This window comes from Stieleria varia (genome assembly GCF_038443385.1).
Lineage (GTDB): Bacteria > Planctomycetota > Planctomycetia > Pirellulales > Pirellulaceae > Stieleria > Stieleria varia.
Map to the genome: position 1 here is coordinate 4,152,039 of NZ_CP151726.1, position 230,686 is coordinate 4,382,724.

161 protein-coding genes, 3 tRNA genes, 2 pseudogenes and 2 riboswitches (2 of these 168 only partly in view) are annotated in these 230,686 nt (G+C 56.3%); of the genes and pseudogenes, 82 read left to right on the plus strand and 84 right to left on the minus strand.

Annotated elements, in window-relative coordinates; translation table 11 throughout:
- On the plus strand, positions 1–178 hold the 3' end of the coding sequence (locus Pla52nx_RS13930) for an FG-GAP repeat domain-containing protein (protein ID WP_146521081.1). 1,031 nt of this gene lie to the left of the window's left edge; the window shows 178 of its 1,209 coding nt (coding positions 1,032–1,209); the start codon falls outside the window, past its left edge; the stop codon is at positions 176–178.
- A 42-nt stretch (positions 179–220) separates the two neighbouring features.
- Here Pla52nx_RS13930 and glgP read toward each other — a convergent pair whose 3' ends face one another.
- Entirely contained in the window at positions 221–2,431 is a 2,211-nt protein-coding gene (gene glgP, locus Pla52nx_RS13935; protein ID WP_146521080.1) for an alpha-glucan family phosphorylase, read from the minus strand.
- Between the two features lie 339 nt (positions 2,432–2,770).
- Between glgP and Pla52nx_RS13940 the strand changes: the two genes are divergently transcribed.
- From Pla52nx_RS13940 to Pla52nx_RS13955, 4 genes are all read left to right on the plus strand, one after another.
- Positions 2,771–3,898 carry an acyl-CoA/acyl-ACP dehydrogenase gene (locus Pla52nx_RS13940; protein WP_146521079.1) on the plus strand — a complete coding sequence of 376 codons (1,128 nt, stop codon included), beginning with the start codon at positions 2,771–2,773 and terminating at the stop codon, positions 3,896–3,898.
- Between the two features lie 369 nt (positions 3,899–4,267).
- Positions 4,268–5,197 carry an endonuclease/exonuclease/phosphatase family protein gene (locus Pla52nx_RS13945; protein ID WP_146521078.1) on the plus strand — a complete coding sequence of 310 codons (930 nt, stop codon included), beginning with the start codon at positions 4,268–4,270 and terminating at the stop codon, positions 5,195–5,197.
- A 149-nt stretch (positions 5,198–5,346) separates the two neighbouring features.
- On the plus strand, positions 5,347–6,522 hold the full coding sequence (locus Pla52nx_RS13950; protein WP_146521077.1) for a hypothetical protein: 1,176 nt from the start codon (positions 5,347–5,349) through the stop codon (positions 6,520–6,522).
- A 407-nt stretch (positions 6,523–6,929) separates the two neighbouring features.
- Positions 6,930–8,201: a PQQ-binding-like beta-propeller repeat protein gene (locus Pla52nx_RS13955; RefSeq protein ID WP_146521076.1), complete on the plus strand. Its 1,272-nt coding sequence runs from the start codon at positions 6,930–6,932 to the stop codon at positions 8,199–8,201.
- Between the two features lie 1,148 nt (positions 8,202–9,349).
- Here Pla52nx_RS13955 and Pla52nx_RS13960 read toward each other — a convergent pair.
- From Pla52nx_RS13960 to Pla52nx_RS32935, 4 genes and pseudogenes are all read right to left on the minus strand, one after another.
- Entirely contained in the window at positions 9,350–9,832 is a 483-nt protein-coding gene (locus Pla52nx_RS13960; RefSeq protein ID WP_146521075.1) for a TspO/MBR family protein, read from the minus strand.
- Positions 9,833–10,212: 380 nt separating this feature from the next.
- A pseudogene (locus Pla52nx_RS13965) lies at positions 10,213–10,344 on the minus strand (peptidase M28); the annotation flags it as partial.
- Between the two features lie 24 nt (positions 10,345–10,368).
- Entirely contained in the window at positions 10,369–11,499 is a 1,131-nt protein-coding gene (locus Pla52nx_RS13970) for an AAA family ATPase (protein ID WP_197454729.1), read from the minus strand.
- A gap of 416 nt (positions 11,500–11,915) precedes the next feature.
- Positions 11,916–12,271, minus strand: a pseudogene (locus tag Pla52nx_RS32935) (RNA 2'-phosphotransferase); the annotation flags it as partial.
- Positions 12,272–12,283: 12 nt separating this feature from the next.
- Here Pla52nx_RS32935 and Pla52nx_RS13985 point away from each other — a divergent pair.
- Both Pla52nx_RS13985 and Pla52nx_RS13990 read left to right on the plus strand, forming a co-directional pair.
- Positions 12,284–12,799 carry a GNAT family N-acetyltransferase gene (locus tag Pla52nx_RS13985; protein WP_146521073.1) on the plus strand — a complete coding sequence of 172 codons (516 nt, stop codon included), beginning with the start codon at positions 12,284–12,286 and terminating at the stop codon, positions 12,797–12,799.
- A complete protein-coding gene (locus Pla52nx_RS13990; RefSeq protein ID WP_146521072.1) occupies positions 12,799–13,293 on the plus strand; it encodes a GNAT family N-acetyltransferase in 495 nt (164 codons plus the stop codon). The genes Pla52nx_RS13985 and Pla52nx_RS13990 overlap by 1 nt, the downstream gene beginning before the upstream one ends.
- On the opposite strand, the gene Pla52nx_RS13995 is transcribed toward Pla52nx_RS13990, so the two are convergent.
- Entirely contained in the window at positions 13,286–13,681 is a 396-nt protein-coding gene (locus Pla52nx_RS13995) for a thiol-disulfide oxidoreductase DCC family protein (protein ID WP_146521071.1), read from the minus strand. The two genes, Pla52nx_RS13990 and Pla52nx_RS13995, sit on opposite strands and share 8 nt — an antisense overlap.
- Positions 13,678–13,977, minus strand: a complete 300-nt coding sequence (locus Pla52nx_RS14000; RefSeq protein WP_231742099.1) for a heme-binding protein — start codon at positions 13,975–13,977, stop codon at positions 13,678–13,680. The genes Pla52nx_RS13995 and Pla52nx_RS14000 overlap by 4 nt, the downstream gene beginning before the upstream one ends.
- Positions 13,978–14,404: 427 nt before the next feature.
- Here Pla52nx_RS14000 and Pla52nx_RS14005 point away from each other — a divergent pair, with 427 nt between their 5' ends.
- From Pla52nx_RS14005 to Pla52nx_RS14020, 4 genes are all read left to right on the plus strand, one after another.
- The gene (locus tag Pla52nx_RS14005) at positions 14,405–15,874 is read left to right on the plus strand and encodes a DUF1501 domain-containing protein (protein ID WP_146521069.1); all 1,470 of its coding nucleotides are present in this window, start codon (positions 14,405–14,407) and stop codon (positions 15,872–15,874) included.
- Positions 15,875–15,920: 46 nt separating this feature from the next.
- Positions 15,921–17,264, plus strand: a complete 1,344-nt coding sequence (locus Pla52nx_RS14010) for a DUF1552 domain-containing protein (protein ID WP_146521068.1) — start codon at positions 15,921–15,923, stop codon at positions 17,262–17,264.
- Positions 17,265–17,415: 151 nt separating this feature from the next.
- Complete coding sequence (locus tag Pla52nx_RS14015; RefSeq protein ID WP_197454727.1) at positions 17,416–19,491, plus strand: SUMF1/EgtB/PvdO family nonheme iron enzyme; 2,076 nt, start codon at positions 17,416–17,418, stop codon at positions 19,489–19,491.
- Positions 19,492–19,509: 18 nt separating this feature from the next.
- Positions 19,510–22,101, plus strand: a complete 2,592-nt coding sequence (locus Pla52nx_RS14020; protein WP_197454726.1) for a DUF1592 domain-containing protein — start codon at positions 19,510–19,512, stop codon at positions 22,099–22,101.
- A 906-nt stretch (positions 22,102–23,007) separates the two neighbouring features.
- On the opposite strand, the gene Pla52nx_RS14025 is transcribed toward Pla52nx_RS14020, so the two are convergent.
- Positions 23,008–23,769, minus strand: a complete 762-nt coding sequence (locus Pla52nx_RS14025; RefSeq protein WP_146521065.1) for a rhomboid family intramembrane serine protease — start codon at positions 23,767–23,769, stop codon at positions 23,008–23,010.
- A gap of 57 nt (positions 23,770–23,826) precedes the next feature.
- Here Pla52nx_RS14025 and Pla52nx_RS14030 point away from each other — a divergent pair, with 57 nt between their 5' ends.
- Positions 23,827–25,656 carry an SMP-30/gluconolactonase/LRE family protein gene (locus Pla52nx_RS14030; protein ID WP_146521064.1) on the plus strand — a complete coding sequence of 610 codons (1,830 nt, stop codon included), beginning with the start codon at positions 23,827–23,829 and terminating at the stop codon, positions 25,654–25,656.
- Between the two features lie 24 nt (positions 25,657–25,680).
- Here Pla52nx_RS14030 and Pla52nx_RS14035 read toward each other — a convergent pair whose 3' ends face one another.
- From Pla52nx_RS14035 to Pla52nx_RS14050, 4 genes are all read right to left on the minus strand, one after another.
- On the minus strand, positions 25,681–26,130 hold the full coding sequence (locus tag Pla52nx_RS14035) for a TadE/TadG family type IV pilus assembly protein (RefSeq protein WP_146521063.1): 450 nt from the start codon (positions 26,128–26,130) through the stop codon (positions 25,681–25,683).
- A gap of 37 nt (positions 26,131–26,167) precedes the next feature.
- On the minus strand, positions 26,168–27,259 hold the full coding sequence (locus Pla52nx_RS14040; RefSeq protein ID WP_231742098.1) for a TadG family pilus assembly protein: 1,092 nt from the start codon (positions 27,257–27,259) through the stop codon (positions 26,168–26,170).
- Between the two features lie 136 nt (positions 27,260–27,395).
- Complete coding sequence (locus Pla52nx_RS14045) at positions 27,396–28,040, minus strand: hypothetical protein (protein WP_146521061.1); 645 nt, start codon at positions 28,038–28,040, stop codon at positions 27,396–27,398.
- 60 nt (positions 28,041–28,100) lie between these two features.
- A riboswitch (cyclic di-GMP riboswitch) is annotated at positions 28,101–28,190 on the minus strand.
- A 412-nt stretch (positions 28,191–28,602) separates the two neighbouring features.
- Positions 28,603–28,676: transfer RNA gene (locus tag Pla52nx_RS14050), tRNA-His, on the minus strand.
- Between the two features lie 396 nt (positions 28,677–29,072).
- On the opposite strand from Pla52nx_RS14050, the gene Pla52nx_RS14055 reads away from it, so the two are divergent.
- From Pla52nx_RS14055 to Pla52nx_RS14085, 7 genes are all read left to right on the plus strand, one after another.
- On the plus strand, positions 29,073–29,768 hold the full coding sequence (locus Pla52nx_RS14055; protein ID WP_146521060.1) for a hypothetical protein: 696 nt from the start codon (positions 29,073–29,075) through the stop codon (positions 29,766–29,768).
- A complete protein-coding gene (locus tag Pla52nx_RS14060) occupies positions 29,761–30,732 on the plus strand; it encodes a hypothetical protein (RefSeq protein ID WP_146521059.1) in 972 nt (323 codons plus the stop codon). Before Pla52nx_RS14055 ends, Pla52nx_RS14060 begins: the two co-directional genes overlap by 8 nt.
- A gap of 61 nt (positions 30,733–30,793) precedes the next feature.
- Positions 30,794–31,528 carry an SDR family oxidoreductase gene (locus Pla52nx_RS14065; RefSeq protein WP_146521058.1) on the plus strand — a complete coding sequence of 245 codons (735 nt, stop codon included), beginning with the start codon at positions 30,794–30,796 and terminating at the stop codon, positions 31,526–31,528.
- A 569-nt stretch (positions 31,529–32,097) separates the two neighbouring features.
- Positions 32,098–33,165 (plus strand): CRISPR-associated endonuclease Cas1, encoded by a 1,068-nt coding sequence (cas1, locus tag Pla52nx_RS14070; protein WP_146521057.1) that lies wholly within the window; start codon positions 32,098–32,100, stop codon positions 33,163–33,165.
- Positions 33,162–33,449, plus strand: coding sequence for a CRISPR-associated endonuclease Cas2 (gene cas2 / locus Pla52nx_RS14075; RefSeq protein ID WP_146521056.1), 288 nt, complete (start codon positions 33,162–33,164; stop codon positions 33,447–33,449). The genes cas1 and cas2 overlap by 4 nt, the downstream gene beginning before the upstream one ends.
- Positions 33,450–33,458: 9 nt before the next feature.
- A complete protein-coding gene (locus tag Pla52nx_RS14080) occupies positions 33,459–34,154 on the plus strand; it encodes a CRISPR-associated endonuclease Cas6 (RefSeq protein ID WP_146521055.1) in 696 nt (231 codons plus the stop codon).
- Positions 34,151–34,378, plus strand: a complete 228-nt coding sequence (locus Pla52nx_RS14085) for a hypothetical protein (RefSeq protein ID WP_146521054.1) — start codon at positions 34,151–34,153, stop codon at positions 34,376–34,378. The genes Pla52nx_RS14080 and Pla52nx_RS14085 overlap by 4 nt, the downstream gene beginning before the upstream one ends.
- A gap of 248 nt (positions 34,379–34,626) precedes the next feature.
- Here Pla52nx_RS14085 and Pla52nx_RS14090 read toward each other — a convergent pair whose 3' ends face one another.
- Entirely contained in the window at positions 34,627–35,550 is a 924-nt protein-coding gene (locus tag Pla52nx_RS14090; protein WP_197454766.1) for an IS3 family transposase, read from the minus strand.
- Positions 35,551–35,585: 35 nt separating this feature from the next.
- Positions 35,586–35,900 carry a transposase gene (locus Pla52nx_RS14095; protein ID WP_146521052.1) on the minus strand — a complete coding sequence of 105 codons (315 nt, stop codon included), beginning with the start codon at positions 35,898–35,900 and terminating at the stop codon, positions 35,586–35,588.
- 925 nt (positions 35,901–36,825) lie between these two features.
- Between Pla52nx_RS14095 and Pla52nx_RS14100 the strand changes: the two genes are divergently transcribed.
- Entirely contained in the window at positions 36,826–41,229 is a 4,404-nt protein-coding gene (locus Pla52nx_RS14100) for a DUF4347 domain-containing protein (RefSeq protein ID WP_146521051.1), read from the plus strand.
- 6 nt (positions 41,230–41,235) lie between these two features.
- On the opposite strand, the gene Pla52nx_RS14105 is transcribed toward Pla52nx_RS14100, so the two are convergent.
- Complete coding sequence (locus Pla52nx_RS14105) at positions 41,236–42,087, minus strand: cysteine peptidase family C39 domain-containing protein (protein ID WP_146521050.1); 852 nt, start codon at positions 42,085–42,087, stop codon at positions 41,236–41,238.
- 648 nt (positions 42,088–42,735) lie between these two features.
- On the opposite strand from Pla52nx_RS14105, the gene Pla52nx_RS14110 reads away from it, so the two are divergent.
- The 3 genes from Pla52nx_RS14110 to Pla52nx_RS14120 all read left to right on the plus strand — a co-directional run bounded on the left by Pla52nx_RS14110 (position 42,736) and on the right by Pla52nx_RS14120 (position 45,810).
- Positions 42,736–44,178, plus strand: a complete 1,443-nt coding sequence (locus Pla52nx_RS14110) for a sodium:solute symporter family protein (RefSeq protein ID WP_146521049.1) — start codon at positions 42,736–42,738, stop codon at positions 44,176–44,178.
- Between the two features lie 217 nt (positions 44,179–44,395).
- Complete coding sequence (locus Pla52nx_RS14115) at positions 44,396–45,016, plus strand: hypothetical protein (RefSeq protein WP_146521048.1); 621 nt, start codon at positions 44,396–44,398, stop codon at positions 45,014–45,016.
- A gap of 47 nt (positions 45,017–45,063) precedes the next feature.
- A complete protein-coding gene (locus tag Pla52nx_RS14120) occupies positions 45,064–45,810 on the plus strand; it encodes a hypothetical protein (RefSeq protein ID WP_146521047.1) in 747 nt (248 codons plus the stop codon).
- 138 nt (positions 45,811–45,948) lie between these two features.
- Here the strand turns inward: Pla52nx_RS14120 and Pla52nx_RS14125 are convergent, their stop codons facing one another.
- The 3 genes from Pla52nx_RS14125 to Pla52nx_RS14135 all read right to left on the minus strand — a co-directional run bounded on the left by Pla52nx_RS14125 (position 45,949) and on the right by Pla52nx_RS14135 (position 50,900).
- Complete coding sequence (locus tag Pla52nx_RS14125; protein ID WP_146521046.1) at positions 45,949–47,544, minus strand: gamma-glutamyl-gamma-aminobutyrate hydrolase family protein; 1,596 nt, start codon at positions 47,542–47,544, stop codon at positions 45,949–45,951.
- 847 nt (positions 47,545–48,391) lie between these two features.
- The gene (locus Pla52nx_RS14130; protein ID WP_342190403.1) at positions 48,392–49,993 is read right to left on the minus strand and encodes a hypothetical protein; all 1,602 of its coding nucleotides are present in this window, start codon (positions 49,991–49,993) and stop codon (positions 48,392–48,394) included.
- Between the two features lie 238 nt (positions 49,994–50,231).
- On the minus strand, positions 50,232–50,900 hold the full coding sequence (locus Pla52nx_RS14135; RefSeq protein ID WP_342190425.1) for an FHA domain-containing protein: 669 nt from the start codon (positions 50,898–50,900) through the stop codon (positions 50,232–50,234).
- On the opposite strand from Pla52nx_RS14135, the gene Pla52nx_RS14140 reads away from it, so the two are divergent.
- Complete coding sequence (locus Pla52nx_RS14140) at positions 50,835–51,074, plus strand: hypothetical protein (protein ID WP_231742132.1); 240 nt, start codon at positions 50,835–50,837, stop codon at positions 51,072–51,074. The two genes, Pla52nx_RS14135 and Pla52nx_RS14140, sit on opposite strands and share 66 nt — an antisense overlap.
- Before the next feature lie 17 nt (positions 51,075–51,091).
- Here the strand turns inward: Pla52nx_RS14140 and Pla52nx_RS14145 are convergent, their stop codons facing one another.
- Complete coding sequence (locus tag Pla52nx_RS14145) at positions 51,092–53,347, minus strand: sensor domain-containing diguanylate cyclase/phosphohydrolase (protein WP_146521043.1); 2,256 nt, start codon at positions 53,345–53,347, stop codon at positions 51,092–51,094.
- A 428-nt stretch (positions 53,348–53,775) separates the two neighbouring features.
- On the opposite strand from Pla52nx_RS14145, the gene Pla52nx_RS14150 reads away from it, so the two are divergent.
- The 3 genes from Pla52nx_RS14150 (at position 53,776) to Pla52nx_RS14160 (ending at position 58,487) form a co-directional block, all read left to right on the plus strand.
- On the plus strand, positions 53,776–54,333 hold the full coding sequence (locus tag Pla52nx_RS14150; RefSeq protein WP_146521042.1) for an RNA polymerase sigma factor: 558 nt from the start codon (positions 53,776–53,778) through the stop codon (positions 54,331–54,333).
- Between the two features lie 74 nt (positions 54,334–54,407).
- Complete coding sequence (locus tag Pla52nx_RS14155) at positions 54,408–55,829, plus strand: Gfo/Idh/MocA family protein (RefSeq protein WP_146521041.1); 1,422 nt, start codon at positions 54,408–54,410, stop codon at positions 55,827–55,829.
- A gap of 384 nt (positions 55,830–56,213) precedes the next feature.
- Positions 56,214–58,487, plus strand: coding sequence for an AMP-binding protein (locus tag Pla52nx_RS14160; RefSeq protein WP_146521040.1), 2,274 nt, complete (start codon positions 56,214–56,216; stop codon positions 58,485–58,487).
- A 189-nt stretch (positions 58,488–58,676) separates the two neighbouring features.
- Here the strand turns inward: Pla52nx_RS14160 and Pla52nx_RS14165 are convergent, their stop codons facing one another.
- From Pla52nx_RS14165 to Pla52nx_RS14200, 8 genes are all read right to left on the minus strand, one after another.
- The gene (locus tag Pla52nx_RS14165) at positions 58,677–58,928 is read right to left on the minus strand and encodes a DUF2513 domain-containing protein (protein ID WP_146521039.1); all 252 of its coding nucleotides are present in this window, start codon (positions 58,926–58,928) and stop codon (positions 58,677–58,679) included.
- Positions 58,929–58,980: 52 nt separating this feature from the next.
- Entirely contained in the window at positions 58,981–60,195 is a 1,215-nt protein-coding gene (locus Pla52nx_RS14170; RefSeq protein WP_146521038.1) for an AAA family ATPase, read from the minus strand.
- Positions 60,196–60,256: 61 nt separating this feature from the next.
- The gene (locus tag Pla52nx_RS14175) at positions 60,257–61,816 is read right to left on the minus strand and encodes a type II and III secretion system protein family protein (protein WP_231742097.1); all 1,560 of its coding nucleotides are present in this window, start codon (positions 61,814–61,816) and stop codon (positions 60,257–60,259) included.
- Positions 61,817–61,989: 173 nt separating this feature from the next.
- On the minus strand, positions 61,990–63,036 hold the full coding sequence (gene cpaB / locus Pla52nx_RS14180) for a Flp pilus assembly protein CpaB (protein ID WP_146521037.1): 1,047 nt from the start codon (positions 63,034–63,036) through the stop codon (positions 61,990–61,992).
- Between the two features lie 340 nt (positions 63,037–63,376).
- Positions 63,377–63,934, minus strand: a complete 558-nt coding sequence (locus Pla52nx_RS14185) for an A24 family peptidase (protein WP_146521036.1) — start codon at positions 63,932–63,934, stop codon at positions 63,377–63,379.
- A 415-nt stretch (positions 63,935–64,349) separates the two neighbouring features.
- Positions 64,350–64,526: a Flp family type IVb pilin gene (locus Pla52nx_RS14190; RefSeq protein WP_146521035.1), complete on the minus strand. Its 177-nt coding sequence runs from the start codon at positions 64,524–64,526 to the stop codon at positions 64,350–64,352.
- A 715-nt stretch (positions 64,527–65,241) separates the two neighbouring features.
- A complete protein-coding gene (locus tag Pla52nx_RS14195; protein ID WP_146521034.1) occupies positions 65,242–65,418 on the minus strand; it encodes a Flp family type IVb pilin in 177 nt (58 codons plus the stop codon).
- A 159-nt stretch (positions 65,419–65,577) separates the two neighbouring features.
- Positions 65,578–65,688, minus strand: a riboswitch (cyclic di-GMP riboswitch).
- 165 nt (positions 65,689–65,853) lie between these two features.
- Positions 65,854–66,609, minus strand: a complete 756-nt coding sequence (locus Pla52nx_RS14200) for an SGNH/GDSL hydrolase family protein (RefSeq protein WP_231742096.1) — start codon at positions 66,607–66,609, stop codon at positions 65,854–65,856.
- 23 nt (positions 66,610–66,632) lie between these two features.
- Here Pla52nx_RS14200 and Pla52nx_RS14205 point away from each other — a divergent pair, with 23 nt between their 5' ends.
- Positions 66,633–67,772: a thiamine phosphate synthase gene (locus Pla52nx_RS14205; RefSeq protein WP_146521033.1), complete on the plus strand. Its 1,140-nt coding sequence runs from the start codon at positions 66,633–66,635 to the stop codon at positions 67,770–67,772.
- Positions 67,773–67,883: 111 nt separating this feature from the next.
- Here the strand turns inward: Pla52nx_RS14205 and Pla52nx_RS14210 are convergent, their stop codons facing one another.
- Positions 67,884–68,222 (minus strand): tetratricopeptide repeat protein, encoded by a 339-nt coding sequence (locus Pla52nx_RS14210; protein ID WP_231742095.1) that lies wholly within the window; start codon positions 68,220–68,222, stop codon positions 67,884–67,886.
- Positions 68,223–68,441: 219 nt separating this feature from the next.
- The gene (gene ppdK, locus Pla52nx_RS14215; RefSeq protein ID WP_146521031.1) at positions 68,442–71,081 is read right to left on the minus strand and encodes a pyruvate, phosphate dikinase; all 2,640 of its coding nucleotides are present in this window, start codon (positions 71,079–71,081) and stop codon (positions 68,442–68,444) included.
- Positions 71,082–71,649: 568 nt separating this feature from the next.
- Between ppdK and cysS the strand changes: the two genes are divergently transcribed.
- Together cysS and ruvC are read left to right on the plus strand one after the other, a co-directional pair.
- Complete coding sequence (gene cysS / locus Pla52nx_RS14220) at positions 71,650–73,257, plus strand: cysteine--tRNA ligase (protein ID WP_146521030.1); 1,608 nt, start codon at positions 71,650–71,652, stop codon at positions 73,255–73,257.
- Positions 73,242–73,760, plus strand: a complete 519-nt coding sequence (gene ruvC, locus Pla52nx_RS14225; protein WP_231742094.1) for a crossover junction endodeoxyribonuclease RuvC — start codon at positions 73,242–73,244, stop codon at positions 73,758–73,760. The genes cysS and ruvC overlap by 16 nt, the downstream gene beginning before the upstream one ends.
- 85 nt (positions 73,761–73,845) lie before the next feature.
- On the opposite strand, the gene Pla52nx_RS14230 is transcribed toward ruvC, so the two are convergent.
- The 3 genes from Pla52nx_RS14230 to Pla52nx_RS14240 form a co-directional block, all read right to left on the minus strand.
- Complete coding sequence (locus Pla52nx_RS14230; protein WP_146521029.1) at positions 73,846–78,645, minus strand: serine/threonine-protein kinase; 4,800 nt, start codon at positions 78,643–78,645, stop codon at positions 73,846–73,848.
- A gap of 97 nt (positions 78,646–78,742) precedes the next feature.
- Positions 78,743–82,705: a S8 family serine peptidase gene (locus Pla52nx_RS14235; RefSeq protein WP_146521028.1), complete on the minus strand. Its 3,963-nt coding sequence runs from the start codon at positions 82,703–82,705 to the stop codon at positions 78,743–78,745.
- A gap of 201 nt (positions 82,706–82,906) precedes the next feature.
- Entirely contained in the window at positions 82,907–83,611 is a 705-nt protein-coding gene (locus Pla52nx_RS14240; protein ID WP_146521027.1) for a PEP-CTERM sorting domain-containing protein, read from the minus strand.
- Between the two features lie 178 nt (positions 83,612–83,789).
- On the opposite strand from Pla52nx_RS14240, the gene Pla52nx_RS14245 reads away from it, so the two are divergent.
- The 4 genes from Pla52nx_RS14245 to Pla52nx_RS14260 all read left to right on the plus strand — a co-directional run bounded on the left by Pla52nx_RS14245 (position 83,790) and on the right by Pla52nx_RS14260 (position 91,145).
- Positions 83,790–84,734, plus strand: a complete 945-nt coding sequence (locus Pla52nx_RS14245; protein ID WP_146521026.1) for a hypothetical protein — start codon at positions 83,790–83,792, stop codon at positions 84,732–84,734.
- A 94-nt stretch (positions 84,735–84,828) separates the two neighbouring features.
- Entirely contained in the window at positions 84,829–86,037 is a 1,209-nt protein-coding gene (locus Pla52nx_RS14250) for a hypothetical protein (protein ID WP_146521025.1), read from the plus strand.
- Positions 86,038–86,582: 545 nt separating this feature from the next.
- Positions 86,583–89,639: a PSD1 and planctomycete cytochrome C domain-containing protein gene (locus Pla52nx_RS14255; protein ID WP_146521024.1), complete on the plus strand. Its 3,057-nt coding sequence runs from the start codon at positions 86,583–86,585 to the stop codon at positions 89,637–89,639.
- A gap of 21 nt (positions 89,640–89,660) precedes the next feature.
- Positions 89,661–91,145 carry a DUF1501 domain-containing protein gene (locus Pla52nx_RS14260; RefSeq protein ID WP_146521023.1) on the plus strand — a complete coding sequence of 495 codons (1,485 nt, stop codon included), beginning with the start codon at positions 89,661–89,663 and terminating at the stop codon, positions 91,143–91,145.
- Between the two features lie 97 nt (positions 91,146–91,242).
- Here Pla52nx_RS14260 and Pla52nx_RS14265 read toward each other — a convergent pair whose 3' ends face one another.
- From Pla52nx_RS14265 to Pla52nx_RS14275, 3 genes are all read right to left on the minus strand, one after another.
- Positions 91,243–92,856, minus strand: coding sequence for an SUMF1/EgtB/PvdO family nonheme iron enzyme (locus Pla52nx_RS14265; protein WP_146521022.1), 1,614 nt, complete (start codon positions 92,854–92,856; stop codon positions 91,243–91,245).
- A 190-nt stretch (positions 92,857–93,046) separates the two neighbouring features.
- Complete coding sequence (locus Pla52nx_RS14270; protein ID WP_146521021.1) at positions 93,047–94,699, minus strand: ExeA family protein; 1,653 nt, start codon at positions 94,697–94,699, stop codon at positions 93,047–93,049.
- Positions 94,700–94,849: 150 nt separating this feature from the next.
- Entirely contained in the window at positions 94,850–95,539 is a 690-nt protein-coding gene (locus tag Pla52nx_RS14275) for a hypothetical protein (protein ID WP_146521020.1), read from the minus strand.
- A gap of 114 nt (positions 95,540–95,653) precedes the next feature.
- Between Pla52nx_RS14275 and Pla52nx_RS14280 the strand changes: the two genes are divergently transcribed.
- A complete protein-coding gene (locus tag Pla52nx_RS14280; RefSeq protein ID WP_197454721.1) occupies positions 95,654–96,358 on the plus strand; it encodes a phosphoribosylanthranilate isomerase in 705 nt (234 codons plus the stop codon).
- A 241-nt stretch (positions 96,359–96,599) separates the two neighbouring features.
- Positions 96,600–97,946 (plus strand): adenosylhomocysteinase, encoded by a 1,347-nt coding sequence (gene ahcY, locus Pla52nx_RS14285; protein ID WP_146521018.1) that lies wholly within the window; start codon positions 96,600–96,602, stop codon positions 97,944–97,946.
- 289 nt (positions 97,947–98,235) lie between these two features.
- Here the strand turns inward: ahcY and Pla52nx_RS14290 are convergent, their stop codons facing one another.
- Together Pla52nx_RS14290 and Pla52nx_RS14295 are read right to left on the minus strand one after the other, a co-directional pair.
- On the minus strand, positions 98,236–99,693 hold the full coding sequence (locus Pla52nx_RS14290; RefSeq protein WP_146521017.1) for a DUF1501 domain-containing protein: 1,458 nt from the start codon (positions 99,691–99,693) through the stop codon (positions 98,236–98,238).
- 13 nt (positions 99,694–99,706) lie between these two features.
- Complete coding sequence (locus Pla52nx_RS14295; RefSeq protein ID WP_231742093.1) at positions 99,707–102,748, minus strand: PSD1 and planctomycete cytochrome C domain-containing protein; 3,042 nt, start codon at positions 102,746–102,748, stop codon at positions 99,707–99,709.
- Positions 102,749–102,976: 228 nt separating this feature from the next.
- Between Pla52nx_RS14295 and Pla52nx_RS14300 the strand changes: the two genes are divergently transcribed.
- Positions 102,977–103,747: an exodeoxyribonuclease III gene (locus Pla52nx_RS14300; RefSeq protein ID WP_231742092.1), complete on the plus strand. Its 771-nt coding sequence runs from the start codon at positions 102,977–102,979 to the stop codon at positions 103,745–103,747.
- A 258-nt stretch (positions 103,748–104,005) separates the two neighbouring features.
- Here the strand turns inward: Pla52nx_RS14300 and Pla52nx_RS14305 are convergent, their stop codons facing one another.
- From Pla52nx_RS14305 to gluQRS, 3 genes are all read right to left on the minus strand, one after another.
- Positions 104,006–105,400, minus strand: a complete 1,395-nt coding sequence (locus tag Pla52nx_RS14305; protein ID WP_231742091.1) for a DUF1552 domain-containing protein — start codon at positions 105,398–105,400, stop codon at positions 104,006–104,008.
- A gap of 136 nt (positions 105,401–105,536) precedes the next feature.
- The gene (locus Pla52nx_RS14310) at positions 105,537–108,068 is read right to left on the minus strand and encodes a DUF1588 domain-containing protein (RefSeq protein WP_197454719.1); all 2,532 of its coding nucleotides are present in this window, start codon (positions 108,066–108,068) and stop codon (positions 105,537–105,539) included.
- A 188-nt stretch (positions 108,069–108,256) separates the two neighbouring features.
- Entirely contained in the window at positions 108,257–109,198 is a 942-nt protein-coding gene (gluQRS, locus tag Pla52nx_RS14315; RefSeq protein WP_146521014.1) for a tRNA glutamyl-Q(34) synthetase GluQRS, read from the minus strand.
- 153 nt (positions 109,199–109,351) lie between these two features.
- Between gluQRS and Pla52nx_RS14320 the strand changes: the two genes are divergently transcribed.
- From Pla52nx_RS14320 to Pla52nx_RS14330, 3 genes are all read left to right on the plus strand, one after another.
- Positions 109,352–109,771, plus strand: a complete 420-nt coding sequence (locus Pla52nx_RS14320; RefSeq protein WP_146521013.1) for a bifunctional nuclease family protein — start codon at positions 109,352–109,354, stop codon at positions 109,769–109,771.
- A gap of 46 nt (positions 109,772–109,817) precedes the next feature.
- Positions 109,818–110,672, plus strand: a complete 855-nt coding sequence (panC, locus tag Pla52nx_RS14325; protein WP_146521012.1) for a pantoate--beta-alanine ligase — start codon at positions 109,818–109,820, stop codon at positions 110,670–110,672.
- 80 nt (positions 110,673–110,752) lie between these two features.
- Positions 110,753–111,724: a UDP-glucuronic acid decarboxylase family protein gene (locus Pla52nx_RS14330; protein ID WP_146521011.1), complete on the plus strand. Its 972-nt coding sequence runs from the start codon at positions 110,753–110,755 to the stop codon at positions 111,722–111,724.
- A gap of 10 nt (positions 111,725–111,734) precedes the next feature.
- Here Pla52nx_RS14330 and Pla52nx_RS14335 read toward each other — a convergent pair whose 3' ends face one another.
- Both Pla52nx_RS14335 and Pla52nx_RS14340 read right to left on the minus strand, forming a co-directional pair.
- On the minus strand, positions 111,735–113,327 hold the full coding sequence (locus Pla52nx_RS14335; RefSeq protein WP_342190404.1) for an ABC transporter permease: 1,593 nt from the start codon (positions 113,325–113,327) through the stop codon (positions 111,735–111,737).
- A gap of 20 nt (positions 113,328–113,347) precedes the next feature.
- Positions 113,348–114,334: an ABC transporter ATP-binding protein gene (locus Pla52nx_RS14340; protein WP_231742090.1), complete on the minus strand. Its 987-nt coding sequence runs from the start codon at positions 114,332–114,334 to the stop codon at positions 113,348–113,350.
- Between the two features lie 283 nt (positions 114,335–114,617).
- Between Pla52nx_RS14340 and Pla52nx_RS14345 the strand changes: the two genes are divergently transcribed.
- Positions 114,618–115,181 (plus strand): DUF2141 domain-containing protein, encoded by a 564-nt coding sequence (locus Pla52nx_RS14345; RefSeq protein ID WP_146521008.1) that lies wholly within the window; start codon positions 114,618–114,620, stop codon positions 115,179–115,181.
- Between the two features lie 1,172 nt (positions 115,182–116,353).
- Here the strand turns inward: Pla52nx_RS14345 and Pla52nx_RS14350 are convergent.
- Complete coding sequence (locus Pla52nx_RS14350; RefSeq protein WP_146521007.1) at positions 116,354–117,697, minus strand: GNAT family N-acetyltransferase; 1,344 nt, start codon at positions 117,695–117,697, stop codon at positions 116,354–116,356.
- Positions 117,698–118,090: 393 nt separating this feature from the next.
- Between Pla52nx_RS14350 and sufU the strand changes: the two genes are divergently transcribed.
- Complete coding sequence (gene sufU / locus Pla52nx_RS14355; protein WP_146521006.1) at positions 118,091–118,540, plus strand: Fe-S cluster assembly sulfur transfer protein SufU; 450 nt, start codon at positions 118,091–118,093, stop codon at positions 118,538–118,540.
- Between the two features lie 5 nt (positions 118,541–118,545).
- A complete protein-coding gene (locus Pla52nx_RS14360; RefSeq protein WP_146521005.1) occupies positions 118,546–119,817 on the plus strand; it encodes a SufS family cysteine desulfurase in 1,272 nt (423 codons plus the stop codon).
- 738 nt (positions 119,818–120,555) lie between these two features.
- On the opposite strand, the gene Pla52nx_RS14365 is transcribed toward Pla52nx_RS14360, so the two are convergent.
- A complete protein-coding gene (locus tag Pla52nx_RS14365) occupies positions 120,556–120,879 on the minus strand; it encodes a co-chaperone GroES (protein WP_146521004.1) in 324 nt (107 codons plus the stop codon).
- 399 nt (positions 120,880–121,278) lie between these two features.
- Here Pla52nx_RS14365 and Pla52nx_RS14370 point away from each other — a divergent pair, with 399 nt between their 5' ends.
- Both Pla52nx_RS14370 and rnpA read left to right on the plus strand, forming a co-directional pair.
- Positions 121,279–124,587 (plus strand): hypothetical protein, encoded by a 3,309-nt coding sequence (locus Pla52nx_RS14370; protein ID WP_146521003.1) that lies wholly within the window; start codon positions 121,279–121,281, stop codon positions 124,585–124,587.
- 2 nt (positions 124,588–124,589) lie between these two features.
- Positions 124,590–124,946, plus strand: coding sequence for a ribonuclease P protein component (gene rnpA, locus Pla52nx_RS14375; protein ID WP_146521002.1), 357 nt, complete (start codon positions 124,590–124,592; stop codon positions 124,944–124,946).
- Positions 124,947–125,334: 388 nt separating this feature from the next.
- On the opposite strand, the gene Pla52nx_RS14380 is transcribed toward rnpA, so the two are convergent.
- Both Pla52nx_RS14380 and Pla52nx_RS14385 read right to left on the minus strand, forming a co-directional pair.
- Positions 125,335–125,994 (minus strand): hypothetical protein, encoded by a 660-nt coding sequence (locus tag Pla52nx_RS14380; protein ID WP_231742089.1) that lies wholly within the window; start codon positions 125,992–125,994, stop codon positions 125,335–125,337.
- Positions 125,995–126,003: 9 nt separating this feature from the next.
- Positions 126,004–126,993 carry an aldo/keto reductase gene (locus tag Pla52nx_RS14385; protein WP_146521001.1) on the minus strand — a complete coding sequence of 330 codons (990 nt, stop codon included), beginning with the start codon at positions 126,991–126,993 and terminating at the stop codon, positions 126,004–126,006.
- A 470-nt stretch (positions 126,994–127,463) separates the two neighbouring features.
- Here Pla52nx_RS14385 and Pla52nx_RS14390 point away from each other — a divergent pair, with 470 nt between their 5' ends.
- The 4 genes from Pla52nx_RS14390 to Pla52nx_RS14405 all read left to right on the plus strand — a co-directional run bounded on the left by Pla52nx_RS14390 (position 127,464) and on the right by Pla52nx_RS14405 (position 131,004).
- Entirely contained in the window at positions 127,464–127,754 is a 291-nt protein-coding gene (locus Pla52nx_RS14390; protein ID WP_146521000.1) for a hypothetical protein, read from the plus strand.
- A gap of 190 nt (positions 127,755–127,944) precedes the next feature.
- Positions 127,945–129,204, plus strand: a complete 1,260-nt coding sequence (locus tag Pla52nx_RS14395; RefSeq protein WP_146520999.1) for a beta-ketoacyl-[acyl-carrier-protein] synthase family protein — start codon at positions 127,945–127,947, stop codon at positions 129,202–129,204.
- Between the two features lie 62 nt (positions 129,205–129,266).
- Positions 129,267–129,527 (plus strand): acyl carrier protein, encoded by a 261-nt coding sequence (locus tag Pla52nx_RS14400; RefSeq protein WP_146520998.1) that lies wholly within the window; start codon positions 129,267–129,269, stop codon positions 129,525–129,527.
- A gap of 94 nt (positions 129,528–129,621) precedes the next feature.
- The gene (locus Pla52nx_RS14405) at positions 129,622–131,004 is read left to right on the plus strand and encodes an NAD(P)/FAD-dependent oxidoreductase (RefSeq protein WP_315855007.1); all 1,383 of its coding nucleotides are present in this window, start codon (positions 129,622–129,624) and stop codon (positions 131,002–131,004) included.
- Positions 131,005–132,967: 1,963 nt separating this feature from the next.
- Here Pla52nx_RS14405 and Pla52nx_RS14410 read toward each other — a convergent pair.
- The 4 genes from Pla52nx_RS14410 to dndC are packed head-to-tail and all read right to left on the minus strand — an operon-like array spanning position 132,968 to position 137,300.
- Entirely contained in the window at positions 132,968–133,207 is a 240-nt protein-coding gene (locus Pla52nx_RS14410; RefSeq protein WP_146520997.1) for an HTH domain-containing protein, read from the minus strand.
- Entirely contained in the window at positions 133,204–133,587 is a 384-nt protein-coding gene (gene dndE, locus Pla52nx_RS14415; protein WP_146520996.1) for a DNA sulfur modification protein DndE, read from the minus strand. The genes Pla52nx_RS14410 and dndE overlap by 4 nt, the downstream gene beginning before the upstream one ends.
- Positions 133,588–133,595: 8 nt before the next feature.
- A complete protein-coding gene (dndD, locus tag Pla52nx_RS14420) occupies positions 133,596–135,602 on the minus strand; it encodes a DNA sulfur modification protein DndD (RefSeq protein WP_146520995.1) in 2,007 nt (668 codons plus the stop codon).
- On the minus strand, positions 135,603–137,300 hold the full coding sequence (dndC, locus tag Pla52nx_RS14425) for a DNA phosphorothioation system sulfurtransferase DndC (RefSeq protein WP_146520994.1): 1,698 nt from the start codon (positions 137,298–137,300) through the stop codon (positions 135,603–135,605).
- A gap of 106 nt (positions 137,301–137,406) precedes the next feature.
- On the opposite strand from dndC, the gene Pla52nx_RS14430 reads away from it, so the two are divergent.
- The 3 genes from Pla52nx_RS14430 to Pla52nx_RS14440 all read left to right on the plus strand — a co-directional run bounded on the left by Pla52nx_RS14430 (position 137,407) and on the right by Pla52nx_RS14440 (position 140,759).
- The gene (locus Pla52nx_RS14430; protein ID WP_146520993.1) at positions 137,407–138,441 is read left to right on the plus strand and encodes a DNA sulfur modification protein DndB; all 1,035 of its coding nucleotides are present in this window, start codon (positions 137,407–137,409) and stop codon (positions 138,439–138,441) included.
- A 528-nt stretch (positions 138,442–138,969) separates the two neighbouring features.
- Positions 138,970–139,869 carry an HNH endonuclease gene (locus Pla52nx_RS14435; RefSeq protein ID WP_146520992.1) on the plus strand — a complete coding sequence of 300 codons (900 nt, stop codon included), beginning with the start codon at positions 138,970–138,972 and terminating at the stop codon, positions 139,867–139,869.
- Positions 139,866–140,759, plus strand: a complete 894-nt coding sequence (locus tag Pla52nx_RS14440; protein WP_146520991.1) for a phosphorothioated DNA-binding restriction endonuclease — start codon at positions 139,866–139,868, stop codon at positions 140,757–140,759. Before Pla52nx_RS14435 ends, Pla52nx_RS14440 begins: the two co-directional genes overlap by 4 nt.
- A gap of 43 nt (positions 140,760–140,802) precedes the next feature.
- Here Pla52nx_RS14440 and Pla52nx_RS14445 read toward each other — a convergent pair whose 3' ends face one another.
- Together Pla52nx_RS14445 and Pla52nx_RS14450 are read right to left on the minus strand one after the other, a co-directional pair.
- A complete protein-coding gene (locus Pla52nx_RS14445) occupies positions 140,803–141,684 on the minus strand; it encodes a Wadjet anti-phage system protein JetD domain-containing protein (protein ID WP_197454718.1) in 882 nt (293 codons plus the stop codon).
- Positions 141,677–142,660 (minus strand): hypothetical protein, encoded by a 984-nt coding sequence (locus Pla52nx_RS14450; RefSeq protein WP_231742087.1) that lies wholly within the window; start codon positions 142,658–142,660, stop codon positions 141,677–141,679. Before Pla52nx_RS14450 ends, Pla52nx_RS14445 begins: the two co-directional genes overlap by 8 nt.
- A gap of 1,311 nt (positions 142,661–143,971) precedes the next feature.
- On the opposite strand from Pla52nx_RS14450, the gene Pla52nx_RS14455 reads away from it, so the two are divergent.
- Positions 143,972–146,134: a GmrSD restriction endonuclease domain-containing protein gene (locus tag Pla52nx_RS14455; protein ID WP_146520989.1), complete on the plus strand. Its 2,163-nt coding sequence runs from the start codon at positions 143,972–143,974 to the stop codon at positions 146,132–146,134.
- A gap of 22 nt (positions 146,135–146,156) precedes the next feature.
- Here the strand turns inward: Pla52nx_RS14455 and Pla52nx_RS32940 are convergent, their stop codons facing one another.
- Together Pla52nx_RS32940 and Pla52nx_RS14460 are read right to left on the minus strand one after the other, a co-directional pair.
- Positions 146,157–146,519, minus strand: coding sequence for a topoisomerase DNA-binding C4 zinc finger domain-containing protein (locus Pla52nx_RS32940; RefSeq protein ID WP_425289853.1), 363 nt, complete (start codon positions 146,517–146,519; stop codon positions 146,157–146,159).
- Complete coding sequence (locus Pla52nx_RS14460; protein ID WP_342190405.1) at positions 146,519–146,662, minus strand: hypothetical protein; 144 nt, start codon at positions 146,660–146,662, stop codon at positions 146,519–146,521. The genes Pla52nx_RS32940 and Pla52nx_RS14460 overlap by 1 nt, the downstream gene beginning before the upstream one ends.
- Here Pla52nx_RS14460 and Pla52nx_RS14465 point away from each other — a divergent pair.
- Both Pla52nx_RS14465 and Pla52nx_RS14470 read left to right on the plus strand, forming a co-directional pair.
- Entirely contained in the window at positions 146,646–147,305 is a 660-nt protein-coding gene (locus Pla52nx_RS14465) for a metallophosphoesterase family protein (protein ID WP_146520987.1), read from the plus strand. The genes Pla52nx_RS14460 and Pla52nx_RS14465 overlap by 17 nt on opposite strands.
- Positions 147,306–147,400: 95 nt before the next feature.
- Positions 147,401–147,808, plus strand: a complete 408-nt coding sequence (locus Pla52nx_RS14470) for a hypothetical protein (RefSeq protein WP_146520986.1) — start codon at positions 147,401–147,403, stop codon at positions 147,806–147,808.
- A 10-nt stretch (positions 147,809–147,818) separates the two neighbouring features.
- Here Pla52nx_RS14470 and Pla52nx_RS14475 read toward each other — a convergent pair whose 3' ends face one another.
- The 4 genes from Pla52nx_RS14475 to Pla52nx_RS14490 form a co-directional block, all read right to left on the minus strand.
- Positions 147,819–148,397 carry a nucleotidyltransferase domain-containing protein gene (locus Pla52nx_RS14475; RefSeq protein WP_146520985.1) on the minus strand — a complete coding sequence of 193 codons (579 nt, stop codon included), beginning with the start codon at positions 148,395–148,397 and terminating at the stop codon, positions 147,819–147,821.
- 167 nt (positions 148,398–148,564) lie between these two features.
- Positions 148,565–149,005 (minus strand): hypothetical protein, encoded by a 441-nt coding sequence (locus tag Pla52nx_RS14480; RefSeq protein ID WP_146520984.1) that lies wholly within the window; start codon positions 149,003–149,005, stop codon positions 148,565–148,567.
- Positions 149,006–151,087: 2,082 nt separating this feature from the next.
- A tRNA-Pro gene (locus Pla52nx_RS14485) sits at positions 151,088–151,161 on the minus strand.
- A gap of 183 nt (positions 151,162–151,344) precedes the next feature.
- Positions 151,345–151,818, minus strand: a complete 474-nt coding sequence (locus Pla52nx_RS14490; RefSeq protein WP_146520983.1) for a hypothetical protein — start codon at positions 151,816–151,818, stop codon at positions 151,345–151,347.
- Positions 151,819–152,135: 317 nt separating this feature from the next.
- On the opposite strand from Pla52nx_RS14490, the gene Pla52nx_RS14495 reads away from it, so the two are divergent.
- Both Pla52nx_RS14495 and Pla52nx_RS14500 read left to right on the plus strand, forming a co-directional pair.
- Positions 152,136–152,681: a hypothetical protein gene (locus Pla52nx_RS14495; RefSeq protein WP_146520982.1), complete on the plus strand. Its 546-nt coding sequence runs from the start codon at positions 152,136–152,138 to the stop codon at positions 152,679–152,681.
- 523 nt (positions 152,682–153,204) lie between these two features.
- On the plus strand, positions 153,205–154,923 hold the full coding sequence (locus Pla52nx_RS14500) for a DEAD/DEAH box helicase (protein ID WP_146520981.1): 1,719 nt from the start codon (positions 153,205–153,207) through the stop codon (positions 154,921–154,923).
- Between the two features lie 480 nt (positions 154,924–155,403).
- Here the strand turns inward: Pla52nx_RS14500 and Pla52nx_RS14505 are convergent, their stop codons facing one another.
- The 12 genes from Pla52nx_RS14505 to Pla52nx_RS14560 form a co-directional block, all read right to left on the minus strand.
- A complete protein-coding gene (locus Pla52nx_RS14505; protein ID WP_146520980.1) occupies positions 155,404–155,844 on the minus strand; it encodes a hypothetical protein in 441 nt (146 codons plus the stop codon).
- A 50-nt stretch (positions 155,845–155,894) separates the two neighbouring features.
- A complete protein-coding gene (floA, locus tag Pla52nx_RS14510) occupies positions 155,895–156,992 on the minus strand; it encodes a flotillin-like protein FloA (RefSeq protein ID WP_342190406.1) in 1,098 nt (365 codons plus the stop codon).
- A gap of 156 nt (positions 156,993–157,148) precedes the next feature.
- Positions 157,149–157,889: an NfeD family protein gene (locus Pla52nx_RS14515; RefSeq protein WP_146520978.1), complete on the minus strand. Its 741-nt coding sequence runs from the start codon at positions 157,887–157,889 to the stop codon at positions 157,149–157,151.
- A gap of 184 nt (positions 157,890–158,073) precedes the next feature.
- Positions 158,074–160,218 carry an NfeD family protein gene (locus tag Pla52nx_RS14520; protein WP_146520977.1) on the minus strand — a complete coding sequence of 715 codons (2,145 nt, stop codon included), beginning with the start codon at positions 160,216–160,218 and terminating at the stop codon, positions 158,074–158,076.
- A gap of 418 nt (positions 160,219–160,636) precedes the next feature.
- Complete coding sequence (locus tag Pla52nx_RS14525) at positions 160,637–161,599, minus strand: ParB/RepB/Spo0J family partition protein (RefSeq protein WP_231742086.1); 963 nt, start codon at positions 161,597–161,599, stop codon at positions 160,637–160,639.
- Complete coding sequence (locus tag Pla52nx_RS14530) at positions 161,592–162,338, minus strand: ParA family protein (RefSeq protein ID WP_146520975.1); 747 nt, start codon at positions 162,336–162,338, stop codon at positions 161,592–161,594. The genes Pla52nx_RS14525 and Pla52nx_RS14530 overlap by 8 nt, the downstream gene beginning before the upstream one ends.
- Positions 162,339–164,710: 2,372 nt before the next feature.
- The gene (rpoN, locus tag Pla52nx_RS14535; protein ID WP_146521285.1) at positions 164,711–166,201 is read right to left on the minus strand and encodes an RNA polymerase factor sigma-54; all 1,491 of its coding nucleotides are present in this window, start codon (positions 166,199–166,201) and stop codon (positions 164,711–164,713) included.
- Between the two features lie 320 nt (positions 166,202–166,521).
- Positions 166,522–167,121, minus strand: coding sequence for a recombination mediator RecR (gene recR / locus Pla52nx_RS14540; protein WP_146520974.1), 600 nt, complete (start codon positions 167,119–167,121; stop codon positions 166,522–166,524).
- Between the two features lie 5 nt (positions 167,122–167,126).
- On the minus strand, positions 167,127–167,486 hold the full coding sequence (locus Pla52nx_RS14545; protein WP_146520973.1) for a YbaB/EbfC family nucleoid-associated protein: 360 nt from the start codon (positions 167,484–167,486) through the stop codon (positions 167,127–167,129).
- Between the two features lie 385 nt (positions 167,487–167,871).
- Positions 167,872–168,216 carry a hypothetical protein gene (locus tag Pla52nx_RS14550; RefSeq protein WP_146520972.1) on the minus strand — a complete coding sequence of 115 codons (345 nt, stop codon included), beginning with the start codon at positions 168,214–168,216 and terminating at the stop codon, positions 167,872–167,874.
- 658 nt (positions 168,217–168,874) lie between these two features.
- Entirely contained in the window at positions 168,875–170,092 is a 1,218-nt protein-coding gene (locus tag Pla52nx_RS14555) for a RimK family alpha-L-glutamate ligase (protein WP_146520971.1), read from the minus strand.
- Positions 170,089–170,571 (minus strand): ATP-dependent zinc protease family protein, encoded by a 483-nt coding sequence (locus Pla52nx_RS14560; protein ID WP_146520970.1) that lies wholly within the window; start codon positions 170,569–170,571, stop codon positions 170,089–170,091. The genes Pla52nx_RS14555 and Pla52nx_RS14560 overlap by 4 nt, the downstream gene beginning before the upstream one ends.
- A gap of 138 nt (positions 170,572–170,709) precedes the next feature.
- On the opposite strand from Pla52nx_RS14560, the gene Pla52nx_RS14565 reads away from it, so the two are divergent.
- Positions 170,710–170,835: a hypothetical protein gene (locus Pla52nx_RS14565; RefSeq protein ID WP_261344252.1), complete on the plus strand. Its 126-nt coding sequence runs from the start codon at positions 170,710–170,712 to the stop codon at positions 170,833–170,835.
- Positions 170,836–171,366: 531 nt separating this feature from the next.
- Here the strand turns inward: Pla52nx_RS14565 and dnaX are convergent.
- A complete protein-coding gene (dnaX, locus tag Pla52nx_RS14570; protein ID WP_146520969.1) occupies positions 171,367–173,310 on the minus strand; it encodes a DNA polymerase III subunit gamma/tau in 1,944 nt (647 codons plus the stop codon).
- A 163-nt stretch (positions 173,311–173,473) separates the two neighbouring features.
- On the opposite strand from dnaX, the gene Pla52nx_RS14575 reads away from it, so the two are divergent.
- From Pla52nx_RS14575 to Pla52nx_RS14615, 9 genes are all read left to right on the plus strand, one after another.
- A complete protein-coding gene (locus tag Pla52nx_RS14575) occupies positions 173,474–173,773 on the plus strand; it encodes a hypothetical protein (RefSeq protein ID WP_231742085.1) in 300 nt (99 codons plus the stop codon).
- A gap of 52 nt (positions 173,774–173,825) precedes the next feature.
- The gene (locus tag Pla52nx_RS14580) at positions 173,826–174,662 is read left to right on the plus strand and encodes an SMC-Scp complex subunit ScpB (protein WP_197454716.1); all 837 of its coding nucleotides are present in this window, start codon (positions 173,826–173,828) and stop codon (positions 174,660–174,662) included.
- Between the two features lie 257 nt (positions 174,663–174,919).
- Complete coding sequence (ftsH, locus tag Pla52nx_RS14585) at positions 174,920–176,971, plus strand: ATP-dependent zinc metalloprotease FtsH (protein ID WP_146520967.1); 2,052 nt, start codon at positions 174,920–174,922, stop codon at positions 176,969–176,971.
- Positions 176,972–177,168: 197 nt separating this feature from the next.
- Positions 177,169–178,320 (plus strand): ribosome small subunit-dependent GTPase A, encoded by a 1,152-nt coding sequence (rsgA, locus tag Pla52nx_RS14590; RefSeq protein WP_146520966.1) that lies wholly within the window; start codon positions 177,169–177,171, stop codon positions 178,318–178,320.
- A gap of 271 nt (positions 178,321–178,591) precedes the next feature.
- The gene (locus tag Pla52nx_RS14595) at positions 178,592–179,821 is read left to right on the plus strand and encodes a DUF1015 domain-containing protein (protein WP_146520965.1); all 1,230 of its coding nucleotides are present in this window, start codon (positions 178,592–178,594) and stop codon (positions 179,819–179,821) included.
- A 279-nt stretch (positions 179,822–180,100) separates the two neighbouring features.
- Positions 180,101–181,033 (plus strand): sugar phosphate isomerase/epimerase family protein, encoded by a 933-nt coding sequence (locus tag Pla52nx_RS14600; RefSeq protein ID WP_146520964.1) that lies wholly within the window; start codon positions 180,101–180,103, stop codon positions 181,031–181,033.
- 5 nt (positions 181,034–181,038) lie between these two features.
- On the plus strand, positions 181,039–181,926 hold the full coding sequence (gene rsmH, locus Pla52nx_RS14605; protein WP_342190407.1) for a 16S rRNA (cytosine(1402)-N(4))-methyltransferase RsmH: 888 nt from the start codon (positions 181,039–181,041) through the stop codon (positions 181,924–181,926).
- A gap of 1,002 nt (positions 181,927–182,928) precedes the next feature.
- Complete coding sequence (locus Pla52nx_RS14610; protein WP_146520963.1) at positions 182,929–184,479, plus strand: rhamnulokinase; 1,551 nt, start codon at positions 182,929–182,931, stop codon at positions 184,477–184,479.
- 230 nt (positions 184,480–184,709) lie between these two features.
- Positions 184,710–185,309: a 5-formyltetrahydrofolate cyclo-ligase gene (locus Pla52nx_RS14615; protein ID WP_146520962.1), complete on the plus strand. Its 600-nt coding sequence runs from the start codon at positions 184,710–184,712 to the stop codon at positions 185,307–185,309.
- 398 nt (positions 185,310–185,707) lie between these two features.
- Here the strand turns inward: Pla52nx_RS14615 and Pla52nx_RS14620 are convergent, their stop codons facing one another.
- The 6 genes from Pla52nx_RS14620 to Pla52nx_RS14645 form a co-directional block, all read right to left on the minus strand.
- Positions 185,708–186,601 carry a hypothetical protein gene (locus Pla52nx_RS14620; RefSeq protein WP_231742084.1) on the minus strand — a complete coding sequence of 298 codons (894 nt, stop codon included), beginning with the start codon at positions 186,599–186,601 and terminating at the stop codon, positions 185,708–185,710.
- 226 nt (positions 186,602–186,827) lie between these two features.
- Positions 186,828–188,018, minus strand: a complete 1,191-nt coding sequence (locus Pla52nx_RS14625) for a DUF3592 domain-containing protein (RefSeq protein ID WP_146520961.1) — start codon at positions 188,016–188,018, stop codon at positions 186,828–186,830.
- Between the two features lie 10 nt (positions 188,019–188,028).
- Complete coding sequence (locus tag Pla52nx_RS14630; RefSeq protein WP_146520960.1) at positions 188,029–188,271, minus strand: hypothetical protein; 243 nt, start codon at positions 188,269–188,271, stop codon at positions 188,029–188,031.
- Positions 188,272–188,998: 727 nt separating this feature from the next.
- On the minus strand, positions 188,999–189,964 hold the full coding sequence (locus Pla52nx_RS14635) for an RluA family pseudouridine synthase (protein WP_390620395.1): 966 nt from the start codon (positions 189,962–189,964) through the stop codon (positions 188,999–189,001).
- 313 nt (positions 189,965–190,277) lie between these two features.
- Entirely contained in the window at positions 190,278–191,228 is a 951-nt protein-coding gene (locus Pla52nx_RS14640; RefSeq protein ID WP_146520958.1) for a tetratricopeptide repeat protein, read from the minus strand.
- Positions 191,229–191,589: 361 nt separating this feature from the next.
- Positions 191,590–191,949: a DUF2237 family protein gene (locus Pla52nx_RS14645; RefSeq protein ID WP_146520957.1), complete on the minus strand. Its 360-nt coding sequence runs from the start codon at positions 191,947–191,949 to the stop codon at positions 191,590–191,592.
- Positions 191,950–192,343: 394 nt separating this feature from the next.
- On the opposite strand from Pla52nx_RS14645, the gene Pla52nx_RS14650 reads away from it, so the two are divergent.
- The 3 genes from Pla52nx_RS14650 to Pla52nx_RS14660 all read left to right on the plus strand — a co-directional run bounded on the left by Pla52nx_RS14650 (position 192,344) and on the right by Pla52nx_RS14660 (position 196,563).
- Positions 192,344–194,845, plus strand: coding sequence for a PSD1 and planctomycete cytochrome C domain-containing protein (locus Pla52nx_RS14650; RefSeq protein WP_146520956.1), 2,502 nt, complete (start codon positions 192,344–192,346; stop codon positions 194,843–194,845).
- Between the two features lie 77 nt (positions 194,846–194,922).
- Complete coding sequence (locus Pla52nx_RS14655; protein WP_146520955.1) at positions 194,923–196,356, plus strand: DUF1501 domain-containing protein; 1,434 nt, start codon at positions 194,923–194,925, stop codon at positions 196,354–196,356.
- Between the two features lie 135 nt (positions 196,357–196,491).
- Positions 196,492–196,563, plus strand: a tRNA-Gln gene (locus Pla52nx_RS14660).
- Between the two features lie 269 nt (positions 196,564–196,832).
- Here Pla52nx_RS14660 and Pla52nx_RS14665 read toward each other — a convergent pair.
- The gene (locus tag Pla52nx_RS14665) at positions 196,833–199,823 is read right to left on the minus strand and encodes a response regulator (protein WP_146520954.1); all 2,991 of its coding nucleotides are present in this window, start codon (positions 199,821–199,823) and stop codon (positions 196,833–196,835) included.
- Positions 199,824–200,076: 253 nt separating this feature from the next.
- Here Pla52nx_RS14665 and Pla52nx_RS14670 point away from each other — a divergent pair, with 253 nt between their 5' ends.
- Positions 200,077–201,762, plus strand: coding sequence for a carboxypeptidase-like regulatory domain-containing protein (locus Pla52nx_RS14670; protein ID WP_146520953.1), 1,686 nt, complete (start codon positions 200,077–200,079; stop codon positions 201,760–201,762).
- 57 nt (positions 201,763–201,819) lie between these two features.
- Here the strand turns inward: Pla52nx_RS14670 and Pla52nx_RS14675 are convergent, their stop codons facing one another.
- The 3 genes from Pla52nx_RS14675 to Pla52nx_RS14685 all read right to left on the minus strand — a co-directional run bounded on the left by Pla52nx_RS14675 (position 201,820) and on the right by Pla52nx_RS14685 (position 207,518).
- Positions 201,820–202,776 carry an AEC family transporter gene (locus tag Pla52nx_RS14675; RefSeq protein ID WP_146520952.1) on the minus strand — a complete coding sequence of 319 codons (957 nt, stop codon included), beginning with the start codon at positions 202,774–202,776 and terminating at the stop codon, positions 201,820–201,822.
- A 183-nt stretch (positions 202,777–202,959) separates the two neighbouring features.
- Positions 202,960–206,334, minus strand: coding sequence for a dockerin type I domain-containing protein (locus Pla52nx_RS14680; RefSeq protein ID WP_146520951.1), 3,375 nt, complete (start codon positions 206,332–206,334; stop codon positions 202,960–202,962).
- A 194-nt stretch (positions 206,335–206,528) separates the two neighbouring features.
- A complete protein-coding gene (locus Pla52nx_RS14685; protein WP_146520950.1) occupies positions 206,529–207,518 on the minus strand; it encodes a TPR end-of-group domain-containing protein in 990 nt (329 codons plus the stop codon).
- A 526-nt stretch (positions 207,519–208,044) separates the two neighbouring features.
- Between Pla52nx_RS14685 and Pla52nx_RS14690 the strand changes: the two genes are divergently transcribed.
- The 5 genes from Pla52nx_RS14690 (at position 208,045) to Pla52nx_RS14710 (ending at position 217,613) form a co-directional block, all read left to right on the plus strand.
- Positions 208,045–209,388, plus strand: coding sequence for an MFS transporter (locus Pla52nx_RS14690; RefSeq protein ID WP_146520949.1), 1,344 nt, complete (start codon positions 208,045–208,047; stop codon positions 209,386–209,388).
- Positions 209,389–209,704: 316 nt separating this feature from the next.
- On the plus strand, positions 209,705–210,460 hold the full coding sequence (locus Pla52nx_RS14695; protein WP_146520948.1) for a CerR family C-terminal domain-containing protein: 756 nt from the start codon (positions 209,705–209,707) through the stop codon (positions 210,458–210,460).
- A gap of 50 nt (positions 210,461–210,510) precedes the next feature.
- Positions 210,511–212,394 (plus strand): efflux RND transporter periplasmic adaptor subunit, encoded by a 1,884-nt coding sequence (locus tag Pla52nx_RS14700; protein ID WP_231742082.1) that lies wholly within the window; start codon positions 210,511–210,513, stop codon positions 212,392–212,394.
- Positions 212,391–215,702, plus strand: coding sequence for an efflux RND transporter permease subunit (locus Pla52nx_RS14705; RefSeq protein WP_146520946.1), 3,312 nt, complete (start codon positions 212,391–212,393; stop codon positions 215,700–215,702). Before Pla52nx_RS14700 ends, Pla52nx_RS14705 begins: the two co-directional genes overlap by 4 nt.
- A gap of 402 nt (positions 215,703–216,104) precedes the next feature.
- The gene (locus Pla52nx_RS14710; protein WP_146520945.1) at positions 216,105–217,613 is read left to right on the plus strand and encodes an arylsulfatase; all 1,509 of its coding nucleotides are present in this window, start codon (positions 216,105–216,107) and stop codon (positions 217,611–217,613) included.
- A gap of 42 nt (positions 217,614–217,655) precedes the next feature.
- On the opposite strand, the gene Pla52nx_RS14715 is transcribed toward Pla52nx_RS14710, so the two are convergent.
- Positions 217,656–218,264 carry a hypothetical protein gene (locus tag Pla52nx_RS14715; protein WP_146520944.1) on the minus strand — a complete coding sequence of 203 codons (609 nt, stop codon included), beginning with the start codon at positions 218,262–218,264 and terminating at the stop codon, positions 217,656–217,658.
- 1,246 nt (positions 218,265–219,510) lie between these two features.
- Positions 219,511–221,094, minus strand: coding sequence for a hypothetical protein (locus Pla52nx_RS14720; RefSeq protein WP_146520943.1), 1,584 nt, complete (start codon positions 221,092–221,094; stop codon positions 219,511–219,513).
- A gap of 117 nt (positions 221,095–221,211) precedes the next feature.
- On the opposite strand from Pla52nx_RS14720, the gene Pla52nx_RS14725 reads away from it, so the two are divergent.
- From Pla52nx_RS14725 to Pla52nx_RS14750, 6 genes are all read left to right on the plus strand, one after another.
- On the plus strand, positions 221,212–221,916 hold the full coding sequence (locus tag Pla52nx_RS14725; protein ID WP_146520942.1) for a PTS sugar transporter subunit IIA: 705 nt from the start codon (positions 221,212–221,214) through the stop codon (positions 221,914–221,916).
- A gap of 24 nt (positions 221,917–221,940) precedes the next feature.
- Positions 221,941–222,804, plus strand: coding sequence for a hypothetical protein (locus Pla52nx_RS14730; RefSeq protein WP_197454713.1), 864 nt, complete (start codon positions 221,941–221,943; stop codon positions 222,802–222,804).
- 68 nt (positions 222,805–222,872) lie between these two features.
- Positions 222,873–225,194: a 4Fe-4S binding protein gene (locus Pla52nx_RS14735; protein ID WP_146520940.1), complete on the plus strand. Its 2,322-nt coding sequence runs from the start codon at positions 222,873–222,875 to the stop codon at positions 225,192–225,194.
- A gap of 1,209 nt (positions 225,195–226,403) precedes the next feature.
- Entirely contained in the window at positions 226,404–228,155 is a 1,752-nt protein-coding gene (locus Pla52nx_RS14740; RefSeq protein WP_146520939.1) for a sensor histidine kinase, read from the plus strand.
- Positions 228,156–228,161: 6 nt separating this feature from the next.
- On the plus strand, positions 228,162–228,884 hold the full coding sequence (locus Pla52nx_RS14745; RefSeq protein WP_146520938.1) for a response regulator transcription factor: 723 nt from the start codon (positions 228,162–228,164) through the stop codon (positions 228,882–228,884).
- Between the two features lie 141 nt (positions 228,885–229,025).
- The gene (locus Pla52nx_RS14750; protein ID WP_146520937.1) at positions 229,026–229,739 is read left to right on the plus strand and encodes a PEP-CTERM sorting domain-containing protein; all 714 of its coding nucleotides are present in this window, start codon (positions 229,026–229,028) and stop codon (positions 229,737–229,739) included.
- 755 nt (positions 229,740–230,494) lie between these two features.
- Here the strand turns inward: Pla52nx_RS14750 and Pla52nx_RS14755 are convergent.
- Positions 230,495–230,686 carry the final stretch of a hypothetical protein gene (locus tag Pla52nx_RS14755; RefSeq protein ID WP_146520936.1) on the minus strand. 444 nt of this gene lie beyond the right edge of the window, so only the last 192 of its 636 coding nucleotides appear in the window; its start codon lies off the right edge, out of view; its stop codon occupies positions 230,495–230,497.

Here is a 230,686-nt window from a genome sequence, read left to right on the forward strand (position 1 = left end):
GCCTTGTTTGTATTACTACACCTGGGATCCCAAATCAAAACAGTTCACCCGTCACACGATCGACGAAGGTCACGTGGGCTGCGGCCTGCAAATCGTCGTCACAGACCTCGATGGCGACGACGACGTGGACTTGGCCGTCGCAGGCAAAAGCGGAACCTATCTGTTGTTGGCCAAGTAGCATTTCGCTGTGGCATGGACGTCGGATAAGGATGTTCACCAACTATCGGTTACGCATGTCGCAGGTGACACCGCCAGCGGCCCACAAGTACGCTTGGCTGCTGTAGTCGGCCACCATGCGGTGGCTGCTGAAACGCCAAGCGAGTGTGCTGATGCTGTGCATCATGTGTTTGATCCAAGCATTGGGCAGCCCATCGGCATCGCGATCGTAGTAACAGGGGATGACTTGGTTTTCCAACGTGTCGTACAACGCCAAGGCGTCGCGTTGGTCAGTGATTTCATCCTTGCTGTGTGAGTAACCACGGCCGATCGCGAATCCGTTCACGCCGTTGTAGGCTTCCGCCCACCAACCGTCCAAGATGCTGCAGTTGAGCCCTCCGTTGAGCACGACCTTTTGTCCACTGGTGCCACTGGCCTCCAACGGACGACGAGGGTTGTTCAGCCAAACATCAACACCTTGGATCAAGTGGCGACAGACATTGATGTCGTAGTCTTCGATGAACGCCACTCGACCGGCAAAGCGAGGGTCGTGTCGCAGATTGGCGATCTCTTGGATGAATCGTTTCCCCGGTTCGTCTTTGGGATGTGCCTTGCCCGCGTAGATCAATTGCACCGGTCGTTGAGGATCATTCAGCAATTTGGAGACGCGATCCAAGTCGCTGAACAATAAATTCGCCCTTTTGTACGTCGCAAAACGGCGTCCAAAACCGATCGTCAAGACGCGAGGGTCCAGAATTCGTCTGGCGGATTCCACCACATTGTCATTCTCGCCGCGGCGACGACACTGGCGGCTGATCCGCCGTCGAACAAATGACAACAGGTTGTTCTTGAGCGCGTTGTGCGTCTCCCACAATTCACCGGGATCCACGCCATGGATGCCTTGCCATGCATCCGGTTCTTGCAAGCGTCGTTTCCAGTCGGCGGCAAAGTGTTTGTCGTACAACAGCGACATCTGCCCGGCCAACCAAGTCAGGACGTGAACACCATTGGTGATGTGACCGATCGGTATGTCATCTTCGGGGCGACCTGGCCACATGTGCGCCCACATCCGTCGTGAAACCACTCCATGTAAATTGCTGACCGCATTTGCAAATCGACTCATCTTGAATCCGATCACGGTCATGCAAAATGTCTCGTTCGAATTGTTCGGATCCACGCGTCCTAACGCCAGCAACTCATCGGCCGAGATCCCCAACGCGTCCCGCAACGGCCCGAGGTGTTCTTCGACGAGTTCCGGCGGGAAACGATCGTGACCGGCCGGTACCGGCGTGTGCGTTGTAAAGCACGTCATGCGAGTGGCTTGACGACAAGCGTCTTTGAACGTCATCCCATCGGTGTCCATGAACTGCCAAACGACTTGCAAGGCACCAAACGCCGAGTGACCTTCGTTCAAGTGATAGACACCCGGATCGATACCAAGCGCCGCTAACGCTTTTACTCCGCCGACGCCCAAGACCAGCTCTTGGCGAATCCGAGTCCGTTGATCGCCGCCATAAAGTCGACTCGTCAGCTCGCGATCCTCCGGCTTGTTGCCGTCTACATTGCAATCCAGCAAGTACAGCCGTACCCGTCCGACGTGCATCAACCAAACTTTGGCCAACAGCAAACCGTTGCGTGTTTCAATCGAGATCGTGATTGGATTTCCGTTGGGATCCAACGCCGGACGCATCGGCAGGTTCTCGATCGTGGTCTCCAGGTAGTCCTCGCCCTGGTATCCATCGTCGTCCAGGTACTGGCGAAAATAACCATGCGAGTAATAGAGCCCAACTCCAACGAGCGGCACCCCCAGTCCAGACGCGCTCTTGATGTGGTCACCCGCCAAAACACCCAAACCACCACTGTAAATTGGGACGGATTCATGGATCCCAAACTCGGCCGAAAAATACGCCACGGGTTTGGCACCCAATACGTCGGCGTTGGTCGCCGCCCAAGTGTGAGTGTTGGCCAAGTACTCCTGCAGCCGCCGGTACGCGTAGTTGATGCGACTGTGCAGAACAAGTTCACTGGCGCGATCGGCAAGCCGCTCAGGACTCATTTCACGCAGCAATGCCACCGGGTTATGATCCAGTTGTCGCCATCGAATCGGATCAATGTCGCGAAACAACTGATCACACTCCGGATGCCAACTCCACCAAAGATTGTTTGCCACCGCACAGAGCTTGCCGTACAAATCGTCTGCATGTTCGGCTTCATGGCCTGGCGGCAACAAAGGAGACGTGGGGGACACAGCGTGAGGAAGTTCCGTTCGACTCATGGGTACAGCGTGGGAATGGAGTCACTGAACAACTCTGCGGACATCAACCGGCGATCGTCCGCGGTCCATCACTTGATTTGAAGCGAAAGAAGCCCCCATTGCGACGGGTGAACGATCAGATACGTGAATTTCGCGATTCATAACTGAATCCACGATGGCAATCGAATGACGGTAGGATGGCCGCTCATCCCTGTATACGCAACACGACTGAATCAGCAGTCTCAGTTCCTTGGGGGAGGTGGCGGCAAACCATGATAGGCTCGAAACGAGTATCGTTTGATTCCGTCAACACCACACTACCACCTGTTCAAACCACCCAGATTGACAAGCATTTGCGTCATGTCGCACGAATCACCATTGCCAAACGATGTGCCTGAGCAGCCCACTGGCGAGATTGCCTCAGACGATTGTTCCTCCGACGCACACATTGCGACGTTGTGTCAACAGCTCAAGCAGAGTGCGGCGCGTCATCGCGGTGTTGCCGATTGGCCATGGACTTCACTGTCAATGTGCGCACGTAAAGGCGTCTGCCGCTGGTTCTTGCCAACCGATCAAGGAGGACTTGGGTACAACGCTGTGGAGCAAACGCTCGGCTACCTGCGGCTTGCCCAAGCTGACTTGGTGACGACATTTGTGATCACGCAGTGGGTGGGAGCGATCAAGCGAATCGCTGGGAGTGAGAACCGGTTTGCGAGCGATCGCTGGTTGCCATCGTTGCTCGCAGGCAATCAATTTGCAACGGTCGGCATCAGCCATCTGACGACCAGCGGACGCCATCTGGACCAGCCACCGATGCGTGTCGAAATGCACAGTTCCTCCGTCGTGCTCTCCGGCGTCGTTCCTTGGGTGACCGGCGCGGCGTACGCGGATCTGATTGTGGTGGGTGCCGTGACCGGTGACGGCGAGCAAGTCCTCGTTGCGGTCCCCACCAACCTGGCGGGCGTCTCTGCGGGACAGGGTGCCGAACTGATTGCGTTGTCCGCGAGCTGCACGGACAAAGTACGGTTCAACCAAGTGAACGTCGATCGACGCTACGTACTGGCCGGCCCGATCGACAACGTCTTGTCGTCCGGCTCCGGAGGCACCGCGGGCGGATTACAGACGTCCACGTTGGCGCTCGGCTTGGCCTACGCCGCCTTGGAATACTTGCAAGAGGAGTCGATGCGACGCCAGGACCTTGTCCAGCCGACCAGCCAATTGACTAAGGAAGCCAACGAGTTGAAATTTCAGTTGCTCGCCGCGGTCGCGGGCGAAACCCAATGTGACGCGGGGCAGCTTCGCGGTTCGGCCAATAGCCTCGTGATGCGTGCGACCCAAGCAGCGATGATGGCGGCCAAGGGAGCGGGTTTTGTGGAGGGGCATCCCGTGGGCCGTTGGTGTCGTCAAGCTTTGTTTTTTCTCGTCTGGAGTTGTCCACAACCGGTCGCCCAAGCCCACCTGTGTGAGCTTGCCCGGATCGCCCAGTGAGTGAATCCAGTGAGTGAACCCAGAATGCCATGGCAGGCAACGCTGAGAAGCATTTTGTTTGCTGAAACGCGGGACATACCAGTACTTTCTTGGATTCGTTTTCGACTCGGAGAGTCGAACGACAAATGTCGCTCGACTTTCCAAGTCGATAGCGTGCCCCGCCATACGTTTTGCTGATCCCATACGATGACCTGCGCAGACAAGCCCCCTCCCTCGCATTCGCCTTAACAGCTCTGCTTGACCTCCCCCAAGTTCCTTGGGGGAGGTGACAGTGGAAATGAAATGGCATAGAAAAACGCAGACACATTGAGTCGCAACTACGATTGAATAGCCGAGCATTTGCCCTTACCCAACCTCCAAAGAACAATCATGTCCATCATCCGCGTCTTTGCAGCCAGTTGTGCCCTCGCCAGCTTACTTTTTATCCATCCTGCCAATGCTGCAGGAAACGATGACACAGCAATCGACAATACAACAAACAGCGACACAACAAACGAATCGGCGATCCGCACACTGCAAGTCGTCTCATACAACATCCGATTGGCCACCAAAGCCGACGGCGAAGATTACTGGCCGCATCGATCGGACGCTGTCAGCGAGTTCATTGCGAAATGGGACGTCATCGGATTGCAGGAAGTCACACCGGAGCAATTCGATGATCTGCGCGAGCAACTCGGCGGCGATTTTGATTCCTACGGTCTGGGACGCGAGGACGGCGTCAGCAAAGGAGAACACGCGGCGGTGTTCTATCGTCGCGACAGAGTCAAAGCGTTGGACACGTCGACATTCTGGCTTTGCGAAACCCCCGACAAACCCGGTGTGCTGGGCTGGGACGCCGTGTGCGCTCGGACGGTTTCCTGGTTGAGACTGCAGGACATTTCGTCCGGCACGGAGTTCGTATTCGCGAACACGCATTTTGATCATCGTGGCTCAACGGCTCGGCTGGAAAGTGCAAACATGGTGTCCAAACGTGTGGGCCAACTACCCGAGAACACTCCATTCATTTTGCTCGGCGATTTCAACTGCCGCCCAGACTCAGAGCCGTACAAGGCATTGGTTGCCGCCGGGCTTGCGGACGCACGTTCGGCCGCTGTCGTTAAATTGCCCGGACCGAACAGTACCTGGAACGGTTTCAAAGCGATCGCGCCGGGGCAGACCATCGACCACGCGTTCGTGAGCGGGCCGGTCACCGTGACGGAATTTCAGATTCACGATCCCAAGACAGCGGCTGGACGCTTTGCCAGCGACCACCTGCCCATCCGTCTTGCGATTCGCTGGGACCACCTGGGTAAACCGTAGCGGTTCCTGGGCACCAAGCGTTTTGCGGCGGTCGCGTCACCTCGTACTGTCGCATGGCCTATTGAGAAACCGACAAACTCTTCGGGGCTCTCAGTCGATAACGACACGACGGATTCTGTTTGTCGCCTCCTATCCAAATGAGATCTCTTATGCCATTCCTGCGCGGTAGCCTTGGGTTTGAACGATTCAGCGTCACCGGATTTGACGCTGACGCTTTCGGGGACGAACACATCGAAATCTTGGCCCAGCATGCCGCGGGAAAGTTTCAAACGGCCAACACCGAAAACGTTCACGTCGGATTCTTGGGCGGCGAACACTTGTTCGATCAAGATTTCTCGCTCGAAAAGAATGTGATCAACAACGCGCTTCACTGCTCCGTCCGTATCGACACGAACAAGATTCCCGCAGCGATTCGCGCCGCGTGGATGCAAATGGAACTTGCCGGAATGGCAAAGGATAGCGAGGACGGGACGGTCACCAAAGCACAACGCAAGGAAGCCAAGGAAGCAGTCGAGCAGCGTTGTGAAGTCGAGGCGGAATCTGGCAAGTATCGAAAGATGCAGTACTTTCCCTTTCTCTGGGATTTCGATCAAGAACTCCTGTACTTCGGCGGCAGCGTCGGAAACGCCAGCGGTCTCTGCATGGACTTGCTGGAAAGCAGTTTCGGCGTCGAACTGCGTCACATCGGCGCCGGCACCGTCGCGCAAAACTGGGCGGTCGACGCAGACCGATACGCGGAAGTCGACGACTTGTTGCCCATCAGCTTCGTTTCACAGTTCGTTCAAGGAAGCCATACTTGGGCGAACGAGCACTCGCAAGCTCCCGACTTTCTCGGTAACGAGTTTCTGATGTGGCTCTGGTGGTACCTTGAAAACGAAAGCGACACCATCAAACTGGCCGACGAATCGGAAGTCACCGTGATGCTCAACAAGACACTCGCCCTGGAGTGCCCCAACGCAGAGTCCGGTAAAGAATCGATCACTGCGGAGTGCCCCACCAAGCTGCCCGAAGCCTTGCAGGCCATTCGCAGTGGCAAGCTGCCTCGCAAGACCGGGATGACGATGATCAGCGATGGACGTCAGTTCGATTTGACTTTGCAAGCTGAGCGTTTTGCAATCAGCGGTGCAAAGATCCACTTGGACGACGATGAGGAGTTCACCGACGAAGATCGCATTGATGCGATCCGCTTGCTGAGCCAGTCCACCGACATGCTGTTTCACGTATTCTGTGATCTGCGATCAGGAAAACAGTGGAAAGGCATCGAGAAAAAGATCAGCAAATGGATCGCCGTCGCCGAGCCGCAAGGCCAAAAAGCGGCCGCGTGACGTCGCCGGCGGGGCTAGCCAGGAATATTCACGCAACTCACTACAGTTATCGCAACACGTTTGAGTGAAACGACTTGCGCGGATTGGCAGGAAAATAGCCTGCGCAGATCAGCCGGAACGCGATAGCGTCCGGTTCTTGCACCTCAACTCGAAATCCGGACGCTTTTAAGAACGTCAAGTTTACGACAGAAGTTTAACGCCTCATTGTAGGGGCACCATCGTATGCTCCAATGGCGTGAAAACGGCCGGAATTCATGCCTGGAACCGGCGGGATGATTGCCGATCAGGGCAAAGGAAACGATACTTGGGGAAATGCAGCGCAGGTCCAAATGGCCCTCCGCTGAGATCACGCCGCCGTGATCCTGCTGCTGTGATCCCGCCCCACCCGTTTCCTCATGGGACAAACCATGCCATCCATTGAACGCTTTGCCGTTTTGCTAAGCCTCGCCGCTCTTCTTGCCACGTCAGCTTTCGCCGATGACAACTGGCCCACCTTTCGCGGTGCGCAACGCACCGGAGTTTCAACCGATACCGGGCTGCTGAACAGCTGGCCCAAGGGCGGCCCGGAACTGATCTGGACGGCGACGGGTGCCGGCCGTGGTTACTCCAGCGTCGCAATCGACGATGGAAAACTTTACACAATCGGTGACGCTCCATCGACCGCCAGCGATGACGATGAATACCTTGTTTGCTTTGACGTCAAATCCGGTCAGCAGCTTTGGAAGAGCAAGACCGGTGCACCTTGGACCAGCGGCCAAGAATCTTGGCAAAGCTCTCGTAGCACGCCAACCGTCGACGGCGACCATGTCTATGTGCTGACCGCCCACGGTGATCTGATCAAGTTCACGACCTCGGGTGATGAAGTCTGGCGAAAGAACTTGAAGGACGACTTCGCTGGCAAGAAAGCAGACGGATGGGGGTACAGTGAATCGGTTCTGATCGATGGTGACAAACTGGTTTGTACTCCAGGCGGCGAAACCAACACGATGGTTGCACTGAACAAGAATACCGGTGAAACGATCTGGTCAACTTCGCGCCCGGAGGATCGAGGTGCCGGACACGCATCGATCGTCATCTCCAACGTCGGCGGCACTCGCGTCTATGTCCAGACCACCGGCTCGGGAGCGATGGGTGTGCGAGCTGATGACGGCAAGCTGCTCTGGACTTACGACATCAAGAAAACAACCGCTGTGATCCCGACACCGATTGTGAAGGACGACTTGGTGTTCTTCTCCGCAGGCTATGGCACCGGCGGTACGCTCGTCAAACAAGTGCCCACGTCCGATGGCGTTGATGCCCAAGAAATTTATCCCACGACTCCCGATCTGGGAAACAAGCACGGCGGAATCGTCTTGGTCGGCAACTATCTTTACGGCGACTCCGACGATCGCGGCATCCCCTTCTGTGCCGACCTGATGACCGGCGAAATCAAATGGAAATCTCGTGGCGCGGGAAAGAAATCCGCCAGCGTGACCGCCGCCGATGGCAACGTCTACGTTCGCTTCAGCAACGGCGTCGTGGCGCTCGTCAAAGCGTCTCCAGAGGGCTACGAAGAACTTGGCAGCTTCACCACACCGGGCAGCGGCGACCGGCCCAGTTGGTCACACCCCGTAATCTTTGACGGAAAACTGTTCCTTCGCGAAGGCGACCAGGTGCTCTGCTACAACCTCAAAGGTTAGTGGGCGGGTTGATCGAGTCACGACGCGAATGGAAAGACCGTAGCATGGGCTGGTGCAAAACAGTCTGCGGAAATCAGCCGCCACGCAATAGCGTCCGGTTCTCACGCCCTGTCCAATGACACCTCTCCCAAGGAACTTGGGGGAGGTCGAGCTTAGCCGTCCAGGCGAATGCGAGGGAGGGGCCGGTCTGCGCAAGTGAGCGTTTGGGATTGGCAATACGTTTTCCGGGGCACGCTATCGATTTGGAAAATCGAGCGACAATTGTCGTTCGACTTTCCAAGTCGAAAACGAACACCATCAAACGCTTTGATCCGCGACTCAAATCTGACACCTCCCCCAAGGAACTTGGGGGAGGTCGAGCTTAGCCGTCCAGGCGAATGCGAGGGAGGGTGGCGGTCTGCGCAAGTGAGCGTTTGGGATTGGCAATACGTTTTCCGGGGCACGCTATCGATTTGGAAAATCGAGCGACAATTGTCGTTCGACTTTCCAAGTCGAAAACGAACACCATCAAACGCTTTGATCCGCGACTCAAATCTGACACCTCCCCCAAGGAACTTGGGGGAGGTCGAGCTTAGCCGTCCAGGCGAATGCGAGGGAGGGGCCGGTCTGCGCAAGTGAGCGTTTGGGATTGGCAATACGTTTTCCGGGGCACGCTATCGATTTGGAAAATCGAGCGACAATTGTCGTTCGACTTTCCAAGTCGAAAACGAACACCATCAAACGCTTTGATCCGCGACTCAAATCTGGCACCTCCCCCAAGGAACTTGAGGGAGGTCGAGCTTAGCCGTCCAGGCGAATGCGAGGGAGGGTGGCGGTCTGCGCAAGTGAGCGTTTGGGATTGGCATTACGTTTTCCGGGGCACGCTATCGATTTGGAAAATCGAGCGACAATTGTCGTTCGACTTTCCAAGTCGAAAACGAACACCATCAAACGCTTTGATCCGCGACGCAAATCTGACACCTCCCCCAAGGAACTTGGGGGAGGTCGAGCTTAGCCGTCCAGGCGAATGCGAGGGAGGGGCCGGTCTGCGCAAGTGAGCGTTTGGGATTGGCAATACGTTTTCCGGGGCACGCTATCGATTTGGAAAATCGAGCGACATTCGTTCGAAGGCTGTGTCCAGGGCGCACCTTCATCCGAAAACCGCGCAGCTATCCGGCATTGAGCCGCCAGATCGTGAAGTTCAGCACGCTGGCGAAGCTGACCCAGGCGAGATACGGAATCATCAACGAGCCAGCGATTGTTGACCGTTTCAGAAACGCAGTCGTCGTCGCAACAATCGCCAGCCAAAGGATCAGTATCTCAGCGAACGCCCAACCAGGTTGGTGCAATCCAAAGAAGATCCATGACCAGGCGATATTTAATGCCAACTGCAGGACGAACAGTCCGAGAGGTGTTTTCGAGTCCTTGAGCCCATTGGGCAACCAAACGATCCACGCCGCGATCGCCATCATCACATAAAGGGTCGTCCAGACCGGACCGAACACATAGTCGGGCGGATTCCAAGTCGGCTTCTCGATCGTCTGATACCAGCCCTTGATCTCCGACGTGGTCGCCACGGCACCGAGCCCACCTGCGCCGAGACAGACCACCAGAAACACCGCCAGCCCAACCCAACGAACACCCCCCGTCATGTCCTGCTCCCGATCATGCTACGTTCCTCGCTGCCATAAAAACACTTAACCGTCACTCAACATCCCACCTAACACAGTACGGCATCGAAAAGCCACCAAACACCCTTTCATTCACAGCTCCGTAGTGGATCTTGTCAAAGATCCCGTCACACACCGGATCTTGAACAAGATCCACTACACACCGGATCTTGAACAAGATCCACTACAGACGAATGCCTCAAGACTAAGGGCTATTCGATGACAATGGTAGTTACCCAACCCCGCATCGGTTGCAAAGATAAAGCTTGCTTGGTGGTTTGCCCCGTCGAGTGTTTTCACACCGCTTCGTCGCCCATGCCGTCGTAATATTCGCGAGTGTGAATGTATCCCATCTCAGACTACTGACCTTCGATATAACCAATCATGGCCTGAATCGTCTTGGGCTTGCTCAAGGCGCGCGGACCGATCAGTCCCGCAAGTCGATCGACATGCAGCCTTAGATTGGTCTCGATAGCTTTTCGATCGATTGTCATTGGAACAGAAAGAAAGGATCGCTACTAAGAAAACAGCTGCCGAATCCAAAGCCGAAAGAAGCGATCCGTAATGACAAACGAAGATTCCTCTCGTTCAATCAGATCGCTTGATTCGAGAGACTCCGCCGCACGTTGCGAGTTTGAGGCAGTTCGCAACCCGAATCGGCGAGTGAAATCGGATGAAAAAGGCTTGGGCGGAACCTCGCTTTGAGCAAGCCCTCGAAGGAATCGCTGTTCGTTCTTGGTCAGCGACTCCCACAGATTCACGTAGGCATGGCTTTCTCGGCGCAGCAATTCAGCGATGGCAATGCCAAGATGATCGCCATTGACTTCCTCCCCCGCATCCGTCATCGACCAAAGAACGTGGCACAAATGCTGTGTATAAAACGGATGACCTCCCGTCCGCGCACACAGCTCGTCGATCACCGATCGGTCAATCCGCTTTTTCGCGTCTTGAAAACGCTTCAAGATAAACGGCTGCCAATGTTTCGTATCGATCGGACCGATCGGATAATGCATCGCCGATCGGTAGAGGGGACGAGACTCATCGAGAAACATCGACTGCAAAAGATGCTTGCGGCTCCCCAGAAAGATGTAGGCAACATTCTTGTGGTGCTGAATGCTGCTGCGAATTTGCCGCTCGGTCAAATCATCTTCGTAGTCCGTGATCTGCTGAAACTCGTCAAACACCATGACGACGGTCTTCCCCGTTTTTTTCGCAAGCTTTTGCGGTGCGTCCAAGACCTCAATCAGATCCGTCTTCGAGACGGCGCGACCCTCAATTCCGAAATCGATCTTTGGCTGCCCCGAATCATCCAAAGAAACACTGGGCCGCAATCGACCGAAAAGTGATTTACCGACCTCGAGAAGTCGCCTTGTTGTCGTTTCTGCGGCCGAAGAAATTGCCTTTGCGGTGGCCTCCGCAAACGCCGCCGATCCGTCTGTCGGCCACAAATCCACATACACCGATACAAACTGCTTCTTGGGCAACTTACCTAAAGCACGAAGTATCAGTGACGTTTTGCCCATCCTGCGTTCGGCATAGACGAAACAGCGACCTGCCGACTGCATCGTCTCCGTGAGCTCGCCCAGCTCCTGGGATCGATTGCAGAATGCACCATTTCCAACGATACCGCCATACGAAAAAGGATTCATCGCCACCTCCAAATTACGCAGCATGCGTTACGCAGTTTGCGTAATTTAGCGAGGCTTGGCAAGCCCCAAAATCCGACATCAGGCAGATTATCAGTTTATTCCCCCGCTGTCCTCGCCGAGTGTCTGGCAACGCATCGACAACTTTCACAACCCGCACGGCCAATCAAGCGGCTTTGCAAAATCGTCCGCATTGATGTTTTGCCCTCGCTTTCGCATTCAATCGCAATGTTCTGAACAAGTTTACTTTTGCAACTTGCGATCAATCGTAAGGTGGAGCAAGTCGGCGGAGACCGTGGTGGAGGACGCTTCCTCAATGAATGGTGTACTGGATTTCGCCATAAATCCAGTGCGAAAGGAATTCTGACGAATCCCACTACCAAGTGTGCCACCACTAGCCGCAGACGCAAATGCCGCCATCAACCGGATCGTTCTGGAAAGGTCAGGTAGGTTGCCGGCACTGCATCGACGAGCCAGACGCCGTTGGCGGAGAGATAGAGTTTGTGTCCGTCACGGTGCATCGTGCCGGCGGCCATCTGAAGGATGATTGGCTTGCCTCGCCGCGAGCCCACTTTGGTCGCGGTCTCATCATCGGGCGAAAGATGGACGTGGTGGCGAGGTTGAGTTCAACGCCGGATACCGAATGCCCCTGGCTGGCCCGGATTCGCAAACCATCGTCGCTCAAGGCGAAACGTTTCTTGTCATTGTTGGCGACCACTTCATGGATCAGCTCCAGCGAGAGTGATCTTCCAAGGGCGTTTGCTTTGGTGATGATGATCGTGGCCGCATCCTCGCAGTACATCTCGATGCCTTCGGCAACGATGAAGGCCCCGTGATCGTGAGCTTGCTCGAGGAGATGCTCGACGATCAGACAGCAGAACCGATCCATTCATTCGTTTCCAAGTCCGAAAAGGAGATTGTCGGTCACGTGCTCTTCACATCGGTCACGATCAAGCCGGCCGGCGAATCGAATGATGGAGCGACTGCCCACATCCTTGCAACCTTGGCTGTGACCCGCGAGCTGCAAGGTAACGGTATCGGGACGCAACTTGTCAAAGAGGCATTGCTACAACTTGCCGCGGCCGGCGTCCAACTCGTCTTCGTACTCGGCTATCCGAAGTACTACTCTCGCTTTGGTTTTTTCCCCGCCGGCGTGCGCGGGTTCCAAGCTCCGTATCCTATTCCCGAGAAGAACGTAGACGCTTGGATGGTTCTCCAATTGCAAACACATGCGGTCGATTCATTCGAAGGCACGATTCAATGCTGCAAAGCACTAGACCATGAAAAGTACTGGGTCGAGTAATGGACGATTCTGCGTCATTACAACTGAGACCGTTTCGCTCCGGCGATGCAGAGGCATGCCTGGATCTGTTCCGCGATTGCGTTCATCGCGTTAACTCGCGCGACTGCACCGATGACCAGATCGAAGCGTGGGCTTCGCCGACGATCGAGCTGGAATCTTGGCGAGCCAGGTTCGATGACCGCTTTGCTTACGTTGTGATTGAAAATGAAAGTGTCGTTGGCTTCACCGACATGACTCGCGACGGACATCTTGATCGGTTATTCGTATCCGACGACCATCAGGGGCGCGGCATTGCTCGTCGACTTGTCGAGAGGCTATTGAGCGATGCCGCAGAGGAATCGATTCAAGAAATAACGACCGACGCCAGCATCACAGCGAAGCCATTTTTCCTGCGGATGGGATTCAGCGTCGTGCGTGAGCAATCGGTTGAATGCCGCGGAGCGTGGTTGACGAACTATCGAATGCGGCGAGCAACACATGTGGAAGCTAGTTGACTTGACAAGTGCCATCTTCGCATCGCCCCGTCAATCGCAATCGGTTCTTGGCAAAGACGCGATAGCCGATCTCGATTCCATGCGAAATGCCGGGAAGTCGAGTAAGTGCGACAAGAGGCTTTAGACCGATGGCGGCGTAGAGGCGGCGGAACACTTCGACGCCCGTGATCCACTCGCCGCCCGGTAACCGACCTTGGATCTCATCCATGAACTCTTTTTTGGTCATCCCGTAGCTTGCAGAGATGAACGAAGGGTTGGCAATGTCGGTGAACTGAATCCGATGTTTTCGATCAAGTCGACGGAGCAGCTTGATCTCGCGAAGGCAGAGCGGACATTCGCCATCGTAGAAGACTTCAACCTGCCAATCGTTGCCAACGTCGCTGCTCATGAGTCCTTCGTTGCCTCGCTGTCAGTCTCCGATGCGTCCTTCACCGCGAATCGTCCGCCCTTTCGCTCACGCAGCTTCACGCCTTCACCTTTCGGGTCGGAGACGCCATTTGCCGCGACTTCCTTGGCCATCACAAACCCCATCGAGACATCCGACTGGCCGATTTCACCTTCCATGAAGACCGGTGTGGTCATTGCGATTTTCTGCTCGGCTTCGTTTGCTCCGCTAATGTTTTGCTCCGCTAATGTACTGAAACAACCGCATGAAGCCGCCACGCGATAGCGTCCGGTTCTCACGCCTCTACTCGGGAACCGGACGCTATCGCGTGCCGGCTGATGAATAATCCGGGCTAATGGTCTGGGGCAACTTGTCTTTAGGGTAGTGGATCTTGTTAAAGATCCTGTCGCTTTTCCGAACCATGACCACGTAGTGGATCTTGTCAAAGATCCCCCATCGACATCCCGAGTCGAAATCGAACACTATCGTACCGCCCAAACACAAACCAAACGCCCTGAGCCGTGACGTTGCGGAGCGATCCAGTTGATGCGTCTCCTGCGCCTCGGCTACAGGGCAAATAATGCGAAGCACAGCCCTCATTCTCCGTTGAGCCAATTCCGTTGAGCCAATTCTCCGCTAAACCACGACTGGAGCAGTACGACGCCCGATGATGTATAATCGAGGGATAGCAAAATCGATCCTTTGCATTCCCCAGATTGCGGATTCATGTTTCATCATCACGCCAATCTCGCCAACCGTCGAACCTTTTTATCTCGTACCGGTGTGGGTCTCGGTAGTACTGCATTTTCAGCGCTGATGGCGCGAGACCTGATGGCTGGCGATTTAAAGGCTGGAGAATCATCAGCGTCGGGAATCAACGCGTCGTCCCCCAATGCGGCAGGCCGCAGCGGGCTGCCTCACCACTCGCCCAAAATCAAACGCGTGATCTTTCTGTGCATGGCGGGTGGGCCTTCGCATTTGGAGACGTTTGACCACAAGCCCGAGTTGGCGGCGATGGATGGCAAGCCCATGCCGGCATCCTTTACCGATGGACAGCCGATCGCGCAGTTGCAAGGCCAGGAGCTGAAATGCCAGGGACCGTTAACAAAGTTTCAGCGTTACGGAAAAAGCGGCCAGTGGATCAGTGACTTTTTGCCGTATCACCAAAAGATGGCCGACGATATCTGTGTGATCCGTTCGATGGTGACCGAGCAGATCAATCACGATCCCGCGCACACGTTCATGAACACGGGCACGGCGATCAGCGGACGTCCATCGATGGGCTCTTGGGTCACGTACGGTTTGGGCGCCGAAAGTGAAAATCTGCCGGGCTTTGTGGTGCTCACCAGTGTCGGCGGACGCAACCCACAACCGATCGCGTCGCGGCAATGGGCGTCCGGTTTTTTGCCGAGTCGATATCAAGGCGTCGAGTTCAGCAGCAGCGGCCAGCCCGTCAACTACGTCAATCCGCCGACGGGAATCACGCGTCAGCAACAACGTCGGTTGATCGACACGATCAACGATCTGAATCAGCAACGCGGTCAGCAGACACTCGATCCCGAGATTGAGACACGACTGTCGACCTATGAGATGGCGTTTCGGATGCAGACCTCCGTTCCCGAGCTGGCGAATTTTTCCGACGAAACTCAGGAAACCTTGGAGATGTACGGAGCGGCTGCCGGTGACGGTTCGTATGCCTCCAATTGTTTACTCGCGCGGCGTCTGGCGGAACGTGGCGTTCGATTCATCCAGCTCTATCATCGCGGCTGGGATCACCACGGCGGGTTGGAGAAATACATGAATATCTGCTGCTCGTTGACCGACAAGCCGACTTGGGCATTGTTGACCGATTTGAAACGCTTGGGAATGCTTGACGACACGTTGATCATCTGGGGTGGCGAGTTCGGACGCACGCCGATGTTTCAGGGAAAGGGCGGTGCGGGGCGAGACCATCACATCAAAGGATTCTCGATGTGGATGGCCGGCGGCGGTGTCAAAGCCGGCTACGGCCACGGTGCCACCGATGAACTCGGTTATCATGCGGTCGATCAAGTCGTTCATGTTCGCGATTTGCACGCCACCATGCTGCACTTGCTGGGCATCGACCACAAACGATTCTCTGTAAAATTCCAAGGTCTGGACATGCGTTTGACCGGTGTCGAGCCCTGTCACGTCATCAACGACATCCTCGTCTAACCCACCATCACGAATAACCCACCATTACGAACATGGAAAGATCCTCATGAAACGATCTAACGTACCAACCTCCAACGTACGTCGGCGTCAGTTACTGGGCGGTTTCGGTGTCGCCATGGGATTGCCGCTGCTGGAGTCGATGGTGCCTCGGCGGGCATCCGCCGCCGCCTCCGAATCGGAAAGTGGCATCCCGCGTCGAATGCTGGTCGCTCACTTTGGAACCGGAATGAACCTTCACGAGTTCTTTCCCGATCAGACCGGCGAATCGTGCGAGCTGAAACGGATCACAAAACCGTTGCAGGATTTTCGCAAACGAATGACGATCCTCTCCGGTATGCAACTGGAGCACGGTGGAGGCCACACCGGCGACTACACGTTCCTGACCGGCACGAAAGGATGGAGCAGTTCCGGTATAGAAGGTGGAATCTCGGCTGATCAAGTGGTCGCAAAACAGATCGGCGGCGCAACAAGATTTCCGTCCATGCAGTTTTCGATTGATCGTGGCACGAACTTTGGCAACCAAGGTCTTGCGACATTGTCATGGAGCGAGAACGGGATCCCCCTCGCCGCCGAAAACGATCCCTACGTTCTATTCGGGCGAATGTTCCAATCAGATGACCCGGCCGCGGCCAAGATGCGGGATGCGCAGTTCCGTCGCCGCGGCAGCATCTTGGACTTGGTGACCGAGCAGGCCAAGTCGATGGAGCGTGGCGTCAGCAACGATGACAAACGCAAGCTCGACGAGTATTTCACGTCTGTCGCAGAAATCGAACACCAGCTCAAACGCGATATCGATTGGTCGACCAAACCAAAGCCACAGCCCGAACTCGCAGGAATCGGCGATTACTCCGTTTCCCTGACACCCGACTCGCGAGAGTTCGACTACGACCGTTACCAAAAACTGATGTATGACCTAGTCGTATTGGCGTTCAAGACCGATTCGACTCGCGTGATCACGTACAACGTTCGCCAAGAACTCAGGGGCGGTGTTTTCCCGGTGCACGGGGTATCAAAGGGTTTCCACGCACTGACGCACCACAACAACGATCCCAAGAACTTGGACGAACTTGCCAAGGTCGATGAGATTAACATGCGGTATTGGCGAGGATTATTGGAACGTCTCGACTCGGTGCCGCAGGCCGATGGTCGCAGTCTGCTGGATCATACCGTGCTCGCTTTTTCAAGCAGCGCGGGCATGGATCACTCTCGAGATCGGCTGCCAACCATCGTCTTTGGCGGTGAAGCGTTGGGGATCAAACACAAGACCCATCTACGGCTGCCAGAGAAAACTCCGTTGGCCGGTCTGTGGCACACGATGGCCCATGCGATGGGAGCCCAAGTCGATCAAATGCAGGACAGCCATGGTGTCATCAGTGAATTGCTCTCGTAGACTAACGCCGCTGGTGCGGTCCCACGCTTCAAGTTGGGCACATTTCCTCTGCTGCCTGATCGTCGTTTCGATTTGCGTTCCTGCGGGTGCTGCTGGCTCACAGTCCCCAGAGCCAAGCGAGCTGACCGACCGTTCTGGACAGCAGTTCCGCTTGATCCAGCCCAACCAGTTTGTGATGGGGGGCAGTGATTCGCGTGCGTTCGCCAAGGACCACTCGGATTTCAATAGCGCCGGTGACGACCAGCCCAGCCATCCCGTCATACTGACACGTCCTTTTTACATGGCGACCACAGAAGTCACCGTGGGACAATTCAAACGATTTGTGCAGGCAACCGGATACGAAACTCAAGCTCAATCCAGCGGCAACGGGATCGTCGGCTGGATGCCGATCGATGGCGATCGACCCGAACGCCCCAAACAATCCTTCGCGCAGGCCGCCGAGTTCGATTGGCTCTCCCCTGGGTTTCCACAGACCGATGACTGTCCCGTGGTGGGCGTCTCCTACAACGACGCAATGGCGTATTGCGAATGGATCAGTCAGCAAGAAAACGCCGAGTACCGATTGCCGACTGAAGCCGAATGGGAATGCGTGTGCCGCGCGGGCACCGACACGTTGTTCTCGTTCGGCGATGATTACCCTGGTCAAATTCACCGACACGCGAATCTCGGAAACGCGGAGCTGGAAAAATCGTTTCCGGGACGTGTCACTCAGCAGTGGTTGGTCGACACGGAAAGCGATCCCGGCGACGGTCAAGTGTTCACGGCACCCGTGGGTAACTACACCGCAAACGCTTGGGGCCTGCACGATTTGCACGGAAACGTTTGGGAGTGGTGCCAAGACAATTATCTGGACACCTTCTACACGCAGTTCAAATCGAACGGCTATCGTAGTGTCCAACCGCGCGCAATCGATCCCGTGTGTACCGAGCGTTGGCAGCAGGATGGTGACTGGCGAGTGATACGGGGAGGCAGTTGGTTTGTCTCACCAATTCAATGCCAAAGCTCCATGCGAGGTTACTTCGAAGCCAGTGATGCGGCTTGCTATGTCGGATTTCGAGTGGTTCGCCAAGCCAGTGAGGCTGCGCGAGGGGCCGCAGAGCAGCGACACGCCGCATCGGTTGCCGCCGATGAACAACTACGCTCGATTGCACGTGCGACCGTGGAAGCCCACCAAGGTGTGATTCGCTACGAAATCGATTGCGACGCGTTCGGCAGCGACGCTCAAGAACGTATCGGCGATTTGATGCACCCGGTGGAGTTTGACATACGACCGCCAGGCAAGATCACGACGGAGATGATCGAATCCGTCTGCCGAGCACAGAAACTCGCCGGAATCATCATCCGATCCGGAGGTGATGACATCACTTCACAAACGTTTGCCCCCTTGGCAAATCATCCTGGTTTGCGTTGGATTCAGATCACCGGCACCGTCGACCTGGACGACACGCTGCTGGATCACTTTCGCAACGCGGATCAGATCGAGTCCCTGCACTTGCAAGGCGAGGGGATCACGAACGCCGGGCTTGAGAAGCTACCTCCGTTGAAAACGCTTCGCGAAGTGATCTTGGCCTCGACCGCATGCACCGGAGAGTTCTTGCGTCACCACGTCGGTTCGCCGCTGACTCAATTGCACATCCAAAGATTGACGGACTCGGCGGCGCGGACGCTCACACAGTTTCCTGAGATGCGTCAGTTGCACGTTTCATCACCCTTGATCTCACCCAGTGGGCTGCAGGACATCGCGTCACTTCGCCTGCTCAACCAACTGTCGCTCAGGGACATTTCAACGCTTTCAGATTCCGATTTCGCGACGCTCGGTCGGCTTCGCCAACTCGAACGCTTGGAGCTATTCGAAACCAAGGCAGGTGATCAGACGGTCGCTGCGTGCAACGGGTTGAACCAATTGCGAACACTTGTGATCGATGGCGATGCATTGACCGACAATGGGCTCCAAACGATTGCCGACATCCCTTCGCTCCATGAGCTGTACATTCGCGGCAATTCGCAGATCACCGATCAAGGACTCCAAAGCCTCTGGCGTCTACCTAATTTGCGTCAACTGGAACTGCGCGGCACCGCGATCACCGGAACAGGACTCGCCGCCCTTTGCGAACTCCCCAAACTGCGTGACCTGCAAATCGACGGTGACGGACTCTCTGACGCCGGGCGTCAGGTTGTGACGCAACTACAAGAATCTTGTCCAGAATTGCGAATCAGGACTCGCTGAGCGATGAAAATACTCTTGATGCCATTTGAATCTTTTTCTCAACGCTGTCCACGCGTGATCTTGGTGCTCATGTTGCTGCTCGGGTCTTGGGCCTCAACGGCGACCGCCGATTCGGTTAGTTTTCGACAAACGGTACAGCCCTTTTTCGCGGAGCACTGCGTTCGGTGCCACGACGAAAAGCTGACGGAGGGCGAATTGAATCTTCGCTCCCTGTCCGCCGACTTCGATGACTCCATGGCTGCCCAGCGTTGGGTCGAAATTTTGGATCGAATCAACTTAGGTGAGATGCCACCGGAGGACGAACCGCGACCGACGCCGGAGCAGTTGGAGGTCGTGACGGGCTGGATCACGGATCAATTGCAGCAGATGCGTGCAGCGGCTGACAGCACCGGTGGTCGCGTCGTCCTGCGCCGATTGACTCGTCTGGAATACGCCAACACGGTTCGCGATTTGCTGGGTGTCGAGTTTGTTCAAGGCAAAGGTCCGCTGGATGTCCTGCCTCCCGACGGGTCGATTCGTGGATTTGATCGAAACAGTCGGGCTCTGCTGGTCGACCCTTCGTTGCTGGACGCCTACCTCCAAGTCGCGGAGACCGTCGCGGAGAAAGCGATCCAGTTTCGACCGCCGCTGATCACGTCGCGAACGATGCGATTCGAGTTTCGTGACACCAAGGGCTCCGCGATGGAGTACTTGATCGATCAGCGAAGTGCCGAAATCGTGGACGGACGCATGGTTTTGATGGAAGGCAACGCGCGTACCTTTGGAAAACTTCGGCATCCCTTCAGCGGTTCCGAGATTCCCGCCACCGCAGAGTATCGCGTTCGTGTGCAAGCATCGGCGGTGCCCGGTGCTGATGGAGATCCCGTCTACATGGATGTCCGTCAAGGCCCTGCGGAAAGCTTTGCTCAGTTTCGCGTGGACGCGTCCCCCGACTCTCCACAAGTTTACGAAGCGATCACCACGAGGGACGAACTGTTCCAGGGTGAATTCCAAATCGGTATCGTCAACGGCAGCAAGTTTCATGACTACGTGGGCAGCCGCGGCGAAGCGCTCAAAGAATCGAAAAAGGCGTTTGATCAGGGACGTTTGGTGGACGCAACGCGGATCAAAGCAAGGCTGCGAGCACAGGGTGATTACGACACCAACAACCGCGGTGCATTTTCGCCCAACGCGTGGAAACTCGATGATTTGCCGAAACTTTATTTGGATTGGATCGAAGTCACTGGCCCCCTGGGCAGCGACTATCCGCCGCAGAGCATGCGGCAGGTTTTTTCCGACGGTTGGGATCCGGAAACGCTCGATGCCGATGGCCGCTGGCGAGTCATCCGTCGTCTGTTGCCCCGTGCCTATCGGCGAAAGGTGAGCAATACCGAGATCCAGCAGATCACCGACTTGATCCAATCGGAACTCGATGCCGGGCATGATCTGCAGCGTGCGATGCGAACCGGCGTGGTAGCAATCCTTTGCTCCCCCAGTTTTCTGTATCTCTACGAAGCCTCGGAAACGGACAATGCACGTCTGTTGCAGCCGATGGAGTTGGCAAGCCGACTGAGCTACTTTTTGTGGAGCAGCAAGCCCGATGATGAACTTTTTGCGTTGGCTGTTCAAGGAAAACTGTCTGATCCGAAAGTGTTGGAATCCGAAGTCAACCGTATGCTTGGTGACGATCGGATAGATGGATTTCTGCAGGGGTTTGCGAGACAGTGGCTCAAGATCGATCAGTTCAATCAGTTTCCCGCCGACGAAAAGATTTTTCCCCAGTTCTACGAAACTCGTTTCGTCGGCTTGGAATCGGACGTCGCTGAGCAGCCGTTGGCAATGATCGGCGAGCTGATCCGATCCGACGAGCCGGTGACGGCATTGCTCGACTCGGATTGGACGATGCTCAACGAGCGATTGGCATCGTTCTATGACATCGATGGTGTCAGCGGTGATCGGTTTCAACGCGTCGCACTGACATCGAGCCAGTCGGCTGAACGGTCGACAACCATGCCATCTCCCGAAATCATCCGCGGCGGTTTGCTGGGGATGGCGGGAGTTCATCGCTGGGGCAGCGACGGCAGTCGGACCAAGCCGGTCGAGCGTGGCAAGTACATCTTGGACGTGCTGTTCAACGATCCGCCCCCACCACCGCCGCCCAATGCAGGCGAAGTGGAGCCGAACCTTGGCGGAAAGAAATTGACGGTTCGAGAAAGGCTGCGGCTGCATCGCGAGCAGACGACGTGTAACAATTGTCATCGCCGCATCGATCCCTACGGATTGGCGTTAGAGAATTTCAACGTGATCGGACAATGGCGTGATCGATTCGACGGCGAGAAGCCGTTGAACCAGTGGGGAGACGACCGCCCCGAGATCGATGCCAGCGGCCAATTGCCGAGCGGAGAGTCATTTGACGATTTTGTCCAATTCAAGCAAGCGTTACAAAAACAGCGATCACGTTTTGTACGTGGCCTGACCGAAAAGATGCTGATGTACGCTTTGGCTCGAACCTTGGTCGCAAACGACCGGCCAACGATCGATCAAATCATCTCCGAGGCCGGCGGCGACGAAATGAGTTTTCGTTCGCTCATTCAAGGCATCGCCGCCTCAAAAGCATTTCGCGCCAAATAGCATCAGTGACCTTGGCCGGCGCAGGAGACTGCTGAGTTAGTCGTGTTGCGTTGTCTCTGTGAGCCGATGACGCTAGGCGCGGGTTAGGAGAAACAGTTTGCATTTCCCAACGATGGACAACTCATTGTCAAGAATCTGGACTGCTCAAAGTTTGGGTTGACATTGTTTTTTCAGTCCATGTTTTTGTCCCATGCATCGCAATCAGAGTGAGCCTCAGGCGCTAGCCGTGGGCCGGCACCACAATCCGCCTTAGGCCCACGGCTAGCGCCTGAGGCTCACTGGGAGCCACCGGCTGCGCCAGCAGTAGGGAAATAAACTGGACTGCTCAAAGTTTGGGTTGACATTGTTTTTTCAGTCCATGTTTTTGTCCCATGCATCGCAATCAAAGTGAGCCTCAGGCGCTAGCCGTGGGCCGGCACCACAATCCGCCTCAGGCGCTAGCCGTGGGCCGGCACCGCAATCCGCCTTAGGCCCACGGCTAGCGCCTGAGGCTCACTGGGAGCCACCGGCTGCGCCGGCAGTAGGGACATAAACTGAACTGCTCAAAGTTTGGGTTGACATTGTTTTTTCAGTCCATGTTTTGTCCTATGCATCGCAATCAGAGTGAGCCTCAGGCGCTAGCCGTGGGCCGGCACCACAATCCGCCTCAGGCCCACGGCTAGCGCCTGAGGCTCACTGGGAGCCACCGGCTGCGCCAGCAGTAGGGAAATGAACTTGCGCAAACTCAAAAAGAAACAACGCCAAACTTTGAACAGTCCAGCACTAGCCCAGATGATTCATCAGCCGCTATCGCGTGGCGGCTGAGACGCGCAGACTGTTTTCGCACCAATCCGCACAAAGTGTTTTGTGCAAACGTATTGCGAAGACTGCAATGAGTCGTGTGAATCACGCGTGAGTCATTCGCGCCTAGAATCGCGTTTCCATGACGGGGCCGGAGCCGATTGGTGTGCGGCCGATGATCAATGCGACGATCGCGCCTGCGATGAAACCACCGATATGAGCCCACCAAGCGACGCCTGTTTCCGCGTTCGAGGTGACGCCGCTGAACGTTTGCATGGCGAACCAAATTCCCAGGAACACGGGTGCCGGCAGGACAAACACGTACAGAAAAATCGGTATCGGTAAGATCGATTTCACGCGAGCATGGGGGTACAGCCACGCGTAGGCGCCCATCACTCCCGCAATCGCGCCGCTGGCACCGATGGTTGGAATCGGGCTGTCGGGGCCGGTCGCCCAATGAGACAACGACGCAATGACGCCCGTGCCGATGTACAGCAACGCAAATCCGATGTGACCCAGCCGGTCCTCCACATTGTCACCAAAGACGTACAAGAACCACATGTTGCCCAAAAAATGCATCCAGCCGCCGTGCAGAAAGATGCAAGTCAAAACGGTCAGCCATGGCGGGATGGTTGACGGTGGCAACGTCGTTCGCTGGGGAACGATCTCAATTCCACGGCTGGTTTGGACCGCAACATTCTGCTCGATCACCAATTCCACATCGGGATGAGACAACCTGGCGGGTATCATCCCGTATTCTTGGACGATCGATTGCCCCGAATCTGCTTGGGTGATCTGCAACAGGAATGCCGCGGTGCAGATCGCCAGGACGATGTAATTGACGAAGGGAGTTCGTCGGCTGGGGATGTTATCGCTCAGCGGGATCATGGCATTTCGATTAGATTAGCGGCCGTTTTACCAGAGCCCGACAGTTGAGGAATCTTTATGCAATCCAGTTTAACGCAACGAACCCCTTTGGTCAGCGCCTCACGCAAGCCGATTGCTGGGCAGCTTGGTTTGATCATCTTTTGCCTGCTAACCCCGTCGGCGTTTACTGTAGCTCTCGGGCAAGAGAGCTATCCGGTCCATCCCGATTCACAACGTCAAGCCGGTGTTCCGCAAGGGCGAGTGGAATCATTTCAGTTCAGTGAGAGCAAGGTCTATCCGGGGACCCAGCGAGACTATTTCGTCTACGTTCCTGCTCAGTACGACCCGATCCAGCCAGCGGCGTTGATGGTGTTTCAGGACGGCCGCAACTATGTCCAAGAGAAAAGCGGCTGGAGAGTTCCCGTCGTTTTTGACAACTTGATCGCCCGAGGCGAAATGCCGGTCACGATCGCCGTGTGCATCAATCCCGGCGTGGTCTCCGGCGACGCAAATGCTGGTGGTGGCGAAGCGGCAACAGCGCAAGATCGGTTCAACCGCAGTTTGGAATATGACACGGCCAGTGATCGATACGCGACCTTTCTGATCGACGAACTGTTACCGGAGGTCGCCCAGAAATACAAACTCACCGACGACCCCAACTTGCGTGGCATCGGTGGCAGCAGCAGCGGCGCGATCGCAGCGTTTGGCGTGGCGTGGCATCGTCCCGATCAGTTCCGTCGCGTGTTCAGCACCGTCGGCACCTACGTCGGTTTGCGTGGAGGCAACGAGTACCCGACGCTGATCCGCAAGATGGAACCCAAGCCCCTGCGTGTGTTTCTGCAAGATGGCAGCAACGACCTGAACATCTACGGAGGCAGTTGGTGGAACGCGAATCAGACCATGTTGTCCGCTTTGCAGTGGGCGGGTTACGAAGTCGAGCATGCTTGGGGAGAAGGCGGACACAACGGCAAGCACGGGACGGCGATTCTGCCCGACGCCATGCGTTGGCTTTGGAAAGATTTTCAAGAGCCGATCACCACACACACCGCTGAGCATCCTGAGATGAAATTGCGTGTCGAGAGCGATGAAGCTTGGCAGCGTATCAGCACCGGACACGTCTACACGGAAGGCCCTGCGGTTGCGCCCGACGGCAGCGTCTATTTCGTGGATGGAGTCAACGGCGAAGTCTGGCGGATCGCAGACCCCGACGCTGAAAAACCGACGGTGGAGAAGTTTGTGGATTTGCCCGGAGCTAGTGGGTTGATGTTCGATGAACAAGGCCGATTGTACTGCGCTCGCAACAAAGCCAAGATGCTGACGCGGATCGATCCGGACGGATCGCAGGTGGATTTGATGCAGGGCAAATCGTGCAACGATTTGGTAGTGTTGCCGCACGGGGTTTATTTCAGCGGGCCGGACGAGCAAGCCGTCTGGTATTTGCCGCACGGGGGCGAGGTCGTCAAAGCGGGAGAGGGGCCGGAGAAGCCCAACGGTTTGATCGTCACGCCCGATCAGCGATTCTTACTGGTGATTGATGCGATGGGGCGATACGTTTGGTCGTACCGAATCGAGAACGATGGACGGCTGACTCAAGGCCAACCGTACTCGTACATGCATCTGTCGCAGGACAGTCTCAAGACGGGTGCCGATGGCTGCACGATGACGGCCGACGGTGAATTGATCGTCGCGACGGAGTTGGGATTGCAGGTCTTTGACCAACCGGGACGAGTCCACTTGATCATCCAGCGACCACGTCTCAGCGGTCGACTCTCCAACTGTGTCTTTGCCGGCAACGACTTTCAAACGCTGTTTGTCACCAACGGCGATTCGGTTTACCGCCGCCGGACACTGATGACGGGCATCGCACCGTGGCAGCCCCCGGCGATTCCGCCCAAGCCACGACTGTGAAACCAAGGCACGACACGTCCTCTGTCAACTGGTGCTTTCCCGCCGCATCACCGTTTCGGCGGAAACATCGGCGACGTTGAAGTCAAAGAAATCGGGTATCCAAGTGATATTGGCCATGGGAACTCGAATCCTGACACGAACCGTTTCTCCTTCGTCGGCTGGACCAAACTGCGACGGCTCGATCTCGATCATCGCACCGGTGATGCCAAGGATTTCGAGTTCCTCGTTGATTCGGGTGGTGATGTCGGCGGCCGTCGCTGTGGGGCGGATCCCGACGCGGGCACCTTCGCGAGTCGCTTGCGTGATGGATTCTTTGACCATGGCCAGTCGGCTGATTTCAATGAGTCCGAACGCAAAGATCAGCATGACTGGGACGACGAGAGCAAATTCGACTGCTGCGGCTCCTGCTCGTCTGGGACACTGGCGGTTTGGACGCTGGCGGTTGGGGCGCAGAATTGGTTTTTGATTTTTCATCTGGAATGCTTGAAAGTGGAGGTGTAGGCGTTGGGTTTCATTCAACAAGCATCACGGGCGTGAACAGAAAATCGCTTTCCTCAACTCCGCCTTCCAGAATGATCGAGTGCCGTGCGACCATCGGAGCCGGCTGGATCGTGAGGTGTTTCTTGTTCATTGGTCCGGTCAGCTTGACACCCAGCACTCGGATGCCTTCGAAGCGAACGATGGTGTAGGTCGCATTATTGCCGTTTCCACTGACGGTTGTAAAAATCGGAATGATTCGTTTTTGGCCGATGATCTGCTCCAATTGTGCTTTGATACCAGCACTCAGTCCGGTATCACCATTGAGTTCCAGAGTTCCCGCGGTGTCGAGCTGGAGTGGTTTACCAAGCTGGTTCATGTCGTCGGCTGAGATGCCGTGGAGGATTTGGCGACGAAGATCAGAGGTGCTGTTGTTGCTGCTACCGATGTCAACCGTGCCTCGGTTTCCCGGAGAGCCGGTTCCGGTGGGAAAGAGCGAGCATTCAAAGTACCCGTCGGATCCCGATGTGACTTGGCCGTTGACATATTTGAAGTTGTCAGTGGTCTCTTTCGCTACGACAGACTCCCAAGTTTCCAGGTCGAGGGCGATCGGCAGGATTTGCAGATTCTGGTCGGACGACGGTGGCGTTTTGAATCCGCTGATGGCCTTGAACATCGCTGCGATCGATGACGTCTGCATGGATTGCGAGTGCCGCCCCGTCACATCGCCAAAGAACAGCGGGACCTCACCGTTGCTGCCGTCGATCTGACTTAGGTTGACGCGAACGGCGTTGAACCGATCGGGTACACTGGTATCGATTTGTCCCGGCTGGTCTGGATCGTAGTATCCAACCTCGACATCGGAGTCGCCGTTGAGAGCCGGACCTCGGCTACTGATCTCATTGGCTGACGCGATCTGGGAAGCCATGTCGACGATGTCGTTCTTGGTCGCTTCTGCTGAAGCACCCGATACGGTTCCGTCGTAAAGTTCCCAGCAGGCGGAAAGTGCAGCGGCATCTGCGGAGCGTTTCATTTCGGATCGCGCCACGTTGATGTGGCCGAAGTCGGCTGCCATCGCCAGCAGAGCGGTCAAGCCCGCCAGAACGATGATCGCGAGGATTGCCATGGCTCCACGACGGCGGGATGAGAGTCGATGGAGTTGGCCTGGATAAAATTGAAGACGTGTAAGGTTTATTTGTAGAAACATCGCGGGACCTGGCAAGAAAGAGGTTGGATCGAGAGAGAAAACCGAAAATGCCCGTTCAGTCCGCTGATTCTTGGACTTGCACGGTGTGAACATTTCCAGTCGTGTCGATGTATCGAACCCGTCGCAGCCGGATAGACGAAACTCTGTTTCCGCCGAAGCCGATGTCGACGGCTTCGATGCTCTTTGCCGGATCGTATTGATTCAGATTGCTGATTCCGTCTCGATCCATTCTTACCAGATAGTCTGGGCCGCCAAAGCTGCCCCACTGAATGCCTTGTCCGTCCTTCACCGCGTACATGAGCTGTCCGTCAAAGATAGCCATGGCACTGGTCCACCTTAAACGATCACCGTCCATGTTGAGTGTCTCTCGTGTGCGGCTTCGCTCTTCGTCCACCGGCGTTTCGCCCAATATGGCGGACACGCGAAATCCACCGCTGGAGTAGCCTTCTTCTGCTGCATAGTTCATCTGCAACTGAAAATAGACATCTTCTCGACCCGCGTCGGGATACATAAAGAATGCAACCTGAGGCGAGTTGATCGCTGGTGCCGGGTCGTTGATCACCAGCTCCCAGTCTTCTTCGATCAAGAAGACATTTGGCTCATCGGCACAAAGTGTCCGTGATGAGATCAGAGAAACAGCAAGAAGTGCGAAGAGCACGGTCGGTCGGGGCGCACGTTGAGACTTCAACATCGTAGGCATGACAACATTCCGCAAGAGACAAGTAGACGAATACCCGTCAAATCTGAACGTCGATTCCCTTTCGGTAGCTTGGCGATCCGTCCGCAATCGATGCGGCGAGGACCCATCGCTTTGCGTCACCTGTTCTCACAGGTTTTGCCATTATCGAGGGTTCGATCAGGAATGTCTGTCCGTTTGAGGCTTCTGAACACTATGCCGAGTTGCCCTAAAACGACTGCTCCGGTTATCAAGATTTTGCAAGCGACGATGTTTTGGTGACGCTGTACATCCGTTCGTATCGTATGTGTCAACAAAAGCCGGCCCGGTTGGGTGGAGGTTAAGCGAACGCAAGTGGTTGCTCAACATCTTCACTCAATTGTTATCAATTGCGTTCCGATGAAGATGGTCGTACGGATCGCAAGAACACTAAATCGGGCGGATCGAGAATTCAACACAGAATACGATCGCACGAAGAGCGAATATCAGAACTCATCGGCCGCGAAAGAGAGACCGATACAACGGTCAGGGGGCTCACCCAAAACAAGAACGAGCCAACGGGAAGGGCTCATTGACGAAAAGAAGGGGTGAGTGACGGGGTTCGAACCCGCGACATCCGGAACCACAATCCGGTGCTCTAACCAACTGAGCTACACTCACCGTCATGGAAGCCATCCGCTTGCACTGCACCGGGAATTTTGGATTCATCCGGGGGTACCAACCGATGGCTCATTGAACAAGAGACTTTATCGAGCCCGGAAAGTTCGGTCAACGGATCGAGAAAAATTCTTTGCCGTCCCCCTGCATCGCACGGCCCCCAAGGTTCCGTCTGATTTGGTTGGGCAAGATCGAGGGAGCAGATCGGGATATTGTGGCGGCCCAATTGCGAATTGGCTCGCCGCGGGAAGCTTTCTGTGGTCGTATTCTCGCGATCGGTGGCTATGCTGGGCCGCTAATGACTGAATCGGCGATTTTCCCGCCCGCCGATTGGAGTTTGTACTCCCCCCTACTTTCCGGACACCTTGGACGGCACCGATTGCCGTGGTCGATCATCGGATGGCAAGAAAGCAAAGCAAAACACGTAAAAGTTCCTCTAGAGACCCCGATCAAGCGGGCGGTGATCTGACCGCAGCCAACACGATCGCATTGCCGTCGGAGAAGATCCGGTGGGCGTTGTCGGTGTGGTTGATCGTCCATCTCGGGCTCGTCGCCATCTCGTTCGCCGGTGTGGTCCAGTTGTCCGGGCTGCAGTCCGCGATCCTGGACACCGCCGCGCCGTACCTGGAATCGACACATTTCGCTGCCGGGGGACGACCCTATTACTTGGCACACGGCGACCCGGACGAGCAACCACACCGTCTACAGGTTTCGACGTCGTCATCCGCGGTCAACGATGAATCGCTGTGGAGCACGGTGGAGCCGTTCGGCGCCCCCGGCATGGCTGGCAACGATCGCTACGCTCGTTGGTTTGCAACGGCAGCGACGTTGGCGGAAGCCGAGCAACCTAGCTTGGTCGCTCAGTTGTTGTTACCGATCGTCGAGTCCGACGACAGCATTGCAGCGATCCGGATCGTGCGTTTGCCGACCCAATTGACGACGGCCGTTGATGACTCGCAGCCACCCCCCTACGTCGCCCGAGTCGCTCGCAAGAACGGACGCGTCAGCTTGGTTCAACTGCAAGCGTCTCGATTGACGACGATGTCGAACCAGTCAGTTGGGAGCGATGAGGCACTGGAGAGCGACGATGAGTGAAACCACAAAAATCGAATCCGACGCTTGGATGCGATTTTGGTTCGCACCACAGTCGGATAGTCGGTTGACTCTCGCGCGTACCGCATTGTGCGTTGTCGCTGCAGCGTACTTCGTCTCATCGATGACAGACCTGTCGTATTGGTTTGTCGACGGCCGCCCTGCTGCAGCAGGAAATCTGGCGATGTTCGTTCGCGCATCGGGCTTGGACGCTGAGACGCGGTGGATGCTTTCCCCCCTGTATCTCATCGATGCGCTGATCGGATGCAAAGCCTGGGTTTACTACACGTATCTACTCGCCGGAGTTGCTTTGTCGGGCGTGGTCATCTTTGGCAAAGGAGGCCGTGTCGCGCAATGGATTTTGTGGGGTGTGTTGGTCGGATGGGCCAATCGAATCGTGATGCTCTCCGGGCTTGTCGAAACGCTCTTGAGCTTGGGGTTGTTTGCAACGGCCATTGGGCCACCAACCAGCATCGTGGGCTTACTCTCCGTAGGAGCAAGTAGGTCTGGTGACCCAGGCAGCGACCCACCACAGCAACCCGCTGACTGGACGGTTGGATTTGCCACACGTCTGCTGGCGGTGCAGTTCACGTTGATCGCTGTTTTGACGACCGCAACGATGTTGGCCAGCAACATTTGGTGGAACGGAATCGGTGCCTATGCGTTGGCCGCTCCTGTGCAGGATCGTTATCTCCAAATCACCGGAGGGTGGTTTGAACGCGAGTTTGTTTACGAAGCCTGCACGCATGTGTTGGTTTGCCTGTTGCCGCTGGGCGTCGCCTTGGCCTGGTGGCGAGAACGCTATTATTTGGGCAAGATCTTCATCGGCGTGTGGTGTCTGATGGTTGCATTTCTGGGCTCGCATTGGTTGTACGCGGCTGCGATGTTTTCCATGGCCTTGGCTATCGAGCCTCTTGCGCTGAAGCCTCTTTCGCATCGAGCGGAAATCCGTTCCGATAACGTTTGATGAATTGCGACCTACGCACAATCATTTTCAGAACCCATTTCAATACAAGGATCAGTTACCAGTGAACGTTCTCTCAGGCAAAGTCGTCGCCGTCACAGGTGGTGGGACAGGTATCGGTGCGGGCATCGCGGCGATTTTGGCAAGCAACGGTTGCCGTGTGACGGTCGGCGGACGCCGTATCGAGAAGCTGCAACAACTCTCCGACGCGACCGAGTCCGAACACCCGATTCGTGTCCATGAGTTGGACGTCGCCGATTCAGACAGCGTCAACGCGTTCTTTGCGGACATTCATGAGAATGTTGGGGAAGTCGATATCTTGGTCAACAGTGCCGGTGTCAATATTCAGAACCGCACCATGGCGACGATGCTGCCGGAGGATTGGGACCGCGTGATGCAGATCAATGCAACGGGTGCCTATCGCTGCATTCATCAGGTCCTGCCAGCGATGCGTAAACGTCGCGATGGTTTGGTGATCAATATCTCATCCGTCGCCGGCAAACGCGCGATCACGCTCGGCGGCGTGGTGTACTGCGCCAGCAAGTTCGCGATGACCGCGATGGGCACGGCGATCTCCAACGAAGTACGAGATGAAGGCGTTCGGATCACAAACGTATACCCCGGCGAAGTGAACACGCCGATTTTGGACAATCGGCCCAGTCCGGTTTCACAAGAACACAAGGACTCGATTCTGCAACCCGAAGACATCGCGTCAGTGGTGCTGAGTATCTGCCAATTGCCACCACGAGCGAACGTCCCAGAGATAGTGATCAAGCCGACGAAGCAGGAATGGGTCTGATCTGAAAGAAGGTAGGGCGTCGGTCGCGTATCGTAACTACCAAATAGTGATCCGATTGGGGTAATCCTGGGCAACTACTCCATCAAAACGAGGATTGCCCCCGTATTGGTCGCAGTTCACCTACCAGTGATTCGGCACAGCCAATTCATGTCCTCTGCCTTGGCCGCTGGTTGCGGCGTGGTGAACAAGTACAGGGCGCTGTTGAGCATAGGATTGACTGCGTAGCTGCCGACTCCGATTCGCATCGAAAGCAGCGGTCTATCGACTTGGAAAGTTGAGCGACAATGATGAAAGCGATCGCTGCCCGCCTGGGCGAAGAACGTGGAAGGTGTTTCGGCTCAGACTGTCAAATCCGTAAACAGTTTAGATTTGCCTTCCTTTTCAGCTTGGCAAGTCAAACAAATAACAAGAAATTGCCTATTTTTCTCCATCATCACTCACGGATTCCATCGGGCGACGCAGATCCCTTATCATGACACACGTTCGAAGAACGATGACGGGGCATCTGTGACCATACGTGTCAACACAGTTGATCACACAATGCCCATGTTATACTCCGGTAGTGGGTGATGTCTGTGCAGCTAGTAATCAATACACGTGGTAGTTTGCTTCGGCGCAAGGGTGAGCGTTTCGCAATCTCCGTAGCCGAGAAAACACACGAATTCGCGGCGACTAAGGTGTCAAGCATTGTGATTGCCACCAGTGTTCGATTGACGAGCAATGTGATTGAACTTGCGACCCAACACAACGTTGATATCGTCTTCTTTGATTCTCGCGGTGATCCGTCCGCGCGAATCTGGCAACCGATGATGGGCAGCACTGTCGCCATTCGCCGCCGTCAACTCGAGTCGCTTGATGGCGAACTCAGCTGTGAAGTGGTCAAAGCCTGGATCAAAAAGAAGCTTCAGAATCAGATGGAGTTTCTTGATGATCTCTCGCGTCGAAGGCCCAAGAGTCAGATTGCGATGGAGGCGAAGAGTCAAGTCATTCGCCAAAGCGTCCAATCGCTGAGTGAACTGAAAGCTCCGATTCAAGATTGCCGTGAGTCCTTGATGGGTATCGAAGGCAATGCAGGACGCGCCTATTTCGAGGCTCTCTCCTCGATCATGCCCTCAGAGTATCGCTTTCGTGGACGCAGCAGACGTCCTGCGATTGACGGATTCAATGCCATGCTCAACTACACGTACGGGGTGCTGTACTCCAGTGTTGAGCGTGCCTGCATTCTCGCTGGTTTGGACCCACACATCGGGTTTCTACACACGGACAACTACAACAAGCCCTCGCTTGTCTTTGACATGATCGAACCGTTTCGAATCATCGGAGACCGAGTCACCACTTACTTCTTTACCGGACGACGTGTCAAATCAGAGTACTTTCGAGAAGTGCCCGGCGGCGTAGAACTTGCGCCAGAGGGCCGCGCAAGCGTGATCGCGAGACTAAACGAACATTTGGACAGGAGCGTTCGGTATCCGGTCCAACGAACAAAGTCGCCTGGAGTCAAGAAATTTCGCAAGATCAAGCTTCGGTCGACGATTCAGCATGAAGCTCACGCGTTAGCAAACAGACTGCTAGGCCGCGATGACATGCCTCGGATTGTGGAGAGCGAGAACATTTTCCAGGAGGAGGACACACCGTGATCCATTTGGTGATGTACGACATCAGCGACGACAAAACGCGACGACGAATTGCCGATCGCTTAGCGGACTTGGGGTTGATACGGACGCAGTTCAGCGTGTTCGTAGGGACCATCGAACCCAATCGAGTGGATGAGTTGGCATTGTTCGCGGAGGAATCGTTGGAAGAGCAGGATCGGCTCTACATTTTGCCCATGACTCGAGAAAATCTAGCGAATTCACGACAAGTGGGACGTGGAATCGATGAACAGCTCGTTGCTAATGAAACACTGACACAGGTGATTTGAGTAGAAAGAATGATTGCTGACGTTTCAGATAACGACTTTACCGTGTCATTATCGATTTGTCGACTTCGGCTGCGCCGGCCCCTTCGGGCCGGCGAGGCACCAGCGATTCGTGGATTCTTTGGGCGTCAGTTTGAGGACGAAGTCTTGATGCACAATCATGGTCCCAATGACCAACTCGTCTATCAGTACCCCCGTGTTCAATTCAAAGTTCTGGATCGGCACGCGTACTTGGTCGGAATCGCCGAGGGAAGCGAGTTGCTGCAGCGTCTTTGGATGGGCTTTGATTCAACGACGTTGGGAAACGAAGAATTGCCGGTGATCGATTCTCAGTTTTCGACGAACCAACACTCGTTCTTGCTGTCTGACGATCCCATTCGATATCGATTCGCAACGCCGTGGTTGGCGCTTAATCAAACCAATTTTCGCGAATACACGCAAAGTCGCTCGCAATCATTTCGGCTTGAAAAACTGAACAAGACTCTGGTCGGGAACTGCCTGGGAATGTGCAAGTCGCTTGGTATCCGTTTCTCCGGGCGTATATCCGCAGACTGCACCGATTTATCCAGCATCAAGACAACGCTGAAAGGCCAAGGCATGATCGGATTTGTCGGGACATTCCTATTGAACGTTGCGTTGCCCGATCTGATCGGTCTCGGCAAGAGCGTTTCACGAGGTTTTGGTTCGATCGAAAGGAGGTCACCGTGATCATTGAAGACCTGATTCGGACAGGGAAACTGTTGCAAGCCGGTGGACTGGATCCGCGAGAAACTCTGCGATTGCTTTCTGATGTCTCATCCAATCAGACACGAAATTTTTTTCAACACGTTTATGTGATTGAATTACCAGATGTCGAGTCAGATCAACCGCCGATGCTGTTGGAGAAACAGGTCTGGGTGTTTTGGTTCAGCGTGAATTGGAGTCGAGCGTGATCTTTGCTAATTGGAAACGTGGAACTTAAGAGTCGGAAATGGTTGGAAGTACTTGGGGGACCAGTCCCCCAAACCCCCTGAGATTTTTCGCATTGTGCCAAAATCGAAGGGAAGGTGCGCTGACGACAGTATCGCCAACGCGCCCTTCGACTTTGGGCCTGACTCGGCGCTCAGGTTGCATCTCTGCATTGCCCTATCCTCCGGCCAGGTTTGTCAATTTTAACTTGGCCTATCGCCTACGCCAAGCTTCAAGCCGCCTGTTGTTGCCGGCGGAGACGGCGTGTCTCGCGAGCCGCTTCGAGTTTGCGATCCCGTGAATCGAAGACCGCTTTCTCTTCTCCTGCCAATTTGGTGAGAGGTGTCACGTACCCAATCGCACTGTGAAGCCGAACTTCGTTGTAGTGCTGGACGTATTGCTTGACGATGCGACGAGCATCATCGACTGTCTTTATCTGGCTTTCGCGAATGCAGTCTCCCTTGATCGTGCGATGGTATCGCTCGATCTTTCCATTGCTCTGTGGATAGTACGGTGACGTTTTGCCATGAGTCATCCCCGCGATCCGAATGAACTCTTTAAAATCACGTGAAATGAACTTCGGACCGTTGTCGGTAATGATCCGCGGTTTCGCGTCAGGATGATTTTCTCTCGCTCGCTGAAGGATAATTTCCACATCGGTTTCCTCCATCTTTTCACGTATTTCCCAGTGAATGATGCTGCGTGAACAGCCATCAAGGACGCTGCACATGAAGAAAAAAGTCCCGCAAATATTGAGATAACTGATGTCCAAATGCCAGTGGTCATGAGGCCTGACCGGCTGCTTAAAGCCCGTGCCCTTCTTAGACTTCTTGCCGTTGAAGCGATCCATCGCCCCCGCATCACGAAGTACGCGGTACACGCTCGAGGGACTCACGGCTACAATATCCGCATCGAGCATCATGAATGCCAATCGTCGGTAGCCTTCGAGCGGATTGGTTTGGTGGAAGTCCAAGATCGCTCTTTTCTCCCAGTCTTCCAGCCAGAAGTCACGCGGAACCGCACCGTTGTGCTCGTTGGCTTTTCCATAGCGTTTTTTCCAGTCAAAGTACTTGCTTTGAGCGATACCGATCCAGCGTATGATTTGCTTCGCTGGAGTCTCCGCCCGTACCGACCAGTAGTTGGTGTAGTCAACGATTAAGTCTCTGGTGTCATGGGGAACCCAGGCTCCTTTTAGGGTTCCCCAAGTTCTTTTTTTAGCTGAACATGCTCCTGGAGAAGCTCGGCAACCACTTCGTTCTTGAGCTGAATCTTGGCCTCCAACGCCTCGATTTTCTTGTCCTTCGCATCATCTTGCCTCGGCTTTCGCCCAGGTGTGGCGAAGGCTGCCTCTGCATTCTCAAAGAGCTGTTTTTGCCAGGAGTAAACCTGAGTGGGTTGCAGGCCTAGCTCATCGCACAGGTCTGAAATGGGGATTTTGTCGACCAGGTAGCGTTTTACGACAGCAGCTTTTTCCCGGGCGGTAAACGTTCGTCGAGATCGTGTCATCAGTAGGTCCTCCTTTGGACTGTAGAATAACTCGATCACCACACGACTCCAGAATCAACTGAGGCAAAACATGGTGCAAACCAGCTGCAATTAGCATCGCCTGAATCCAATCCACTGCCTCAGCGATTGATCCATCAAAACAAGGATTGAAACTGCAGCGTTGTATCGGGCAAAGAACCTCATGCAAAGCCTGGGCTGTTCAAGATTAGGTGTTGCGGCGCTATGGCGTTCCGCAAGTTTCTGTAACGTCCCTCAACGCCGCTGGGGGAGGAACCGTTGCACATAAGACACAAGGCCGATGGATTGTGTTTAGGCGTATGGTGCTGTTCGTTTTCGACTTGTAAAGTTGAACGATAATCGGCGCTCGACTTTCCAAGTCGACAGCGTGCCCCGCTACGCGTTTTGCCATTTCCAACGATTGACTTGCGCAGACAGGCTCCTTCCTCGCATTTGCCTGAACGGCTCTGCTCGACCTCCCACAGGTTCCCTGGGGGAGGTGACAGTAGACATGACGCGGCTCAGAATCCGACGCCGAGACATCGAGTCAACACCATATATTGAACAGCTCAGGCTACGTCTGGGCTATGTTGCTAAACGCCTTGGGACGTGCGAAAAATGTGTGTCCTATCTTTTTTTCGAAATCACGCGGAGCGGTGATTGCTACGTGGATGTTGCGACGCTTATGTTCCGCACGTCACCCGGCTTTGGGAGAGAAGTTGCGCATGCCAATCCCCGTAAAACCCCAACCTCTTGACGGCCCAGGGCATGCCCGGGGGAAGAGAGATGACTTGTTTCGGGACAAAACCTACGCAAGCCGATGCAAATCGCAATACGGTGCGTCAAAATGTCGGCGAAGTGATGGCGAATTCGAATTAAGCTAGTACACATTTGTGACTCCCTTGATTCGAAACAAGACGACAATTCGATGCGCAGCCGACAGCCGCTTTCCGCTTGGAGATCAACAGAATTAGAACGCCGACTGATGCTGGCGGGCGATGTTTCGATCGCCGTTTCAGAGCCTGCCGCATGTGATACCGGCTCGGTATGTACGACTCCATTAACTGACATACAGACAACTGACATTCACTCGTCCGATCAGGCTCGTGAACTGGTCGTGGTCGCTGCCGATGTTCCCGATTTGGATCAACTGATCGCGTCGATCGGTGGGCGGTATGAACTGGCGGTGCTGGATCCCAGCCGATCTGGCTTTGGACAGCTCGATCAATTGGTTCGACAGCGGACCGGTCTGCAAGCTCTGCATCTGATCACCCACGGAGATGCCGGGCGGTTAGCGATCGGGAATGAAATCGTTTCGGCAGTGGACCTGACAACGCTGGCTGACTCGTTGCGTCAATGGAAAGACTCGTTTGATGCCGATGCGGATATCTTGCTGTATGGATGCAACGTTGGCAAAACGGTGGCCGGTCAAGAGTTCGTCCGCGAGCTTTCACGGCTGACCGGAACCGACGTCGCTGCCTCCGTTGACGCGACAGGCGCGGAGCACATGGGCGGTGATTGGGATCTGGAGTATGCCGTAGGCGTGATCGACACTGCCATTGCCGTCAACGATCGATTCGCCAAGCAGTATGACGGTTTGCTGCCGATTGTCATTTCAGCGGCCGGGCAAACCAACACCGAACAGATTCAGTTGCAGATCAATGGCGAAACGGTAGCGACATTCGACGATCTGGGTGGCGATGCGGCGTTGGGAGAGTTTGTTGATTTGACGTACGCTGCCGACGGAGTCTCTGTTGATTCCATCCGTGTGCTGTTTTCCAACGATCAGGTCGATCCCGTCAGCGGCGATGATCGCAACGTTCGCGTCGACAAGATCACCGTGGACGGCGACGACTACGAAACCGAGTCGCTGCTGGTCTACTCCACCGGAACGTGGCTGCCCAGCGACGGAATCGTTCCAGGGTACCGGGAAAGCGAGTACTTGCACGCAAATGGGTACTTTCAATTCCGCTCCGATGGTTCTCCGGCGGGTTCATTGATCGAAATCGACGCCCGCGGGCAGACGGGCGACGAAGACTTGGAGTTGGTGATCGATGACGAGGTGGTTCAGCGTTGGACCGCGATCGGAACGGAGACCACCACGCTGAGCTTTGTCGCCGGTGAACCTGTTTCGGCGTCGAGCGTCTCGATTCGGTTCAGCAATGATTTCTATGATGTGGATTCCCAAGTCGACAATAACTTGATCGTCGATGCGATCCGTATCGACGGCGAGACCTTTGAGACGGAAGGTGCGGCTGTCTATTCGACCGGTTCATGGTCTGCGGTGGATGGAATTGTTCCTGGGTTTCGCGAAAGCGAGTATCTGAACGCCAATGGAGAACTCCGGTACTTCGATAGCGTTCCTGGTGATGGATCGACGGTAACGATTTTTGCGGCTGGATATCAAGGTGGCGAAGACATGTCGCTGCAGATTGACGGTCGCACCGTGGCTTCATGGAGCAACCTGACCACGCAGTCGGCCGCCTTTTCCGTCGTCAGCGCTCGTCCGATCCAGGCGGATAGTGTCCGCGTTGTGTTCACGAACGATCAGTACGATCCAAACGAAGGAGTCGATGCGAACTTGATCGTCGACCGCATCGAAATCGACGGTGTGGTGTACGAAACAGAATCACCCGATGTTTATTCCACGGGATCGTGGTTGCCGAGCGACGGAATCGTCCCTGGATTTCGTGAGAGCGAGATGCTGAACGTGAACGGCTACTTTCAATTCGCCGGACAAGCCATCGAGGGTGGAGGAGAGTTGAGCATTGAGTCGTTGGTATCGGTCAATGAGGACAGCGGATTCGCGATCATTGAGGTCGTTCGCGGTGGTGATTTAACCGGCAGCGTTTCGGTAGATTTTGCCGTGACCAGTGAGCAGTCTGATGCGTACGAGTTTGGCGCTGTTTCTGGAACATTGCAGTTCGTCAGCGGTCAAGCAATGGGACAGATCGCGGTCCCGTTGGCGGATGACTTGGTTGCGGAGGCCAACAAGTCGTTGATCGTCACGTTGTCCAGCCCCAGTGGTTCCGCGACACTGACGCAGTCGGTTGGGCAAATCAAAATCATCGATGACGACCAGGGTTCGCTGGTTGGTAGAACACTGTTCCAATTCAACGGACACTTGTATGCCCTGACGACCGGGGAGGTCAGTTGGCTGGACGCGCAGGCCGAAGCTGAAGCGATCGGCGGAAACCTGGTCACGATCACAGACCAAGCCGAACAGGACTGGCTGAGAGCGACATTTGGTCCCTCCGAGTTCTGGATCGGCATGAACGACATCGAAACGGAAGGCGACTTTGAATGGGTCAGTGGCGAGGGGGTCACCTTCACCAACTGGTTCCCGGGAGAACCAAGCAGCGTCTCCGGCGACGACTACGCGATCATGAATTTTGATCCGCTGACCGGCGGCTGGAAGAATCTGTCGGAGACGAACACCTATCAAGGAATCATCGAGATCGGATCGTACGTCAATGACGATCCTCCGGTGCCCAATGGATCAGGATTTGTAACGGAAACCATCGTCAGCGGGCTGGTTCAGCCAATCGCGTTTGCCGAAGCCAGTGATGGACGAATCTTCGTCGCTGAAAAGGAAGGCCGAATTAAAGTTGTCCAACACGGCGAAGTGATTAGCACTTTTCTGGACATCAATTTAGAAGTCAACTCGCATCATGACCGGGGGATGCTAGGAATTGCCCTCGACCCAGATTTTTTGAGCAACGGGCACGTCTATGTCCAATACGCTGTTGAGCTCAATCCCGATGAGCCTGACGAAGTCGATTTCTTTACTTCCGCAGGTGGCCGGTTGGTTCGGTACACCGCTTCGGAACTGGATCCCAACGTAGCGGATGAGAGCACTCGGGTGGTGATCCAGGACGATCATCAGACCACACATGCTACCCACTCAGTCGGCGACATCGATTTTGACAACGATGGCAACTTGATCTTCACCTGGGGCGACGGCGGGTTCAATGATGACTTGCGTTTGGGGTCCCAAGATCCCACGTCGCGGCAAGGCAAGTTGTTTCGGATTGATCCGGTGACGTTCGAAGGCGTCCCTGACAATCCGTTCTACGACCCCGATGATCCCAGCAGCATCGCGTCCCGAGTCTGGGCGTTGGGCGTTCGTAATTCATGGAAGCTAACGGTCGATCGACCGACCGGTGATGTCTACATCGGTGAAGTCACTGATGGTGGTCCCGAAGAAATCAACGTCATGCGAGCACAGGGCAACACGGTCCATAACTTTGGTTGGCCCTATTACGAAGGCGACAACCGGACATCCTACGGTGTCGTACCGGTCGACTTTACCTATGACCCGGCGTTCATCCTGTTGGAGCACAGTGAGTCTGGCGGTGGCGACGCGATCCTCGGCGGCGCGGTGTTTCGAGGCGATGCGTATCCAGAACTTTACGATGGTCGTTACTTTTTCGGGAACATCAACCAGGGGATTCTGTACTCGGCGGACGCCGGCGGTAATTTCCAAGCGTTTGGCGAGGCTGGCGACTATCCCGGAATCGTTGACATCCAAATGGGCAGTGATGGAACGCTTTGGATGATGTCGATGCTGACCGGTGGGATCGAACGACTGGTTTACGCTACACCTGGCTCGGGAAATACCGACCCGACCGCACTGGCGACATCCAATCTGACAGCGGGAGTTGAACAGGTCGATGCGTTACTGACGGCATCAGGGTCCGCAGATGGTGACGGCGATCCACTGGTCTATGCCTGGGATTTTGATTCTGACGGGGTGATTGATGCACTTGGTGAATCGGTCGAACACGTTTACAGCACAATCGGACGAAACAACACCACGTTGTTGGTTTCCGACGGACGCGGCGGCACGGATTCACACTTGATTGAGATTGATGTGCTCGAATCTGCGCCAATCCCCAGCAATTTAGCACTCGGGCGACCGACCAGCCAATCCGGTGCGGTCGACGGTGGAATCGGTTCGCGAGCGGTCGATGGAAACACCGACCCTGTGTTTGGCAACGGGTCGGTAACACAGACTTTGCAAACTCGGACTCCGCTGTGGGAAGTCGACTTGGGAGACGAGTACGAGATCGCATCGATCGAGATTGTCAGCGATCCGCTAGGAGACCATGAGCTAGCGAACTTTTGGGTGCTGGTTTCCGCCAACCCATTTAGCAGTGGCAACTTGGACGCTGTACGTAACGATCCTGGAATCTGGGCCTACGAGTTCACCGGCTCGGCAAGTGCACTGGAAAGCATCAGCGTCGGAGCTTTGGGACGCCACGTCAGGATTCAGATGGCGGGAGTCAACGATGTGCTGTCGCTGGTGGAAGTCAGTGTTCTGGAAGCGTGATTCAGATCATCGCCGCGACAGAAAGACAGCGTCACCGGTAAAGCGACTGCGGAACTGTTCATCGCTCCATCGCAGCAATCCGATCGCGGGATCTCCGATGACCCATTGGCCATCCTCGCGAGCGAGCACCACCACCGCGTGCCCTTCGCCACGCGGCCCCAGCAACTGGGTAACGCCTCGCTGTGTTTCGCCATGAGCCAGCGTGATCAATGCGACATTGGGCAGTTGTTTGTTTTCCGACCACATCAGCGGATCCGCATTGGCGACTTTGGCCACGTGATCATGTTTGTCGGCAACCGTCGACAAACCACGATAGAGCCCCAGTGGGGAGGTTCCATGCAGGCTGGTCAGGCATTGGTCGATCATCTCTCGTTCGTCGCTGATAATTTCGTGGCGACTGAGCAACGACGCGGCTGCCGCAGCAGCGCACGTTGCTTCGTGGCTCTGCAGACAAACACCATTGCTCCAGCCTTCGCACTGAACGTCAGGAATCGGCCAAAGAACCGGGCGTGCAACAGGCGTGACCAGATGCCCCAGTGCCATCAGCACAAACAACCCTACCGCTGCGGCACGAAACGGACCACGAAGTCCCGGCGTGCGACTGGCAAGTCCAGCGGTGAACGCAAGCAGAATTGGCAAAACGTTGGACCAGCAAACGATGTCCGCGACGGGCAACGCACTCGCCCAGACCAAATCATGAGCCATCGTCCACGCAAAGAGCAGGGACAGGCCGAGCGTCTCGACAAACAGCCATGGTCTCCCTTTCGCGACCGTGGCTCCCAGGTGCCTGCCAGCGATGTAACTCAAGACCCCGAGCACTCCGATCGCGGTGACCGCAAAGAGCAACTCAAAGGTCATGTCAAGGCTCCTGGTGGGAAACACTTTGCCAGACCGCGTCAAACACGGAGAATAACGCCGTCTACGTCATATTAAGTTATCGTTAAGTTGTGAGCCAATGTCTATTTCGGCAAAAAAACATCGCAAAGTCGCCAATATTTCAAAAAATTGCTTCAGAGAGTCTTCACGTATGCAATTTTGGTGCCGTGCATCGAGAGAATGATGCGTGAGACGGTGATGCGTGAGACAATGGTCTGGGAGGCAATGGTCTGGGAGATTCGGCACAACGTTCCGAGCCCTAACCCGGATTATTCACGCTGGACCACTACAGTCTTCGCAACACGTTTGAGCGAAACGTCTTGCGTGGATTGGTGCGAAAACAGTCGGCGCAAATCAGCCGCCACGCGATAGCGTCCGGTTCTCAAGCCAGTAATCGAGAACCGGACGCAGTCCCCGATTGTTCATAACCCGACGCGTAAGCGAGGGATACTCGGTAGATCCCTCGCTTACGCGTCGGGTTATGAAAAACAATCTGCATTTCCCAACGATGTCACAACTCATTGTCAAGAATCTGTTTGCGCTAAAATCAATCATCCGCATGAATAATCCGGGCTATCGCGTTGCGGCTGATGAATGATCCGGACTCAGGCTTTCACATGGCTGGCTTGTATGGAAATCGAACCATCACTGAAGTGGTTGCTGGGCGTCTGTATCGTCATCTATCTCATCGTGATGTACGTGCTGGGCGTCATTGCCGGGCGAAAAATTCACGACGTCGATGATTTTCTCGTTGCCGGGCGCAAATTGCCGCTCTCTCTGGCGTGGATGACGCTGCTGGCAACTTGGTTTGGAGCCGGCACGATGCTGACGGCGGCGGATGAAGTAAGAGCGGGAGGATTGCAACGCGCGGCGCTGGACCCATTGGGAGCTGGTACGTGCTTGATTCTGGCGGCACTCTTTGTCGCCGGACCGATGTGGCGAATGAACTTGTTGACCGTGCCGGATTTCTTTCGACGAAAATTTGGTCCCACTGCTGAGTTGATTTCGTCGCTAATCATGGTCCCCAGTTACTTTGGCTGGATCGCCGCTCAGTTCACCGCGTTGGCTGCCGTGTTGAACCTGTTCTTTGATATTCCGCTGGTATGGGGAATCGCTTTGGTCGCGATCGTCGGCACCGGCTACACATTGATGGGCGGCATGTGGTCCGTCACCATGACGGACGCGGTTCAGATCTCGCTCGTGCTGATCGGATTATTGGTCCTGGGGACCGTCGTGCTGAGTGAGTTGGGCGGCGGCAGCCCGTGGGGCGGATTGATGCGTGTCGGGCAAGAAACTGATCCGCAGCGTTTGGTTTTGATTCCCCGTTCTTCGCTGAGTGAGTTAGTGGGTTGGCTGGGCGTCTTTGTCATTGGTGCATTGGGAAATTTGCCAGGGCAAGATCTGATGCAACGCGTGTTCTCATCGAACTCCCAGCGTACCGCCAAGCGAGCATGCTTCGTCGCGGGCGTCATGTACTTGCTGTTCGGAGCGATCCCGCTGTTGCTCGCGTTGGCAGGAAATCTGATTTTTCCTGGTGACGCGGAGTTGAACATCCTGCCCGCACTGGCGCATTCGTTTTTACACCCCGTCGTCGCGGTGATCTTTGTCGTTGCGTTGCTCTCGGCGATCCTGTCCACGATTGACAGCGCGATCCTCTCCCCAGCGAGCGTCTTGGCGCAGAATCTGTTTCCCCGATGCGGTGATTTTGATCCTCTGCGCAGCAATCGATTCGCCGTGTTGCTGGTCTCGGTGTGCAGCGTCGTGCTGGCGTATGTGGGAGAGAGTGCGTATGAGTTGCTGGAGGAAGCCTATCTGCTAACGCTCGTGGGTCTGTTTGTCCCCATGATGATCGGACTGTACAGCATCCCCAAGAACTCTGCCGCTGCCATCGCCAGCATGTTGGTCGGTACGGGACTATGGGCCATCCATTTCGTGATGGGCTGGGAATCCTTCTTGCAACCTTGGACGACGATGACGGTACCGCTTTCGATCGCGGCTACTCTCGGTGCGTTGCTCGCATATGCCGCATTCGATCCTCCCTGGCGAACGGTTTGGGCACGTACGAACGCTTGATTGCTGTCCGAGCTGATTCCGGTTCGTCATCCCATTGATCGGAATAAAGCGAACAATCGCGTTGTCCGCTAGAGATTGCCACGACGTTGCGAAAAAGCAACACGTGTTGCGTTTACGCAACATCGCTTCCGTAATCCGGTCCTACTGTTGGGTGAATGCTGTCGATCGGTCGGTCGACGGACACCCGAGTTGCGATTCCTGATCATTGGAGAGTCTGATGAGAATAGATGTAGCGCTGTTCTCTGTCTTGTCGCCCATAGTATTGTTTGCGCAGTTGATAACGCTCTCTGGGACGGCGTCCGCGCAGACGGTTGGTCTGCCCAATCACGGCGTTTGTCTTCCACAGCACAACGTTGTGCCCCACACTCAGATGAACCCCCTGTTCTGTTTGCCCGTTTTACCGGTCGAGCAAAACCCATTCTTGAATTGTCCGATCGAGACGTTCCCTTGCCCGCCCCTGATGACCGGGCCTCGATCGATCCTCCCAGGACGTGGTTATCCTGACGACTGCACCGCCACACCAACATGTCCGCCACCACCGCCGGAATGCAAGACATGCGGCTGCACCAGCTGCAAATCGGTCGAGGTTGAGCGAGTCCGAATCGTTGAATATCAGAGCGTTGTTCCGTTGGACGAGTGGGAAGTCGAAGAGTACACGGTGCCGTTCTGCGAAACACAGTGCGATGACAATGGCGTCTGTACCGAGAAAGTCGGGACCAGAACCGTCAAACGACTGGTGAAGCGAACGAAATTACAACACGTCACGCTCACGAAACCTGAGATCTACCGAGAAACCGTCAATCTGTGCGTGACTTGTGAAGTCGCCGTCAAGAAATGACCTCAACGAAATGACCGCGTTGGCCCCAAGCATTTTGAACCAGACCCATGAAATACTTTCTCATTCTCCCCGTGTTTGCCGCGGTGCTGTTGTCCGGTTTGGTGGAATCCGACGAACAATCAAGCCCCGCCGCACCGCTTGATTGCGTCGCGACCGTCGCCCCGTTGGTTGAACAGGCAGAAAACAACGCCATTGAAGCCCGATTGGCCAGCACGTGGACACGACAACCAGAGCCGATGAAGTTCAATGTCGTGCAAGAACCGCCTGAAAGCTCGCCATCGGATGACACTGTCGAATCACTCCGTCCGGCTGTTCAAGCGAGCACCAATGGTTGCGACTGCGTCGACTGCAAGACCACCGTTTTACATCCCGTTGTGACTTGGGAATGGAGGACGGCGACTTTGGTGGCCGAAGTCTATGAGCCAGTTGAAACCGCGGAGCAGTACTGCGAGTGCATCGAGAACAACGGCGTTTGCGAAACCACAGTCGGCGTCAAGAATGTTCGCAAGTACGTCAAACGAATTCGCAAATGGAATCAGCGGTATCGGTACCCGGTCATCAAATATGTCAACGCCGAGGTTCCTGTGCGTTGCGGTAAAGTCGTTCCAGGATGTCCGAGCGTGCCATTGCCACCGGTCCCAGGGAACGCGTTGCTGGATGTCCCAGCCGATCCTGCTGTTCGATGGGTCATTGATTCTGCGCCGCCAGTCAACGATGCCAATCAGGACGTCTTTCTTGAGTATCACCACGACTACCAAGGCTTTGATTACAACGCCATCCAAGATGTTCGTTGATCTGGAATGCCCGTGTGTTGCCAAATGTTTGGTGGTGCCGTGTGCTTTGAGCCGCTGGCCGTCAAGGCCACGGGTATTGGACGGTGTGCGTGTCGTTTGAAGTTGCAAAGACCCGGCCGCTGACGCGTCGCGGCGCACTCAATCAACAGCCTCTGTGACTTTTTCTGACAAAGGTGACTTGGGGAGATAGTCGGTGGCAAATGCGGTGATCGCAGTTGCCAACTTTTCGGCGGTCGGCTCGAGCATGGATTTGGTTCGGAGTCTACCACCGAGTTCCAATTGAATTGCGTCCACACTGCCTTCTTCTTGGCTGCCGTGAGTGACCACGATGTAGCCACCGTCGAATGCATCGTGCTCCCGTTCGGTCGAGTCGACTTCAGGGACGATCGTCAATCCGGTCTTCGCCAACTGGCCGAACAAACTTGTCTCGCCGATCAATGCCTGTTCGCCAAATCGGCTTGTCAGATTGCGAGTGGTTTTACCGTTTTGTGTACCGCGAAAGATCGCGACGGGATCGGCTGCTTGTCCATGAATGTCCAACAGCAGCCCGTGTCCCCAACGCTCGATGATCTCTCGACGAGCGTCCGAAATCGCTTGATGATAGGCGTCGTATGCGAGACGTGCATTATCGGATTCATATGCCCACTGAGCGCGCCGATTGACGTCGAGATACTTGCGATGAAATCGGGCAATGACGACATACGGTCGTTTGCCGAGTTGGCGTTGCAGTTCGTCGGCGAGTTTCTCGGTCAGTCGATCCGTGTTCGAATCCGCGACATTGACAAACTTTTTTGACCCGACACCGAGACGTTCGGGAACGTCTGGGATGCTATTTCGTCCGCCGTGGGGTGCCGACAGGATGATGGGCAACTCTCCGGTTTCGACATGGATGAGCGGATTGCTGGACGGTTGCTTTTCCGCGTTTGTCACACACGCATCAATGAATGCCGTGAACAATTTTCTCTGCAAATCGCTCTCGGGCATTTTCTCCGGATGCCATTGAACGCCCAGTAGAAAGCGGTTGGGATCGGTGGATTCAGTTGCTTCCACAATACCATCGGGACTTTTTGCGACAATCCGCAGACCATTGCCCAGCCGAGCGACAGCCTGATGGTGAAACGAGTTCACTTCGAATCGTGTTTCGCCAAAGATGTTGGCCAGTCGCGAGTCCGGTTCGAGGCGCACCATGTGAGTCACACCGCGATGATTCACATTGAAGGCTGACGGGATGTCTTGGTGAAGCGAGCCGCCGTGAGAAACATTGATCCATTGGCTGCCAAGACAGATGCCGAGCAAAGGTTTGTCCGATCGATTCACCCACGCGTCGAGAAGCGATTTTTCGAATCTGTATCGATCATCGCCCAGTAGGTTCACCGTCGGGTGCGGCTGCTCACCGTACTCTGACGGTGGAATGTCGGGACCGCCTGGCATCAGCAAGCCGTCGAGTTGCTCCAGGTAGCCGTTGATTCGGATTTCATTGCTGTCCGTGCAGGGCAGTACGACCGGGATGCCGCCTGAACTGCGGATCGCGTGAAGGTAGGTTTCACCGGCAAGGCTGGCGATTCCGATCAGTGGCTTGCGTGTCTCCGCTGACTCGCTTTTCTGTTGCGAGAGTTTGTCAGGCCGCGTGTCCTGGGCTGACAGGAGGCAATACGATGTGTGGAGGCCCGTGCCCATGGTTATCCACAGGGCTGCCAGGATACCAACGAGCAGAGAGACGGATAGACGCTTCATCGTTTAGGCAAGACTTGTATGGGGGCAACGGCGGAAAATGACAGGAAGGGATACGCAACATTGTAACGTGTGGGCCGACTCGGCCGGACGGCTCTGGTTTGAGCCCGGAGAGCGCTGGTTTGAGCCTGGAGTACTCCAGCTTCAGCGGTCGGGCGCGATAACACACTCCTAGTGCATCGTCCAGTCTTAGAACGTGGGTTCGGTAGATGAGCCGTTTTGGCGTTAGCCACGGTTTTCGTGACACAACCGTGGCTAACGCCAAAACGGCTAACCCCAAAATCAAGACCGGACGATGCACTAGCCAGGATTATTCATCAGCCGCTGATGCGATAGCGTCCGGTTCCCGTGTATAGGTGCAAGAACCGGACGCTAACGCGTGGCGGCTGATGTGCGCAGACTGTTTTCGTGCGCATCCGCGCAAGCCGTTTCACGCAAACGTGTTGCGATGACTCTCGTGAGTCGAGTGAATATTCCGGGCTAGCGCTGGGCTGTTCAAAATTTGGGGTTGTGGCACTATGCCGCCCCGCAAGTTTCTATCACCTCTCCCGGCGCAGCTGGTGGCCCCCAGTGAGCCTCAGGCGCTAGCCGTGGGCCTGAGGCTCTCCCGGGGCGCAGCTGGTGGTCCCCAGTGAGCCTCAGACGCTAGCCGTGGGCCTGAGGCGGATTGTGGTGCCGGCCCACGGCTAGCGCCTGAGGCGGATTGTGGTGCCGGCCCATGGCTAGCGCCTGAGGCGGATTGTGGTGCCGGCCCACGGCTAGCGCCTGAGGCTCACTCTGATTGCGATGCGTGGGACAAGAACATGGCCTGAGAAAACAATGTCAACAACAAACTTTGAACAGCCCGGCACTAGAGCGGAAATTCGGCCGGTTTGGCGTACATCGGCAGGTGTCGGTAGTAGACTTCCAACGTCAACGTGCACATCGCGGTGGTGTAGAGTCGTCCGCCGATGTCTCCCCACTTGTCTTTGAAGTGCCAGCTGCCGGCTTCGTGTCCCTGGGTCGCTTGCGTGCGAACCAAGTGGTCGCGAAGTTTGGCGTTCCACTGGTCCCAGTCGCGATGACGCCAGTGGTGCAAGGCCATGGTGGCGTAGTAATCGTGATAGACGTTCGTGAGTGTCGGTCCTCGCTGAGCCAGCTCATCGATCGCGTCGTCAAACGGAGAGTAGCCAGGTGTTTGCCCGAGGTACATCAACAGCGTCAGCGCGATCGCGGTGGTCGTCAGTTCGGGATCCGGTTTTTGGTAACCGAACGAGTAATTCTTTTCAGATTTCACGCCCATCAAAAACGCTTTCGCGTTGGGCAGTGTGTTGGTGCGCAAGTTGATGCCGGCGCGTTTTGCACCGACCAACGACAGAACTTGCCAACCCGTCAGCGTCGTGTCGCCGGGTTGGCCGGGAACGTATCCCCATGAACCGTTGGGATGTTGTGCGACGGAGGTAAAGAAGGCGCCTTTCTCGACAAGATGCATCAAGTCGGAATCGAATTCACCATCGTTCGCCGTCATCGACAAGGCTTCCGCGAGCGCCATCACTGCGATGCCGTGCCCGTACATGCTGCCCTGTTGCCAGTCGTAACCGAACTCGCTTTCGGCTGCGGCACTACGCAGGTAGTAGATCCCGCGTTTGACCGTGTCTGTGTATGGGCCGGTTTGATGCGTGTATCCGGCACCGAGAAAGGCCAGCAGCGCCAAGCCGGTTGCGCCGGTCGATGGCGTCGGAGTGTCGTCGGCATGCTTGGAATGCGTGCAGCGACCGTTGCATGGATCCAGATCCAGGTTGAAGGACCAGCTGCCATTTGGGCGTTGATGTTCGGCGAGCCAACGGAGTGCTTTCTCCACCGCTGCTTCGCTCGCACCGGACGCGCCGTACAGATCGCCGTACTTCTTGCGTCCCTCTGGAGTGCGTCCGCCCAAGCCACCGCCGGGCAGCAGCGTCAAATGATTCACCGCATTGGCATCGCCACCACTGAGCATCAGCGAGGCAACGCTGGGATCAATGGGTACAGCGTTCGGTGTGGTCGTGATGGACTTGGCAACCAAGTTGGTATCGTTGGGAGTGAGATCAAGCTGAACCGGCCTGTCGGCTTGATCTGCCACGCGGTTCACATCGTTGGTGTCGAGCTGTACCGTTTCGATCTGAACGTAATTGTCGGCATCTGATTCGGCAGTGGAGCCGTCCAGTGAGATCCCGTCGTTGGTGCCACGTTGGCCATAGGTCCACAGGGCCAGCAGCAACATCACCAGAGTGTGGACAATGGTACTGATCAGCCAGGCGTAGGAACGCCAACTTGCCGTCGAGGTCGTGGGGGCATCGATCGCGTCGAGCAGTGGGATATCGTTGGTAATGCTTTCCGCAACGTTGCTTAGCGAGGTGTCTCGTGAATTGGTGAAAGATTCCTGCAGCTTTGTCACATTGTTTTCTGTCGACCGCGCAGCAACATCGGTAGCCACCGGAGGCGGCGTGGTAGAGGGTGCGGCAGTCCCACGCGAGGGTTCGACCGAACGCAGCACGTGCGTCGGCAAGGACGGCTGTACCGGTTCGGAATGGCATCGAGGGGGAGCCGCCACGAACGAACGATCGTCATCGTTGGGTTTCAGGAGACTGCTCACAACGGGGAGTTGGACCATGATCCAGTATAGCTCGCCCGTAAAAATGCCGATTTCGCGAGCGATCCCGTTGCGATTGCTCTTACTTGAACAAGTTTCGCAGCGCGTTTTCCGCAGCGGCTTGAGAATCCTTGGGGCCTTTGGGCCTCAAGTGTTCGGGCAACTTTGTATGACCCGTTGAGTGGAGGTCCGGTTCTGGTTTGGATTTCGAGTCCGGTTCGGATTTCGAGTCCAGCTTTGCACCTGGTAACTGATGCGGCGTGTCCGTCTGCATCGCTGCTGCCTGACCGACTGGTTCTATCGTTTCAGGGGTGTCCTCGTTGTCACCGATTGGCAACTCATCCGAGATGGTGGACATGTTTGCGGGGTGATCCGCGACCGTTTGCGGGACGTGGAGTTCTGAGGCGAGGCGATCCAGCTCATTGAGCAGGTCTGATCCGTGGATCGTCTCGGTGTCTGGGGGAGCAGGTGTCCTGCCGTCAGCGGGTTCCAGCTCCGAAACAGGTTTGCCCGATTCCGCGTCGCGGATCGACGTGCGGAATGCGTGTTTGCCGACTTGGATGATACTGTGGTGAAACAGTTGGTAATCGACCTCAGCCGTGAGAGCCTTTTTGTTGACAAACGTTTGGTTTCGGCTGGAGAGATCGCGAATGAGGACTCTGTCGCCGTCGACACGAATCATGCAGTGTTTGCGACTTACACGGCTATCGGCGATGGCAACCTCGCAATCGGGGGCTCGACCGATAACGATTTGCGCACCGTCGACCGGAACGCGTTGGCCACGTTGTTCACCGTTGAGTCTGAGGAGCTGAAGTCGAATCAAGGGCTCGACGCGGTCAGAGAAGAAGAAGAGATGCAGCTACACGTGGAGCTGTTGACTTCCCGCATCGTAGGGCAAGCAGATGAAGATTTGACCAGCATCTGACGCTTGAATCATTTTGATTACGTTAAGTCTGTCGACTGGCTGCGCCGCAATACTTCGCCCATCAGATAGCTTCTCAAGCTTGCGACCACTTGTTGGGAGCAAGCCTCCAGCTCTCGACGTCGACGATCGCGGTTGCGAATGGGTTTCATCTCGACGTGAACTTTCGTGTTCGTCCCTGGCTGCATCTTTTTGAGCAGTTGCTCCTCTGGTTGGGGGTTGCTGAGCGTCAGTTTGACGTGCATCGCGATTTGCGAGTCAATGCGTCGTCGACCGCCGATGGTGCAAGTGGCGGTCAGTTTGAGCGAGAGTTGGTTTTCGCTCACGTTGATGATTTCAGCGTCATGGTCGGCGATGAAACCACGCAGCTTTTCAATGGCTAGGTCGATGGGAACGGGGGTCAAGATGTCGACTTGATCGATCGAGTTCTTTGCACCGCCGGTAAACCAGCTCAACCATGAATGTTTGCTTGAGTCGTCATCGGAGATCTCGGACATCTTGCCAAGTCCCAATTGGACGACGCGATTGCGACCGTTGTCTTTGGCTTTTAGCAACGCACGATCGGCACGGGCCAGGACGGTTTCCGGGGAGTCGCCGGACTGGAATTCGGTGACACCAAAACTTGCCGTCAGCTGTTCGCCGCCCAGGCTTGGGATTGGCATATGCTCCAGTGCGATACGCAACGCTTCGGCCCGCTTAGCTGCGGTGGAGTTGTCACAATTGGCAGCGAGCAGGCAGAACTCTTCGCCGCCGTATCGGGCAACGAGATCACCGTCACGACTGTGGCTTGCCAGTACCGACGCGAATGTCTTGAGTGCTTCGTCGCCCGCCGGGTGACCATGAACATCATTGATTCGTTTGAAGTGATCGATATCGCAGATGACGAGCGAGAACGTCGGTCCGCCGGCCGATGTGATCGCGGTCAGTTCATCCAGTGTGGCGTCGAAGTGTGCTCGATTGGCGACGTTGGTCAAGCCATCAGTCTTCGTCTGTTGATCGAGCGACTCAAGTCGTTTCTGCAGGTGTTCGCGATCGGAAAGATCGTGGACGACGATCACGGTGCCCAAGGTACCCGGAACATCCCCGCGAACCGGTGAGACTTCTACGTGCACGGGAATGATTTCTTCGCCGGGTTGTTCGATCAGCATCGGGCGCTTGACAGAGCCCGACGATTGAAAGCACTGCTTCAACGGGCAAAGCTGTTCCGTATCCTCGTCTCGGTCCGCATCGCGAAGACCGATAGCGCTGATGGACCATTGGCGGCCCAGCATCGCGTCAGCGGAGACACCTGTCATACTGGCCAAGGCATCGTTCCACTCGGTCACGTTGCCTTCCGCATCGGTGAATGCGACGCCGTCTTTGAGAGTGTGGAGGAGTTGTTTGTTGAAGTGAGTCTCACGACGCAGGACCGTTCCCTGGCCTGATTTGGATGACGAGTCCGTTCGGTCGGCGTTGCCGGTCCAGAAACCTTGAGATGTTCCTGGGCGCAGTTGTTGCAACCAGCGGTTGACCACGACTCCCTGCAGCATCTCGGGGTGATCCTCCAGCATGCGTCCAAAGTCGGCGACCAAGCGAGCGTCGAACTGACCTCCGCTGCCACGCACGAGTTCCACGATCGCGCGATCGCGACTCAAGGCGGGACGATAAACATGCTCCGTCGTCATCGCGTCGAACGCGTTTACGATCGCCAGCATGCGTGATCCCAGAGGCAACGCGTCGCCCCGGGGGCCTTCGCCATGTCGTCGGCTTTCGTACCATGTGTTTCCGTAGCGGATGATGTCCAGCAGTTCTTGGTCGGACGTGCAACCGGCCAAGATTTGGCAGCCCATTTCGGGGCACAAGTCCATCATCAATTGCTCATCGACCGTCAGCTTGCCTGGTTTACGCAGAACTCGGTCGGGGATCCCGATCTTGCCGATATCGTGCAGCAGCGCGGCGACTTCGATTCGGTCCCGTTGATCGCCCGCGAGTCCCAAGCGTTCCGCCCACCCGCTGCAGAACAAGGCGACGCGGAGGCTGTGTGCCGCCGTTGCCGGATGCTTGGTTCGGAGCGAATAGAAGAGTGATGTCGCCATTCCCAGGCGAACGACGGCGAGCTGGTTTTCGACCTTTGCCTCAGACTGTCCAGCTCGAGATTGAGACGGCCCGTGACTATCGTCTTGGAGTTGCGCCAGCAGAGAATGGACGTGTTGATGCCCCGCCTCGGCGTCCACAAAAAGGTTGCTCTCGGGCGTCGCGGTTGGGATCGGTCCCATGGGTGCGTTGCTATCGATCATGCGAGTCGTGAGAAGTTGGCGGTCTGGGTGGAGTACGAAAAGATGGGGCCATTTATTCCAAAATGTCCATTTCGGGACGCCTATCGAGCAGGGGCCGCAGAAATCGACGCTTTGGAGTACCGAACGGTAGGTCACCAATTAGTGGTACGCAAAATGATTGCGGTTCGTGTGATTGGCATCGTCCAAGTCGTGGGAGGATCCCAGCGTTTCTATGAGGGATGACCGACAGGGCATGCCCCCTATTTGGTAGCCAGGACTGCATTCTGTCTCTGTCAATGCTTGCTATCGATACCCGTGGCTTCTAACATGAAACTTGGGTGGACCGCAAAAAAAGAGTGTTGACCGGGCTGTGATAGGTGATCATCCGAACGAACGATCCCTTTCGCGTTGGTCTATCGCGAGTGTCTCTTCAGGACTGGTAGCGCAAAGTGAGTCTTTCTGAAATCGATCGCCTGTTGTTGGAGCGATGCTTGGCGGGTGCTCCGCGCGCCTGGCAGGATTTCGTGGACCGATTCTTGGGGCTGGTCGTCCACGTTGCAAAACACACCGCGAGCAGTCGCAACTTGTCGATCGACGAATCCACCCGTGACGATTTGGTCGCAGAAGTCTTCTTGACCTTGGTGGCAAACGACTATGCCGTGCTCAGACGTTTTCGCCGAAACTCGTCCCTGGCGACTTATTTGACAGTTATTTCCCGGAGAGTGATCGCGCGGCGGCTAACGAGTTCTCTCAACGGGTCCACTCAAGCAATCGCTCAGCCAGCGGCGATGGCGGACCACAGAGGGCCGGTGACGCGGCTCGAAAACAGAGAAGAAGTGCAAAGTCTGTTGACACGACTGGATCCAGACGAAGCCGATGTGGTGCGAATGTATCATTTGGAGGGCAAGAGTTACCATGAAATCAGTTTGGCCGTCGGTATGACGGAGAACAGCATCGGTCCGCTGCTCAGTCGTGCACGCGCTAAAATGCGAGATGGCCAAGTCTGATAGAATTGAATCTTTCCGCCTTTGCCCCCCGCCCGCCTTCGAATCCCGCCCAATCATCTCAACGACTTCTTTGCATGCCAAAGTCCGAACCATCTGACGAACCATCCGTCAAATCACCCTCTGGGGCGTCGTCGACGCGTCCCCTGACTCAGTCGGCGTCACGCCGTGGGTTCATCAAGGGCGGCTCGCTCATGCTCGCCGGCGGTGCATTGGGCAACGCACTGGCGGTGGCGCAAAACGCCCACGCGTTTGGCAGCGATGAGATTCGTGTGGCGTTGGTCGGTTGTGGTCGACGGGGCACACAGTCGGCGATCGCAGCTTTGGGCAAATCCGCTCAGCAATCCACCTCCGGCGGACGCGTCGTCTTGATTGCCATGGCGGATGTCTTTGCCAACCAACTGCAATCCGCCTATCGAACCATCAAAGGACAATGTGGCGACCACGTCGACCTGGACGATCGACGTTTTGTCGGATTGGACGCATATCAACAAGTCATGCAAACGGATGCTGATGTTGTCTTGTTAGCCACCCCGCCCGCTTTTCGTCCGCTGCATTTTGCCGCTGCGGTGGATGCGCGGAAACATGTGTTGATGGAAAAGCCGGTTGCGAATGATGCCGCCGGTGTACGGGAAGTTTTGGCCGCTGGCCAGCTTGCGACACAACGCAATTTGGCGTGTAGCGTGGGATTCACCCATCGACAGGATCCGATCTATCAACAAGTCATTGCGAAAATCCATGACGGCGCAATCGGTGATCCCGTCTTCGCCAGAGCCTACTGCAATGCCGGGCCGATCCGATTGTCGCCACGTCGACGCGGCGAAACCGAACTGGAGTATCAGCTTCGCAACTGGAACCACTTCCCCTGGCTCGGCGGCGATTTCCTGGTCGAGCAACATGTCTCGGGGCTGGACATCATCAATTGGGCATTATCGGCAACCCCGCGAACGGCGCAAGGCCAGGGCGGATGGATGAGCCGCGACGAACGGATGGAGGGACAAGTCTTTGACCACCACAGTGTCGAGTTCGCTTACTCGCCATCGTTGAGGCTGTTGAGCCAATGTCGCCGGTCCGTGGGATGTTGGAATAGTGTCAGTGAGCACTTGCACGGGACTGCGGGCTATGCGGATTTGACCACAGGCCGACTGTTCCGCTCTGACGGTGATGTCCTGTGGAAAGCAGACGATGGTGGGCAAAAGGTCGACCCCACCGAGCGTCACCAAGCGTCGTTTTTCGCTGCTTTACGTCGCGGTGAGCGTCCCAATGAGATCGAGCAAGGAGCCCAAAGTACGTTGACGGCGATCATGGGACGCGTGGCAACCGTCACCGGTAAATTGGTCCGCTGGGATGACTTGGCCAAGTCCACGGATCGCGAGTTGGACGTCACAACCCTGACATCGATGCTGCAGTCGCCGCCTTGTCAGCCGGATGAGCAAGGACACTATCCGGACAAGTCGCCTGTCAGCCGCGGAACATCGTCCGGCCGCCGCCCCGTTTAGCGTCGCACAGTTTAGCGCCGCACAGTTTAGCGTCGCACAGTTTAGCGCCGCCCCGTTTAGCGCCTCATCATCACGCGACGGCGTAGTGGATTTCGCCAGAAATCCTGTGAGGTGGGAATTCTGGCGAATCCCATTACCAGGTCTGCTGGCGGTGGTGTTGTTGTTCCTTGGCAAGTAAATCCGGTCCGAGACAACCTCGTCGGGTCGCGTAATCCACTCTATCGACCGGTTCCGCATTGCCTACGCACCGTCGAAACCTCTATCCTGCTCCTTTTGCGAAACACCCGACCGCAGTCGGGCTCTCGGACCATGGGGATCGCGGAAGCGTCAAATGACGGGCGTGTTCCGATCGATCGCATTCATTGAGTAGGGAAATTCCGTCGAATGATTTGGTATGTTCTCGGTGGCTTGGCCGCAATCGTTCTGTGCTTGATCGTCCTGGCGATCGTCTCCCCGCGCAAATTCATGCGGGTCGTGATGCGGCCCATGCTCGCGATGGCGTACCGAAAACGCGTCGTCGGAGTCGAAAACCTCCCCGCAGAGGGTGGCTGTTTGCTGGTCAGCAATCACGTCTCTTTCATCGACGGTATCCTGATCCTGTGGATGTTGCCACGCAACGTTCGCTTCGTCGTCGACGGAGGCAATTTCAAGGGAAAGATCCTTGAGTGGATCGCCGCTGCGTTCGACACGATCATGATGACGGCGAGTCCCAAGTCGATCGGCAGAGCGATCAAGGGAGCTCGCGAAGGGCTGAACAACGGTGACGTGATCGGTGTGTTCGCGGAAGGAACCATTACTCGCAACAGCCAACTGCAGGGGTTCCGTCCCGGATTGACGAAGATGATCAAAGGCACGGACGCTCCGATCGTACCGGTTTGGCTGGACGGTATGTGGGGCAGCATCTTTAGCTTTTCCGAAGGCAAGTTCTTTTTCAAATGGCCCAAAAAATTTCGTCGCAAACTGACGCTTTACGTCGGAAAGCCGATGCCGACGGACACGCCCGTCGACTTGGTTCGCTCTCAAGTACAGGACTTGGGATCGCAAGCCGACATCGAACGACGAGCTGACCTACCCAACCTGGCCAGCGATGTCATTCGCTCCTGGCGGGAAAACAAATCGCGACTACAAGTGGCCGACTCATCGGGCGTCGAAGTCCGCGGACGAGAAGCTCTGATTCGAGCCTTGGTGCTGCGACGAGTCCTGCGACGTGAAGTCTTGACGGGAGAGGACAAATTCGTGGGTTTGCTGTTGCCGCCCAGTGTCGGTGGCGTGCTGGCCAACATCGCGCTTGCCTTCGACCGCCGCGTCGCTGCCAACCTAAACTACACCGTGAGCAGCGAAGTCATCAATCATTGCATCGCTGATGTCGGGATCAAGAAGGTGCTGACGAGCGAGAAATTCATGAGCAAGGTCGATCTCAAGGTCGACGCTGAATTGGTGATGCTGGAGTCGATCCCGTCCAAAGTCACGAAATGGGACAAGCTGGTTTCCTTCGTTCAAGCCGTTTGCTTTCCTCAGTGGTTGCTCAAACGCGTGTTGGGGCTGCATCGAATCGACCCCGACGACATCTTGACCGTGATCTTCACCAGCGGCAGTACCGGAATGCCCAAAGGCGTCTTGCTGAGCAACGCAAATGTCAGCCACAACGTCGAAGCCATCCGGCGTGCCGTCAAGTTGGATCACCACGATACGATTCTCGGCGTCTTGCCATTCTTTCACTCATTCGGATACTCGATCACGTTGTGGGGCGCTCAGACGCTGGGCCCCAGCGGCGTTTATCACTTCAATCCACTCGATTCACGCCAAGTCGGAAAGATGGCTGAACGCTACGGCGTCACGGTGCTGTTGGGCACACCAACGTTTTTGCGTGGATACCTCAAGCGCGTCGAACCAAAGCAGTTTGAAAAGTTGGATGTGGTGATCGTTGGTGCGGAAAAGATGCCGGCCGAATTGTTTGATTCCTTTGAAAAGAAATTTGGCGTTCGTCCGGTCGAAGGCTACGGGGCAACGGAGTTGAGCCCACTGGTGTCGGTCAACGTACCGCCGAGCCGATCGCCGGCAAGGTATCAGCCCGATCGCGTCGAAGGATCAGTAGGACGTCCAATGCCGGGCGTTTCCGCGCGAGTGATTTCACCCGACACGGGCGAAGAATTGCCTGCAGGTGAAGACGGAATGCTGTTGATCACCGGACCCAACGTGATGAAGGGCTATGCCAATCAGGCAGAGAAGACGGCCGAAGCGATCCACGACGGATGGTACACGACCGGTGACATCGCTCACGTGGATGACATGGGGTTCCTGCACATCACAGGACGACTGAGCCGCTTTTCAAAGATCGGTGGCGAAATGGTCCCGCATGTTCGAATCGAGGAAGCGTTGGCCGGTGCAATGGCCGAAGGAGAGGACGACGAAGAAGTTCGCGTTTGCGTGACTGCTGTTCCTTGCGATAAGAAGGGAGAACGGATCGTGGTCCTGCACAAAGAAACTGGCAAGAGCATTGACGCATTGCGAGAGCACCTCAAAGCAGAAGGCTTGCCGAACCTGTTCATTCCCGCGGCGGATGCATTTCACGTCGTCCCGGAGATCCCAATGCTGGGCACCGGAAAGCTCGACCTCAAAGCGGCAAAGGAACTCGCCGCGAAACTCGAATCCGATTGACTAGTGCATCGTCCAGTCTTAGAACGTGGGTTCGATGAATGAGCCGTTTTGGCGTTAGCCACGGTTCTCTTAGAACGTGGGTTCGATGAATGAGCCGTTTTGGCGTTAGCCACGGTTCTCGCGACACAACCGTGGCTAACGCCAAAACGGCTAACCCCAAATGGACAATGCACTGGATCGATATTGAAATCAGGCTTTGCCTTCACGGGCACGCAGTTGATCCAAGAAATCGCAGCCTTTCCAGGTCAGGACCAAAGGACCGCGATTGGCGAGCGTTTCTTGTCCAAGCTCGATGAATCCGCCACTGACGAGCAGATAGATATGGTGAACGATTTGATCTCGTTCGTAGCCTTCGATACTGATCGCACCTTTGAACACGCGACTGCCGCGTTCTTCGACGAACTCCAAGACTTTACGTACCAGCTTGTGATCTCGCCTCATTCTCGGTCAGCTCATTCGTGTTGGAAGTGTGTTACGTCACGTCAAAAGCCGTCTACGACTTTGCCGCGCCCGGCCAAAACTTCTTCCACTTGCTTTCGGCAGACTTGTCAGGTTCCGCTTCCACCTTGCCACCGGACTTGCCTTGCAGCTTTGCGGCCAAGTCCCGCATGGCCTGTGTGATCGCCGCTTTTGGTGCCTGAGTGATCAACGGTACTCCGTTGTTGCGGACTTCGACCATCGTTCGATAGTCGTTGGGCAACAAAGCATACACCTCGCGGCCAAGTGTTTCTTTCGCCTTTTTGAGGCTGATCTGACCTGACTCCAAACCGGCCCGGTTGACCACGATCTCGACTTTGGACTGCAGACCCTCGATCTCCTCAAAACTCATCATCAATCGCACGACGTTACGCAAACAGGGCAAATCCAACTGGGTCATCAGAATCACCCGGGACGCGGCCTCGATTGCCGCCATGTCGACCGGACTATAGGTTTTTGACAGGTCGATGATCAAGTGACTGAACGATGCTTTTAGCAGACCGATGACCTTACGCAAACTTTCATCGGTGATGGAAGCCGTGTCATGAAGTTCCACGGGACGAGGCAGGAGGTAGAGGCCGCTACTGTGCTTCGTCAACGACTGTTTGAGCAACTGGATGTCTAGCCGAGAAATGTTCTGAACGACATCGGCGAGTGTGTAATCAGGAATTGCATCCAGAAACACGTCAGCGTCGCCCAATGCGAGATCCAAGTCCAATAAGGCGACGCTGTTGCGGCTGTCGGACGCCAAAATGCACCCAAGGTTGACTGATGCGCTGGTCGTTCCGACACCTCCGGTGGCGCCCGCGATCGCGATGACCTCACATGAACGCCCACCACCATCCGCAGTACCAAACTTCTGCTGGCTCACTCGCCCCAAAGCCGCGGCAAGATCGTCTTTCGTTACCGGCAGCGTCAGGAACTCGCGAGCACCACTGCGGATGGTCCGCAGGATCAAATGCCCATCCGTACTTTCACTGGCCGCCAAGATCACCGTGTCCTTGGCTTCTTTGCTGAGACGTTCCACCAATGCAATCGCACGGTCTTCGTCGGAGTCCAGCGTCACCACACCGACGTCTGGAGCGGTTTGCTCGATGATGTCCGAAAAGAACTCGTAGCGAGAGCAATCCGCCTCCAACCATACTGTGTCCATGCCCAACAGCATGGCTTTCAGCATTTCTCGTGTGGAGTCGTTGGGGTCAACCAACGCGATTCTCAGGACATTACTCATCGGGTCGTTTCCGGGTATTTTCTATCAACCGTTCCAAATCTGGTAGTAAGTATCAGTAGCATCAGTTGGCAGGCGAGGATAGCATCACCCCGTCACCGATCATTGCGGGTTCGGCCGACGGTACAACGGTATTGGCCGGGTAATGAGTTCCGTGTCCGCCGCCCATTGTCATATCGCCCATCAGTTGATTACCCGAGTCGGGTGAGCACCCGTCGCCACCGAGCAGGTTGGGAACTTCGATGTGTCCGTTCAAGTAGAAATCGTGATCGTTTGGTGACATCGAGTTCAGACCTGGGCCACCACGGGGTACTTCGTGTGGGTCCATTGCGTCAACGATTTCGGGCGTGACGGTGATCAGCAACTCGATATCGTTGCGACGCTCGGAGGAGCGGCGGAACAGGGCACCCAAGACAGGCAACTCACCAAGGAAGGGAGTGCGTGCGATGGTGGACTCCGTTCGACTCTGCAACAAACCTGCGATCGCAAAGGTCTGACCGGCCTCAAGTTCAACAGCGGTCTCCACATAGCGTTGAGTGAACGCCGTCACTTGGCTTCCGCTGACCGTCACGGCACGCGAGTCATCGGGCTCCTTGACCTCGGGACGCACTTCCAAACGAATCCGGCCTGGTCCGACGACGAACGGCAGGAAGTCAACCGACGTGCCGTACTCTTCGTAGGACACGGTGACTGCACCGTTGCCCGACGGCACGATGTAGGGGACTTTACCGCCAACCGTGAATCGAGCGGGGCGTCCATGCGTCGCGATCACGGTTGGTTCGGCGAGGAATTTCAACAAGTCGTCCTGACGCAGTGCGGTGATCAAGCCTTGAAAGTCACCGGTGATGATGCGGGCATTGGCTGCTCGCTCACCAGCAGTGGTGACGACCGAGCCGACAGTGGTCTGGGGAATGTTGATCAAGTTCCCGGGGCCATTGGCCAGCAGACTCGTTGAATCACTCAGGGCAAAATCCAAACCCAGGTCACGGAACTTCGTCCGAGAGACTTCCATGATCCGCGTGTGCAGCAGGACCTGCTGAACCCCGATCACTTTGATGTTGTTCACAACCGTGGGGTAAAACTGTTCGACGATGGCAACGGCACGGTCAACATCATCGACGCTGGTGACATAGCCATTGACGATCGCACTGGCATTGACTGGCATGACCCTCAGGGTCGCCAAAGGCAATTGCGATGCCAAGATGCCCTCGATTTCTCGAGCGTCCGCGACAACGGTCACGTCGACGGTGTACAGCTTGTCCTCGGTATCCCAAAGATTGATCTGCGTGGAGCCAGGCAGCTTTGCATAGATCTGCAATTGATTCTGCGACACCGGCGTGGCATTGATCACTTCCTCGTTATGCACTTGGAAACGAGGAATCCGTGCTTCCAAGGTCACGATGCGGCTCGATTTGACCAGCAACTCCATCCGTTCAACGGGTTGGCTGATGAGATGATTTGCAGCACCGGATTCGTGCGAGGTGAGCTGCAAGTCTTCATCTTGTGCCGTCACGATGCCACACGACATCATCACAATCATGCCGGCAACGAGAGATGCGGCGACCCGGCGTACCGAGAAAAGTGTCGTTTCCATCGCGATTGCATCCTTGCGAAACCTGGCCATCAGATCCATCCGATGGTGAACGCTGCCACGTCTGGCAATCCATTGCCACGTATCAGCGAATAGGCTTTATGCGGGTTACGTGTCGTAAAAAGGGGAAAACTTGGTTTTGAATCATTCGACCGGATCCCGCAGTTCAACCGCGGAAATCCGGTCGTTTTCATCGTCTTGGAGTCTCAGTAGGCAGTACGTTCAGCACCCGACTGAGGTGCGAAAAACGGGCTGTCTTGTCCTGTCAGGTCAAAGTCCTGGCCCGAGTCTGTAGCGCCCTGACTGGTAGTATCGGACGTTTGGGGTTCTTCGGTTGAGTCCGTCATGCGGGTATCGTTTAATAGCACAGGGATCGATTCTCCGGGCAGAAAACCATACTCTTGCATGCGGCCATCGGGGCCAAGCTTTGTGATCTTGAACTCGTATTCTTGTTTCTTTGCCGGTTTTGCGGCCACTTTCGCCGGAGCGTCTTCTTTCGTTTGCTCGGCCAACGCCAATTGACGCTGACGCTCACGCTCTTGTCGGTATTCCCGCAAATCATTCAAGAATTTCTTTGCAGTCGGACTCGCTTCGCCGTCCGCGATATCCGCTTCGTCAGCGGAGGGGCTGCCCAATGATAGCGAAATTTCGCCGTACTGCTGAGCAAAGGACCACGCATCTTCGTCGGACTGGCGGATCAACAATTGAATGTTCTTTGCAGTACCCGTCCGCTTTTCATCTGGATCGAACTTGGTTTTTCCATCGATGCCAAAGACTTTGACGCCGGAAAGTACAACCAAGGAAGTGTCTTGGGCAAACGTGTCGCCTTGCTCAAAGAAGCCACGGACGTCGACGCGGTCGCCTTGACGGACCAGATTGACCGTGCCGTTTCGGTCGGCGGGCATTGATACCACTCGGTAGCCACGAGGCACGATGATGTCTTGCTTGTCATTCATCAGCTTGATGTCGAGGACTGGTTCGCCGGCGTAAAGCGGCTGGCGTGCAAAGCGTCCTTCAAACGATTTCAAATCGCTCGATGCACCAGCGGGAACCCGGTCGGCAGGCCACTGCTCTAAACGCAGCTTGTCGGCTGTGATTTCTTCTTGTTCTTCGACCGCTTGCGTGGTCACAAAGATATCAACCATTGCAACGGTTGAGGCTCCATTGTTTGCCTGCATGTACTGACTGGCGCCGATCGCCGCGACGGTGCCGCACACGCACGCGATAAGGAGGAATAGTGTTTTGTTTCGCATGGATTCGTTCTGGCTGTGGCCAGTGTCCGTTCTGAGTGGAGGTGGAGGACCAAAGCTGGGAGGAGGCAGTCGACCCTCAGCTAGGATCGGACATTCAAACAATGCTTCTATAAAATCGAATTCTGCTGGAGAATTATCGCTACAGCCTTAGGAACCTATGCAAACAACAAGCCCCGCTTAATCGGCAGGGCTTGTTGATGCGATTCAATCATGTTGCGTCGGATTGAGCTTGCTTCATAAGCCGACGCGTCAGCAAGGGTTTTGCCGTTATCCCTCGCTTACGCGTCGAGCTTGCGATTGTTTCAAGCCACTTTATTTCGTTTCCGCAACACCAGCGGTGTCAGATCAGCATTCGTGCGGTTGCAAAGTAGATCACTGCTCCGATAGCCATCGGAATTCCGTAGGGCAGCAGCGTCATCGTTGGCTTGCGTTCCCGAGCGATTTTAGAAAGCTTGGATGGGTTACGGACGTTGCGCCACTCATCCAGAATTTGACGGGCCATCGCGTAGTGTTTGAACCAGTTTCCGCTACGCAAAATCATGACCATCGCCATGATTCCACCTACGATTGCCGTGGCAGCGAATACTTTGAGTGTCACCAAAGTGCCCACCCATGCTCCGACACCCGCGAGCAATTTCACGTCGCCGGCTCCCATTCCGCCAACGTTTCGCAGCACGAGCAACAGAACTGTGCCGACTGCCATCCCGGCGAAACTCCAGGCGAGGCCGTTCACTCCGCCCTGGATCGTCCAGTAGACCAATCCGCTAGCAATGAATGGAAAGGTCAGCCAGTTAGGAACCTTCAAAATGGCGCCGTCGATGATCGCGGCGACGATCAAAACGATGGTGACAAACCAGATGAGCCAATTCTCGCTGATGGCGTCGATCAACATGTCCATAATTTTCCCCGTGCTTTTTTTCGTGGTTTTTAGGTGGGCTTAGCGAGGTCCGATCATCCAACTGAACATGGCGAACAGCAGGGTGACCAAGCAACAGGACAGTTGCCAGGCATACGCGGCTGCATCAGCAGGTAGGAGTGGGTAGTTCATTTGGGACCTCCCTTTCTTGATGGAAGGGGGTGACAACCGAGGTTGTGTGAGGTGGTCTACGTGAGGTGGTCAGAGTGTGCTCATCAGGGCGGGATGAAGCAGGAGCGGTGGTCGACGATGTCCGAACCGTGTCCGGCTTGGTCGGGGCTCGACGCGGCCGGTGAGAACCGCTTGGTTTCTCACCGGCAACACGTCGAAATCCGGTGGGGTTGCGGCGCCGTACTCGCAACAGAATCGCGAACGCAGACACCGCAGCCCACAAAAATCAGTTACCGATTGCGGTGCCGACTTCTTCGAACTTGCCTTTGGCGTTGGTTCCGATGGTGCCGACGGCAGCCAAGCAGACAACGACGATCAAAGCCAACATGACGGCGTACTCAACTGCGGTTGGTCCGTCTTCTTCTTTCAAAAACTCAACGATGCTATTAGCGAACTTTTTCATCTTTATTTCCTCGGCTGAGAGCCGGCGTTAAAACCGGAACTCGACGACTATGAAGCAAGGGTCATTTCAACGTGAAAGGATTCCCAACGTCCCAGTTCATCTCTCAGACCCATCATCGGTGCTCCAACGCAGGCACTGCCATTGGAAAGAGCGTTGCCGACGTAAACGTCTGCTTTCAGAGATTCACTGGCTTTGCGGCATCTACATGCAACGGATCAATCCATTGAATGTCGGTCCCAACAAAGCAGAGCGATTCAGTTCGAATTCACTCTCTATAGGGAACGTATGCCAGGAATTCGAAGAGTCAAAAAACTCCGGCCAGACAAACCTTGACGATTCATTCGAGGTGACGGTTGTACAGTTTGTGTCAGGTGATCTGTTGGGCCGTCGGCAGGCACCGCGTAAACTGTATTGCGTGACTGGAAACCGCCATTCGGACTGAATCAGTTGCAGCGAATGTTCAGGTGAGCACTGAACTCGTTTAACCCGTGCCCGAAGGGTAGGTCGTGTTCCGTTGAGCGTCGCTTTCGGCTACCGGCTAAACGAAATCGCCGAATTCGGGAGCTGTGTGCATCGGTGCTGCGGTTAAAGGAAAGTCAACGCGAGGACATGCAACCGCGCAAAAAAAAACTGCCGACCAACTCGCGTTGGCCGACAGTCGATTATCAATGAGTTTGCTCGGCTTCCCCCAAAGCTGTCGCAAGCCTCGGCGAAATCAGTTACCGATAGCGGTACCGACTTCTTCGAACTTGCCTTTTGCGTTGGTACCGATGGTTCCGACGGCGGCAAGACACACGACGACGATCAACGCCAACATAACGGCGTACTCAACGGCGGTCGGTCCATCTTCTTCCTTCAAGAACTCAACAAGGCTGGTTGCAAACTTTTTCATTTTCATTTTCCTCGGTATGAGAATGGCCCTCTAGGAGCCTCCCTCGACGACGTTTAAAGGGCCGTTTCAACGTAAAACGGCTTCTGAAATCAGCTCGTCTCCGAAAACACACCTTGGTTTTCATGCCTCCGAGTCAAGACTCTTGGACATTCATTTTCCCTTGGCAGTCCGGCGATCCTGAGGCCCCACATCGGCAACTGCATCCGATGTGATGCCCACGGACCCGTAACTTTGCGCCCCGCCTTCTCAAACGGTTTGCCTTTTTCCGGGAGCTCGGCTGACCTCTCGTACCGACGACTCAGGCATGACACGCATGACCTCAGACGCCAGTCCGACAGGAGAGAACCTTTCATCAAGAACTGTTCTCTAATGGGAACGTATGTCACGAATCGAGAGAGTCAAAATGAAGGAAAACGGAATTACGAAAATCCTTCCCTAAAGGTGTTTGCGGATCAGTTCCGCTACATGCTGGCCGAGCTTTTTGGATCCCTCTGCGGTGTAGTGAACGTTCGCCGGTCGTTGCGTGCTTTCGATCTCTTTGGCAAAGCTGAACATGGGATCGGTTTCGATCCCACCGACTTCCGCTATGACCTTCGCTGCCATCGCGTTGTACTTGGCCGAATCCCCGGGAACTCGTCCGGCGGCGCCTTGCGGAACCGGAGTCGTCTCTCGCCAAATGACAACACGCCCGGCCTTTTTGAGACGCTCGGCGATCGTTCGGATGTTCTTGCCATAGTCCTCGAGGGAGACTTGCTGGTGACTATCGGGAGCCGTGGGGGATGCGAGATTCTCGCCCTTGGGCCCCATGTACTTCAGATCGTGCAACCCAAAGTTAAAATGGATGACATCCCATTTTCGGTCACCAAGCCACTTGTCCAGGTTCTGAACGCCGTTGGTCGTCGGCCCGCAATTGGTGGGCGGTCGCCAAACATTCGCGGTGCCTTTTAATGCTTCGCGTACATCCAGCATGTATCCGATGGAGATGGAGTCGCCGATCAGCAGCACGTGGGGTAGTCCCTCCACGACATCCGGTGCTTCGTATGCGGGATTGACCCGGGCTGCGGCTGGTTTACGTTGTGCTTTCTTGGGTGCATCTTGGTCCTGGGCCAAACATGCGGACGTGGTCACGAACGACACGCACAGCAGACACATGATCACCGGACAAACTCTCGCTGCCAACATACGTTTCATCGCTCTCTCAACAGTGCTACAAATTGAACGGAAATCCCCGGGTCGTCTATCGTATTCTAGATGCCTCCGCGAATCGAGCAGGAGAAGGCCTGCGGACGCTGGAGGAGTATGCTCGATTCGCACGCGATGACGCTGAGATGTCCGCAGAGATCAAGTCGCTGCGACACGATCTCGCCAATCTAATGAAGCGGTTGGATCGCGACGCATTGCTTGCCGCCCGCAATGTGCGTTCGGATGTGGGCACAACCATCCAAACCAAGTCAGAATATCAGCGAACAGACACGCTCGATGTCGTCGTCGCGGCAGGCACCCGCGTTGCTCAATCGATGAGATGCTTGGAGGAATACGGGAAAATTCTCGATCCAGAATTCTCCAAGGGGATTGAGTCCCTGAGATACCGCGTTTACATCGTCGCCGCAAACATCGAACGAAGCCTCCTCAGGGACCGGGGAACGTCGACGGCCGATGACCAATCGCCAGGTGATGTTCGGACCGGGCCACAACGTCGGGACTTGCTGGCCGGGGCAATGCTCTACGCTTTGGTGGACGTGTTTAATACCGCCGAGAAGCTGCTGTCACATTGTGATCAACTCACGCAATCCGGCGTGGACATCATCCAATTGCGTGACAAGAACACGGATGATCGAACACTCTATGAACGATCTGTCGTTCTTGCGCGTCGATTGCAGTCCACCAACACGCTCTTGATCATCAATGACCGAACCGACATTGCGATCGCGGCCGGCGCCGACGGCGTCCACTTGGGGCAATCGGAATTGCCGATCCGAGAAGCGAGGCGGATGCTGGGTTCCGATCGTCTGATCGGGGCATCGACGCACACGATCGAACAAGTTCACCGGGCGATCGGCGACGGCGCCGACTACATCGGATGCGGCCCCGTCTTTCCGGGGGCGACCAAGTCCTTTGATCATTTCCCCGGCGTGGAGTTTTTGGGGCAAGTGCACTCGTCAACCGTGGAGACTCCACGCCCGGCGTTTGCCATCGGCGGCATCAATGAGCACAACATCGAACGAGTCCTCGATGCAGGATTTCATCGGATTGCCGTGTCAGGTGCGATCAGAGACGCGGCGTCTCCGGGAGATGCCGCCGCCGCCCTCAAGCAACGCTTGCTCGACTCACGTCGCTGGCGGGCCGTTGATTGAGTGAGCCGCGACGCGTAAGCGGCCGGACTTAAAACGCTGCCCGGTGCCTTACGGCTCACCCTTGCGTCACCAATCTTGGCTAGATCAACGGCTCGCTAGCCTGGCATTGAATCACTGCTGCGATTGCAGCATCTGTGCGCGAGCCATCGCGTCTTCGGCTTTCTGAATGTAGGTCTGATCTTGCGTGCCCGCCCATGCTCGTTGATAGGTCACGCTCATCGCGGTGAAATTGAACGAGTCGGTCGGCTCCAATTCACACGCTTTCTCGCCATGCTCGATGGCTTCGGCGTGTTGGCCTGTCTTGGTGTAGACACGTGCGAGTGCCAAGTGCGCCAGGACAAACGATTCGTCTTCGGCGACAATCGCCTTGAGTCCATCGATCGCTTCGGTGAACTTTTCATCGTCGATCAGTTTTTCGACGTCGTTGTATTGGGCGTGAAGATCGCTCATTGGAATCTATCGTAGGAAAATTGGGTTTGAACGGGGGCCAAAAAGTTGACCCCATTAAACGTCATCTCGCACGACGACGAAAGGGAGGCGAGCGGGTCAGGCAGCGGATTGCTCGCCTCGCCCGACTCAACGGTTGCAGCAAGAAAAAAGCCTTCCGCGGATCAACCGCGAAAGGCTATGAGTTATCCAGATGCTGCTGTGCAGCAGATCAGCTGATGACTAGCTATTGATCAGGGCTGCTTGAGCGGCGGCCAGTCGGGCGATCGGCACACGGAAGGGGCTGCAGCTGACGTAGTTCAATCCTGCACGGTGGCAGAATTCAACCGAGCTTGGCTCGCCGCCGTGCTCGCCACAGATACCGACCTTGAGGTCCTTCTTGGTCGAACGTCCCTTTTGAACGCCCATCTCGACCAATTGTCCCACGCCGGTTTGGTCCAGGGACTGGAAGGGGTCGACCAACAGGATGTCCTGGTGCAGGTAATCTGGCAAGAACGTTCCCACATCGTCACGGCTGTACCCGAACGTCATTTGCGTCAGGTCGTTTGTGCCGAAACTGAAGAAGTCTGCGTATTGAGCGACGTCATCTGCGGTCAAGCAAGCACGTGGGATTTCGATCATCGTGCCGATCGAGATATCCAACTTGCCGGAGAACTTCTTCGCTTCGATGGTCGATGCGATGGTTTCCTCGACCTTGCCACGCAGCAGCTTCAATTCGGCAGCAGTGCCGACCAACGGGATCATGATTTCAGGCATCGCCTTGATCTTGCGTCCCGCACAGTTGATCGCTGCTTCTACGATCGCACGGACTTGCATCTCCAGGATTTCTGGATAGGTGATGCTCAAGCGGCAACCGCGGTGACCCAGCATGGGGTTCGACTCGTGCAAGGCCTCGGAACGCTTCTTGATTTCCGCAGGCTTTACACCGAGTTCGGTCGCCATGTCTTTTTGCGCGGCGGCTTCGTGAGGCAGGAACTCGTGCAACGGCGGATCCAGTAGACGCACGGTCACGGGCAGGCCGTCCATCGCTTTGAAAATGCCTTCAAAGTCTTTGCGTTGGAAAGGCAACAGCTTCTTCAGGGCAGCGCGTCGATCCTTTTCATCTTGTGCCAGAATCATCGAACGCATGTGGATGATGCGATCTGGCTCAAAGAACATGTGTTCGGTACGGCACAGGCCGATGCCTTCGGCGCCGAAATCACGTGCACGTTTGCTGTCTGCGGGTGAATCCGCATTGGTGCGAACGGCAAGGGTGCGGAACTCATCCGCCCACTTCATCAATTGGGCAAAGTCACCGGAGAGCTTCGGCTCTTGGGTCTCGACTTCACCCAACATGACTTCGCCGGTCGTTCCGTCCAAGCTGATGACGTCGTTGACGCCGAGCGTCTTTCCGTTGACCTTGATCTTGCGACCTTTCTCATCGATTTCGACATCGCCGGCTCCGGCGACACAGCATTTACCCCAACCGCGAGCAACCACGGCGGCGTGGCTGGTTGCACCACCGGTGCTGGTCAAGATGCCGACGGCGGCGTTCATGCCGTCGACGTCTTCGGGGCTGGTTTCGCGACGCACCAGGATGACTTTTTCGCCGGCATCTGTACGCTCACGAGCTTCTTCAGCCGAAAACGCCAGCTTGCCGACGGCGGCACCTGGCGAAGCATTGATACCACGGCAGAGAACATCCGCTGCGTTGCGAGCGGTCGGTTTGAAACTGGGCAGCAACAGTTGGGTCAAGTCGTTCGCAGGAACCCGCATCACGGCGGCTTTCTTGTCGATCAACTTTTCCTTGACCATGTCGCAAGCGATCTTGACGGCTGCGATACCGGTACGCTTGCCGGTACGCGTTTGCAGCATGAACAACGTTCCACGCTCGATCGTGAATTCGATGTCTTGCATTTCCGCGTAGTGCGTTTCGAGCGTCTTTTTGACTTCGAGCAACTCCTTGTAGATCGCACGATTCCACTTCGGCATGTCGGCGACTTGCTCGGGAGTACGAATCCCGGCCACGACGTCTTCGCCTTGAGCGTTGACGAGGAACTCGCCGAAGAACTTGTTTTCGCCGGTGTTGGGGTTACGGGTGAAAGCAACTCCGGTTCCGCAGTCGTCGCCCATGTTGCCGTAGACCATCGACTGGACGTTCACGGCGGTACCGAGCAGACCACGGATGCCTTCGATCTCACGGTAGCGGACGGCACGTGACGTGTTCCACGATTCGAAAACCGCTTTGACCGCCAGTTCCAGTTGCTTGACGGGGTCCTGAGGGAATTCCTCGCCGGTGTGTTGCTTGTAGACATCCTTGTACTCATCGCACAATTGCTTCAGGCCTTCGGCGGGCACGTCGGTGTCTTCGCTGACCTTGTACTTCTTTTTGATCTTATCAAAGGCTTTTTCGAATTGATGGTGATCCATTCCCATCACCACGTCGCCGAACATGTTGATCAAGCGGCGATACGCGTCGTAAGCGAAACGTTCGTTCTTGGTGGCTTTTGCCAAGCCGGCGGTGGAGACGTCGTTCAGACCCAGGTTCAGAATCGTGTTCATCATGCCGGGCATGCTGACGGCAGCGCCGCTACGGACGCTGACCAGCAACGGATTGGACTCGTCGCCGAACTTTTTGCTGAGTTCTTTTTCCATCGTCGCGATGGCCTTGTCGACTTCCTCCATCAAGCCGCTGGGCAATTGCTTGCCCGCTTTGTAGTAGGCGTCACAAACTTCGGTCGTGATTGTGAAACCGGGAGGGACTGGCAGTCCGATGGAGGTCATCTCTGCCAGATTCAACCCTTTGCCGCCAATGAGGGTCTTGGACTTTCCTTTGCCTTCGGTCTTTGTCTTGCCGAAGTAGTAAACCATCTTGTTCGCCATGGTTGATCTCTGTGAAATCCGTCTTAGAAAGGGGGCGTAAATACGGCGTCAGGGTGACCGGGAATCTCCGCAGTTGGGAGAATCCTGGCGTCCGACCGCAGTGAAAATTGCAGTGAAATGAGACCAGAAAAATGGCCCTGGGCTCGAAACGCAAGAAACCATGGGAGACGGTTTCTGAGCGAGGGGAATGCCGAGCCCAGCCGGGGCCCTGCCAGCCCTGTCGGGGCCCTGCCGGCCCGACGGGGACCGCCAAGCGGCCATTAGCGTATTTCAGGGCCGAGATTTGGTCAATGAGCCTATCCATCGCCACTTCTGCAATTGCGGATCAGCCCATCGAATCGCCCTCGGCGATTTCCCGCTTGCCCCGTACAATCTAGATCGATGAGCTCGATTGCTCCGAAAAATCCCGCCGTTGAGGCTCGTCCCCAGACAAGGCTCGTCTTGCCCAGAACACGCCCTAAAGCCTAAAAAGCCCAGCGGAGCCTTCAGAAGGACCAGCGGAATAGCCTCCTGATCAGCGGCAAAGTCGCCTGATCTCTACCAGAACATTTCTACAAGCACAGTCAGCATGAGTACCGCGACAGCCTCCAGTCACTCGCACGTCCTGCCCGCCACCGGCCAACTCCGCGTCTACAACACGCTCAGCAAGACGAAGGAGCCGTTTGAGCCGCTTGAGCCGCCCAAGGTCGGTATCTATCTGTGCGGACCCACCGTCTACGCGGAATCTCACATCGGCCACATGGTCGGCCCCGTGATCTTTGACACGATCAAACGGTACCTGACCTACTGCGGCTACCAAGTCACATGGGTCGTCAATATCACTGACGTGGACGACAAACTGATCAACAAGAGCAAGGAGCGTGGGATCCCGATCTGCCAAATCGCGACCGAAATGACGGCCGATTACTTGGCCAATCTACGTGAATTGGGGGTCAATCAAATCGACCACATGCCTCGGGCAACCGACTACATCGGCCACATCATCCGATTCATCCAGCAGTTGGTGGACAAGGACCACGCATACGCGGTCGATGGCGACGTGTTCTTTGACGTGGCCAAGGACCCTCGCTACGGACAACTTTCCAATCGACGCAGCGACGATCAGCAGGGCGAAGGCGGCGGAGCAGCGGCCAAGAAACGATCCCCCGGTGACTTTGCCCTCTGGAAATCCGCCAAAGCAGGTGAGATCGCTTGGGACAGCCCTTGGGGCTCCGGCCGACCCGGATGGCACATCGAGTGCAGCGCCATGAGCCACGAGATCCTCGGTAAGACCTTTGATATCCACGGCGGCGGCTTGGACTTGATGTTCCCCCACCACGAAAACGAACTGGCACAAAGTAGCTGCTGCCACGACGCGCCGATGGTCAAATACTGGATGCACAACGGCCTGATGCGAGCCGGTGAGAAAGGCAAGGTCGGTGGCAAGAGTGACCGCGACGACCAAGCCGCCAATGAGGCGTCGACCGAGGAAGCCGCATCGGGCAAGATCAGCCGCAGCAAAGGCGCCGGCGGATTGTCCGATCTGATTCGCCAACAGACCGGCGAGCGGATCCGTTTCTTTCTGCTCCGCACGCACTACCGATCGACCATCGTTTACAACAACGAAGGACTCGAGGAAGCAGGCACGTCGCTGGAGGCTTTTTACCGTTTCTTTGCCCGCTACCAGGAAATCACCGGCGAGTCGTTCTATGCGATCGACGTCGCCAAGACCCGAGCAGCCGGCGAATTTGATCCCGCTCAAGACGAATTGCTGAAGCAGGTCCACGAGCTACGTGAAAAATACCTCGCAGCCATGGACGACGATTTCAATACCGGAGCCGCGATCAGTACGCTGTTCGATTGGCTCCGCATGCTCAATCGTCACATGGACCAAAACAATTTGGCTGCAGGTGCCGACGCTGACTCACCCGCCGTCCGCTCGCTTGCTAAAGCCACAGAAGTGTTTCGTGAGCTGGCCTCGATTCTCGGGCTGTTCGTCAAAGCTCCGCCGCAAGGAGGCGGTGACGATGACTCAGCGGACTTACTCGATCAAGCCATCCGGTTGCTGATCGATCTACGCAAAGAAGCACGCGAGAAAAAGGACTACGCCACGGGCGATGCGATTCGTGATCGCTTGACCGCGATGGGCATCGCTTTGTTGGACAAGAAAGAAGGGACCTCGTGGGAACGAAGCTGACTTCGCCCCTCAAAATCCTTGGTATCGACCCGGGGCTGAACGTGACCGGGTACGGTGTGATCGAGATCCATGGCAAAACGCCACAGCTTTGCGAAGCCGGCGTCATCCGCAGCAAAGCCCGTGATAGCCTGGAACAGCGATTGGCGGAACTTCACGAAGGTGTCACCGAAGTCATCGAGTTGCACCGCCCGAAATTCCTTGCCCTGGAGCAACTTTATTCTCACTACCAACGCCCACGCACCGCGATCTTGATGGGGCACGCCCGTGGCGTGATCTGCTTGGCCGCTGCCCAAGCCGGGATCGAAGTCAAAAGCATCGAACCGACACGAGTGAAGAAAACGATGACCGGCAACGGTCACGCCCCCAAAAGCCAGATCCAACAAGCTGTCAAGTTGCAGCTCAATCTCACCGAGATTCCCGAGCCCGCCGACGTTGCCGACGCCCTGGCCATCGCCATCTGCGGCCACCACTTCAGCAACTCGCCACTGTCCAAGCTGTTCTGATGGAGAGTCGCCGTCAGCATCGCTGGTGACCAGGCTAGGCGCCATCCAGATCGCGAATCAAGCTTTCATCTCACATAAACAAAACTCACTCTGGCTCACCGTCAGCATTTTCTAAGTCTTTGACTTCGGTGTCGCTATCATCCACGCCTTCTTCGGCATCAAGCATCTCCTTCAACTCAAGTAGGGCGGGATGGGAATGTAGAAAGCTCATCGAATAAAACTGCAACGCGCCTCCGATGGCGTCTGGTGATCTCAACATCTTTCGATAAATCGGTAGCGCCTCGTCGGTTTGCCCCAATCGATGCAGGCATCCCGCCTCGATCCCCATCTGATTCATTGGCCCCAAAAACTGGTAGCCTTTCGATTTCGACTTCCAGTATTTCCTTGCCAACTCAAGTGCTTCGTCGTATCTGCCGCACTCAAAGAAAACCAGAGCGGCAACCAACTGAGTCTGGCCATCTTCAGGAAACTCCTCCAGGACGATTTCGATGAGAAACTCGATGTTGTCGAGCGTGTGTAGGCGGTGTAACGCAGGCCTTCGGCGTCTCGCATCAATCGTCGCAACGAATAAGGGATCAGCCCCGTCTCTGCTCCATGCGATGAGGGCATTGCGAAGTGTGTCCCGGAGGACTCCGGCGTTTTGCCATCCCTGTCTACAATGATGGCGGACCCATGCTGCTGTTTCGTCTGGTCCCTTTGTCGCCAGATGAAAGAAAACCGCGTACGATCGCTGAGACTCATACTCCGCATGCTCCAAGGCCCTCTCCATCTCATCAAACGCTTCGTCATCCCGCCCGAGATCGGACAGCAGCCAAGCAATCATTTCCCGTTCCTCGAATCCGCCTGCTCCCAAATCAACGCACTTACGCATACTCGCCAGACAATTCTCATGATCCTTGATGCTGAGATAGCATTGAACAAACTGGCGTTCCAGAGGGAGTGAATCCGGTTGCTGACGCGATGCACTCTTCAGCAGCGAAAGCCGTTGTTGAGCCCGATCTGTCTCACCCAAAAGCCGACTTAACACAATGATGGCGTCGGCATCAGAGGGGTGAAGCTCAAGTTGCTCTCGGAGCAACTGCTCGGCATGTTCAAACTGCCCCAAAGAGAGCATGCAACTGGCGAGTTTAACTCTTTCGGTAAACTGATCTGGATTGGCAGAAAATGCCTGCCCCAAAAACTCCGCAGCCGCTTCGCGTTTCCCATTCGTCAGGCACTCGTTTGCGCGTTCGATGAAGGCAACTTGCAGCTTTGAAATCGCCCGATCATTCAATGCCAAGTTGAGTTGTCGCTTGGCGAGCGAGAAGACACGTCGAGTCAAATCCGAATTGGCGTCGGGGTTTTGGCGGAGCGTCAATGCGATGAAGCGGTCCAAGGCATTGGCATCGTTGGGGCGCAAGGAGACCGCGGCTGTCGCGTAGCCCATGGCATCTTCTCCCGTGGCCAGCCAATTGCCCATTCGGTTTTCGGCCAATGCCAGTAGCAGACGCTCGTTGTCCATTGATCGAACATAGGATTGCTGCAAGAGTTCGTATGCCAGGTCATGTATATTGAACCACTCGATTTCGTCGAATGTCCAATAGACGCGGATCTTTGTCAGTCGCTTCGTTCGGGGCGTTTCCTCTTTAGATGAGTACACCCGAACACGAAGTCCGTCGCGGAACTCCGTGGAGTTGGGAAACTCCACTTTGACGATGCAAGAACAGACCTCACGTCCAGGGGGATGAGCAAACTTCCAAGCGGTCCCGTAATCTTGGTTGAACGCACCTTGAATCGGGCCGTCATAGGATCGAACTTGATCCGCCATCACATTTGTCTTCTTGAACTCCACCGCTCCGCCGTAGGAATGGCCTCTGCCGAACAGTTCAAGGATCGAAACTCTTTGAAAAGCACGATCAGATAGAGCCGAATCATCGAAGGTATCGATCCGAAACGCAGTGGGTGCGGGGTGCCCTTTTGGAAAACCGAGATAGTCGAGTGTGACGTCAAACTGCTGCCCAGGCGTGACTGTAATCCAGCCGTCGTCGGTCAGCGATGCATCCACATTGCTACCGATGCGTGGATCCTTTGTTTGCCACTGAATCTCATTTCTCAACTTCTCGACCGTGCGATCGTTGGCGGATTGATTGACGAGATCAGAGAGCAGGATGATGTGATCGACCGGATGCTCACTCGCTGAGGGATCGCTAAGTAACCGCTGCAGCGACTCCAAGCCGGGGTTTTGCAACGATGCCCACAATTGCTGTGTCCATGGGTCTTGGTTCGCCTGATTCAATCTCTCCACGATTTGATCGACGTTTGCAGCGGTCGATTCGACATCCACGTGATCCGAGACACTCAGACGCAATCTCGCAAAATTTTGATCGCCCCACCGAGGGATGGAATGGTTGTGAAAGGTGATCCTCAACACGCGTGCAGTTCCCGGAGACGCCTCACTCAACAGCGTTTCATTCGCCATTTCGCCCATTCCGGCATCGTCCAAGCGAAAAATCGCCCATTGCTGACGAGTCGGCGAGAGCGTCAGATTCCAATGTGTTGCCGTGAGAGGTTCGTTGCGAAAACAAAATGAAGCCTCTGAGGACACGATGGAAATCGGCACGACCCGTTCGCCCTGGACAAGTTCAACGACGAGGTTCGACATGCACGCACTGCCATCCGGGCCCCGCCCAATGGTCCCAGTTGCCGCGTCAACGTTGTCCTCACCCCGAGTGCTCGGCAAGGCTTCGATTCGCAGCAATTCTGGGGTACTGTCCGATAGCGGGAAATCGAATTGATACACATCGCAAATCGGATTCTTTCCGATTGCTTCGATGGAACCGTCTTGCCGCTGAACCAACTGTGCACCACCTTTCGAATCGTACTGCCCGTCCTGCAGCAATCGCCACGGGATTTCGGCTCGCATTGTCGCAGGGGTGGCCTGTGCGACGGCCACTTGCAATAGTCGCAGGTGGATTTCGATTCGAGAGCGAGCCCACTCGGGCAACCGCTCTAATTTATCTAAGCCTTGTTCAGGTGATTGCAGATCCAGTCCCCACTCCTGTAACGCTTCGATCGTCGGGCCGATCGCAATACCGCTGGCGAAGTGTGGCTTTTCCTCAACACTCCATGAACGGACGATCGGCGCTGATACGTCTTGGTCCATCGCCTCAAATCGAATCTTCTCGATTCGGTTCAGCAGCAAGATCGTTTCATTGATCTCTTCCCATTGATTGCGGAGACTGGCGACGCGGTCATGGACTTCGTTCCCTTCATCGTTCAGGCCCCCTTGCCACTCCTCTGCTTGCAGCACCGCCGCCCTGGCGCGATCCAGCTGCCCCTGAGTCGGGGCTTCCTGTGCGATATCAGCAAGCGATGTGGCGCCCGCAGTCAGCTCTTTGTCGATCCGGGCGACGATTTCGCGTTGCCGTTGTTTCAGCTCTTCGATTTGATTTTGCTGAACGAGCGCCGCGCGACGTTCAGCGTCCGCGAGGGCCTCTCGATTTCGTGCGATCCACCACCCCACGGCGAGCGAACCGGCGAAACCGATGATGACAATGCTCAGCAGCATCGTACTGAGCCGTCGCCGCCGTCGCTCGGCCGCCGCAGTTTGCTCTGCTTCCTCTGCCCTTGCCCCCGAAGCAGCTCGATCCAGTTCTGCAACCCTCAGTCGGTCCTCCAGACTCGTTCGATACTCGATCATCTTGTGGGCAAGTTCACCTGCATTGGCGGGCCGATCCAACTTGTTCGGCGAGAGAGCCTCTCGCACGATCGCCTTCAGAGCATCGTCGCAACCGCACTCGTCCAGACGCTGGTAGCATTCCTGCAGGTCCCCTTGGCGAACCATTTGCAACAGCTTGCGACCGTCGGGTTCGCGATAGGCGGGGTACCCGGTCAGGATGCGACACAAAATGGAGCCCAATGCGAATACGTCTGAACGGAAGTCCATTTCGTGGACGAGGCCGTTGGCCTGTTCGGGCGGCATGTAGGCAAGCGTACCGATGACGCTGCCGATTCGCGTTCGCGACTCATCGGTCTGACTCGGGTCGGAATGGCTATCGGGAGAACTGGGCGTCTGAATGACCGTGACCGTTTGTTCGATAAGCTTGCCCGTGTCAGAAAGCTCACCTTTGGCGACGACCACGCCTGGGTCTAGATCTTCCCGTGCATTCCTTTCTGCGACGATAGCCGACTCATCTGGTTGGCCGACGACCTTTGCCAAGCCCCAATCGAGGACTTGAACCTCGCCAAACGCTCCCACCATGATGTTGGACGCTTTCAAGTCACGATGGATGACATTCTTGGAATGCGCGTAGGCCAGGGTTTGGCACACCGAGACAAACGGGTCAAGCCAAACCTTCACATCGTTGGCGACGCCGTGCTGCTCCAGGGAATCGCTCAGCGTCTGTCCCTTGACGTACTTCATCGTAAAGTACGAGATGCCTGAATCGAGCGTGCCGAAGTCATAGATGGGAACGATCCCAGGGTGTTGTAGCTGGCCGCCAATCTGCGCCTCTTCGACAAATCGACGATGAAGGTCGACTCTCGACGTACCTTCACGCCTCAAGACCTTGAGCGCGACGTTGCGTCCCAGCACATGATCCAGGACCAAGTAGACCTCGCCCATTCCACCACACCCAAGCAATCGCCGATAAGCGTATCGACGGGGTAGCGTTGGCGCATCGCCAGGAATGAAATCAGAGTCCGCAGCGGGTTCGGCAAATCCGTCGACGGCCAACCCGCATCCCTCGTTTGCACGCGACGGTTTCCGCATGTCCGAGTTTGCGAAATCAAAGGCACGCCCCAGCGTATCGAGTGAAACATCGCCGTCGGTATTACGATCATCAAGCCGAGTGGGATGGTCGCTTCCTCGTCCCGAGTTCGATGATGCGTTGTTCTCGTCTGTCATTTCGCGATACGGATTCTGTAGGGCGCGACCCACTCGACGGACTTACAGGGGGTACCAAACTGTGGCAATCCAAGCTCGTGAAATGGTCTTGAGAGGCTCAGTCTATCTCTCGCGATCCGATTGTACTGAAGACTTCATCGAACATGTTCAGGTTCGATGTCGCAGTCGTCGATTCAGAGCCATCCATTGCCGTCGGAGCGGTCGGAATCGAAGGCTCTGTCGCGGGCAACGTTCCGCCCGTCAACTGGAAAACCTCGAACAGATCACCTGAAAAACTGATCGTGCCGTTGCCGTCGATGTCATAACGGCGGAAGCTCGGATCCGCGGGATCGTTTCCAGTGTTTGAGAAAACGGTAAAAAGGTCTCCTGAGAAGCTAACGGAACCGGAGTTGTCGACGTCCCCTGGCAACACATTGAATCGAAAGTGAAAGTCGCCAAGTGTGTTGGAGTCACCGGACGAAGATTCTTGACCGGTCGTCCATTCACCGTCCAGCCGGTTTCCCGCAGCGTCCGTCAATGTGTCGAACACCGTCAACAGCATTCGATCCGCCTGGATACTGGCCAACGGACGAATCACCAGCCGATAGGTTGCCGGGTCGTAATCAATCGAATCCACCCGAGCCAAGTTCAGTCCGTCAGCGCCCTGCAGGAACAGGTGTTCGGGTGCCAGCGAATCTCCAACATCCTCGCTGAACTGTATAGTGATTTCATCGACTCCGCCTCGCCATGGCACGCTATGGGATTGATGAATACCACGCAACGAATAGCCGGGTTCATCGCCAAAAGTCTGACGCAGAGCCGAACCCCACTGCTCTGAGTTGACCCAGACATCGTCAATCCGTGGCGGCGTGACGTCGGGCGCAAAGTAGACGCCGAAGTTGTATCCGAGAAGCGGATCGCCGGTCACCACTGTCAGGTCCAGTTGGCCACTGGACGGATACGTCGCCACGGCGTGGTCAACGGGGCGGACTGTGATCCGATGATTACCCTGTGGCACATCCACGAACACGTAGTTTCCGGATTCATTGGCGGGAGTAATTGGATTGTCCGCCTGAGTCGTGGTGACACGGTCGACGCTGCCATCACCGTCGATATCCAGTTCGACAACTTGACCGGGAACCCCCGCGTCCGAAACGATCGGGTAGCTAAGCCGGAATTCGAATCCTGCACCGAGCCGCTGGACCACGACTCCGTTGCCAAACTGCACCGTGGCAGTCAATTCACCGTCCGACAGCCAACCGTTGATCGTCGCTGCATCGACCACCAGCGAATCCGAATCGGAAACAAGCAGATCGCCGCTGTTGACATTTCCGAGCCACTGCAACGTCAACTCATTCTCGATGATGACGGTCGCCCCGGTGTTGGCGACACCCAGATAGCCAATCGCGGAAAGCTCCAGCGTCGCATCCCCCACGGCGGTTCCCATCGAAGCGATGGAAACATTCGTCACGATATCTCGCAGCACGGCAAGCGGGGCTTGATAGCTGCCCGAAGCAAGGTTTTCATCGGCGCTGACGTAGGCGATGGTGATCTTGATGAAGTTGCTATTGTTGGACGAAAACGATCCAGGGGCGATCGTTGTTGCTTGGAGCTGCAATACACCATCTGCGATAGCGGCGTCCCAAGCAGGCCCCTCCAGTTCCACGGTACGCGTGGCGTAGATCTCTGCATTGCCCTCCGGCTGAACTCCGGCGAACAGGGGATAAGTGATCGAGTCGAGCTTGACATTGAGTGTCGCATTCGCCAAACCCAGGTGACCACGGACCTGAACGGTCATTCTGGCGGCACCTGCGAAAGTCGGCAGGTTGGTGAGCGTGTAGTTCGATGGCACGTATGGAAAAATGGAGCCACCGAATGTGTGCGTCACAACAAACTCATGGTCGGCTCGTGAGTGAATGACACCGTCATTGTCCGAGTCATTGTAGACCGACCCAAAGATGGACGACTCAGGCGGATTGAGCAACACAGAAACCGTGTCGAGCCCGACACCCTGATTGCGATTGTTCGTCTCGTTTGTTTCAGCGATCAAACCGGTCGCGTCAACCACGTAGCCGATTGTGTAGTTCGTCTGCCCGTCCGTCCAGAACGTTTCGCCAGGACCTGGTAACGTCAAACGAACTTGATCAACGATGCTGCCGCTGCCCAGGACCCCGGCAATGGAATCGGTTCCGATCCGGTAGTCCGTCGCAGGATCGATCGTGCTGTCGGAGCTGATGTAGAACTCAATGATCGAACCTGGGGTGGGACCGCCACCCGAGTTGGATACCGTGTATTCCAGTTCGACGACTCCGCCCCAGACGTCGTCTGAGGACAGAACCGTCAATCCGGCGCCGGCTAAATCCTGGGGTAAATTATTGATGGTCACCCCAACCTGATCGACGCCTTCGGTGCTGCTAAGGTTGTTGAGCTCATTGAGCTCATCAATCGCTGAGAGTGAATCCACCCAAAGTCCAATCGTGTACTGCGAGTCGAAATCCCAGAACGGATCGTTGGCGGCAGGGAACGTAAATGGGACGGTCAAATTCGTGGACTGGCCGGCGCCCAGCGACGGTACAGCGGCATCCGCCAGTCGCAAGTCGCCGGTGAAGGAAACGACTTCGTTTCGACTCACAAACAAGCCGACTTCCGAGACAGGTGTTGCGGTGGAGCCCGAGTTGGTGATGGTGAAAGTCGCTGAGCCGGCGTCACCACGAAGCGGTCCGGCACTGACGGTTAGATTCGAGATCGACAAATCGCTCGAGCTTTCCGCCATCGCCACAATGGATTCCGCGAGTGCCAACATATCAACGCCGGGATAGTCCACGCCCGTTTCGGGAATCAATCCACGCCCCGGTCCGGTTTGGCGAATGAGGTGCTCGAACTCTTTGAACGTCAGGCGTCGACCAAGCTGATCCTCCGCGACTTCCTGAGCCAACAAGACCACTCCGGCAACGTGCGGCGAGGCCATCGACGTACCCGCCAGCGAACGGACGCCACCTCCCGGCCACGCCGCTTCGACCCGATCGCCAGGCGCAAACACGGTTGTCAACTCAGGGTCTCGCTGAGAGAATCCGCTGAGTCCACCGCCACTACGTTCGCTACCGATCGACAATGAATTAGGGTCTGCCGATGGATATCCCACGCCGTTTCCGTTTCCCGAATGGTACTCATTTCCCGATGAAGAAACGACAATGATATTCATGGCCGCCAATGCCGCCATTTCGTCTCCGATTCCATACTGACTGATCGCTTCGGTGATGAAACTGCCGTCACCGAGCGACATATTCACGCTGGCAATGTTGTAGGTGGCCGCGTTGCTGACGACCCACTTCAACGCTTGCTCGACACCAGCGAAACTGCCGGAGCCGCGTGAATTCTGTGTTTTCAGGGCAATGATGTCCGCGCCAGGGGCCACGCCCTCGTACTGACTGTCACTGGAGGCAACGGTCGCAGCCACATGAGTGCCGTGCCCGTTGTCATCATCTGCCGACGCAGTGCCCACGAAACTCGCTTGATACACGATTCGGTCGGCGATGCCGTCACCGTTTGAATCGGGGCCGAAGTGGGGGTGATCCAAGTCGATCCCGCTGTCGATGATGACCGTCGCAAACGATCCGCCATCGAACGAGGCAAAGCGACTGTCGGATCTGAAACCATCGATGTTGATTCGATTGGTCGACGCGACCAAGTTGACGCCCACCGAATCGGTGGGCTCCAACGGCTCGATCAATGTGGGAATCCGAATCGGTATGTCCGATCCCGTTAGCGAAAGTTCTGCCAAGGCCTTTGCAACCGCGTCGGAAACGTCGCGATCGCTGGCCTCGTCGAAGCCAAAAGACACAGAATCGTTGGCCAAATCATTCGACGTCGTGCTATCGGAGATCGATATCACTGGATTGAAGTGGTCACTGCTGTAGTATGGACCGTAGAACGCCGAACCATTTTGCGCTGTATCGATCAATAGGGCGTCGCTACCAGCAGCGTCCCCTGCGGTGGTTTGCACACTGACTTCTGCCGGCTCGTCCACAAACTCGTGGGGCTCGCAGAACTCGATTCCCTCGAACCCGGCAGCGTCGAGCAAACAACGGGCCTCCAACCTCTCCAGTCCGGTGCGTGTTCTGAGCCTCGCTATGGCGTGGCGAAGTCCTTGACGTCTTTGCGCTGTCGCCCGGACATCACGATGGAACCATTTGAGTGTGACCACAACAAGAACCCTCGTGCCGATCGCAATGCAGAATGTAAAGAAAGTGGGAGACAGCAGACGACGCGTCGCAAATTTGCGTCAGGCTCGAATAACGTTTGATAACGCAGTCCTGCGTCGACGCCTCATCATGGCGCATCCACAGACCAATCCGACCAGTGCACAAATACCGCTTGGCTCGGGAACAGCACTGATCGTCACGGTGGCGTTGTTGAATTGGACGGTCGATAAATCAATCAGACCGATTCCGGAACGTAGCGAGAAATCGGTGTCGGTGGAGGCGAAGTTGAAATCAAAGGTTTGGCCTGCTGCGATCCCGGAACGAAAGACAGCGTCGAATGTGAAAATCTGCAAATCGGATGAGGCATCCAAAGGAACGACCCCCAATCCTCCGAAAAAGATGTCGTCGCCATTTCGCTCCGTCTCACCAATACTCAAGGGTGCAAACACAAGCGGAGTCAGGTTGACGATCGAGACATCGCTTGAGGGCAACTGACGGCCGGCAATGTCGATCACGATGTCAAATGTCTGCAGTTGCTCGCCAGGATCACCATCGATGATGCCCGTAAACGAAACGGTCCCCCCGGTGCTGCTCTGAACGGTGCGGGAGGCAGGCGTCAGCGTCAACGAAAAGGCCGCATGGGCCGATCCAGATCCGGACGACCCAAACCACGGAATCAAACCAACAGCCATCAGCAAAATGGCGGAAAGACGCCGTGCTTTGACGGCTGTGTCTCCTCGGTACCATGTGAGGCAACCACTCGAAATGCTAAGCTCTTGGTTCATGGATTCGTCGCGTCGGCGGAGTAGATCGGGCTGTCACGGCTGGAAAAACCAGTTTGTTACCAGTTTGTTTCCAGTTGATTGGGAGGCTAATGCCTCGCGGTTTTCAAGTCAACCAGAAAGTCACAATCGTGGGCAATTTGCGATCGTTTTGGCAATCGAACAGGGAGTGAGCGTTCAAATGACCCCACCAGCAGACAACGATCAGGATGGATGCCTCGTCTGCGGAAGTGCCGAAAAACGCCTACGTCGTGGCCTTTGCAACCGCCACTACCAACAATTCTTGAGGCGGCAGAATGGCATTTCAGAGGCGGAGGGTCCGGCCGCAGCAGAGACATTTGAGAACGATTGCATTTGGCGAGGCCTGCTGAAACCCAAGGAAAAGGGCGGGCGTCCGAAGCAAGACGACGGAGACGTGTTTGCGGAGGTTGCTGAGGCGTCTGGTTCCGCCAAAACGCTTGTGACTTTGGCTTCATTGCGTGATGAACAGATTTCTCCTCTGCTGGTTGCTGCTTTCACCTCTGTCGGCTCCAAAGGCCACGGGCTGTTCGCAGACGGATTGCTCACCCTGATCAACGGCCATTTTCGTCGCACGTCGAGAATGACGAACGAAGAAGCAACCGAAACGGTTGTGATGGAACAGGAGGACACCATCGGAGTGAACCTCAACGGGCTGGAAGACCGTGCAATCGAAGGTGCAATCAAAGATAAAATTGACAGTGCATTGATGGGGCTGTCTGCTTCGCTCCCGAATATTTCGGACTGGTCGTCTCTACGAGTTGCTCAACAGCATGCTCATTGGTCTCGTCAATTGTTATTGGAAACAGTGGAGCACCGCGTCTCGCCATTTCATCTGCGAACGGACTTCTACCGACGGGTGCGAGACAAACTCTCTCCGCAGCGGACAGACCTTGAGTTTCGGCATCAGATTCTTGATTTCCTTAGCGACACTGACACGTTTGAGCAAACGGTAACCGACGCTTTCAGCTTTCAATTGTTTGGCGGCTTGTCCACCGATGAGGTTTCGAAGCTGCTGGATGTTTCTCGCGAAGAGCTATTGCTGATGCAATCCCGAATGAAAGTCGGCTTGTTGCGGCAATTTGAGATGAGCAGCACGCCCCATTGAGTGCTTCGCGGCATTACAATGAGCTGCAAACCCGAAGGTTCGGCTGGCGGGCCGAAACTCTGAACGACTTGCCGACCGCCTGTGGATGATGGAAATGAGCGAAGTGATTCCCGGATCGAACCCGAACAACATTCCCAGCCCCTCAGACTCCACGGATTGGAATCGAGAGCTGACGTCGACCCTCGACGCGATTCGTAGCGGAACGGACAAGTCTCGTGGGTGGACGTTCGATATGGATGACGCGCCCGAGCTCAATTCGGATCCGCTCGCCACGGCTCCAGTGCTACGAGAAGCACTGGTGTTCTTTCAATCGGAGCTACATCCGGTATGGAAAGAAACCGACAGCAAGGCACTGAAGAGTCAATCGCGGCACAAGATCGTTGCCAACCTCGCAATCTGGTCCGGGGTTGCTGCCGTGGCGATGGCGATCCTGCAACTCGTATTAGCCCACGTGCTGCCCACGGTCACGATTCTGACGACGATCCTCGAATTCGTCTCCATCGTGCTGGCTGCGATCACGGTGATGATGGGCATCACGCTCCACTTTCACCACAACTGGTTGTCCGCAAGACAATCCGCCGAACGTTTGCGTTCGCTGAAGTTCCAGTCGCTGGCATGGCACGAACTGTGGTGTGACTTGGACGCTTGGAAGACACGAGTCCGTGAGCAAATCAACAAACTGCGACACCTATCCAATGAACAAGCCGAGCGTTGGGCGACTGAGTCCGATTCCGCAGCACCCGATGAAGCCATGGATCCTGGTTGCCCGATCCCGCCAACGGAGTTGCGTGCGATCGCGGACTACTACCGCATCAAACGACTTGAGTTTCAAAAGAACTACTTTGACCTGCAATCCAATCGTGCCAACCGCTACTCGTGGGCACACCATTGGAAGCTTTCGCTCGTGATCTTCTTTGCCAGCGTCATCATCGTGTTGATGCATGGCGTGATCAGCTTGGCCTTGTCGCAGGGGCATGCCGAGGAGACGGCGACAACGGACGTCGACCATCATTCTTTCTGGCACATCGTCGAGTTCTGCCTGATCGGACTGGCCGCGTTGCTGCCAGTCATCGGTTTCGGCGTTCGCGCATGGATGAGCGCCTTTGAATTTCCCCGCAGCCGCAACTTGTTCCGAGCGAAGTCCTTGGCCCTGGATACCCCCATCGCCGTCTTGAAGGACTCGCCATACGACGAAACGGATTCCCTCCGCGTTCTGCAATCGCTTTCACACAGCGAGTATTTCTTGATCACCGAACACCGCGAATGGTGTCGCCTGCAGATCGAAACCGAGTGGTTTCTGTAGCGGGAAAGCCAACACTGTCGCCGGTCGACGTCTTTTTTGCCAAAATCACGCGGAGCGATGATTGCTACATGGGTTTCGCGACAGCTATTTCTCGTACGGTCATCAGTACGGTGGGTACTGTTATCGTCCCCTAGGGACGTATTGCATTCCGTCCCGAAGGGACATGACAAAATAGCCCAGGGCAAAGCGCAGCGTCGCCCTGGGTTGCTATGCGTCGTAACACCCCAAGCCCCGAAGTGGGCGTTACAGTGTTTTTTCGACACGGGATGAAGCAGCGTTTTGCCCTTTCAGGGCGAGGTGGTTGTTGGGTGTTCGATTACCCAGGGCGGCGCTGCGTTCTGCCCTGGGCTTTCATGTTCGGCCCCTTCGGGGCGTGTGGAAGATAAGTATTCTGATTCTCTGCTAAAATCACGTGGAGTGTTGATTGCTACATGGGTTTCGTGACACCTATTTACTACGCGTCCCGAGAGGCGCGGCTACGTGTTTTCCTTCAAGGCTCCCTCGTCAAACCGCACGTCGAAGGAACTTTGGGTTAAATTGGAACGATGCCCACCTCAATTTCCCACCTGCTGCTGTTTCTCTGGATTCCACTGCTCGGCCTTTTGACCGGCCATGCACACGCCGAAGGCATCGATTTTGTCCGTGACATTCGGCCGATCCTCTCGGAGAACTGTTCGTTCTGTCACGGCCCTGACGAAGCGACTCGAGAAGCCGATCTGCGGCTGGACACTGCCGACGGTGTGGCAACCGTTATCGACAAGACCAGCGCAGCGAGCGAACTCTACCGTCGCCTCATCACAGAAGATCCAGACGAGCGGATGCCGCCGCCTGAGTCGAATCGGAAACTAACACCAGAGCAGATCGAGCTGCTACGTCGTTGGATGGATGACGGTGCGAAGTGGGAACAGCATTGGTCGTTCCGCCCGATCACTTCGCCGCCCATCCCGCGTGTCGATCCCAATCCGGTCGCACCGATCCGAAACCCCATTGATGCGTTCGTTCAAAGCAAACTGGCTGAGCATGATTTGACTCCGTCGCCCGAAGCTCCCCGAGCAACGTTGATTCGTCGACTCAGCTTGGACCTCACCGGCTTGCCACCGACGCCTGATCAAGTCGACGAGTTCCTCGCGGACAACGACCCCGACGCATACGCTCGCCTAGTGGATCGACTGCTGGACAGTCCAGCCTACGGCCAACGCATGGCTTGGGACTGGTTGGACGCTGCACGATACGCGGACACCAACGGCTATCAAGGAGACAACGAGCGGACGATGTGGCCGTGGCGAGACTGGGTCGTCAATGCGTTCAACGACAACATGCCGTACGACCAATTCACGATCTGGCAGTTGGCTGGTGATCTGTTGCCCGACGCAACGCACGAACAGAGACTGGCGACCGGGTTTTGTCGAAACCACATGATCAACGGCGAAGGAGGACGGATCGCGGAAGAAAACCGTGTCGAGTACGTGATGGACATGTCCGAAACGATGGGCACGGTTTGGCTGGGGCTGACGCTGAATTGCTGCCGTTGCCACGACCACAAGTACGACCCCGTCACCAACGCAGAGTATTACCAGCTCTTTGCCTATTTCAATCAAACCCCGGTCAACGGTGGCGGTGGCGACGCACAGATGGCGCCCAACTTGCCCACGCCATCCGCCGAGCAACGCAAACAATTGGCGGACGTGAACGAGCAGATCGCTGCGCTCGATCAATCGATCCAAACATTGACAAAATCACTGGCCGCCCAGCAGGCTAAATGGGAACAAGGCGAATTGGCTCGTCTGACCGCGACGACTCAGTGGCATCCGTTGCACCCCGAAAAAGTCTTCGCCAACCACACGCAAACGCGAACCTTGCCCGACGACTCGGTGCTGACGTCCGGCCCTGCGGCTGACAACGACACTTACATGGTCATCGCAAAAACTGATCTGCGTCGGGTCACCGCGGTTCGCTTGGAAGCCCTGCGTCATCCATCGATGACCGAAGGTAGTCTCTCCAAGGCCGATAGCGGCAACTTCGTCCTCACCGGAATCGAAGTCAGCGTGGTTGAATCGGAGTCGGATGAGGCACCCGTGCATCCCTTTGCCACCGCGGAAGCCACCTTCGAACAAGGCGATTTGAAAGCGACCAAAGCCTTTGACGGAAATCCCAAGACAGGCTGGGCGGTCTACGAAGGCCGAATCGTGGACCGTGAACATGAGGCTGTCTTTCGTTTCAAAGAACCGCTGATTCCTACTGCCGACAAACAGATCAAGATCGTTTTACGTCACGATTCGGTCCATCAAAGACACAACTTGGGCCGATTCCGCTTGTCGCTCACCGACCACGCGGAACCCAGACTCGGCGAAGTGACCGATCAGTTGCTGACGGCGTTGCGGGTCGCCCCCGATGACCGGAGCGCCGAACAACGCACGTTGGTCTCCGACGCTTATCGTGACTCCAACCCGGAATTCAAGTCACTGCAGGACGAGCGAGCCAAGCTGGTTGAGCGTCGTGGGAAAATCGAAAAGAGTTTTCCAAAAGTGATGGTGATGGCGGACATGAGCAAGCCACGAGAAACGTTCATCTTGGAGCGCGGGTTGTACAACAAACCGAAAGAGCCGGTGACGGCAGAGCTGCCGGCGTTCTTGCCAACGCCCGAACAGTCCACCGAAGTCAACGATCGCCTCTCCTTGGCTCGCTGGCTGGTCGACTCTCAGAATCCGTTGACCGCACGGGTAACCGTCAACCGATTCTGGCAACAGGTTTTCGGAATCGGTTTGGTCAAGACAACCGAAGACTTTGGCGCACAAGGCGAAATTCCCGTCCACATGGATCTGCTGAACTGGTTGTCGGATCAGTTTCGCCAGGACGGGTGGAACGTCAAGAACCTGATGCGTTTGATCGTCACCAGCCACACGTATCGACAATCCTCCAAGATCACCGACCAAGACGTCTATCAACGTGACCCCGACAATCGGCTGTTGGCACGCGGTTCTCGTTATCGATTGCCCTCATGGATGATTCGTGATCAAGCCTTGGCGATCAGCGGTCTCTTGTCGCCCCAACAAGGCGGTCCGGCGGTCAACACGTATCAACCCGCAGGGATTTGGGAAGAAGCGTCCTTTGGCAAGAAGGTTTACCGACGCGATTCGGGTAGCCAGCTCTATCGCCGAAGCCTGTACACCTTTTGGCGTCGGATCATCGCGCCGACGATGTTCTTTGACAACGCCACACGTCAGACTTGCACGGTCAAGGTCAGTCGTACCAACACGCCGCTGCACGCGTTGCAGACGTTGAACAACGAAGCCTATGTGGAGGCGGCTCGCGTGTTGGCCGCCGGTGCCCTGCAGTCATCCGCTGCAACGGACGCGGATCGCATCGACTGGATCATGAAACGCTCGGTCGCTCGCACTGCCCAAGACGCAGAGCGATCCATCTTGCTGGCCGGCTTGCAACGGACTCGGCAACAATTCAAGGACTCGCCCGAAGCTGCAGCAAAGCTGATTGCGATCGGCGAGTCGCCTCGCGACGAGTCTCTCGACACGTTGGATCACGCCGCTTGGACCAGTCTCTGTCTCGCGGTCCTGAACTTGGACGAGACGCTCAATCGTGAGTGAAGCCCGCCGAAGGAACATGCCATGAATCCGCTACAACAGAACCACCAGCATCTCAATCGACGCCACTTCTTTGGCCGCAGCGCGACCGGGATCGGCACGGCGGCGCTCGCCAGTTTGCTGGCCAAAGATGGCTTCTCTGCCAACACAATTGCCGACACGCCCGTTGCCGAAAAGCCACGATTCGGGGGTTTGCCCGACCTGCCGCACTTTGCCCCCAAAGCGAAGCGGGTCATCTATCTGTTTCAGAACGGAGCACCGACCCACGTCGACTTGTTCGACTGGAAACCGAACCTCAAGAAACTGCACAAAGAGCCCGTTCCGTTGTCGTACATCGGTGACCGCCGATTCAGCACGATGACGGGCAAGGCTGATGGCAAGCTACTGTTGGCACCGATCGAACCGTTTGCCCAACATGGCGAGAGCGGCGCATGGGTCAGCGAATTAATGCCGCACACCGCCAAGATCGCCGACGAGTTGTGTTTTGTCAAAAGCATGCACACCGAGCAAGTCAACCATGCCCCAGCAATCAACTTCATGCTCAGCGGCGGCGAGATGCCCGGCCGACCGACCGCCGGCGCCTGGTTGACTTATGGCCTGGGCAGTGAGACCGATGAGCTGCCATCCTTTGTCGTGATGACCAGCATCACCAAAGACACTTCGTGCGGCCAGATCTTTTACGATTTCTACTGGGGCAGCGGCTTCCTGCCCTCTCGATTTCAAGGCGTCAAGTTTCGCGGCAGCGGCGATCCTGTCTTGTACGTTTCCAACCCGGACGGAATGAGCCGAGAGATGCGGCGTGGGTGGCTGGACGATATCGCGGCGATCAACGAATTGAAACTGCAAGAGTATGGAGACCCCGAGATCGCCACGCGGATTGCTCAATACGAAATGAGTTTCAAGATGCAATCCAGTGTTCCAGAGCTGGCTGATTTGTCCGGCGAGTCCCGCGAGACCCTGGAAATGTACGGACCGGGAGTGCAAGAACCGGGAACCTTTGCCCACAACTGCTTGCTCGCTCGTCGATTGGTCGAGCGCGGCTGCCGGTTTGTCCAACTGATGCACGCCGGCTGGGATCAACACAACAGCTTGACCACCGAACTGTACAAGCAGTGCCGCGACACGGACCAATCCAGTGCGGCGTTGGTGCGAGACCTCAAACAGCGCGGGCTATTGGAAGACACGCTGGTGATTTGGGGCGGTGAGTTCGGACGCACCCCGTTCTTGCAAGGCGACATCAACAATCGAGAGCGTTGGGGACGCGACCATCATCCCTACGCTTACACGTTATGGATGGCCGGCGGCGGTGTCAAACCGGGGATCAGCTATGGCGCGACAGATGACTTGGGAATCAACGTCGTCGAGAACCCGGTGCACGTGCATGATTTCCAGGCGACCTTGTTGCACCTGTTGGGGGTCGACCATGAGCGGTTGACCTACAAATTCCAAGGCCGCCAATTCCGCTTGACCGACGTACACGGCCACGTCGTCAAAGACATCCTCACGTAGGCGAGTCTCTCCGTGACTCGCAAAATACTCGCAAAATCGAGCCGAAGTCTCGATGTTCGCGTCTCGGAGAGACGCGGCTACGTGTTTTACTCAGCCTTCACCTACCGACGACAACGCGGAAGCCCAAGAAGCCTTCCCGGTAGTCCGGTGCGGAGTGAAAGCGACTTGCAGACCTGCAATAACTGGCGTTATAGATCCAGCTACCGCCGCGAACCGCGCGGTACGAGCCAGTCGATGGACCTTGGGGGTCGACGATGCTTCCTACCGGATAGTCGGCCTGCCAATCCGAGCACCATTCCCAAGCATTACCGTGCATATCGTACAGACCAAATGCACTCGCTCGCTTAAGCCCGACCTCATGAGCATACTTTTCTGTTGTTGAGTTGCCATCGCCAACAAGTCCACCCCACCAAGCAAATTCGTTCAAGCTGACAACCACATCTCCAAAACTGAACGTCGTGGTCGTGCCGGCTCGGCATGCATATTCCCATTCGGCTTCCGTCGGTAAGCGGTAAGTCTTACCCTCTCTTGCACTCAATTTCTTGCAAAACTCGACCGCATCCTCCCAGCTCACAAAAGTCGCTGCGACGTTCGACCCCTCTTTGACGTATTCCTGTCCTCTCCAAGGCGTCGTCCCCATCACCGATTCCCACTGTCCCTGAGTCACCTCTGTCGTGCCAATGTAAAAGTCCTTGCTGAGTGTCACGCGATGCTGGGTCTCATCATCGTCTCGGCCTTCTTCGGTTGGGGGCGATCCCATCAGAAAGGTACCTGCGGGAATCAAGTTCAGTGTCATGCCGATGCTGTTGGTGATCGATTTCGCGGTTGCCTCCAATTGTGGCTTCGTCGGATTCATCTGGGCGGGTTGCCGACCGCTGTCAAGTCGTACCAATTCCATTGCTCCCGTGGCGCGTCCCACACGTTCGGGAATCTGCGGTTTACCGATGTTCACTCGTGCCCATTTTTGCACGCTCTTGATCGTGAAATATTCCAACTCGATGAGATCAACGGCCTGGTCTCCATCATCGTCGGCTTCGCCTGCCAAAGCGCGGTTGACGAAGTGAAAGAAGACGCCGCTTTGCAAATCTGGCGATTCAAACGATTGCTGCGAGGCACTGCAGCTGAAAATCGCGACCGTTCCACCGGCGAGAACCGGCGGCACGCGATCAAGAACGGGCTCCAGCTCGATCCGCTTGGTCGTCTTGGCCACCTGTGTCAACGGATCGTCTCGGCAAGCGTCGACCAACAGCAACTTCGTTCGTGCTTTGCAGCGGTTGAGCGAGTCGTAGATCTCGGTCAAGGATATGAGTGTCGATTTGTCTGTCGGCTTGGCGTCCAAGGGACAGAAGTAGTTGACCGGATCGCCCTTGAATTGCAGTCCGTGCCCAGAGAATCCGACGATGATCGAATCGTTGGGACCAAGCTCACTGAGCAACAATTGGAACTCGCGTCGGATCTGATCCGACCGCGGAGATAGGCGAGCTTTTTGAGCCGCCATGCGCTGTGTCATCAGCACGATGTTTTCTTGCGGGACGCCGGATTTGGAGAGAGTGCCCGCCAGCGTGTGAACGTCGTCTTCGGTGTATTTCAGCGCGGTCAGCTCGTTGTGCAGCGAGTAGTCACGCACTCCGACCAAAAACGCGTACTGGTCAGCTTGAACGGGCGAGACCAGGGCGAGCAGCAGTAAGATGATCAGGTTGCGAGTGGTCATCGATACATTTCTGAGTTGTGGCTTGGATGATGAGCCACGGTATGCGGTTCGGAGGACTACAGGAACGGCACGGATATTGTACTCAGAAAGTGAATCGGATTCCGCCGAGTGTTCGATCGACTGACCAGCCACAACATTCCACGTAGGCGAGTCTCTCCGAGACTCGCAAAATCGAGCCGAAGGCTCGACATCACTGGGCTTTTGCGCCGCGCATTTTGGAGAGGATCTCTTGGTAGTCGACCTTCACTCGGGATGCGCCCATGTCGATTCGCGTCGGTTCGCGTTCGGAGGCTTCCAGATCAATTTCTTCGCTGATGATCACGATGTCTCGATCGTCGCGGTAGTGCGGGGACTCTTCCTCGGCCGGTTCGTCGTACCAAACCACCGTGGGTCTCGGTCCAGACTTCGTCGGAGCCTCGTCACTGTTCTCAGTCGCCTTGAATGACTCAGGCTCCATCTCGGCTTCGGCTTGGACCTGGATCGTGTCCGCCGCAAAGCTGCTCAGGCTGACGATCTCGGAGTGCAACATCGATTCGATGCTGTAGGTTTCCGCAGCAGTCGGTTGTGGCGATTGGGTTTCCGATCGAGAGCTGGAAACCGCAGCGACGCTGCCCACATTGATTTGTTCTTCGTCGTCAAAATCACCGAACAAGCGTCCGGTATCGACCGGTTGGCGAGTTTCTCGTAGAGGTTGCGTCGTTGGTTGCGTCAGCGGTTCGTTCAGCTCGATGTCCGCGAACAGCTCGATCGGCAACGGCGCGACGGCACAATCAAAGAACGGTGTTTCAAAATCGATCGGCGTCTCCAACTCACTGACTTCGTTGTACTCAGCGGGTACATTGGTGTCGGACGAACAGACGACTTCTTCTTCGCATGGTGTTGCCGTTTCGCAGACCTCATCGCAGCATTCTTCGCTGGATGATTCAACAACCTGCTGCTGACCGAACGAATCGCCCATGGGTGTGTCGTCCAAGGTTCCGAACTCGATGGTCGAGCTTTCGCCAACCAATCTAGGTTCCTCCATCATCGGGCTGGGCAACTGCTGCAGTTGTGCCCAAGCACGATCGACGACGGAATCGTCGATGAGTTGTTGATTCCCATCAGCCGCACAATCAATGGCTTCGGTCATCATTTGATTGACGAGCCGTGGAACTCCGCTTGCGGCATGATGAATCGCCGCGATCGCTCCGTCGGTGATCGTCCCGTCTGGCTCGGCGCCGCATTGTTCGATCGCGTCGCGAATGTACGTGCGGGTCTCGCCTGCGTTCATCGGATGCAAATAGCATCGAGTCGCGATTCGCTGAGCGAAGCCGTTCATCGATGGGGCCGCAAGCATTTCGTCGAGTTTGACGCCGCCCACAACGATGGCTGTCACACGCGGTTGACCTTCACGCATAATGTTGGTCAACATGCGGATCGACTCCAGCAAATCTTCCGTCAGCGTCTGAGCTTCGTCGATCACCAACAGCAGCCCGCAAGGTTTTCCCATCGGGCCGTTGATCCGCTGTTCCATCATCGACTGAAAATCGTCATCGCGATGGTTTTCCAAGGCAACGCCGAGACGATTGAGCATTTGGCGACGCAGCGTTTTTTCGTCCAGGATGGGTGTTTCGCCCAAGACGACGATGTCGTGCGTTGCTGAGAACCGTTGAGCAATGACGCCGCACAGCAACGATTTTCCGGTTCCGGGAGGACCGATCACTGAGATCAAGGACTCGTGGGCACGAACGCTGCGACTGATCCGTTCCAGTGATTCATTGACGCTGCCGATCGGGACAAAACGGCTCACGCAGGGGAATGCGGGAAAAGGTGGCAGGGTGAAGTCGTTGTCAAAGTTCTTCATCGGAGACAGGTCTCACAACGCGTGGAGTGGTACGGAGACGCCAGGCACGTCAGCCAGGAGGATGCAATCGCCGTAATCGTTACTATCGACACAACCGGCAAAGTACGTGAGCCGGATTTGGGGCAGAAAAATTCAATTCCGCGTCGCCGTTCAAAACACCAACAGAATGCAAGCAAATCCGCCGAGGCTCGCCAGGCTTGCCAAGCTGTACTGTCGGATTCGCACGGCAACTGGTTGTCGGCGTCGCTTGGGCACCGCGGGGATCTTCATCGTCCAGTGTTTGTAGCCCGATGCCATCAGCACGCCGACGAGGAACGCCGCATGAAAAGCGAACTGAGGAAGACTGCGTGGGATGGTTTCACCGAGTTGGACGGCAATTCCGCTGGAGTTTGTGTTCTCACTGGCGAAGGGGGCCGATTGGGTACTCGGCTCAACGATCGGGCTGGAGACGGCCGCGGGCGACAGCGTGGTTTCGCTGACGGCGGCTTCGTAGGAAGCGATCACCACGTCGTCGCTGATGGACGCGGTTGCGGCAACGGTGTCGACCGATCCGTTGGCATCACGCGGGGGATTTGCTCGATAAAAACTATCCAACTCACGCCGCCAAGTCGCAACGGCCACATCAGGGGAGTTTGATTGCAATTCCTTGGCCAGCAGAGCGGTCCCGATCAGCTCCAGCCGCGGGTCATTGGTCGCCAGTGATCGGGTTTCCCAATGGCCAGACGAGGTTTCCAGGTGCACAATCTGACGTGCTGGTGAGCGTGGCCAAAGAGCCAGCGTCAGCACACAGGAGGCTGAAAAAACGAGCAAGAGATCGCGAACAGCGAAACGGTCTTTCATGATGGGCTCCTCGGCGGCGATGGAATCTTTAAGGGTATCGGGTAAGTTGCCGACTTGAGAACAGTTGAAACGGTTTAGAAATTTCCGGTGGTAGCGATTTTTGGCGGAGCGTCTGTGTTCAAAATCAAAATCTGTGGAGTGAAGCTCAAGTCGGACATCGACGCGGTTGGAGAATCGCCTGCCGATGCGATCGGGTTGAACTTCTTTCGCCCCAGCGTCCGCTATGTGGATCCTCTCGAACCGTCCACGTTGGAACTGACTCGCCGCGCGGCCAGCTTGGGGCTGATGCGAGTGGGCGTCTTTGTGAACGAGCCGCTGGAGTCCATCGTGGAGATCGCCCGCGCGGTCGACTTGGACGTGGTCCAACTGCACGGCGATGAGACATTGACGTTCGCCCAGTCACTGCAGGACGCTGGTATTCGCGTGATCCGTGCAATCAAAGTCCCAGTGATAGTGGAGGATCGGACTCAAAACCCGGTCGTGGTTGCGGTGGGAGAATGGGGACACGCGGGTTTCCATTTGCTGTTGGACGCCGATGCGGGGCCACAGCACGGGGGCAGCGGCAAATCGATTGACTGGCAGGCGGTTCATGCTTGGTCAGCCCAAAACCCCGAGATCTCCTGGACGTTGGCTGGTGGTCTGCGAAGCGACAATGTAGCGCAGGCGATCGCGGCCAGTGGTGCCTGCAGCGTGGACACGGCCAGCGGTGTGGAGTCCTCCAGGGGAGTCAAGTCAGCGGAAATGATCCGCCAGTTTGCGGCTGCCGCGGAGGCCGCATTGGCTCAAAACAGGCCAAACGCTGGAAAAAATCTCTTTTGATTCCCCGTTAGGACTGACCAAAAACGCCGGTATGCGTATCATCTAGCCAACGCAACCGTCCTAGTCGGAATCCTTTTCCGGGGCGTTGCGGTGCCTCGAGCACGTGCCTCTCCCCTTTTGGCAGCCTTGCCGAGGTGTGCACGCGTTCGGGGGATTGCGAACCAGCGGGAGTCCTCGTGGTCGGTCCGTAGCCCCTCTCACGCAAATCACTACGTTCCACTTTCAACCTACGGAGTTTGCTGTGTCGCAAGTCGAGACCGATCGATTGCCCTACAAAGTCAAAGACATTTCGTTGGCCGAGTTTGGCCGCAAAGAAATCAATTTGGCCGAAACCGAAATGCCAGGCCTGATGGCTTTGCGCAAGAAATACGGTGAGTCCAAACCGCTCACCGGCGCTCGCATCGCGGGTTGTCTGCACATGACGATCCAGACCGCCGTCTTGATCGAGACGCTGGTCGAGTTGGGCGCGGAAGTCACCTGGAGTAGCTGCAACATTTTCAGCACCCAAGACCACGCTGCAGCCGCGATCGCCGCCGCAGGAATCCCTGTCTATGCTTGGAAAGGCATGACGGAGCAAGAGTTCGATTGGTGCATCGAGCAAACGTTGCACTTCCCCTCGGGCAAGCCGCTGAACATGATCCTGGACGACGGCGGTGACTTGACCGCCATGATTCATGACCGGTTCCCTGAACTGCTGACCGACATCCACGGCATCAGCGAAGAAACCACGGCCGGTATCCACCGCCTGGAAGTTCTCAATCGTAGCGGCAAGCTACAAGTGCCCGCGATCAACGTCAACGATAGCGCGACCAAGAGCAAGTTCGATAACTTGTACGGCTGCCGCGAATCACTCGCAGACGGCGTCAAACGTGCGACCGACATCATGTTGGCCGGCAAAGTCGCCGTGGTGTGTGGTTATGGCGACGTGGGCAAAGGCTGTGCACACAGCCTGCAACGTTACGGTTGCCGCGTCATCGTTACCGAAATCGACCCCATCAACGCCCTGCAAGCGTCGATGGAAGGATTCGAAGTCACGACGATGGAACACGCTTGCAAGGAAGGTCGTTTGTTCGTCACCACGACGGGCAACAAGGACATCATCTTGGGCAAGCACATGGTCGAGATGCCCGAAGACGCCATCCTGTGCAACATCGGTCACTTCGATACCGAGATCGATATCGCTTGGTTGGAAAAGGAAGTGGCGGCTGGACGTGCGACCAAGGACGAGATCAAGCCGGCCGACATCGGTGCGGTCGATCGTTACACCTTCAAGGCAACCGGACGCAGCGTGATCACGTTGGCAAAAGGCCGCTTGGTCAACCTCGGATGTGCGACCGGTCACCCCAGCTTTGTGATGAGCACGTCGTTCACCAACCAAGTGCTTGCCCAATTGGAACTGTGGAACAACCGCGACAACGACACCTACAAGGTGCAAGTCTACTTGTTGCCCAAACGATTGGACGAGGAAGTCGCCCGATTGCACTTGGACGCCCTCGGCGTCAAGCTCACGACGCTGACCCAAGAGCAAGCCGATTACATCGGCGTCCCAGTGGAAGGACCCTACAAGTCCGATCACTACCGATATTAATCGGTCGGCGGAAATAGAAACGAAAGCCGTGTGCGCGAAAGCCACACGGCTTTTTTTGTCGTACGTCAGCCTCTCCACGCTGACATCTGCCGCCGATTCGTTTGACCCGCAGCCGAAGGCGCAGGAGACACCACCAAACGGTTTGCCCCGCAGAGTTCAATGCCGGATCCGCCTACGCCTGTCGGCTACGGGTCAAACAGGCAGTTGCTCCCTTCGTTTGACCCGCAGCCGAAGGCGCAGGAGACACCACCAAACGGCTTGCCCCGCAGATGCGATCCGCGACCTGATGCTAACCAAACAGGTCGTTGATCACTCGCGCGGGCTCGACACCGGTGAGGCGGAAATCCAAGCCCTGGAACTTGTACGTGAACCGTTCATGGTCGATCCCTAGCATGTGCAACATCGTGGCGTGAAAATCGCGAACGTGCACACGATTTTCTACGGCGTTGTACCCAAACTCATCCGTTGCACCATAGTTTGTACCGCCCTTCACGCCGCCACCGGCCATCCACATCGAGAATCCTTTGATGTGGTGGTCTCGTCCACTTCCCTGTGCCATCGGGGTGCGTCCGAATTCGCCTCCCCAGACGATCAAGGTGTCTTGCAACATACCGCGTTGTTTCAGATCGTTGACCAGCGCCGCAGTTCCTTGATCGACCAGCTTTGCCGTGTTTGCCACTCCGGCTTTCACACCCCCGTGGTGATCCCATCCACGGTGATACAACTGAATGAATCGAACTCCACGCTCGGCCAATCGGCGTGCGAGCAAGCAGTTGCTGCCGAAGGAGCCATCGCCGGGCGTGCAGCCGTACATGTCGACAATGTGTTTGGGTTCGTCGGACATGTCGGTCAGCTCGGGCACTGACGCTTGCATGCGGAATGCCATTTCATAGCCTGCCAGCCGCGTTGCGATTTCGGGATCGCGCAACTCTGTGTTTCTCAGCGAGTTGATTCTTGCGACAGCATCGACAACGTCGCGTTGCTGTTCACGGCTGACCCCTTCGGGATTGCCCACGTAATGAACGGGATTACCCGTCGAGTACATCTGGACTCCCTGGTATCGACTGGGCAAGAAACCGGAGTGCCACTGACGCGAGCTGATCGGTTGGCTTTGCCCGCCGCCTTCGCTGGTCAGTACGATGAAACCGGGCAGGTCTTGCGTTTCGCAGCCCAAGCCGTAGAGCACCCAGGAGCCCATCGACGGTCTGCCGCTGATGGCGGTTCCCGTGTTGAAAAATGTGTGAGCCGGGTCGTGATTGATCTGTTCGGTGTGCAGCGAATTGATCACACACATTTCGTCGGCCAATCCACTGATGTGTTCAAAGACACTGGACATGCGCAAGCCGCTTTTGCCGTACGACTTGAACTCGTGTTGTCCTCCCATCACCTTCAACGCCTTGCCCTGCAACTGGGCGATCGGTTGACCTTTCGTGATCGACTCGGGCATCGGCTGTCCATCCAGTTTTGCCAGGGTCGGTTTTTCGTCGAACGTCTCCAGATGGCTCGGGCCGCCCGCCATGCACAAGTGGATCACACGTTTGATTCGTGGCGGATGATGAGGGGCCGGTAAGACGCCGCGGAAACTGCTGATGGCGTCCGCCGGTGCGTTCGCGGATACGTTCGCTGCGTGCAAGTTCGCCGACTGTCGCAGCATCGTACTCAGTGCGATCGCTCCGATACCGGTTTGTCGCAAAAAGGTACGTCTGGCCAGCAGTCGTTCAGCGGATTCGGGGGTGTTGAGGGACATGATTCGATACCGTTTAATAACGTGTGATGGTTTCGTGCAAGTTCAACAAGACGCGAGCGACACCGGTCCAAGCGGCCAGCTCCGCGGGATCGAGCTGCGTTTCCACGACAGCGTCACCGGTGGCGATCAGTTTCTTCGCTGCTTCGATGTCAGCCTGATATTCTTTCAAGTGTTCGTTGAAAAGTTTTTGCAGTTCATCGGAAATCAATTCATCGGGGCCGCGAGAGACGGCCGTCGTGTAGGCCCATTGGATTTTCGCAGGCACATCCGAGCCGCCTTCACGCATGATGCGGGCTGCGAACACCCTGGCGGCTTCGACGAACGTGGGATCGTTCAGCAACACCAGAGCTTGCAAGGGCGTGTTCGAACGGGCTCGCGCCGCCGTGCATTCTTCGCGACTGGGCGCGTCGAACGCTTTCAGCATCGGGTGCAGGAAAGTACGTTGCCAGTGCGTGTAAACCCCGCGTCGATATTGATCGGCACCGTCATCGGCTTGGTAAGTCCTGCGAGGGAAGTTCAACTGTGCGTAGTACCCGGCCGGCTGATACGGATGCGTGCTCGGTCCACCGACGGACTCCGTCAGCAATCCGCTCGTCGCAAGCGCCGCGTCGCGCACCATTTCCGCGTCGATACAGAATCGACCTTGCCGGGCGAAAAGATCGTTGTAGGGATCGACATTCTTCAACTCGGGCGTTGGTGTGGATGAGCGCCGATAGGTTTCGCTCATCACAATCCAGCGCATCAGGGCTTTGATGTCCCAGCCCGACTGCACGAACTCGATCGACAACGCGTCGAGCAAGTCTGGGTAGGACGGATAGGTGCCCTGGCCGCCCAAATCATCGACGCTGGTACACAAGCCACGACCGAACAGCAGACTCCACATTCGATTGGTCATCGTGCGTGCCGTCAGCGGGTTGTCGCTGCGGCAAAGCCAGTCGGCCAAGTCGAGTCGAGTGGCGCGACGTCCGTCGACATTCAAGTCGCCCAGGAACGCTGGTATCGCAGGCTCGACCACGGCTCCGCTATCGTCCAACCAGTTGCCGCGAGGCAAAATACGGATCGTGCGTGGCTCAACAGATTTGCTGACGACCGTCAGTGGTGCAGATTCCTCCACCGATTTTCGATCCGCCTGCAAAGCCGCAAGCTGTTTGCGGTAGGCGACCATCGGCTCTGCGTGGTCCAGATAGTACTGATGCAGCTCGGCTGTCCGTTCCGGTTTGCGGTCCGACGGGGCTACCGCTAGCGTTTCTGCGATGTTCTGAGGCAGTCCGGTCGACGACACCCAGCCGGCTTGATCCCAGTGGACCAAACCGCCGAATTGGGTGAAGGCCATTCCGTTGATTTCTTTGCCGGCGGGCAATCCGATTTCAGCCGGATCGACTTCCAAACGCACCCACTTTCCCAACTCCGGCAGTGGACCCGCACGGTGGTAGCCGTCCCATGATTCGGGCCTGCGTCCATACTCGATGTCATCGCTGCCCCAAACGTATCGATGGTCCCATGAACCGTCGTTGAGTTGGATCATCAGCGCTTTGGGAGGATTCTTGGGGTCTAGGTGTACCCAAGCATAAAACCGCGTGTTCGGCTCAACCTTTGTTGTGGGGTTCGCGCCCTCGAAAAAGTGTTGCACTAGTCCGCCACTTTCCTGGCGACGCGATGATTTACCGCTATGGACGGGGACTTTCTTTCCAGAAACAAATTTCCAATCGCCGTTGCTCTTCCCGCCGGTCTCCTGCGCATCGTCGACCCACGGCATGTCAACTTCTTTGGACTCCACCATTTTTTGACGTGTCAGCGTTTCCCAATCCGCAAGTTTCGCGAGTGCTTGCTCACGGACCTTGGGTTCGTCAGCCTGCAGTTCGGCGATCTGACGATCCAACGCATAGAGCTGCTGTTGCTGTTCGTCGCTGGGAACGCGAATCATCGGTGGTCGCTCACGTGCTCCGTAAACACCGCGTTCCTCCAGGTCGGCGAAGAAAGCGCCGAGCGAGTAAAAGTCTTTGGAGGTGTAAGGATCGTATTTGTGATCGTGACACTGGGCGCACCCGACGGTTGCCCCCATGAAAACTTGGGAGACATTTCGGACGCGATCGGCAAAGTAAATTGCCAAGTATTCCTTCGCCTGCGATCCGCCTTCCTCCGTCGTCTGATTCAGTCGGTTGTACCCCGAGGCGACTCTTTGCTGCAGCGTGGCATCGGGCAACAAGTCTCCGGCGAGTTGTTCACGCACGAATTGATCGTACGGCATGTTTTCGTTGAATGCGTTGATCACGTAGTCTCGGTACGGTGACTGCGAGACGTTTTGATCACCGTGGTATCCGACCGTGTCGGCGTATCGAACCAAGTCCAGCCAATAGATCGCCATGCGTTCGCCGAAGCGCGCCGATCCGAGCAGCCGATCGACGACGCGATGGTAGGCGCCTTCGGATGAGTCATTGATAAACGCGTCGACTTCCTCGGGCGTCGGTGGCATCCCCGTCAAGTCGAACGAGAGCCGACGGATCAAAGTGATGCGGTCGGCGATCGGCGCGGGTGCAATGCCGGACGCTGTGAGTTCTTGTTGGACCGCAGCGTCGATCATCGCCGTGGGATTGCCTTGATGTTCGCTCAACATCGGAGTCAACTGCATGGGCGTGTACGCCCAATGTGGCTCGTACGTGGCTCCTTCGTCGATCCAACGTTTCAGCAGCGATTTCTCCTCGTCAGTGAGCGACTTGTGCGACTCCGGTGGCGGCATGACTTCGTCGGCGTCGTCAGACTCGATACGACGTATGAGTTCGCTTTCACCGGAGTTGTGGGGAGTGAATGCCTTTGCCTCGATCGCTTGATCACGTAGATCCAGACGTAAACCGCCTTCGACAGTCTCGGCATCGGGACCGTGGCAGGCAAAACACTTGTCCGTCAGCACGGCACGAATGTCTCGGTTAAAGCGAATGGTGGGCTCAGCGGCATTGGTGAGCTCGGTGGAGCTGAGCACGAGCGTGAACAGCAACGTTGAGGAAAACGTCAATCGCGTGACGCGGCAGCAGCGTGGCAACATGGGATTCCGACGCATGGAGGGAAACGACAGGTGGGAGGTCGATGGGGTGGACCGGTCGACGGGGCGGGACAGATCGATTGGGCGGAACAGGTCGATTGCCCGCATTGATGGACGCGTTGATCGACACTGGATCTAACGCTAGTTTACACCGGATCGAGACCTGCTTGGATATCAGCCTGAGGATTTACTGGTTCTGGGGTGGGGGGCGGACGGTGTTTAGAAATTGAACGCAAATTTGTGCAAATGACGATGAAGCTTGTTTCATGGAATGTCAACGGAATCCGTGCCGCGATGGACAAGGGATTTCGAGACTATGTGGTAGCCGATCAGCCCGACGTGTTGTGTTTGCAGGAGGTCAAGGCCGAGCGTGAGCAAGTCGACTTGGCTTGGGCCGACGAGCTGGGCTACCACCAGATTTGGAACAGTGCCCAGAAAAAGGGATACAGCGGCACATCGATATGGAGCAAGCAGCCTCCGAAGAGTCATGCGTTGGGCCTGGGAATTGACGAGCATGATCAGGAAGGTCGAGTGATCACGGCGACGTTTGACAATTTTCACCTCGTGACCGTTTACACGCCCAACTCAAAACGTGAGCTGCTGCGGTTGGATTACCGCCAACGCTGGGACGCAGATTTTCTCAGCTATCTGCGAAAACTGAATCGACGCAAACCGGTCGTGTTTTGCGGTGATCTGAATTGTGCCCACAAAGAAATCGATTTGGCAAATCCGAAACAGAACCGCAAGAACGCAGGCTTTACTGACGAAGAACGCCAGGGGATCGACAACGTGGTCAAGTCGGGGTTCGTCGACTCACTGCGTCATTTCGATGACTCACCCGGTCGCTACACCTGGTGGACATACCGCAGCAATGCAAGAGAGAAGAACATCGGCTGGCGTCTGGATTACTTTTGGGTCGCCAAGAAAATGATCGACTCAGTGACTGGAGCAGACATTCGTTGTGACGTCTTTGGCTCGGACCATTGTCCGGTCGAGTTGACACTGGACTTTGGATAGTCGAGTTTGCGGAACGCTAAGCAACGAGCAATCTGTTGCTGACGTAGTGGACGAGGTTACAAGTCCTTGCGCACGGGACTCGTAGCCTCGTCCAATACGAAACTTGTCCCCCTCAAATAATTCCGTATCGGATTTCGCTAGAAATCCCCTGTGACGGGAATTCTGGCGAATCCCACGACCAAGTGCGTCAGCAAATAATCCGTTATGTGGCTCGGGCCCGCTAGCCGATGAATTGCCCGCTAGCCGATGAATTGCCCGCTAGCCGATGAATTGCTCGATCGGTCCACGTTGGTCAACCGTCAATGCGACATCCAGAGCGCCGTAGTGATCGATCGAATTTCCATACGCGTTCAGGATGGTCGTGTACCAATTGCCAAGTGTCTTGTGGCCTTCTGTGTCGTATCCGGGCAAGCGGATGTAGCGACGACGAATGTCCAGACGTGTGTTCTCGCCAGCGAGCACAAGAAACGGCCACTCCGTACCCTTGCTGTGATGCGTTTCACCATTGTTTGGCAGATAGAACAGAACAGTATTGTCGAACATCGTGCCTCCCGCCTCGGGGACACTTTTCAAACGAGTAACGATGCGGTCGATCAACGTCATATGTTGCAGCCGCACCTTTTCGCGGATCTCAGGAGCCTCAACACCAGCAATGGCTTTGCCATGCCCGACATCGTGCAGATTGACACTCTCGCCTTCGATTCCCGGCAATCCCGTGTACCGTGTTCCCAATTCATCAGCGGTGAACGCGACGACATTGGTCATTCCAGAAATCAATGTGGACAACAAGACTTCGACCAATCCGAACTGCCTATCGACGGTGGAAAGATTCTCTGCGAGATACTTGGCGTCGAGTTGCGGGATGTGCTTGCGAATCACTTCACCCATGGCTTCCACGCGACCGTTTCGTAGACGGATGTCGTGCAACGCGTCGGCATAGTTGGCGACCTTGCGATGTTCGATGCCAGCCAGGTGGCTTGCCAGCGAAGCTTCATCTTCTGACAAGAACTGTAAAACCTTGCGTTCCAGTTCATAGCGAACTCGGGCGTCTTGATCGGCGGACACCGATTTGAACAGTTCCTGCAGCGCAATCTTTGGTGATCCGAATGCATAGTTGGGTTGTTGCGGGCCGCGAGCCGAGAAGCCTTTCTCGATTCCGTTGATATTCCCTCGCGAGTTGCCACCTTCACTGGGAAAGCAAGCCAGTTCGATATGGTGAAAAGGAGATGGAAAAAGGTCTGCGAGTTCAAAGTCCACGGTTGCCCATTGGATGGAACTGAGGCGTTCGTTTGCTTTGTAGGCTCCGAGTGACGAACACCAAGTGTGATGCCCGGTCGTGCACATTTTGCCTGACAAGCCTTGGAGGATCGTCAGATTTTGTTTGTGCTCCGCGATCGGGCTCATCCACTCAGGCAATTCATGCTCGTCGAGATCGGCGACGAAAGCGTCCTTGCGCTGCTCCGCCTCCAATTGCTTGGAGTTGAACGTCGGGGGGACCAACGAACCGGGCAGCAGTCCGTTGCCTTTGTGCATGAAGATGAAGCGTTTGGGTGGCACAACTGAATTGCCGTCCGCCAGCAACGTTTGCGACGCGAGGCTGAGCGCTCCGATTCCGGCCAATGATTGAGAAAGGAATGCTCGTCGATTGTTCATCATGTGTTTCATTGGATAGGTGAGCGACGCTTGGCAGGTGCGGTGTGTTCGATGGCGTAGTGGATTTCGCCAGAAATCCTTTTTGAAGGGGAGTATTCTTGTGGGGAATTCTGGCGAATCCCATTACGAGGTTTGTTCAGCGGGTGTCTTTACGGTACATGAATGAATCAGAGGTCAGTAGCGAAACGATGACTGCTTGAAAGCTGCCGCCGCTTTCGACGTACGCACGATCGGCGTCGATCAGCGTTTGTGAATCGGAAAGCATTTCGTTGCGTCCCATAAAATAGCGGAAAGCGTGGCGGATGATCGATTGTCGAACTCGTTCGGATTTCGCCAACCTGTCGATCAAGTCGAATGCATCGGCAACTTCGCCGTCGATGTTCGGATCGCCGGTTCCATCGAGTATCCCGGTCGCATCGACGGGCTTTGTTTTGTGCAAATCCGCCGTCGTTTTCCCATTGCCCCGCTGGAGCAGATTGTCGGGATGTTCGAGACTTTCATTGGTTCGGTAGCGGCCAAAATCATCAAATATCTCAAAGGGCAAACCGAGGGGATTCATTTGCTGGTGGCATTTCCAGCATTCTTCCGTTCTGGTCACGGAATCGAGTCGCTCTCGCAGGGTGCGGTGGTGATCCTCGGGGATTTGAGCGTCAACGGTAATGGGCACGTCTGGCACCCGACCTGCCAACAGTTTTTCTCGGATCCAACGACCTCTGCGAACCGGGTCCGTTTCTGTGTTTTGCGAATGGGCCAGTAACCAAGCCGGGTGCGTCAAGATTCCTTTGCGATAGGGAACCGCGAAAGGCTGGACGACCGGATAGTCCCATGTTTCGACTTCTTCGTACTTGCCACGAGACCAACGGCCCTGATAGTCCAACGGACCGGCACCTGGAACGGGAGGCAAGTTATAGATTTCTGAATGCCGAAATTTTTGGCCACCGTGAAAGAACCAAGGAAAGGTGATCGGCGTCCGCCCTTTACCAAAGGTGTGCTCAAAGAAAAGCATGAACCTTTCAAAGTCTCTGATATGGTGCTTTCGGCGGTCCTCCCGAAGATCCGTGACGCGGATGATCGCAAAGAGTTCTTTGTGTCGTTCAAAGTTGTCTAGGAGAGCTTGCTCTGTGTTGTCGCGCCAGTCAGTGTCTTTGAGTCCCTCGTAGACGCGTCGCCACTCCGCAACGATCTTTTGGCCTTCCTCGTTGCTCTTGGTGTGGAGGACAAAGAACTCGTTGGTGGTCAACAATCTGGCAAAGACGTCTTGGTCGTCTTGTAGAATCAAGTCGACCACTCGATCCGCTTCATTGGTGACGGAGCCCGCGGTGCCGCTGTAGTCGCGACCGGCATTGTCATAGAACCCTCCGCTTCTCGCGACGTCCTTGAACAGTTTGATGCTGTTTGGGTAACCAAAGAACTCACGAAAGAATCGATTGATTTTCGGATGCGTGACCGAATGCGAGCGGATGTGGATGCCGTTGAGTGCCGAATCTCCTTCGGCGAAAAAGGTCTGCTTGTCGTTGAGCAGGCGTGTCACCTCTCGGCGATAGTCTTCCTTTGTCGTCAGTTGCCCCTGTTTAGCGGCGTTGACCAATTGTTCATCGGGGACACGGTCATCAATGGCGTACGCGATCGCATAGCAGGCTTCGCGTGGAGAAAGCTTTCGTCTGCCGAACGGGTCACAGTCTCCCTCTCCGAACTCCTGACGATACAAAAACTCGGATTTCAACAGCACGCTGACGAGCATTTGTTGCAGGCCTTCCTCGTTGCCGCCCAACTCGATCGACGATCGAAGCAACGGGAGATACTGTTCGATCTCTTCTGTCGTGGCGTCTCGCTGTAGCACGCAATCGAACTGAGCGTGGATGGCCGCGATCATTTCATCATCGCTAGGGGATGCGGCCTTTTTGACGACCGTCACAAAAGCGTCTGGCGGATTGGTCGGGTACCAACGGTCTTTGGGGTTGGGGAATTCCAGCGTGCGAGAGTTTTCGCCGTGATGCAGTGCGCCGAAAATCTGTTTCTGAGAGATCCATTGCGCATTATTCATCATCACGAGCAAATGTCCGCCGTCGAGCGCGGCAGTGTCGTAGTAGCGCACGCCCGATTGATCGGGCAGAACGATTGGATTGGTCACGCCATAGAAGCTTCGCTGCCGCTGCCGACCGGTAAGCTTGAATACGGCATTGACGCGTTCGTGAAAAATCTGCGGACTGACGAGCCAGCGTCGAGCGGGCGTGAACGGTTTGTCTTGAATGTCTCCCGAGAATAACTTGTCGTGGTCGACAAAGTTTCCGTAGGCCGGTTCCCGCAGTTTTTCATCTAATTTCGAAGCGTTCCTGGCCCGCAGTGTGTTGCGAAGCCAACTGACAAGCTGATCGCGGTCGGCGATGCTGAGCGACTCGGCGTCTGGCGGTGGCATCAGCCCAAAGAACAGTTGGTCTTGAACTCGGTTCAGGAGTTCCAATTTCGCATCCGACGAGAGCGAATCGAAATGGTCCAAACGCAGTTCCGCTTCCGCCGAATCACCTTCGTGACAATCCATGCAATGCGATGACACGATCGCTCGCACGTTGTCTGGAAAACGCAGTGGCGTGGCGTCGTCTGCCGTGGCATCAGCGTTCAACGCAAGGAGACCTGCTAACGAGACCAACGTTGGCAGGACCATTGCCATCGCGAATACCCAGCGGAGCCTGGAGTTGCAGCGGTGAGACAATCGAAAGCTCCGGCAAATCAGAATGATCGGGTGGGACGTGGCGGGATGTTGCATTCTAGTCCGAATTTTCCATCAGCCGCAGCGTGATAAACACCGTAATGGATTTCGCCAGAAATCCCCTGCGAAAGGAATTCTGGCGAATCCCATTACGGGGTGGAGGGTGGGGCGAACTCCGTATCGTCGACCACGACGGGGTTGCGATTCAGTTGCTGCCAGCCGAATGAACTGATCAGTTCAGTTGCAGTGACCGGTCCGCGAGTATCGATCAGGCCTGCGCTGTTCGCCGCCCAGCCGACGATTCTTTCCGGTGCGACTCCTCTTTCGCGAAAGTGACTCAGTCGCGTGTCGCCGTGTCTCTTTGCCAACCGTCGTCCATCCGGCCCGGTGACGAGCGGGACGTGCGCATAGCTGGGAACTTCGTAGCCCAATGCGTTGATCAAATCCAATTGGCGAAACGTGCTGGCGACCAAGTCGTCACCTCGAACGATCTCCGTCACCACTTGGTCTGCATCGTCAACAACCACAGCGAGTTGATAGGATGGGCTGCCTGTTTTCTGAGTGACGGGAAAGTCGCCCAGTGTTTGCGCGGGATTGCAGGATTGCCGACCAAGCACCAGGTCGTCGAACTCGATCGTCGCATCGCGGGCTCGAAATCGCCAACAGAAGGAACCCTCAGGCGGCAAAGTGTCGCCGGACTGCCAGTGAGAACAGGTCCCCGGATAGACAGGACCTTCGCCGCGAAAAGTGCTTTCGTGAGGCGCAGACGCGGCTTCTGCGATGTCTTTTCGCGAACAAGTACACGGATAGACGCTGTTGTTCGCGATCAGTTGGTCCAGCGCAGTGTGGTACAAGTCCAAACGCTCGGTCTGCACGATGGGTTCCCCATCCCAGTCAATCCCCAGCCATTGCAAGTCATCGATCGCTTGCTGAGCCGCCCATGGTTTGACCCTGGGTGAATCGACATCTTCGATCCGAAGCCGCAGCGAACCACCCGAGCGGCGGACGGACCAGTAAGCCAGCAGGAACGTTCTCGCGTTTCCCAGATGTTGCGCTCCTGTGGGTGATGGCGCGAGTCGGCCCGTTATCATGTCTCTTGGTTCCCTGGACTTCCGTACTCCATCAAGTGTAGCGGATCCGCGGCCTACGTTGTCACGACTCCGGCCAATGGGATAAACTGTAGGCAGTGTTCTTGGAGAGCACTGAAGTGGCTTGTGGTCGATTTCTCAATCACTGACGTGTCCATGCCTGTCGAAATGCATTTGGCTCGGATCATCATTTCTGAGCTTACTGAGAATCAACTGATTTACTTAAAGGAAGTCGACGGAGAGCGAGAGTTCCCGATCTTGATCGGAATCTTTGAAGCGACCAACATCGATCGACGCGTCAAAGAGGTCGACTACTCACCACCGCGACCACTGACGCATGATCTGGTCGTGCGAGTCGCGGAGTCACTCGGCGCGATCATCGAAAGTGTGATCATCAGTGACCTTAGCGATCAGACTTACTATGCGTTGTTGCGTCTGCGTGACGAGAATGACGAGCTGATCGAAATCGATTGTCGGCCCAGTGATGCGATCGCGGTCGCGGTGACGTTTTCGCCCCAGTTGCCGATCTTCGTCGCCGAGCACGTGCTGGACGAAGCGACTTCGACGCCCTTTTGATGATCCCACCGGATAATCCACCAGGACAGCCTGCGGGCGGCATGACATGGAACGTTTGACGACGCCTGAGCAGGCGTACCAATTCGTGATGCAGCGGCGGATGCGAGGCGAAACCGTCGGCCTCGTTCCGACAATGGGGGCCTTGCACGAAGGTCACTTGTCGTTGGTGAAGCTGAGCCGCCAGACTTGTGATCACACCGTCGCCACCATCTTTGTCAATCCGACCCAGTTCGCGCCGACGGAGGATCTGTCGAAATATCCACGGACTCTGCAGCAAGACTGCGACTCACTGGAACGCATGGGTACCGATGCGGTGTTCCTGCCGGCCAACGAAACGATGTATCCGGATGGATTCAGCACGATGGTCGGTGTCCCGGAAGTCGGCAAGACGCTGGAAGGTGTCTGTCGTCCGACTCATTTCCAAGGTGTCACGACGATCGTCCTGAAATTGTTCAACCTCTTGCCGGCAACCCATGCCGTCTTTGGCAGCAAAGACTACCAGCAACTGCGAGTGATCGAAGCCATGGTGCGGGACCTGAATGTTCCCATCGAAATCGTCCCAGGCAAGACGGTGCGTGAGCCCGACGGTCTGGCCATGAGTAGTCGAAATCGCTATCTCTCCGAAGGCGATCGTCGGCGCGCGTTGCTGTTGTCCGCTGCACTCAATCGCGCCAGCGAAATGACTCAAGACGGCGTGTCCAGCGTTTCGGACTTGGAATCCGAAATGCGGCGCGTGCTACTTGGATCGGCGGAAACCGCCGGCGTGGACAAGATCGACTATGCAACCGTTGTGGATGCGAGGACGCTTTGCCCCATCGATCAGCTTCGTTCGCCGGCGATTGCTTTGATTGCGGCTTACGTCGGTCAAACGCGATTGATCGACAATCGCATCCTGTTGTAAAAACCGGTGATGTTGCAACGACCTACGCGTCGTTTCGGCCGAGCCAACTGGAATTCACCTCTCAATAGAACAACCGATTCATGATTCGACGCATTTTGGTCACCGGTGGAGCCGGTTTCTTGGGCTCGCACCTTTGCGAACGCTTGGTCGACGACGGGCACGATGTTATCTGCCTGGACAACTTTTTCACCAGCCAAAAAACCAACGTCGCGCATCTGTTGGATCGACCGAATTTTGAACTGATTCGGCACGACATCACGTTGCCGATCTATTTGGAAGTCGACCAGGTCTACAACATGGCTTGTCCGGCAGCACCCGGGCATTATCAGTACAACCCGATCAAGACGATCAAGACCAGCGTGTTGGGCTCCATCAACATGCTGGGCGTCGCCAAGCGTTGCGGGGCCAGGATCCTGCAAGCGAGTACCAGCGAAGTCTACGGGGATCCTGAAGTGCACCCGCAGGTGGAAAGCTATCGAGGCAGCGTCAATCCGATCGGTATTCGTGCCTGTTATGACGAAGGAAAGCGGGTGGCGGAGACGTTGTTCATGGACTATCACCGCAGCAACAACGTGGACGTTCGCATCGTTCGGATTTTCAACACCTACGGACCTAGAATGCATCCGTACGATGGTCGCGTCGTGTCGACGTTCATTCGCCAAGCACTCGCTGGTGAGAACATCACGATCTTTGGCGACGGTTCGCAGACGCGTTCGTTCTGCTACCGAGACGATTTGGTGGATGTCATCATCCGGATGATGAACAACGAAGATGGCTTCGTCGGTCCCGTGAATATCGGAAACCCAGTCGAGTTCACGATCCGAGAACTTGCCGAACAGGTCATCCAGATCTGTGGATCGGGCAGCAAGCTCGTCGAGCGACCGTTGCCGTCCGATGATCCGACACGACGTCGTCCCGACATCAGTCTGGCCAAAGAAAAACTTGGTTGGGAGCCAAAGGTGCCGTTGGCTGTCGGCTTGCAGCAAACCATCGATTGGTTTCGGACCATCAACGTCTCGGACTACCGTCCGCCCACACCGAATTTTACGTGAGCTGCATCCATCAATCACGCTGCCAGCGAATGGCCAGCAGTCGGGCGATGACCAGGAATGCGACACCGCACAATGTCAGAACGACGAGCTGAGGCCACAGCGTGCTGACCGGCAACTCTCGCCAGAATACTTTGTCGTACCCATCCAGTGCCCACGCATTGAATGTCCAAAGTCCGACGTCTCGCATCTGCTGGCTCATCACATAACGGGGCACCATCGAACCGCCCAATGCGCTCATGGTCAGAATCAAGATCACGGACAGACCGTTGAGCTGACCGCGTGTCTTGCACAGCGTGGCCAGCATCAGTCCGAAGGCGGCCGCGGCGAACGAAGTCACGGTGGTCATCATCAAAAATCCGTCCCAATGGCCGATCACGTTGACGCCAAAGACGAGTTGCCCCCAGGCGAACATCACAGAGACTTGGACGATCCCCAGCAGAGTCAGATAAAACCATTTGCCCAGGATCAGTTGGTCCATGGTCAATTGAGTCGACAACAAACGATCCAAAGTCTGGTTCTCGCGTTCCTCCAACAACGCCCCACCGCCACTGGTCGACCCGAACAGCAGGAACATCACGGCGATTCCGGCGGCATACATGCTGACGACCGGGTTGGACTTTTGGTCGCCGATGACATCGACAATCTCAACGGGCGATTGAGAAAGCAGATCCGTGTCACCGGTGAACTGGCTGCCGGGGCCGGTGCTTATTTCCGGTCGCCCGATGTCATCAATAGCACCACCCTCGGCGGGTGCGTTGTAGGAAGCGGGTGCGATGTCACCCAATGGTGTTGAGTTGCCCGTACGTGTTGAGTTGGATGTCAGTTCCGTCGGCCGCAATGATTGCCAAGGGCGCTCGGTGTCTGTTTCCGGAGACGGATTTTCGGGGGAATCCTCCGTCGGCTGGCGGATCGGCTCGGAAGTCGGATTGCCACGCTGCTGCAACGTGGTGCTCGGACGCATCGGCGACACGTTGGTCGGAGTGGCTTGCAGAGGCCGTGGCGGAGTGGGCGACGATTCTTCGGTGTCACGCGGCTCGGTGTCGCGAGGCTGACTTTCTTGCGGCTCGGCGGTCGGGTTGGCAGCTTGGTCGGATGTTGGCAGTTGCGAAAAATCGATGGCGGGCATCGACTGCAGCGCCATTTCCTCATCTCGTTGCAGCGCCGCCATACGATGCTTTGCTTGAGTCATCATCAGGGATCGCCCCACCAACGCCGAGACAACTTGTCCGGCCACTTGATCGGATGCATCCGTCAGCAGTTGAGCGGTGATGGGTTGCTGATCACTGTCTTTGCTTTGTAAAACAATCGCCAGTGTCACGCTGCCGCTGCGGACCAATCGCTCGGCTTGAGCGCGGGTGAGTTTTTGTCCCGAGTCGGCTCGCATGACACGTAGGCCATCGTTTTCTCGCAACGATTGAGACAGCTCGGTGCTAGTCGACGTGTTGGACTCGTCCACCACGACGACTTTGATGCGTGGTGTCGATCCGCTGCCGATGCCTTTGCCAAAAATCAATGCAAAGACGCTAAAGAAAGCGATGGGGACGACGAAGGCGAGCAGCAACTCGACTCGATTGTGCAGCAGCCGGCGAAGGCTGATCATCATGACAGTACGTATCATCTGGCTCAGTCTCGCAGCTCGTTGCCGGTCAGATGCAGAAACACGTGATGCAGCGTCGGAGAGTGAATCTCCAAATCGGTAACTTCGTATCCATGGCTGCGTACGGCGTCGATCAGAGGAGCGAGTTGTAACGCGATGTCTTCGATCCGCGTATCGAACGCCCGTTCGCCGGTTTTGCCAACGCGACCTGCGCGCGTGCCCCAGATCGGCAACGGTTCTGTGATCGGTTCACTGAGTTTGACCCGGACCATTCGTGAGCTGCCCAGGGTTTGATCGATCAGGTACTCCAAATCACCGTCAGCGATCACCTCTCCTTTGTCAACGATCACGATCCGGTCGGTGCTCTGCTGGGCTTCATCCAAATGGTGTGTCGTCAAAAGTATCGCGGTTCCGTTTTCGTTCAACTCGTCCAGCATGGTAAAGATGCGTTGACGGCTTTGGGGGTCCACGCCGACGGTGGGTTCATCCAACAGGATGATGTTGGGTTGGTGCAGGACGCCGCATGCCAAGTTGATTCGGCGTTTCATGCCCCCCGAAAAGCTGCCGACCAATTCGCGAGATCGAGTCTCCAAGCCAGTCCATTGCAACGCCCACTTCACTCGATCCTGGAGGTTGCGTCCCCGCAGTCCATGAAATCGCCCGAATGCGGCTAGGTTTTCGCGAGCGGTGAGGTCGGCATAGAGCGCCAGATCTTGAGGGACGAACCCGAGCGAGTTGCGTGCTTCAGGGCTTTCAATGGGTTCGCCCAGCAATTTGATCGAGCCGCTGGTCGGTTTGGTTCTCCCCGCGATCATGCGAATCAGGGTGGTTTTACCGGCACCGTTTGGTCCCAACAACGCCAACCTTTCGCCTTGCGCGAGCGTGAAACTGACGCCGCGAACCGCTTCGGTCGAACCGAACGATTTGTGCAGATCGTTGATTTGCAGTGCGGGGTGGCTGGAGCGAATCAAGTCGGTGGGTCCAATGGTATTCGCGGCATTCTCGGTTAGCATTGTTGCAACGGGGACATTGTGGCAAAAAGGCATGCTCTGAGTCACGACGAACCCGTCAGGATTCCCTGCGGATTCCGGGCGGATTGGGCAAGTTGGTCCGGAATGCTGGTTTGGCGCACTGAGTTGAAACGCAGTGGGATTTCGGAGAACATTGGTTTTTAAGACTGGTTTTCACTGGTTTGGGCTGCGCAGCACGCTTTTGCCACTCAAAATCAGCGTCCAACTCGGTGCTTACTGCTATTCTTTTTGCCTCGTTCGCCCCCTATCGCTGCCCTGAGCCCTCATGAGCGACCTCGACGACTCTCCGCCGGAAATCCAGACGCCGACACTGTGGCAGCAGAATCACGGCAATTTTCTGTTGTTCTGGGTGATTGCAATCACCCTGGTCGGGTTCATCGTTCTGTATGCACGACCCGACTTGCCCGTCGAGCCGCCCGTTGATTCGACCGTGGAGTTGTTGGAGGCCAGCGACGTGGGGCCATCGTTGGTTGTCCGAGTCACGGGCAAAGAGGACATGCCACCGGGGGAGGTCAAGATCGCGATTTACGACTCTGCGGAGGCGTTTCGAGACCCGTCCAAAGCCTATTTGAAACATTCGGTCCCGCACGAAAACGGAATCGCCGTCTGGCTGATACCGACGGAAGAGCTGCCATCGAGCTTTGGCGTTGCTGCGTACATGGATAGCGACGGTGATGGCGAGTTGACCAAGAACCAACTCGGGATGCCGCTTGAGCCGTTCGGATTCTCACGCAATGCGCGAGGGCTGTTCGGGTCGCCACCAGAGTTTGGCGACACGATCTTGAATCGCCCAAGTGAGACATCGCAAATCGAAGTCTTGTTGCGCTGAACGATCCAGCCAACTGGGCTGTTCAAAATTTGGCTTTGTGGCACTGTGACGCACCGCAAGTTTCTGTCACCTCTCCCGGCGCAGGAGACTGCTGATTGAATCGTTTTTCGTTATCACTGTGAGCCGATGGCGCTAGCCACGGGCCTCGAAGGGTTGGGACAGCACCATTAGGCCCGCGGCTAGCGCCTTGCGGCTCACTAAATCAGCAGTCTCCGCAGCTGGGGGAGGTCGGATCGAGCGAAGCAAGATCCGGGAGGGGGCCTACGCTGGGCTGTTCAAAGTTTGGTGTTGACATTGTTTTTTCAGTTCATGATTTTGTTCCATGCATCGCAATCAAAGTGAGCCTCAGGCGCTAGCCGTGGGCCGGCACCACAATCCGCCTCAGGTCCACGGCTAGCGCCTGAGGCTCACTGGGGTTACCAGCTGCGCCGGCAGTAGGGACATAAACTTGCGCAAACTCAAAACGACCCAACGCCAAATTTTGCCAGCCCACCACTAGCCCGGATTATTCACAACCCGACGCGTCAGCGAGGGATACTCGGTAAATCCCTCGCTTACGCGGCGGGTGATGGAAAAGCGAAGCACTAGTGCATCGTCCAGTCTTAGAGCGTGGGTTTGGTAGATGAGCCGTTTTGGCGTTAGCCACGGTTTTCTTAGAACGTGGGTTCGGTAGATGAGCCGTTTTGGCGTTAGCCACGGTTTTCTTAGAACGTGGGTTCAGTAGATGAGCCGTTTTGGCGTTAGCCACGGTTTTCTTAGAACGTGGGTTCGGTAGATGAGCCGTTTTGGCGTTAGCCACGGTTTTCTTAGAACGTGGGTTCAGTAGATGAGCCGTTTTGGCGTTAGCCACGGTTTTCTTAGAGCGTGGGTTCGGTAGATGAGCCGTTTTGGCGTTAGCCACGGTTTTCTTAGAACGTGGGTTCGGTAGATGAGCCGTTTTGGCGTTAGCCACGGTTTTCATAGAGCGTGGGTTCGGTAGATGAGCCGTTTTGGCGTTAGCCACGGTTTTCTTAGAACGTGGGTTCGGTAGATGTGCCGTTTTGGCGTTAGCCACGGTTTTCTTAAAACGTGGGTTCGATAGATGAGCCGTTTTGGCGTTAGCCACGGTTTTCGTGACACAACCGTGGCTATCGCCAAAACGGCTAACCCCAAAATCAAGACCGGACGATGCACTAGCGGAGTTTTGAAATTCCGGCTTGTGGTTGAATCCGACGCCACACGCGTTTGAGAGATTCCTTGAGCGGCATCTTTTTGATCGTTGAGATGGCAGCGGTTTCGACGGCACGCCATCCGCGATGAAAGCGGGATCGGGTGATGCATCCGAACGCGACCGAGCCCGTCGCATCGGTTTGTTTCAGCTTGTATGGCTGTTCACCGTAACCCATGTCGACACAACGAATGCCGTTCTGGGTTGCGTCCGTCAGGATCGCGGTGAACAACGCTGTACCCGGCGAATAACGACTGAATTCTGGCGTGTAGGCGGGAAACCAGTAGTGCAGCAGGTCGTTTTCGATCAGACCGTAATGTGCCGCAACGACTCGGTCGCCGGCGTACAACACTGACAGAATTCCACGGGGGCGTTCACGGTTATCCGGGGCACCATCGGCGACGAACAGTTCGTCCATCAACGTTCGTGTCCACTGTGTCGAAAACAGGTCCAAGATGTGCGTGCGTTGATACTGCTCGCGTTTCCATTGGATCGTTTGATGCAGCAGCTGGGTGTCTCGGCAGTCAAAGACGAAGCTCACCGGTCCGATTTCTCGCTCCATCTTTCGTGTCTTTTGTCCTTGGCGTCCGATCGTCTTGTGTGCTTTCCCAAGCCGCTTCAGATAAGCCGCTGAGTCGTCGCCGACATCGGCGCGGAAGGATTGAATGAGTCCGTGGCTGTGAGGTGCCAACGTCTCTGCTTCGGCCCCAACCATGGCGTGAAAGTCGAACGCTTTGACGTCGAGCTGTTCCAACAGCCACAGCCAATCGATCTGCACATCAGGCGGACAGATGATGTTGTGAGCGTCGTTGAGGAATCGCCCCACCGGAACGGCGGAACCTCGGAAGCGGTGAAACGGCAGGAAGCCGATAGGCTGAGACCCGTCGGCTTGCGATTCGTCGAAAAGGATTGCGACTTGGACATCACCCCTGGAACGGTGAACGGCCGCAGAAAACTCTGGCGAGAAAAACGGCGTTGAGAACTCTGGACGCATCGCGCGGATCATCCGCCAACGATCGAGTTCCGCTTCACTCAGTCGGTCCATCGCCGTGACTTGGACGGTCAATGTCGGCGAGCCCAACGTCTGGAGTTTAGATGTTGGCGAGCTTGATGTGGCGTCAACACTTGCTACCTGTGCTGTTTTCGCAGTGTCATCGTGGTCGTGCACCTGACCATCGTCGGCGGGTTTGTCAGTAGAACTCAACCCATGCAGAGCCCCCACTCCGGCAACCTCAGTGGCCGAAGAGGCAAAGTCGTCGCGATTGGGCTCGATCAAACTGGACAAAGGAACGCTGGACGTAATGTTCATTGGCGATTGACAACCGCCAAGGATACTCCGATTTGAGCCTGTTTATCCATCACCCCTGCCATTTGAGGCGACTTTCACTGCTGAAAAACCGTTTTTGCCGGTTCGCTCCATTATTTTGGTCGCGTGGGGGGACGACCGGTTTTGGAGCCGCCCGAAATCGACACGGATGGGCCTTTTCGGCGGCCTTTCTTACCTTCCGACAGAGTCAGCGAAAGACCGCTCGCCGATTTTTGACACCTTGCGTAGACTTTATTACCTGGTCACGCTGCACTTTGGTGTCAAAGTGTACGCGCGACCGAATCGTTTTAAGCTCAGTTTGGACCCCCGAGGCGGGAAATCTCAGCGTCGGCAGCGTTTCATCGTGACGTTTCACAGGATCGGACTTTCTAGAAAATGCCCAGCGAACAAGACATTTACGAAGAACACGTGCTGGATCACTACGAAGATCCCTATCACCGTGGACCGCTGGAATCGGCGACACACGCCGACGAAGGCAAAAACCCGCTGTGTGGCGATGTCGTTCAAGTGAGCTTGCGTTTGAGCGATGACGGGCGGATCGAGGAAGCATGGTTTGAGGGTGAGGGTTGCGTGATCAGTCAAGCCTCCGCGTCGATGCTGATCGAAAAGGTGGAAGGCAAGACGCTGGATGAAGTCAAAGCGTTTTCGGCGGACGAGATGCTGGAGCTGTTTGGCCCAAAACTGACACCGAACCGCCAGAAGTGCTGTCTGCTCTCATGGAGAGTCCTGCAAAGCGCCATTCACGCACCGGTCGACGCCGGTGACTCCGAGGACGACTCAGATGGACCGCATTTCGGCGGCCCCAGTTTGAGCGAAGAAAGCTGAATTTGATGTTGCCCCATCCCGAACGATTCCAAATCGATTTTCCCATCCTGAGTCGCGTCACCAACAGCGGCGCGGCACTGGCCTTCTTGGACAACGCCGCCAGCACACAACGCCCCGATGCGGTGTTGCAAGCGATGGATCGTTGTTACAGAGAATACTACGCCAACGTGCATCGGGGGATTCACACGCTGAGCGAAGCGTCGACGGAGGCGTATGAACAGGCGCGAGAGGAAACACGACGCTTTCTCAATGCCCGATCGCGATGCGAAATCGTTTTCACAGCCGGAGCCACTGCGGCGATCAATGCGGTCGCGCGTTGCTGGGGCGATCAGAACATCGGTCCCGACGATGTGATCTTACTGACCATCGCTGAGCATCACGCAAACATCGTACCCTGGCATCAGTTGGCAAGCCGTGTCGGATGCCGAATCGAGTTCGTGCCGTTGGAAGATGACTTTACGATCGATACCCAACGCGTATCGCAGATGCTCGCTGAACTGCGTCCAAAACTCTTTGCGTTCACGGCAACGAGTAACGTGCTGGGAACCGATTTTCCTGTCCAGCAGTGGGGCGAATTGGCTCGAGCGGTCGGTGCGGTGACGTTGGTGGATGCGGCTCAAGCCGTTCCCCATCGAAAAATCGATGTCCAGCAATGGAATAGTGATTTCGTTGTGTTCAGCGGTCACAAAGTTTGCGGACCGACTGGAATTGGCGTGCTGTATGGGAAAGAAACATTGTTGGATGAGATGCCGCCGTTTTTGGGCGGTGGGGCGATGATCGATACGGTAACCACGTCCGGGTTCACGACCGCGTCATTGCCCGATAAATTCGAAGCCGGTACGCCGCCGATCGTGGAAGCCATCGGGCTGGCCGAAGCGATCCGTTACGTCTCGGCGATCGGGATGGACAACATTCACGAGCATGAACGCCAATTGACGGTGCAAGCCGATGAGGGACTGCGAGCGATTGACGGCGTCTCAATCGTCGGCCCAAGGCCGGATCAAAAAAGCGGTATCGTCAGTTTCACGGTCGAGGGCGTGCACGCGCATGACGTCGCGCAATGGTTGGACACACGTGGGATCGCGGTTCGAGCCGGGCACCACTGCACGATGCCCTTGCACGCTTCTCTAGGAATCAGCGCAACGGCGCGAGCCAGTTTCTATTTCTACAACCGTGCCGATGAAGTCGACCGTTTGATCGCTGCCGTACACGAAGTGCGAGAAAAATTCGCATCACGTGGCCGACGTCGCAGAAAGCCAGCAAGCCCGTTGAGCTAGCCCGCTGAGTTAGAGACGTACGTCAGCCTTTCCAGGCTGACATTGGGGGCAGTTGATTGAGTGCGTTACGCAGTTCTTATGAGCCGATAACGCCAGCCCGGATTATTCACGCGACTCAATACGGTCTGCGCCTATCAGCCTCCACGCGATAGCGTTCGGTTCTCACGCCTGTAATCGGGAACCGGACGTTATCGCGTTCCGGCTGATGAATCATCCGCGCCTAGTGGTGGACTGCTCAAAGTTTGGTGTTGTGTCTTTTTGGGTTTGCGCAAGTTTATGTCCCTCCTGCCGGCGCAGCTGATAACCCCAGTGAGCCTCAGGCGCTAGCCGTGGGCCTGAGGCGGATTGTGGTGCCGGCCCACTACCGGCGCAGCCGGTGGCCCCCAGTGAGCCTCAGGCGCTAGCCGTGGGCCTGAGGCGGATTGTGGTGCCGGCCCACGGCTAGCAGGCCGTTGATTTAGTGAGCCGCGACGCGTAGGCGGCCGGGCCTATCGCATTGCCCGGTGCCTTACGGCCCACGGCTCACCCTTGCGTTCCCAATTTCGATTAAATCAACAGGCCACTAGCCGTGGGCCTGAGGCGGATTGTGGTGCCGGCCCACGGCTAGCGCCTGAGGCTCACTTTAATTGCGATACATGAACAAAAACATGGACTGAAAAAACAATGTCAACACCAAACTTTGAGCAGTCCAGCTGCATACGCGTCACGGCTCACTCAATCAACAACCCACGCTTGTCGTCACTCTGGCTTTGAACGTCGAAAGACAGCCACGATGTCTTCGACCGGAATGACGTAGAGCTGATTGTCGTGTTCCAGGTCCACCGGGACCGAGTTCTTGGGGTGGAACAGGATCTTGTCGTATTGTTTCAACGGCAATTCATCGTCGTTCTCGACGACAGCGCTGATGGTCACGATCCGACCGGTGATGGTCGGAATCTCCGCCGCGTCTGGCAAAGCGATTCCGCCGCGAGTTTCACGCTTCGGCTCGTCTTTTCGCACAAGGACGCGATCGCCGATGGGCTCGACGTATTCGAATGGTGTATTTGCCGATTTCTTGGCCATTTCCGCTCCAACACGGTTCTTTTTGACAACTTAACAGTTCCACCGTCATCATATCGTCCAGCAGCATACAAACCACAATGTTCACTGCAACAAGGAGGGAATTATTCAGTCGAAAGTACTGTTTTTGGGAGTGATCAGCGTCGTGAAACTCGCTCATTGGGATGAACGATAACCCCCGATGCAACCGATTTCAGTGGCTTCTCTAAACCCCGCTGAACCAGCCGATCGAATCAGCCGATTCAAGTACACAATACGCTCCGAAATGGACTCGCGTATTGACGCTTTGAAATCGACCCGCGTATTGACGCGTAAAAATGGAAACGCGTCTTCATGGTCTGGGACAGGATGCCGGACTAGATCAACATCGCACAAACACTCTTCTGGCAAGAAATCACTGACATGCGCAAGGATGTAAAACGATCACTGGTTATCTGGCCTGCATCGGCATCGATCATCGTCATCATGGTCGCGACCGTCGGTTCCGGCAACAACGGTGGCGCTCGTGCTTTATCGTGGTTGAATCGTCAACTCCACGACGCTTGGCTGGCAATGGGTGACGGCGCCAGCGGTATGAATGATCCAGAACCGAGCAAGACCAAGCGGGCCGAATCAGCATCCCCAAATGATCTGTCGGCGATCCAACGGTTCAATGACGTGCCGGTGGTGTTGTCCCGACCTCAGCAGGCTCCTGTCCTCAATGTGATCACTCAAAATCGGGCATCCGAAACCAAAATCGAGCCCCGCGAAACGGTCAGCCATGTCGAATCGGCGTCGGACCATGCGGTTGCTGATTCGATCGACTGGACGACGATCGATTCCACGCCGTTGGCCAGCGATCCGACTCCGACCGTCAATGCAACGCTTTTTCCACTGCTGGAGCGAAGCGAACAGGGAGCCCTAGGACTTGCACTTCCGACACGTCTGGCGGAAATGGTTCAAAATGACGTCGGCGGACACTATCGCGAACAGGTTGAAAGCATCCGCCGGAACGTGCCGTCCAATCGTCCCGACGTGTTGGCAAACGAAATCGATCGCGGGTCGAATGATGAATCGACAACAACAGACACCCGGCGGAGCTTCCAGCCGCAGTCGGACAACCTGGATTGGGACATGAGCCTCTCACCGGCTCGCGTACCAGTAATCGTGCAAGAGAACACGATGCGGCAGGACACGATGCAGCAGGACACGCCCGACACGTTTTCGGCCGCCGCATCCACCGCCAATGAGTCGTCGGTTACCATCGATACGAGCCCTTTGTTTCATAATGACGAAGTATCGGCAGAGGGCAACGCAGGGTTTCGCGACAATGTCGGGACATTCAATTCGATAGCCCTTTCGCCCAACAAAAAGCCAACGGACCCGATCTCGCCTGAACCGATTTTGGAGAGCAATTCAATCATCGTGAGTTCGCGGGATGCGTTGACGACCGCTGCTGATGACATTGGGTCGATCATGTCGCGACGTACCGATTTGGATCAGCAGCCAGAGCCCGGTACGATCGTGATGGACGCCCAACGCGACATCGAAACCACTCGATCGCTGGCGGAAGGAAACCCGGCAGGTTGGCCGATCTGCAAGCAGTTGAGTGTCCAATTAAAATCGCTTTCGATGCCGGGGGCGTCTGATGAGTCTAGACCAGCTGGGCAATTGGTTGCGGCTCGTCGCTCGGTCGATCCTGAGATGGTTCGCTGGTCACAGGACGTTCAAAGCTTGTTGGCTCAGCTCCAATCGCTTGATCGGATCGGCAATCCTCAAGCCGGCCCGTTGGTCGAACAGTTGGAACAACTCAGTCGTCAGGGCAGCAATTCGGCTGAAAAGCTGCAAGACCGCGACGCCCAGATTCAGTGGTTGCGTGCGTCCCACGCCGTGGCTCGCCGCGCGGCCGTATGGAAACACATTTGGCAGCTTGCCAACCGAAGTTCGACAAATCGATGGGTGGGCGATTTGGAAGGCTTGGACGCGAGCGAGACGACTGCGATGGCTGCTGCAAGCATGCATCCCGTCGAAGCCGCCGAAGCACTGCGGCGCGAACTTGGCGACAGTGCAGCTGCTCAACAGTGGGGTCAGTATCTGCTGCTGTCTCAGATCATCGATGCGGCAAACTCCGAAGACCCCAATGACCGAGTGGCAGTGGCGAGACAACTGATTTCACGCGTCGAGCAATCGCAGCTTTCACCTGAGCAAAAGTCATTCTTGTCGGGACCCGCCATTGCGAAACTGGCTGACTCGGTCCGTCCTTGGTCGATCGTGCCGATTGACTATGCCGCCTTGCTGAATCAACTGGAGCGTACGGAAGCCAACTCGATCGATTTGGTTTCCACCGATGTCGCAGACGCGATCCAATCGATACGCTTCGCCGACAGCGAATCAGCGTCGAACGTAGCAAGCGTGATCGATACCCATTATCGAAACGCCAATGTTCGTTTGGCATTGACCCAGCAGATGCTCAATCGAATGCTGCCAGACGTTCCCGTGCAAAACAAGCCCGTGCGGACACGCATCTTGGGCAGTCGGGTTGTCGGTACCAGTCAGATTCAAAGTGATCTGGATTTGCAATTGATTCCCAATCCATCGGGATGGTCCGTCGAGCTGAGGACTCTCGGCAATGTTCAAACACGATCCATCGGTCACAAAGGTCCAGCAGCAGTCGCCACCGCTGGGAACAGCAGCTTTGTTGCATCGACCACCATCGATGTCACCCCGAGCAGAGTGGCTGTGGGACAGACGGACGTGTCCGTCAATGGTCACACCCGATTGCGAAACATTGAAACCAGCTATGATAGTTGGCCATTGGTCGGACCACTGATCAAGGTGATCGCAGAAAAGAAATACCGAGAAGGATCCGGAATCGCTCAGCGAATCGCGGATCGACGGATCAGCGATTCGGTTAGCGAAGAAATCGAACAGACGATCGATGAAAAATTGGAACAGGCATCGCAGCGATTCAGCGAAACAGTGTTGGGACCGTTGAATCGATTGAACCTGGACCCACAAGTCATCGATCTATCGACATCGCCGGAACGATTGATCGCGCGCTACCGAATGGCAAGCTCCAGTCAGCTTTCCTCATTCACGCCGCGGCCACGTGCCCCCGGCGACAGCCTGATGAGTTTGCAGGTTCATCAGTCCGCGTTGAACAACACGCTGCAGCAGCTCGTCGCGCGAGACGACGTCGCTCCGATCTCGTTGATCATGCGGGACTGTTTGGATGTGCTGGGGCAGCGAGACGCGGCTTTGCCGAGCGACTTGCCCGACGATGTCCGGATTCGCTTCACCAAGTCGCGACCCGTGACATTCGAGTTCGAAGACGGCAAGGTGTGGCTGACGATGCGGATCATTCGATTCGAAAGCGGCGACCGAATGGTCTTGACGAATTTCATCGTGCGGGCAAGCTATGTGCCTGAGATCAATGGTCTGGACGCCCACTTGGTGCGAGACGGACATCTCAGCATCAGCGGTCCTGGAATGTCGATGCGAGAACGTCTGCCGGTGCGTGCGATTTTCAACAAGGTCTTGTCTTCATCGCGTCCCCTGCCGATCACCTCGCCCCGTCTGACTCAATTGGATGCCGCTGACGGCTTGGTGATCAGCCAACTGGAACTGCGTGACGGCTGGCTTGGGCTTGCCATCAGCGATGCCGACCGAGTTCCGACGCAACCGTCATCGCCCGAGGAAGACGACGATCGGATTGCAACCCGTCCGGAGTGAATGTGTCGTTTCGATTTTCCAAAACACGACGTATCGCCAGCAGTGATCGATTCACGCTCGTTTTGAGACGTGGTGTTTGCGCGGCAGACGGGACGCTCGTTGTGTTTGCCATGTCACGGGGGGACCAGCAGCCGAGTCGGCTGGGGGTAACGATCCCAAAGAAAGCCGGAAACGCAGTGGCTCGAAATCATTGGAAACGGCTGATCCGAGAGTCGTTTCGCACTCAGCAAGATCGCATTCCCGACGGGTTTGATTTCGTCGTGCGGCCGAAAAAGGACGCGCAGGCAGATTGGGGTTCGATCCGAAAAGGGCTGCCCAAACTGGCCCTGAAAGCAATCCGCCGAGCCGGAGAGAAGTAGTTCTTGGTTCTTGGTTCTTGGTTCTTGGTTCTTGGTTCTTGGTTCTTGGTTCTTGGTTCTTGGTTCTTGGTTCTTGGTTCTTGGTTCTTGGTTCTTGGTTCTTGGTTCTTGGTTCTTGGTTCTTGGTTCTTGGTTCTTGGTTCTTGGTTCTTGGTTCTACGGAACTGCGACATGTTGTCATCGTAATGGGATTCGCCAGAATTCCTTTTACACGACATTGATTGAGGAACCGCGGCTAACAGCCTGTTGATTTATTTGGTGTTGCCGAAATACTGGTGAGCCGTTGGCCGTAAGGCCTCGGGCAATGAGTATGGCCCGGCCGCTCACGCGTCGCGGCTCACGAACTCAACAGTCTGCTAAGGGTAGACCACCTCGGTTCGCGTCACGTTCAATCACCCAAGACCGCTTCGCCCCACAGACTGGGGTCTTCCGCGACCGGGTATTCCGGCCCCAACGTCAAGGTTTGCCAACCCAACTCTCGGTCCACGACGGCGTAGTAAAGCCCGATTCGTGGTTGGTCATCCGGTTCAAATCCCGTCATCGCGGACTTGGGGATGATGCCACAGATCTCGTAACCGTCGTGACGCGGAAAGGCTTTGATCGGCAAGTCCGAAGCCGCAACCGGTTTGGGGTTTCCTCTGGCCCGGTTGATACCGATCAGCGAAGCAACCGGTTTTTCTCGTTGGGGGCCGCCGCCGGCCGGCATCCACAGAAATCGATGACAGTACTGCGTCGCTCGGTGGATGTTGGGGCTGCAACGCGTGTCGATCCAAATGTGAAACCCGTCGCTCTCATCCAATCGCGTTTCGCGGCACCAAGGCAACTGACGTTTGCCGTTGACCAACACGTGAATCCCAATGCCCTCGGCGTTCCAAGCCAATCGCACGTCGGCGAACACCGGACGTTGAGCGAGCGCGCCGAAGGACGGCAGCCGACACGTCTCCGGCAGCTTCAAGCCTTTGACGGTCCAATCCAGTGGTGCTCTGCGCAATGTGACTTCGAACCGAAACAAAAAGGTCGGATCGATCAGTCTGTCATCCTTGGCCAACGTCGATGCTCACTCGTAGATTGGATAGAAAGTATTGAAAGCGGCTTCGGCAAAGTCGCCCGGATCGTTGAATCGTCGGTGACGGTCCAACGTGCTGATCGCGTTCATCTCGTCATCGGTTAATGCGATGTCGGCGATGGCGAGGTTCTCTCTCAAACGCTCCACACGCGACGTCTTTGGTACCACCGATGTTCCGCGTTGCACACCCCAACGCAGCAGGATTTGTGCGGGCGTGCGATCGTGATTGGCCGCGATTTCCTTCACAACGGGTTGCTCGATCACCGATTCCGCCGGCTCGGCCATGCCAAGCGAAAAGTACGACAATGCGCCCAGCGGCGAAAAACCGGTCACGTGAATCTGTGACTCGTTGCAGAATCGAATCAGTTTGTTCTGTGTCAAATACGGATGCAGCTCGATCTGCAGAACCGCCGGATGCGTGTCGCTGGACGCCATCAAGTCACGCAGTAGCGACGTGCCGAAGTTGCACACGCCGATTTCACGGACCAATCCCGCGTCGACCAACTCGTTCATCGCTTGCCAAGTCTCCCGGATCGGCACCGGGTCTTCCTTGATCCCAGGTTCCCCCGCATCGGGATCAAAAAACCAACCCGGCGGGTATCGTTTTTCAAAGGGCACGAAGGCTTGGGAGATCGGGAAGTGCATCAGGTAGAGGTCCAAGTGCTCCAATTGCAAGTCCCGGAGGCTACGTTCGCAGGCCGCTCGCACGTGTTCGGGGCGGTGATACGTATTCCACAGCTTGCTGGTCACCCACAAGTCATCTCGTGAAGCGAGGCCATCGCCGATGGCCGACGCGATGCCTTCACCCGCTTGTTTCTCGTTGCCATAGTCACAGGCGGCGTCCAAGTGGCGGTAGCCGACTTTGATCGCATCACGGACAACGCCCGCCGTCGCGTCTTGGTCGATTTTCCACAGCCCCAGTCCGACCGACGGGATCTTGGAGCCACTGCGAAGAGAAAACGAAGGAACTGCGTCAGACATAACAAAGGGTGAATCAGAGGAGGAAGGAATTCGGTGGGACGATCCACGAGACCGGCCGCGACGGTAAAATGCAATCAAATGGCGAAGGGCCTAGCCCGGATAATTCATAACCCGACGCGTAAGCGAGGGATACTCGGTTTAGTGAGCCGCAAGACGCTAGTGCATCGTCCAGTCTTAGAACGTGGGTTCGGTAGATGAGCCGTTTTGGCGTTAGCCACGGTTTTCGTGACACAACCGTGGCTAACGCCAAAACGGCTAACCCCAAAATCAAGACCGGATGATGCACTAGCCCGGATAATTCATAACCCGACGCGTAAGCGACGGATACTCGGTAAATCCCTCGCTTACGCGTCGGGTTATGAAAAACATTCCGCATGAATAATCCGCGCCTAGTGCTGCGTTCCTGAATTGACGTTGATTGGAAACGATACAAATACCAGCACGAAGCGCAAGCGAGTGAACAAAACGCCATGAATCACTCGCTTGCGCGTCGTGCTCGTATCAAAGCTCAACTCGCGATTCTGGCACTAACGGCCTACCCCACAGCGGCCTACCCCACAGCGGCTTGGACTGCAGCGGGTTGGACTGCAGCGGTGTCCATCGCCGTGAAATCGATCTCGCGTCATCCATTGTGTGCCAGCGGGCAACGCACGACCATGCCTCCCCGTCAAGAAACCCCGGTTCACGGAAAACTTGGCGTAAACCATCAAGTCGATGACACGGTCCCGAACGTCGCATCCCCATCCAGGGCGTTGCCATGATTCCGGCGAATTGGTACGTTTTTGGGTCCGCGAATTGCTGTACGTCAGTCTTTCCAGACTGACATACCCCCAACCCGTACGTCAGCCTTTCCAGGCTGACATACACCCCGTACACCGCATGTCAGGCTAGAAAGCCTGACGTACTACCTGTCCCAACACACACAGACTGCCGCTGCGGCGGAATTTCAACGTGATCGCTCCCCATCGCGCCTCCCAACTGCCAGATGACCAGCGGATTGTGATCACCGGCATCGGTCTGACTGCACCCAACGGCAATGATTGGGACACGTTTCGAGAAGCCTTGTTGGAAAAACGAAGCGGCGTTCGCCCCTACGAAATCCGCTACTTTGGCGAGACGCTGGCGGGCATTTGCGATTTCGACGACAAACGGTATCAGACCAAAAAAGACATCCGGCGGGGCACCCGAGCCGGCAGCGTGGGGATCTACGCGGCCAACGAAGCCATCAAGCATTCGGGCATCGACTGGGAAAACACCGATCGATCGCGTGTCGGGATTTACGTCGGTGTGACCGAGCACGGAAACGTCGAAACCGAGAACGAGATCTACATCATCAAAGGATTCGACTACGACACGAGTTGTTGGTCGCACCACCACAATCCTCGCACCGTGGCCAACAATCCGGCCGGCGAAATCGCCCTCAATCTCGGCGTGACCGGCCCGCACTACACCATCGGTGCGGCTTGCGCAGCCGGCAATGCCGGGTTGATCCAAGGAGCCCAGATGCTGCGTCTGGACGAGTGCGACTTGGCGATTTGCGGGGGCACGAGCGAGAGCATTCACACGTTCGGAATTTTTGCCAGCTTCAATAGTCAAAACGCTTTGGCCACTCACGCGGATCCGACGAAGGCTTCGCGGCCGTTCGACGTCGATCGAAATGGCATCGTGGTCGCCGAAGGAGGCTGTTTGTACACGCTGGAACGGCTCAGCGACGCGAAGACTCGTGGTGCGACCATTTACGGCGAGTTGGTCGGATACGCCATGAATACCGACGCGACCGATTTTGTGTTGCCCAACCCGGAACGCCAGGCCCAGTGCGTCAACATGGCGCTCAAGCGGGCGGGGTTGCAAGCCAGCGATATCGACATTGTCAGCACCCACGCGACGGGCACCAGCAGCGGGGACGAGCAAGAATGCAAGGCCTTGCGCAGCGTGTTTGGGGAATCGACGACCACCCGCATCAACAACACGAAAAGCTATATCGGCCATGCCATGGGAGCCGCCGGAGCCCTGGAATTGGCCGGAAATCTGTCGTCTTTCCGTGATGGGGTAGTCCATCCGACGATAAACGTGGACAATCTGGATGAGGTGTGTGCGCTGCCCGGACTGGTTCTCAATGAGCCACAAGAATCCAAACGCATCGACTACATCTTGAACAACTCCTTCGGAATGCTGGGTATCAACTCGGTCGTGATCATTGGTCGCTACTGAGACCGAGGCTTCAGTTCCATTTCCCCTCCTATCATCACTTCGTAACTCACCATTCAAATTCGATGACGCCTGCTGAAATTCGCGACGAGATCTTGGACATTCTGGACGACATTTCCCCCGATGAGGATCTGGGCGACCTGAAGGATGATGTGCCGTTCCGAGATCAGTTGGAACTGGACAGCATGGACTTTCTGGACATCGTGATGGAGCTGCGTAAGCGTCACCGTGTGCAAATCCCCGAAGAAGAGTACGGGAATCTCGCCAGCATGGAGTCCACCGTGACTTATCTGGAGCCGAAGATGCGGGACATTGTGAAGTCCTGAAGTGTCGCAGTCGCCTCTCGCCCGAAACGATGCACCGGACACGGCAGATCGATCCGATCAGAAATCCGATCAGCCATCGGGTCATTACGATACGATCATCATCGGCGCGGGGATGAGCGGTTTGGCCGCCGGGATTCGGTTGGCGCATTTTGACCAACGCGTTTGCATCCTGGAACGACATTACACCATCGGTGGTCTCAATTCGTTTTACCGCATGGGCGGACGAGACTACGACGTCGGCCTGCACGCGATGACGAACTTTGCCCGCAAGGGTGACAAGAAAGGTCCGTTGGCGAAACTGATTCGGCAACTGCGATTTCGCTGGGAAGATTTCAAGCTTGCCGAGCAAGTCGGCTCGTCCATCCGGTTTCCCCACGCATCGTTGGACTTCAACAACGACATCGCGATGCTGGAAAGCGAAATCGCGTCGAGCTTTCCCGATCAGATCGATGGCTTTCGATCTCTTTGCGGTTCGCTGCTCGACTACAGCGACATGGACGGCGGGGACGAACGATTCATGGTCTCCGCGCGGACCATCATGGCCCAGCACTTGAGCAACCCGTTGCTGATCGAGATGCTGCTGTGCCCGCTGATGTGGTACGGCAACGCCCGCGAAGACGACATGGACTTTGGTCAGTTCTGCATCATGTTTCGGGCATGTTATTTGGAAGGATTCGGGCGTCCCTACAAAGGCGTCCGGATGATCCTGAAAAACCTCGTTCGCAAGTTTCGTGGACTCGGTGGTGAACTGAAATTACGCAGCGGCGTCTCCAAGATCCATGTCGAAGACGGTCGCGCCGTCGGCGTCGTGCTCGATGACGGCACCGAATTGACGGGCAATCGAATCCTGTCCTCTGCCGGCAACGTGGAAACGATGCGGATGTGTGACGACATCACGGAAGTCGCCACGGCCAAGGCGGGCAAGCTATCGTTCATCGAATCGATCTCGATCTTGGACTGCAAGCCCGCAGACATCGGATTTGATCGGACGATTGTTTTCTACAACGACAGCGACACGTTTCATTGGAAACGCCCCGACGATCAGTTGTGCGATGCACGGACCGGGGTGATCTGTTCGCCCAACAACTATCTCTACGATGCCGACGAAGGCGAATTGCCTGACGGTGTGGTCCGCATCACGACGCTGGCCAACCACGATTTGTGGAGCCAGTTGCCCGACGCAAAGTACCAGTCCGAAAAGATCCGCCAGTACGACGCTGCGGTCGCGTCCTCGGTACGCTTCATGCCCGATTTTCGGTCCCGCGTGATCGACACCGACATCTTCACCCCCAAAACGATCCGCCGGTTCACGTGGCACGACAACGGAGCCGTCTACGGAGCACCGGACAAGCAACTCGACGGGACGACGCACCTACCCAACGTTTTCTTGTGCGGAACCGACCAAGGATTCGTAGGAATCGTCGGAGCCATCGTCAGCGGCATCAGCATGGCCAACCGCCACTGCCTCGACGCCTGATCAGGCAGCAGCCCACAAAATAGTCGTTCGACTCTCCGAGTCGAAAACGCGCGCGAAGCCCCCATCATCCGCCACGCGATAGCGTCCGGTTCTCTCACATAAACTCGGCAAACCGGACGCTACCGACGTGAAACGTCGACATAGTCGTTCAACTCTCCGAGTCGAAAACGCGACCGAAGCGATCAAGTCCACCGTGCCAATCAGCATCCAACCCGCATCGTCAAACACCTACGCAATACGTTTCCACGCCAAGCCAAACCTGGGTCTCTACGAAAACATCGTGCCCCCATCATCCGCCACGCGATAGCGTCCGGTTCTCCCCCACGCACCAACCACCGCTCCGCGTGATCTTCGCAAGAAGACAGAACTCGTATCCTCCGCATCAACCACGAAGTGGTTCAACAGCACAGCCCGGGGTCGCGGCGAAGCCAGCGCACCCCGGGATATCCAACGCAGAACACCATTTACCCCAACGGGGTAAGACATCGCTGTCGCGAAACCCACGCACCAACCACCGCTCCGCGTGATCTTCGCAAGAAGACAGAACTCGTATCCTCCGCATCAACCACGAAGTGGTTCAACAGCACAGCCCGGGGTCGCGGCGAAGCCAGCGCACCCCGGGATATCCAACGCAAAACTATCGACGTGAAACGTCGACATTGTCGTTCGACTCTCCGAGTCGAAAACGCGTCCGAAGCCCCCATCAGCCGCAACGCGATAGCGTCCGGTTCTCCCCCACACACCAACCACCGCTCCGCGTGATCTTCGCAAAAAGACAGAACTCGTATCCTCCGCACCAACCACGAAGTGATTTAACAACGTAGCCCGGGGTCGCGGCGAAGCCAACGCACCCCGGGATATCCAACGCAGAACACCATTTACCCCAACGGGGTAAGACATCGCTGTCGCGAAACCCACGCACCAACCACCGCTCCGCGTGATCTTCGCAAGAAGACAGAACTCGTATCCTCCGCACCAACCACGAAGTGGTTAAACAACGTAGCCCGAGGTCGCGGCGAAGCCAGCGCACCCCGGGTTATCCAACGCATAACGCCATTTACCCCAGGGGACGTTCGGACAATAAGTGTCGGGAAACCCACGCACCAACCACCGCTCAGCGTGATCTTCGCAAAAAGACAGAACACGTATTTTCCGCACCGACCACGAAGTGGTTCAACAACGTAGCCCGGGGTCGCGGCGAAGCCAACGCACCCCGGGTTAGCCAACGCAAAACGCCATTTACCCCAGCGGGGTAAGACATAGCTTCCGCGGCCAACCCGCAACGCCAGAAAGCCGCTGCAAAGGCCACCAACAAAACTCAGCGTTGCACACTGGTCTATGATTCATGGGCAACACAGGCTGGGAAGTCCTTTCGGCATAGACCCTCTGTTCCAGCCCAAGGCTCGTTCACGACGATAGCAAGACGTACTGAATACGTATCGGGTTCGGATTTTTAAGCCTGTATTACGACTGCAGTTTGAACGTTTCACAGCGAACGGTTTGCATGGACTGACGGAAAGAGACTGGCAACGATTCTGCTTTCCACAACCTCGCATATCCGGCAAAACGCAATGCGTAAGGTTTTCACCCTTCACCCTTCAAACGTTCCCTCACCCAATGGAACCAATCGGCACTGAGCTCCGGCTCACCATCCCAACGGTAGGCAACCCTATTGCTGCCCTTCGCCACGCTGTAGTCCCCGCAAGCGACGTTGGCCGCTAGTGGCGTCGGAGTCCCAGTTAGCCAATAGTCGCCAAACATACACTCTTCACCCTTCACTCTTCAAACTTCCACCGATGCCGACGATGGGTTCGACCAGTTCCGTCTTCATAACATTTGATCCGAAGCTAGTTTCGCGGGTGTTTCAGAAATGTATCTGGCGATGGAAAACGGCCAAGCAGCTACTCACAGCTCGAAGAGTCAGCGTATTTTGGCAAGAGAGTTCAACCTGACGCACCGAAGGTTAGGCAAGTGAAAATCGGCCGTCGTCGGTCAGTGTGAAGACGCACTCTTTGGCCTGATTTGCAACCGTGATATTTCTTGTGTGTCGCCGCATTTGGGACCGCAGAACGCTCTCGGCATTCTTCGCCTTGAACTCGTAAAGTTCTTTCTCTGCGATGACAGCGTAAATTTCCGCAGCCGTCATCGGCTTGCCAGACGCCTTCAAGACGTCTGCGGCGACTTGGTGAATTGACTTTTTCATGCTTTCTCTTCCAACGCAAGATTGATAAGGTCGCCAATATTACCGATCGCCGACGGTGTCGCCAGATACCCGATTCCGCGATGGAGGTGCAATCGGAACTGTTGAGCGACGGTTTCTTCGTCAGTTCCTAAGCCGTCCTTGAAGCAGCGTGCCTTAACCAAGGCCCAGTAGAGTTCGTTGAGTTCGCCGCCGAATACCTGCCAACTCATTTCCACATTGCTATCCGCAGGGATGTCGACGACTGTGGGTGGAGAGGCTTCTTTCATCGAAACTACGAGCGCCCATCGGCACAGAATATTCCATTGACCAATTCCAGTACGGGACTTGATCCGAATCAGCTTGTCCCTTGCCTGAGATGAGAGTTTGATTTGCTTAATCACAACAGTTCCTAAACGGCCTCCGCTTCTTCGTGATGCCAGAAGTAGCCTTGTTCAACGATTGTTTGCTTTGTCTTTTCGTCGTAATTCAGATGGTACGCGCGCGCCACATTGGGCTCCAGTGCTTCGTAGAATGTTTCATCGACCTCCGTGTCAGTTGAAAGAATGATCGTTTGATGGCTCGCTGCAGGGAAGTATCGCGTCAACAAGTTCTCGCGATGCATGGCGTCGAGACGAGCCATCGGAGTATCGATGATTGCCGGCAGCCTACGATTCGACGCTCGCCCAAGTCCCCATAGAACTGAGATGGCAAACATTTGCTTCTCCCCCTCGGAAAGTCGCTGCTTAGGAATCATCAATCCATCGGAGTCGAGGAGAGTTATCGAGAAATCCACTGGGTCGATGGAAATCGAACTAACAAGCGACTTCTTGCGGAGCAAATACTGAAATGCTTCGAGAATATTTGCTGAAAGCCGATCAATCTTTGCCGCGGTTGATTGCTCAAGAAATACCTTCATCGTATCACGCGTACGATCCGAAAGCTGTGACATTCGTTCTGCATCATCTGAAGCAACTTGCTCCGCATTTGTGCGAAGGAGCTTCTCCTCGATCTTGCTTTCAACTTCTTCTCGCTCGCGAATTTTCTCATCACACGCTTGCTCAAGACGCTTCAGTTCTGATTCGGCCTCGGCATGCGCACGAACGGCCGCTTTCAGTTTTTCTGCGACATCCTTTATCTCTGCTTCTTTGGGAGTGGAAGCAAGTTGCCTGCGAATCAGGTCCAGCTCCGCACTGGTTTGCTCCAAGTCGAATACCAAAGAATCGCCCTGTTTTTTTAGACGTTCCAACTCTGTCGTCATCAACGACGACAAAGCGTTGCGTGAACCTTCAGACAAATGTATCGAATGTTCAGGCTCCTGAACGTCAGCTCGAAGCTGTCGTCTTTTCGCTTGGACCATTTCAATTGACTCCAAGACATTTGCTTGGATCCCATGATCTCTTAGTTCGGATAAAATCGCCTTGTCATGTGAGTCGAGGGCCTCACCAGCCTGCAGCAACTGCTGATATGACCGGCCGTCCATATCGAACTCGTCAACGGATTTCAACAGATCCGGAATCACTGCCAGAGGCAGGCTACCGCTGGCGAGCCCAATCAAAGAAGACTCGATACCAGCTTTCTTGACGGCAAGCTCTCTTTTCTTGGCTTCATTATCGTTTCGCTCGTCCCAGTGCTTGCCACCTATGCGAGCGAATCGTTCTTCAGCCTTCGCCAAATCCTTGGCCGCAATACCAACGCTATTTCGTGCAGCCCCGCAGTCCTGTTTGTGCGACTTCAACTCCTCGCGAATGAGTTCCAGCTCACCTTTCCACTCATCGACGGCCTCTCGATCACTGCTGGATATCTGACGTTCGGCGAGCTTCATCTGAACGACCTTCATATCCGCGATCAAACGTTCGGCAAGGTCCAGCCCTAGTAGGGACTTGATCGCTGATCCCAACGCGTCACTTGTTGATTCGTCGTCAGCAATAAACCGGATCTTTTCGGCATCAAAGAAGAAAAGCTGAGAGACGCCGATCGGAACAATTTCTTCCACGACGTGATTCCAGTTCTTGGAGAAGTCTGCGTGCTTCGCACCATCGCAATAGACTTCCAGATGTTCCCGAAGAGTCTTCTTAACGTTCCAGCGACGTCGGATCTCGTAGATCCGCTCCACACCTTCCGAAACATACTGGAATTTTAGAGATATGGACGCTCCATCTGCAGGATCAACACCCCGATGGATGCAGTCCGTCAGGAACTCACCATAGCTCTGGTTTGATCGTTTCGAGCAATTAGCGCGCGAACCATAAAGCGCGAGCAAGATCGAGTCGAAGAATGAAGTCTTGCCACCGCCGTTGATCCCACCGACCAAAATGACTGGCTTCGGTTTTCCATTGCGGTGATCGGGACTGAGGTTGAAAGTCTGCTCACCACGGTAAAGGCAAAAGTTATAGAGGGATAGTTCGAGTAGCTGCATCTATTCATTCTCCTCAAGGGACTGTTGATCGAAGAGATTTTGCTGAGCCGAGCTCACGTTCGAAACTTTTGCCCCTGATCTTTTCTTAGACCCTTTTGTGTTCTCAGGTTTGTCTTTTCGTATTGTTCGCAAATCCCGAATTTCTTCCGCACGCTTTTGCTCGGCGTCACGAGCGGCGAACGCTTCCTCGCCATCGGAAAACCGAGCCGCCTTGAGTCGCTTCTCGATCGCCTCGTATATTCCTGCGCGGCGAGTCATACCGCGAAATTCTCTCTCAATGTCCAACAGCTCCGTTTGGAGCTGAAAAAATACGTCGTCCGCACTGCAGATATCTTTGAGCCGATCCCAGTCTTCTCGATCCAACAATTGATCGTCGCCACGGACTACTGGAAATTCCTCGCCGGTAACTTGCTTGAAGATATCCGGCAACGTGTCATCGTATTCGTGCTTTTCGTAAAGCCATATCCTGCGAATCTCGTGCATCTCTGCGGTAGAAACCAGTTCTATCTCACGCATCTCCTTCGGACCGTTTTCGCGAATACCTTGCTGGACCTCAAGCACTCGTTTGAGCCAATACTCTCGCCAATTCTTACGGTAAGGACCGGGGATCGTCTTGCCGTTAAATAGCTGCACTCGTCCGTCGATCCGCCTGAAGTCCCGGCGGTTTCGCTCGACCTTGCCACGATTCTCCTTGCTCAGGCGAACTGGCTTTCCCTTTCTGTCGGTCTTACCGAGTTCGGAAATTTCTTTCTTCGTCAAACCGATCTGGACAAGCTCTACATCGCGAAGTCCTTCCTCGTCACACGCCAATTCATTTCGGAGATCTAAGAGAGGTTGCATCCAAAATTTTTCATCGTCGTTCTTAATCATCGCTTCCATGGAGCGATCCTTATCGACGACGGTACAAACCCAACAGCCAAATCGGCTGCTTCCACAGCTAGGCGTCGAAGTATCCAAAACGACTGGACATTCGTTGTCGGCGGAAGCTCCCTGGTACATGCCCATCAGCGACTTGTTGGTATGCCCCCAGGGATTCTTTACCTGCAAAAGAAACTGCCAAACCTCGTCGTTATTCCAATCCTCGATCGGCGAATAGACAAGCGAGTTCGGGAGCGCAGCATTCGGCGATATGCGGTCCCTATACCGGTGCTTTTCGTGTTTCTCCATGTTCCGCGCACGTCGCTGGCTCTCTGCCTTGCGCGTGCCCAAAACAAGCATCGCTTCGCCGTTCTCTCTCACCACCTGCCGGATGAAATTGTTTGACGGATTGATTTTCATCCTCGAAGTACACCAACGGAACTGCGTCGTTGGCTTCGGGTAGCCCCTTCCGATCAGGTTGACCCAAAAGGTGTCCTTCACGTCTGGTACTAGCTTATGCGGAGTGAGCGGAACGCCTTGCTCAGTGGCCGCTTCTCTCATTTTGGCATGTGACGCATCGACCCAAACCGCGACCAGCGGTTGCTCGACCAACGTATCCGTCGAGATGACGTGAATCTGCTTCGTTCTTTGCTCGACAGGCAATCGCGAGACGGCTAGCCAAACAAGCTGCAAAACAGCGCTTGAATCCTTGCCACCGCTATACCCAACGACCCACGGAATTTGATCGGCCAGGTAAAGTTCTTGCACTTCCTCGATCAATTCCGTGATGGCAACCTTCATCCCTTTGCCGCCGAACGCAATTTGCTTTTCCCGTACCATCGCTGAAATAACTTATCGCCAGAGGAAACCCCGGAAGTGCCCGCTGCCACTTCCGTTTAGAGCCTAGAGACTTCCAGCGAATAGGTCAATTATGTAGAATGCAGAAATGGGAAGAAAACGAACAACACGCCGAAAGACAACTGGCTTTACCTATAGCCTGCCAGCGATCCGTTCGTTCCAAGCTGGTCAGCCCTATTTCACAACGGCGATCCCATTCGGAGTTCTCGCGAAACTGCTTGAACCGAACGCAATCAATGCCGGCGTGGAGCCACTAGATCGAGATCGAACGAGGGCGATCTCTCAATACATAACCAAATACGAGGAAACGTACGTTCTTCCTGCAGTCACGCTGTCGACCGCGGGAGACTGCGATTTCGTGTCGCTATGCGATTCTGATACGGGCGTCACGGCTGGAACGCTAATGCTGCCAATGGACGCATCATTGAAAATTCATGACGGCCAGTATCGCCTCCACGCGATTGCCAGAACCGTAGCCGAAGAACCTCACCTCGCCAGTGAAACTCTTCCTGTGGTGATTTATGCCGACCGCAACGGATGCGACAGACGCTTTGGAGACATCAAGGCGAATCAACGCAAGTCAGGTCGCGCGGAACGGATCGTCAGCGATTCCGCCGACCCAATCGCCAACGTCACTCGCGAAGTCATCGCGAATGTCTCCGCGTTCACCGATGCGATCGAAATGGTAAAGACGACGATCTCCAACCGTTCAAGAAACCTGTTTACGTTCAGCGCGTTGTACCAAGCCAATGAAATTCTGCTTGCAGCGCAGCAAGATCAGTCGCTGGAAGACCAAGCCGGGTTCGCGGTCGCGTTCTGGCAGACCGTCCAAGACGCAATGCCTGATTGGACGTCGGATACGCCGCGCGTCGAACTCCGTAAGCAAACTGTCCACGCGCACGGCGTAGCTTTGTGTGCCATCGCAACGGCTGGCGCTGTCATTGTTGACCGTTACCCCAAGACTTGGACACGCAGGCTCGCCAAGCTTAAAAGCATCGACTGGTCTCGCAGCAACACTAGGGTGTGGGAGGGAAAAGTAATGCTCGGCGGGCGAATGACAAAGTCCGCTGCTTCCATTGATCTCACTGCGAAGGTCTTACTACGCCTACTTGGGAGTGACTGATGAATCGCTTGTTGAGTCGTTACCGCAGGGGGTCAAAAAACAATCGTGGCTTGGAGAAGAGGTATGGTTGAAAAGAGGCAAAAAGTTTGCGGTGTCTGCGAGCGGACACTTGGGAAATCCGAAGTCGACATTTGCCGGGACTGCAAGTGCAAGGGTCCTCCATCGTGGAGCGATTGTAATGGCCCAATTGATTTCCGCTATAGAACAATGCGATACAGAGACGCGACCGAATTGACCACGCAAGCTCAGAAACAGGCTGCATCAAAAGCCATTCAGCGTGAACTATCGCGATCCATCCGCGCATTGAAGTTGGTGCGAAGAGCTCGTTATCGCCTTCCAGAAAATTTCGACGAACTAACCGCTTCGTGGCTATCCAGCATCTTGTCCGCGTTGCCAACTGAGTCGTGGAAAAGAGTAACGAACGAAATAAAGTTGGCGAATGACGTTAGTCTCGCTGCAAATCGCGACGAGATTCCATAGAATTCCGAACAAGCCGAAGAAACTTGAATCCGAAACGAGAATGCTTTTGTGACAAACCAACTTGCCGGAATAATCAAAAAGCTCGCGAAGCTGCGCGTCGATCGGTCGAAAGGTGTTGCGCCGCACAAACCACTATTGCTCCTCGTCATGTTAGAACTTGCAAAGTCCGGTCTGCTGGTGACACAAGAGCTTTCACTAACGCCCGATATCGCCTTCCGCTTTTCCGTTTACTGGTCAATTGTTGCGCACCGGCGCACTCAACCACCTGACGTTAGGCTGCCCTTTCACCACACACGGTCGTCAAAACTCTGGACAACGCTCAAAGCTGACGGCACTGAATCTATGCACTGCGACTCTACAACCACAATTAGGTTGTCTGACGAATTTTTCGTAGCCCTTCAATCAGCTGATTTCCGGCAGGCTGCCGGGTACACCTTAATCTCAAACTATTTCGAGCATGCTGAGCAGGTTGCACTCTATGAGCTTACTGGAATCGAACCACCGGAAGACTCTACCGTCCTCGACGACCTCGCGATCACAGCCGACAAGGAGGCCCGCGCCGAAGGTCGCACGGCTCGGTTTCGAGTTGATGTCGTCGCCGCCTATTGCCATACCTGTGCACTAACGGGATATCGCATCACTACAATCACCGGTCACTCGATCGTCGACGCCGCGCACATACACCAGTTCGCCCGTTCCCGAAATGACGATCCCCAGAACGGAATCGCCCTCTGCAAGAACGCCCACTGGCTCTTCGACCTCGGACTCTGGAGTATCGACGATGACTACCGAGTCATCGTTTCCAAGGACGCCTTTGACGAAGCGTGCCCAACGCAGGAATCGCTCGCTTCGATGGCCGGAAAGCAACTCATTCTCCCACGGGACGAACGACTCTGGCCGATGGCCAAGAATCTGGCTTGGCACCGCTCAAAGTGCTTTGTCGCATGAATAATGAAGTTCTTGACCGCTTCCGAAAATTGAAAGTCTGGCAACGAGGCGATGAACGAGCACCGCACAAGCCGCTGCTTCTCTTGCTCGCGTTCGGTCGATACGTCGACGGTGCCGATCGTCTCATCCCCTACGCCGAATTTGATCGACCGCTCCAAGAATTGCTTGAACTATTCGGTCCACCACGAAAGTCGTACCACAGCGAATATCCGTTTTGGCGACTGCAAAACGACGGCGTTTGGGACCTCGAAAACGCCGACGCAGTCGAGAAACGACATGGACAGACTGACGCGAAAAAGAGCGAACTAATTCGGCATGGAGTTGCGGGCGGATTGACGGCCGAGCTATTTGAGGCAATCAACCAAGATAGAACGCTGATAAAGCAAATCGCGACCGAACTGCTGGAAAAGAGTTTCCCGGATTCACTTCATCAAGATATTCTCGAATCTGTCGGATTGCTCGACGCAATTGAATTCACGCAACGACGCAAACGTGATCCAAAGTTTCGCGAGCTGGTCCTGCAAGCATACGAATATCGCTGTGCAATCTGTGGACTTGATCTGCGAATGGGGGGGCGCGAGTTAGGACTCGAAGCCGCTCACATCAAGTGGCACCAAGCACACGGCCCCGACACAGTCGAAAACGGTTTATCGCTTTGTTCGCTACATCACAAGTTGTTCGATCGCGGGGCGATTGGCCTCACCGATGAACACATTTTGCTGGTATCTGAATCGGTGCATGGGACCGAAGGAATGGCTAACTGGCTTCTCACCCACCATGGACATGCGATTCGCAAACCACAGCGGCCTGACTATCTCCCATCGTCCAGCTTCGTGGGCTGGCACCGTAAAGAAGTGTTCCGGTCGCCGCCGCGCAGTGTTTTGGTCTAGCTGGCCGGGAACTAGAATTAGGCAAAACGGTTGCGTTCAATTGCTAGCCGAAATTCGGAAACTGTTTACCAATCAAAATTTCCTGTTCGAGTCCCCGATGATGAAGGTCAAATAATTCAGTCATCCGCAGAACATTTGGAACTTCGTGTCGATTGCAGATTCTCTTCAATACGTTGAGGTTCGACTGAATCAATGATCTCTTTCCATACTTCAAAATTAGTTCATTGATGTCATCCGGGACATGCAAACAAACTCGAGCTCCACACGCGTCGTAGAGTCTGATGTATTCGTCGATGCCAACCGGATCATAGTCTCCCCAGTGCAGAATCTGACAGGATTGCATCGGGGGCGATGCCAGCCATCGAAGCAATCGGGACGACATTCGTCCTGCGCTGTAGATCGCAAGATCAGTTCCAGGCAACACTAATTCGTAACGCCAGAATGTGTCTGCGTTCTCGATGACCGTAATCGTTCCTGAAAACTCCCAGTCAGAATCGTCAGTTATCGAAATTGCTGCACAACCAGCAATCTCGGATAGCTCACTGATCGAGACCGACGTAACGCTGGTAGTTCGCTGAATGACAATGCCCGGTTTAATTGTCCGAAGCAGCACCGCCTCGGCAATCGAGCCTGCGAACGCCTTTGCGTCGCCGCGCAATTCGACCGCTGACGCGTGATCCTGGACAAGATCCTCGCTAAAGTTGAGACCCTGGGGAAGTTCGTCGTGTACCAGCGCGTCGAACGCAGCCACGCTGGAGATACGCAGTCTACGACCGCGGCCACTCTTACCCCGTTCCCACTGAACGGCACCACAGGCATGCAGACGGTTGACCAGAACTTGTGTTCCTTTTCGCAGCGACGACTCAGCAACACCATCGGTTTGCTCTTGCAGCTTTCGTAGAAGCGTTATCTCATCGCTACGCACGCTCGGTCTCCGTTGCCTCGACCATCTGGGATTTCTCAGCGTGGTAGGTTTGCGTGGTCTCGATGTAAAACTGACCACTCGCCTCGTGATTTTGCGGGTATTGGCCAAGGCTGTAAACGGTGACACGCGGATGGGCGAGCGGTTCCAGGTGCAAACGGGGATCGGCAGTAATGGGTAGAATTCCTTGACCAACCGCAAGCTGAGCGGTGGCACTTAGGTTTCCGTCATCGAGTTCGCCCACACCGTCGATATAAAAGAACATGCGGTAGTCACTGTCGGGCGCGATCGCACGAATAAGCTGAATGAAAATCATCGCTTTGACTGTCATTCCGGTTCCGGTGCTACCAATCTCGTCCAGCGAACCTGCGGCACGCCACGAGCCACCAGTTTCTTGGATGCGAATCTTCAGTTCAAACAGAGATTCAATTTCAATGACCTGAGAATCCTCGATCATTCGCTTGAGTTTCTTCTTGGCTTGTTCAATTTGCTCTGGATCATTGAACAGACTATCCGCAGCTGCTAAAGCTTCAATCGAGTTGAACAGATCGGAAACCTCGACGACCGAAATTTCCACCGCCGCAAGGTTGCTGACTTGAAATTTTCGCAAACCACTTTGCAGTTTCTCGACAGCGCGTTTGATGCGTTCGATTCCATCGACAATTCCCTTCATTCGAGCACCAAGCGGCTTGAAGAGCTGGTCCCACGCGTTTTGAACGGAGGCTTCCATCTGTTCGGCTGCAAAAGCTTCCTCAGTCAACGCATTCCATTCTTCATCACGATCATTGAAATATCGCGGTTCTGATTTCGTTTTCCGTGCGGTGTCGGTGATTCGACGTTCCAAGCCAGATAGTTCGTGTTCGATTGGTGCCCGCGTCTTTAGAACACCGGTCAGCTCTTTGAGCTTCTTGACTACCTGTTTCGAGGCGTCCTGGCACTGTTGTTCATCAGAGTCGCTGAACTCATCTGGTCGAGACACTCTCGACTCTGGAAGAATTAATCCACAGTTACGGAACTGATCATTAAACGCAACAACCGCATCGTTGAGTTGCCGCCGTGTGTCCGTTAGCCCTACGTTTCGACGACGGATCCGTTCAAGGTTTTCACTCAATTTTTCAACGAGTTGGTCAGCATTCTTTACCCTCGCATCGGCGTCATCAAAATTCCCTTGCGCGGTGGCAAGTTCGTTCTGCAGAAGTTCGCGTTTCGACCAGTCGTCTAAGTACGCGTCGTATTGCCTCAACTCACCCTCCTTCTCAGCTCTCGCTTTTTGCAGCACAGCCAATTTGCATCTCGCGGCTTCTTGATCTTCGGCGGTATCGAGCCGTGATTTCTCGGCCTCCAATCGTTTGCGATCAAGCCGAACTTGCTCCTTCAGTCGATGGCTCGAAACTCCTTGCTGTTCAACCAGACAGCGCAGGTCAAAGGCATAAGGTTTCCGTTGACCCCCAGGTTTTGACCGTTCAACTCGACGTCCCAGACGACGTTGACATCTATGTGAATGGAGAAATGGTAGACCTCAGTGATTTCCAAGGTCAAACGTCAGCGGAGTTCCCCATTGACCTTCATGACTACTCATAGCCAACTGAGACACTTTTGCCACCCACCGGTTGAGCACACCGTCCTCAGGAAAAACAAAAAACGCTTTCAGGATATTTCTCCTCTGCGGGCGTTTCGGCTTCGTTCGTCGTTCGACTTACAGTTCGATGGATTCGACTTCGCGGACGAAGCGGGATGCGTCGTTTTCTAGGAATGACGAGACGACGTTGAACACGGCGTCACTGAAGCCGCCGATGTTCAGGATGTCGTTTCGCTCGGGTGCCTAGCTGGTCCCGTAGGGTTGGATGTCGATGCAGACGGGCTTAGGATCGTCGATGCCGTGTCCACGTTGGGTCTTCTTGAACTTCTCCCATTGGGTAATCACGCCAGTGGAACCGCTTTGGCCGTAGCCGCATCGTCGCCCCGTGGAGATCCAGCTTTCGTTGTCGCTGAGCCGGCGACGGCTTGCGCCGCGTAGCGTGTGTTGGCCACATACCACTCACCGACAAGACGAAGTGCGACGGACAGTCCCTTCCTGTGTCTACTTGTCTAGCTGCTGTTGCTTGCAGCCACTTCAAAGCGCCTCGCCAAACCCGTAGACAAGAACGTTGTGCTTGTAGTCGGTTTCAGCGTTTTCTCCTGTCTCTGATTGATCGCTGCTCCCAAGGCCGGGGCGTTCACCGAAGTGATGATTATTCGATATGATTGCTGGTTCTTACTGTCGCAAAATGATTCGTAGCAGGACACAGCAGTGGAAACACAAGTTCGGACACCTCAATTGATCTTTATGCACCCACAGCGATTGGTGGTGCCCTTGTTTCAGCGGCCGTATGTTTGGAACGAGGAGAACCAGTGGGAACCGCTCTGGATGGACGTTGTGCGGATGGCTACCCGAGTATTGGAACAACCGGCCGCCAAGCATTATCCACACTTCCTCGGTGCAGTCGTACTGCAGCAAACGCCCAATGCCGCCGGCACGATGCAGGAGCGGACGATCATTGACGGCCAGCAGCGACTGACGACATTGCAGTTGCTTTTCGACGCTTTGCACGCGGAATTGGTCGCCGCCGATGCTACCGCGCCAGCAATGCGTCTCGAAACATTGATCGTCAATGCGGAGCCATTCCGCGTGAATCCGGAGGATCAATTCAAAGTCTGGCCAACGAACCGAGACCGACCCGCATTTAACGCCGTGATGTCGGCTCCGCTACCGCTGGACTATGCAGCCGTCGGATTCGACGACCAGCGAATGGTGGGCGCACACCGGTATTTTTCCCAGTCAGCCGCGGCTTGGCTACGCGAAGCCGGGCCCGAAAACATTCTTTCTCGTGCGTCCGCCATTGAAACTGCTGTACGTGACCTGCTCCAGATCGTTGTGATTGATCTAAACGCTGAGGAGAACGCCCAAGAGATTTTTGAGACCTTGAACGCACGTGGTGCATCGCTAACTGCGGCAGACCTGATCAAGAACTTTATCTTTCAACGCCTGATGGAAACAGGAGCAGATGTCGAGAAGGCGTACATTCAATATTGGCGACATTTTGAATCAGCGTTTTGGGAGAAAGAGATCAGCGTTGGACGATCCTTCTATCCAAGATCTGCGATTTTTTTGAACCATTGGTTGATCTCAAAAACGGGCGAGGAGGTCGTCGCGCGCGAAGTCTTTTCCCGATTCAAGCTCTACGCGGACGAATCGGGCGAGCCGATGGGCACACTCTTGGTGCAAATCAAAGCTGCCGCTGATGTCTATCGCGACTTCACGGAGCGAGGCGGTGTGCTGACAGGATCGATCGACCGAGTTGGCTTATTTGCTTACCGAACAGGAGTTTTGGAAAGCGAAGTGGTTAAGCCGCTAGTCATGTTCCTGCTCGATCCACAGTTGGCGGCCATTCCCAGCGAGCAGCTGTTGAAGTCGCTTGAAGTCATCGAAAGCTGGATGGTTCGTAGAATGTTGATGAGAGCGACGACGAAGAACTACAACTTAGTCATTGCCGAATTGATCCGGCATCTACGTGAACAAAGCCGTGAGGAAATCGGCGATGCAATCGAGAGTTTTCTGCTGAAGCAAGACAGCAATAGTCGCTATTGGCCTGACGACAACGAGATTCGTGAAGAACTCAAAGTGTTGCCCGTTTACCGACGTTTAGGGCGTGGACGTTTGCGAATGGTACTCGAGGCAATAGAAGATCATTTGCGAGGCTGGTCGGGGCCGAATGCGGGGCTTGGGAATGAGAGGGTCTCGCGAGGCAAGCTGGCGATTGAGCATGTCATGCCACGAAAATGGACGACACATTGGCCGTTGCCCGGCGGATTGAGAAGCGAAGGCGAACGAGAAGCCTTGATCCATACGATCGGCAATTTGACTTTGCTTACTTCGAGACTCAACAGCAAGGTGTCGAATGGCCCCTGGCTAGGAGAAAGCGGGAAACGTCAGGGATTGGATGGGCACGACGTGCTCTTTATCAACCGCGAGCTACTGAAGACAGCCAAGGAGTCGTGGAATGAGTCAATGATTCGTGCTCGCAACGAAGCCCTTGCTGATCTGATCATTAAAGTTTGGACGACGCCGGAGGGACATCAATCCGGCTTCGGAAACCAAGTTGTTCGACCACGACACCGAGTCGACTTGAGTGACCTGATCGCAGCAAAGGTTCTGCAAACCGGTATCACTCTCATACCCAGACGGAAAAAGTACCGTAATCAGACGGGCGTACTTCTTTCGGATGGGCGTATTGAAGTCGCGGGGCAATTTCATTCGAGCCCGACTGAAGCAGCGAAGGCGATTACCGGCGCTGGATCGATCAACGGTTGGTATTTCTTCTTGGTCGAGGAGAAACCCAAACGTTCACTTAAAGACGTCCGTATCGAGTACCTGGAATCAATCGCGGCGGACGAGAGCGACGACGATGATTGATGGCTTGAAAAAATTCAGTAACTTAGTCGATTCCGATGATCTCGCGGCACCTAGGGTAATTGGTGCAAGCCCAGAAGCGTTTGCACGCGTGTGGTCCTTTCGCTGCTTTTCGTTGAACCATTGCCGTGTGGCATTTTGGGCAAGAAGGTTCGCTTGATTCCGCTGGCAATGGCGGTGGGGCTGACAGGGTGCAGGCGGTGCCTGGCAGAACACTCGCGATTCGCTGCTGGACCTCTCTGATCGAATAGGTGCGGGCGGCTTTGATGTGCAGAATCGCCAGGCCGGCGGCGTTGAGGGCTCGATCAAGGAAGGCGTCGCGGTCTTGGCGGTCCTTACGGTTGTGAATGAATTCAGGAGGGCAGTCCACCAAGTCACGAATTCGCATCACATGACGGAAAAGCACTGAACCTCGATCAGCGTATCGACTGTCAGGCCATCGCGTGGTTCCGTATTCTGTGGAACTTGAGCAGCGCTGGGTTCACTGCACTGATTGACGTCGAGAAATCTCAACATGAAGATTTGGTTCATTTCTGACACTCACAACGAGCACCTTGGATTGCAGGTTCCTGAGGTGGACTTGGTGATTCATTGCGGCGACGAGTCGACGCATGGAAATGCTTGGATGAATGAACCCGAGGCGAGACGGTTCTTTGACTGGTACTCAGGCTTAGACATCGCAACCAAGGTGTTTGTGCCGGGGAATCACTCGACCGCCGTGGAACAGGGACTGATCCGCGCGGAGGAGTATCCCGGTGTACGGTTCCTGGTCCATGAGACGATGCAATGGAACGGGCTGAAGTTGTTCGGTTCGCCGTACACGCCTCGTTTTCACGATTGGGCATACATGAAGAAGCGAGGGCAACTTGATCTCGTTTGGCAATCCGTTCCCGATGATGTGGACATCCTGATCACGCACGGTCCGCCAAAAGGTGTCTTGGACATCACGCACGACTTCGAATCGAAGGAGCTCGTTCAGGTCGGTTGTGCCGCTCTGCGCAGGCACGTCGAAGAACGGATCAAGCCGAGGATTCACGCTTTCGGGCATTTGCATGACGAGAAAGGAATCAGCAACTACGGGATGTATAGTCGCGGTGCGACGCAGTTCATCAATTGCTCCTGCTGCAACCTGGCCGCCAAATTGAAGAACAACGGATTTGTTGTTGAGGTTTGAAATGAGCAAGCGGATGATTTACGTTATCGAGCCTGAGAACGAGTGTTGCGCTCGTCTGGTCCCTGCTAGAATCGAACTCACTCAAGGATCGCTCAATGAATGACTTTGATAAGTTTGCGTACTTTCTCCGCAGTCCGGAGTATCCCTTCATTGTTGATGTTGACGGAATACTTATCGCTGCAAGGTCGGGGAAGCCACTGTGCGGTAAACTACTGCGAGTCGACCTTGTCGACGGACAGTCCTACGAAGCCATCGACAAAACCGGTGCGCCGTGGAGCCTGATCATGGTTAAACGCACTGCCGTGCTCTCTCCATTCAACTTGAGAAACCAACCAACAAAACTTGAACTTATTCGTTGGTTCAACGGCCGTGAGAACAAGCCCGCCGACGAGGTTGACTATTCGGAGAAATCACTTTCGTCCAAAAGTCGCGATCGCATTCTCTCGGAAATCGTTGACCGACTTCTGGATGCTGAGAAGCGAAACGCGTCGAGACGAGCCTGACGACGTGACGTCACTCTTCGTCTGTGGAAGTCGCATTGCGAACCAATTCACGAAACGTCGGCCGCAGCGATTTGTGCAGAAACCGAGCAAACGATCCGTCTAGATTCCGAATCGAGATCAACTCGACCACGTCGGCAAAGTCCTTGTGGGTTCGCCGTAAGTTGCTCATGCCGCACGCGATCTTCATCTCGATCAAACGTGAAAGTCGGACAACGGACAGTCCTTCGATCTGCTCGACGTTGAGGTCACCAATGGGTTCAGAGACAGAGACCTCGGTTCCTTTGCCCGCTTTCTGACCGGCAATCAAAAATTGAATGGCAATTCCATCCTCTGTGCGAAACTCAGCTTGCTCTGGTTCCCAGCTGAAACCTGCATCGGATAGGACGCGGCGAACCGCTTCACTATCCACGCTACGGATGACAAGATCCAGATCGGTCGTGTTTCGCTGGTATCCATGCAAACAAACCGCGACGCCTCCGCAGACTGAATATGCGATTCCTGCGTCAGTCAGCAACTTATGACAGCGCGCAGCAACATCCCAAAGCGATCCGTTGCCGAGCATCGTGTAGACATTTTGTGCTGTATTCATGGTTTGATTTCCCAACCGGATTATAACTCAACGCCCGGCTGACGAAATAGAGATCCAACAAGGCAGTACAGCGGCGCGAGAAGAAACGCCCTCGGTGGCCTGTACCTCCGCGGGCGTTTCGATTGTGGCGTAAGCTTCTAGCTTGCGATTGATGGCAAGCAGGATGCTTAGCAAGTCCCATCGATGGCAAGTGGTCCGCCGTTGTTGGTGCCCACTTTTCGACTGGCTCGAACCCTTGTCACCCGAAGGCGGACTCGCAGCGTTAGTAGCTCAACGTGCTTCTTCGGCGGCTTATCTTCTCGTATTTGCCCAGCCACCCTTTTTGCTTGACCAATCAAGTGTTCGATGATTTGGTTGGAATAGCGGTACTCTGGCGAAGATGGCTTGCCGCGATACTTGTGATCCAGGCCAAGCTGCGGAATGTAGAGTAGTCGAGACTTTTTCCCATTGGGCGGTGGCCATCTCAACCATCCCGTTGCCGATAAGGAAGCAAAGCCGACGATGGAATCATCGGCTTCGCTATGGCGATATATCCAGACCCTGGTCTCATGTTTCTCGATCGAATCGATAAGCAAACAGGGACAGAGCACTTTATGGGGACAGCTCATTGTTCCAATCTGTCCGAAAAATGAGGCCGAAGCGGGAATAGCGGGTTTGGGCGTCGATTTGGTGATTCCCGCCCGGCAATTTGTGAAGTGCTGTGTCCCCGACAAACCCGACAAACCCCTGGGGCTCGCGCCCCAGGCTGTATGCTGTCGTCGCATCCGCGACTGACGGAATTGCTGCGCAATCCAATATCGGCGTTGGCTAGCTGCGGAGCAGCGGCAGCATACAGCATGGGGTGCCAACCCCATGTTTTGGGCAACCCGTTCATCCACGAAGCTGCGGAGCTGCGACAGCAAAAAACGTTGGTGTAGCCCACAGCACGCGGTGGTCACGGATGCAATCTGTCGCCGCTCCGCGGCTTGTTGGCGGCGTCGGGCGGTGTTCACCTGGGGCTCGCGCCCCAGGCTATATGCTGTCGTCGCATCCGCGACTGAGGGAATCGCTGCGCAATCCAATATCGGCGTTGGCTAGCTGCGGAGCAGCGACAGCATACAGCATGGGGTGCCAACCCCATGTTTTGGGCGCCCCGTTCATCCACGAAGCTGCGGAGCAGCGACAGCATATAACGTTTGGTGTAGCCCACAGCACGCGGTGGTCCTGCATGCAATCTGTCGCCGCTCCGCGGCTTGTTGGCGGCGTCGGGCGGTGTTCACCTGGGGCTCGCGCCCCAGGCTGTATGCTGTCGTCGCATCCGCGACTGACGGAATTGCTGCGCAATCCAATATCGGCGTTGGCTAGCTGCGGAGCAGCGGCAGCATACAGCATGGGGTGCCAACCCCATGTTTTGGGCAACCCGTTCATCCACGAAGCTGCGGAGCTGCGACAGCAAAAAACGTTGGTGTAGCCCACAGCACGCGGTGGTCACGGATGCAATCTGTCGCCGCTCCGCGGCTTGTTGGCGGCGTCGGGCGGTGTTCACCTGGGGCTCGCGCCCCAGGCTATATGCTGTCGTCGCATCCGCGACTGAGGGAATTGCTGCGCAATCCAATATCGGTGCTGGCTAGCTGCGGAGCAGCGGCAGCATACAGCATGGGGTGCCAACCCCATGTTTTGGGCGCCCCGTTCATCCACGAAGCTGCGGAGCAGCGACAGCATATAACGTTTGGTGTAGCGCACAGCACGCGGTGGTCCTGCATGCAATCTGTCGCCGCTCCGCGGCTTGTTGGCGGCGTCGGGCGGTGTTCACCTGGGGCTCGCGCCCCAGGCTATATGCTGTCGTCGCATCCGCGACTGAGGGAATCGCTGCGCAATCCAATATCGGCGTTGGCTAGCTGCGGAGCAGCGACAGCATACAGCATGGGGTGCCAACCCCATGTTTTGGGCGCCCCGTTCATCCACGAAGCTGCGGAGCAGCGACAGCATATAACGTTTGGTGTAGCCCACAGCACGCGGTGGTCACGGATGCAATCTGTCGCCGCTTCGCGGCTTGTTGGCGGCGTCGGGCGTCGTTCACCTGGGGCTCGCGCCCAATGCTGTATGCTGTCGTCGCATCCGCGACTGACGGAATTGCTGCGCAATCCAATATCGGCGTTGGGTAGCTGCGGAGCAGCGGCAGCATACAGCATGGGGTGCCAACCCCATGTTTTGGGCAACCCGTTCATCCACGAAGCTGCGGAGCAGCGACAGCATAAAACGTTTGGTGTAGCCCACAGCACGCGGAGGTCCCGCATGCAATCTGTCGCCGCTCCGCGGCTTGTTGGCGGCGTCGGGCGATGTTCACCTGGGGCTCGCGCCCCAGGCTGTATGCTGTCGTCGCATCCGCGACTGACGGAATTGCTGCGCAATCCAATATCGGCGTTGGGTAGCTGCGGAGCAGCGGCAGCATAAAGCATGGGGTGCCAACCCCATGTTTCTGCAAACGAGTCCGCCCAGAAGCTGCGGAGCTGCGACAGCGAAATGGGCGCGGAGTACCGTCGATGATTGACGCTCTGATTCACAAAATGGCGGGGACCACCGTGCAACGAAGATAGCCCCGAATCATCGGTTGAAACAAAGCCCCAGGCTGTTGGGAAGTCGAGCAACGGGCTGATGGCGCACAAAAAAAGCGTCAGCCTGAGCTGACGCTTTCAATACCCATTCCAAAGTCGGGGCGACACGAGTCGAACGTGCGACCTTCTGGTCCCAAACCAGACGCTCTACCAGGCTGAGCTACGCCCCGAAACGCTATCAAACGACAGGCCATTGTCAGTGAAAATGGCCGTGCGATTCGGACCGACTTTTGCAGATCTCTCCGCAGGTGCGGTAGAGTAACGGAGACATCGGGTTTGCGAAAGGTTCACTTGAGGAACTTTTCGAGGGGTTTTCCGATTTATCTGGTCGCGGCCGCATCCGCATCCGCAGATCAGGCGTTCGGAGTTGGTTCGCCGGTTCCCAATTGAGCCAGGACCTGTAGGACCCCATTGAGATGGGCCAAACGGGGGCCAAATCGATCCACAAATTCGTTTAGCATGAAGTCACCTTCGACCAAGCATTCTTCGTTTTCCTCGATTTCTTCGGTCATCGAGTCCAAAAACTGGGTTTGCACGCGGCTGAGCGTTTCAGCGGCACGGCGACATGCCCGCGAAAGGTGCGGATTGGCGTTTTTCCACTGCTGCAACTCGTTAGCTCGCTGCTGCTGAGCGGCTTTGGTCTGCTGGACCAGTTCCTGCAGAAGTTGGTTTTGCTGTTGTTGCCCTACGATCAGTTGTCTCAGCAAATCCCCTGTCACGCGGTCGTGCGACTGCTGTGAAACTGGCGTCCTGGGCTCCGAATCCGACTCGGCGGAAACATCGATTCGAAAAACCGGCGAAAGTGGTTCTTGCTCGTAAGATGACATGCAAAGAATCCTGGCGAAACGTGAGAGCGATCAAAGAGATGAGATGATGAGGCCGAGTATAACCCGCGAAAAATGGTCTTGTCGACTAAACGGTCCGCACAAACGATTTTTCTCCGCGGTCCTTAACAATTCCCCGCGTTTTCCGGAAAACAAGCAAGGTTTCTCGTTTCGCGTTTCCCTTTGCCAGCGCGTTAAAGTCGTTGCGACCGGAACGCCGAACTTGTTGTTGGGCGACGCCTCCCGCGTTCCTGTCCGCGATCGCGAGTCGCTGACAGGCCGGCCCATCGACATGACCCAATCCATTTCGACGGAAACGTATGACGACCAGTCAAGCGGCAACCATCGGCTATTACACCGTGATCGAAGACGAGCGAACAGGATGGACAGGTGGGCTGTTGATCTTGGATCGAGGCGGACGCCCACTGGAGTTTCAGTGCACGCTGCCGGTCAGGCCGACACGTTCACACGAGATTTTGTACGGACCCACGCTGCGACAGCATTTGATCGGTGACGTGATCGGCAAGCTGTTGGTGACGCGGTCCAAGACACCGATCGGACTGCTGTGTTGTGACCAACCCGAAGCGCTGGTGCTGGGAACGATGATCGATCGCCCAGTGGTCCTGGTGTGTGATGCCGCAGAAGAAAACGAAGGCCCGATCACCGAGGACATGTTGGCCGGCGCCGGGGTGGTGGAAGTCGCTGGCGCTCGGTTTCGCGTTCCTCTGGAGTCGACCGAGATGGTGCAGCAGATGGCAAGCGATTACGACGACTTGCCCGACGCGGTGGAACCCTTTGAGAGGATCCGCGAAGCGATCGGGGAGGCGCATTCGCAGTTGGCCAGACAGCAACGACAAGCTGCGTGAGGTGAGGGGGCAAATGCTGGGCTGTTCAAAATTTGGTTTTGACATTGTTTTTTCAGTCCATGTTTTCGTTCCATGCATCGCAATCAAAGTGAGCCTCAGGCGCTAGCCGTGGGCCGGCACCACAATCCGCCTCAGGCGCTAGCGGCCTGTTGATTAAATCGAAATTGGGAACGCAAGGGTGAGCCGTGGGCCGTAAGGCACCGGGCAATGCGGTAGGCCCGGCCGCTTACGCGTCGCGACTCACTAAATCAACAGCCCGCTAGCCGTGGGCCGGCACCACAATCCGCCTCAGGCCCACGGCTAGCGCCTGAGGCTCACTGGGGGACACCAGCTGCGCGGGCAGTAGGGACATAAACTTGCGCAAACCCAAAAAGAAACAACACCAAACTTTGAGCAGTCCGATTCACGATCACAGCACTATCCGATTTTGGGCGGGTAGCGTTTTACGTGGTGGATAGTGTCGCGTTGCCGCACGCTATCGACTTGGAAAGTCGAGCGACCGTCTCACTCAAGGAAGATCATCATGAATCCGATGCAAGCTGAACTCGTTGCGGAAATCGACACGACTTGGTCGTGGTCGGCTGATTCTCTGGTACCAGCCGACACGTTGGAATTGTCGGTGCCGGCGATCACGCCTGTCTCGATTCCGGTACGCTTGCCAACGCTGCAAACACGCGCCAGCGGATTTGTGTTTCCCGATGCCGCACGATGGCTGCCACAGCCTGACCATGCAGCAACGATCGCAGGACGCGAGAAACGCAAGAAACAGGCAACGGGCAACCGCCAAAAACACAACCGCATCAAACCGCCCCAAGACATCGTCAAGCTGCACGATCGCCTGTACTACTTGTTGCAGCCGCCGCTGGATCTGTTGGTCGGCAGCGGCCAATTGAAGTTTCCCTTCGAACCGTTTCCGTATCAGCTCGACGGCATCACGTTCCTGTTTCCTCGCTACGCGGGGATCTTGGCGGATGAAATGGGGCTGGGAAAAACGATGCAGGCGATCAGCACCATTCGGCTATTGCTGTGTAGCGGTGAAGTTCGAAACGTCTTGTTGGTCTGCCCCAAGCCATTGGTCACCAACTGGCTGAGAGAGTTCAGCGTTTGGGCGCCGGAGATCCCGATCGCTCCGATCGAAGGCAACGCGGCGAAACGTGATTTTCAATGGCGATCACCTCAGGTGCCGGTCAAAGTCGCCAACTATGAGCTGCTGATGCGGGATGAAGACATCGTGTTGGACAGCGGATTGCATTTTGATCTAGTCGTGTTGGACGAAGCGCAGCGGATCAAGAATCGCAACAGCACGACGAGTCAGATTGTTCAAAAGATTCCCAGGACGCGAGCGTGGGCGCTGACGGGTACACCGGTTGAGAACTGTCCGGACGATCTGGTCGGCATTTTTGAGTTCTTGTCACCCGGCTACATGCGTCCCGGGCTACCGATGCCGCAGATCGCCAGTCAAGCCAAGGATTACATCTTGCGGCGAACCAAAGACATGGTGCTCGATGACATGCCGCCCAAGCTCTATCGTGATGCAAACCTAGACCTGACACCGCAACAATGGCAGACTTACGAAGCGGCGGAGAAAGAAGGAGTGGTTCACCTGGAGGAACTGGAACAATCGCTGACCATTCAACACGTTTTTGAATTGGTTCTGCGGCTCAAGCAGATCTGTAACTTTGATCCCGTCACGGGCAGCAGTTGCAAACTGGAGCGTCTGTGTGCCGACATGGAAGAAGTCGTGGCGAGTGGAAAGAAAGCGATCGTGTTCAGCCAGTGGGTCAAGAGTCTCGACAAGATACGCGACGCGTTGGCACCTTATGGACCGCTGGAGTATCACGGAAGGATTCCACAAAAGAAACGCAACACGGTGATCGATCAGTTCAAGAATGATCCCAAGAGCAGCGTGATCCTGATGAGCTATGGCGCAGGGAGCGTTGGATTGAACTTGCAATTCTGTGAGTACGTTTTCTTGTTCGATCGATGGTGGAACCCGGCGGTGGAAGATCAAGCGATCAACCGCGCGCATCGTCTGGGAGCCGCGGGCGCGGTCACGGTGACACGTATGATGGCGATGGGAACGATCGAACAGCGGATTGCCGATGTCCTGGATCAGAAGCGAGAGATGTTCGACGCGTTGTTCTCGGACAACGCCAGTCCGGCCAAATCAGGCGGCCTGACGCGCGAAGAAATCTTTGGTTTGTTTGATTTGAGAGCGCCCAGTGGCAAGAAGGTCGCTTGAACGGCTGTCGCTCGACTTTCCAAGGTCGATAGCGTGTCGGGCGTTGTGGCTTGGTGTTGCCGTTGGATGTTGTTGCTTGGGATGGCCGGTTGGTTGCGTGGAGAACACCGCCCGACGCCGCCAACAAGCCGCGGAGCGGCGACAGATTGCATCCGGACCACCGCGTGCTGTGGGCTACACCAAACGTTTTATGCTGTCGCTGCTCCGCAGCTTCTGGGCGGACTCGCGTGCAGAAACATGGGGTTGGCACCCCATGCTTTATGCTGTCGCTGCTCCGCAGCTATCGGAGCTAACCCGGGGTGCGCTGGCATCGCCGCGACCCCAGGCTGTGTTGTTTAACCACATCGTGATCGGTTTGGAGAATAAGTGTCCTCTCTCGTTGCCAAAATCAAGCGAAGCGATGATTGCTACGTGGATTTCGCGACACTTATTTTCCGCACGTCCCGAGAGCTGAGCGAGTATGAGCAGCGAGGCGGTTCGCTACCAGTTTCGTTCGGGGCGTTCTAAGATCTCTCTGAGCAAGATGGCTTGTTGCAGACCGCCGGGGCGGCGGAGCATTGCGATCAACGCTTCGGGGGTGATGCCGGTCGGCGTTTCGTCCACGCTCACGGCCACTTTGACTTCGTCCACATGCTTGACGCTCCGTTTGGAGTTGGCCAGTTTTTTGCGGGCGACTTCCGCGCGTTTTCTTGCTTCGGCGACTTGACGCTGGCGTTCGGCGATCGCGTTGACCGGTTCCTCCACGATCTCCGCCATCACGACTTCTTCGGCGGCCGGACGGACTTGGCGTTCCGTGCGGCTGTTGGTGTAACTTTGCTGGGGCGGCGGGGGCGGCGCAGCGGGTTGCTGCTGTTGTTGTTGTTGTTTCTGCGCCCGGCGCTCTGCGGCGCGTCTCAGGAACTCTTCGAGATCACCAGCCATATCGAATCATCGCATTGAGGTTTGTGTGGATCAGGAGCCAGCGCCAACGACTACTCGCCTGGTTTCTCAGTTTGTTGTCGGCTGGTGCCTGCCAGCGCTTTCCGCATCTCGGTGTCTGCACTGACGTTTTGCAGCTTGTAGTAGTCCAGAATGTTCAGTTTCCCGGTTCGGAAGGCTTCCGCCATCGATGCCGGTACGGACGCTTGGGCTTGAACGAGTTTCGCGCGGCTTTCTTCGATCTTGGCCTGCATTTCTTGTTCTTCCGCAACCGCTGCGGCCCGCTTTCCTTCTGCACGAGCCCGCGCGACTTGCGTGTCAGCTTCGGCTTGGTCGGCCATCAGTCGGGCACCGATGTTTGCACCGACGTCGATATCGGCGATGTCGATGGAGACGATTTCGAATGCAGTTTGCGAGTCAAGTCGTTTGGCGAGCACAGCTTTGCTGATCACGTCGGGGTTTTCTAGAACCGCTTTGTGATCATCGGCGCTACCGATCGCACTCACGATTCCTTCGCCGACACGCGCGATGATGGTTTCTTCCGTTGCACCACCGATCAACTGTTGCAGGTTGGCGCGCACGGTCACTCGGTCGCGTACTTTTAGTTGGATGCCGTCTTTTGCCACCGCGTCCAACGACGGCTTGACCGATCCCCTGGGCGGACAGTCGATGACTTTGGGGTACACACTCGTCTTGACGGATTCCAACACGTCGCGGCCGGCCAAGTCGATCGCGGCGGCTTCGCGAAACGTCAGCGAGATCGTCTTTGCTTTACGAGCGGCGATGACGGCTCGGATGACTTGCTGGACATTACCACCGGCCAAATAGTGTGCTTCGAGCGAGTCGCTGCTCAAATCCGGATCGTCCAAACCGGCTTGAGTTGCCATGATCTTGGATCGCACGATCGCTCGTGTGTTGACTTTTCGAAAGGTCATGCCGAGCAAGTTGCCGATCGTGACTCCGGCCCCCGTGAGCTTGGACTGAATCCACAATCCGAAGTAGCTGACGAGGATAAAGAATGCAACCAGGATCCCGATCACCACGATCAATGCCGCGACGAGACCAAAGATGCCCAGGTTGGAAAGCTGAGCGAAAACCGACAGGGGGATCAAACCGAGCTGTGAAGTCAGGAAAAGTGCCGGTGCCGACATTGAGAGGTCTCCGTCCGTTATGAGTGATCGTCTTGCACTGCCGTATGAACTAATGTCCCGGCCCGGAATGCTGGTGTCAAGCAAGGTGCGGGGTAGTGGCAACCCCGATCGCCATAATCGTCGTGGGAAATTGCCTGATTGACAGCGTCCGCTGCTCTATTCCAGCGAGTCGAGGTCCAGCGAGTCGAGCATGTTGGGCTGGGCTGGACGAGGCGACTCGTCCGGGGATGACTTGTTCGACGTGCTCGATTTGCTCGATTTGCTCGACGCGTTCGATGGGGACGACGTGCTCGACGTGGGTGTTGGTTGGTCCGAAGCAGCATCGACGGCGCTTGGCAACTCGCTGAGAAGTGAATCAGGCAAGTTTACTTGTTGATTTGCATCCGCGTCGGCCTGGATCTCGGACTCCATTGCGATGCGAACCCGGATCTTGCCAGCGTTGGTATTGACGACGACCACACGAGTACCCGCATCGATCGGGGTGCCCGTGCTGATGGCGTCCATTTTGTGCCCCGCGATCTCGATCAGGCCCGCTGGCAAGAGATCCGATTTGGCGACCCCGAGCATTCCCTCCAACTCCTTGAGCGGCCGGCCGCTGCGAGTGGTCCTTTCATCGTGCACGTGTTCTTGGCCGGGACGACGATTCAGGATCAGTTTCCCGAAGACCGTATTGGGCCAAATGCGTATGACGGTGATCAAAATGACGGGAGTGGCTGTCAGCACAAACGCTGTGATCGCGCCGCCGGCCAACGTGCTGTGTGTGAACCCGATGACGATGGCCATCACAGCGGTGATCGCGGCAGCGACTCCCAGCATCCCTGCCGTCGGGATGAAGAACTCGACAATCAGCAGGATGACGAAAAGGAACAGTAACCCGATCGCGTAGTAAAGCGGCATTTCGGCGAAGGGCTGGCGTGGGGAAATGTACGTCAGGCTTTCTAGCCTGACTCGGTCATGGAGGTTTCAAGTGGGAAAGGATACCTTAGATGGTAGTGGGAGTGTCAGCCTGGAAAGGCTAACGTACGAGGCGGGTGTGTCAGCCTGGAAAGGCTGACGTACATAGGGCTGACGTACGGGTTGGCTAGGTGATGGGTTCGACGATCACCCGTGAACCGAGGACTTCGAGGACTCGGATTTCCACGCCGGAGTCGACCATGGTGCCGTCACTGACGACTTGAATGATTTCGTCGCCAAACCTCGCTTTTCCCGAAGGTCGCAACGGTGTGGTTGTGTTTCCTGTTTTTCCCAATAAATGATTAAAGTCCACGAGCTTTTCTGCTTCGTTGACCGCCGCCGCATCGGGGGTTTCCATCACCAACGCGTTGAACAATGGGACGTGTGGAAAGAGCCAACGCATGAGCAAAAATCCGCCGAACAATCCCATTGTTCCACCGATCGCAACCCACAATCCCCGCGTCAACACTTCGATTTGATAGGTGTTCTTGGGAATCACAAACGTTTGACTCATCAGGACGATGGCCAGGATCGTCATCGCTAGGCCACCGATTCCGAACACGCCGAACCCCGGGATCACTAGGACTTCGATTGCGATGCAGATGATTCCAAGAAAGAACAAAACCAGCTCCAGCCACTCGGCCGTCCCCGCGAGGTATTTCATCCAGAAATACAGTCCAAAACAAACCAGGGAAATGAACCCTGGAACCCCCATCCCCGGCGCGTTGGCTTCCGATGACAGCGTGATGAAGCCCACGACCAACAGCAAGAACATCAGGCCTTGGGAACGCCCCAAACGTTCGACCCATCGCACCACGCCGCGGTCGGTCACCGGGGGCGGCGTTCCTGCCAAACCCATGCGTCGCGATGTATCGTCGAGGGAATCGCTGCGTCCGTCTGCCAGGCCCAGCTCGATCGCTTTATCGGCGGACAAGCCGATCGTCAAATCGATCAGCTCTCCTTGGTCCCAGCGATCCCGTTCCAAATCCGGCTCGTCCGACTCACTGACCAAGCCTTCTTTGGTTGCGTATTTGACGCGTCCGGTTTTCTTGTTCGTGAACCGATAGACTTCCAAATCACGGCATAGCAATCCACGAACCAAGGCCGGTGGACGCTTGGCCGAGACCGCAATTTGATCGATCAGTTCACGATAGTTGTCCAATTCCCCGACGCTGATCGTGTCTTGCCCGGGGCCTCCCAAAGTCGCATCCGCTTTCATCAACAGCGGCTTGCAAGCCATCGCGATCAATGCGGCGTCCCCGCGAGCTTCGTTCTCGATCAGCCCCGCAACGCTGCGGAGTGGCGGGCTGGGCGAAGCGAATGTGGCGGCCAAGAGAGCGCTCTCATCAAAGTCTCCTCCGCTGGAATCGATCGACAAGATCCAGGTGTTGATGTCGCCACCGGCCAGCGTCGCATCGAGATTACTTTGCCAACGTCGAACACGACTGGAGGAGATCGCACCCGAAATGTCCAGCATCACGCCTTTGGCTTCGCCCGCCACCGCGGTGTCATCGATGATGCTGGTCTCGGCCAAGTCCAAGATCTCGGCAACGCCCTCGAGGGAGTCGACAATGCCGGCCGCGATCTTGGTCGAACGCAACTGTTCGGCTTCGATCTTCAGCGAACTACCCGACGCCGACCAGACTTCCTCGCTCAACACGTCGCCCGATGAGCGTAGTTCTTTCAGTTCGTCGCCTGTGGCAAAGACCTGTCCGCCGCTCGTTTTGGACACCCAAGCGAGTTCCGCCCCGGGATCGACCAGCGCCGTCACGATCGCCGGCGGAAACAGACCGCGGCGGGCAGCGATGCTGCGGTAGCTCAACACGATCGTTTCGTCGGGAGCACTTTCGGCAGCACTGGCGTCGGTGAGGATCGCACCAGGCGCCAGGATCACGGTGTCGGAAGCCAGAATCGGTAGAACCGAGTGGCCGTTGACGGTGCCCTGCACATACGACGCGATCTTGAGCGCCCGAAGATCCGAGCCCGTCAAAGCGCGTGCCAATTTCAAGGCGTCCTCGAACGGCGTCGACTCGCCTCCCGCTGCGTCTTTTGCGTAGCGAAGAACGACCGTGATCCGCTCGCCCTCCGGGACCGATTTGGCAAGTCGCTCCAATTGCAGCAAAACATTGCTCGTCGAATCCGCCCCGAGAGGGACTGGGACATCGACCACATATCCCTTCTTGGCGTCCGAATCGGCAGCCAAGCAGGTGTCGACAGCGAGGAATGCCAGCATTCCTGCGATGAGATTGAAGATGACCGAGCGAAACCGCATGGATTGGCAGACCGGTAAGAGATTTGCGTCGGGGTAAGTTCTGCACGCAAGATTATAGGGCCAGAAAGCGGCCGAGAAGCGGCGCGCCGGAAATTAACCGACGGATGAGTCTGTTTGACCCGTGGTAGGTGGCGTAGGAGACGCAACCAGGCGGATGGGATCGCAGGGTTGAATGCCGCTGCCGCCTGCGCCTTCGGCTGCGGGTCAAACGGGGGTGCGTGAAGGTTCGTTTGACCCGTAGCCGCGGGCCTGGTGGCGTTCACGAAGCCCTTCGAGGCCCGTGGCTAGCGCCATCGGCTCACAGATCCTACGGAGTTCGACAGAGTCAGCAGTCTCCTTCGGCTGCCGTTATACGGGAGGCGGCACCCGCGTTTGGCGGCCCGGGGGTGCGCTTTCGACTTGGAAAGTCGAGCGACGATCAGCCGGCGACGCGGAGTTGCGGCCGGGTGTTTTGGCTCATGATGTCGCGGAGCCGTTCGAACTCGTCGGCGTCGCTGAAGTGGATCGTGATCTTGCCGCGTCCGCGTGCGGAGCTTTTGATCTCGACTTTGGTTCCAAACACCATCCGCAATTCTTGCTGCATCGCTTCGATGTGTGGCGAAGGCTGACGGCGTTTTTGGCGAGTCGCGTTAACGACCTTCTTGCCGGTCTCCGCGTCCTCCTCGGCCTTCAACATTTCGGCGACCAACGTCTCGGTACCGCGAACGCTGATTTGATCTTCGATCAGCTTCTGCGCCGTTCGCAACTGAACTTCCTCGTCACCGATCGGCAGCAACGCACGTGCATGGCCGGCGGTCAGTTCACCGGCTTGCAGCAAGTCCAGCACCGGTTGCGGCAGTTCCAGCAATCGCATCAGGTTGGCGATCGTGCTGCGGTCGATGCTCAGGCGGCGTGCCAAGTCATCTTGTTTGCACTGGTGTTCATCGATGTAGCGTTTGAAGGACAACGCCTTTTCGATCGGGCTGAGGTCTTTGCGTTGTAGATTCTCGATGATCGCCAACTCGGCGACCAAGCGATCATCGGCCTCGCGCACTTCGGCGCGGATCGTTTTCAATCCCGCGTGGATCGTCGCGCGAAGACGTCGTTCGCCGCTGATCAGTTGATACTTGCCATCGACCACGCGAACGAGGATCGGCTGCAGTTGCTGATGGTTCTTGATGCTTTCGGCGAGCGATGCGATCTCGTCGGGATTGAATTCTCGGCGCGGCTGGAACGGATTGTTCAGGACGCTTTCGACGGGCAATTCCAGTGCTTGGATGCCGCTGGCGGAGGCAGCGGATGCTGAGTTGTCGCTGACCGGCGTGTCATCGAACTCGGTCCCCAACAATGCGGCGAGCCCTTTTCCCAAACGTCGATCTTTTCCGGTCGTTGTACTAGTCACGCTGGAGCACCTCCATGCACAGCTGGGTGTAAGCAAAAGCGCCGCGCGATCGCGGTGCATACTGAAAAACAGTTTGGCCGTGACTGGGAGCTTCGCTCAGCGAAACGTCCCGGGGCACGACCGAATCAAATACGATGTCGCCAAAGAACTCGCGGACTTCCGTGTCCACTTCACGCGTGAGTTCCAACGACGGATCGTACATGGTCAACAAGATCCCGCCAAAGGTCAGACGACCATCAGTGGCGACGATCACTTTCTTGATCACCTTGATCAATTGGGTCAGGCCTTCCATGGCGAAGTACTCGCACTGGATCGGCATCAATACTTCAGTGCTGGCGGACAAGGCCGTTTGGGTCAGTTCGCCCACGCTGGGTGGGCAATCGATCAAGACAAAGTCGTAGTGATCGATGACGCTGTCGATATGTTTTCGCACTCGCGTTGTTTGTTGGTCGTCGCCGTGGGCGAGCAAGTCGACATCTTGGAAACTGCGGCTGCTGGGCAGGATCGCAAGGTTTTCGATGTGCGTCGTTTCGATCGCCTCCTGGCACGCCACGTCTTTCACCAAGGCATGCCCGTCAGACGGTTTGTGGCCCAAGGACGTGGTTGCATTGCACTGCGGGTCCATGTCCAACAGCAAACATCGCTGTCCAGACATAGCCAAGGCGGCAGACAGGTTGACGGCGGTGGTGGTTTTGCCAACGCCTCCCTTCTGATTGACCACGCAGAGAATCCTTCCCACTGGAGCCACTTTCCACAATCGAGTCTTGGCACCGTACTGATCAGACAGTTGTGCCGCACGGAGGGGAAGTTAGGTGAGAGAGGGTTGGTGAAACAAGATCGGTTTCACAAGAAACTGGGGTTGACACGGAAGCTAGGAGGAATGGTGGCTCTGGCGTCGAAACTCCTGGTAATGGGATTCGCCAGAATTCCCTCTCGCTGAACGTGTCTGGTGATGGCTGGCCGCTGAGGTGCCGCTCGCTATCGACTTGGAAAGTCGAGCGACGATAGTCGTTCGACCCTCCGAGTCGAAAACGGAAACGAAGCGTTTGGGTCTCGTGACCGGGCGTTTGCCAACACATTCGGTTTGACTTGCCCGGCGGCGGCTTCAGGTGATGGCCGGCCGCTGAGGTGCCGCTCGCTATCGACTTGGAAAGTCGAGCGACGATAGTCGTTCGACCCTCCGAGTCGAAAACGGAAACGACGCGTTTGGGGCACGCGACCGGGCGTTTGTCAACACATTCGGTTTGACTTGCCCGGCGGCCGTGTCTGGTAATGGCTGGCCGCTGAGGTGCCGCTCGCTATCGACTTGGAAAGTCGAGCGACAATAGTCGTTCGACCCTCCGAGTCGAAAACGGAAACGAAGCGTTTGGGTCTCGTGACCGGGCGTTTGCCAACACATTCGGTTTGACTTGCCCGGCGGCGGCTTCAGGTGATGGCCGGCCGCTGAGGTGCCGCTCGCTATCGACTTGGAAAGTCGAGCGACGATAGTCGTTCGACCCTCCGAGTCGAAAACGGAAACGACGCGTTTGGGGCACGCGACCGGGCGTTTGTCAACACATTCGGTTTGACTTGCCCGGCGGCCGTGTCTGGTAATGGCTGGCCGCTGAGGTGCCGCTCGCTATCGACTTGGAAAGTCGAGCGACAATAGTCGTTCGACTCTCCGAGTCGAAAACGGAAACGAAGTGTTTGGGTCTCGTGACCGGGCGTTTGTCAACACATTCGGTTTGACTTGCCCGGCGGCCGTGTCTGGTGATGGCCGGCCGCTGAGGTGCCGCTCGCTATCGACTTGGAAAGTCGAGCGACAATAGTCGTTCGACTCTCCGAGTCGAAAACGGAAACGAAGCGTTTGGGTCTCGTGACCGGGCGTTTGTCAACACATTCGGTTTGACTTGCCCGGCGGCCGTGTCTGGTGATGGCCGGCCGCTGAGGTGTCGCACGCTATCGACTTGGAAAGTCGAGCGACAATAGTCGTTCGACTCTCCGAGTCCAAAACGGAAACGAAGCGTTTGGGTCTCGTGACCGGGCGTTTGTCAACACATTCGGTTTGACTTGCCCGGCGGCCGTGTCTGGTGATGGCCGGCCGCTGAGGTGCCGCTCGCTATCGACTTGGAAAGTCGAGCGACAATAGTCGTTCGACCCTCCGAGTCGAAAACGGAAACGAAGTGTTTGGGGCTCGCGACCGGGCGTTTGTCAACACATTCGGTTTGACTTGCCCGGCGGCCGTGTCTGGTGATGGCCGGCCGCTGAGGTGTCGCACGCTATCGACTTGGAAAGTCGAGCGACAATAGTCGTTCGACCCGCCGAGTCGAAAACGGAAACGAAGTGTTTGGGGCTCGCGACCGGGCGTTTGTCAACACATTCGGTTTGACTTGCCCGGCGGCGGCTTCTGGTGATGGCCGGCCGCTGAGGTGCCGCTCGCTATCGACTTGGAAAGTCGAGCGACAATAGTCGTTCGACCCGCCGAGTCGAAAACGGAAACGAAGTGTTTGGGGCTCGCGACCGGGCGTTTGTCAACACATTCGGTTTGACTTGCCCGGCGGCCGTGTCTGGTGATGGCTGGCCGCTGAGGTGCCGCTCGCTATCGACTTGGAAAGTCGAGCGACAATGGCCGTTCGACTCTCCGAGTCGAAAACGGAAACGAAGTGTTTGGGGCTCGTGACCGGGCGTTTGCCAACACATTCGGTTTGACTTGCCCGGCGGCGGCTTCTGGTAATGGCTGGCCGCTGAGGTGCCGCTCGCTATCGACTTGGAAAGTCGAGCGACAATAGTCGTTCGACTCTCCGAGTCGAAAACGGAAACGAAGTGTTTGGGTCTCGTGACCGGGCGTTTGTCAACACATTCGGTTTGACTTGCCCGGCGGCCGTGTCCGGTGATGGCTGGCCGCTGAGGTGCCGCTCGCTATCGACTTGGAAAGTCGAGCGACGATAGTCGTTCGACCCTCCGAGTCATAAACGGAAACGACGCGTTTGGGGCTCGCGACCGGGCGTTTGTCAACACATTCGGTTTGACTTGCCCGGCGGCCGTGTCTGGTGATGGCTGGCCGCTGAGGTGCCGCTCGCTATCGACTTGGAAAGTCGAGCGACGATGTTCAAGGATGAGACGGCAGGCGGCTTACTTTTGGGTCAGAGACCAGTCTTTGCGTTGGCGGCTGCTTTGGATGCCCATTCGCTTTCGGTACTTGGTGACCGTTCGGCGGGCGACGGTCATGCCCGCCTTTTTCAGTTCATCCACCAGCTTTTCGTCGCTGTAGGGATCCGCCTTGTCTTCTTTGTCGATCAGCTCCTGCAGTTTGATACGGATGGTGGCCCAAGCCACATCGTCTCCGTCCTCCGTCTGTGTGCCGCCGACAAAGAACTTTCGCAGGGGCAGGATGCCACGCGGGGTCTGCATCCACTTGTCGTCCACCGCTCGGCTGACGGTCGTGACGTGCACGCCGACCTTGTCCGCAATTTGCTGCATCTTCAACGGTTCGATCGCCTCGGGGCCTTCGTCAAAGAACTTGCGTTGGTGCTCCACGATTGCTTCAGCGACCTTGGTCAACGTGCTCCTCCGCTGTTCGATCGAGTCGATCAGCCACTGCGCACCGTTGATCTTTTGCTTGATGAACTCACGTTCTTCCGTCGAGCAATTCGGGTCCTGCAAACGTTGGCGATAGTACTCGCTGATGAAAAGCGTCGGGACGCGATCGTCGTCCAAGCGGACCTTGTACTCGCCGTCTTCGTCTTGTTCGAGCACGATGTCCGGCGTCACGTTGGGGACATGCGTCTCCATGAACGCGGCGCCCGGCTTGGGGTTGAGCCCTTGCAATTCGTCTCGAACGGTTTGAATCAACTCGATCGAGTAGTTCGTTTTCTTGGCGATTTGTGGCAATCGGTTGGCCGCCAGGTCTTCCAAGTGCGACGTGATCAACGTCTGCATTTCTTCGAAGTGCGGAAAATCGGGGGCAAGCTGTTTTAGCAAGCACTCGCTCAGATTGCGGGCCGCGATGCCAACGGGCTCGAGCGACTGGACCACCGCCAAAGCTTCTTCGGCCAACACCAAATCGGCTTCGGTGTGATTGGACGGCAGCAAGTCGGCGAGCGGCGTTCGCAAATATCCGCCGTCACGCGCATCGAGTACGCTGATGATTCGCTCGGCAAGCTTTTCGATGCGGTCGTCGATGTCCATCTCTGCGAGTTGGTGCAGCAGGAAATCGTTCAGCGACTCGGGACGCGACTGGGCGTTGGCCATCAAGTCGTGGCGACGATCCGCGTCGTCTTGCATTCCACCGGCTGATCGTCGGAACGAATCGTCGAAGGTGCTCGGTAGCTCGGCGATCATGTTCTGAAGACGCTCGAAGTCCTCGCTGTTGTCACTGTTGTCGTCGACAACGAGTTCCTTCTCGTCTTCGCTGCGAGTGTCATTGGAGGGGGCCTCCAACTCGGTCTCGCCAATCGTATCACCCTCCTGGAACTCCAGCAGCGGATTCTCGTTCATCTCCTGCTCGATGCGTTCCTGCAGTGCCAGCAGTGGCAACTGGAGGATCTCCATGGATTGGATCATCCGTGGAGCGAGTTTTTGAGTTTGGATTTGACGGGCTTGGAGGCCCATCGACATACGCATTCCACTCATGGCATCGGCTCAAGTGAACTGACATTGCGGACGGTCTGAATTGACATGGCGATGTTTTTGCAGCGCCCGCTGCAAAAACCGTTCCGACTGATGAGATCATACCGCACGGAGCAAGTCTTGTCTCAATTCATCTTTGGAAACGGAGCAGACCGGGCGTGAGGACGTGCCGGGAGGGGTGGATTAGGAAAACATTGCGGTGGCAAGGAAATGCCAGCAATGACTCGTCTGCCGGGACAAATAAGACGCCAACAGGCGGATTTCACCCCCGTTTGACCGGCAGGCGTATTCGTAGGAGACACGACCAAACAGCGCTAGAACTTCTGGCGGCCGGTCAGGGCGTCGGCGATCATTTCTCGGTTGGCGTATTCCAGGACGCTGCCGGCCGTGATGCCTCGGGCCAAGCGTGTGATCTGGACCGGGAATTCGCTGAGCAGATTGGAGATGTAGAGCGATGTCCCGTCGCCTTCCACGGTCGGATTGGTTGCCATGATGACTTCGACAAAATTGCCCGTGCGGACTCGATCGATCAGGGAGTCGATGGTCAGTTGGTCGGGGCCAATTCCGTCCAGCGGTGCGATGCGACCGAGCAAAACGTGGTAGACACCTTTGAAAGCCTGAGACTGTTCCAAGCTCATCAGGTCACGAGGCTGCTCCACCACACAGAGTCGTGTGGCGTCCCTGGAGTCGTCACTGCAGATCGCGCATCGCGAGCTTTCACAGAGGTTGAAGCAAATGCTGCAGTACTGAACGTCCTTGCGAACTTTACGGATCGCATCGGCCAAAGCCAATGCCTCCGCTTCGGGGACCCGCAGTAAATGAAATGCTAGCCTTTCTGCGCTTTTGCGACCGACACCTGGCAAGCGACCGAGCTGATCAACGAGCTCGGAGACGGCACCTGCGTGTTTGTTCATCCGGCTCAGCCATTCCCAGTCATGGAGCTGATCATCCCCTCGATACCCGGTATGTTCAGGTTCATGTCGCTGGCCATTTCACGGATGGCTTCGGCGTAGCGTTGTTTGGCGGCCGCGCCGGCTTGGTTCGTTGCGTCCAAGACGGCTTGCTCGATGACGTCTTTTTCCAGGTCATCGGATCGGATCGAGACCGATTCGAGCTTGCCAACGCAGGTCATCGTGACAGAGACGTTTCCGCAGCTTGAGGAGGCGCTAACGGTTTCCAATTGCATGCGAGCATTCAGCTCTTGCATCCGCTGGGGCAACTCCTGAAAGGCTCCGACCATCGAAGCGATATTGCCGAGATTTCCCAATCCTTTGAACATCGAAGCTCACTAACGTCGTAGAGGGGCGAATGAAATGCGTCTTTCAAGCAATCACGTTCAGGTGACCGCGACGCCCCATGATAGCGAGGAACCAAGTCCACGTCAGCCGCTGGCTGGTGAATGGATGAGATGATTTCGGGGTGAGCAGTATGCAGAGATTGCACTAGTGCATCGTCCGGTCTTGATTTTGGGGTTAGCCGTTTTGGCGTTAGCCACGGTTGTGTCACGAAAACCGTGGCTAACGCCAAAACGGCTCATCTACCGAACCCACGTTCTAAGACTGGACTTATCTTCAGGGTAGTGGATCTTGTTAAAGATCCTGTAGCGGTGGGATCTTTAACAAGATCCACTACGGCAAACCCTAACTTTTAGCTGTCCCCGACCACTAGGCGGCAACGCGTTGCCCGGTTGGGTTGAACTCGGCGCTGTTGCTTGATGGGGAACGCGTGCCTCTGAATGCGGCGCGGACGCTCAAAACGATCATCGTGAAGGTCGCCAAAATGAGTGCCCCGCAGGCGTAGGTGACCGTTTGTTTTTCCACGAGGCTCAATCCTTGAGAGTCAGCGGGCTCATTCCAAGCCATGAAGCAAACGCAGGCCAAGACCGCAACAAAGATGCTGCCGCCCAACAACGGCGTCAGAATACCGGCCAATGCTTTTTTCTCATCCTTGGACAACGCAAAGGGAGGAGGATCTTGAGCCACGCGAATGGCGGACGGATCAAATTTCATTGGAGTCAGGCGTGGGGATTTCGGAACGGGTGGCAGTTCGAGAAAACGCTAGGTTACTCACAACAAATCGGCATGATCTGAACTGTGAGGGAACACCCCCAAAAAAGATTCGCCTGGTGCGAATGAATCGATTATCCGCACCCCGCAAAAATTGCCGGATAAGCATGTACGGTAAACATGAAGGGCAAGATTCGTTGTGCAGGCGATCTGATCAAGCCGGCCCAAGCTTGCCGATCTCGCGTTGAAGCGTTCTCAGCAAGTGAACCATAGAATGCTCCGCGCCACATCGTTCGTCAATGTTTTTTTAGCCGTGACAACTCGCTGCCCAAGGGGGGCGGTGGCAATCCACCCTGTCTGCCCAGACGTAGATCGGTCGCTCATGACCCGCATTCGTCACTCGGCTGGGCAGAAGTTTGGGGTTGACATTGTTTTTTCAGTCCATTTTTTTGTTCCATGCATCGCAATCAGAGTGAGCCTCAGGCGCTAGCCGTGGGCCGGCACCACAATCCGCCTCAGGCCCACGGCTAGCGCCTGAGGCTCACTGGGGGCCACTAGCTGCGCCGGCAGCCCACGGCTAGCGCCTGAGGCTCACTGGGGGCCACTAGCTGCGCCGGCAGTAGGGACATAATAATCAATCACCCGCATCAGTCATCCGCGCCTAGGCGTCCGCTTTGGCTTCGTAGGGGGTGGTCAAGACTTCCGTTTCCAGCTGCTGCACCTTTGGTCGTCGTCTTCGTCTTGCTTTCTCGGGGATCATGCCCCGCATATGCTCGAGTTTTCCAAAGCACAGCAAGCGGTCGTTGGGTTCCAGCGTGCGTTTGAGCCTCGGGTTGGGGATCACGCTGCTGCCACGATAAAGTGTCAGCACATTGATGTCTTTTTCTGGCAAGCCGGACTCGTCGATGGACTTGCCGATGAACTCGGAGCCGTCCGGGATATGAATTTCGGTGACGCCGTAGCCGCTGCTGACGGTCAACCGTTGGCGAATATCAATTTCTGAAAAGTCAACGCGGGCTGCCGTGTAATCGACGATCGCACCGGCGATGTCCAGTTGTGTGCACGTCTCGATGCCTTGTAATCCGGGTGATGAATTGATCTCCAGGACTTGGGGGCCGCTGTTGGTTTCCAGCATGTCAACACCGGCAACGCGGAGGCCCATGATTTGAGCGCAGCGAACGGCGGTTTCGCAATAAGTTTCGTCGAGGATCACACGCTCGGTTTTTCCACCACGGTGTACGTTGCTGCGAAACTCGTTTCCTTGAGCTGTGCGTCGCATGGCTGCGACGACGTGGTCACCGACCACAAAGGCGCGAACGTCACTGCCGCGTGCTTCGGAAACGAATTTTTGAACCAAGACGTTCTGTCGTGTGCTGTGAAGTGTCTGGATGATCGCTTCGGCGGTCTTGACCGATTCGGCCAGAATGACGCCGACTCCCTGCGTGCCTTCGAGCAATTTGATGATGATCGGCACGCCGCCGACGCGTTCGATGGCGGGCAAGACATCCCGTTTTTCACGGACAAAGACCGTGTCGGGGATGCCGATTTGGTGTCGGCTCAGAATCTGCATCGATCGCAGTTTGTCACGCGAGTTGGAGATTCCAGCGGATGACGCGGTGGTGAAAGCGTCCATTTGTTCAAACTGACGCACCACGGCGGTGCCGAAGTACGTGATCGAGGCACCGATCCGCGGCACGATCGCGTCATAGTGACTCAATTGTTTGGACCGATAGTACAAGTCCGGCGAACCGGGCTCCAAATCGATCGAAAATTTCAGCGTGTCAAGCACGCGGACTTGGTGTCCGCGGTTGACTGCGGCTTCCTTTAATCGACGTGTGCTGTAACAGTTTTTGCTGCAGGAGAGTATCGCCAGCTTCACAACTTTTTCCTTTTTTTGATTCGGCCACCCAAAAACGAACGTCCCGGGTCGACCGAGAGTCTGCCGCGAAGTGCTTCGCGGCCCAACAGCATCCTGAATCCCATCTTTGAACGATCAGCCAGTGTCAGTTCCACTTCCCACTCGGATCGTTTCCATCGTACGGTCGTGACAATCACAAACCGCGTGCTGACTTGACCGCTCGAACTTCGCACGCTGCGGATGTCGTGGATAGGAGCGACGCACTGCGCAACGTGGCTTTTGGATCGCTGAACGGGATGAACGTTGAACTGGATACTGGGGACGCCATTGATTTCGATTTCGCAAATGTTGAACGCATCCAAACTCGATGAACGCGCTCCGGTATCGATCTTGGCTTTGATCGGTGGCAATCGCAACGATGGCAGCATCACCCATTCCCGCCAACCGATACACGGCAGTAAGCGGACGTTCGGATTGATCAGTGGATTGCCTTCGGTCATGTTGTAATCGAGGACCGCGAATCAGACGCAAACAAGGCATTCATTGCAATCGGGATGTACCGCCGGGAGACCCCGATTGCTGACGATTTGCTCAGCGTAAAGAAATGGGGCGTGCTGCGATAGGTGAGGAGACGCGGCGTGCGATCTGCACCCTTCGGGATCGGCAACGCCGTGAAGCATTTTGATTACGGAAACGCGGGACATATCAGCACGAAATCAGGCTGCGCCTATCAGCCGGCACGCGATAGCGGCGTGTTGATTTAGTCGTAGGTTGGCCACTCTTGGCCGACATTCAATACACGGGCGGGCAAGAGTGCCCAAGCTACATTCGTTGTTTCCCCACGTCCCGAAGGGGCCGAACATGAAAGCCCAGGGCAGAGCGCAGCGCCGCCCTGGGTAACCGAACACCCGATTACAACCACCTCGCCCTGGAAGGGCAAACACCGTTCTCAATCCCAAACGTACGGTTCGTCAAGCTCAATTTCTCGTCGGGAAACACGCTGTGACGCCCACTTCGGGGCTTGGGGGGCAATGACGCAAAACACCCCAGGGCGACGCTGCGCTCTGCCCTGGGCTTTTATGTCATGTCCCTTCGGGACGGAATCCACTACGTCCCTTTGGGACGAAAGTAGTCCCCACGGCCCAAGTCCCCATCGCCACGAGGAAAGGACGTAAAATAAGTGTCTTGTCTCTTTGCAAAAATCACGCGGAGCGATGATTGCTACTTGGATTTCGCGTCACTTATTTTCCGCACGTCTCGAAGAGACGCTGCTACGTGGCGAAGGGATGTTCGTTTCAATAGGGTTGATCGATCTTCACCACTTCGGCACCGAACGCTTCCTTGCAAGCCTGCACCATCGGGTGCGATTCGATCTGACGCATCCGGTCCAGTTTTTCTTTGCCACTGAGCTTCTTTGCTTGGGCTTTGGGGGCCACAACGGGGTCGCTCGGTGCGCCGGCGGCCAGGGTCAAGTTCACCGGGTGGCCCACGATCGAAGTCAGTGCGTGAGCCAACGACGATTTGTGCTCGGGGGCTTCCACGCGTCGCAAAGCCATCGCGCCGGCGGGGAAGGTCAAGCGGATTTCGCGTTCGCCCACCAATTCGACTTTGCTGGCCATCGCGGCAAGCGTCGCCGTCAGCGTTTCCACGTGTTGCAATGCAGTTTGCCAGACTTGGGCAATCGACTGCTGGTTCAGTGATTGCTTTTCCCCTTCGTAGGTCGGCAAGCTGGCCGTGGCGACCGCATGTTCGCTCGCTGTTGGTTGTGCCGATGTACCGGTTGCCGAAACCGTTGATGCGCCCGCTGCGGAACCTGTCATGGAGGCGGCCGGGGCGGCAGCAAACGCCGGCTGGGGCGTCGGTGGCTTCGCTCCCTGCTCGTCGTTGGCAGACGGCAGATGCGGCGGATTGATCGTTTTTTCCGCAGCCGCATGGGCGACCGCGGCCGGTGTCGGGTTGGGGCCAGTCGTGTTGGGACCGGTGGATGAATTGCTCGTTGAGGGGACGCTCGCAGTTGGGGCGTCCGACCTGGTTGAGTTAGCCGTTAAGTTTTTTTTTTCGAGACTGTCGCCAGCTGCTTCGGCCAAGTTCGCGATGGCTTGCAAGTCCGGCAAGTGGCAGATTTGAATCAGCGTTGATTCCAGCAGCACGCGTCCGTAAACGCTGTGCCGAATTCTGACCAGGACGTGATCGATCAGACCGACCACAGCCAAAACGGTTTGCAGGCCCCATTGGTCGCCGAGTTGTTTCAGCTCGGCGTGCATTGCGACGGACGTGTGCCGCTGCAAGGATTCGTCGCAACCGACTGTGACGGCCATCAGGTCACGAAAGTAACCCAGCAGTTGTTCGGCGATCCGGCCGGCATCCACCCCCGCATCAATGGCTTCGTCCAACTGGCGGAGGGCCGACGGTGCGTCGCGTCCGGCCATCGCCAACGCCAACGCGTGCAGTCGTTCATCATCGGCGGTGCCGAGCATCGAGTGGACATCGGCGGCGGTCAAACGGCCGCTGCTGAAACTGAGCACTTGTTCCAGCAAAGACTGACTGTCACGCATCGAACCGGAGGCGCGTCGCGCGATCAATTCCAACGCCGCATCATCAGCTTCGGCATTCTCGGCGGTGATGATTTCCCGCAGACGGCCGACGATCTTGGGGACTTCGACGGGTGCGAAATCGAAACGTTGGCAGCGACTGAGCACCGTGATCGGCAGCTTTTCCGGATCCGTCGTGCAGAAGATGAACTTCACATGTTCGGGCGGCTCCTCCAGCGTCTTGAGCAGCGCGTTGAACGCCGCGCCGGTCAACATGTGGACTTCGTCGATGATGTAGATCTTGTATCGCGATCGACTCGGTCGCACACCGACGTTGGCACGCAGGCTGCGGATTTCGTCGATCCCGCGGTTGCTGGCACCATCGATCTCGATCACATCGATGTCTTCGCCCGCGTCGATGGCTTGCGCGACATCGCTGTTGTTGTCGGGTGTCGCGGTCGGACCACCGGGGTCATTGAGTGCTTTGGCAAAGATCCGCGCGGTGCTGGTTTTGCCGACCCCGCGCGCGCCCGTGAACAGATACGCGTGACCGACACGGCTTGTCTCGATCGCGTTCTTGAGCGCCTGTCCGACATGTTCTTGGCCGACCAACTCGCTGAAACCGCGTGGACGGTAGCGGCGGGCGACGACCACGTAGGACTGGTTGGATTTACTGGCGGTGTCGTTCGGATTCGCGGCGTCAGGCATGGTGCTGTGGTTCGGCGGCGTCGATTGGATCGGGTGGATTGGGCTAACGAGTGGGTTTGGTATCCTACACGACAAAGCCACGTTAGCGGCAGTATGCAGATGCGGTTGGTGAAGGGACTCCGCGAGTCGGCAAACCGTCTTATTTCATTGCGATTTTTGATCCATGGCAAGCCGTTCCGAATCATCCACCGAGCCTTGTAAACTCTGCCAACGCAGGACTTTACGTGGCACGACCGAGCATCATTTGATTCCGCGGATGTGCCACAGCAACAAATGGTTCAAAAAGAATTTTTCTCGCGATCAGATGCGACAAACGATCTCGGTTTGCCGCGATTGTCACGGCGCCATCCACCGCTACATTCCCAAGCAAAAAGTGCTGGGTAGAGACTTCAACACCGTGGAAAAACTGTTGGCACACGACGAGTTGGCCAAGTTCGTCCGCTGGGTCAGCAAACAAGTCTGAATGCTCCGAAAGCACTTGTCCGCTCCGGCCCGGATGCGTTATGCAGTGGATCATGGCCAAATCCGCCCCCGAATCTGACGACAAAAACGAATCCCCGGCGGAAGAAAACTCCTCCGACAGCGAACCCGATTTCGACGATCCGTATGCCGATGTCGCCTACTCCGAGGAATCAGCAACTGACGGGCAATCACTCGAGCTTGGCGAATTTTCGCTCGATGATCTCGGGGCCGCTTACGCTCGGGCCGCTGCCGCTCACGACCCAGAGAGTTTTGTCGCCCCCCCCGAACTGGAGCCGGCCGAAGAGGGCGAGGAGGTTGAAAATGCAAGCGACCTGGTCGACGACGTGGGGATGGGGGTCACTCCGGAAGGAATCGTGGAGGCGGCTCTGTTCGTCGGTCACCCCGAGAACAAGCTGTTCAACGCCGCCCGCTTGGCATCCTTGATGCGCGATGTCACCGAAGAAGAAGTCATCGAGATCATTCAAACGCTCAATGAGTCGTATCGGCAAGCCGGTCAGGCGTTGCGGATCGTGGAAGAGGAAACCGGGTATCGGATGACGATTGCGCCGGCGGCCGAGAGCATTCGGCAGTCATTTTTGGGCAAGGTCCGCGAAGCCAGATTGTCGCACGGGGCGATTGAGGTTTTGTCGCTGGTCGCCTACCAACCTGGCATCACCGCCCAAAAGGTTCAAGATCAGCGGGGCCAGGAGAGCGGCAGCCTGCTCAATCAGATGGTTCGCCGCCGTTTGCTGGAACTGAAACGCGAAACGCCTGCCGAAGGCGGCCGGAAGGTGCCACATTACTATGTGACCGAGCGTTTCTTGATTCTTTTCGGCCTCGATTCCCTGGACGATTTGCCGCAGGTGGAGGAAAGCCTCTGGGAAGGCTGATCGTGGGGGCCGCCCCCCGCATTCAATGATTGTACAAATTGCTACAATCAGGCTTGGCATTTGCACCGCGCGCAAATTTTGGACGGATTGCTCGTGATTTTAGCAATTTCACCTGCCAAAGGTTGAGGCGGCGTGCGAGGTTAGCGATGCGGGCTTTTGGTTCGTGTTTTTTGCCTTTTCCGTAGACTGCCACATCAACCCGAACGACCGAGCAATCAAAGCCAGGGCCCCAAGCGGCCCCGACTGAAAGAAAGTAAATGGATAATCGTTCCGACCAACCCAACACAGAAACCGCCGGCCCCAAGCGTAACAACAGCGTCTTGATCGCTCTGGTCCTGCTGGCCTTGTTCGCGATCTTGTTTTGGCCCAAAAGCGAGCAGCGGGAGTTGATCTCCGCGAGCTACTTTGACAAACAACTGGCGGAAAAGAACGTCGAAAGTGTCAGCATCGCCGAACGCATGGTGATGGGGCGTTTCAAGACGCGACCGCCGATGCCCAAGATCATGGTCGACGGCGTGGAGAAAACGCCCACCGACAATGACGGCAACCCGCTGCTGTATGAAAAAGATTTTCAGTTTTATCGCTCGCTCGACTCCGAGTCCGCCGCGAGACTGGAGGCACAGCTTCGCGCGACCAACGAAGACAAAAAACCGGGTGACCCGGGGTATGTCGACTACACCTACAACGCCCAAGACAACACACGCGACATCCTGAACTTTGTGTTCTTGATCGGGCTGCCGATCGCGATCCTGCTGTTCGTCTTTTTCATGATCCGCCGGACACGCAACGACATCATGGGCGGCGGTTTCTTGTCAGGTTTTGGCAAGAGCCCCGCTAAACGATTCGAGGCCCACGAAAAGAGCATCACGTTCGACGACGTGGCGGGCTTGGAAGGCGTCAAGGCGGACTTGCAGGAGATCGTCGACTACCTCAAGACGCCGGAGAAGTTTCAGAAGCTCGGCGGCCGCGTGCCCAAGGGCGTCCTGCTCAATGGGCCACCCGGAACCGGAAAGACTTTGCTGGCACGTGCGGTGGCAGGCGAGGCCGAGGTGCCGTTCTTTTCAGTCAACGGTAGCGAGTTCATCCAGATGTTCGTCGGGGTCGGTGCAAGCCGCGTCCGTGACTTGTTCCGAACCGCCAAAGAGCACAGCCCCGCGATCATCTTTATCGATGAAATCGACGCCGTCGGTCGCCAACGCGGTGCGGGCTTGGGCGGCGGTCACGACGAACGGGAGCAAACGCTCAATCAAATCCTCGGCGAGATGGATGGGTTCAGCCCGAGCCAAGCCGTGATCGTGGTCGCGGCGACCAACCGTCCCGACGTCTTGGACCCCGCGCTGCTGCGTCCCGGTCGATTCGATCGTCACATCGCGGTCAATCGTCCGACGATGAAGGGCCGTGAGGCGATCTTTAAGGTCCACGTACGCGATGTTCCGCTCGCCGATGACGTCAAATTGGATCGCTTGGCCGCGGGTACGATCGGCCTGACAGGTGCCGACATCCGCAACATGGTCAACGAAGCCGCCTTGTGGGCGGCTCGGAACGACAAAAAAGAAGTCAGCATGTCGGACTTTGACTACGCCCGCGACAAAATCCTGATGGGGGCCAAACGCGAAGAAACACTCAAGGGCGAAGAAAAGGAAAAGACAGCGTATCACGAAGCAGGACACACGCTGACCGCTTGGCATTTGGACGGCGCGCACTTGGTCCACAAAGTCACCATCATTCCTCGCGGTCGTGCCCTCGGGGTGACGCAGTACGTTCCCAACGAAGAACGATTGAGCGTCAGCAAGCGAGAGCTGGAACACCAACTGATCGTGCTGCTGGGCGGCCGAGCTGCGGAAAAAATTGTCTACGACGAGACCACCGTCGGTGCTGAGAACGACTTGGAACGCGCCACCAGTATCGCCCGTCGAATGGTCACCCACTGGGGCATGAGCCCCAAACTCGGACCGGTGTCCTACAAGACGAGCGACGAGGATCCGTTCTTGGGTCGCGAGATGCATCGCAGTCGCCAGTTCAGCGAGCACACACAAGAACTGGTGGACGAGGAAGTATCGCGGATTTTGCTGGAAGCCGAACAGCGGGCCGAACAGTTGCTACGCGAACGCCGTGGCGAACTGGATAAAATCACTCAAGCGTTGCTGGAAGAGGAAGAACTCGACGAGCAGCAAATCAGCGACTTGATCGGACCGGCCATCCAAGTTCGCCGAAAACAAGAATCGGACGGCGAACCTGAAGGCCAAACGATCTTTCCTCCTAGTGGCGGTGGCAGCCCGACGTCACCCGTGATCAACAAGGATTCGTGAGCCGACCGAGCTCGTAGGCTGTCGATTCAGTGAGCCGACGGCGCTAGCCGCGGGCCTTGTGGTGACGACGTGACCTTTCGAAGCCCGTGGCTAGCGCCATCGGCTCACAAGGATTGCGTAACGCAACCATTCGACAATCCGCTTACGCCTCCCGGCTCACCCCTACCGAATGCAAAACGACTCAATCGGCAAGCTGCATGGCCAAAAAGAAGAAAAGCAAGCAGGCTCGAACGGAGTTTCGCAAGCACCATCAGGGCCGTGTCCGTAAAAGCGACCTCACACGCGATTTCAATCTCGGCGACCAAGAACGATTGGCCGACGCGGTCAAGAACGAACGCGTCAGCGGCAAAGGTGACTTGACCCGCCGACGCACCGTGGCCGATGCCAAGGCGAGCAGCGGTGCCGATCCAAACACGGCTGTCGGCCGAACAGCCAGTCCACTCGTCCCCGGCAGAGTGACTTGCGTCTATGGGCTCAACAGCATCGTCTTGACCGATGACGGCCAGAGAGTCGAATGCACGATTCGTCAAATTCTGAAATCATTGAGCATCGAACAACGCAGCGCCGTCGTCGCGGGCGATCGTGTTCAGATCCGCATCGAAGACGAGCATTCGGGAACCATCGAGCACGTCGAGCCACGCCGAGGCGTGATCAGCCGAACCAGCCGTGGCCAACAGCATATCTTGGTAGCCAACGTTGACTATCTGTTGATCGTGACCAGTGCCGCCGAGCCGGACTTGAAACCGGCGCTGATCGATCGCTACTTGTTGACCGCCCAGCAATGCAGCCTGCGTCCGATTGTTGTGATCAACAAGATCGATCTGGTGGACCCGGCATCCTATCAGCAGGTCGCCGCCGTTTACGCGACGATGGGCATTCGCGTGCTGATGACCAGCGCAGAATCGGGATTGAACATCGAATACCTGCGTGCCCTGTTGCACGGAAAACAGACCGCATTGTCAGGACAAAGCGGCGTGGGCAAAAGCAGCTTGCTCAACGCGGTCCAACCCGGCTTGGGTTTGGCCGTTGCCACGGTCAGTCGCGACAATCAAAAAGGACGCCACACGACGACCGCGTCGCGATTGTTCCCGATCGACGGCGGCGGTGCGGTTTTTGACACGCCGGGAATCCGCCAGTTTCAATTGTGGGACATCACGGCCGAAGAAGTCGCCGGGTTGATGCCGGACTTGAGACCCTACGTCAGCCAGTGTCGCTATCCCAACTGTTTGCACTTGAGCGAAAACGAATGCGCTGTCAAAGACGCAGTCGCAGACGGCCGCATCGATGCACGCCGTTATGATTCGTACTGTCATTTGCTGGAAGACGACCTGTTGTTGGCCAAGAAATAGGTACTCGGTTGGTGGTGTCTCCTACGCCTTTGGCTACGGGTCAAACAGTTCTCTGCGTCACATGGTTTGACACGAAGCCGAAGGCGCAGTCGGAAGCGGCATTCGTTGTTGCGGTGCAATCCGGTTGGTGGTGCCTCCTACGCCTTCGGCTACGGGTCAAACGGGGGAGGAACCGTGTTGAATCTCCCGTTTCCATCGGGGGTCGTCGCATCGTCGGAGGCTCGATAGAATTCCGGCCTCTTGACTGAGTCCATCTTTCGCCGAGTTTACGATGCCCCGAATCAAGCCGTTTCGCGCTCTTCGTCCCACCCCCGAATTGGCCGCCGCCGTCGCCAGCGTCCCCTATGACGTTGTCAACCGCGAGGAAGCAGCGGCGCTTGCCGAAGGAAACGCAAACTCCTTTTTGCATGTCGTGCGTCCCGACATCGACTTGCCTGCGGACACCAATCCGTATGCGGACGAGATCTACGCCAAAGCCGCCGAGAACCTGCAGTCTTTCATCGCCGACAACGTGCTGCAACAAGACGACAGCGAATCGGTTTTCTTGTACCGCCAGATCATGAACGGCAAGAGCCAAGTCGGCGTGGTGTGCTGTTGCCACGTCGATGATTACGAAAACAACTTGATCCTCAAGCACGAGTTCACTCGTCCGGCCAAAGAAGACGATCGCACGCGGCACGTCATGACGCTCAACGCCAACGCGGGCCCGGTGTTCTTGACCTATCGCGATGACGAGAAGCTCAACGCGGTGGTCGATTCCGCGATCACCGCCGACCCGATTTACGATTTCACCGCCGTCGATGGCGTCCAACACACCGTTTGGAAAATCGATGCGTGCGACCAGTACGTCAACGCGTTGACTGCGGTGCCCGCGTTCTATGTTGCCGACGGGCACCACCGCGCTGCAAGCGCATGGCGTGCCGGCAAAGCTCGTCGGGAAGCCAATCCGAATCACACCGGCGACGAAGAGTACAACTGGTTTTTGACCGTGCTGTTTCCCGCCAATCAGTTGAACATCTTGGCGTACAACCGAATCATCAAAGACCTCAACGGGCAAACTCCCGATCAGATCCGCCAGCGGTTGAGCGAAGTCGGCACGCTGGAAAAGACCGACCATCCGGTTCCCCCATCGGCGGGCTCGTTCTGTATCTATCTCGATGGTGCTTGGTCGCTGCTGACTGTGCCCGCCGACTCGATCGATCAAACCGACGCGATCAACTGCTTGGACGTCGCCATCTTGGAACAACGCGTCATTCGTCCGATCTTTGGGATCGATGATGTGCGAACCGATCCGCGAATCGATTTCGTCGGCGGAATCCGCGGCAACAAGGAATTGGAAAAACACGTCGACAGCGGCAACTGGGCGTTCGCCGTTTCGATGTACCCCACATCGATCGCACAACTGATGGCGGTATCCGACGCGGGCGAAGTCATGCCGCCCAAGAGCACGTGGTTCGAACCCAAGCTTCGCAGCGGACTGCTGGTTCACCTGCTGGACTGACCCGATTCGCTACAACGCGGGACATACCAGCACGAAGCGCAAGCGAGTGAGTGAGTCGCCATATTCACTCGCTTGCGCGTCGTGCTAGTATTCGACTGCGTAATGGGATTCGCCGGAATTCCCTCCAACACAACACACAGACCTTTGTCTCCCCCGAGCGTAAAAAAAGCGTCGGCACAGGCTTCTGGTCCTCGCAACATTTCCCTCCCGGCCCTGCTTTCGGACCGGCTATAATCTGGCGTCCCCGAATTTTCCCCTCCCCGCCTTGGATGACCTGCCATGTCCACTCGTCGCGAAGTTCTGAAAGCAACCCTCGCTTGCTCAGCTGCCGCTCTGACCGCATCAACACTGTCCCCATCAAACCTGTGGGCGGACAAGCCTGCTGCCAACACGCCCTGGCTGCGGAAAACGTTGAAGGTCGGGATGATCGGCGTCAAAGGTTCCTTGTTGGACAAATTCAAGGTGGCCAAGGAAGCCGGCTTTGAAGGCGTCGAAATGAACGCACCCGGTTTTCCTGTCGAGGAAGCCATCGCGGCGGCGAAAGAATCCGGGCTGATCATCGACGGCAGCGTCGGCGGATCACACTGGAATGTTCGCTACACCGATCCCGACCCGGCCGTGCAAGCCGATGCGGTGAAACGACTGAAGCAAGCCATCACCGAAACCGCAGCCGTGGGCGGTGAAACCGTCTTGGTCGTCGCAGGGCACGGGAAAGACGGCACGCCGGACGAGGTTTACACCAGGGCACTAAAGAATATCGGCGAAGTCATACCGGTTGCCAAAGACAACAACATCCAGATCGTGATCGAAAACGTTTGGAACCACTTTCTCTACGACCACGACGGCGGCCAAGATCAGACGGTCGACGCATTGGCCAAGTTCGTGGACGATTTTGATGAACCCGATGTCGTCGGCGTGCAATTCGATATCGGTAACCACTGGAAATACGGCGACATCGCGCAGTGGATTCGTACGCTGGGGCCTCGCATCATGAAACTGGACATCAAAGGTTTCTCTCGCGCGGAGAACAAGTTCACCAAGATCACCGAAGGTGATGTGGACTGGCCGGCGATCGAAAAAGCACTCCGCGACATCAAGTTCACAGGTTGGCTGGCTGCCGAAGTCGGCGGAGGAGACCTGGAGCGACTTCGCGAAGTCAGCCGGAACATGGAAAACGCGTTGCACTGCAGCCAACCTCTCGTCGCAGGCTGATCCGAGTGACCGATACCTGCCATGTTTCCGTCATGCCCGATGAGATCGTTGCTTGGTTGGGCGAAATCCAACCAAACGTGATCGTTGACGGAACCTACGGCGGCGGAGGTCACTCCCAACTGCTGCTCAACGTGGTTCCCAGCACAGGCGGACACGTCATCGGTCTGGATCGCGATCCAGCCGTGCTGAGACGCACCGAGAGCGAAGACCTGGATGATCGGCTGTCCGTGTTCTGTGGCAGCTACGAAAAAACCCCGCAAGCGCTCGAGGCCCTGGGGCTGTCGCACGCCGATGGTATGGTGTTGGATCTTGGGTTGTCCAGCGATCAACTCGCCGATCGCGATCGCGGTTTCAGTTTCCAAAACGACGGACCGCTCGATCTGCGATTTGATCCCGAGAACGGTGTGCCTGCAGATGAATGGTTGCAACGCAACAGCGAGAAGGACATCGCTGATGCGATCTATCAATTCGGCGAAGAAAGGTTCAGCCGCCGGATCGCGCGCGAGATCGTCGCCCGTGCCCGAGAACGAAGCCCCGTTCGCACCGTCAATGAACTCGTCGAAATCTGCCGACGTTGCGTACCCCGCAGCAAGAACCACGACATCCATCCCGCCACGCGAACCTTTCAAGCCTTGCGGATCGCTGTGAACGATGAACTGGCGATCTTGCAACGCACTCTCGCGGACGCGCCCAACTGGATCGCACCGGGAGGACGCATCGCGGTGATCAGTTTTCATTCACTGGAAGACCGCATCGTGAAGCAACAGTTTCGCGACGATGAGCGATGGGAGATCCTGACTCGCAAACCGTTGCGACCATCGGATGTCGAAGTCGCAAACAATCCAAGAAGCCGCAGTGCTAAGCTGCGAGTGGCGCAAGTCCGCGCGATGTAAAAAATCTCGCGAGCGTCCGCAACCGGGTACGTCGTGTACCCGGTCCGTGAGGTGTTCGAGGGTCAAAGTCACATCGAAATGTGTCTCGCCGACGATGTCAGCCCGTGGCCGCAAGCTGACCGCATCAACCTCACGCAAAGCGAACTCGCGGATGATGGATGGTGATGTCGAAACGCCCAGCGCAACGTGATCCCAATTGCCGCGATTGGACGCAAAGCATTTGCTGGCAAGGGCTTACGCGGATAGCTACAAGAAACTCCTCCGCCAAAATCTCGTCGCGTTTTGCTTGATCGACAGACCTAGGGTACGCCCCAGCGTCCGCCGGTCAACACCAGAATTCTCACTTTTCACACCGCCAGGTCGGTCAAAATTGCTAAAGCGTTAGGTGCCGGTGAGTTAGGATTTTTGGCCGTTCCGACGGCAATTTTTCGTGGGCAAATGCCAGCAATTCAAATGCCCCTCTGTAGAGTGTTTCAGGCAAGCCGGAAAAGCTTCTGTAAGTGGACAAATCTGCAGCATCTGGGGCTTCGTGGATTTCAGGTTGCAAATCTGCCACCGCCCCGCTCCAGATTTTGGCCGCTGAGCCCTAGCCCGGATGATTCATGCGACTCACCACAGTCTTCGCAACACGTTTGCACGAAACGGCTTGCGCGGATCGGTGCGAATGCAAACTGCGCAGATCAGCCGGCACGCGATAGAGAGCGTCCCGCTTAGAACGCATGGTTTCACGTTGAATTTCAAGCAAAATACCAGCACGACGCGCAAGCGAGTGAATAGAAGCACAAAAAGACGATTCACTCGCTTGCGCGTCGTGCTAGTAAAGACGAGAAAAATGCCTGGTGCGATCAACTAACTAAGCGGGACGTTCTCGATAGCGTCCGGTTCCCACGCCTCTACTCGGGAACCGGACGCTATCGCGTTGCGGCTGATGAATAATCCGGGCTAGACTCTGCCTCCACTGCTCGCAATTCCGGCCGTTTCTCCCAATTCGCTCATCACATCATGACCCAGCCGTCCGATTCCCCAGGCCCCTCGAAAGAAACTGTCCTCCCGAAAGCGGGCTCCGATACCAATGTCTACTTGGCCGTCGACTTAGGTGCCTCCAGCGGCCGCGTGATCGGTGCTCAGGTCGTTGCAGGAAAACTGGAGCTGACCGAGGTGCATCGGTTCGCGAACGAGCCCGTCCACATCCAGGACTCCTACCAGTGGGACGTCCACGGGTTGTGGCGTGAGATCCTGACGGGGCTGCGAATGGCCGGGCAACAGTTCACCGGCATCGCATCGGTCGGCGTCGATACGTGGGGTGTCGACTATGTTTTGCTCAATCGTCAGGACCAGTTCGCCGGTCCGGTGCGACACTACCGCGACGAACGCAAGAACGGGATCATGGAACGGGTTTTTCAAACCTGCCCGCGTGATGAGATCTTTGCCGCGACAGGACTCCAGTTCATGGAGATTAACTCGCTGTTTCAGTTGTGCAGCGCAGTCGAGTGCGGTGACCCTGCACTGGAGATCGCCGAATCGTTCTTGATGATGGGCGATTTCTTTCACTGGTTGCTGACGGGCGTGAAAAGTTTAGAAGCGACCAATGCGTCCACGACGCAGATGCTGGATCCTCGCGATCAGACGTGGTCGGTCGGCTTGATGCAGCGTTGCAACATCCCGCAAAAACTGTTTTGCGAAGTCACCGTGCCGGGTACCAAACTCGGCATGATCCAGCCATCGGTGGTGGCCGAGACCGGATTGGCAGACGTGCCCGTTTACGTCCCCGCGACACACGACACGGGGTCGGCTGTTGTCGCAGTTCCGGCTGGCGAATTTGCCCCGCAACGTCCCGATTGGTGCTACATCAGTTCGGGCACATGGTCGCTGATGGGCTGTGAATTGGCAGAGCCAAAGATCAACGAGATGTGCGCCGAAATGAATTTCACCAACGAAGGTGGCGTGTACGGCAGCACCCGCTTGCTGCAGAACATCGGCGGACTGTGGTTGTTCCAACAACTGCGTCGCTCGATGCAGCGACGTGCAGTCGAGCGTGATTGGGCGGAGATGGTTTCCATGGCGGAATCGGCACAGCCGTTCGGGATCTTGCTGGATCCAGACGACTCCGCGTTTGCAGCGCCTACCGACATGCTGGACGCGATGAAAGAATTTGCGGAGCGAACCGGTCAGGCAGCCGTCGATGACGAAGCCGTGTGGTACCGGGCGTCGCTGGAGGGTTTGGCGATCCGCTACCGCGTGTGCTTGGCCGATCTGGAAAAGCTGGTCGGGGGACGCATCGACACCATTCACGTCGTCGGTGGAGGTGCCAACAACGAGATGTTGTGCCAAATGACCGCCGACGCGTGTAACCGAACCGTTATCGCTGGTCCGGTCGAAGCCACGGCGATTGGAAACGTGATCATGCAAATGATTGGTGTCGGCGAAATCGAATCGGTGGACGCGGGACGACGGCTCGTCCAAGAAAGCTTTGACGTCAAAACCTACCGCCCGCAATCACCAGCCAACTGGGACACGCCGTCAGCAAAATGGTGCGAATTGACGGGCCGATAGGTGGGCGATAGGTGGTACTCGTGCAACATTTCCCCGTTTGACCCGCAGCCGAAGGCGTAGGTGGCACCGCCAGCCGGATCGCACTGCGGAGTCCAGCGCCGTTTCTCTCCTACGCCTTCGGCTACGGGGCAAACAGGATCCCGCCGCGTTGTTGCGTTTTGCTCGATCGCCGATACATTGAGTGGCTTGATAGCAACGCCCGATTGGCCTTCCTACCACGGAACAAAACAATGACGACGGATCAGTTAGCACAGCGTAAAACCGAGATTCGAACGACCGCTCATGCTGCTCGTCGGGCGCAGGAGAACAAGGATGAATTGAGCAAGGCAATCACAGACCGCCTGATGGCGTTGCCCGAGTATCAAGCCGCCCATTGTGTGATGTGGTACATCGACGTGCGTGCAGAGGCCAGGACACGCCATGTTTTGCCCGAGGTCATTGCAAGCGACAAGAAGATTGTGATCCCCTACTGCGTCGACGGTGAGCTGGAGCTGTTTCACCTGGAGTCGATGGACGAGCTGGAGACCGGGATGTACTCGATCCTGGAGCCCCGTGAGGACTTGCGCGGCGTTGCGGAAAAGAACGTGCCGGTTTCGGAGCTGGATTTGATCGTTGTGCCCGGCGTAGGTTTCGACTCACATGGCGGCCGCACGGGTCACGGCAAAGGCTACTATGACAAGTGTCTGGAGAACGCTCGTCCGGATGCGCCCTTGATCGCGATGGCGTTTGAGTGCCAAATGTTTGACGAGATCCCGATGCAGGATCACGACATCTACATGGACAAAGTCGTCACCGAGAAAGCCGTTTACGAAGGCCGCGGCCGAAACTGAGGAAGTGTGTCACCGCGATTGCGATGGTCTTTTTGTGCTTCTATTCACTCGCTTGCGCGTCGTGCTGGTATTTTGCTTGAAATTCAACGTCAATCCATGCGTTCTAATCGGTACGCTCTCGTGAGCGGCCGGGGCTTTTCGCGCCGTTGCGTTCCATCCATCTAGTGCATCGTCCGGTCTTGATTTTGGGGTCAGCCGTTTTGGCGTTAGCCACGGTTGTGTCACGAAAACCGTGGCTAACGCCAAAACGGCTCATCTACCGAACCCACGTTCTAAGACTGGACGATGCACTAGTCGAGCAACGTTTCCTACGTTTGACCCGTAGCCGAAGGCGCAGGTGAGAAGCGGCGTTGGACTTTGCGGAGTAATACGGCTGGTGGTGCCTCCTACGCCTTCGGCTACGGGTCAAACTGTGGAGATTCCTCGCTCAAGCCGGACTCCGCGTACAACTGGGCGGCTTCTTCGTAGGCAGGAGTCCAGCCGAGTTCTTGCAGCAGGTCGCGGCGTTTTTTTAAGTACCACCGTGGCTCAATCGCATTTCGATTCGCCTCCAGCAACTCAAGTGCTTGGCCTTTCTGGCCGGACCGACGCAGCATTCGGTCTTCCAGGAGGATGAACTCTGGACGCCCCCGCTCGGCTTGATCAACCAATCGCTGATAGGCATCACGGAGGCGATCGTCGTAACGCTTGGTATCAGTGATCGGCCACTTTTCCCGGACGACCGGCAACTCGCGATATGCCAACGCTCGACCCAGCCGGTATCGTGCAAAAGCAAGCGTCCAACCGGTTTTTGTTTCGAGCCCTTGCAACGAGGCAGGGAGCTTTTTGGTCAACATCGATTCGAACTCCGTAGCCACTTCGATGATCTGCTTCAGGTTGTCTTTACGATCCTCGTCCGTGTCCAATTCAAGCAACCGTGTCTGCTTTGCAACCAGCTCCATCCACTCGTTGGAACCAACTCCCTCTGGTCTGCTTAGCGTGGTGAGTTGCGGTTCGTCGACCAGTGGCGGCTGGAGTGATGACGGCTGCGGTGCTGTGGGCATCTGCCCAGGTTTCCATCGGCGAAGCCACGCTTTTCTTGCCGCGAGCTCCAAACGCTCGTCCTCCGACGCAGACTCCCGGAGTTGTTGATCGATCCGTTGCAGTTGCCCTGCTCGCCAGGTTCCCGCATTACTCTGGATCGTGTCCTCGGCCGTCACGGCGACCGCCAGCGTTGCGCAGAGGATCACCGCAAGTGCCAAAACCGCGATTTGAGTTTGAATGCCAGCACGAAGCGCAAGCGAGTGATTCACGGCGTTTTGTTCACTCGCTTGCGGTTCGTGCTGGTATTTGTGTCTTTTCCAATCAAGGCCAGTTGGCGATTTCGGAACTAGACACCAACGTGTGCATTTCTGGATCAACGTTTTATCCAAGGGTTTCGTTGTCATATCGTGCTCTCACTTCCCGCCTGCGTGCTGCAGTGTAGGCAGTCACGAGCCCCAGTTGAGTGATCTGGATTGGGACTCGTTACCTCGTCCGCTACGCTAATGGATTGGGTGACGTGACCAGCAGGAGATCGATGCAGATCACTTGTTTTGGATCGTCTGGGTCGACCAACAATCGAATCGGATCGCCCGATTCTTGCATCGTTTGCGCCTTCTCAATCCCAGAGTACAGATTCTCGCGAATCGAGACCTCCTTTCCCACCCAATCGTACTTCATTGTAACGTGATATCGCGCGGCCCCGTTGACTTCCGTGCTCGTGCGTCGGACGTCCGTGATGGTGCCGGAGACCAAGGTCCCGTTTCGCAAGAGACGGTTCTTGCGGCGATTGTGTCTCAGTGTCAGGAAAAGAATCAATCCACCGATCAGCGGAAACAGCACCGCAAAGGGAATGGCAAGCCAACGATCGCGTGCATCCGAAAACGCGACGACGACCAGCGGTACGATGATGGCCAAGATCACGAAAAAGATTCCCAAGAGAATCAACGCAAAGTTGTCACCGGCAACTTGCCGCCAAAGTCCAACGGGGATCTCTGTGCGAGGCGTCGAGGTTTCCAAAAAGGCGTCGATTTCGTCGCCAGTGACGGCGTACTTCTTGATCGTTTGCTGAATCGCGTACCCTTGGATTCCTCCCATCTTGCTCGCGGTGGAGGCGAGATCCTGCAGATTCGAGTCGCGTCGAATCTCAGGGTGTTCATCCAGTTCTGCTTCGCCTGCCAGAACCAGTTTCAGTATTCGAGTCGCATCGGTGACGAATGACGCCATCTGCTCAGGTTCGATCAATTCATTCTGGAAAAAGATCGCAATCCGGTTTCCTTTTGCCCGCATGCTCCATCGCGAATCGGCTGACAATCGGTTCCGCAGTCCGTGCGTGAACAACTTGCGAACCGCAACTTCGTTCCAGGCGAACAAGTGATACGCTCTGGAAAACTCCGGCGAGTCGTCAAAGTCCAAGTCGACCATTCTGCTCAGGGACGTAAAAATCTTGCCGGTGATCCCAGTGAAGTGCGGCCACAGCGCGAACTGGGGCAAGTTGATTTGATCATCGTGAAGGAACACGATCGTTTGCCGCACCGTTTTCATTGGCGATGAATCGGATTGCAAATAGCTGACGTTGATGATCAAAATCGACACATCATCGACGCTCCGCTGTTTCAGATCGTTGACGTGAACGTTCTGAGCAAAGAGATCGGAAAGATCGTTGGCGAGATCACTGTGGTTTGGCATGTTTGTGTCGCTATCGTTTCACAATGACAAAGAACAGGGCGGTCAACAGCCAAAGAATGTTGAGCACGACGATCAGTCCACCGACGACCATGGTGCCGATCCCGACCCGTGTGCAGATGACGGCTTCCCTGCCCGAGTACACCCCTGATTCACCGAGGAAGTGTTTGATAAGGTAGCCCAGCGCCGCAAGAAGACAACCAAGAATGATTGCGCCGATGGGACCGAGCTTGATCGGGCGACCGTGATATTCCAATTTGGTACGATCTCTTGGTCTTGAGGGAGCCGCGCGCAAGCGGATCGATTGAAACGGTAGAGATAACTATCTTATATCTCACTGGCCGTTCCTGCGATGTCACCTCTCCCGTCGCAGCCTGCTGGGAGAGGTGACAGTGCGCGTCGTTCAACGACTAGCCGCAGGCGTCATCGCCGCAACCAAACGGATTGCACCGCAAACTCAGACGCCGCTTCCGCCTACGCCGTCGGCTACGGGTCAAACGGTATTGGAGGGCGTATGGTGCATGTTTGGCCGTCTGGTGGCGTTCGTTTTCGACTTGGAAAGTCGAACGACAATAGTCGCAACCAAACGGATTGCACCGCAAACTCAGACGCCGCTTCCGCCTACGCCTTCGGCTACGGGTCAAACGGTTTTGGAGGGCGTATGGTGCGTGTTTGGCCGTCTGGTGGCGTTCGTTTTCGACTTTCCAAGTCGATAGCGTGCCCCGCCAAACGATTTGCCATGCTCAAACGTTTTCTTGTGCAGACGCCCCCGCCAGGATCTTGCTTCGCTCGATCCGACCTCCCACAGCTGCGGAGACTGCTGATTTAATCGAAATCAGGACCCCAAGGGTGAGCCGTTTGCAGTAAGGCACCGGGCAATGCGGTAGGCCCGGCCGCTTACAGGGCACGGTTCACTAAGCACCAGTCTCCTGCGCTGGTGGAGGTGACGCGCATCCGTCAGTCAATTGAACAGTACACGAACACTAATTGCCTTCGATCACGTCGATGGCCCGTTGCAGGTCTTCCGGGATCGGAGCTTCAAAGGTCATTTCTTTGCCGGTCTGCGGGTGGCTGAAGGTCAATCGGCGGGCATGCAAAGCTTGACGCGACAGCACGATGTCGGACTTCGCCGCCGATTGCGATTCTCCCAGCAGCATCCAGCGTGGCACGACGCTGTGACCGGCGTAGAGTCGATCGCAGAGGATCGGGGTGCCGATGTGTGACAAGTGGACGCGGATCTGGTGTGTGCGGCCGGTCTTGGGTCGCACGCGGACTTGGGTGAAACGACCGCAACGCCGGATGACTTCATAAAACGTGGACGCCGGCTTGCTCGTTTCGTGTCCTTCGCGGATCGCCATCTTGTCCCGTTGGTACGGATGTCGACCGATCGGCATGTCGATCACGTCCCGATCTCGATCGATCGGCCCCATGGTGATCGCAAAGTATTCTTTCTCGACATGACGATCATGGAACTGATCGGCGAGGTGGATGTGTGTGGCATTGGTCTTGGCGACCACGATGACCCCGCTCGTGTCACGATCCAGTCGGTGTACGATCCCCGGCCGCGTCGGCCCGCCGATGTCCGAAAGCGACTGAAAGCGATGTGCCAGGGCGCTGGTCAGTGTCCCCGTCCAATTTCCTCTCGCCGGGTGGACGACCATTCCGGCGGGCTTGTTGACCACGACCAGTCCGTCGTCTTCGTACAGGATGTCCAGTGCGATGTTTTCCGGAACGACGTCGTCGGTCATCTCGTCCGGGACGCGGAACCGCAACTGCTGGCCGGCTCGCAAGCGAAAACTGGGGCGGACGATTCGTCCATCGATCGTGGCCCCGTCGTTCTGCACCGCCGCGCGAATCTGCGTTCGGCTGTACCCGTCACAGGCTTGGGTCAAGAACAGATCGATACGTTGCCCGTCACCGGCCTGCGTGACCACAAAATCACGAAACACGTCCTCGGACGCCAAGACTTCGGCATCCTCATCGGACGAAAACACATCAGGGGCGGCAGACGGATCGTCCCCGGGACGGCCGGAGTCCGATGGCTGCTGATGAGAGGTCAAGGAATCTAGCCGGAGAAACGGTGGGTGATGGAACGGCAAAAGTCTAGATATCGCAACCCGTAGTGGACGAGGCCACGAGTCCCGAGCAACTTGCAGTGGACGAGGCCACGAGTCCCGAGCAACTTGCAGTGGACGAGGCCACGAGTCCCGTACTGTGTGTGACTCGTGACCTCGTCCACTACATTGATCGATGCTCCGCTTCCTACTTCGCCGAATCTGCGGACGACGCATCGTCAGCATTTTCGGTCGAGTCAGTCTCAGTCGAGTCAGTCTCAGTTGCAGCTTCCGCTCCAACAGGCTCTTCTTCAGCCGCCTCAGTTTCTACCGCTTCTTTAGCAGGTGGCTCGGTCTTCTCTGTCTTAGCCGAATCGGCTTCTGGCGTTTCCGTTTCGGTCTTCGTGGAATCTGGCATGTCGGCAGGCAACTCCAAACCGCCTTCGATTTTCGCAGGTTCGGCGTCTGTGTCGCTGCCACTGCTCAAGCTCAGCGGCGGAAAACCCATGTCGGGCATCGGCGGCAACCCACTGGCGTCGGGCAGCGACGGTGGCAGGTCGGGGTCTGCTGGCGAGAAATCTTGTTCAGAGAACCACGCCAAGAATTCTTTGGTGCTCGGGTTTTCTAATGCGGCGATCCGTTTTTCTGCGTTGGCCACCATCACCTTGGACTCTTTCGTCGCGATGACCTCTTTGTACTGTGCGATCGCTTCATCGAACTCCCCGAGTGACTCCGCGACCATGGCGAGCCCGAGGTGGGAGCGTGAGACGAGCAGCGTTTGGTCGGGCTTGCTGGTCATAGCGCCCTTGAAGGCCGTCTTGGCTTGATCGAGCAACGCGACTGCTTCGTCGCGATCGGAGTACATCGCCTGCAGGCCTTGCGCCAGGTACTCGTTGCCCTGATTGAGCTTGGCCCACGCGGCCGCTGTCGTATCGGGGAATTTTTCAGCCACATCGGGCTGGTTCATCAGCAATTGAAATGTCGAATCGCTCCGGTTTTCCGAAGCACTCATGTTTCTCAGCCCCAGCACGATTCCGCCGACGATCACCAGCCCAACGACCACTGCAATGACCTTGGAATACGGTTCGATCGCTGTATTCATGTGCGCCAGCTTTTCAGCAAGCAGGTTCTTTTCCAGTTCGTGTTGGCGATCGTTCATGCGTTTGGCCCGGCAATCGGGCGAACAAGAGTCGAGAAATGTGAAGTCGGGGAGTATAGGAATCCGCGAATCCAAGCGTCAATAGAAGCAAGCGTGCCAGTCCGAGTTAGCTCGGATTACTCATGAGCCGCCACGCGATAGCGTCCGGTTCCCGAGGGTTCCCGAATATAGGCGTAAGAACCGGACGCTATCGCGTGGCGGCTGATATGCGCAGGCTGATTTCGTGCCAATCCGCGCAAGCCTTTTCGTGCAAACCTGTTGCGAAACCTGTATTGAGGCGTGTGATCATTCCGGGCTAGCACCGACGTCTCACTCAATCACCAAGCAGCAACCGCCCCCAGAGAGCCCCAATGGGCGGAATTCAGTGAACGGAATGCTCCTGCAGCTCTTCCAGGGTCGCAAACTCCAACGCCGACACGTGAGTCGCTTCCAGCACGACTCCTGGGGCCATTCCTGCGTCGTAAGCCTCTTTCCAGCGAGCGGCGCACAAGCACCAACGGTCGCCCGGTTGCAACCCGGGAAAGCGGTAGGCGGGGTTGGGTGTTGTCAAATCGTTGCCCCGAGCCTTACTGAATTTCAGAAACTCCGCCGTCATGATCGAGCAAATCACGTGCAATCCGGCGTCACTGCCTCCGGTATTGCAGCATCCATCGCGGTAAAAACCCGTCATCGGGTCGGTACCGCAGGTCTCCAAATCGCCACCCAGCACATTCTTTGCCATCGAACTCCACCTTTTTCCCACTCGATCGCAGCCACCGACCCCCGGCACCCGCGTCCAACAAACTTTCCCCACCGCCCCAATCCCTCTTTTTTACGCTTTCGCAGTCCGTGCAACTGATTCTAGCGGTTATCGAGAGCCGCTAGATAGCGACAGCCGCGGAATCGGCGCGCTTTCTCGTTTTCCATGGAGCAACGATTTCAGGTAGAATGATTAGGGCCGCTGGTCTCCCGCCACCAAACATACACGCCAAAAAAACTGCGGTGCAACTCGCTTCCGGCTCTTAGAGTCACCGAGCTGCACACATAAACGTTACCGTCTCGCATCATCGTTGCCAAAATCCACGCAAGTGATTTTGCCAACGCCCCGCCTCGCCGCTCAAACGTCTCACCGTGCCATGAACACAACGTGCATTATTCAGTGCGAGCCAACGAAGAGAAACGCGACGAAGGATTTCCTCGTCGCCACCGGAAAACTTTTGTTGCCCATCGCGTTTGTTTTTCTCGTTGACGTCGTTGATGCCGCAGAGCCTGAGAAAACAACGCCTGAGAATTCACCGACCGCTGCGTCTGCCATCAAATCGAATGCGACTGCGGACGATATGAAATTGTTTGAGCAGCACATTCGGCCCCTGTTTGTCGCCAAGTGTTATGAGTGCCACGCTGGCGAGAACGAAGAAGGCGGCTTGCGTTTGGATTCGTCGGACTTGCTGAGAAAAGGTGGCGACAGCGGACCGATCGTGGTCGCCGGCTCGCCCGCGGAGAGCCTGCTGGTTTCCGCCATCAACTACGACGGTTTGGAAATGCCGCCGGACGCCCCGTTGTCGGTCAAAGAAAAAGAGTTGATCGACCAGTGGATTCGTCGCGGTGCGGTGTGGCCCGAATTTGGTGAGCAGTCAGAGACCGATGCAAACGATGCCGACGTCAAATCGTGGTGGGCTGCTCAGCCGATCGATCCGGCCGCACCGCAGAACATCGCCCGCGTTCATTCGCCGTCACTGATCGATGCTTACATCGACGACAAACTGGCCGAGCATGACTTGCATCGCGCCCCGGTCGCTGATCGAACGAACTTGATCCGTCGTCTCAGTTTCGATCTCCTCGGCGTACCCCCGACACCGGATCAAATCGACCGCTTCCTCGCCGACAATTCTCCCGATGCCTATCAACGTTTGGTCGACCGCCTCTTTGCGGACCCGCAGTATGGGGAGCGGATGGGGCGACTGTGGCTGGACGTCGTCCGCTATGCCGACTCGGACGGCTGGCGACAAGACGCTTACCGGCCCGCCGCGTGGCGGTATCGCCAGTGGGTCGTCGACGCGTTCAACTCTGGCATGCCGTACGATCAGTTTGTTGCCCTGCAGTTGGCGGGTGATGAGATCGCGCCACACGATCCAGACTCCAAAGCAGCCGTCGGCTTCTATCGTCACGGTATCTATGAATACAACCAGCGTAACGCGGAAGGCCAGTGGCAGGACATCGTTGATGAACTGACCGACGTCACCGCCGACGTGTTCTTGGCGACCGGGTTGGCCTGTGCCAAGTGTCATGATCACAAGTTTGACCCGATTCCAAGGTCGGATTACTACAACTTGCGCAGCGTCTTTGAACCAGTGGTCTTCGTCGATGAACGACTGCCCGATCGCATGCCGTCGCCGGCAGAGCAAGCCGAAATCGATCGGCTCATGCAGCAGCTAGCTGAGATCGAAGGAGACGCGATCAAGAAACTGGGTGACGGCGTCGTCGACCGCTTCCCCTTGCACGTGCAAGCGATGTTCCGCAAACCGGTCGAGCAGCGTACCAGCTACGAACATCAGATCGCTTACCTCGTCGGACGCCAATTTTTCGAAGAAGGTGCGACCCAGTCCAAGGTCGAGTCCAAGATCGGCAAGGAAAAGGCCGCTCGCCGCAAGGAATTGCTCAGCGAGTTGGACCGTTTGGGAGCGAACCCCTACGCGACCGTTCAGTACATGACCATTCGTGATTTTGACGGACCCGTTCGTCCTACAAGGTTGCCCGGACGAACCTCCGGGGTCGCTTTTGAGCCGGCCGCCCCGACCATTTTTCCTGATCGCGAACTCACGCCCCAGCCACCCATCGATGCGCCGCAATCCACCGGCCGACGGACCGCGTTGGCTCAGTGGATCACGTCCAACGATAACCCGATCACAGCTCGCGTCATCGTCAATCGGCTTTGGCAATACCATTTCGGCACCGGATTGGTCTCCAGCCCCAATGATTTTGGCCGACTGGGCGAACCGCCCTCGCATCCAGATCTGTTGGACGCGCTGGCCCAGCGATTGATGCAGTCCGGTTGGGACCTGCAATCCATCCAGCGAATGATCGTGATGTCGGCGGCATACCAACAGTCGTCGATTCATCCCAACGAAACCGATGCCATGCGAGTAGACTCGGGGAACCGAATGCTGTGGCATCATCACGTCCGCCGACTCGACGCAGAGCAATATCGCGATTCGCTGTTGGTCGCCATGGACACGATGGACAGTACCTACGGAGGCCCCAGTGTTTCGGGAGCCCCGCCACGTCGGTCGATTTATCTGCGTCGGATGAGAAATTCATCTGATGAGATGCTCAGCCTGCTCGACTGCCCGCCCGGCGTTGTCGGTACGGCGAAACGCGACGTCACCGTCACCGCGCCGCAGTCCTTGATGATGATCAATAGCCCTCGTTTGTTGAGCGTATCTCAAAAGTTCGCTGAACGTGTGCGACGTGACGTCACTCATTTGGGAGACGGCAACGAAGCTTTCATACGCTACGCCCATCGAGTCATCACCGGTCGTCCAGCGGCAGATCACGTGGTTGAATTGCTTGCCGACCAAAGCGACACCGACATCTGTCACATCTTGCTCAACAGCAACGCGTTTTTGTTCATCGAGTGATTGTTGCCAAAGAAAGTCCACCGAGTCAGGTTTCACGTCACACCGTTCACTGATCCACCCAAACGTTGTCCAATCCCATGCATCAGTCTGACCTTTGCCGACAACTGGGCGTTCCCCACCAAGTCATCCCCGCCAACCGCAGACAGTTTCTCGCAAACGCCGGCGCCGGCTTCGGTGCGTTGGCTCTGACCGGAATGATGGCCAACGCGGGAGAGATCCCACAGTACATCACCCATCATGCCGCGACCGCCAAAAGTGTGATCTTTTTGTTCATGGAAGGCGGCCCGAGTCAAATGGACACGTTTGACCGCAAGCCGTTGATCAATGAGCTGGCCGGCCAACCGATCCCGTCGAGTTTCAAAGAACCGCTGACGGCGATGGGCGAGAAAGGCTCTCCAATTCTGGCGACCAAGCGAAAATGGGCACGATACGGCGAGAGCGGTTTGGAGATCAGTGACTGGTTCCCCAACGTCGCCGCTCACGCAGACAAGCTGGCCGTAATTCGATCCTGCTATGGCGAAGGCATCAATCACTCGGGCGGCTGCAACCTGATGAACACGTCGACCATTCTCGGCGGCCGGCCTTCGTTGGGGGCCTGGGTGACGTACGGGCTGGGCAGTGAAAACGAAGACCTACCGGCTTTTGTTGTCATGACGGACGAAAAGAAGGGGGTCACCAACGGCGTACGTAGTTGGGGACCCGGGTTCTTGCCAGCGACCTACCAAGGAACCCCGATCACCGACCCGCTGGCCGCCAGTCCGATCGCCAACCTCAGTCCACCCAAAGGCGTGACCGATGTGGTTCAGCGGCGTAAGCTCGATTTGATCAACCAAATCAATTCGGCTCACGCGTCACGCCTGCCGAATGTTTCGGAGCTCGACGCCCGCATCCGGGCCTACGAACTCGGTTACCGGATGCAGAGCGCGGCGCCGGAAGCGGTCGATTTGAATCAGGAAACCGCGGCCACGAAAGAGCTGTACGGGCTGAACGATAAACGCACTGAAAACTACGGGCGGATTTGCTTGATGGCTCGGCGGATGGTCGAGCGCGGCGTACGATTTATCCAACTTTACAGTGGCACCGGTAGCGGCTGGGACGCGCATTCGGGAATCGAAAACAACCACACCAAGCACTGTGGCAGCGTGGATTTGCCGATCGCCGGCCTGCTGACGGACCTGGCCCAACGGGGGTTGCTGGACCAGACATTGGTGGTTTGGGGGGGTGAGTTCGGACGGACGCCGATGAGCGAAAAAGGCGACGGACGGGACCACAATCCGACCGGTTTCACCATGTGGATGGCGGGCGGAGGCGTCCGCGGCGGGCAGACGATCGGCGAAACCGACGAGTTGGGCTTGTACGCCGTCAGCGATCGAGCACACGTGCATGATATCCACGCCAGTATCCTGCACCTGATGGGCTTGGACCGGTTGAAATTGTCCTACAACCATCAAGGCCGACTGGAGCGCCCGACGGTGAACGAAGGCGAATTCATCGCAAAATTGACCGCGTAGCCCGCTGGAATCACTGGTTCGGATCTCTGAGTCGAAAAATCTGTCAGGAATTCGTCGTGAACCAAAACGGATTTTGCCGAGTCCTATTTGGCGACTCGGCATGGCATGCTACAATTCCGCCACACGAGCACCCAATACCCCGTGGTGTAATTGGCAACACTACTGATTTTGGTTCAGTCATTCTAGGTTCGAGTCCTAGCGGGGTAGCTTCGTTCAGCATTCAAGGCCGATGAAGGATCGTTTTGCAATCTGCAAAACAACTCTTCAGCGGCTTTTTTCGTGTCCGCACTCAGCGTGTCCCCCGCAGGGCAGCGCTGTGAAGCATTCTGACAGTCAACAATACCAGCACGATCGCGCGTCCTTTGGGCGAATGGACACCTCGGCTGAGCTGCAAAGCCTTTTTTCCTTCATCTCTCGTCTCATGGGTCCCATTCGTCCCCTAGGTCTATTCCTCGCACCCCTACCCGACCGAGGACTCACCCCTCCTGACGATCCGCTTTCAGCCAATCTTGCAACGCACTCACCAAGCGATCCATTTCTCGTGCCAGCGTTTCCAGCATTGGGCCTACCGATCCCGTGTTTTTCTCCCTGACCGAAAGCTCAAGCGAACCAGATATCTCCACAAGCTGGTTTGCTCCAAAATAACGCGCCGATGATTTGATCGAATGGGCTGCCCGGCCCAAGGTTGCCCAGTCACTTGAACCAAAGGCCTTTTGCGCGGATTCCACACACGCGGGACCTTCGTCGAGCATGGTTTCGACAAGTTCGCGGAGGCTGACCTTGTCGCCTCCCAAGAGGTCCAACGTATATTCAAAGTCAAAGCTCCGCTGGTCGGCAGGCTCATGAGGAGCTTCATCGACGGCCAAGGTCAGCTGCTCCTGGCCACCAGCCGAATGCGTAGGTAACAGAACAACGGCCCGGGTCGTCTGAATCACTGCCCTCAACGCCTCCATCGTAAACGGCTTGGAGATGTACTGGTCCATTCCCGCTGCTAGGCAGCGTTCTCGATCGCCTTGCATTGCGTTGGCGGTCATCGCAATGATTGGGATACGTTTCTCTCCGCTTGACTCACTTTCACGGATTCGACGTGTCGCCTCCAGGCCATCCATCTTTGGCATCTGGACGTCCATCAACACGAGATCGAACGGCTCCCGTGAAACCGCATCGACAGCTGCCTCCCCATCCGCGGCAACGACCACTTCGTGTCCCAGTCTTTCTAGCATCCCGATCGCTACTCGCTGATTGACGACATTGTCTTCGGCCAGCAGGATTCGGCGAGGCTGATCGCTTGACGTCGTGCCAACGCCGGGGGAATCAATGGCTTTCTGATCCCCCATCTCGTTCACAAGGGCTTGAAACAAATCGGATTGCTTCACCGGCTTGATCAGACATCCCGAAACTCCAAGTTCGCTGATGCGATTGGAGTCGATGGGGTGGGATGCCGACGTGAGCAGAATGATCGCACACTGTTGCCGGGCAAAATGTCTACGCACCTCGCGCGAAAACGCAATCCCATCCGTTTCCGGCAGAGCGTGATCGAGCAAGATGCATCTGATCGGTTTCGCATCCGCCTCCACCCGGCGCAAGATCGCTGAGGCGTCGGCAGCGTTGTCCGCAGACATCGGACACATCTGCCAACTGGAAAGTATCTCTGACAGAATGTTGAGGTTGGTCGAATGGTCATCGACGATCAGTACCCGCAGACCACGCAGTTTTGCGAGTTGATCGCTTTGATAGTCTGGTTGATCGTCTTCGACACCAAACGTCGCGTTGAAGGTGAACGTGGAACCTTCTCCAACTTCGCTACTGACAGTGATCTTTCCACCCATCAGCTCAGCCAATTGCGATGAAATGGCCAACCCCAATCCGGTGCCACCGTACCGCCGCGTCGTCGACGCATCCGCTTGATCGAACGCTCCGAAGATCGCCTTCTGTTTCTCCGGCGGGATCCCAATGCCGGTGTCCTTGACCTTGATGCACAGGGTGACTTGTTGATCCGAGACGCCACCGTCCAGGCTGCTTGAACTTTCGCTGTTCGCGTTCGTTGCATTTTCGGGGGACGACGTGTCTGCTGGTGAGACATCGATCACCACTTCACCAGCTTCAGTGAATTTGATCGCGTTGCTGACCAGGTTGGCAACCACTTGGCGTAGCCGGCCGGGATCGCCTGTGAGCAAATCTGGCAGCGCGGGATCGATGCGACACGCCAATTCAATTTCTTTTTCGGATGCTTTCCCGGCCAACGTCAACGCCGCGTTGCCGATGCAATCCCGAAGACGAAACGGAATGGACTCCATTTCCAGCTTTCCGGCTTCGATCTTAGAGAAATCGAGAATGTCGTTGAGGATCTGCAGCAGCGAGTCCGTCGATTGGCGAATCACGGTGACAAAGTTGGTTTGCTCAGTACTCAACGGCGTCCGGGCGAGCAAGTCCGCCATGCCCACAATTCCATTCATCGGTGTGCGGATCTCATGACTCATGTTTGCCAAAAACTCACTCTTGCTGCGATCAGCATCGATCGCGGCTTTTCTCGCTGCTTGCAACGTTTCGTTGCTTTCCGAGAGAACTCGGTTGTACAAACGGTATCGCATTGCCGCCAACACGATCGAGAAAAGCAGGACTCCCGTGATCAGCGAGAAAATCGTACCGGTGATACGACGCGCCAAGGCGTCGGGAGCGGTCGAGCCCCAGCCCGTTTCAGGGACCCCGTACAGCTCCCAGCTGCCGGTCGGCAGTAGGATCTCGGTAACCATTGGGTTGGAGTCCAGGATCGACTCGTCTCCGACAAAGAACTCGCCGATCCCTCCACGACCATCGAGTCCTCGAATCGCAATCCGAAGTCCGTTTGGAACGCGCTGCATGACATCGCCGACCAACGTATCCTTGTCGATCACGATTGACACCATGCCCCAGAAACGACCGCCTCCGGGTTCCTCACCATGATTGGTCACGTAGACGGGCGCACGATCAATGAACGCTTCGCCGCCCTGGACCAACTCCACAGGCCCCGAAAGCCAAGCCTTGCCGGTTGCAACGGCATGTTCGGCAGCAACCCCTTGCTGGGGATGTTCCAGAAGGTTCAGTCCGATTGCGTCCTCGTTCCCTTCGCGAGGATAAACATCGCTAATGATGTTGTCCTTGATCAATGTCACGCTTCGAATTCCCTCCGCTTCTTGCATGAGAATCCTTGCTAAGTCGGCAAAGGTCTCTGATGTGATGTCGGGATTGACTGAGACGTAGGCTTTCAGCCCCAACGTCAGAAAGACACGCTTGTCCAAAGCGACTTCCGCATCACTGCGTATTCTCGCCAAGTCGCGTGTGACATCAGATCGGATCTTGTTTTGGTACCGTTGAGAGGCACTATAGTCGAGCTGCCATACGACTGACAAAGCAGCGGCAAATGCCAGCAGCCCTGAGATCACCGGCAACAAGAAAGCGTTCAGGGAAGTGATCTTGGTAGGTTTCATCACTTGCCAGGTGCTTGAGCGGCCAACAGGATGATCGGGGCGAACGATTTGATTGAAACGCCCCCCGCCCCGATTATAGCGGATTTTGAAAGGAATTGACTGAGGTCGATCTCTCGAATGCCAGAAACCGAGCGAATCACTCAAGGTCGCTCCTTAACCCCGTTGGCTACTGCAAACATGACTTCATAAATCGAGTATCCTGACAGGGGCTGAGCAACATCATTTCGTACAAATACTCAGTGGAGCGATCACTGTGATACTCTCAAAAGACTGTGCCCTTCGTTGGAGTCGTAGAATCGTTGCTACTATCTTGTTGGCAGCGTTCCTCTTGGGAGTCCCTGGGCAGGTTGGACTAGACGCTCAACGATTGTTCTCACAAGACGCCAAAGCTACGGGTGCTGCCGAGTTGCCACCTAAGACCTTTGTCGGGATCGTGGTCGATGCACAAGGCCAACCGATTGTTAACGCAACGGTATTACTGCATGATCAAACCGCGTTTGACACCGAATCACCAGCGGACTTCTGCGTTTTGACGAACGATGACGGTCGATTCGAAATCAAAATCGTCCCGGATGCTGACCAACAAAAGCGACTTTTCTTTTCCTACAAGATTTGGGCATTCAAGAATGGATACAGCCTTCGCTGTGTGGCCACGCAATACCGCGATGAGATTCGCATGGTATTGCCGGATGAAGAATCCGTAAGCTTTCAAATCACGCATCCCAGCATTGAAAGCTTTGATGACGTCGTTGCGACACCTTATTACTTTGACGTGCCCAATGGCTGCTACACTTCCGACATCGGCACGGGACTCAGCGCCCCCATCCCACTGACAATGCGACGAATGATTGCAGGCGAAGTGCTTCCTAGCGGACAGGGGGTGATTCGAGGCGTGACAAGTGCCTTGCTGAATTCGGTCCTGCTGGAATCACCACGTTTGGGAAAGCAGTACGGTCCGGTACCAGGGACGATCAAGCTTCGGGAAACCGGCTCCTTGACACTTTCGCTGTCTACCCCTCCCGAATTTGTTCCGGAGACTTGCCAGGTGTACGTTACGATCGACGACGACTTTGAACGTCCAGGGGGTTACCGCTCAGGCGTGCATTTCAAGGGATTTTTAGACGAAAACCATCAAATACAAATTCCCACTATCGGATCTGGACCGGCTACGATTTCGCTCACTTGGCCAGACGAGTCTGAGTGGATTGCCCTGACGCCATCGAAGTTTGAAATCTCTCCTGGAGAAAACAATGATCTGCAAATTGGCATGATTCGGGGTGTCGAAGTTCATGGACGCGTGTTCGCATCTGATACCGGTCAACCTGTAAGCCGTTCACATATCGCGCTCCGCAGCGAGACAATCAATTGCTGGCGAACCGCGACATCCGATTTGGCAGGTCGGTTTTCTGTGCGAATGCCACCGGGAGATACACGGGTGCAGCTGTTTGCCATGCCCCTGACCGTCACCCACCAATATCCCGAAACGCAGACCATCGACGTTCCTCAACAGGTCGCTAAATATGAAATGGATCCCATTCTCATTGATCCGAAAGGGTCATTGCGTGGATTCTTGATTGATGAACAAGGCAAACGCGTGCCTGGTCGTCGAATAGCCGTCTTATCGACCAGGTATCGCCACCTGTGCGGAATTTCGGTGACGGATGCTCGGGGCAGCTTTCTGCTGCACCTAAGCAACCATGATCTTGAACAGCTGAAGAACTTGCTGGAGCATCGTCAGGACGGACCGCAAACAGCACGTCAAAATATAAAACTGACTGTGCTGCCTCAGGATGCTCCGACCGACACATTCCTGATTCGCGACTACATCAAAACTTCGAGCCAGGAATCGACCTACAAAATCGTGAGCAAGCAGCCTTTGGTACTCAAGCTGCTATCTGAGAGTCAGGAGAAACCAGAAAACTCTCCGATTGATCGCTAACCCATACGATTGAGTGGAAGCCTTTTCGTGGCCGAGCTACAGCATCAAAGTCCAGCGTCAAAGTCCCATCCACCATGTTCCCGCGGCTAGCCAGGCGGGCATCAACACTAGTCCCGCAATCGACGTCCACAGGACCACTCGCAACGCGGTTTCGGTGTCTTTTTCATAGAGCTTGGTCAGCACGATGGGAAAGACGGCCGCAGGCATGGCGGCTTGCAGCATGACGACGGCGCGAAGGTCTGTGGATGCAAAAAGCCACCTGCCCATGGCCAACATGATCAGCGGCAATAGGATTTGCCGCACACCGATCGCAGCAAAGATCGTTCGCGGTGAACCTCGCCACGCACCGTCTTTGAGGAAGTCGACGATGATCGCGCCGCTGAGCAGCAAGCCCAGCGGAATGGCGCATGCCCCGATGGCTCCGATGGCGGACAGAATCGGCGCCGGCACGTACTTGATCCACCCCAGTTCACTCAGTGCGACCGAAATCAGCACTGCCCACAACGGAGCGCTCTTGAGCATCCCTCGCCAGCCATTACCGCCGGAACCGCTGATGATCGCCAGCCCGATGCTCCACAATGCCACATCAACCCCAACGTTGTGCAAGATCAGTTCGATGACCGCACTGGGATAAAATTTCTCGGCAAGCGGCAAGGGGATGTATCCGTAATTGGCGATCCCGACGCAGAGTGCAAAGGCACGTTGGGACACGTCCGTTGTCAATCCGATCTTCGGTCCCAGCGAACGTGCGATCAGATAAGCGATTCCAAATCCGAACGCGGTGCTGCAGAAACCGAACGCGGTCGGTTGCCATGCCGTGGTGACGGAGCCGATCTCGGTGCTCGTGGCAAATTTCCCGATGAAGTAAGCCGGCAGCATGACGTTCGCCGTCAGATTTGCGAGTGTCCGGTCTGCTTCTGTCGTCAGCCATTTCAATTGACGACAGCCGGCGCCCACTCCCATGACGAGAAAGACGCCGAGAACGGATGCGACGATGGGCCAGACTTCACTCATGATGGGCGACAACGTAATCACTGTCAGCTATCTGCGGGAGCATTGATCCTGACATGGTCGCCATCGACTCCACCGAAGTGCGATTGGGCGTCATCTGTGTCCCTAAGCAGGCCTTTTCACCTGACGGGACGTAGTTGCCCAGCGGCAGCACGTCCCCAAAGCAGCTCATTCAGGACTCTCAATTCACGCACTGAGAAGTTCCACAGACGCAAACAGGGCGTTGATCGCTTCGTCCACCATCGCAGAGTCCGGTTCTGGGGAATCGATCGCGGCAGAAACAGGGGCAACCGAGTTGATCTCACTGATTGCCGCAACCAATTTCTTGGGGACCAGTTCTTGATCCAATTTGTCGTCCTCAGTGACGCCCTGGGTGATCGGAATTTCCGACACCCCCACCGCTGCTGACGCTAATGATTGGCTTGGGAGATCAGTAGCAGCGGAACTTCGTTGACGCGCCAGTTCATTGACGATCCACAGGGCGTCCAGTGCGGTTTCCCGACCGTCGCGGTTGACGTCGGTGAAACTGGTGGAGACTTGCTGAGGAGCGGATTCCCCTTCGGCGAGTCCACTTTGCAATTGGTTGATTACCATCAGAGCATCCATCGCCGTGGTATTTCCGTCCCCGTTGACGTCGGTCGGATTGAGGATGTTGCTGGGGGAGTTTCCAACCGCATCGGCACCGGCCGACGAGTGAACGGAGAACATTCGATCTGCGGAATGTCCCTCAAAAATGATCGCGTACAGACCACCGGACGTGACCGTCGCGGATACGACTCCGTTGGAGAATTCGCCCGCAGGTACTAAATCGCCGTCCATGATTTGAACCGTCTCGATCGCGGATGCCGAACCGATTGGCGTGACGGAGATGGTGGTGTCGCTGATCGCTCTGAAAATGATTGCGGTCGGTACACTGTCGCCAGGTATCACGTGTGGGCGGGCAATCAGTTGCGGCAAATAGATTCGTGCCGGACCGCGTTCGGGGTCGTCATTGACAATCGTCGTCTGTGCAACGGCGGCAGCAAAGGTTGCCGCTTGGTCGACGTCCGCATAACGCACCGTCAGTATCTCGTCGTCTTCGAATTCACGGTCGCCGCGCACCAAAATGCTGAAGGAAACCGATGTCTGACCATCCTCGAAACTGACCGTGATGGGAGCCGACACGATGTCGCTGGAGTCAAGAGTACCGCCAATGGAAAGCGTCGCCGTTGCCGCACCATCAGCAATGTCTCGGCGGGCAATGAACTCAACCGAAACCTCGCCGCTATCACCTTCCTGGACAGATTGGCTGACCGCTTGAATGGAATAGATCGGTTGATTGATCACCTCCAGAATCGCGTCGACCACCTCCGAAGCGTTCGATGCTCGCAGGGCGGCACCTCCTGAAAACGCGGCGATTGCCTCCAACTCATTGATAGCGTTAGAATTCGAGCCGATCGCGACGGTAAAGATCTGCACGGGCACGGGAGCACGACCGGTGGATTCGCCCTCGGGCATGATTGTTGTCATCGTAATGGAAAAACCTTCTCCCTCGGCGATGGTTGCCGGGAGTGGTGTATCCACATTGACATCTGCCGCCAGCCGCTCGACTTCCGGTCGGACGCTTGGATCATCAGCGTCTTCGTCCGTGAACAGAATGATCTTTCTCGAGACGGCCTCCGATCTCCACTGCCCGACTCCTCCGTTGAGCGCGAGCCGCAACGCGGTGTAGACGTTCTCTGTGGAGGCCCCTGAGATCGAGACTTGGTTGATCGCCGCAGTGGCAGCGGCTTTTCTTTCCTCCACCGTTTCTTGTTCGGTGAACTCTGTGAAGACCGTGGGGCTGGAGTCGTATCCCATCACGGCCACACGCGAGCCCTCGAATCCGCGCTCGGGGTCAAACACGGAATCGAGAATCTGTCTCGATTGAGATTTCACGGCTTCGATGTCGTCACTCATGCTGCCGGTCACATCGATGACAAACGCTAGGTCCTGTCCTCCCTCGACCACCTCGATGACGGTGCCGCCGCCGATGATGATGGACGCGTCTCGTCCAGTGACCTCTTCGGGAGCCAAAACCCGCAAAGCCGCCCCCGCAGGAACCATCGCGGAAATGGTCACTTGTGTCCCAAAGAAATCAAAGAATCCGTCATCTCCATTGATCATCACTTGGCCGCTGGAGAACGACACATCGTCTTGATCGACGAGCTCGTGCAGCACACCGATCTTGTCTCCGATCTCCAAATCCAAGATCGTGTCACCGTCCAGTTCGCCTGGCGTTCCCAGGAAGGTGTCGGCACCCGGACCACCGTGCATCTGATCGTTTCCGCCAATTCCGAATAGGTTCGCGTCATCGCCTCTCAGGGAATCGTCGCCGTCAAAGCCTTGCAGGAAATCGTCACCGCCACCTCCGATCAAGAAATCGTCCTGAGACACGGAGAACCCGTACGCAGAGGTCATCGATGCACTGGTTCCAAGAATGACGGAAGGTGCATCAGCGGAAAAGAAATCGGTCGCCGCATTTGCGATACTATTCAGGTCCTCGGTCAATGAAACCAGCACCCGCGACTCTCGATTCGTACGATCGTAGAAGACCGACGATAGAATCACCTCTGTGGAGTAGCGATACGTTTGAGCCCCATGCAGTTTGAGCAAGTTGGGGACATCCCCCAAGATCGGGACGCTTTCAAACACCGGGTAGACTTCCTGCGCAGCGTTGCTGTTGTAGGAGCCGACAATGGAATACACCGCGTCGCTCTCGTGGCCGACATTCAAAACGCGACTGTCACTTGCAAAACTCGCTTGAGGTGATGCGACCGCGACCGCGTCATAACGCCAGCCGGGAACCGTATTGTCCGGGTGATTGGCCATAAAGAACTCCGTCATCGCTCCGCCCAGGCTGTGACCGGCCACGAGCAACGTGCCTCCCGCAGAACGACTAGCAAGCAGTTGGTTTAGCGCGTCGAAGAGTGGAGAAAACGCTTGGTAGTGCAGTTGCTGGCCGAGCGGCCCCCAGTCCCCTGGGTCACCAAAACTGAAGGGGATTCCGTCAAAAACCGTCCCTCGAAAACCGAGTGCCAGCCGTCCGGTACCCGTCTGCTCCAGCAGTACGGCCTCCGCAGTACCCGGAAACAAAATATCGACACCCGATAGCGGGTAGGAATTGGAACGATACAGGAATCCGCCATCAACGAGTCGTTCAGTCGGCAAACCGAAATTGGTCAGCTGGCTAGTAATCGCTTGCCAGCCTGCAAGCCCCGCGGCGACAACGTCTGCGTTAGAAGTTCCGTACGCTGCGGCCGCGACATTGACTCCCGCCAAGACATCCGCGCTGGACAGCGTGGGATGATAAAACTTTGTTCCCGGACTGTTGTTCATCAGCATGCCGACGCCCTCACCCTCGGCTGCTTGTTCCGACGTATGCAAGAAAGCCGACACGCTCAACGAACCAGTGACGAAAGTCTCGCCGACTACTTCCAAATCGGAAGGCATCGTCGCGGAAAGCATCGTTCGCTGCTCAAGCGTCTCGAATTGGCGTTTTCGAAAGCGGGGCGATTTTCCAATGGAACGTTGGGGTCTCATCGTGCTGTCCTCTCAAGGTTGAAGTCGTCCGCGCCAACATTCCCGACCAGTTGGCATCTGTTGCGGGAGCGAGTATAGCGGCGCCGGAATCAGCCTGCACGCCGCCCCGGTGCCATGATGCAAAACAATCCCATCCTTTTGACAGTCCAGTTGTGACATCGTTGGGAAATGCAGAAGGTTTTTCATAATCCGGGCTACCGAGATGCCTTGTCCGCCATCAGTTGTTTGAATCGGGGATGATCTCTGAGCGAGTCCAAGTCTTCGTCGGTTTCGTACTTCGAAAACAAAATCGAGTCGTCGTCGGCAAGCTCCCATAGCGCGTCGATCGCGCGCTCGGTTTGCCCCAGCATGGCCAAGGCACATGCGTAGTTGTACTCGATGAATCGCGGCGTCCAATCCTGGCGGACTTCGAAGAACGGATCTTGCGAGTCAAAACTGGGAAGGTCACGGATCAATCGCTCATTCGCTGCGAGGCTTTCCTGCAACAAACGAGTCTTTTCCGTTGGCTCCGAGACGGATCGGCTCATTTCCATGAGTGAGCGTGCGAATCCATACCGCGCGCCGACGTTCATCGGGTCCAGCTCAATTGATTGCGACGAGTACTTGATCGCCTGTTCAAACCAAACCATGCGATTGTCGGATTCACATTCGGCCCGGAACTCAAAAACGGTGCCGATGAAATGCGTCAGGTCGACCAAACAATCGATCCTCTCTTGGGGATCGGCGTCGTCATCCGGTTGATTCCGCACACGGTCGATCAGCCGCTGTGTAATTTCAATCGCTTCGTCGAAACACGCGATCTTGGCTTCCTGTGCGGTGGTATGCTCGCCGAGCCGAAACAAACATTTTGCGAGACAGTCTTCGGTCGCCTCATGCCCCGGTTCCTGTCGAAGGATCGCTCGCAGCAATTCGATCGCTTCACGCGACAGCTGGCATTGCCGCTCGGGGTCATCCAAGCAATCCACGAGAAAGTACTTTGCGTTGGCGAGCTGAAATCTTGCTTCCAAATTACCCGGCCAAATCGCCAGGGCTTTTTCGAAACATGGAATCGCTTTCTCGATGATCACCGCGGCCTGCTCACGGCCCTGTCCCTCCAGCTTTTGAAGGATTGCTTGCCCTCGCTCGACGGCTTCGTCCGATCGTTGCTCGGTGCGTTGGCTGCTGGACGGGTTGATGTAGGCCATGCTCGATTTATTTCTCGTTGCGGATGATGTCGTAGCGTGCAAACTCATGGTCAGTTGCAGCCTCACGGATGCATTCTAAGCATTCGTCCCGCTCGCAATCCAGTTGCCGGATCACAAAGTGACGATGCCCCCGATTGTCGCTCGACTTTCCAAGTCGAAAGCGAGCCTCGGAAAACGTTTTGCCAATCCAAGACGTTGATTTACGTGGTCGGGTCGCTTCCCCATGCGTGCAGATGTCAGCCTAGAAAGGCTGACGTACAAAAGGCGGCCCGATTGTCGCTCGACTTTCCAAGTCGATAGCGTGCCCCGGCAAACGTTTTACCACTGCATGACGCTGATTTACGTGGTCGGGACGCTCCCCAGGTGTGCAGATGTCAGCCTAGTGGTCTGGGACGGCTAGAAGCTAGGGTTTGCCGTAGTGGATCTTGCCAAAGATCCCACCGCTACCACTACCCTGGAGATACGCTACAGGATCTTTAACAAGATCCACTACCCTGGAGATAAGTCACCCCGTACAACGTCGCGTATGAACCCTGATAGCGAGCCCCAGCAAGTCATCCGCCCACCGCGATTCGCCCATTTTCCGTTTGATCCCGCTCGCGTACCGTTCTTTTATGGCACAGCGGTTCTGGTCTGCGGCACCTTGGGCGTGTTGGCCAGTGCGCCGGGACAGACCGTTGGGGTTTCCGTGTTCACGGACTTTCTGATCCAAGCCCACCAGTTGTCACGCAGTTGGATCAGCTTTGCCTACCTCACTGGCACCATTGCCAGCGCGTTGCTGATCACCCGCGCCGGTCGCTGGTACGACCGCTTCGGAGGACGCTGGGTCGCCACCGCGTCGGCCGCCATGCTCGCGTTGGTTCTGATCGCGATGAGTTTCTCGGTCTCCATCGCCGGGTTTGTTGCTGCGGGATTGCCAGATCGTTTCCGTGACGGAACTGCGTTTGTCGTCTTGACGTTGGGCTTTTTTGCGATGCGATTCTTTGGTCAGGGCATGCTGACTTTATCGTCTCGCAACATGGTGTTGGAGTGGTTTGAGCAGCGACGTGGAATGGCGATGGCGTTCATCGGCACATCAGTTGCGTTCGGTTTCTCAGCGACTCCGCCGTTTTTCGAGTGGCTGATTCGACAAGGCGGCTGGTCTTGGGCTTGGCAAGCGATCGCCGCGCTGGTGGCCGGATTTGCATTGATCGCGTTTTGCTTCGGTCGATCAAAACCGGAGGAGCACGGGATGCTGCCCGATGGGCCGTATGCCAAGGCCGACCGAAAGACGCATGAGGAAACCGTCAGCGGTCGCCAGTTCACGCTTTCCGAAGCTCGGCGAACCTACAGCTTTTGGATCTTCACCTTCAGCGTGGTGCTATCTGGTTTGCTGCTGACCGCCTTCTCGTTTCACGTCGTATCAATCTTCGCCGACGCCGGCATGAGTCGTAGTCAAGCCGTCGCGATCTTTGTCCCGGCAGCATTTGTCAGCGTCGCAGTGGAATTGTTCGGCAGTTGGCTCAGCGATTTCGTCAAACTGAAATACTTGGCGATCGTGCAGGTGCTGGGCAGCCTTTTGCTCTCACTGAGCTTGTCTTCGCTGGGTTCCCAGCTGTCTGTCGTCATCGTGGTTTTGGGGATGGGGATGATGCAAGGCATGTTCGGGATCATTTCTGCCGTGACTTGGCCGCGGTTTTACGGTCGCACTCATCTGGGAGCGATCTCCGGATTCTCGACGTCGATTGTTGTCGCGGGAACGGCGGTCGGCCCGTATCTCTTCAGTGTCGCGCACGACCAATTTGGAACCTACCGCCCCGCGACGATCCTCTGTGCCGTACTCGCGGTCGCCCTGCTGGTCGCGTCACCCAAGGCCGATCGCCCGAAGTAGTCATTCTGGGGAGCGTTTCCCACTGTTTGACCCGCAGCCGAAGGCGTAGGCGGTAGCGGTGATGGATTCTGCGGGGCAATCCGGCCGGTGGCGTCTCCTGCGCCTTCGGCTACGGGGCAAACGAAGTTGTTGCGAATGTCAGCCTGGAAAGGCTGACGTACGTGACCCTCTGGCACAACTTTTTGACAATTCTGACCACCTGCCCCCCGTTGGTGCGATTGGCAATCTTGCAATTCAAACAACTGTTTGAAACAATCGTTTAAATCGTCTTGCTTTGTTATTTCCTGATCGTGGAGGCCACGTCATCAACGACTCAATGGACGCCGACCCACGCAGTCGGCTGATTGCGGCAGCCGGACCTATTTTCGCCGGTCGTGGATATTCCGGTGCGTCGCTGCGCGAGATCGCGGCGGAGGCCGGTGCGAACGTTGCATCGATCTCGTATTACTTCGGGGACAAGATGGGCTTGTACCGGGCCGTGATTCAGCACATTCGACGCACGCGAGAGCAGCAGCATGCGATGCCAATGGACCTCGTTGCGCTGCCCGCGCCGACGCGATTGTCCATGCTGGTCCGGACGATGCTCTCTCGCATGATGGCCTGCAACAACACCGGATGGGAATCGCAGGTGATGACCAACGAGATGATGCAGCCGACCGAAGCGTTCGAGGAACTGGTCAAAGATTACTTTCAGCCGCTTTTCACGCTTCTGAAACAAACCATGGCAGAGCTGTTGGCGGCGACGCACCCCAACGTGAAGGAATTCCCCGAGCATATGATCGAGCAGCTCGCGCTCAGCGTGGTCGGTCAGTGCTTGTATTACCGCGTGGGAAATCGAGTCGTCGAGATCTTGATTCCCCAGCAGCGACGACAGGACCACTACAACGTCGACGCGTTGTCGCGGCATGTGATCGCGTTCACGCTCGCCGCAGTGGCCAACCCCGATTTTCACACATGCAGCAATTCCGCTGTCAATCTTTCCGCGACCAACGCAGCCGAAACGAGTTCACACACGGGTTCGTTGCCGGTTGATTCATCAGACATATCCGACACCCATCGTTCTGTTTCATAGTGACCATGTCCCAACTGACCACCCATTCACCGTCCGATGGTGAGACGCCCATGTCTTCCGATCCACACGTTGCATCGCCGATGAAGCCGAACGGTTCGCCGATCGCGGTCAACACGCAGGCTTTCCCAGACGCCAAAGCTCATTCGGGATCCGAGGCATGGAGCAAATCGGTACTGTTCAATTTGGTCGTGCCGTTGCTGCTGCTGGGCCTTGGTGGCTTGGCCATCGTGGTGTTCGGCGAAGCGAAAGCGAAGCCGCTGCCGCCACCGGATCTGTCTCTTGCGGGACGTATGCAAGCGTTGCCGGCGGCGAGAGTGGAAGTCGTCCGGTCGCTGGAGTCCACCGGCAAGAAACTGGAACTCGTGGTCGATGGTTCGGTCGTTCCTTACCAGGAAGCACTCGTGGCGGCGGAGGTTGCCGGACGCGTCGTGCACAAGGAACCGATTTGCGAAGCGGGCTCGGTGGTCAAGCAAGGTCAACTGTTGATGCGGATCGATCCGACGGATTACGAGCTTGCCGTGGAGCGTCTGACGCGACAAAAGGAACAAGAGTATCGGGCTTTACAGGAAGTGGACCAGGAGATCGCCAACATCGGTCAGTCGATCAAAATCGCCGACCAAGACGTGAAGTTGCAGCAGAACGAAGTCGAGAGGCAGCTTTCGTTGCCCAAGAACTTCGCCAGCCAAGCGGAGATCGATCGCGCCAAGGGGGCGTTGTTGCAGGCCAGCCAACAGTTGCTCAACTTGAACAACCAAATCCGCTTACTGAGAGCGAGACGAACCAAATTGGAGTCCAGCGAGGAACTGGCCGCGACCCAACTGCGTGCGGCGGAGACGGATTTGAAACGCACCGAGATTGTCGCGCCGATCAGTGGCGTCATCGTCAGCGAGCAAGCCGACTTGAACACGTTTGTCAATCGCGGCACCACACTGGTGACGATCGAGGACACCAGCAAAGTCGAGGTCTCGTCGCGACTCAGGATGGACCAGCTGCATTGGGTGTTGGATCAGAATGATCCCAACTTGGCCACCGATGGTTACGATTTGCCGGACACTCCGGCGATCATTGAGTTCGACGTCGCGGGACGCGAATCGTCGACGTATCGGTGGCGTGGCAAACTGGTCAGCTACGACGGCGTCGGTCTGGACACGGCAACGCGAACGGTCCCCGTGCGTGTCTTGGTCGATTCCCCGAATCAGATGCTCGACGCCGAAGGTGCGGAATACACCTCGGGTCGTTCCAACGCATTGGTTCGCGGAATGTTTGTCCGCATTCGATTGCAGATCCAGCCCAAGACGCCGCTGGTGGTGATTCCCGCACAAGCATTGCGACCGGGCAATCGCGTTTGGGTGTTCACCGAAGACGCATCGGTGCTCGATGAGATCGCTCCACCGCAAGGCGATGAAACACAAGAAACAGGGGCAGACCCGAAAGAGGTCGCGGTCGTACCGGCAAAGCTGGCAGGAAAGAAAACGGAACCTTTGGATGCCGAGCAGAAGGCAGCCACACAAAAGAACGACCCCGAGGACAAGGCCCTCAACGCCGTCGATAGTGAAGCGTCAGCGGAGCCTACATTGGATCCCAAGAACTGGATCGCGGGCAAGGTCACCGTTTCGCAAACCGTTTATCCGGTCGAATCACTCCGGCTTTCGGACACCGTGGAAGATGACCCGTTGGTTTCGCCCGTCGTCAAATCCGCAGGGCGGATGTGGGTCTGTGAAGCCGCCGGTGATGAGATCGTCGATGGAACCAGGATCGTTGTTTCGCCGCTGGGCAGTGTCGGCGCCGATGGCGTCGCGGTGCGTATCCCCAATCCAGAGGCCAGCATCGACAACGAGCCCGAGCCACAGTCTGAGCCACAAGCCGAACCGGTACCCGCCACACAGGCCGTCACGCAAGCAAGCTCCGCGACGCGAGCGGGAGAGTCACGATGAAACGAGCAATCGCGTGGGCGATTTCCAATGGCCCCGGTATGAACGTGTTGGTATTGGGGCTGATGGCCATGGGGGCATGGTCGTTGATGTTAATGCAACGTGAGGTGTTTCCAAAGTTTGAGTTGGAGATCGTGATGGTGACGGTTCCCTATCCGGGAGCCACGCCGAGGGATAGCGAAGTCGCGATTTGCCAAAAGATCGAGGAGTCCATCCGATCGATCGAAGGGATCAAGAAGGTGACGTCGATCGCGCGCGAAGGTGCGGGCTACGTCTTGGCAGAACTTCGCAGCGACGTCCGGGATGTGCAGAAGGTGATGTCGGAGATCGATCGGCAGATCAAGCTGATTCCCAGCTTTCCCGAATTTGCCGAGGATCCCGAGATCCAGCAGATCACGTTTCGCGACGCAGCAATCCGCATCGGAATCATCGGCCCTCCGGATCGTACTCGCGAATCCGAACTCGCGCTGCGTGAGATCGCCGAAGACGTTCGGGACGACGTGCTGATGCTGCCGACGTGTTCATCCGCGTCGATCATGGGCACACGTCCCTATCAGATCGATGTCGAGATCCCAGAAGCCACCTTGCGCAGCTACGACTTGACGCTGGATCAAGTTGCTGCGTCCATTCGGCAGCGAAACATCGAGTTGCCCGGCGGACAGCTCAAGTCCGAGGGGCAGGAGGTCTTGCTGCGAGCCAAGAACAAAGGCCGCGTCGGTGAGGAGATTGCCAAGTTGCCGTTGGTGACCGACCAACGCGGCGTGGTGCTGACGGTCGGCGATTTAGGCTCCGTCCGAGACGATTTCGAAGACTCCTCCGTCGTCGGGGAAATCAATGGTGAACCGGCGATGGTCGTCAACGTCGAGCGGACCAAGAGCGAAGACTTGCTGGCGTTGGTCGACGATGTGTACAAGTATGTCGAAGGTAAGACGTTGCCCGAAGGATACGAGTTCGTTGTTTGGAATGACAGCAGCAAAGAGGTTCGCGGGCGAATCGAGCTGCTGCAACGCAACGGTCTGCAAGGGCTGGCGTTGGTGTTCCTCGTCTTGACACTCTTTCTGGAAATGCGGTTGGCGTTCTGGGTTGCCTTGGGGATCCCAATCTCCATCCTCGGCGCCGGCGTCGCGTTGGAGTTTGGTGGCCAAACACTGAACATGTTGAGCCTGTTCAGTTTCCTGGTCGCGTTGGGCATCGTGGTCGATGACGCGATCGTGATCGGCGAAAACATTTACGCGCACCGGCAAATGGGCAAGGATTACCGGCAAGCGGCGATCGATGGCACGGTGGAAGTCTTCGGCAGCGTTACGGCCTCCGTGTCCACGACAGTCATCGCGTTCGCACCGATGTTCTTTGTCTCCGGCGTGATGGGCAAATTCATGGCGGTGATTCCGTTTGCGGTGATCGCCATGTTGGTGATCTCGCTGTTCGAGAGCATTTTTGTCTTGCCGAGCCACCTGGGGCATCGCCATGCCGGTTTCTTTCGTGTCCTGCAAGTGCTGACGTATCCGGTTCGCCCCATCGGACTCGCGCTGGGGTGGCTGAGCGAGCATTTCAGCATTGCTCTGGAGTGGGTCTCCGATCGTGTCTATGCACCGGCGCTGCGTTTCTGCCTTCGGTATCCGATGATGCCCATCGCGGTCGCCGTCACACTGTTTTTGATCACCGGCGGAATGATCCGCGGTGGGATCGTGCCGTCCGTCTTGTTCCCCAAGGCGGACAACAATTTCTTGCAAGCTTCCATCGTTTTTCCGGATGGAACCCCCGCGATCGAAACCGACCGAGCGACCCGTCAAATGGAACGGGCTCTGCGCCAAGTCAGCTTGGAGATCGCGGCCGAGCGAGCCGCACGCGAAAAGGTTGACCCACTGACACTCTATCCCGGCACCACTGTCGAGAGCACCGGCCCGGTGCGTCTGACGTACCGCGAGGTGGGATCGGTAACGAACCTGCAAAACGCAGCCGGCGGTGGCAACAACGGCAGCCATGCCGGCCAGATCTTTGCCGAGCTATTCGACACCGAGATCCGAGAGATCCATAGCCGGGACTTGATCGCCCGCTGGCGCAAGGCGGCGGGTGAGTTCCCCGGAGCCGAGCGTGTGGTTTACGACGCAGTCGGCGTCGGACCTGGCGGCAAAGCGATCGAGTTCAAGCTGCTGGCGGCCGGTGAAGACGAAGAACAATTGTTGGCCGCCACCGAAGACATCAAAGCAAAACTGGCGACCTTTGCCGGCGTGTTCGACATCGCCGACGACAACACGCCCGGCAAATGGGAGTTTCAGTTCAAGGTCAAGGATCAAGCGTTGGCTACGGGAATCACGCCAACGGATTTGGGAACCACCGTTCGCAACTCGTACTTCGGTGCCGAAGCCATGCGGTTGCAGCGTGGCAGGCACGAAGTCAAATTGATGGTTCGCTACCCCGAGGAAGAGCGAAAGAGTTTGGTGAATTTTCGAGACATCCAAGTCCGTGATGCACAGGGAAATCAGAAGCCGATCACCGAGCTTGCCGAAATCGACTTGCAACGAGGTTTCTCAGAAATCAACCGCGTCGACCAGATGCGCTCGATCACGATCACGGCGGACCTTGATTCCGAAACCGCGAATGCATCGTTGATCATCAGCCAACTGCAAGAAGACTATGTTCCGCAAATGCAGAAGAAGTTCCCCGGTGTATCGATCCGATGGGAAGGCCAGGCGGAGCAGAGTCGTGAGTCGGTGGGTAGTTTGTTGGTCGGCAATGCGATCGCCATTTTGGCGATGTATGTTCTGCTGGTGCTGCAGTTCCGCAGCTATGCACAACCGATTTTGATCCTGATGATCGTGCCCTTCGGGATGATCGGCGCCGTGTGGGGACACGCTTTGTTGGGTCTGCCGTTAACGCTATTCAGCATGTTTGGGCTCGTCGCGCTCACCGGCGTGGTGATCAATGATTCGATCGTGCTGATCGATTTCATCAACGCCCGGGTGCGTGAAGGAATTCCGGTGGCACAAGCGTTGGAGGAATCGGGACAACGGCGTTTCCGCCCGATTTTGTTGACCAGCATGACGACGATAGCAGGGTTGATCCCACTGATGCTGGAGAAATCCTTCCAAGCGCAGTTGTTGATTCCGATGGCGTGCAGTTTGGCGTTCGGTTTACTACTGGCGACTGCGTTGGTGTTGTTCCTGGTGCCCGTGTTTTACACGTTGTACTTGAAGGCATTTGCGGTGGCAGTCGGAGCACTGAGGTTGATCGGCATTGTGAGCGTCAATGACGAAGAAGATTCTGAGACACCAGCAGCCGCAGCGATGAAGACCGAAGCCGCAGTTTGAGTTGTAGACGCAATTTCGCAACGGCCAGCCTGATACCAAGCGCCCTGAGCCGCGACGCGTCAGCGGCCGGGGCTTTGCAACGTTCCCACCTCATCCTCCATCGTCGTTCGACCATCCGAATCATAAACGTCCACGGAAAATGGCTCCCCTCTCCCCCAGTTCCTAGCGAGCCTCAAGCGAGTTAGGAACTGGGGGAGAGGGGCTGGGGGGTGAGGGGGCAATGCCGCCCAAAAGCGATCCGAAAACCAGTTCGCGCCACCAAAAAACCACTCACCACAGAACGCCTTGAGGCGCGCTGTCATCTCTTCCAAGGAACTTGGCATCGCGTCAATCGTTCGAGCATTTCGATTCCTCTTCGATTAGAATCTCACGATCCCCTACCGCCTGACCATGAGCAACGCCATGCACCGAAGAACACCACTGATCTTCCCCGTCGCCCCCATCTGCGTTTTCGTCTGCTGTATTCTGAGCACAAAATTCGCTGCAGCAGAGTCACTCGCCGGTACACGACCGAACATCATTCTGGTAATGACGGACGATCAAGGAATGGGCGACTTGTCGTGTTTGGGCAACGACGTCCTCAGGACTCCCAACCTGGACAAGTTCTATGAGATGTCGACACGGTTCACCGAGTTCCACGTCAGCCCGACGTGCGCTCCCACACGTTCGTCGATTTTCAGCGGACGCCACGAGTTCCGAAACGGAGTGACGCATACGATCAAAGAACGCGAACGGATGGCGTTGTCCACGACGACCTTTCCGAGTCTGTTGCAAAAATCAGGGTACGAAACGGGCATCTTTGGCAAATGGCACTTGGGCGACGAAGACGAGTACCAGCCGTACAACCGCGGCTTCAGTGAAGTCTTCATTCACGGTGCAGGCGGCATCGGGCAATCCTACCCCGGCAGTTGTGCCGACTTTCCGCCCAACCGTGACAACGAGGGCAAGTACTTTGACAACGTGATCTTGCACAACGACACGATCGTGCAAACCTCCGGCTTCTGTACCGATGTTTTCTTTCAAGCCGCGTTGGGCTGGATCAAGAAGCAACATGATGCCAAGACGCCGTTCTTTGCCTACGTCTCGACGAACGCGCCTCACGGGCCGATGTTGGCACCCGAGAAATACAAAAAGCGGTTCCGCGATCTGGGCTGGGACGAAGGCACGCAGGGACGCTACGGCATGATCGAGAACATCGACGACAACTTCGGGACGCTGATGGCCAAGTGTGACGAGTGGAACTTGTGGGACGACACCCTGGTGATCTTCATGACCGATAATGGTCAAGCCAGCCGGACCGGCAAGCTGAACGGAAAAAAGACAGACCTCTTCACCGCCGGATTCAAAACCGGCAAAGGATCACCGTTCGAAGGCGGAACCCACGTCCCCGCGTTCTGGCGTTGGAAGGGCAAACTGGGCGAAGGCGTCGATATCAACGGCTTGACCGCACACATCGACCTGTACAAGACCTTCTGTGATCTCGCCGGAGTGACCATCCCCGATGGCGTCCAATCGATCGATGGACGTAGCATGCTGCCACTGTTGGAGGACCCCAAGGCCGAGTGGCCTGACCGCGAAGTGTTTGTCCACCAAGGACGATGGGAAAAGGGAGCCGATCCGAATCAGAGCAAGTTCAAGAACTGTGCGGTGCGTACCCAACGCTGGCGATTCGTCAACGACAAAGAACTCTATGACATCGCAGCCGACCCGTACGAAAAAGTGAACGTGATCGAGCAGCACCCCGACGTCGTCAAGAAACTGCGTGCCGCATACGACCAATGGTGGACGGACACGGTTCCCTTGATGGTCAATGAGAATGCACCATACGCGCCGCAGCAGCCTCAAGCCGTTCGCTATGCCAAACAGCTTGAGACGATCGGCATTCCGAACTGGACGGCACCTAAGCTGTAGCGACTCTCGCCGATCAGAATCGACGAGCAATCGTCCCGGTTGTCACCAACCGGGGATCAATCTGGGCGCGGCGACGGAGAATCCGATCGCCGCGATCACCAGCGTCAATCCGATGGCGGGCTGCGGGATGCGGTACCGGGTCTCGATCCAACGCACCATCTCGATCAACACCGGCAGCAAGGCGCCGCCGATGGCAGCGGAACCGACCACGGCGATCACCACCGAGCTCGGCGCCCGTACAACGCCCATGTAGATTCCGATCACCGCTGAAGAGGTCGCAGCCCCATAAATCATTCGGCGATACAATCCGGATCGGGACGCCGCAAAAACGGCGGCAAAACCTGCCGCAAGCGGCCAAGCGAGAATTCCTTTGCGGTCGTACAGGATGACTTCCGCCGCGACGGCTTGCATCATCGCCGCGATCACCATCCCCCAAAACACGCGCTCGGCGCGGGGCGGAAACCAAGTGCCGACCAAGAAGCCCAGTGCCATCGCCGCAACGGTTGCCACGGCGCCGGCCATCATGTGATCTTCGCCTCGTGGGTTCAAGAACGCCGCCAAGATGGTTGCCGCGAGTGTGACGACAAAGAGCGTCGACAAACGAAACTGCAACGCCGTCTCGGTATCAGCAGTGGAATCATCCGAACTCATTCATCCGCCTTCAGTGGTATCTAAACGTCTCACGCGCGCTGATGGATTGTAGCAAGAGTCCGATAGTCGTTCGACTTTCCAAGTCGAAAACGAACAACACCATACGCCCAGACACTAACCATACGCTCTGAGCCGTGACGCGCAACTGTCACCTCCCCCAAGGCACTTGGGGGAGGTCGAGCAGAGCCCTTCAGGCGAATGCGAGGGAGGGGGCGTCTGCGCAAGTAAACGCTTGGAACTGGTAATACGTATGCCAGGGCGCGCTATCGACTTGGAAAGTCGAGCGACGATTGTCGTTCGACTTTCCAAGTCGAGAACGAACACCACCATATGCCCAACCTCAAACCATACGCTCTGGCCCGTGATCCCCCCTGTCACCTCCCCCAAGGCACTTGGGGGAGGTCGAGCAGAGCCCTTCAGGCGAATGCGAGGGAGGGGGCGTCTGCGCAAGTAAACGCTTGAAACTGGTAATACGTATGCCAGGGCGCGCTATCGACTTGGAAAGTCGAGCGACGATTGTCGTTCGACTTTCCAAGTCGAAAACGAACACCACCAAACGCCCAAACTCAAACCATACGCTCTGAGCCGTGACGCGCAACTGTCACCTCCCCCAAGGCACTTGGGGGAGGTCGAGCAGAGCCCTTCAGGCGAATGCGAGGGAGGGGGCGTCTGCGCAAGTAAACGCTTGGAACTGGTAATACGTATGCCAGGGCACGCTATCGACTTGGAAAGTCGAGCGACGATTGTCGTTCGACTTTCCAAGTCGAGAACGAACACCACCATATGCCCAACCTCAAACCATACGCTCTGGCCCGTGATCCCCCCTGTCACCTCCCCCAAGGCACTTGGGGGAGGTCGAGCAGAGCCCTTCAGGCGAATGCGAGGGAGGGGGCGTCTGCGCAAGTAAACGCTTGAAACTGGTAATACGTATGCCAGGGCACGCTATCGACTTGGAAAGTCGAGCGACGATTGTCGTTCGACTTTCCAAGTCGAGAACGAACACCACCATATGCCCAACCTCAAACCATACGCCCTGCGGCTGATTTGGGATACGTAACCAATGGACCGGCTAGCAGCCTGTTGATTTATTTGGTGTTGTCGAAATACTGGTGAGCCGTTGGCCGTAAGGCCTCGGGCATTGCGTATGGCCCGGCCGCTCACGCGTCGCGGCTCACGAACCCAACAGGCTGCTAGGCGTCAAACGATGTACCGTAGAAATGTCAGCCTAGAAAGGCTGACGTACGGATCAATAGCCGAAACCGAGGCGGACCATGATGCCGTCGTCCAGCGACAGATTGTCGACTTTGTTCTGTCGATAGTACAGTTCGCGGTCAAAGACGTACCCGATTTCCATAAAACCCACACGGCGTCCTTGCCGGATCATCTGACTTTGCCCCCATTCCCAGCCGAATGCGACTCGGATGTCATTGATGTCGACTTCGTCACTACGGCCGTCGTCACGCGTGATTGCCCAAGTTCCTCCGCCGTAGTCTGCGTTGAGATACCACCACACATCGTTCGTCCCCAGTGTTCGCCAATACCTCGCAAACTTTGGCTGTGGAAAGAAAATATCGAAACGGGTGAACGGGTTGGGTTGCCAAAGCAATCCGCCGGCAGGCAAGATCTTGATGTGGTTGCGGTCCAGATAATGGACGCCCAGTTTCAATGTCGACGCAGGCGTGATGCGAACCGACCCGAGGCCTTTGCCCATGATGCGAAACACATCGCTACTGGGTGAATCAAACTCAGAAAAAGCACCCACGCGCACGCCAAACTCAGCACCAAAGATTCGATTGGGATCCGATTGCCATCCGGTATCCAGAAACGCACTGAATGCTTTTGACGGCAAGTCTGCGCCGGTCGACGCGATCGGACCGTCCCAGGAATGAAACGAAAACGACGGAACCACATAGATCGGCTGAGTCGATGCCAAAATCGGAGGCAACGCGAATGCGATCGACACGTCGGTGTCGTTGGACATCAGCGAGTTGTCGTCGTTACTCGAGCCGATGAAGGTGTGACGGGCGCGAGGCCCCTGCAAGAATCGATACATGCTGAATCCTTCGCCGCCATATCCCGGCGTCGGGCCGAGTATTCCGCCCGGAAAGAGCGTTGAAGGGGATCCCAGTGGGTAAGCTCCGGCGCCGAACCCACTTGGATCATATCCACCCACTGGAGCCCCGTAGGTTGTGGTGCCAAACGCAGGTGGAGCAGGCTGTACACCGCCCGAGAAAAGTCCTCCCATCGACGGTACGGGTGATGCATAGCCGCCCGGATAAACCGATTGCGTGCCGTAACCGCCCGGAGTCTGAATCGAGTAAGGATCGATTCCCCCGCCATACGTAGCTCCCCCACCATACGTCGGTACCTGCGACTGAAGCGACGGGCCAGTCCCGGGCGCGAACGATTGTCCGTAGCTGGGTGCGAACCCTGGCGAGCCATACCCTGGCGAGCCATAACTTGGGGGCACGGCCAACGGTGCCAGATTGGTTTGTGGAACGCTCATGCTGCCGCCGGCTTGTCCCCAAACAAGACCAGAGCACGCAAGCGAAGCCAAGCAGCAGAGCAGCAGTGCAGCCCAGCGATCACCCAACTGCGAGATGCAGGCATAGCTGAGCGTCGAGTATTTGGGGCTCGCTGCGAACATTTCTGAAAGGAAACCTTGGCGGTGTCGTGACTTGACGGGAAAATGACTGCGTCGGCAAACGTATGTTGGCAATACTCGGCCAAGGAGCTGGCGGTCAAGTCGAGTCCCGGCAATCGCCCCTGCAAACTTGAGCGAAATCCTCCCCAAGAAGATGGAAACGGCGATTTTTTGCAGAAGATTCACGTCTTCGGGCTCAAAGCGTGAAAATTCGGGCGCAGCCAATTTCTCTCGATCGCGTACAATCCCGGCATACAGACCGCTGAAAACCAAACCCGCAACCCACACCGAAACATCCGTTCGATGGAAGACTTCGACCTCGCCCAGCTTGCCCAGTATCTCCACATCACGCCTGACAAAGTCGAGAAGATGGCGTTGCGTGGCACCATTCCGGGGCGGAAGGTCTCCGGTCAATGGCGATTCAACGAAGCCGACATTCACCACTGGTTGGAGGACCGGATCGGAGCCACCGAGTCGGAGGATCTGGGGCAGATGCAAAAGGTGGTCGACCGAGTCACCGGCCGACAGACGGACCAACAACCGATCCATCAGTTGTGTACGGTGGACACGATCGAAATACCGCTGTCGGCCAGAACACGCGGCTCAGTGATCCGCAACATGTGCGAAGTCGCCACACGGTCGGGCTTGATGTGGGATGCCCCGGCAATGGCCGAAGCTGTCAAAGCACGCGAAAACATGCACCCCACGGCTCTCGATTGCGGTGTCGCATTGTTGCACCCTCGGCGCCCTCAGACATCGATTCTTTCTGACACGGTCGTCGCGCTCGGGGTGACCCATTCGCCGATCCCGTTCAGCGATACCGGGCATTCCACCGACATCTTCTTTCTGATCTGCTCTTACGACGATTCTGTCCATCTTCGTACTCTTTCCACCTTGAGCCGACTGATCGCGAGCGACAATCTGCTCACCCAGCTACGCGCCGCTGGCTCAGCGGCCGAAGCTTGGGAGTGCATGCATGCTGCAGAAGAAGCATTGGAAACGGTCTGATTCAACACCACGAATGGATTCCATATGGCTAGCGGACAAAACACAACGACTGTGAATCGATTCGAGTCTTCTGAATCGGATGGCCTATCAACAAATGACACTCTGTTGTGGATCGGTCCCCATGAAACGGCGGAGTTTTGCGATGCGTTTGAGTTTTGTTCGGAGCACGCATCCCAGATCGCGGTCCGTTCCGACATCGAAGACGCGTTGCATCGAATGCCAGGCCAGCTTGGTGCCGTGCTCATCGCCTGCCCCGACGATTCTGCTTGCACCGCTCCATCGAACACGCCGCAATGGAGCCTGCTTAGCGAACTGGGCTGGCAACTGCCCATCGCTCCGCAGCGGTTTCTGATGATGGGCACCTTGTGCGCCGGACAGCGTCCCTCCGTTTCCGAATCGTTTGACGGTCAGACCTTTTACTGGCACGCGTGGAATCAGATCTTGCCGTTTCAACTGCAGCGATGCGGTGTTTCAGCGAAATCGGCATCGGGTCGAACGCCACACAGCCTTGCGATCGTCTCCGAAAGCCATGCGGCTGCGGACGCGTTGATGGAGGTGGTCGCCGATTCGGGTGCCAGCGTGGTGTGGTATCGCAACGAGCACCAGAACACCGGTCGAAACTTCGACGCCGTCTGGTGGGACGACTCCGCAGCCTCAAGTGCAACCGGCGCGATGTGGAATCTGCGAATGTCCGCCATGCGGTCCCCCAAGGCTCATCACGCCTGGATCACGTCGGCTCCCACGGCCAAGTCGATTCAGGACGCAAGACGCGGCGGCATCGATTGGGTGCTGAGTAAGCCGATGCGGATCGAAAGCCTACGCGCCCTGTTGGGATTGTCGGTATCATCGGGTCAGAAATCACAGCGACTAACCTCGCGTGCTGCCTGATTCGTCACGAGCTCTGGCGTTCCAGGGGCCTAGGGCAGCAGCTCGCCCGTCCTCCGTATCTGCTAGCCATGAATACCGTGTTGCCCGTCGTGATCGTTCTCACGCTTGTTGCCATCGCGGTGCTCTATGCCCTGACGCGATTTGATCGCGGCCGTAGTAACGCGTTGCTTCGGTTGGACTGGTTCGTGCCCATGCTGCGCCGATCAAAATCGGCCGACTCCCCGTCGCATTCAATTCCCGGTCGCGTGCTCCGTCGACTCGTCCCCGCGAGTTGGCAATCCAACCGCTCCACCAAACAACGCGGCAGATTTCGTAAAGCGTTGCGATGGCTCGGAATCACTTGGCTCGCCTCGCCCGTTCGCCGGATCGTGCAAAGCATTTGCTTGCTGAGTTTCCTGGTTCTGTTCCTGTACGTCTGCTGGCCGTACGATTCGCGGCCTGCCACGCCCGGCGAAGTGTCCGCGGGTTGGGCGATCAATGACATCGACCAGAACACGGGCGCGGTGCTACTTGTCTCGGACAAACCGAACTCGGACAACGCAAACTCGGACAACGCGGCGAAACAGACCGGTTTGCCAACTTGGCTTCAGCCATCAGACACGGGGGTCTTTCTCTTTGGTTCAGACTCACAGCCCATCGGACGGTTCACCATTGTGGACGGCTCCACCGACGGCGTGCGACTTGCACCGATCGGCGCGGTCACACCTGAGATGCTCGACGCGATGCTCTCTCCCCTGGCCGACTTTGCCATCCACGAGAAAGACTCCACGGCTTGGCCGTCACACTATGCGGACAACCTGAGTCGCAAAGAGATCATTCCCGCCGAGACGTTCTTGATCATTGATCCGCTCGTCAGTCTCTCGACCGCCATCGCGTCCAGGAGCTGGGTTTGGTCGCTCGTTTGCGCCGCCGCGATCTTGGTCGCGTGTTTGCTGATCCCTCGGGGATTCTGTGGCTATCTGTGCCCTTTGGGAACGACGATCGATCTGTTCGACTGGGCCATCGCAGGCAGAACCAAACGCTTTCGAGTACCCGACGATGGCTGGTGGGTGCACATCAAGTATTACTTGTTGGCCGGTACCTTGATCGCAGCCGTCTGTGGCGTACTTGTCTCTGGATTCTTTTCGGCGATCCCTGTGATCACGCGCGCGATGCTGTTTGCGGTGGACCCGCTGCAAACGGGGCTCACCCGCGGCTGGCACTTGATCCCGGCAATGAACTGGGGTCACGTGTTCTCTCTCGTGCTGTTCGCAGCAGTGCTGTGCCTCGGTTTCTTGCGGCCACGGTTTTGGTGCAAATACGTGTGTCCCAGCGGCGCGGTGTTTTCGCTGGGCAACCTGTTCCGAGCAACGGAGCGTAAAGTCGAGTCGTCTTGCATCAACTGCAACAAGTGCGTGGAGATCTGCCCGTTCGATGCGATCAAGCCTGATTTTACGACACGCACGACCGACTGCACGATGTGCCAAACGTGTGGAGGCGTCTGCCCGACGCACGCGATCAAGTTTGTTGAGCGAGGCAACTTGGTTCAGCTCAAGATCGCGGGCAGCCCGCCGACCAACGAAACGCCGCTCGGTCGCCGTGGCTTTCTGTCACTCGCTGCCGGGTCAACGGCAGCCGCTGTCGGCGGCGTGGGAGTTGCAGGTCTCACCAGGGGTTTTGGCGCCGATCTCGATTCGCCCGACGCATTGCACTTGGTACGTCCCCCCGGCAGCGTCCCAGAACGCGAGTTTCTGGACATGTGCATTCGCTGCGGTGAATGCTTCAAGGCCTGTCCAAACAATGTGTTGCAGGCGGAGGGATTTGAGCAAGGACTGGAGGGGCTGTGGGCGCCCATGGTCAACGCCGATTGGGCCGGTTGCGAGTCGAGCTGCAATGCTTGCGGACAAGTCTGCCCGACTGGCGCCATCCGCGCGCTGCCGATCGAGGAAAAACGTGTCGCGCGGATGGGGCTGGCTGAGGTCAACGAGAACACTTGTTTGCCGATGGCAGGACGCGAGGCCTGTGACTTGTGCGTCCAAGAATGCAACGCAGCCGGCTATCACGCGATCGAGTACACGCAGGTGGGCATCGAACTGGATGCCAATGGCCAACCGGTCGAAGGCACTGGGTTCTTGGCACCGCTCGTGATGCCCGACCTTTGCGTCGGCTGTGGTCTGTGCCAAACCCGATGCGTCGCGATCAACGTCAAGGACAAAGGCCTGCTCTCGGAATCAGCGATCGTCGTGGCGGCCGGCCCAGGAAAAGAAGACCGACTGATGACGGGGTCCTATCTGCAACTGAGGCAACTGGAAAGTCCCAACGACAAGGCGACGAATCAAGCGGAGGAGAGAGAACCGATTGAGCGCGAGATCGTATCAGAAGAAGATCCTTTCGGCCTCGACCCATTCTGAGCCGTCTGCACATGTACCCGGATGATTGTCGCATCGACAATTCCGTCGTTGGCCTGGATTCATTCATTGCTTCCGTCGGGCTTGCCCCGGACTGGTCAAAGATTAGTGTTGACACTGCAATTTTTGTCAATGTTTTTGTTCCACCTGTCGCAATCAAAGTGAGCCTCAGGCGCTAGCCGTGGGCCTGTCGCAATCAAAGTGAGCCTCAGGCGCTAGCCGTGGGCCGGCACCACAATCCGCCTAGGCCCTGTCGCAATCAAAGTGAGCCTCAGGCGCTAGCCGCGGGCCGGCACCACAATCCGCCTAGGCCCTGTCGCAATCAAAGTGAGCCTCAGGCGCTAGCCGTGGGCCGGCACCACAATCCGCCTAGGCCCTGTCGCAATCAAAGTGAGCCTCAGGCGCTAGCCGTGGGCCGGCACCACAATCCGCCTAGGCCCTGTCGCAATCAAAGTGAGCCTCAGGCGCTAGCCGTGGGCCGGCACCACAATCCGCCTAGGCCCACGGCTAGCGCCTGAGGCTCACTGGGGACACCAGCTGCGCCGGCAGTAGGGACATGAACACGGGTAGCCGTCACTTGTTTCCTCCGCCGAGGCATGCTCGACGGAAGGAGCTTCGCGGAACTGAAATCCATGTTACCCGCCAAACTTCAGGCAGCTTCCGGCTGGCCTGGATTTTTCATCAGCCGGCACGCGATAGAGAGCGTCCCGCGTAGAACGCATGGTTTCACGTTGAATTTCAAGCAAAATACCAGCACGACGCGCAAGCGAGTGAATAGAAGCACAAACAGACGATTCACTCGCTTGCGCTTCGAGCTAGTAAAGACGAGAAAAATGACTGTGCGATCAACTTTCTAAGCGGGACGCTCTCGATAGCGTACCGCATAGCATGATTGTGTTGTCGCACGCTGGGTGGTGCCATAGGCCCTGAGCCGGTGGCCGTCAGGCCACGGGTTACGCACTGAAGTGGATGCTTGGCACGTGTAAGATCCGGCCGCTCACGCGTCGCGGCTCACGGCGTTTGGTAGCGTCTTCCGCTTGGATAGATTGAGGATGGGCACTCTTGCCCGTCTGTGTGTTGAATGTCGGCCAAGAGTGGCCAACCTACGACTAAATTATCAAGCCGTTACGACCCACCGACTCACCCTTGCGTTCCCAATTTCAACTCAACCAACCTTCTGCGGCGAGTTCAGCGACAAGTTACGATAGGGCCATGCCACGTTCTCTGCTCCTCGCACTTATCGTCCTCGTCGCCGCTCCGATGGTCTTGCTCGGCTGGCTGACGACCTCGACGATGCGCACTCGACGGGAACAAGCCGAACGGAATCTGGCAGGTTTGTTGTCACAACGACTGAACGAATTCGACGAAGAAATCCAGCAGCGGTTTGATCGTTACGTCCGTGATTTGAGCAAAACGCTCTCATCGCGGTCAAACGCCATTGCGCTGCTAAAGGACATGCAGCGCAGCGAACCGATCCTTCGCACTGGGATCTTTGTCAGCGCCGACGGATTGATGCTGTTTCCACAACGGCCAAATGAAGCAGACGCGGACGCATTGCTCTTGTACTCGGCCCTCTCGGCAATGGTCGACGCCAGACCCAAGTCCAAAGCGGCGGAGTCCTCCTACGATGTGACCTCTGGATCGCCACAAGCCACCAGCGACGGCAAAGGCAAAGTGGTCAAAAATGGTCGCTCACGATCGTTTGATCCAACGCAAGAGGACGCAACGCAAGAGATTGCGGATCGCGTATTGCAAAGCAAAGGCGGCGCAAGCGCGATGCAGAGAACTGCACCGGTGAGCATCGAAAATGATCATCAGTGGCAAGTATGGTACATGGACGAGGGAGCACAGTTGGTGCTTTGGTTCGGCCGCACCGACGGGTCCGCAGTGGGTTTGTTGCTAGAACGTTCTCGCTGGATGTCGGACTTGATATCGATTTTACCCGATTCCATTTCCTCTGACGCAGAATCAGATGATCAATCGCCGGGACGCTCCAGTGGGTTCACGGCATTGGTCGATGAAACCCAGCGGATCGTTTATCGCTGGGGTGACGACATCGACGCAACGACCCAGCCAACTGTTTCTCGCGACGTCTCACCGCCACTGTCCAGTTGGCAGCTTCAATACCACGCGGCCGGTGAACTGCTGCCGTCTGAATCTCCGGTCTCGACCCTATCCTCGCTTGCCGCCGTCGCGATCCTCTTGTTGTCGTTGGGGGCCTATGTGCTAACATCAGTGCAACGCCAGATGGCGTCGGCACGTAGTCGAGTCAACTTTGCCGGACAAGTCTCCCATGAACTGCGTACACCGCTGACAAACATTCGCCTCTACACAGAGCTGGCGGAATCGGATTTGCAAAAGCTATCCCACGATGAATCGCGTGAATCGATCGGCCGTCGACTGGCCGTGATCGATCGCGAAAGCCGTCGTTTACAGCGACTCGTCTCCGGTGTCCTGGAAATGATTCGTGACAGCGGTCACCGAAGTGGTGTGCGTCGGGTATTGGTGAATCCCAACGAACTGATCCAGCAAGCGATCGAACAGTTTGAACCAGGTTTTGCAGCAGTCGGCATTTCGATCCAGCAGGACATTCAGTCAGACTCGCAAGTCATGATCGATCCGGATGTCTTTGAGATGATTCTCGTCAACTTGCTCAGCAACGTTGAGAAATACGCGGGGGCGGCAAACGGAATTGCCGCGGGGCAATGCAGGATCACCTCACGGATCGTGTCGGATCAACTTGTGGTCACGGTTTCCGACGACGGACCAGGCATCGCGCCGTCAAGCCACCGCCGTGTCTTTCAACCCTTCTCCCGACTGGACGATAGTATCAACGCACCCAGCGGGACAGGAATTGGATTGACGATCGCTCGTCGCGCCGCCGAACGACACTCCGGCGAGTTAAAACTTGTGCCCAGCGATCGAGGTGCAACATTCGAATTCAGATTACCCATTGAACAATAGCCAACGATGACGCTACGGATCTTGATTGCCGAAGACGATCGGAACACGCGTGCCGCGCTAGCAGAAGTCCTGCGGGGTGAAGGATACGAGGTTACCGAAGCAGCCGATGGCCGCCACGCGAAGGACTTGTTCGACGCCAAGACACCCGACATCGCGTGCTTGGACGTCATGATGCCAGGCTTAAGCGGTTTTGACTTGTGCAGACACTTTCGTCAGACCGCTCCCACCATGCCGATCTTGTTCATCACGGCAAAGAGTGAAGAGATCGACAAAGTCGTCGGGCTGGAACTTGGCGGCGACGACTACATCGTCAAACCGTTCGGGACCAAGGAAGTCATTGCACGAATTCGAGCGGTGACTCGACGCTGCGTCCCCGCAGACGATTTCACTCCATGCGGTTTCGGCACCGACGAATTCGACATGCACGATCTGCACGTGATCCCCAAAGAATACCGGGCTCGACGCGGAACGGAGACCATCTCGTTGACGCCGCGAGAATTACGGATCCTGCAGTGTTTGGCGGATCGGCCCGGCGAAGTCATCCCGCGGAGCGATCTGTTTCGTCAAGCTTGGGAGGACGACCACGTGCCCAACAGCCGAACGATCGATCAAACGATCAGCCAACTCCGCAAACGCATCGAGCGGAACCCAAAATCACCCGAAATCATCGAGACCGTGTACGGCGTCGGCTACCGCTTTCAGCCAGCCTCGTCCTCGCCAAAATTCTGAAATCCTGAACGTCACGTCATAAACCCTAAAATCGGCATGACAACAGCGTTCGTGTGACTATTCTGTAACGTTGCCCGTCATGTCCCTCCTGGAACATCCCGGTTTCGTTTTGCGACTCATTGAATTCCCCCCCGGTCCCTGATGTCACGCACCGCCTTTCAACTCATCGTTCTGTCGGCCCTGCTTGCGACGCTGGCCAACTGGCATCATGCGCATGCCGAGGTGATCGTTCAGATCGGAAATGGAACCGTCACGCCAGGCGGAACGATCACGCTGGATGTCATGATTTCCGGTACGGCCCCAGAAGACCTCGCAGAGTACGACGTGATCTTTGATGTCACCTCGATCGCTTCCCAAGCCGGTACCGCGTTGGAATTGGCTGCGTTGCAAAACGAGTCGTTCTTGCTCGATCCCAACTATGTTTTCTTTGGAACCGATGACGGCATGGGGGCTCCCGATCCGACGGCCAGCGCTGCCGTGTTCGACGGAGTCCCCGCGACAGCCATTGCATCACCGACACGATTACAAGTCGTTGATTTGGCAGTCGACGCAGCCGGCGACTTGAGCTTTGTCACAGTGGACACGCCTCGACTCTTGACTCAAATCGAGTTGGTTCACAACCTCGGTGCCGTCGACCCCGCGTTGACAGTGGGCAACACGTTCGATGTCTCATTGGACTTGTTTCTCGAGCCGTTCTTCTTTGATTTTGACGGTTTTGAAATCAACGTCGACAGCAGCATCAGCGGCACGGTCACCGTCGTCGCTGCGGTGCCAGAACCATCGACCGCATTCGCGTTGGCAGCAATGCTGATCGTCCCTCTGTCCATCCGGCGACGAAAACGCCTGCGTTGTTAGCCTGGGATCTTGAATCTTCAATCGTTCGACTCTCCGAGTCGAAAACGAACACCACCGTACGGCCAAACACAAACCATACGCCCTCCAGAACCGTTTGACCCGTAGCCGAAGGCGAAGGCAGATGCGGCAATTGACTCTGCGGTGCAATCCGGTCGGTGGCGGCGATAGTCGTTCGACTTTCCAAGTCGAAAACGAACACCACCGTACGGCCAAACACAAACCATACGCCCTCCAGAACCGTTTGACCCGTAGCCGAAGGCGTAGGCAGAAGCGGCGTTTGACTCTGCGGTGCAATCCGGTTGGTTGCGGCGATAGTCGTTCGACTCTCCGAGTCGAAAACGAACGCCACCGTACGGCCAAACACAAATCATACGCCCTCCAGAACCGTTTGACCCGTAGCCGAAGGCGAAGGCAGATGCGGCAATTGACTCTGCGGTGCAATCCGGTCGGTGGCGGCGATAGTCGTTCGACTTTCCAAGTCGAAAACGAACGCCACCGTACGGCCAAACACAAACCATACGCCCTCCAGAACCGTTTGAGGTGGAAGCGGCGTTTGACTCTGCGGGGTAATCCGGTTGGTGGTGGCGATGACGCCTGCGGCTAGTCGTTAAACGCGCACTGTCACCTCCCCCAAGTTCCTTGGGGGAGGTGGTAGACACGGGCAGAGCACGACAACCCCCAAAGACTGAACAACCCAGAGCCATCTTCATCGTCGAATGAATGCAGACGAAACCACAGCGATTTACTTGACAGCGTCACAGATGCGCCAAAATGGAAAGCAAGAAAATCGCTGCGCCCGCAGTCACCGTCCCAAGAACCATACCGAAACTAACCCCCAAAAACGCAGGCTCCATCTGCTGCCCAACGACGGCGCCCAATAACGTGACAAACGAGATGACAAACGCAAGCCCGAGCGCCACCGAACGATGATCGGAATAGGGGCCGGC

Excerpts from the sequence above, each read along its gene's own strand:
- Pla52nx_RS14640 (WP_146520958.1), bottom strand. The coding sequence starts at position 191,228 with ATGAACGATCGCCAACACGAACTGGAAAAGAACCTGCTTGCTGAAAAG.
- Pla52nx_RS13970 (WP_197454729.1), bottom strand. The coding sequence starts at position 11,499 with ATGAATCCTTTTTCGTATGGCGGTATCGTTGGAAATGGTGCATTCTGC.
- Pla52nx_RS14750 (WP_146520937.1), top strand. The coding sequence starts at position 229,026 with ATGTCACGCACCGCCTTTCAACTCATCGTTCTGTCGGCCCTGCTTGCG.
- Pla52nx_RS14475 (WP_146520985.1), bottom strand. The coding sequence starts at position 148,397 with ATGAATACAGCACAAAATGTCTACACGATGCTCGGCAACGGATCGCTT.
- Pla52nx_RS14680 (WP_146520951.1), bottom strand. The coding sequence starts at position 206,334 with ATGAGACCCCAACGTTCCATTGGAAAATCGCCCCGCTTTCGAAAACGC.
- Pla52nx_RS14275 (WP_146521020.1), bottom strand. The coding sequence starts at position 95,539 with ATGAAAGACCGTTTCGCTGTTCGCGATCTCTTGCTCGTTTTTTCAGCC.
- Pla52nx_RS14025 (WP_146521065.1), bottom strand. The coding sequence starts at position 23,769 with ATGATCCCGCTGAGCGATAACATCCCCAGCCGACGAACTCCCTTCGTC.
- Pla52nx_RS14410 (WP_146520997.1), bottom strand. The coding sequence starts at position 133,207 with ATGAAAAAGTCAATTCACCAAGTCGCCGCAGACGTCTTGAAGGCGTCT.
- Pla52nx_RS14200 (WP_231742096.1), bottom strand. The coding sequence starts at position 66,609 with ATGAAACGTATGTTGGCAGCGAGAGTTTGTCCGGTGATCATGTGTCTG.
- Pla52nx_RS14385 (WP_146521001.1), bottom strand. The coding sequence starts at position 126,993 with ATGTCTGACGCAGTTCCTTCGTTTTCTCTTCGCAGTGGCTCCAAGATC.
- floA (WP_342190406.1), bottom strand. The coding sequence starts at position 156,992 with ATGTCGGCACCGGCACTTTTCCTGACTTCACAGCTCGGTTTGATCCCC.
- Pla52nx_RS14005 (WP_146521069.1), top strand. The coding sequence starts at position 14,405 with ATGTTTCATCATCACGCCAATCTCGCCAACCGTCGAACCTTTTTATCT.
- rpoN (WP_146521285.1), bottom strand. The coding sequence starts at position 166,201 with ATGCGTATGTCGATGGGCCTCCAAGCCCGTCAAATCCAAACTCAAAAA.
- rsgA (WP_146520966.1), top strand. The coding sequence starts at position 177,169 with ATGGCCAAAAAGAAGAAAAGCAAGCAGGCTCGAACGGAGTTTCGCAAG.
- Pla52nx_RS14350 (WP_146521007.1), bottom strand. The coding sequence starts at position 117,697 with ATGAACATTACGTCCAGCGTTCCTTTGTCCAGTTTGATCGAGCCCAAT.
- Pla52nx_RS14665 (WP_146520954.1), bottom strand. The coding sequence starts at position 199,823 with ATGAAACCTACCAAGATCACTTCCCTGAACGCTTTCTTGTTGCCGGTG.
- Pla52nx_RS14330 (WP_146521011.1), top strand. The coding sequence starts at position 110,753 with ATGATTCGACGCATTTTGGTCACCGGTGGAGCCGGTTTCTTGGGCTCG.
- Pla52nx_RS14340 (WP_231742090.1), bottom strand. The coding sequence starts at position 114,334 with ATGCTAACCGAGAATGCCGCGAATACCATTGGACCCACCGACTTGATT.
- Pla52nx_RS14080 (WP_146521055.1), top strand. The coding sequence starts at position 33,459 with ATGATTGCTGACGTTTCAGATAACGACTTTACCGTGTCATTATCGATT.
- Pla52nx_RS14480 (WP_146520984.1), bottom strand. The coding sequence starts at position 149,005 with ATGAGCTGTCCCCATAAAGTGCTCTGTCCCTGTTTGCTTATCGATTCG.
- Pla52nx_RS14595 (WP_146520965.1), top strand. The coding sequence starts at position 178,592 with ATGCCCCGAATCAAGCCGTTTCGCGCTCTTCGTCCCACCCCCGAATTG.
- ppdK (WP_146521031.1), bottom strand. The coding sequence starts at position 71,081 with ATGGCGAACAAGATGGTTTACTACTTCGGCAAGACAAAGACCGAAGGC.
- Pla52nx_RS14300 (WP_231742092.1), top strand. The coding sequence starts at position 102,977 with ATGACGATGAAGCTTGTTTCATGGAATGTCAACGGAATCCGTGCCGCG.
- Pla52nx_RS14020 (WP_197454726.1), top strand. The coding sequence starts at position 19,510 with ATGCCATTTGAATCTTTTTCTCAACGCTGTCCACGCGTGATCTTGGTG.
- Pla52nx_RS14155 (WP_146521041.1), top strand. The coding sequence starts at position 54,408 with ATGCCAAAGTCCGAACCATCTGACGAACCATCCGTCAAATCACCCTCT.
- Pla52nx_RS14710 (WP_146520945.1), top strand. The coding sequence starts at position 216,105 with ATGCACCGAAGAACACCACTGATCTTCCCCGTCGCCCCCATCTGCGTT.
- Pla52nx_RS14430 (WP_146520993.1), top strand. The coding sequence starts at position 137,407 with ATGGGAAGAAAACGAACAACACGCCGAAAGACAACTGGCTTTACCTAT.
- Pla52nx_RS14705 (WP_146520946.1), top strand. The coding sequence starts at position 212,391 with ATGAAACGAGCAATCGCGTGGGCGATTTCCAATGGCCCCGGTATGAAC.
- panC (WP_146521012.1), top strand. The coding sequence starts at position 109,818 with ATGGAACGTTTGACGACGCCTGAGCAGGCGTACCAATTCGTGATGCAG.
- Pla52nx_RS14655 (WP_146520955.1), top strand. The coding sequence starts at position 194,923 with ATGCATCAGTCTGACCTTTGCCGACAACTGGGCGTTCCCCACCAAGTC.
- Pla52nx_RS14505 (WP_146520980.1), bottom strand. The coding sequence starts at position 155,844 with ATGGCTGGTGATCTCGAAGAGTTCCTGAGACGCGCCGCAGAGCGCCGG.
- Pla52nx_RS14310 (WP_197454719.1), bottom strand. The coding sequence starts at position 108,068 with ATGGCAATGGTCCTGCCAACGTTGGTCTCGTTAGCAGGTCTCCTTGCG.
- Pla52nx_RS14175 (WP_231742097.1), bottom strand. The coding sequence starts at position 61,816 with ATGGCCAGGTTTCGCAAGGATGCAATCGCGATGGAAACGACACTTTTC.
- Pla52nx_RS14615 (WP_146520962.1), top strand. The coding sequence starts at position 184,710 with ATGACGACGGATCAGTTAGCACAGCGTAAAACCGAGATTCGAACGACC.
- ftsH (WP_146520967.1), top strand. The coding sequence starts at position 174,920 with ATGGATAATCGTTCCGACCAACCCAACACAGAAACCGCCGGCCCCAAG.
- Pla52nx_RS14715 (WP_146520944.1), bottom strand. The coding sequence starts at position 218,264 with ATGAGTTCGGATGATTCCACTGCTGATACCGAGACGGCGTTGCAGTTT.
- Pla52nx_RS14045 (WP_146521061.1), bottom strand. The coding sequence starts at position 28,040 with ATGCCTACGATGTTGAAGTCTCAACGTGCGCCCCGACCGACCGTGCTC.
- Pla52nx_RS14145 (WP_146521043.1), bottom strand. The coding sequence starts at position 53,347 with ATGATCGATAGCAACGCACCCATGGGACCGATCCCAACCGCGACGCCC.
- Pla52nx_RS14245 (WP_146521026.1), top strand. The coding sequence starts at position 83,790 with ATGACCCCACCAGCAGACAACGATCAGGATGGATGCCTCGTCTGCGGA.
- Pla52nx_RS14495 (WP_146520982.1), top strand. The coding sequence starts at position 152,136 with ATGACGACCAGTCAAGCGGCAACCATCGGCTATTACACCGTGATCGAA.
- Pla52nx_RS14125 (WP_146521046.1), bottom strand. The coding sequence starts at position 47,544 with ATGAAGCGTCTATCCGTCTCTCTGCTCGTTGGTATCCTGGCAGCCCTG.
- Pla52nx_RS14320 (WP_146521013.1), top strand. The coding sequence starts at position 109,352 with ATGCCTGTCGAAATGCATTTGGCTCGGATCATCATTTCTGAGCTTACT.
- Pla52nx_RS14240 (WP_146521027.1), bottom strand. The coding sequence starts at position 83,611 with ATGAACCAAGAGCTTAGCATTTCGAGTGGTTGCCTCACATGGTACCGA.
- Pla52nx_RS14060 (WP_146521059.1), top strand. The coding sequence starts at position 29,761 with ATGAGTGAAACCACAAAAATCGAATCCGACGCTTGGATGCGATTTTGG.
- Pla52nx_RS14305 (WP_231742091.1), bottom strand. The coding sequence starts at position 105,400 with ATGAACAATCGACGAGCATTCCTTTCTCAATCATTGGCCGGAATCGGA.
- Pla52nx_RS14490 (WP_146520983.1), bottom strand. The coding sequence starts at position 151,818 with ATGTCATCTTACGAGCAAGAACCACTTTCGCCGGTTTTTCGAATCGAT.
- dnaX (WP_146520969.1), bottom strand. The coding sequence starts at position 173,310 with ATGCCTGACGCCGCGAATCCGAACGACACCGCCAGTAAATCCAACCAG.
- Pla52nx_RS14370 (WP_146521003.1), top strand. The coding sequence starts at position 121,279 with ATGCGCAAGGATGTAAAACGATCACTGGTTATCTGGCCTGCATCGGCA.
- recR (WP_146520974.1), bottom strand. The coding sequence starts at position 167,121 with ATGAACAAACACGCAGGTGCCGTCTCCGAGCTCGTTGATCAGCTCGGT.
- Pla52nx_RS14010 (WP_146521068.1), top strand. The coding sequence starts at position 15,921 with ATGAAACGATCTAACGTACCAACCTCCAACGTACGTCGGCGTCAGTTA.
- Pla52nx_RS14100 (WP_146521051.1), top strand. The coding sequence starts at position 36,826 with ATGCGCAGCCGACAGCCGCTTTCCGCTTGGAGATCAACAGAATTAGAA.
- Pla52nx_RS14290 (WP_146521017.1), bottom strand. The coding sequence starts at position 99,693 with ATGTCCCTCAACACCCCCGAATCCGCTGAACGACTGCTGGCCAGACGT.
- Pla52nx_RS13945 (WP_146521078.1), top strand. The coding sequence starts at position 4,268 with ATGTCCATCATCCGCGTCTTTGCAGCCAGTTGTGCCCTCGCCAGCTTA.
- gluQRS (WP_146521014.1), bottom strand. The coding sequence starts at position 109,198 with ATGATAACGGGCCGACTCGCGCCATCACCCACAGGAGCGCAACATCTG.
- Pla52nx_RS14105 (WP_146521050.1), bottom strand. The coding sequence starts at position 42,087 with ATGACCTTTGAGTTGCTCTTTGCGGTCACCGCGATCGGAGTGCTCGGG.
- Pla52nx_RS14160 (WP_146521040.1), top strand. The coding sequence starts at position 56,214 with ATGATTTGGTATGTTCTCGGTGGCTTGGCCGCAATCGTTCTGTGCTTG.
- Pla52nx_RS14745 (WP_146520938.1), top strand. The coding sequence starts at position 228,162 with ATGACGCTACGGATCTTGATTGCCGAAGACGATCGGAACACGCGTGCC.
- Pla52nx_RS14695 (WP_146520948.1), top strand. The coding sequence starts at position 209,705 with ATGGACGCCGACCCACGCAGTCGGCTGATTGCGGCAGCCGGACCTATT.
- Pla52nx_RS14675 (WP_146520952.1), bottom strand. The coding sequence starts at position 202,776 with ATGAGTGAAGTCTGGCCCATCGTCGCATCCGTTCTCGGCGTCTTTCTC.
- Pla52nx_RS14040 (WP_231742098.1), bottom strand. The coding sequence starts at position 27,259 with ATGGCAATCCTCGCGATCATCGTTCTGGCGGGCTTGACCGCTCTGCTG.
- Pla52nx_RS14500 (WP_146520981.1), top strand. The coding sequence starts at position 153,205 with ATGAATCCGATGCAAGCTGAACTCGTTGCGGAAATCGACACGACTTGG.
- Pla52nx_RS14365 (WP_146521004.1), bottom strand. The coding sequence starts at position 120,879 with ATGGCCAAGAAATCGGCAAATACACCATTCGAATACGTCGAGCCCATC.
- Pla52nx_RS14625 (WP_146520961.1), bottom strand. The coding sequence starts at position 188,018 with ATGCCAAACCACAGTGATCTCGCCAACGATCTTTCCGATCTCTTTGCT.
- Pla52nx_RS14465 (WP_146520987.1), top strand. The coding sequence starts at position 146,646 with ATGAAGATTTGGTTCATTTCTGACACTCACAACGAGCACCTTGGATTG.
- Pla52nx_RS32940 (WP_425289853.1), bottom strand. The coding sequence starts at position 146,519 with ATGCGAATTCGTGACTTGGTGGACTGCCCTCCTGAATTCATTCACAAC.
- Pla52nx_RS14195 (WP_146521034.1), bottom strand. The coding sequence starts at position 65,418 with ATGAAAAAGTTTGCAACCAGCCTTGTTGAGTTCTTGAAGGAAGAAGAT.
- Pla52nx_RS14345 (WP_146521008.1), top strand. The coding sequence starts at position 114,618 with ATGAGCGACCTCGACGACTCTCCGCCGGAAATCCAGACGCCGACACTG.
- Pla52nx_RS14600 (WP_146520964.1), top strand. The coding sequence starts at position 180,101 with ATGTCCACTCGTCGCGAAGTTCTGAAAGCAACCCTCGCTTGCTCAGCT.
- Pla52nx_RS14690 (WP_146520949.1), top strand. The coding sequence starts at position 208,045 with ATGAACCCTGATAGCGAGCCCCAGCAAGTCATCCGCCCACCGCGATTC.
- Pla52nx_RS14740 (WP_146520939.1), top strand. The coding sequence starts at position 226,404 with ATGCCACGTTCTCTGCTCCTCGCACTTATCGTCCTCGTCGCCGCTCCG.
- Pla52nx_RS14550 (WP_146520972.1), bottom strand. The coding sequence starts at position 168,216 with ATGAAATTTGATCCGTCCGCCATTCGCGTGGCTCAAGATCCTCCTCCC.
- Pla52nx_RS14545 (WP_146520973.1), bottom strand. The coding sequence starts at position 167,486 with ATGTTCAAAGGATTGGGAAATCTCGGCAATATCGCTTCGATGGTCGGA.
- Pla52nx_RS14460 (WP_342190405.1), bottom strand. The coding sequence starts at position 146,662 with ATGAACCAAATCTTCATGTTGAGATTTCTCGACGTCAATCAGTGCAGT.
- Pla52nx_RS13940 (WP_146521079.1), top strand. The coding sequence starts at position 2,771 with ATGTCGCACGAATCACCATTGCCAAACGATGTGCCTGAGCAGCCCACT.
- Pla52nx_RS14030 (WP_146521064.1), top strand. The coding sequence starts at position 23,827 with ATGCAATCCAGTTTAACGCAACGAACCCCTTTGGTCAGCGCCTCACGC.
- Pla52nx_RS14190 (WP_146521035.1), bottom strand. The coding sequence starts at position 64,526 with ATGAAAAAGTTCGCTAATAGCATCGTTGAGTTTTTGAAAGAAGAAGAC.
- Pla52nx_RS13960 (WP_146521075.1), bottom strand. The coding sequence starts at position 9,832 with ATGACGGGGGGTGTTCGTTGGGTTGGGCTGGCGGTGTTTCTGGTGGTC.
- Pla52nx_RS14730 (WP_197454713.1), top strand. The coding sequence starts at position 221,941 with ATGGCTAGCGGACAAAACACAACGACTGTGAATCGATTCGAGTCTTCT.
- Pla52nx_RS14120 (WP_146521047.1), top strand. The coding sequence starts at position 45,064 with ATGAAATACTTTCTCATTCTCCCCGTGTTTGCCGCGGTGCTGTTGTCC.
- cysS (WP_146521030.1), top strand. The coding sequence starts at position 71,650 with ATGAGTACCGCGACAGCCTCCAGTCACTCGCACGTCCTGCCCGCCACC.
- Pla52nx_RS14470 (WP_146520986.1), top strand. The coding sequence starts at position 147,401 with ATGAATGACTTTGATAAGTTTGCGTACTTTCTCCGCAGTCCGGAGTAT.
- Pla52nx_RS14700 (WP_231742082.1), top strand. The coding sequence starts at position 210,511 with ATGTCTTCCGATCCACACGTTGCATCGCCGATGAAGCCGAACGGTTCG.
- cpaB (WP_146521037.1), bottom strand. The coding sequence starts at position 63,036 with ATGCGAAACAAAACACTATTCCTCCTTATCGCGTGCGTGTGCGGCACC.
- dndD (WP_146520995.1), bottom strand. The coding sequence starts at position 135,602 with ATGCAGCTACTCGAACTATCCCTCTATAACTTTTGCCTTTACCGTGGT.
- Pla52nx_RS14400 (WP_146520998.1), top strand. The coding sequence starts at position 129,267 with ATGACGCCTGCTGAAATTCGCGACGAGATCTTGGACATTCTGGACGAC.
- Pla52nx_RS14515 (WP_146520978.1), bottom strand. The coding sequence starts at position 157,889 with ATGCCGCTTTACTACGCGATCGGGTTACTGTTCCTTTTCGTCATCCTG.
- glgP (WP_146521080.1), bottom strand. The coding sequence starts at position 2,431 with ATGAGTCGAACGGAACTTCCTCACGCTGTGTCCCCCACGTCTCCTTTG.
- Pla52nx_RS14250 (WP_146521025.1), top strand. The coding sequence starts at position 84,829 with ATGAGCGAAGTGATTCCCGGATCGAACCCGAACAACATTCCCAGCCCC.
- Pla52nx_RS14210 (WP_231742095.1), bottom strand. The coding sequence starts at position 68,222 with ATGAGCGATCTTCACGCCCAATACAACGACGTCGAAAAACTGATCGAC.
- cas1 (WP_146521057.1), top strand. The coding sequence starts at position 32,098 with ATGTCTGTGCAGCTAGTAATCAATACACGTGGTAGTTTGCTTCGGCGC.
- Pla52nx_RS14580 (WP_197454716.1), top strand. The coding sequence starts at position 173,826 with ATGGCCAAATCCGCCCCCGAATCTGACGACAAAAACGAATCCCCGGCG.
- sufU (WP_146521006.1), top strand. The coding sequence starts at position 118,091 with ATGCCCAGCGAACAAGACATTTACGAAGAACACGTGCTGGATCACTAC.
- Pla52nx_RS14520 (WP_146520977.1), bottom strand. The coding sequence starts at position 160,218 with ATGCGGTTTCGCTCGGTCATCTTCAATCTCATCGCAGGAATGCTGGCA.
- Pla52nx_RS13950 (WP_146521077.1), top strand. The coding sequence starts at position 5,347 with ATGCCATTCCTGCGCGGTAGCCTTGGGTTTGAACGATTCAGCGTCACC.
- dndC (WP_146520994.1), bottom strand. The coding sequence starts at position 137,300 with ATGGTACGGGAAAAGCAAATTGCGTTCGGCGGCAAAGGGATGAAGGTT.
- Pla52nx_RS14685 (WP_146520950.1), bottom strand. The coding sequence starts at position 207,518 with ATGGCCTACATCAACCCGTCCAGCAGCCAACGCACCGAGCAACGATCG.
- Pla52nx_RS14440 (WP_146520991.1), top strand. The coding sequence starts at position 139,866 with ATGAATAATGAAGTTCTTGACCGCTTCCGAAAATTGAAAGTCTGGCAA.
- Pla52nx_RS14110 (WP_146521049.1), top strand. The coding sequence starts at position 42,736 with ATGGAAATCGAACCATCACTGAAGTGGTTGCTGGGCGTCTGTATCGTC.
- Pla52nx_RS14230 (WP_146521029.1), bottom strand. The coding sequence starts at position 78,645 with ATGACAGACGAGAACAACGCATCATCGAACTCGGGACGAGGAAGCGAC.
- Pla52nx_RS14610 (WP_146520963.1), top strand. The coding sequence starts at position 182,929 with ATGACCCAGCCGTCCGATTCCCCAGGCCCCTCGAAAGAAACTGTCCTC.
- Pla52nx_RS14185 (WP_146521036.1), bottom strand. The coding sequence starts at position 63,934 with ATGGACATGTTGATCGACGCCATCAGCGAGAATTGGCTCATCTGGTTT.
- Pla52nx_RS14095 (WP_146521052.1), bottom strand. The coding sequence starts at position 35,900 with ATGACACGATCTCGACGAACGTTTACCGCCCGGGAAAAAGCTGCTGTC.
- Pla52nx_RS14165 (WP_146521039.1), bottom strand. The coding sequence starts at position 58,928 with ATGAGGCGAGATCACAAGCTGGTACGTAAAGTCTTGGAGTTCGTCGAA.
- Pla52nx_RS14360 (WP_146521005.1), top strand. The coding sequence starts at position 118,546 with ATGTTGCCCCATCCCGAACGATTCCAAATCGATTTTCCCATCCTGAGT.
- Pla52nx_RS14575 (WP_231742085.1), top strand. The coding sequence starts at position 173,474 with ATGGCAAGCCGTTCCGAATCATCCACCGAGCCTTGTAAACTCTGCCAA.
- Pla52nx_RS14265 (WP_146521022.1), bottom strand. The coding sequence starts at position 92,856 with ATGACCACTCGCAACCTGATCATCTTACTGCTGCTCGCCCTGGTCTCG.
- Pla52nx_RS14335 (WP_342190404.1), bottom strand. The coding sequence starts at position 113,327 with ATGATGATCAGCCTTCGCCGGCTGCTGCACAATCGAGTCGAGTTGCTG.
- Pla52nx_RS14260 (WP_146521023.1), top strand. The coding sequence starts at position 89,661 with ATGAATCCGCTACAACAGAACCACCAGCATCTCAATCGACGCCACTTC.
- Pla52nx_RS13955 (WP_146521076.1), top strand. The coding sequence starts at position 6,930 with ATGCCATCCATTGAACGCTTTGCCGTTTTGCTAAGCCTCGCCGCTCTT.
- Pla52nx_RS14295 (WP_231742093.1), bottom strand. The coding sequence starts at position 102,748 with ATGCGTCGGAATCCCATGTTGCCACGCTGCTGCCGCGTCACGCGATTG.
- Pla52nx_RS14255 (WP_146521024.1), top strand. The coding sequence starts at position 86,583 with ATGCCCACCTCAATTTCCCACCTGCTGCTGTTTCTCTGGATTCCACTG.
- Pla52nx_RS14390 (WP_146521000.1), top strand. The coding sequence starts at position 127,464 with ATGAATCACTCGCTTGCGCGTCGTGCTCGTATCAAAGCTCAACTCGCG.
- Pla52nx_RS13990 (WP_146521072.1), top strand. The coding sequence starts at position 12,799 with ATGGACGATTCTGCGTCATTACAACTGAGACCGTTTCGCTCCGGCGAT.
- Pla52nx_RS14035 (WP_146521063.1), bottom strand. The coding sequence starts at position 26,130 with ATGAAAAATCAAAAACCAATTCTGCGCCCCAACCGCCAGCGTCCAAAC.
- Pla52nx_RS14650 (WP_146520956.1), top strand. The coding sequence starts at position 192,344 with ATGAACACAACGTGCATTATTCAGTGCGAGCCAACGAAGAGAAACGCG.
- Pla52nx_RS14055 (WP_146521060.1), top strand. The coding sequence starts at position 29,073 with ATGGCAAGAAAGCAAAGCAAAACACGTAAAAGTTCCTCTAGAGACCCC.
- Pla52nx_RS14115 (WP_146521048.1), top strand. The coding sequence starts at position 44,396 with ATGAGAATAGATGTAGCGCTGTTCTCTGTCTTGTCGCCCATAGTATTG.
- Pla52nx_RS14735 (WP_146520940.1), top strand. The coding sequence starts at position 222,873 with ATGAATACCGTGTTGCCCGTCGTGATCGTTCTCACGCTTGTTGCCATC.
- Pla52nx_RS14270 (WP_146521021.1), bottom strand. The coding sequence starts at position 94,699 with ATGAAGAACTTTGACAACGACTTCACCCTGCCACCTTTTCCCGCATTC.
- Pla52nx_RS14560 (WP_146520970.1), bottom strand. The coding sequence starts at position 170,571 with ATGACCGAAGGCAATCCACTGATCAATCCGAACGTCCGCTTACTGCCG.
- Pla52nx_RS13995 (WP_146521071.1), bottom strand. The coding sequence starts at position 13,681 with ATGAGCAGCGACGTTGGCAACGATTGGCAGGTTGAAGTCTTCTACGAT.
- Pla52nx_RS14645 (WP_146520957.1), bottom strand. The coding sequence starts at position 191,949 with ATGGCAAAGAATGTGCTGGGTGGCGATTTGGAGACCTGCGGTACCGAC.
- Pla52nx_RS14170 (WP_146521038.1), bottom strand. The coding sequence starts at position 60,195 with ATGAGTAATGTCCTGAGAATCGCGTTGGTTGACCCCAACGACTCCACA.
- Pla52nx_RS14725 (WP_146520942.1), top strand. The coding sequence starts at position 221,212 with ATGGAAGACTTCGACCTCGCCCAGCTTGCCCAGTATCTCCACATCACG.